The organism is Sulfitobacter guttiformis (genome assembly GCF_003610455.1).
Taxonomy (GTDB): domain Bacteria; phylum Pseudomonadota; class Alphaproteobacteria; order Rhodobacterales; family Rhodobacteraceae; genus Sulfitobacter; species Sulfitobacter guttiformis.
Genome location: NZ_RAQK01000001.1, coordinates 2,170,115 through 2,400,800 on the forward strand (window position 1 = coordinate 2,170,115; position 230,686 = coordinate 2,400,800).

General features: G+C 55.7%; 198 protein-coding genes, 3 tRNA genes and 1 pseudogene (2 of these 202 cut by a window edge). 105 read left to right on the forward strand and 97 right to left on the reverse strand.

The window, feature by feature from the left end; all coding sequences use genetic code 11:
- Together C8N30_RS10635 and C8N30_RS10640 are read right to left on the reverse strand one after the other, a co-directional pair.
- Nucleotides 1–2,338, reverse strand: partial view of an efflux RND transporter permease subunit gene (locus C8N30_RS10635; RefSeq protein ID WP_025060955.1) — the 5' portion only. Its footprint begins 761 nt before the window's first position; only the first 2,338 of its 3,099 coding nucleotides appear in the window; its start codon is at nucleotides 2,336–2,338; the stop codon falls past the left edge of the window.
- Nucleotides 2,335–3,498, reverse strand: a complete 1,164-nt coding sequence (locus tag C8N30_RS10640; RefSeq protein WP_025060956.1) for an efflux RND transporter periplasmic adaptor subunit — start codon at nucleotides 3,496–3,498, stop codon at nucleotides 2,335–2,337. Before C8N30_RS10640 ends, C8N30_RS10635 begins: the two co-directional genes overlap by 4 nt.
- A 350-nt stretch (nucleotides 3,499–3,848) precedes the next feature.
- Between C8N30_RS10640 and C8N30_RS10645 the strand changes: the two genes are divergently transcribed.
- On the forward strand, nucleotides 3,849–4,397 hold the full coding sequence (locus C8N30_RS10645) for a YaeQ family protein (RefSeq protein ID WP_025060957.1): 549 nt from the start codon (nucleotides 3,849–3,851) through the stop codon (nucleotides 4,395–4,397).
- A gap of 82 nt (nucleotides 4,398–4,479) precedes the next feature.
- On the opposite strand, the gene C8N30_RS10650 is transcribed toward C8N30_RS10645, so the two are convergent.
- The 5 genes from C8N30_RS10650 to C8N30_RS10670 all read right to left on the reverse strand — a co-directional run bounded on the left by C8N30_RS10650 (nucleotide 4,480) and on the right by C8N30_RS10670 (nucleotide 10,550).
- Nucleotides 4,480–6,264: an SLC13 family permease gene (locus C8N30_RS10650; protein WP_025060958.1), complete on the reverse strand. Its 1,785-nt coding sequence runs from the start codon at nucleotides 6,262–6,264 to the stop codon at nucleotides 4,480–4,482.
- Nucleotides 6,265–6,603: 339 nt separating this feature from the next.
- Nucleotides 6,604–7,359, reverse strand: coding sequence for an FkbM family methyltransferase (locus C8N30_RS10655; RefSeq protein ID WP_025060959.1), 756 nt, complete (start codon nucleotides 7,357–7,359; stop codon nucleotides 6,604–6,606).
- Nucleotides 7,349–8,272 (reverse strand): lysylphosphatidylglycerol synthase transmembrane domain-containing protein, encoded by a 924-nt coding sequence (locus C8N30_RS10660; protein ID WP_025060960.1) that lies wholly within the window; start codon nucleotides 8,270–8,272, stop codon nucleotides 7,349–7,351. Before C8N30_RS10660 ends, C8N30_RS10655 begins: the two co-directional genes overlap by 11 nt.
- Entirely contained in the window at nucleotides 8,269–9,891 is a 1,623-nt protein-coding gene (locus tag C8N30_RS10665) for an alkaline phosphatase family protein (RefSeq protein ID WP_025060961.1), read from the reverse strand. The genes C8N30_RS10660 and C8N30_RS10665 overlap by 4 nt, the downstream gene beginning before the upstream one ends.
- Nucleotides 9,888–10,550 (reverse strand): CDP-alcohol phosphatidyltransferase family protein, encoded by a 663-nt coding sequence (locus C8N30_RS10670; RefSeq protein ID WP_025060962.1) that lies wholly within the window; start codon nucleotides 10,548–10,550, stop codon nucleotides 9,888–9,890. Before C8N30_RS10670 ends, C8N30_RS10665 begins: the two co-directional genes overlap by 4 nt.
- 154 nt (nucleotides 10,551–10,704) lie before the next feature.
- Between C8N30_RS10670 and C8N30_RS10675 the strand changes: the two genes are divergently transcribed.
- On the forward strand, nucleotides 10,705–11,244 hold the full coding sequence (locus C8N30_RS10675; RefSeq protein ID WP_025060963.1) for a cytochrome b: 540 nt from the start codon (nucleotides 10,705–10,707) through the stop codon (nucleotides 11,242–11,244).
- Here C8N30_RS10675 and C8N30_RS10680 read toward each other — a convergent pair.
- A complete protein-coding gene (locus C8N30_RS10680; RefSeq protein ID WP_025060964.1) occupies nucleotides 11,213–11,962 on the reverse strand; it encodes an endonuclease/exonuclease/phosphatase family protein in 750 nt (249 codons plus the stop codon). The two genes, C8N30_RS10675 and C8N30_RS10680, sit on opposite strands and share 32 nt — an antisense overlap.
- Nucleotides 11,963–12,156: 194 nt before the next feature.
- Between C8N30_RS10680 and C8N30_RS10685 the strand changes: the two genes are divergently transcribed.
- From C8N30_RS10685 to argE, 8 genes are all read left to right on the forward strand, one after another.
- Nucleotides 12,157–12,552 (forward strand): 6-pyruvoyl trahydropterin synthase family protein, encoded by a 396-nt coding sequence (locus C8N30_RS10685; RefSeq protein ID WP_025060965.1) that lies wholly within the window; start codon nucleotides 12,157–12,159, stop codon nucleotides 12,550–12,552.
- Entirely contained in the window at nucleotides 12,518–13,330 is an 813-nt protein-coding gene (locus C8N30_RS10690) for a class I SAM-dependent methyltransferase (RefSeq protein ID WP_232222772.1), read from the forward strand. Before C8N30_RS10685 ends, C8N30_RS10690 begins: the two co-directional genes overlap by 35 nt.
- Nucleotides 13,331–13,436: 106 nt before the next feature.
- Nucleotides 13,437–14,258: a RibD family protein gene (locus C8N30_RS10695; protein WP_025060967.1), complete on the forward strand. Its 822-nt coding sequence runs from the start codon at nucleotides 13,437–13,439 to the stop codon at nucleotides 14,256–14,258.
- 157 nt (nucleotides 14,259–14,415) lie between these two features.
- On the forward strand, nucleotides 14,416–15,414 hold the full coding sequence (ribA, locus tag C8N30_RS10700) for a GTP cyclohydrolase II (protein ID WP_232222773.1): 999 nt from the start codon (nucleotides 14,416–14,418) through the stop codon (nucleotides 15,412–15,414).
- On the forward strand, nucleotides 15,411–16,376 hold the full coding sequence (locus C8N30_RS10705) for a zinc-dependent alcohol dehydrogenase (protein ID WP_025060969.1): 966 nt from the start codon (nucleotides 15,411–15,413) through the stop codon (nucleotides 16,374–16,376). Before ribA ends, C8N30_RS10705 begins: the two co-directional genes overlap by 4 nt.
- Before the next feature lie 58 nt (nucleotides 16,377–16,434).
- A complete protein-coding gene (locus C8N30_RS10710) occupies nucleotides 16,435–17,199 on the forward strand; it encodes an inositol monophosphatase family protein (protein ID WP_025060970.1) in 765 nt (254 codons plus the stop codon).
- Nucleotides 17,196–18,236: a glycosyltransferase family 4 protein gene (locus C8N30_RS10715; RefSeq protein ID WP_025060971.1), complete on the forward strand. Its 1,041-nt coding sequence runs from the start codon at nucleotides 17,196–17,198 to the stop codon at nucleotides 18,234–18,236. Before C8N30_RS10710 ends, C8N30_RS10715 begins: the two co-directional genes overlap by 4 nt.
- Before the next feature lie 240 nt (nucleotides 18,237–18,476).
- Nucleotides 18,477–19,643, forward strand: a complete 1,167-nt coding sequence (argE, locus tag C8N30_RS10720; protein WP_025060972.1) for an acetylornithine deacetylase — start codon at nucleotides 18,477–18,479, stop codon at nucleotides 19,641–19,643.
- Nucleotides 19,644–19,688: 45 nt separating this feature from the next.
- Here argE and C8N30_RS10725 read toward each other — a convergent pair whose 3' ends face one another.
- A complete protein-coding gene (locus C8N30_RS10725) occupies nucleotides 19,689–20,663 on the reverse strand; it encodes a threonine ammonia-lyase (RefSeq protein ID WP_025060973.1) in 975 nt (324 codons plus the stop codon).
- Nucleotides 20,664–21,255: 592 nt separating this feature from the next.
- Between C8N30_RS10725 and C8N30_RS10730 the strand changes: the two genes are divergently transcribed.
- Nucleotides 21,256–22,866: a class I adenylate-forming enzyme family protein gene (locus C8N30_RS10730; RefSeq protein ID WP_025060974.1), complete on the forward strand. Its 1,611-nt coding sequence runs from the start codon at nucleotides 21,256–21,258 to the stop codon at nucleotides 22,864–22,866.
- On the opposite strand, the gene C8N30_RS10735 is transcribed toward C8N30_RS10730, so the two are convergent.
- A complete protein-coding gene (locus tag C8N30_RS10735) occupies nucleotides 22,847–23,476 on the reverse strand; it encodes a TetR/AcrR family transcriptional regulator (protein WP_025060975.1) in 630 nt (209 codons plus the stop codon). The two genes, C8N30_RS10730 and C8N30_RS10735, sit on opposite strands and share 20 nt — an antisense overlap.
- A 309-nt stretch (nucleotides 23,477–23,785) precedes the next feature.
- Between C8N30_RS10735 and C8N30_RS10740 the strand changes: the two genes are divergently transcribed.
- From C8N30_RS10740 to C8N30_RS10750, 3 genes are all read left to right on the forward strand, one after another.
- Nucleotides 23,786–24,943 carry a C4-dicarboxylate TRAP transporter substrate-binding protein gene (locus C8N30_RS10740; RefSeq protein ID WP_025060976.1) on the forward strand — a complete coding sequence of 386 codons (1,158 nt, stop codon included), beginning with the start codon at nucleotides 23,786–23,788 and terminating at the stop codon, nucleotides 24,941–24,943.
- A gap of 75 nt (nucleotides 24,944–25,018) precedes the next feature.
- Complete coding sequence (locus tag C8N30_RS10745; protein WP_025060977.1) at nucleotides 25,019–25,570, forward strand: TRAP transporter small permease; 552 nt, start codon at nucleotides 25,019–25,021, stop codon at nucleotides 25,568–25,570.
- The gene (locus tag C8N30_RS10750) at nucleotides 25,563–26,873 is read left to right on the forward strand and encodes a TRAP transporter large permease (protein ID WP_025060978.1); all 1,311 of its coding nucleotides are present in this window, start codon (nucleotides 25,563–25,565) and stop codon (nucleotides 26,871–26,873) included. Before C8N30_RS10745 ends, C8N30_RS10750 begins: the two co-directional genes overlap by 8 nt.
- A 137-nt stretch (nucleotides 26,874–27,010) precedes the next feature.
- On the opposite strand, the gene C8N30_RS10755 is transcribed toward C8N30_RS10750, so the two are convergent.
- The 4 genes from C8N30_RS10755 to C8N30_RS10770 form a co-directional block, all read right to left on the reverse strand.
- Nucleotides 27,011–30,118 carry an efflux RND transporter permease subunit gene (locus C8N30_RS10755; RefSeq protein ID WP_025060979.1) on the reverse strand — a complete coding sequence of 1,036 codons (3,108 nt, stop codon included), beginning with the start codon at nucleotides 30,116–30,118 and terminating at the stop codon, nucleotides 27,011–27,013.
- A gap of 18 nt (nucleotides 30,119–30,136) precedes the next feature.
- The gene (locus C8N30_RS10760; RefSeq protein WP_025060980.1) at nucleotides 30,137–31,345 is read right to left on the reverse strand and encodes an efflux RND transporter periplasmic adaptor subunit; all 1,209 of its coding nucleotides are present in this window, start codon (nucleotides 31,343–31,345) and stop codon (nucleotides 30,137–30,139) included.
- A gap of 78 nt (nucleotides 31,346–31,423) precedes the next feature.
- Nucleotides 31,424–32,692 carry a multidrug effflux MFS transporter gene (locus C8N30_RS10765; RefSeq protein ID WP_025060981.1) on the reverse strand — a complete coding sequence of 423 codons (1,269 nt, stop codon included), beginning with the start codon at nucleotides 32,690–32,692 and terminating at the stop codon, nucleotides 31,424–31,426.
- A complete protein-coding gene (locus tag C8N30_RS10770) occupies nucleotides 32,689–33,153 on the reverse strand; it encodes a MarR family winged helix-turn-helix transcriptional regulator (RefSeq protein WP_025060982.1) in 465 nt (154 codons plus the stop codon). The genes C8N30_RS10765 and C8N30_RS10770 overlap by 4 nt, the downstream gene beginning before the upstream one ends.
- 360 nt (nucleotides 33,154–33,513) lie before the next feature.
- Between C8N30_RS10770 and C8N30_RS10775 the strand changes: the two genes are divergently transcribed.
- The 9 genes from C8N30_RS10775 (at nucleotide 33,514) to rlmF (ending at nucleotide 42,820) form a co-directional block, all read left to right on the forward strand.
- Complete coding sequence (locus C8N30_RS10775; protein ID WP_025060983.1) at nucleotides 33,514–34,476, forward strand: 2-hydroxyacid dehydrogenase; 963 nt, start codon at nucleotides 33,514–33,516, stop codon at nucleotides 34,474–34,476.
- Between the two features lie 173 nt (nucleotides 34,477–34,649).
- Nucleotides 34,650–35,789, forward strand: coding sequence for a TRAP transporter substrate-binding protein (locus C8N30_RS10780; protein WP_025060984.1), 1,140 nt, complete (start codon nucleotides 34,650–34,652; stop codon nucleotides 35,787–35,789).
- Nucleotides 35,790–35,863: 74 nt separating this feature from the next.
- Nucleotides 35,864–36,448 (forward strand): TRAP transporter small permease subunit, encoded by a 585-nt coding sequence (locus C8N30_RS10785; RefSeq protein ID WP_025060985.1) that lies wholly within the window; start codon nucleotides 35,864–35,866, stop codon nucleotides 36,446–36,448.
- A 46-nt stretch (nucleotides 36,449–36,494) separates the two neighbouring features.
- Nucleotides 36,495–37,919, forward strand: a complete 1,425-nt coding sequence (locus tag C8N30_RS10790) for a TRAP transporter large permease (protein ID WP_025060986.1) — start codon at nucleotides 36,495–36,497, stop codon at nucleotides 37,917–37,919.
- Nucleotides 37,903–39,261 carry an amidase gene (locus tag C8N30_RS10795; protein WP_025060987.1) on the forward strand — a complete coding sequence of 453 codons (1,359 nt, stop codon included), beginning with the start codon at nucleotides 37,903–37,905 and terminating at the stop codon, nucleotides 39,259–39,261. The genes C8N30_RS10790 and C8N30_RS10795 overlap by 17 nt, the downstream gene beginning before the upstream one ends.
- 3 nt (nucleotides 39,262–39,264) lie before the next feature.
- Nucleotides 39,265–39,426: a hypothetical protein gene (locus C8N30_RS19305; protein WP_170151167.1), complete on the forward strand. Its 162-nt coding sequence runs from the start codon at nucleotides 39,265–39,267 to the stop codon at nucleotides 39,424–39,426.
- Nucleotides 39,427–39,617: 191 nt separating this feature from the next.
- Nucleotides 39,618–40,544 (forward strand): alpha/beta fold hydrolase, encoded by a 927-nt coding sequence (locus tag C8N30_RS10800; protein WP_084273542.1) that lies wholly within the window; start codon nucleotides 39,618–39,620, stop codon nucleotides 40,542–40,544.
- Nucleotides 40,541–41,503 (forward strand): Gfo/Idh/MocA family protein, encoded by a 963-nt coding sequence (locus C8N30_RS10805; protein ID WP_025060989.1) that lies wholly within the window; start codon nucleotides 40,541–40,543, stop codon nucleotides 41,501–41,503. Before C8N30_RS10800 ends, C8N30_RS10805 begins: the two co-directional genes overlap by 4 nt.
- Before the next feature lie 378 nt (nucleotides 41,504–41,881).
- Entirely contained in the window at nucleotides 41,882–42,820 is a 939-nt protein-coding gene (rlmF, locus tag C8N30_RS10810) for a 23S rRNA (adenine(1618)-N(6))-methyltransferase RlmF (RefSeq protein ID WP_025060990.1), read from the forward strand.
- Nucleotides 42,821–42,933: 113 nt separating this feature from the next.
- Here rlmF and C8N30_RS10815 read toward each other — a convergent pair whose 3' ends face one another.
- The 8 genes from C8N30_RS10815 to C8N30_RS10850 all read right to left on the reverse strand — a co-directional run bounded on the left by C8N30_RS10815 (nucleotide 42,934) and on the right by C8N30_RS10850 (nucleotide 51,974).
- Nucleotides 42,934–43,803, reverse strand: a complete 870-nt coding sequence (locus C8N30_RS10815; protein ID WP_025060991.1) for an MBL fold metallo-hydrolase — start codon at nucleotides 43,801–43,803, stop codon at nucleotides 42,934–42,936.
- Between the two features lie 108 nt (nucleotides 43,804–43,911).
- A complete protein-coding gene (locus tag C8N30_RS10820) occupies nucleotides 43,912–44,109 on the reverse strand; it encodes a hypothetical protein (RefSeq protein WP_025060992.1) in 198 nt (65 codons plus the stop codon).
- A gap of 205 nt (nucleotides 44,110–44,314) precedes the next feature.
- The gene (locus tag C8N30_RS10825; protein WP_025060993.1) at nucleotides 44,315–44,629 is read right to left on the reverse strand and encodes a putative quinol monooxygenase; all 315 of its coding nucleotides are present in this window, start codon (nucleotides 44,627–44,629) and stop codon (nucleotides 44,315–44,317) included.
- A gap of 36 nt (nucleotides 44,630–44,665) precedes the next feature.
- Entirely contained in the window at nucleotides 44,666–46,606 is a 1,941-nt protein-coding gene (locus C8N30_RS10830; RefSeq protein WP_025060994.1) for a TRAP transporter permease, read from the reverse strand.
- A gap of 92 nt (nucleotides 46,607–46,698) precedes the next feature.
- Nucleotides 46,699–47,889 carry a TAXI family TRAP transporter solute-binding subunit gene (locus tag C8N30_RS10835; RefSeq protein WP_025060995.1) on the reverse strand — a complete coding sequence of 397 codons (1,191 nt, stop codon included), beginning with the start codon at nucleotides 47,887–47,889 and terminating at the stop codon, nucleotides 46,699–46,701.
- Between the two features lie 1,190 nt (nucleotides 47,890–49,079).
- A tRNA-Met gene (locus C8N30_RS10840) sits at nucleotides 49,080–49,156 on the reverse strand.
- Between the two features lie 182 nt (nucleotides 49,157–49,338).
- Complete coding sequence (locus C8N30_RS10845) at nucleotides 49,339–50,742, reverse strand: UdgX family uracil-DNA binding protein (protein ID WP_232222775.1); 1,404 nt, start codon at nucleotides 50,740–50,742, stop codon at nucleotides 49,339–49,341.
- Nucleotides 50,739–51,974: a putative DNA modification/repair radical SAM protein gene (locus C8N30_RS10850; protein WP_025060998.1), complete on the reverse strand. Its 1,236-nt coding sequence runs from the start codon at nucleotides 51,972–51,974 to the stop codon at nucleotides 50,739–50,741. The genes C8N30_RS10845 and C8N30_RS10850 overlap by 4 nt, the downstream gene beginning before the upstream one ends.
- Before the next feature lie 104 nt (nucleotides 51,975–52,078).
- On the opposite strand from C8N30_RS10850, the gene C8N30_RS10855 reads away from it, so the two are divergent.
- The 4 genes from C8N30_RS10855 to C8N30_RS19945 all read left to right on the forward strand — a co-directional run bounded on the left by C8N30_RS10855 (nucleotide 52,079) and on the right by C8N30_RS19945 (nucleotide 56,047).
- Nucleotides 52,079–52,528 carry a CreA family protein gene (locus C8N30_RS10855; protein ID WP_025060999.1) on the forward strand — a complete coding sequence of 150 codons (450 nt, stop codon included), beginning with the start codon at nucleotides 52,079–52,081 and terminating at the stop codon, nucleotides 52,526–52,528.
- Between the two features lie 124 nt (nucleotides 52,529–52,652).
- On the forward strand, nucleotides 52,653–53,798 hold the full coding sequence (locus C8N30_RS10860) for a lytic murein transglycosylase (protein WP_025061000.1): 1,146 nt from the start codon (nucleotides 52,653–52,655) through the stop codon (nucleotides 53,796–53,798).
- Nucleotides 53,799–54,012: 214 nt separating this feature from the next.
- Complete coding sequence (locus C8N30_RS10865) at nucleotides 54,013–54,711, forward strand: hypothetical protein (RefSeq protein WP_147419687.1); 699 nt, start codon at nucleotides 54,013–54,015, stop codon at nucleotides 54,709–54,711.
- A 982-nt stretch (nucleotides 54,712–55,693) separates the two neighbouring features.
- Nucleotides 55,694–56,047, forward strand: a complete 354-nt coding sequence (locus C8N30_RS19945; RefSeq protein ID WP_409373594.1) for a GSU2403 family nucleotidyltransferase fold protein — start codon at nucleotides 55,694–55,696, stop codon at nucleotides 56,045–56,047.
- Nucleotides 56,048–56,091: 44 nt separating this feature from the next.
- On the opposite strand, the gene C8N30_RS10880 is transcribed toward C8N30_RS19945, so the two are convergent.
- The 5 genes from C8N30_RS10880 to C8N30_RS10900 form a co-directional block, all read right to left on the reverse strand.
- Nucleotides 56,092–58,470 carry a hypothetical protein gene (locus C8N30_RS10880; RefSeq protein WP_025061004.1) on the reverse strand — a complete coding sequence of 793 codons (2,379 nt, stop codon included), beginning with the start codon at nucleotides 58,468–58,470 and terminating at the stop codon, nucleotides 56,092–56,094.
- The gene (locus tag C8N30_RS10885; protein WP_198021462.1) at nucleotides 58,467–59,843 is read right to left on the reverse strand and encodes a hypothetical protein; all 1,377 of its coding nucleotides are present in this window, start codon (nucleotides 59,841–59,843) and stop codon (nucleotides 58,467–58,469) included. The genes C8N30_RS10880 and C8N30_RS10885 overlap by 4 nt, the downstream gene beginning before the upstream one ends.
- Before the next feature lie 122 nt (nucleotides 59,844–59,965).
- Entirely contained in the window at nucleotides 59,966–61,981 is a 2,016-nt protein-coding gene (locus tag C8N30_RS10890; RefSeq protein WP_025061006.1) for a hypothetical protein, read from the reverse strand.
- 11 nt (nucleotides 61,982–61,992) lie between these two features.
- Nucleotides 61,993–63,567: a hypothetical protein gene (locus tag C8N30_RS10895; protein ID WP_025061007.1), complete on the reverse strand. Its 1,575-nt coding sequence runs from the start codon at nucleotides 63,565–63,567 to the stop codon at nucleotides 61,993–61,995.
- Nucleotides 63,539–66,505 (reverse strand): AAA domain-containing protein, encoded by a 2,967-nt coding sequence (locus tag C8N30_RS10900; protein ID WP_198021463.1) that lies wholly within the window; start codon nucleotides 66,503–66,505, stop codon nucleotides 63,539–63,541. The genes C8N30_RS10895 and C8N30_RS10900 overlap by 29 nt, the downstream gene beginning before the upstream one ends.
- Nucleotides 66,506–66,958: 453 nt before the next feature.
- Here C8N30_RS10900 and C8N30_RS10905 point away from each other — a divergent pair, with 453 nt between their 5' ends.
- From C8N30_RS10905 to C8N30_RS10925, 5 genes are all read left to right on the forward strand, one after another.
- On the forward strand, nucleotides 66,959–68,494 hold the full coding sequence (locus tag C8N30_RS10905; protein WP_025061009.1) for a type I restriction-modification system subunit M: 1,536 nt from the start codon (nucleotides 66,959–66,961) through the stop codon (nucleotides 68,492–68,494).
- Entirely contained in the window at nucleotides 68,494–69,669 is a 1,176-nt protein-coding gene (locus C8N30_RS10910) for a restriction endonuclease subunit S (protein ID WP_025061010.1), read from the forward strand. Before C8N30_RS10905 ends, C8N30_RS10910 begins: the two co-directional genes overlap by 1 nt.
- Before the next feature lie 139 nt (nucleotides 69,670–69,808).
- Nucleotides 69,809–71,908 (forward strand): DUF262 and DUF1524 domain-containing protein, encoded by a 2,100-nt coding sequence (locus tag C8N30_RS10915; RefSeq protein WP_025061011.1) that lies wholly within the window; start codon nucleotides 69,809–69,811, stop codon nucleotides 71,906–71,908.
- Nucleotides 71,905–75,300 (forward strand): DEAD/DEAH box helicase family protein, encoded by a 3,396-nt coding sequence (locus C8N30_RS10920; protein ID WP_025061012.1) that lies wholly within the window; start codon nucleotides 71,905–71,907, stop codon nucleotides 75,298–75,300. Before C8N30_RS10915 ends, C8N30_RS10920 begins: the two co-directional genes overlap by 4 nt.
- A 308-nt stretch (nucleotides 75,301–75,608) precedes the next feature.
- The gene (locus tag C8N30_RS10925) at nucleotides 75,609–75,968 is read left to right on the forward strand and encodes a hypothetical protein (RefSeq protein WP_025061013.1); all 360 of its coding nucleotides are present in this window, start codon (nucleotides 75,609–75,611) and stop codon (nucleotides 75,966–75,968) included.
- 157 nt (nucleotides 75,969–76,125) lie between these two features.
- Here the strand turns inward: C8N30_RS10925 and C8N30_RS10930 are convergent, their stop codons facing one another.
- The 6 genes from C8N30_RS10930 to C8N30_RS10970 form a co-directional block, all read right to left on the reverse strand.
- Nucleotides 76,126–76,848 carry a recombinase family protein gene (locus C8N30_RS10930; RefSeq protein ID WP_025061014.1) on the reverse strand — a complete coding sequence of 241 codons (723 nt, stop codon included), beginning with the start codon at nucleotides 76,846–76,848 and terminating at the stop codon, nucleotides 76,126–76,128.
- 154 nt (nucleotides 76,849–77,002) lie between these two features.
- A complete protein-coding gene (locus tag C8N30_RS10935; RefSeq protein WP_025061015.1) occupies nucleotides 77,003–78,760 on the reverse strand; it encodes a DUF927 domain-containing protein in 1,758 nt (585 codons plus the stop codon).
- A gap of 151 nt (nucleotides 78,761–78,911) precedes the next feature.
- Complete coding sequence (locus tag C8N30_RS10940) at nucleotides 78,912–79,436, reverse strand: hypothetical protein (RefSeq protein ID WP_025061016.1); 525 nt, start codon at nucleotides 79,434–79,436, stop codon at nucleotides 78,912–78,914.
- A 946-nt stretch (nucleotides 79,437–80,382) separates the two neighbouring features.
- Nucleotides 80,383–81,162, reverse strand: a complete 780-nt coding sequence (locus C8N30_RS10950; RefSeq protein WP_025061017.1) for an ion channel — start codon at nucleotides 81,160–81,162, stop codon at nucleotides 80,383–80,385.
- 612 nt (nucleotides 81,163–81,774) lie between these two features.
- Complete coding sequence (locus tag C8N30_RS19485) at nucleotides 81,775–81,966, reverse strand: hypothetical protein (RefSeq protein ID WP_025061019.1); 192 nt, start codon at nucleotides 81,964–81,966, stop codon at nucleotides 81,775–81,777.
- Between the two features lie 484 nt (nucleotides 81,967–82,450).
- Nucleotides 82,451–83,401 carry a hypothetical protein gene (locus C8N30_RS10970; RefSeq protein ID WP_037967747.1) on the reverse strand — a complete coding sequence of 317 codons (951 nt, stop codon included), beginning with the start codon at nucleotides 83,399–83,401 and terminating at the stop codon, nucleotides 82,451–82,453.
- Nucleotides 83,402–84,390: 989 nt separating this feature from the next.
- On the opposite strand from C8N30_RS10970, the gene C8N30_RS10975 reads away from it, so the two are divergent.
- Entirely contained in the window at nucleotides 84,391–85,686 is a 1,296-nt protein-coding gene (locus C8N30_RS10975) for a hypothetical protein (protein WP_025061022.1), read from the forward strand.
- 888 nt (nucleotides 85,687–86,574) lie between these two features.
- On the opposite strand, the gene C8N30_RS19310 is transcribed toward C8N30_RS10975, so the two are convergent.
- The 4 genes from C8N30_RS19310 to C8N30_RS10990 form a co-directional block, all read right to left on the reverse strand.
- Nucleotides 86,575–86,748: a hypothetical protein gene (locus tag C8N30_RS19310; RefSeq protein ID WP_170151168.1), complete on the reverse strand. Its 174-nt coding sequence runs from the start codon at nucleotides 86,746–86,748 to the stop codon at nucleotides 86,575–86,577.
- Nucleotides 86,745–87,149, reverse strand: coding sequence for a helix-turn-helix domain-containing protein (locus C8N30_RS10980; RefSeq protein ID WP_025061023.1), 405 nt, complete (start codon nucleotides 87,147–87,149; stop codon nucleotides 86,745–86,747). The genes C8N30_RS19310 and C8N30_RS10980 overlap by 4 nt, the downstream gene beginning before the upstream one ends.
- Nucleotides 87,150–87,479: 330 nt before the next feature.
- On the reverse strand, nucleotides 87,480–89,099 hold the full coding sequence (locus tag C8N30_RS10985) for a tyrosine-type recombinase/integrase (protein ID WP_025061024.1): 1,620 nt from the start codon (nucleotides 89,097–89,099) through the stop codon (nucleotides 87,480–87,482).
- A 91-nt stretch (nucleotides 89,100–89,190) separates the two neighbouring features.
- A tRNA-Thr gene (locus tag C8N30_RS10990) sits at nucleotides 89,191–89,265 on the reverse strand.
- A gap of 95 nt (nucleotides 89,266–89,360) precedes the next feature.
- Between C8N30_RS10990 and C8N30_RS10995 the strand changes: the two genes are divergently transcribed.
- From C8N30_RS10995 to C8N30_RS11020, 6 genes are all read left to right on the forward strand, one after another.
- A complete protein-coding gene (locus C8N30_RS10995; RefSeq protein ID WP_025061025.1) occupies nucleotides 89,361–89,612 on the forward strand; it encodes a hypothetical protein in 252 nt (83 codons plus the stop codon).
- A gap of 3 nt (nucleotides 89,613–89,615) precedes the next feature.
- Entirely contained in the window at nucleotides 89,616–90,887 is a 1,272-nt protein-coding gene (gene murA / locus C8N30_RS11000; protein ID WP_025061026.1) for a UDP-N-acetylglucosamine 1-carboxyvinyltransferase, read from the forward strand.
- A complete protein-coding gene (locus tag C8N30_RS11005; protein ID WP_025061027.1) occupies nucleotides 90,884–91,354 on the forward strand; it encodes a DUF2948 family protein in 471 nt (156 codons plus the stop codon). Before murA ends, C8N30_RS11005 begins: the two co-directional genes overlap by 4 nt.
- A gap of 125 nt (nucleotides 91,355–91,479) precedes the next feature.
- Nucleotides 91,480–92,781 carry a histidinol dehydrogenase gene (gene hisD, locus C8N30_RS11010; RefSeq protein ID WP_025061028.1) on the forward strand — a complete coding sequence of 434 codons (1,302 nt, stop codon included), beginning with the start codon at nucleotides 91,480–91,482 and terminating at the stop codon, nucleotides 92,779–92,781.
- A gap of 102 nt (nucleotides 92,782–92,883) precedes the next feature.
- Nucleotides 92,884–93,363, forward strand: a complete 480-nt coding sequence (locus C8N30_RS11015) for a UPF0262 family protein (RefSeq protein ID WP_025061029.1) — start codon at nucleotides 92,884–92,886, stop codon at nucleotides 93,361–93,363.
- 3 nt (nucleotides 93,364–93,366) lie between these two features.
- Nucleotides 93,367–93,831 (forward strand): arsenate-mycothiol transferase ArsC, encoded by a 465-nt coding sequence (locus C8N30_RS11020; RefSeq protein ID WP_025061030.1) that lies wholly within the window; start codon nucleotides 93,367–93,369, stop codon nucleotides 93,829–93,831.
- A 52-nt stretch (nucleotides 93,832–93,883) separates the two neighbouring features.
- On the opposite strand, the gene C8N30_RS11025 is transcribed toward C8N30_RS11020, so the two are convergent.
- Nucleotides 93,884–94,243 carry a hypothetical protein gene (locus C8N30_RS11025; protein WP_025061031.1) on the reverse strand — a complete coding sequence of 120 codons (360 nt, stop codon included), beginning with the start codon at nucleotides 94,241–94,243 and terminating at the stop codon, nucleotides 93,884–93,886.
- Nucleotides 94,244–94,485: 242 nt separating this feature from the next.
- Between C8N30_RS11025 and C8N30_RS19315 the strand changes: the two genes are divergently transcribed.
- A complete protein-coding gene (locus tag C8N30_RS19315; protein WP_156949532.1) occupies nucleotides 94,486–94,653 on the forward strand; it encodes a hypothetical protein in 168 nt (55 codons plus the stop codon).
- A gap of 145 nt (nucleotides 94,654–94,798) precedes the next feature.
- Here C8N30_RS19315 and C8N30_RS11030 read toward each other — a convergent pair whose 3' ends face one another.
- Nucleotides 94,799–95,881, reverse strand: coding sequence for a porin (locus C8N30_RS11030; RefSeq protein WP_025061032.1), 1,083 nt, complete (start codon nucleotides 95,879–95,881; stop codon nucleotides 94,799–94,801).
- Nucleotides 95,882–96,156: 275 nt separating this feature from the next.
- Between C8N30_RS11030 and lepA the strand changes: the two genes are divergently transcribed.
- From lepA to C8N30_RS11060, 6 genes are all read left to right on the forward strand, one after another.
- A complete protein-coding gene (gene lepA / locus C8N30_RS11035) occupies nucleotides 96,157–97,956 on the forward strand; it encodes a translation elongation factor 4 (RefSeq protein WP_025061033.1) in 1,800 nt (599 codons plus the stop codon).
- A 120-nt stretch (nucleotides 97,957–98,076) separates the two neighbouring features.
- Entirely contained in the window at nucleotides 98,077–98,631 is a 555-nt protein-coding gene (locus tag C8N30_RS11040; protein WP_025061034.1) for a hypothetical protein, read from the forward strand.
- A gap of 49 nt (nucleotides 98,632–98,680) precedes the next feature.
- Complete coding sequence (locus tag C8N30_RS19185; protein WP_147419688.1) at nucleotides 98,681–99,079, forward strand: hypothetical protein; 399 nt, start codon at nucleotides 98,681–98,683, stop codon at nucleotides 99,077–99,079.
- 199 nt (nucleotides 99,080–99,278) lie between these two features.
- Entirely contained in the window at nucleotides 99,279–99,509 is a 231-nt protein-coding gene (locus C8N30_RS11050; RefSeq protein ID WP_025061036.1) for a hypothetical protein, read from the forward strand.
- Nucleotides 99,510–99,532: 23 nt separating this feature from the next.
- The gene (locus C8N30_RS11055; protein WP_025061037.1) at nucleotides 99,533–100,030 is read left to right on the forward strand and encodes an alkylphosphonate utilization protein; all 498 of its coding nucleotides are present in this window, start codon (nucleotides 99,533–99,535) and stop codon (nucleotides 100,028–100,030) included.
- Between the two features lie 87 nt (nucleotides 100,031–100,117).
- On the forward strand, nucleotides 100,118–100,945 hold the full coding sequence (locus tag C8N30_RS11060) for a beta-keto acid cleavage family enzyme (protein WP_025061038.1): 828 nt from the start codon (nucleotides 100,118–100,120) through the stop codon (nucleotides 100,943–100,945).
- Here C8N30_RS11060 and C8N30_RS11065 read toward each other — a convergent pair.
- The 7 genes from C8N30_RS11065 to C8N30_RS11095 form a co-directional block, all read right to left on the reverse strand.
- Complete coding sequence (locus C8N30_RS11065) at nucleotides 100,918–101,691, reverse strand: polysaccharide deacetylase family protein (RefSeq protein WP_025061039.1); 774 nt, start codon at nucleotides 101,689–101,691, stop codon at nucleotides 100,918–100,920. The genes C8N30_RS11060 and C8N30_RS11065 overlap by 28 nt on opposite strands.
- Nucleotides 101,688–102,824, reverse strand: a complete 1,137-nt coding sequence (locus C8N30_RS11070) for a glycosyltransferase family protein (RefSeq protein ID WP_025061040.1) — start codon at nucleotides 102,822–102,824, stop codon at nucleotides 101,688–101,690. The genes C8N30_RS11065 and C8N30_RS11070 overlap by 4 nt, the downstream gene beginning before the upstream one ends.
- Complete coding sequence (locus C8N30_RS11075; RefSeq protein WP_025061041.1) at nucleotides 102,821–103,405, reverse strand: histidine phosphatase family protein; 585 nt, start codon at nucleotides 103,403–103,405, stop codon at nucleotides 102,821–102,823. The genes C8N30_RS11070 and C8N30_RS11075 overlap by 4 nt, the downstream gene beginning before the upstream one ends.
- Complete coding sequence (locus C8N30_RS11080; RefSeq protein WP_037967748.1) at nucleotides 103,402–104,382, reverse strand: glycosyltransferase family 4 protein; 981 nt, start codon at nucleotides 104,380–104,382, stop codon at nucleotides 103,402–103,404. Before C8N30_RS11080 ends, C8N30_RS11075 begins: the two co-directional genes overlap by 4 nt.
- 65 nt (nucleotides 104,383–104,447) lie before the next feature.
- Nucleotides 104,448–105,686, reverse strand: coding sequence for a glycosyltransferase family 4 protein (locus tag C8N30_RS11085; RefSeq protein ID WP_025061043.1), 1,239 nt, complete (start codon nucleotides 105,684–105,686; stop codon nucleotides 104,448–104,450).
- Between the two features lies 1 nt (nucleotide 105,687).
- Complete coding sequence (locus C8N30_RS11090; RefSeq protein ID WP_025061044.1) at nucleotides 105,688–106,896, reverse strand: glycosyltransferase family protein; 1,209 nt, start codon at nucleotides 106,894–106,896, stop codon at nucleotides 105,688–105,690.
- Nucleotides 106,897–106,923: 27 nt separating this feature from the next.
- Nucleotides 106,924–108,204 (reverse strand): nucleotide sugar dehydrogenase, encoded by a 1,281-nt coding sequence (locus C8N30_RS11095; RefSeq protein WP_025061045.1) that lies wholly within the window; start codon nucleotides 108,202–108,204, stop codon nucleotides 106,924–106,926.
- Between the two features lie 220 nt (nucleotides 108,205–108,424).
- Between C8N30_RS11095 and C8N30_RS11100 the strand changes: the two genes are divergently transcribed.
- Together C8N30_RS11100 and C8N30_RS11105 are read left to right on the forward strand one after the other, a co-directional pair.
- A complete protein-coding gene (locus tag C8N30_RS11100) occupies nucleotides 108,425–110,986 on the forward strand; it encodes a mechanosensitive ion channel family protein (protein WP_232222776.1) in 2,562 nt (853 codons plus the stop codon).
- 102 nt (nucleotides 110,987–111,088) lie between these two features.
- A complete protein-coding gene (locus C8N30_RS11105) occupies nucleotides 111,089–111,844 on the forward strand; it encodes an MBL fold metallo-hydrolase (protein WP_037967751.1) in 756 nt (251 codons plus the stop codon).
- A 108-nt stretch (nucleotides 111,845–111,952) separates the two neighbouring features.
- On the opposite strand, the gene C8N30_RS11110 is transcribed toward C8N30_RS11105, so the two are convergent.
- From C8N30_RS11110 to C8N30_RS11125, 4 genes are read right to left on the reverse strand one after another with little or no spacing between them, the layout of a single operon-like run.
- Nucleotides 111,953–113,107, reverse strand: a complete 1,155-nt coding sequence (locus C8N30_RS11110; RefSeq protein ID WP_025061047.1) for an ABC transporter permease — start codon at nucleotides 113,105–113,107, stop codon at nucleotides 111,953–111,955.
- The gene (locus C8N30_RS11115; protein WP_025061048.1) at nucleotides 113,104–114,132 is read right to left on the reverse strand and encodes an ABC transporter permease; all 1,029 of its coding nucleotides are present in this window, start codon (nucleotides 114,130–114,132) and stop codon (nucleotides 113,104–113,106) included. The genes C8N30_RS11110 and C8N30_RS11115 overlap by 4 nt, the downstream gene beginning before the upstream one ends.
- Nucleotides 114,129–116,081, reverse strand: a complete 1,953-nt coding sequence (locus C8N30_RS11120) for an ABC transporter substrate-binding protein (protein WP_025061049.1) — start codon at nucleotides 116,079–116,081, stop codon at nucleotides 114,129–114,131. Before C8N30_RS11120 ends, C8N30_RS11115 begins: the two co-directional genes overlap by 4 nt.
- A complete protein-coding gene (locus C8N30_RS11125) occupies nucleotides 116,074–117,840 on the reverse strand; it encodes an ABC transporter ATP-binding protein (RefSeq protein WP_025061050.1) in 1,767 nt (588 codons plus the stop codon). The genes C8N30_RS11120 and C8N30_RS11125 overlap by 8 nt, the downstream gene beginning before the upstream one ends.
- 188 nt (nucleotides 117,841–118,028) lie before the next feature.
- Here C8N30_RS11125 and C8N30_RS11130 point away from each other — a divergent pair, with 188 nt between their 5' ends.
- The 7 genes from C8N30_RS11130 to C8N30_RS11160 all read left to right on the forward strand — a co-directional run bounded on the left by C8N30_RS11130 (nucleotide 118,029) and on the right by C8N30_RS11160 (nucleotide 125,945).
- On the forward strand, nucleotides 118,029–118,520 hold the full coding sequence (locus tag C8N30_RS11130; RefSeq protein WP_025061051.1) for a class I SAM-dependent methyltransferase: 492 nt from the start codon (nucleotides 118,029–118,031) through the stop codon (nucleotides 118,518–118,520).
- Between the two features lie 218 nt (nucleotides 118,521–118,738).
- A complete protein-coding gene (locus C8N30_RS11135) occupies nucleotides 118,739–120,835 on the forward strand; it encodes a 3-hydroxyacyl-CoA dehydrogenase NAD-binding domain-containing protein (protein WP_025061052.1) in 2,097 nt (698 codons plus the stop codon).
- A gap of 41 nt (nucleotides 120,836–120,876) precedes the next feature.
- A complete protein-coding gene (locus C8N30_RS11140; RefSeq protein ID WP_025061053.1) occupies nucleotides 120,877–122,076 on the forward strand; it encodes an acyl-CoA dehydrogenase family protein in 1,200 nt (399 codons plus the stop codon).
- Nucleotides 122,077–122,079: 3 nt separating this feature from the next.
- Nucleotides 122,080–123,213 (forward strand): acyl-CoA dehydrogenase family protein, encoded by a 1,134-nt coding sequence (locus C8N30_RS11145; protein ID WP_025061054.1) that lies wholly within the window; start codon nucleotides 122,080–122,082, stop codon nucleotides 123,211–123,213.
- Nucleotides 123,194–123,625: a PaaI family thioesterase gene (locus C8N30_RS11150; RefSeq protein WP_025061055.1), complete on the forward strand. Its 432-nt coding sequence runs from the start codon at nucleotides 123,194–123,196 to the stop codon at nucleotides 123,623–123,625. Before C8N30_RS11145 ends, C8N30_RS11150 begins: the two co-directional genes overlap by 20 nt.
- Nucleotides 123,626–123,640: 15 nt before the next feature.
- Complete coding sequence (locus C8N30_RS11155) at nucleotides 123,641–124,411, forward strand: oxepin-CoA hydrolase, alternative type (RefSeq protein ID WP_025061056.1); 771 nt, start codon at nucleotides 123,641–123,643, stop codon at nucleotides 124,409–124,411.
- A gap of 40 nt (nucleotides 124,412–124,451) precedes the next feature.
- A complete protein-coding gene (locus tag C8N30_RS11160; protein ID WP_025061057.1) occupies nucleotides 124,452–125,945 on the forward strand; it encodes a class I adenylate-forming enzyme family protein in 1,494 nt (497 codons plus the stop codon).
- Nucleotides 125,946–125,972: 27 nt separating this feature from the next.
- Here the strand turns inward: C8N30_RS11160 and rpe are convergent, their stop codons facing one another.
- Nucleotides 125,973–126,662, reverse strand: coding sequence for a ribulose-phosphate 3-epimerase (gene rpe / locus C8N30_RS11165; protein WP_025061058.1), 690 nt, complete (start codon nucleotides 126,660–126,662; stop codon nucleotides 125,973–125,975).
- A gap of 148 nt (nucleotides 126,663–126,810) precedes the next feature.
- Between rpe and C8N30_RS11170 the strand changes: the two genes are divergently transcribed.
- The 8 genes from C8N30_RS11170 (at nucleotide 126,811) to C8N30_RS11205 (ending at nucleotide 133,600) form a co-directional block, all read left to right on the forward strand.
- Nucleotides 126,811–127,833 (forward strand): ABC transporter substrate-binding protein, encoded by a 1,023-nt coding sequence (locus C8N30_RS11170; protein WP_025061059.1) that lies wholly within the window; start codon nucleotides 126,811–126,813, stop codon nucleotides 127,831–127,833.
- A 67-nt stretch (nucleotides 127,834–127,900) separates the two neighbouring features.
- Entirely contained in the window at nucleotides 127,901–128,662 is a 762-nt protein-coding gene (locus C8N30_RS11175; RefSeq protein WP_025061060.1) for an ABC transporter ATP-binding protein, read from the forward strand.
- Nucleotides 128,655–129,440 (forward strand): ABC transporter permease, encoded by a 786-nt coding sequence (locus C8N30_RS11180; RefSeq protein WP_025061061.1) that lies wholly within the window; start codon nucleotides 128,655–128,657, stop codon nucleotides 129,438–129,440. Before C8N30_RS11175 ends, C8N30_RS11180 begins: the two co-directional genes overlap by 8 nt.
- 56 nt (nucleotides 129,441–129,496) lie before the next feature.
- Complete coding sequence (locus C8N30_RS11185) at nucleotides 129,497–129,709, forward strand: hypervirulence associated TUDOR domain-containing protein (RefSeq protein WP_025061062.1); 213 nt, start codon at nucleotides 129,497–129,499, stop codon at nucleotides 129,707–129,709.
- Nucleotides 129,706–130,665 (forward strand): DNA topoisomerase IB, encoded by a 960-nt coding sequence (locus C8N30_RS11190; protein ID WP_025061063.1) that lies wholly within the window; start codon nucleotides 129,706–129,708, stop codon nucleotides 130,663–130,665. Before C8N30_RS11185 ends, C8N30_RS11190 begins: the two co-directional genes overlap by 4 nt.
- Nucleotides 130,666–130,782: 117 nt before the next feature.
- A complete protein-coding gene (locus C8N30_RS11195; protein WP_025061064.1) occupies nucleotides 130,783–131,985 on the forward strand; it encodes an aminotransferase-like domain-containing protein in 1,203 nt (400 codons plus the stop codon).
- Between the two features lie 50 nt (nucleotides 131,986–132,035).
- Nucleotides 132,036–132,683: a DUF1007 family protein gene (locus tag C8N30_RS11200; RefSeq protein WP_025061065.1), complete on the forward strand. Its 648-nt coding sequence runs from the start codon at nucleotides 132,036–132,038 to the stop codon at nucleotides 132,681–132,683.
- A complete protein-coding gene (locus tag C8N30_RS11205; protein ID WP_025061066.1) occupies nucleotides 132,668–133,600 on the forward strand; it encodes a nickel/cobalt transporter in 933 nt (310 codons plus the stop codon). Before C8N30_RS11200 ends, C8N30_RS11205 begins: the two co-directional genes overlap by 16 nt.
- A gap of 35 nt (nucleotides 133,601–133,635) precedes the next feature.
- On the opposite strand, the gene C8N30_RS11210 is transcribed toward C8N30_RS11205, so the two are convergent.
- The 4 genes from C8N30_RS11210 to C8N30_RS11225 all read right to left on the reverse strand — a co-directional run bounded on the left by C8N30_RS11210 (nucleotide 133,636) and on the right by C8N30_RS11225 (nucleotide 137,531).
- Nucleotides 133,636–133,986 (reverse strand): hypothetical protein, encoded by a 351-nt coding sequence (locus C8N30_RS11210; protein WP_025061067.1) that lies wholly within the window; start codon nucleotides 133,984–133,986, stop codon nucleotides 133,636–133,638.
- Between the two features lie 443 nt (nucleotides 133,987–134,429).
- Nucleotides 134,430–134,741 (reverse strand): antibiotic biosynthesis monooxygenase family protein, encoded by a 312-nt coding sequence (locus C8N30_RS11215; protein ID WP_025061068.1) that lies wholly within the window; start codon nucleotides 134,739–134,741, stop codon nucleotides 134,430–134,432.
- A 124-nt stretch (nucleotides 134,742–134,865) separates the two neighbouring features.
- The gene (locus C8N30_RS11220) at nucleotides 134,866–135,900 is read right to left on the reverse strand and encodes a Fe(3+) ABC transporter substrate-binding protein (protein WP_025061069.1); all 1,035 of its coding nucleotides are present in this window, start codon (nucleotides 135,898–135,900) and stop codon (nucleotides 134,866–134,868) included.
- A 107-nt stretch (nucleotides 135,901–136,007) separates the two neighbouring features.
- Entirely contained in the window at nucleotides 136,008–137,531 is a 1,524-nt protein-coding gene (locus tag C8N30_RS11225) for a citrate lyase subunit alpha (protein ID WP_025061070.1), read from the reverse strand.
- A gap of 64 nt (nucleotides 137,532–137,595) precedes the next feature.
- On the opposite strand from C8N30_RS11225, the gene C8N30_RS11230 reads away from it, so the two are divergent.
- Both C8N30_RS11230 and C8N30_RS11235 read left to right on the forward strand, forming a co-directional pair.
- A complete protein-coding gene (locus C8N30_RS11230; RefSeq protein ID WP_025061071.1) occupies nucleotides 137,596–138,705 on the forward strand; it encodes an AAA family ATPase in 1,110 nt (369 codons plus the stop codon).
- A complete protein-coding gene (locus tag C8N30_RS11235) occupies nucleotides 138,702–139,943 on the forward strand; it encodes a vWA domain-containing protein (RefSeq protein ID WP_025061072.1) in 1,242 nt (413 codons plus the stop codon). The genes C8N30_RS11230 and C8N30_RS11235 overlap by 4 nt, the downstream gene beginning before the upstream one ends.
- Here C8N30_RS11235 and C8N30_RS11240 read toward each other — a convergent pair.
- Nucleotides 139,935–140,606 carry a hypothetical protein gene (locus C8N30_RS11240; RefSeq protein WP_025061073.1) on the reverse strand — a complete coding sequence of 224 codons (672 nt, stop codon included), beginning with the start codon at nucleotides 140,604–140,606 and terminating at the stop codon, nucleotides 139,935–139,937. The genes C8N30_RS11235 and C8N30_RS11240 overlap by 9 nt on opposite strands.
- Nucleotides 140,607–140,684: 78 nt before the next feature.
- Entirely contained in the window at nucleotides 140,685–141,533 is an 849-nt protein-coding gene (locus C8N30_RS11245; protein ID WP_025061074.1) for an HTD2 family dehydratase, read from the reverse strand.
- 146 nt (nucleotides 141,534–141,679) lie between these two features.
- Between C8N30_RS11245 and C8N30_RS11250 the strand changes: the two genes are divergently transcribed.
- Nucleotides 141,680–142,681 carry a stealth family protein gene (locus C8N30_RS11250; RefSeq protein ID WP_025061075.1) on the forward strand — a complete coding sequence of 334 codons (1,002 nt, stop codon included), beginning with the start codon at nucleotides 141,680–141,682 and terminating at the stop codon, nucleotides 142,679–142,681.
- Here C8N30_RS11250 and C8N30_RS11255 read toward each other — a convergent pair.
- From C8N30_RS11255 to C8N30_RS11265, 3 genes are read right to left on the reverse strand one after another with little or no spacing between them, the layout of a single operon-like run.
- Nucleotides 142,657–142,995: a carboxymuconolactone decarboxylase family protein gene (locus tag C8N30_RS11255; protein WP_025061076.1), complete on the reverse strand. Its 339-nt coding sequence runs from the start codon at nucleotides 142,993–142,995 to the stop codon at nucleotides 142,657–142,659. The genes C8N30_RS11250 and C8N30_RS11255 overlap by 25 nt on opposite strands.
- 10 nt (nucleotides 142,996–143,005) lie before the next feature.
- The gene (locus C8N30_RS11260; RefSeq protein WP_025061077.1) at nucleotides 143,006–143,764 is read right to left on the reverse strand and encodes an amino acid ABC transporter permease; all 759 of its coding nucleotides are present in this window, start codon (nucleotides 143,762–143,764) and stop codon (nucleotides 143,006–143,008) included.
- 8 nt (nucleotides 143,765–143,772) lie between these two features.
- Nucleotides 143,773–144,531 (reverse strand): amino acid ABC transporter ATP-binding protein, encoded by a 759-nt coding sequence (locus tag C8N30_RS11265; protein WP_025061078.1) that lies wholly within the window; start codon nucleotides 144,529–144,531, stop codon nucleotides 143,773–143,775.
- 127 nt (nucleotides 144,532–144,658) lie between these two features.
- On the opposite strand from C8N30_RS11265, the gene C8N30_RS11270 reads away from it, so the two are divergent.
- The 3 genes from C8N30_RS11270 to C8N30_RS11280 all read left to right on the forward strand — a co-directional run bounded on the left by C8N30_RS11270 (nucleotide 144,659) and on the right by C8N30_RS11280 (nucleotide 149,051).
- Nucleotides 144,659–145,435, forward strand: coding sequence for a transporter substrate-binding domain-containing protein (locus C8N30_RS11270; RefSeq protein ID WP_025061079.1), 777 nt, complete (start codon nucleotides 144,659–144,661; stop codon nucleotides 145,433–145,435).
- Between the two features lie 84 nt (nucleotides 145,436–145,519).
- Nucleotides 145,520–146,899, forward strand: a complete 1,380-nt coding sequence (locus C8N30_RS11275) for an MATE family efflux transporter (RefSeq protein ID WP_025061080.1) — start codon at nucleotides 145,520–145,522, stop codon at nucleotides 146,897–146,899.
- Nucleotides 146,900–147,017: 118 nt separating this feature from the next.
- Nucleotides 147,018–149,051, forward strand: coding sequence for an ATP-binding protein (locus C8N30_RS11280; RefSeq protein ID WP_025061081.1), 2,034 nt, complete (start codon nucleotides 147,018–147,020; stop codon nucleotides 149,049–149,051).
- A 373-nt stretch (nucleotides 149,052–149,424) separates the two neighbouring features.
- Here the strand turns inward: C8N30_RS11280 and C8N30_RS11285 are convergent, their stop codons facing one another.
- Complete coding sequence (locus C8N30_RS11285) at nucleotides 149,425–150,564, reverse strand: ADP-ribosylglycohydrolase family protein (RefSeq protein ID WP_025061082.1); 1,140 nt, start codon at nucleotides 150,562–150,564, stop codon at nucleotides 149,425–149,427.
- A gap of 384 nt (nucleotides 150,565–150,948) precedes the next feature.
- On the opposite strand from C8N30_RS11285, the gene C8N30_RS19800 reads away from it, so the two are divergent.
- Complete coding sequence (locus C8N30_RS19800) at nucleotides 150,949–153,348, forward strand: calcium-binding protein (protein ID WP_025061083.1); 2,400 nt, start codon at nucleotides 150,949–150,951, stop codon at nucleotides 153,346–153,348.
- A 62-nt stretch (nucleotides 153,349–153,410) separates the two neighbouring features.
- On the opposite strand, the gene C8N30_RS11295 is transcribed toward C8N30_RS19800, so the two are convergent.
- From C8N30_RS11295 to C8N30_RS11305, 3 genes are all read right to left on the reverse strand, one after another.
- A complete protein-coding gene (locus tag C8N30_RS11295; protein WP_025061084.1) occupies nucleotides 153,411–155,072 on the reverse strand; it encodes a TRAP transporter large permease in 1,662 nt (553 codons plus the stop codon).
- Complete coding sequence (locus tag C8N30_RS11300; RefSeq protein ID WP_025061085.1) at nucleotides 155,069–155,653, reverse strand: TRAP transporter small permease; 585 nt, start codon at nucleotides 155,651–155,653, stop codon at nucleotides 155,069–155,071. The genes C8N30_RS11295 and C8N30_RS11300 overlap by 4 nt, the downstream gene beginning before the upstream one ends.
- 100 nt (nucleotides 155,654–155,753) lie before the next feature.
- Entirely contained in the window at nucleotides 155,754–156,797 is a 1,044-nt protein-coding gene (locus C8N30_RS11305) for a TRAP transporter substrate-binding protein (RefSeq protein ID WP_051567091.1), read from the reverse strand.
- A 344-nt stretch (nucleotides 156,798–157,141) separates the two neighbouring features.
- Here C8N30_RS11305 and C8N30_RS11310 point away from each other — a divergent pair, with 344 nt between their 5' ends.
- The 4 genes from C8N30_RS11310 to C8N30_RS11325 all read left to right on the forward strand — a co-directional run bounded on the left by C8N30_RS11310 (nucleotide 157,142) and on the right by C8N30_RS11325 (nucleotide 160,322).
- Nucleotides 157,142–157,618, forward strand: a complete 477-nt coding sequence (locus C8N30_RS11310; RefSeq protein ID WP_025061087.1) for an ATP-dependent zinc protease family protein — start codon at nucleotides 157,142–157,144, stop codon at nucleotides 157,616–157,618.
- Entirely contained in the window at nucleotides 157,615–158,520 is a 906-nt protein-coding gene (gene rimK, locus C8N30_RS11315; protein ID WP_025061088.1) for a 30S ribosomal protein S6--L-glutamate ligase, read from the forward strand. The genes C8N30_RS11310 and rimK overlap by 4 nt, the downstream gene beginning before the upstream one ends.
- Nucleotides 158,517–159,560 (forward strand): succinylglutamate desuccinylase/aspartoacylase family protein, encoded by a 1,044-nt coding sequence (locus C8N30_RS11320; RefSeq protein ID WP_025061089.1) that lies wholly within the window; start codon nucleotides 158,517–158,519, stop codon nucleotides 159,558–159,560. Before rimK ends, C8N30_RS11320 begins: the two co-directional genes overlap by 4 nt.
- A 120-nt stretch (nucleotides 159,561–159,680) precedes the next feature.
- Nucleotides 159,681–160,322, forward strand: coding sequence for a DUF3047 domain-containing protein (locus C8N30_RS11325; protein WP_025061090.1), 642 nt, complete (start codon nucleotides 159,681–159,683; stop codon nucleotides 160,320–160,322).
- 62 nt (nucleotides 160,323–160,384) lie between these two features.
- On the opposite strand, the gene C8N30_RS11330 is transcribed toward C8N30_RS11325, so the two are convergent.
- Nucleotides 160,385–161,026, reverse strand: a complete 642-nt coding sequence (locus C8N30_RS11330) for an NAD(P)H-dependent oxidoreductase (protein WP_025061091.1) — start codon at nucleotides 161,024–161,026, stop codon at nucleotides 160,385–160,387.
- 124 nt (nucleotides 161,027–161,150) lie between these two features.
- On the opposite strand from C8N30_RS11330, the gene C8N30_RS11335 reads away from it, so the two are divergent.
- The gene (locus C8N30_RS11335; RefSeq protein ID WP_232222777.1) at nucleotides 161,151–161,525 is read left to right on the forward strand and encodes a winged helix-turn-helix transcriptional regulator; all 375 of its coding nucleotides are present in this window, start codon (nucleotides 161,151–161,153) and stop codon (nucleotides 161,523–161,525) included.
- 6 nt (nucleotides 161,526–161,531) lie between these two features.
- On the opposite strand, the gene C8N30_RS11340 is transcribed toward C8N30_RS11335, so the two are convergent.
- Nucleotides 161,532–163,007: a sensor histidine kinase gene (locus tag C8N30_RS11340; RefSeq protein WP_025061093.1), complete on the reverse strand. Its 1,476-nt coding sequence runs from the start codon at nucleotides 163,005–163,007 to the stop codon at nucleotides 161,532–161,534.
- Nucleotides 163,004–163,741, reverse strand: a complete 738-nt coding sequence (locus C8N30_RS11345; protein ID WP_025061094.1) for a response regulator transcription factor — start codon at nucleotides 163,739–163,741, stop codon at nucleotides 163,004–163,006. The genes C8N30_RS11340 and C8N30_RS11345 overlap by 4 nt, the downstream gene beginning before the upstream one ends.
- Before the next feature lie 212 nt (nucleotides 163,742–163,953).
- Between C8N30_RS11345 and C8N30_RS11350 the strand changes: the two genes are divergently transcribed.
- The 8 genes from C8N30_RS11350 to C8N30_RS11385 all read left to right on the forward strand — a co-directional run bounded on the left by C8N30_RS11350 (nucleotide 163,954) and on the right by C8N30_RS11385 (nucleotide 170,699).
- Nucleotides 163,954–165,198 (forward strand): ABC transporter substrate-binding protein, encoded by a 1,245-nt coding sequence (locus tag C8N30_RS11350; protein ID WP_025061095.1) that lies wholly within the window; start codon nucleotides 163,954–163,956, stop codon nucleotides 165,196–165,198.
- A gap of 57 nt (nucleotides 165,199–165,255) precedes the next feature.
- Nucleotides 165,256–166,128 (forward strand): carbohydrate ABC transporter permease, encoded by an 873-nt coding sequence (locus C8N30_RS11355; protein ID WP_025061096.1) that lies wholly within the window; start codon nucleotides 165,256–165,258, stop codon nucleotides 166,126–166,128.
- Entirely contained in the window at nucleotides 166,121–167,014 is an 894-nt protein-coding gene (locus C8N30_RS11360; protein WP_025061097.1) for a carbohydrate ABC transporter permease, read from the forward strand. The genes C8N30_RS11355 and C8N30_RS11360 overlap by 8 nt, the downstream gene beginning before the upstream one ends.
- 5 nt (nucleotides 167,015–167,019) lie before the next feature.
- The gene (locus C8N30_RS11365) at nucleotides 167,020–168,117 is read left to right on the forward strand and encodes an ABC transporter ATP-binding protein (protein WP_025061098.1); all 1,098 of its coding nucleotides are present in this window, start codon (nucleotides 167,020–167,022) and stop codon (nucleotides 168,115–168,117) included.
- Between the two features lie 4 nt (nucleotides 168,118–168,121).
- Nucleotides 168,122–169,039: a glucokinase gene (locus C8N30_RS11370; protein ID WP_025061099.1), complete on the forward strand. Its 918-nt coding sequence runs from the start codon at nucleotides 168,122–168,124 to the stop codon at nucleotides 169,037–169,039.
- Between the two features lie 993 nt (nucleotides 169,040–170,032).
- Nucleotides 170,033–170,140, forward strand: coding sequence for a Hint domain-containing protein (locus tag C8N30_RS19950; RefSeq protein WP_170151169.1), 108 nt, complete (start codon nucleotides 170,033–170,035; stop codon nucleotides 170,138–170,140).
- Nucleotides 170,141–170,237: 97 nt separating this feature from the next.
- Nucleotides 170,238–170,483, forward strand: a complete 246-nt coding sequence (locus C8N30_RS19805) for a Hint domain-containing protein (RefSeq protein ID WP_025061100.1) — start codon at nucleotides 170,238–170,240, stop codon at nucleotides 170,481–170,483.
- A complete protein-coding gene (locus C8N30_RS11385; protein ID WP_025061101.1) occupies nucleotides 170,484–170,699 on the forward strand; it encodes a hypothetical protein in 216 nt (71 codons plus the stop codon).
- 1,273 nt (nucleotides 170,700–171,972) lie between these two features.
- On the opposite strand, the gene C8N30_RS11390 is transcribed toward C8N30_RS11385, so the two are convergent.
- The 3 genes from C8N30_RS11390 to C8N30_RS11400 all read right to left on the reverse strand — a co-directional run bounded on the left by C8N30_RS11390 (nucleotide 171,973) and on the right by C8N30_RS11400 (nucleotide 174,432).
- Nucleotides 171,973–173,256: a serine hydrolase domain-containing protein gene (locus C8N30_RS11390; protein ID WP_025061102.1), complete on the reverse strand. Its 1,284-nt coding sequence runs from the start codon at nucleotides 173,254–173,256 to the stop codon at nucleotides 171,973–171,975.
- A 173-nt stretch (nucleotides 173,257–173,429) separates the two neighbouring features.
- Nucleotides 173,430–173,894, reverse strand: a complete 465-nt coding sequence (locus tag C8N30_RS11395) for a YciE/YciF ferroxidase family protein (protein ID WP_025061103.1) — start codon at nucleotides 173,892–173,894, stop codon at nucleotides 173,430–173,432.
- Between the two features lie 289 nt (nucleotides 173,895–174,183).
- Nucleotides 174,184–174,432 (reverse strand): hypothetical protein, encoded by a 249-nt coding sequence (locus C8N30_RS11400; protein WP_025061104.1) that lies wholly within the window; start codon nucleotides 174,430–174,432, stop codon nucleotides 174,184–174,186.
- Between the two features lie 269 nt (nucleotides 174,433–174,701).
- On the opposite strand from C8N30_RS11400, the gene C8N30_RS11405 reads away from it, so the two are divergent.
- On the forward strand, nucleotides 174,702–176,693 hold the full coding sequence (locus C8N30_RS11405; RefSeq protein ID WP_025061105.1) for an ATP-binding protein: 1,992 nt from the start codon (nucleotides 174,702–174,704) through the stop codon (nucleotides 176,691–176,693).
- 504 nt (nucleotides 176,694–177,197) lie between these two features.
- Here C8N30_RS11405 and C8N30_RS19615 read toward each other — a convergent pair.
- Nucleotides 177,198–177,975: pseudogene (locus tag C8N30_RS19615) on the reverse strand (transposase); the annotation flags it as partial.
- Between the two features lie 264 nt (nucleotides 177,976–178,239).
- On the opposite strand from C8N30_RS19615, the gene C8N30_RS11425 reads away from it, so the two are divergent.
- The 8 genes from C8N30_RS11425 (at nucleotide 178,240) to C8N30_RS11465 (ending at nucleotide 185,168) form a co-directional block, all read left to right on the forward strand.
- Nucleotides 178,240–179,694 (forward strand): ATP-binding protein, encoded by a 1,455-nt coding sequence (locus C8N30_RS11425; protein WP_025061108.1) that lies wholly within the window; start codon nucleotides 178,240–178,242, stop codon nucleotides 179,692–179,694.
- Nucleotides 179,691–180,371 carry a response regulator gene (locus C8N30_RS11430; protein WP_025061109.1) on the forward strand — a complete coding sequence of 227 codons (681 nt, stop codon included), beginning with the start codon at nucleotides 179,691–179,693 and terminating at the stop codon, nucleotides 180,369–180,371. The genes C8N30_RS11425 and C8N30_RS11430 overlap by 4 nt, the downstream gene beginning before the upstream one ends.
- 165 nt (nucleotides 180,372–180,536) lie before the next feature.
- Nucleotides 180,537–180,944, forward strand: coding sequence for a hypothetical protein (locus C8N30_RS11435; RefSeq protein WP_025061110.1), 408 nt, complete (start codon nucleotides 180,537–180,539; stop codon nucleotides 180,942–180,944).
- Nucleotides 180,945–181,262: 318 nt separating this feature from the next.
- On the forward strand, nucleotides 181,263–181,766 hold the full coding sequence (locus tag C8N30_RS11445) for a hypothetical protein (RefSeq protein ID WP_025061112.1): 504 nt from the start codon (nucleotides 181,263–181,265) through the stop codon (nucleotides 181,764–181,766).
- Nucleotides 181,767–181,820: 54 nt separating this feature from the next.
- Nucleotides 181,821–182,567 (forward strand): hypothetical protein, encoded by a 747-nt coding sequence (locus tag C8N30_RS11450; RefSeq protein WP_025061113.1) that lies wholly within the window; start codon nucleotides 181,821–181,823, stop codon nucleotides 182,565–182,567.
- Nucleotides 182,564–182,770, forward strand: coding sequence for a di-heme oxidoredictase family protein (locus C8N30_RS11455; RefSeq protein WP_025061114.1), 207 nt, complete (start codon nucleotides 182,564–182,566; stop codon nucleotides 182,768–182,770). Before C8N30_RS11450 ends, C8N30_RS11455 begins: the two co-directional genes overlap by 4 nt.
- Before the next feature lie 38 nt (nucleotides 182,771–182,808).
- Nucleotides 182,809–183,978 (forward strand): YHYH protein, encoded by a 1,170-nt coding sequence (locus tag C8N30_RS11460; protein ID WP_198021464.1) that lies wholly within the window; start codon nucleotides 182,809–182,811, stop codon nucleotides 183,976–183,978.
- A 50-nt stretch (nucleotides 183,979–184,028) separates the two neighbouring features.
- Nucleotides 184,029–185,168, forward strand: coding sequence for a patatin-like phospholipase family protein (locus C8N30_RS11465; RefSeq protein ID WP_025061116.1), 1,140 nt, complete (start codon nucleotides 184,029–184,031; stop codon nucleotides 185,166–185,168).
- A gap of 84 nt (nucleotides 185,169–185,252) precedes the next feature.
- Here the strand turns inward: C8N30_RS11465 and C8N30_RS19620 are convergent, their stop codons facing one another.
- The 6 genes from C8N30_RS19620 to C8N30_RS11500 all read right to left on the reverse strand — a co-directional run bounded on the left by C8N30_RS19620 (nucleotide 185,253) and on the right by C8N30_RS11500 (nucleotide 191,616).
- Nucleotides 185,253–185,612 carry a hypothetical protein gene (locus C8N30_RS19620; RefSeq protein WP_232222778.1) on the reverse strand — a complete coding sequence of 120 codons (360 nt, stop codon included), beginning with the start codon at nucleotides 185,610–185,612 and terminating at the stop codon, nucleotides 185,253–185,255.
- A 69-nt stretch (nucleotides 185,613–185,681) separates the two neighbouring features.
- On the reverse strand, nucleotides 185,682–185,867 hold the full coding sequence (locus tag C8N30_RS19625) for a hypothetical protein (protein ID WP_232222779.1): 186 nt from the start codon (nucleotides 185,865–185,867) through the stop codon (nucleotides 185,682–185,684).
- A gap of 35 nt (nucleotides 185,868–185,902) precedes the next feature.
- A complete protein-coding gene (locus tag C8N30_RS11475; RefSeq protein WP_025061117.1) occupies nucleotides 185,903–186,889 on the reverse strand; it encodes a YHYH protein in 987 nt (328 codons plus the stop codon).
- A gap of 584 nt (nucleotides 186,890–187,473) precedes the next feature.
- Nucleotides 187,474–188,460, reverse strand: a complete 987-nt coding sequence (locus tag C8N30_RS11485) for a Hint domain-containing protein (RefSeq protein WP_025061119.1) — start codon at nucleotides 188,458–188,460, stop codon at nucleotides 187,474–187,476.
- Between the two features lie 272 nt (nucleotides 188,461–188,732).
- Nucleotides 188,733–189,428 (reverse strand): hypothetical protein, encoded by a 696-nt coding sequence (locus C8N30_RS19325; protein ID WP_025061120.1) that lies wholly within the window; start codon nucleotides 189,426–189,428, stop codon nucleotides 188,733–188,735.
- 793 nt (nucleotides 189,429–190,221) lie between these two features.
- A complete protein-coding gene (locus C8N30_RS11500) occupies nucleotides 190,222–191,616 on the reverse strand; it encodes an alpha/beta hydrolase (protein WP_051567096.1) in 1,395 nt (464 codons plus the stop codon).
- A gap of 545 nt (nucleotides 191,617–192,161) precedes the next feature.
- Here C8N30_RS11500 and C8N30_RS11505 point away from each other — a divergent pair.
- Nucleotides 192,162–193,145, forward strand: coding sequence for a hypothetical protein (locus C8N30_RS11505; protein WP_025061122.1), 984 nt, complete (start codon nucleotides 192,162–192,164; stop codon nucleotides 193,143–193,145).
- A 690-nt stretch (nucleotides 193,146–193,835) separates the two neighbouring features.
- The gene (locus tag C8N30_RS11510) at nucleotides 193,836–194,996 is read left to right on the forward strand and encodes a Hint domain-containing protein (RefSeq protein ID WP_025061123.1); all 1,161 of its coding nucleotides are present in this window, start codon (nucleotides 193,836–193,838) and stop codon (nucleotides 194,994–194,996) included.
- Nucleotides 194,997–195,336: 340 nt separating this feature from the next.
- Here the strand turns inward: C8N30_RS11510 and C8N30_RS11515 are convergent.
- The 4 genes from C8N30_RS11515 to C8N30_RS11530 form a co-directional block, all read right to left on the reverse strand.
- A tRNA-Gln gene (locus tag C8N30_RS11515) sits at nucleotides 195,337–195,411 on the reverse strand.
- Nucleotides 195,412–195,485: 74 nt separating this feature from the next.
- A complete protein-coding gene (locus C8N30_RS11520) occupies nucleotides 195,486–196,814 on the reverse strand; it encodes a mechanosensitive ion channel domain-containing protein (RefSeq protein WP_025061124.1) in 1,329 nt (442 codons plus the stop codon).
- 77 nt (nucleotides 196,815–196,891) lie between these two features.
- Nucleotides 196,892–197,878, reverse strand: coding sequence for an NADPH:quinone reductase (locus C8N30_RS11525; protein WP_025061125.1), 987 nt, complete (start codon nucleotides 197,876–197,878; stop codon nucleotides 196,892–196,894).
- Nucleotides 197,879–197,939: 61 nt separating this feature from the next.
- Entirely contained in the window at nucleotides 197,940–198,473 is a 534-nt protein-coding gene (locus tag C8N30_RS11530) for an SH3 domain-containing protein (RefSeq protein WP_025061126.1), read from the reverse strand.
- A gap of 130 nt (nucleotides 198,474–198,603) precedes the next feature.
- On the opposite strand from C8N30_RS11530, the gene C8N30_RS11535 reads away from it, so the two are divergent.
- From C8N30_RS11535 to C8N30_RS11545, 3 genes are all read left to right on the forward strand, one after another.
- On the forward strand, nucleotides 198,604–199,590 hold the full coding sequence (locus C8N30_RS11535) for a 2-hydroxyacid dehydrogenase (protein ID WP_025061127.1): 987 nt from the start codon (nucleotides 198,604–198,606) through the stop codon (nucleotides 199,588–199,590).
- Between the two features lie 71 nt (nucleotides 199,591–199,661).
- On the forward strand, nucleotides 199,662–201,437 hold the full coding sequence (gene ggt / locus C8N30_RS11540) for a gamma-glutamyltransferase (protein WP_025061128.1): 1,776 nt from the start codon (nucleotides 199,662–199,664) through the stop codon (nucleotides 201,435–201,437).
- A gap of 3 nt (nucleotides 201,438–201,440) precedes the next feature.
- A complete protein-coding gene (locus C8N30_RS11545; RefSeq protein ID WP_025061129.1) occupies nucleotides 201,441–202,859 on the forward strand; it encodes an FAD-binding oxidoreductase in 1,419 nt (472 codons plus the stop codon).
- 258 nt (nucleotides 202,860–203,117) lie between these two features.
- On the opposite strand, the gene C8N30_RS11550 is transcribed toward C8N30_RS11545, so the two are convergent.
- On the reverse strand, nucleotides 203,118–203,474 hold the full coding sequence (locus C8N30_RS11550; RefSeq protein WP_025061130.1) for a hypothetical protein: 357 nt from the start codon (nucleotides 203,472–203,474) through the stop codon (nucleotides 203,118–203,120).
- Entirely contained in the window at nucleotides 203,458–204,303 is an 846-nt protein-coding gene (locus C8N30_RS11555; RefSeq protein WP_025061131.1) for an STING domain-containing protein, read from the reverse strand. The genes C8N30_RS11550 and C8N30_RS11555 overlap by 17 nt, the downstream gene beginning before the upstream one ends.
- 256 nt (nucleotides 204,304–204,559) lie before the next feature.
- On the opposite strand from C8N30_RS11555, the gene C8N30_RS11560 reads away from it, so the two are divergent.
- Nucleotides 204,560–207,052 carry a GcvT family protein gene (locus tag C8N30_RS11560; RefSeq protein WP_025061132.1) on the forward strand — a complete coding sequence of 831 codons (2,493 nt, stop codon included), beginning with the start codon at nucleotides 204,560–204,562 and terminating at the stop codon, nucleotides 207,050–207,052.
- Complete coding sequence (locus C8N30_RS11565; RefSeq protein WP_025061133.1) at nucleotides 207,015–207,509, forward strand: hypothetical protein; 495 nt, start codon at nucleotides 207,015–207,017, stop codon at nucleotides 207,507–207,509. Before C8N30_RS11560 ends, C8N30_RS11565 begins: the two co-directional genes overlap by 38 nt.
- Nucleotides 207,510–207,511: 2 nt before the next feature.
- On the opposite strand, the gene C8N30_RS11570 is transcribed toward C8N30_RS11565, so the two are convergent.
- The 5 genes from C8N30_RS11570 to C8N30_RS11590 form a co-directional block, all read right to left on the reverse strand.
- On the reverse strand, nucleotides 207,512–208,297 hold the full coding sequence (locus tag C8N30_RS11570; protein ID WP_037967766.1) for a glycoside hydrolase family 25 protein: 786 nt from the start codon (nucleotides 208,295–208,297) through the stop codon (nucleotides 207,512–207,514).
- The gene (locus C8N30_RS11575; protein WP_409373587.1) at nucleotides 208,294–208,890 is read right to left on the reverse strand and encodes a DUF938 domain-containing protein; all 597 of its coding nucleotides are present in this window, start codon (nucleotides 208,888–208,890) and stop codon (nucleotides 208,294–208,296) included. Before C8N30_RS11575 ends, C8N30_RS11570 begins: the two co-directional genes overlap by 4 nt.
- Nucleotides 208,891–208,940: 50 nt before the next feature.
- The gene (locus C8N30_RS11580; RefSeq protein WP_025061136.1) at nucleotides 208,941–210,011 is read right to left on the reverse strand and encodes an NAD(P)/FAD-dependent oxidoreductase; all 1,071 of its coding nucleotides are present in this window, start codon (nucleotides 210,009–210,011) and stop codon (nucleotides 208,941–208,943) included.
- Nucleotides 210,008–210,943: an aldo/keto reductase gene (locus C8N30_RS11585; protein WP_025061137.1), complete on the reverse strand. Its 936-nt coding sequence runs from the start codon at nucleotides 210,941–210,943 to the stop codon at nucleotides 210,008–210,010. The genes C8N30_RS11580 and C8N30_RS11585 overlap by 4 nt, the downstream gene beginning before the upstream one ends.
- A gap of 194 nt (nucleotides 210,944–211,137) precedes the next feature.
- Nucleotides 211,138–211,746, reverse strand: a complete 609-nt coding sequence (locus C8N30_RS11590) for a glutathione S-transferase family protein (RefSeq protein WP_025061138.1) — start codon at nucleotides 211,744–211,746, stop codon at nucleotides 211,138–211,140.
- Nucleotides 211,747–211,820: 74 nt separating this feature from the next.
- Here C8N30_RS11590 and C8N30_RS11595 point away from each other — a divergent pair, with 74 nt between their 5' ends.
- Nucleotides 211,821–212,213: an ectoine synthase gene (locus C8N30_RS11595; protein WP_025061139.1), complete on the forward strand. Its 393-nt coding sequence runs from the start codon at nucleotides 211,821–211,823 to the stop codon at nucleotides 212,211–212,213.
- 431 nt (nucleotides 212,214–212,644) lie between these two features.
- Here the strand turns inward: C8N30_RS11595 and C8N30_RS11600 are convergent, their stop codons facing one another.
- The 8 genes from C8N30_RS11600 to xdhA all read right to left on the reverse strand — a co-directional run bounded on the left by C8N30_RS11600 (nucleotide 212,645) and on the right by xdhA (nucleotide 222,771).
- Nucleotides 212,645–212,890: a hypothetical protein gene (locus C8N30_RS11600; RefSeq protein ID WP_025061140.1), complete on the reverse strand. Its 246-nt coding sequence runs from the start codon at nucleotides 212,888–212,890 to the stop codon at nucleotides 212,645–212,647.
- A 621-nt stretch (nucleotides 212,891–213,511) separates the two neighbouring features.
- Nucleotides 213,512–214,606, reverse strand: a complete 1,095-nt coding sequence (locus C8N30_RS11605) for a BMP family ABC transporter substrate-binding protein (protein WP_025061141.1) — start codon at nucleotides 214,604–214,606, stop codon at nucleotides 213,512–213,514.
- Nucleotides 214,607–214,646: 40 nt separating this feature from the next.
- Nucleotides 214,647–215,567: an ABC transporter permease gene (locus C8N30_RS11610; protein WP_025061142.1), complete on the reverse strand. Its 921-nt coding sequence runs from the start codon at nucleotides 215,565–215,567 to the stop codon at nucleotides 214,647–214,649.
- Entirely contained in the window at nucleotides 215,567–216,649 is a 1,083-nt protein-coding gene (locus C8N30_RS11615) for an ABC transporter permease (RefSeq protein ID WP_025061143.1), read from the reverse strand. Before C8N30_RS11615 ends, C8N30_RS11610 begins: the two co-directional genes overlap by 1 nt.
- A gap of 60 nt (nucleotides 216,650–216,709) precedes the next feature.
- Nucleotides 216,710–218,227, reverse strand: coding sequence for an ABC transporter ATP-binding protein (locus C8N30_RS11620; protein WP_025061144.1), 1,518 nt, complete (start codon nucleotides 218,225–218,227; stop codon nucleotides 216,710–216,712).
- Entirely contained in the window at nucleotides 218,224–219,003 is a 780-nt protein-coding gene (gene xdhC / locus C8N30_RS11625) for a xanthine dehydrogenase accessory protein XdhC (RefSeq protein WP_025061145.1), read from the reverse strand. The genes C8N30_RS11620 and xdhC overlap by 4 nt, the downstream gene beginning before the upstream one ends.
- On the reverse strand, nucleotides 218,996–221,401 hold the full coding sequence (gene xdhB / locus C8N30_RS11630; RefSeq protein WP_025061146.1) for a xanthine dehydrogenase molybdopterin binding subunit: 2,406 nt from the start codon (nucleotides 221,399–221,401) through the stop codon (nucleotides 218,996–218,998). Before xdhB ends, xdhC begins: the two co-directional genes overlap by 8 nt.
- Nucleotides 221,398–222,771: a xanthine dehydrogenase small subunit gene (gene xdhA / locus C8N30_RS11635; protein WP_025061147.1), complete on the reverse strand. Its 1,374-nt coding sequence runs from the start codon at nucleotides 222,769–222,771 to the stop codon at nucleotides 221,398–221,400. The genes xdhB and xdhA overlap by 4 nt, the downstream gene beginning before the upstream one ends.
- 181 nt (nucleotides 222,772–222,952) lie before the next feature.
- Between xdhA and dnaE the strand changes: the two genes are divergently transcribed.
- Together dnaE and C8N30_RS11645 are read left to right on the forward strand one after the other, a co-directional pair.
- Nucleotides 222,953–226,465 (forward strand): DNA polymerase III subunit alpha, encoded by a 3,513-nt coding sequence (dnaE, locus tag C8N30_RS11640; protein ID WP_025061148.1) that lies wholly within the window; start codon nucleotides 222,953–222,955, stop codon nucleotides 226,463–226,465.
- Nucleotides 226,466–226,582: 117 nt separating this feature from the next.
- Nucleotides 226,583–227,497 (forward strand): hypothetical protein, encoded by a 915-nt coding sequence (locus tag C8N30_RS11645; protein ID WP_025061149.1) that lies wholly within the window; start codon nucleotides 226,583–226,585, stop codon nucleotides 227,495–227,497.
- 2 nt (nucleotides 227,498–227,499) lie between these two features.
- On the opposite strand, the gene C8N30_RS11650 is transcribed toward C8N30_RS11645, so the two are convergent.
- Nucleotides 227,500–227,694: a SlyX family protein gene (locus C8N30_RS11650; RefSeq protein ID WP_025061150.1), complete on the reverse strand. Its 195-nt coding sequence runs from the start codon at nucleotides 227,692–227,694 to the stop codon at nucleotides 227,500–227,502.
- Between the two features lie 112 nt (nucleotides 227,695–227,806).
- Between C8N30_RS11650 and hisS the strand changes: the two genes are divergently transcribed.
- The 3 genes in view from hisS to hisG are tightly spaced (each overlapping or abutting the next) and all read left to right on the forward strand, a layout consistent with a single transcriptional unit that may run on beyond the window.
- A complete protein-coding gene (gene hisS, locus C8N30_RS11655) occupies nucleotides 227,807–229,303 on the forward strand; it encodes a histidine--tRNA ligase (protein ID WP_025061151.1) in 1,497 nt (498 codons plus the stop codon).
- Entirely contained in the window at nucleotides 229,300–230,394 is a 1,095-nt protein-coding gene (locus C8N30_RS11660) for an ATP phosphoribosyltransferase regulatory subunit (RefSeq protein WP_025061152.1), read from the forward strand. Before hisS ends, C8N30_RS11660 begins: the two co-directional genes overlap by 4 nt.
- Nucleotides 230,391–230,686: the start of an ATP phosphoribosyltransferase gene (gene hisG, locus C8N30_RS11665; protein ID WP_025061153.1), read on the forward strand. It continues 394 nt past the right edge of the window; 296 of the gene's 690 nt are visible here — the first part of the coding sequence; the start codon lies at nucleotides 230,391–230,393; its stop codon lies beyond the right edge, outside the window. The genes C8N30_RS11660 and hisG overlap by 4 nt, the downstream gene beginning before the upstream one ends.

Sequence of the window (230,686 nt, forward strand, 5' to 3'; positions counted from 1 at the left end):
TCGACATTGGTACCATTTGACCGTTTGCCGATTGCACAAATATATTCTCGAGATCGCCTGGGTCATTGACCGGATTTGAGGTCGAGAGCATCTGTACATTAAAACTTTTGTCCTTGATGAAAACCGAAGCAACGGTGCGCCCGTCGAGTAACGCCTGAAGGGCTTGACCTAGACCGGTAATGTCGATCTGCAAATCAGCCGCAAGGGCGCGATCGATCTGGACAAAAAGCTGCGGCTGCGTGCGCTCGTATTCAAGCCGGACCTGACCCATGCCGAGAGTTTCGTTGAGGCGGTCCACCATAGTCTCGGCCACATCGGCCAACTGTTCATAGCTGTCTCCGGTGATCCCGAAGGCCAAACCGCGACCCGCGCCACGAATGCCCAGCGAATTTGGCTGGATCGCAAAGGCACGCACACCGATTACGCTGCGCAGTTTGCCGTTGATTTCGGTCACAATCTCTTGCTGGCTGCGGTTGCGGTCCTTCCACTTGGCGAGCGTGAATACCATGAAGCCACGATTGTCCGCTCCGAACCCGCTTATCGAGAAGATGTTGGTCACCTCTCCGGCATCCTGAAGCGGGGTCACGAGGTCCTCGATCTGGCGCATTTTAGTCTGGGTATATTCCAGCGATACACCCTGCGGCGCGGTAACGCTCAAGAGGGCGACGGCGCGGTCTTCGGGCGGTGTCAGTTCCTGCCGGATCGTTGTCGCCATTAGTATCGCTGTGACCATTACAAACGCAGAGGCGAGGATGATAACAAACGGGATTGCCAGCGCACCCCGCAATGTCACCTCATAGAAGTTCTGTATTTTTGTCCCCAGCCAGATCATCGGTCCTCGGGGATTTTCCTCGACGGGAGCGGTCAACAGACGGCTCGCCAGAACAGGGCAAAGGCTGAGGGCAACGACCGAGGATAGCAGCACGGCCATTGCAAGGGTAAAGCCGAACTCGCGAAAGAGCCCGCCCGCCTGTCCTGGCAGAAACGACAAAGGCACAAAAACAGCGGCTAGCGTCGCAGTCGTAGTGACAACGGCAAAAAATACCTGTGATGTGCCGTTCACAGCGGCGGCACGAGGGCCCATTCCTGCTGCACGCAGGCGAACGATGTTTTCAAGCACGACAATCGCATCATCGACCACCATACCTGTTGCCAGCACCAGTGCCAGAAGGGTCAGGATGTTGATCGAAAAACCGGCCAGATAAATCGCAGCAAGGGTGCCGATCAGGGCAACAGGTAAAGTGAGAGTTGGGATCAATGTCGCGCGGATATTGCGCAGAAACACAAAAATTACTGCGACAACAATGGCGATAGCAAAGCCCAATGATTTGATGACCTCCTCGATGGAACCCGAGATGAAGGTCGCATCGTCCGAGGTCACGAAGATATTGATGTCTTCGGGCAAGGTTTCGTTCAGTTGTGCGACGACTGCGCGAACATTCTTCGAAATTTCGAGCGTATTTGACGTGGCCTGACGGATGATGCCCATTCCCAAACCTTGCCGGCCGTTTGCCCTCAAAGCTGTCTCGCCACTAGCAGGGCCAAGGGTGACACGCGCCACATCACCGATCGTGACATCGGGTTTTATCTCCAGCGCTTCAAACGCCTCCGGCGTTGCAACATTGGCGGTGGTGCGCACATTGATAGACTGCCTGCTGCCCGCCAGATCGCCAGCAGGAGCGTCAAATGCCACACTCGACAGGGCGCGCTGCATATCGCCCAACGAAAGGCCGCGGCTGGCCAACTCGAGCTGGTTTATATCCACGCGAAAGATTGGTTCGCGGTCGCCATAGATCTGGAGATCGGCAACACCTTCGACAGAAATCAGGCGATCCTCGACGCGGTCCTGAACGATTTGTGTCAATTCCTGCGGCGATCTGCTGTCGGAGGTGACCGCGATCCGCATTACCGGTTGGGCATTGGCATCGGCTTTTACGATTTCGGGTTGGTCGGCGTCTTCAGGCAGCTGGTTCACGATACGTCCGACAGCGTCCCGGATATCGGTGGCGGCCACGTCGATATCCACATTATCGTTGAACTCGACAGTGACCCGACTGCGCCCGAAGCGCGAATTCGATGAGATGCTGCGCACTCCTGAAACACGGCCAACAGCGCCCTCAATCCTGCCGGTCAACTCCTGATCGACCGATTCAGGTGATGCGCCGGAAAAAGGTGTTGTGATTGTTACGACGGGCCTGTCTACATTAGGAAGTTCGCGGATTTCAGCCCCAAAAAGTGCTGCAAGACCCGCCAGTACGATCAGCGCATTCAACACAAACGCAAGGATTGGACGGCGGACAAAAACCGCTGTCCCCGGTGCTGACGGTGCCGCACTCATGGCCGCTCTCCTGCGATCGCCGCCGAGGCCGAGGTATCGGGCGCAAGCACGTTCACCTCGGCACCATTGCGCAGGGTCTGGACCCCTTCGGTCACAACCTGATCCCCCTGCGCAAGATTATCCGCCGCTACCAGAACTTCCGCGCTGTTGCGTTGCACGATTTCGACGGTGACTTGGGCTGCTTTTCCTTCCCGCACGACCCATACGAACGGACCCTCGCTTGACCACTGTACCGCCAATGGCGTGATCGACAGAAGGCTTGCGCCAGGAAAGGACAGATTGACAGAAAATGCCATGCCAGCGCGCAAGAGATCAGTGTCATTTGCGACGCGTCCCTGCACCAACAAGGTCCGGCTGGCGCGATCAACAACAGTATCGATAGCGCTGATTTCGCCCGTTAGCGTTTTGTCAGGCAGCGCCAGCGGTGATACATCAAATGTCTGCCCGACCTTTATATTGCTCACGGCACGTTCTGGAACGCGAAAATCGATTAGGATCTCTGAGCGATCCGTGATCGTCACAAGGACATCCTGCGCATTCACGCGGTCTCCTTGCTCAAGGTCGATAATTCCGACCCACCCTGAAATCGGGGCAGCGATCTGGCGCTGGGACAGCGCAAATTCGGCCTGTCGCACGGCAAGTTCGGCACTGCGCAGGGCCAGTTCGGTCTCGCGCAGGCGGACTTCGGTGGTTGTCCCCAAAGCTTGCAGTTGTTTTATGCGAGCCTCCTCTGTGCGGGCATTGTCGAGCTGGATTCGCGCCTGCTCTAATGCGATCGTTTCTTCCTCATTCTGAAGTTTGACGATCACCGTGCCACTTTCCACGAATCCGCCTGAAGCCAGCGACAGGTCCGTGACAATCCCCACAGCACTCGAACGGACAGTGACAGACCTGCGCGCACGTCCGTCACCGATGGCGGTGATGCGATCCTCGCGGACCATCTCGCCGACGGTTTCGGTAATCACGGTCGCTGCACCACTCCCGCCGGGGCGTCCACCACCCTGTTCGCCCTGCACGGGTTCGGCCCCCTCGACACCCAGCAGATCAAGGATCCCCAACCGCGCTAGAAGCGGCTGCGCAGCAGGCACATAAGTGATCCAGATGTAAAGTCCTGCGGCAACAACCACAAAAGACAGGACTATTTGACGAATGGCTTTCATGGGGCAAACTTTACGCTGGGTCAGACATTTAGAGTATCTAGTGCGTTGACCGAAATAACACGCAGAAAGTGATATTATCGGGCATCTCGGCTAGGCAAATACAGTGCCAAAACAGCTATTGATGTAAATTGTGGCGGCCAATGCACAACAATGTGAACAGTGCTTTACACGCAGATCATTGCTGATGGCTGCTGTGCGCAAAACCGGTGCAAGCCTCGGGGGCGTTTTGCAAAGATCCGTTTTACGAATAAGAGGCTCAAGCCACTTTTATCCGATGACCCCGCCTTATGTCCTTTCACAAGGTGTCAGGACACACTAAGCATCGCTTTTTGGAAGTTCTAGGACGGGTTATGGCGCAAAAAGCTACTATCTACAAAGTCGAGCTGTCCGTGTCTGACATGGACCGGAACTATTACGAGACACACAAACTCACCGTGGCCAAACACCCGTCCGAGACAGATGAGCGTCTCATGGTGCGCCTGGTAGCGTTTGCCTTGAATGCGACGGAACAACTCGAGTTGACAAAGGGTCTCTCGACAGACGACGAGCCCGATATTTGGCAAAAGAGTCTTAGTGACGAGCTTGAGCTGTGGGTCGCGCTTGGATTGCCGAGTGAAAAAGTCGTGCGCCAATCCTGCGGTAAATCGGACAGGGTCATCGTATATTGCTATGGTGGTAGACCTGCGGAGGTATGGTGGGACAAGATTAAAAACAGCACCACGCGTTTCGATAATCTGTCGGTGATCAATTTCTCTGAAAAAGAGACGATTGATTTGGCAAAGCTGGCGGGTCGCTCGATGCGGTTGCAGGTGAATATTCAGGATGAGGAAGTGATGGTCAGCGCGGATGACAGCATTGTTTATATGACGCCGCTCAAATGGAAAACTATCGCTTCTTGATTGGGCACTCTCTTGGGGGCTAACTCGGGCGCAGCATAGCGCCGCTCCCGAGCAACTTTGGTATTCCCCCTCCGATTGTGCGCTAAAGCGGGAAAAACACCGATATCGCCAGCACGGCCGTCACGCCGACGATGATGTTCATCGGCACTCCGATTTTGAGGAAGTCCGAAAAACGGTAGTTACCTGCACCGTAAACCAGTGTGTTGGTTTGGTAGCCGATGGGGGTCGCAAAACTCGCGCTGGCCGCGAACATCACTGCCACAACAAATGGTCGGGGATCTACGCCTAGCTTTATCGCGAGCGAGACGACAATCGGTGTGAACACAACTGCCACTGCATTATTTGTGACGATCTCGGTCAGAATAGACCCCAAGGCATAGATGGCGACCAAGGTCAGGAAAGGCGGCATGCCCGTCAACCACGGCGCCAGTGCGCTTACAATCAGCTCCACTGCGCCGGTGGATTCAAGGCCTGCACCGATGATAAGCATGGCGAAAATAAGGATCAGGATCGAGGCATCGATAGATCCCCATGCCTCGTCGGCATCAATGCAGCGCAACACTAATATGGCTGCGACGCCGACCAGTGCCAAAATCCCGATAGGCATAATATTCAATGCCGCAAGCCCAACAATTGAAATGAGCACAAGCACTGCGATAGGGGCCTGCCGCCGCCGGTAAGCCCGTCCCCCCGGCACCGAGACGGATACCACATCACCACTGTCGGTCAGGGCGTCAAAACCTTCTGGTGTCCCTTCCAGCAGAAGTTTGTCGGCAGCCCGCAACCGGACGCTTGACAGATCGGCACCTGCAATGTGGCGAGGCCGGAAGGCGCCCAAAACACGTACGCCTGCGCGACGGCCAAGCGCGAGGTCCGCAATGCGGTGTCCGATGTTGGATTGCGACGGTGTCAGGATTGTCTCGACCACGCGCACCTCTGCGTCGGGTTCAAGCTCGACCGATCTGCGTAAACCTACCCGCAACCCTCCCTGCTCGGAAAACGTCAAAAGCTCGGATGTGCTCGCGATCACAATCAACGCATCGCCTTTCTGGACGGTCCATTGGGTCAGATCCTGCCGCTCGATCCGTCCACCGCGCCGCACGCCTGTCACTTTTACGCCGGGACGGGTAAATTCGGGAATCCGACCCAGCTGCATATCGGCCTGGGGGTAGTCTCCCAGAATGGTGATTTCGGACAGATACTCGGTTTCGCTACTGTCATTTGCGCGGCCAGCAGACGTGCGGTCCGGCAAAAGATACTTGCCTAGAAACAGCATCGAAAGACCACCCACAAGTGCGACCACGATGCCCACTGGCGCAATTTCGAAAATCGTAAACGGCTCAAGCCCGCTGTCGCGTGCGATCCCGTCCACCAGAATATTCGTCGAGGTGCCGATCAGCGTGCAAGTGCCGCCCAGAATGGCGGCATATGACAGCGGGATAAGCAACCGTGTCGGTGCAAGGTTGAGGCTGGCAGCAAGGCGCACCACGATAGGTATCAAAACCAGAACCACAGGCGTATTATTCATAAATGCGGATGCCGCAATCGTCGCAAGGATGAAGATAAGGGTCGCAAAAACGGGTCGGTCTTTTGCCCGCCCGATCACAAGGTTCGCCATCGCATCTAGGACACCGGTGCGCACCAGCGCCCCTGACACTACAAACATGGCAGCGATGGTGATCGGGGCGGAGTTTGAGAAAACATCCATCACTTCGCCGGAGGGCACGAGCCCAAGCACGATAAAGAGGGCAGCAGCGCCGGATGCCGTTACCTCTGGCGGATATTTCTCCAGCATAAAAGCGATGAAGAGCATCGCGAGAATACCAAGCGCGATATAGGGCGCATTTAGAGTCACGAATTCGGTCATTTAGGGGTTCCTTGGAGCATCATGCAATAAGTGAAGGCACTCTGGTGACCTCATTTAGGGGATGACTAAGTTCCGCACCACTATACTCCCCCGTTTGCGGGATTGTTCCAAAAATCTGCATGCTGTCGGTGCATTATGTATCGTCGCCGGCCGATTTCTTGTTTTTGCGTATTTTTTGCGAAAAATCAGGATCAGATATTCGATCTTGAGGCTGAAAAAAGCGGCTCAAGAAACGTGCCGGTCGACATCAGGTCAGCCTCGGCGCGAGAATCAAGCCATTACTATAATTGCGGGAACAAGTTATTCATTAGCTCCCCGTCGGGCGCAGGTGGCAGTGCCTCAGGGTATGCCATTGTCCATGACGAGACGGGCGTAGATATCGCCTGAGTTAGCGCTCTCGGGAAGAGCTGCGATCTGTGCGCTGATCGCACCAGCATTGGTCCAGTTGGAATACACGAGGGTATGATCCTCTCCGAAGCTGAGGTTGAACTTATAATCACCCAGTCCGCTGAGCCGCGCGATACATTTATGTGCTACATCGCGCTGGATGGTCGTAAATTCGAAAGACAAAAGTGGCAGCGGCGCACTTAGGCCTGCCAGCACTTCGGCTTCATGCCCTTCCACGTCGATTTTCACAAACCCAGGACTGCCATAGGTGGTGACCAATTGGTCAAGCGTTACAACGGGTGCAATATGCCGTGCATCCCACGTTTGCCCCTTCCATCCCTGTGCGTTTTGCGCTGCTGCAATGAGATCTGGCGAAAGGGTCGAAATGGTGGGGTTTTCGCTATTGAGAAACATCTCCAACTCTCCCGCTACTGCGCCTACCGCCTGCGCGCGCAGCGTCGCCTGCGGGTTGCGCCCATGGATCAAACGCAATGCACGAAACACCCGGGGCTGTGGCTCCAGCGACACCACCGTTGCTCCGAGCCGGAGAAAGCTCGCTGTGCGGTCGCCCACATGCGCGCCGATGTCAAAAACCAGATCGCCTGAGCTCACAAAATGACTGTTCAGGCGGTCCATCCGCTCTGTGCGCGCTAAGTCGCGGTAATAGACATCAAGGGAGCGGCCGATGCCACTTTTGCTATGGCGCATTGTTTTCTCCTTTTGAGTGCGCTGTGGATGTGAGCAGCAGTGGCACCAGCAGGCCGGGCAGGGTGGTCAGCAAAAAAACCGACCCGAAGGCGATGCTGGTGGCCAATCCCGAGGCTGCGGTGGCCCCCATTACCGGAAATAGCAGTGCAGCAGCCCCTTCGCGTAGACCCCAGCCTGCGACAGACAAGGGCAGCACCATTGCGAACAGGATGAGCGGCACAAGAACTGCGACAGCAACAGCGGGCATCGCTACGCCAAGGGCAAAGGCGCAACAGGCAAAAGCCGCAACATTGCAAAGGGCGGCGGTCACGCTGAGGACGATTTGCTGCAGGCGTACGCGTGGTGCCCAGACTGCATCGGCAAACTGCCGCGCAGCCCGCCGTACAATGGGCGCTAGTGCACCTGATGCTGCAAAAAATGCGGCTGCTATTCCCCCCACGAAAACCGCCTGTCCAACCCAATCCGGCCAGTTCAGACCGGTGGGCATCAGCAGTCCCGCACAGGCTCCGCAGGTCAGCACCGCCAAGAGACCAAGTTGCCCTGCGACCCTTTCGAATACCACTGCCTGCGCTGCCACGGCCAACCCCGCCTGACCTCGCGAGCGTAGCGCACGGCCCGCGTCGCCCAATACCCCGCCCGGTAGTGACTGGTTCACGATCTGCGCCAGATAATATTCCTTTAGCGCCGAAAACACCGGTATGGCCAACCCCAGCTGTGCGGCGGTTAACCGCCAGCGCTGGGCGGACAGAATTGTTTGGACGCTCAGCAAAATCGCTGCCGCAACCAGCCAGCGCGGATCGACGTGGCGCATCTGCTCGAGCGCGGTGCGCCCGTCTGCCGCGTGCCACAATAGCAAAGCCAACCCGACAAGCACTCCAATTTGCCCGCCTCGCCACAGTATTGCGCGTGTCATTGCGTAGCTCCGCCGGACAGGCGCGACGAATATGCCGTTAGAATAGCATCACGTAGCGCATCCATCGGCGTCACCTTGCTATCCGCCGCTGGCAACAGCCCTGCATCGGGCGCAACGACCGACAGGGCCGCCACCAGATGCGCAGGCCCTATTACATGCAGCGGGACGTGAGCACGACTGTCCAGTGCCACAAATTCCGCCGCCTGATGATCGCCGATCACAATCATCAAGGGCGGATCAGCTGCATGCAGAAGGGCATATTCAAACACTGCGCTCAGCGCGTAATCAATTGCCAAACTGTATTGCGCACGAACGCGGTCACGGTCGCGCCAGACGACCTCGGGGCTATCGCCGGAGGTGGCAATCTCGTTGAAAACAGTCCCGTCGCCAAGTGCGTCCCAGTCAAGGATTTCCGGGATAGGTACCCATGGTGCATGCGATGTGGCAAGGGCAGTCTGGACAAAGCTGTGCCGGTTTTGCACAGGGTCGCGCACCAGCCTGTCGATGGCTGCGAGGGTAAACTGGTCAGGCATAGTGACCCAGTTAAAGGGCAAGCCGCGGTAGCCCAGATCAGCGGCGGGCAGGACGTCATCAAATCCCATGCGCGTGGCTTCGGGCCATTCCAGCGTTATCTGGGGCATTACCGCAGCGGTGCGAAAACCGTTGTTGGCTGCGTGGTGAAATAATGTCTGGCGCCCGCTGGCCAGTGCCGCGCCATACCGGACCTGATTGTCGATCCACATGCCATTGGCCAGTGTCGCATGCGACAGCCAGCTTTGACCGCCGCGGGTGGGTGCGCGCACAAACCCCGATTTCATCGCGACTCCTTGGGCGCTCAGCAAGCTCTCGTAGCGGGCCAGTGTGGCACGGTGGGTTTCGGCATAAAGCGGTGTATCGTGGCTGGTGCGCCCGTAACTTTCCACGAACACGACGATCACATCGCGATCTATACGGTCGAGCAGATCGCGCGCGTCGCGAAAAGTATCCTCACGGACCTGCACCCGAAAGGCAGCGGTCTCGTCGATTGTGCGCCGGATGAGCGAGACACGCTCAACACCCACGCGTGCGGTAAACGCGGCACCTGGCGGATCGAACGGAAGAGGCCAGCCGCCCATGCTCTTGCCGACCTGTGCGGCCATCAGTGTCCCGGCGATTACCGCAGGAAGCGCAAAGAGCCGCGCGCCCGGAACTGACAGTTGAGCCCAAGCGCCCATGGCCCACCACAACACCGCGGTCACAATGATCATCCCTGTCACTGCCGCCAGCACCGCGAGCACAGCCATAACTACACCCATAGATCCTGCCAACAGTCGGATGAACGCATCCACCAGCATCATATCAGCCACCGGATTGAACCCCCGCGACAGGGCATTAAAGCTTACCAGATCAGCGGTCTTGAGGATCACGATTAACGTAAGCCCCGCGACAAGGGTAGCGCGCAAAATCCGCCCGGCCTTGCTATCACCGACAGCTATAAGTGTGAAAATTAATGCGGGAAGTTCCAGCGGGAAAAGCCGCAGTGCGTCCCAAGTCATTGCTCCGGGATGGTTGGGCTGGATCATGACCAGAAACAAAACCACAGTAGCAAGGGCGAGCCGTGCTAGTAATCTGGGCTTCATGATGCGCAACTGCGCGCAATCCAAAGGGCACGGATGTCGAGGGTAAAAGACCACACCAATGCCAGTATGGTAGGCAGCGCGAGCATATCCGTAAGTGGCTGCGCGGTCACGGGCAGTGCGATCACGATGAGCACCGCAATTTGTATCACGCAGACCAATTTACGGCTGAATCGTGGGGGCAGATCGCCTCTGAGCCATGGCCATGCAATTTGGGCTGCACGAAAGGCATACATCGGCAGGCCCAGCAAAACGACGATCACTCCTGCCTGACCGCTGGTATAGGCCAGCAGGGCAAGCGTCATCGCCAGTACCCCATCTACTTCCATGTCGAAAGATGCACCAAAAGCCGAAGAATGTCCGCTAAGCCGCGCGAGCCAGCCGTCGACACCGTCCAATACCAGCGCTGTGGCGGCAATGATAAACACAGGCCAATCCGCCGCATCAGGCGCCATCAGTGCCGCAATCACGACCGTTACCAACATGAAGCGGAATAATGTCACGAGGTTGCATAATCCGATGCCCGCATGCGGATAGGTCCGCAGTCCCCTTAGCGCCAGACCAACCCCCGCCACAAACACAACCGTTGCCAGAAACATGCCCGCCATCGCGCCGATGCTATACGCCATTACCAGCAGTCCGGGCAGGCAAAGCATCGCCATGGCCGAAAACTGTTTGACAGGAGGGTATCTCCCCGAGAGGCGGGTTGCATTCTGCAAGGCGGGAGTTCTATTCATAAAGGTGATACGCGGTGCTCGGACTGTGCCATTGAAAACTGGTAGCGTGTTTAAGCAAGATATAGAGAGACAGATCGAAATGACAAATCCCTCCTTGTCCTACACATTCGCCGCACGTCTGATGCACTGGTCGATGGCGGCCCTTGTGTTGGTTATGGTACCTGTGGGTTTCTTGATGGTGCAGCAGGGGCTGCCCCGTCCTTTGCAGAACACTCTGTTTATCTTTCACAAGAACATTGGCGTGCTTTTGCTGGTGATGATCGTGCTGCGGATTCTCTATCGGTGGCGCCGTCCGCCGCCGCCCTCTGATCTGCCCCTCTGGCAAGCAAGCATCGCCAAATTGACCCATGCCGCGCTATATGCTTTGCTATTTGTTATGCCGCTGGCGGGTTACATTCGGGTGCGGGCGGGCGGCTTTCCGATTGAGGCGCTGGACGCTGCAGGCATTCCTGCGATCATTCCTAAATCCGAAGCGCTGGCAGGATTTGCCAAGGCTGTGCATTTTTACGGTGCCTGGGCGATTGCAATTCTGATCGGCCTGCACATTGCGGCGGCGTTTCATCATGCGCTGATCAAACGCGACGGAGTCATGGCGCGGATGTGGCCACCCCGAGAGTGACGCTCGCGCGTAGCGGACGGTGATCTGAGGCTGCGCGGATGCCTGTACCGTCGAGAACTTGTGCATCGCTGACATGACCCTCGGGTGTGCTCAGAACCCTATCAAGTGGTAGCAGCGGCATCCGTACCGGAAAGCTGCGCAATGCAGGCCCCGACAAATCGAGGCCCGTGACCGCACGACCAAAGGCGAACCCGCCCCAAAACCGCCATTCATTCAAATCGCCGCAAACCACTGTTTGGCGCGGATCGAAGCGCTGCAGAAACTGTCCCAATGTACGCATCTGCATCACCCGCAACCATTGCGCCAGCGACAGATGCGTAGCCACCAGCCGCACAGGAATGCCTGCCTTTTTCACATCGGCCACCACCGCACCGCGCGCACAATGTCCCGGCAGATCGACCAATTGAACCCTCTCGATCACAATGTCGGGGTGAAGATAGACGACAACTCCTAAGAACCCATGGCTTGTGTCCGTCGAGCGGAGCGCGCGTGCTGTTTGTAAATGACGTAACCCCGTGACCCTTTCGATCTTTTCTGGATCTACAACACCGGCCTGATTGTCTGTCTCTGCATCGGCCTCTTGGAGGATCAGTGCGTCGGTCCCGATGTGCCAGACCTCGCGGCTCAGTACGTCCAGAATCCGCTCTGGATCTACGAGCCGGTCGCTACCGCGCCCGCGGTGTATATTCCAGGTAATACAGGACAGGCTATGCGTCATAGTCAGGCGGTGCAGCGTTCTGTGGAGCCATTATTTTACCTCGCCCGATCTCTTGCTGCTCCAAATACTCTGGCGCGCGACCGGGTCAAGGCAAGATATCGCCGGAACGTGTAGAGGATTTGGGGCAAAGTTCCTTGACGCCGTGCAATCCAGTCTCATCTTACAATGCAATAAAAACCAACTGGAAAAGTATTATGTACGCTGTCGAAGTCCGTGATCACGTTATGATCGCCCACTCCCTACCATCCCCGGTTTTCGGGCCTGCGCAAGGTATGCACGGTGCCACCTTTGTCGTTGATGCGGCCTTCTACACCGAGGATCTGGACGAGAACGGGCTGGTTGTCGATATGGGCCTCGCTACTGAGGCCCTTGCCGCGGCCCTTGCGCCCCTCAAATATTGCAACCTCGATGAAGTGCCCGAGTTCAAGGGCAAGATCACCACAACCGAATTTCTGTGTGGGCACATCTGGAAGCAGTTGCGCGAAGTGGCCAAGACAACGGGTCTGGGCGATGGTGGTCGGGTGCGTAGCATCCGCGTGATGATGCACGAGAGCCATGTCGCACGCGGCTGGTATCAGGCTGACATCTGATATGGGGTTTTCTGCCGCATGGCTAGGTTTGCGCGAACCTGCTGATCTGGCTGCGCGTGATCCATCCCTCCTTGAGGCGGCTGGCGCTTGTGTACCTGAGGGTGGGCTGGTGCTGGACCTCGGTTGTGGCACAGGATCAACAGCCCGGGCTTTTGCTTCAATAGGTTTCAGCGACCTACGCTGGCGTTTCTTTGATAATGACCCCGCACTGCTGGCAGAGGCTGCGCGAAATATACCACAGGCAGAAATGGCGCTTGGCAATCTGGTGGATATAGACGTGCTACCTCTTGAGGGGGTGAGCCTTGTTACCGCCTCTGCGCTGCTTGATCTGATGCCACAATGCTGGGTAGAGGCACTTGCTGACAAGCTATGGCAGGCGGGTATCCCGTTTTATGCGGCACTCAATTATGACGGCCGGATGGGTTGGACGCCGGAGCTTCCGTTGGACGGTGCGGTGACAAAGTATTTCAACCGGCACCAACGCACTGACAAGGGGATCGGAATTGCCCTTGGCCCGAAGGCCGGTGCCGAGGCGGCACTGGCATTGCGATCACGCGGTTTTAATGTGACCTTTGCGGACAGTCCATGGAGGCTTGGCGCTGCTCAGGCGACACTTCACGCCGAGCTTCTGGGCGGAATTGGTAGCGCTGCGGCCGAAGCAGGGTTGAACGACGCGGCAGAATGGGCGCTGGCGCGATGCGCCGCTGTCGAAAAAAGCGAAGGAATGATTGGTCATACAGACCTTCTTGCTATTGTTCCTGCGCGGGCTTCCGCCTGATACCTGTGAGATACTTTCTATCTCTGGCGCCAGAGGCGCGTTTAGATGACATGCGCGAGGCCGAGGCGGCCTTGCCCCAACCTTACGATAAGGTCCGGAGACAGCGATGAACCTTGTGGATGTGACACCGAAAGTCTGGGACAGGATCCTGTCTGCGCGCCGCGATCAGGCCTGCTTGTGCTGTGGCGACTGGACCGTGGGCGAGCGCCAGTCGCTTGCCTTGTATGGGGCGATGGCCCAACCGCCACGCGCGCGCAGTGTGGTTGCGCAGATCGGTCAATCGCTGGATGGTCGGATCGCAACTGAATCCGGTGACGCGCAGGATGTGTCGGGGCCGGACGGCCTTGCACATCTGCACCGGATGCGTGCGCTGTCGGACGCAGTAGTGGTTGGCGTGAAGACGGCGTTGCATGATGATCCGAGCCTGACCGTCCGCCTTGTGGAAGGAACAAGCCCGGCCCGTGTGGTAATCGACCCCGATGGACGGCTGCCCGACGGGATGAAACTTTTGGCCGACGATGGCGTGCGCCGCGTGGTTATCCAAGCCGTGGACAGGCCCCGCGAAAAGGGTGTTGAGGTTATACAGTTGAAGCGCTGCGCTGGTGGCTGGATTTTGCCACGCGATATAGTCACTGGGCTAAATGCCATAGGTCTTGAGCGACTACTGGTCGAGGGAGGTGGTATTACTATCGCCAGATTTCTGGAGGCAGATCTGTTAACTCGGCTTCATGTGGCAATCGCCCCTTTGATCATTGGCGCGGGGCCACAGGGGTTGACGACCTCGGCAATCGCGTCACTGGCGCAGGCGCGCAGACCGGCAACGTCCAGCTTCGCGTTGGGGTCTGATGTGGTGTTTGACTGTGCTCTAACGCAGGATCGGATGAACCCGCAGGCGTGGCATAGCAGGCAGACCTCCAATGCCCGGTAATGCATTGCGCCCGTCAGTGCCGACGCCAGCGTTGACACTTCACGCCGCATTTGATGCGCTGTCTCCGACAGTTGCAGAGCAGATCGCAAGGGCCGTATCTGACCTGCGGTCAGGGCGGCCCTGTATGGGGCTATCTGGAAGAAGACAGGTAATAATTATGGCGGTAGAGACTTTGTCTGATGACCGCCTCACCGCGCTGCGCGCTTTGTTGGGTGCGCCGTTGCTTGTCATCACTGATGTCCGCGCACGCGCTGTTCTTACCGAAGTGGCCTCGGAGAAGTCCGCAGCCGAGCCGGTGCGCATACGCCCGCCCGAGGGCGCACCCCTTGCATGGTTCCGGTCGCGGGCAAATGCACGGTTTGACTCTATCCCACTACCCACCAGCGCGCACTGTGTAGTTGTAGGCGGTGATCTGCTATTGTACCGCTTGGCTCTTGGGTTGATGAAATCTGCCGAGTTGTTGCCCGCTGCTGTGGTGTTCGAGGTGAGCGAAGGTTCCGCCCTTCCCGAAGGGCTGGATCTTTGCCGCATCGACGCTGGCGCAAGTCTGGAACAGCTGGCAGCAAAGCCTGTATTCGCGCCAGTGTCCGCCGCGACCTTTCCCCTCCATGCTGCGGATTCTGGTCAGCTGACGGTATTTCGCGACAGCGCCGGTGCGCGTGAGCATTATGCTCTGAAAATTGGCACGCCTGATCTGGCGCAGCCCGTGTTGGCGCGGCTCCATTCTGCCTGCTTCACCGGTGATGTACTGGGGAGCCTTAAATGCGATTGCGGGCCACAGCTTCACGCAGCCCTTGCGCGCATGGGTGCCGAGGGCGCGGGTATTCTGCTTTATCTCAATCAGGAGGGGCGCGGGATCGGCCTTGCCAACAAGATGCGGGTGTATGACTTGCAAAATCAGGGGCTCGACACCGTTGAGGCAAACCACCGTTTGGGATTTGAAGATGACGAGCGTGATTTTCGCGTGGCTGCTGTGATGTTGCAAAGTATGGGCGTGCGCGCTGCACGGTTGCTTACAAACAATCCGGCCAAGGTGCGGATTTTTGAAGCTAATGGTATCGAAATTACCGAACAGGTGCCACTGCGTGTGGGGCGCAACCCGCACAACAGCGGCTATCTCGCAACAAAAGCACTCAAGTCGGGACACACCCTGTGAGCGGTGTGGCGCATGCGCTTTGGATCACCGCAGCCCAGCAGGCAGCTCTGTGCAAGACCAACTACGAGACGGGGAAGGGCGATTTGCAAATCACCACACTTTTTACCGCAATCAGCCGTGGAACAGAGCGGCTTGTTTTTGAGGGTCGCGTACCGGAGGGCGAGCATGAAACAATGCGCGCGCCCTTCCAGCAGGGTACATTCAGCTTTCCGGTCAAATACGGCTATTCGGCCGTCGGCCGCGTGATGAATACAGCGCGTGCAGGCGAGATTGTTTTTACGCTTTTCCCGCATCAGAGTGAATTCACTATACCACCCGCTGCCGCTCTGACGGTCCCGGATACGGTCGCACCCGCCCGTGCCGTGCTGGCGGCGAATATGGAAACCGCGCTCAATATTATCTGGGATTCAGGTATCACGGCGGGCGACCGCGTTGCGGTTATCGGCGCTGGTGTGGTGGGTTCATTGGTGGGGTATCTAGCGGCCCGCATTCCGGGCACAGAGGTGTATCTGGTTGATATTGATCCTGCCCGTGATACGCTTGCGCGGGCGCTGGGCTGCCAGTTTGCGATGCCGGACAATGCGCCTGGTGACGCTGATGTTGTGATCCACGCTTCAGCATCCGAGGCGGGATTGGCCACAGCAATCGCGATAGCAGGTCTCGAAGCTACAGTGATTGAGGCCAGTTGGTATGGGAACGGCGTGACCCGTGCTCCGCTGGGGGGGCGGTTTCACCAACGGCGGCTGCGGCTTGTGGCCTCTCAGGTTGGGCGGATCCCGAGCGATCACGCTGCTCGCTGGACCTATGCGCGCAGATTGGCAAAAGCGCTGGATTTACTGGCTGATCCCGCGCTCGACCTGCTGATTTCGGGCGAAACGGCATTTGAGGATCTGGCGGAAAGCTACGGCAGTATCCTCACAGATCCGTCGACCCTGTGTCACCGTGTACGCTTTGCTCTTTGACATGAGAGGGCAGGTCTCAGAGTTGCTACCGGATACGGCATCGCAAACGCTGCAATTGATGGCAGATGTGGCGCTGCGGGCGGGGGATGTGCTGCTCGACTACAGAACGCGCCGTCAGACACTTCGGACAGAGCAAAAGACCGCAGGGGATTTTGTGACTGACGCTGATCGCGCTGCGGAGGCACTTATTTCGGCCGCGCTTGGGGCCGCTTATCCGACCTACGGCTGGCTGGGCGAGGAGGGTGGTGCGCGGGGGGCGCAGGACGGCTTGCGTTGGGTTGTTGATCCGTTGGACGGCACCACGAATTATCTGAAGGGCTTGCCGCATTGGGCAATCTCCATTGCCCTTTACAAGGGCGAAGAGGCGCTGTGTGCCTTGGTTTATGATCCTGCCAAGGCCGAAATGTTCGTGGCAGAGCGCGGGCATGGTGCTTATCTCAACGGTGTAGCCATGCAGGTAAGTAACAGTGTGCCGCTTGACGAAGCACTGTTTGCAACCGGCGTGCCAGCGGGCGGGCGCATCACGCATTTGCCAGATTGTCTCGATGATCTGGAGCGGTTGATGCCGCAAACCGCCGGTATTCGGCGCTGGGGTGCCGCGGCTCTTGATCTGGCCTATGTCGCGGCGGGGCGGCTTGAGGGGTATTGGGAGCGTAATCTCGGGGCGTGGGATGTGGCGGCAGGCACACTTTTGGTGCAAGAGGCGGGGGGCGTAGTCACACCCCTGTGGTCCGGACGCAGCGTCCTTTCCTCTGGATCGTTTATTGCTACGAATGCGGAGCTTGCACCTGCGTTGTCAGGTTTTATCGGGACAAGAGAATGACATATACAATCGCCTTCGCCGTACCTGGTGATATTAATACGCTGACGGGTGGATACCTTTATGATCTTAACTTGATGCAAGCGTTGGGGCGCGATGGTACAATCATAAATCACCTCGCGTGGGGTGACAGTTTTCCTGCTCCGGATGCAAAAGACGCGCAGCAGGCGATCGCACAGCTGCAGTCCTTGGGCGCGGAGGTGCCTGTGGTGGTGGATGGGCTGGCCTACGGTGCACTTGATACGGATGCCCTGCGGCAGGTCGCAGCCCCGCTTTATGCGCTGGTGCATCACCCGCTGGCATTGGAGCCCGGGCTTGAATCAGCACGTGCTGCCGAAATGGCGCAGCGCGAGCAGGCCAATCTCGCTCTTGCGCGCCATATTTTTGTGACCAGCCCCCATACTGCCGGCATTTTGCGCAGCGAATACGGTACAAAAGCGGACCGGATCACAGTTGTGCTGCCGGGGTTCGAGCGCCCTGTGCCACAGCAGGCGCAAAAACCGGATAGGCCTATTATCCTGAGTGTTGGTATTCTCGCACAGCGCAAGGGACATGACATACTGCTGCGCGCATTGGCGCAAATAACAGATCTGGATTGGCAGGCCGATATTGTGGGGCGCGATCACGAGAAGGGTATGACTGCATATTTGCAAGCGATGATCGCAGATTTGGGACTGGGCAGGCGGGTTTGTCTGTCAGGCGAAGTGAGCCGTGATGCGATGAATGAGCGATACCGCAGCGCGAGCATTTTTGCGCTCGCGACGCGGTATGAAGGCTATGGTATCGTCTTCGGAGAGGCGATGGGCCATGGCTTGCCGATTGTCTCTACCCTTGCAGGTGCTGTGCCCGATACTGTGGGGGAAAAGGCGGGGATCCTTGTGCCTGCTGATGATGCGGACGCCTTTGCTGCCGCACTACGAAGGATGCTGACGATGCCAACCGTTCGTGAGGAACATGCCCGCGCAAGCCTTGAGGCAGGTGGCTTTCTAGGGACTTGGGATGATGCGGCAGCGCGTATGCGTGAACGGATTTTCCCCTGAAACGAGGCCTGTCGCCGTCCTGCAGGTGATCCAATGCGATAATTAGTGCGGTAAAGAATTTCGAAGGCGCCTTTATGTTTTGAGTTAACCGTAACGCTAGCGTTCGAAATCGTAGTTTTGATCGCGAACAGTCCCTCTTTGTGTGTTGGTGGGGGGTGCGATCGTTCGAAGTGCAGGAGGGCTATCTCCAAATGGATTTCCGTTCTAGACTATCTTGAAGTTCTATCTTGGATTGGTTCGATGTCCCCAAAAATCCCCCAAGCCTTTCAAAGTGCAAAATCAATCCTCTGCGATCTTGTTCGCTTTGAAACGGTATCAGGCACCAGCACAGACGAAATCAACGCTTATATTGCCAGTCATTGCGAAGCGGCCGCCACGGACAGAATTATCGCGCCAGGTCCTGTGCCAGGTCAGCAAAATATCGCGTTTCGCTTTGGACCGGACGTATCGGGCGGGTTGATTCTGAGCGGGCACACCGATGTTGTACCTGTGCAGGACCAGAAATGGTCGCATCCTCCCTTCGTCGCGACGGAGCGTGACGGCAGGATTTATGGTCGCGGGACGTGCGATATGAAAGGGTTCCTTGCTTCGATGATCGCGGCAGTGCCGAAGCTGGTGGATGCGAAACTGAAGCGTCCGATCTGGCTTGCGTTTACCTACGATGAAGAGACGGGATGTTTAGGGGCCCCATATCTGGCAGAGGAAATTGCGAAACAAGCTACCGACATCGAGGCCGTCATCGTGGGCGAGCCTACAGAAATGTCTGTTGTCGATCAGCACAAAGGTGCGTTCGTCGAATATGTGACATTCAATGGTGTATCTGCCCATTCCAGCCTTCCGTGGTTGGGGTTGAGCGCGAATGAATACGCCATCCGTTTTTCCGCACAGTTGATAACGCTGAACGAGGAGTTCTCGCAAGAGGTTCCGGTTGGCGAAGGCGACCGGATGACAACGCTCAATCTTGCGCAAATAAATGGCGGTACGGCGCATAATATCATTTCGGATAAATGTCGCGTGATGTGGTCATTGCGGTGCGCGCCGGGGCAGGATGCCGATGCAATCGTGCAGCGGATCAGGGCAATGGCGCGGGCGCTGGAAGCAGAAATGCAGCGCCATGCCACAGAAGCATCCGTCGAGTTCGAGACGGTTTTCGATGTGCCACCTTTGGCTGCGAATACGGCTTCGACCGCGCTGCGGCTTGGCCTTGGCATGACAGGTCAGAATGCAGGTCAATCCGTCAACTATGGCACGGAAGCGGGGGTCTATCAGAAGGTCGGACTTCCCACGATAATCTGTGGACCAGGATCGATTGAACAGGCCCACAAACCTGATGAGTGGATTGCCGTTCAACAGCTTGATGCATGCGACAGCTTTATCGAAAGGCTGATCGCTCATCAGAGCGTATGATCGTCAGACCGGGTTACCCGCGAACGCGAAAGCATCCAACAGACATCATGTCTGGGCCAGAAGCGATCCGTAGCGTGCCATTCCGATATTCGACCCGCAGGCGATGATACCCACGTGTCGACCTTTTGCCCTGTCCTTGAGCGGGCCAACAAGTGCAGCGAGAGATGCCGCACAGGCTGGCTCGGCTGTAATTTTGAGAATGTCCTGATACATCCTCATGGCATGACGTAATGCCTCGTCTTCGACGCGAACAATCTCATCGGTATAGCGATGGGTGACACCAAAAGAGTAGGGCATCGCCAAAGGCGAGGCGAGGCTGTCTGCAATAGTCGATATTTTATCCAGACGCACAGGCTCTCCGGCAGCAAAACTGCGGAACATGCTATCTGCGCCAAATGGCTCTACCCCGATTACCGTGGCATCGGGTCTGGCAAGCTTGATCGCTGCGGACATGCCGCTGATCATGCCGCCGCCTCCAACCGGAATTATGAACAGATCTATTTCGGGATGCGCGGCTACAAACTCGGCACCGCAAGTCGCACTGCCAAGCGTCATATGCTCTCCCTCGAAAGGATGCATCATCACGCGCCCTTCCTTTGCAGCGCTTTCCTCCATGACCGCGAAGGCCTCGACGATATCGTCGCACAGGATCACCTCGGCTCCGGTTGCGCGGCACCCGTCGATCCGGACTTGATCAGCGGCACGCGGTATCGCGATCTTGGCCGAAACACCAAGTTTTTGGGCGGCCCATGCTACTGCCATTGCATGATTACCGCCGCTCGCCGCGACAACGCCCTTTGCACGGTTTTCAGCGGACAAACCGCTGATACCCAGATAGGCCCCCCGCGCTTTGAACGAGCCCGCCTGCTGGAAAAGCTCCAGTTTGACTGTGCCGCTGGCAATATCAGGGAGTACAGCTCGCCATCTGTCCGACGTCAGCGCAAGTGTTGGTGTCTCTATCAAAGTGCCCTTTATGGCAGCTTGTGCACCCGAAATTTTCTCGGCTAGAACTTCGGTCATGTGTTCCCTCATATGTCAATATTCATGACTTATATAAGGGTTAGCCTTTGTATCAACGAAAAATTACTGCGTAGATTTCTGGCCACGGGCGTCACACAAAACCGCACTGAATCGGCAGGATTGTCTTGTGACCGAACTTCCGAACATATTTTGGGCCGCAACCACGGTCTTGGATATACGTCGATCAGCACCGAGCGCCGTAATGCTCTGGCCAATTTCCAAAGCAAAGGCTTCCTGCAATCTTCTAAGGGCAGCTACTCGCAAAGGATCTTCCACTTCTGACAAATGTTAGTGATCAACAAGCATAGGAATTGCATCGGTAGGCGTTCATCATGATGTCGTTCATATTGTCCCGAATAAATGCACCCTCTTCTTTTGGGCATTTGCCGCCAGAGCGACGATAGGAACATTTGCGCAAGGACCAGCAGCTGACCGGATCGTACGGGCTGCTATTCTGCCGTCCATGACTGCCATGCCGATGGCAAGTAGGACGCGACGGATATTTCAGCAGAGGTGGCTGCTCTCATATTGAGTGTTGAACTCCCGCGCTCATGGTTGCAACTGTGTGCGAATTGAGCTGGGAGGATCGTTCATGCAAAATTGGGCCGCGACGGTAACAGATTTAATATCTGTGGAGACACATTTTGGCAGGACGGGCATCAAGTGCTTTTCGAACCGGCCTTCAGACCTCAATGCGATGGTCCAGAAGACCGTTGCCCAAAATCCGGATGGAGAGGCCCTCGTGTGTGATGATCTCCGCCTGACCTATAGGCAGCTTGACGATCAGGTCGGCGCAGTGGCCGCAGGTCTTGCCGGTCTTGGCGTTGCCAAGGGGGATCGTGTGGCATTGCTGCTGGCGAACGGACCCGAGTTTTTGATCGTATTACTCGCCAGCCTTCGCGCAGGTGCCATTGCAGTTCCGATAAATGTGCGCGAACAGACCCCTGAATTGAAGCAAATCCTAAATGACTGCGGTGCGACGGTTCTGGTCCATGATGCCGATATCGCCGAAAAATTGCCCGCAGCAGGGGACTTGGCGGCTGTGCAGCACAGGTTGAGCGTTGGCGGTTCGGCGGTAGGTTCGCAGCCATACGAGACGCTTTTGGCGGCGGATGGTTCGGGCGCTTCTGTCGCCGTTAATGAGGACGAGACGGCGGTTATCCTCTATACATCGGGAACAACAGGGCAGCCGAAGGGCGCGATGTTGACCCATCTCAATATTATACACTCTGCGATGCATTTCGAGCTTTGCATGGAGTTGGGGGCGGGTGAGCGCTCGTTGCTGGCGGTACCCGCCTCTCATGTGACCGGGCTGGTCGCTACGCTGTTTACGATGCTGCGCACGGGGGGGTGCAGCGTGATTATGCGCGCTTTCAAAGCCGAAGAGTTTCTGGCCCTCGCAGCGCGTGAAAAGGTCACGCAGACGCTTATGGTTCCGGCGATGTACAACTTGTTCCTGTTGCGCTGTGTCGTTGCTGACCACGACCTTTCCCACTGGCGTGTCGGCGGTTACGGCGGCGCCCCCATGGCAGAATCCACCATCCGAGAGCTTACAGAAAAGCTGCCAAATCTGGTACTTGTTAACGCCTACGGCTCGACAGAGCTAACCTCGCCCGCGACCATCCTGCCGCTTGGTTTCGGGGCACAAAGGTCCGATAGCGTTGGCATCGCGGTGCCATGCGCCGAGATCCGGATCATCAATGCACAGGGGCAGGATGCAGAACCGGACGCGCATGGCGAGATCTGGATCAAAGGCCCGATGGTCGTGCCCGGTTACTGGAATAATACCGAAAAGACAGCGCAGGAGTTCGAAGACGGCTTTTGGAAAAGTGGCGATATAGGATCACGCGATGCCGAGGGCTTTGTGCGTCTTCATGACCGTAGCAAGGACATGATCATTCGCGGCGGGTACAATATTTACAGCGCCGAAATTGAAAACGCACTGACGGCCCATGCCTCCGTAATCGAATGTGCAGCCATCGGGCAGCCTGACCCCGTGCTCGGAGAAAAACTGCATGTATTCGTCCACAGCAATGATCAGGCACTGGATACCGCCATGGTAAAAGCGCATTGCTCGGCGCATCTGGCAGACTACAAAACGCCTGATTTTGTGACGTTTAGTGCTGATCCGCTCCCGCGCAACGCGAACGGCAAAATCATCAAGAAAACATTGCGCGATATGATCAAGCCAACAGACCGGTAATCGCCGTTTCGGCGAGTGTATCGGCGATCTGAAGCTGGTCTGCGTGATTTTGCTCGGGGCGAACGCGGTACCAGTCAACCAAAGAATTGAGTGCGCCCATGATGGCGCGCCCTGCGATGGCGACATCCGGCATCGACAGGGTGCCGTCCTCGATGCCCTGTTGAAGCACTGCGCGGTACAGGTCCTCGTATTCGTTGCGTCGGGCGATAAGTGCATTTAACACGTCACGGTCCGCGCCTTGGGCGCCGTGCAGATAGCTGTTTACACCCTGACGAATGCTGCGCTGGAACGGGAGTGTTTCCATCATAACCCGTCCATGCGCCTTGGCCATTGCCAGCAGTTTCTGGTCCGCAGGCATGGGCTGGCTCACGATTGGCAGGACCGCGTCAAAACAAAACTGCATGGCTTGGCGATAGACGGCAAAGAATATCTCGTCCTTGGATGCAAAGTGGTGGTAAACGCGTCCCTTGGTCGATCCCAGTTCTCGTGCCATGTGGTCGATCGTGGCTTTTTCCAAGCCATATTTCATGAAGCAAACTGCAGCGGCCTCGATAATTTCTTGCTGACTCTCCAGCTTCCGCTTGGTCAATTTCAGTTCTTTTTCAATCATCCGGCATTCCGTTTTATGGTCGAAATCTATGCGATTTTTCAGACTGGTGTCGATGTTACGGCAATTTTGTTTGCCACTGTGCAGACTTTAATAAACGAATGGCAAGAGGATCTTGGTTGATGCGCCTTGACACTCCCAGCAACACGTCCATGAATAAACATACCAGAGGGAATGTTTTTGCCGAAGTGATTTTGGGAGAGGCCTGGCCAGCGGAGCAGAGGTAAATACCCTGTGACCCGTTGATCCGGTAAGTGTACCAGCGCGACGACATCACCATTCGCCCTTCGTAAACGCCCGGGAGGAGCACATATGATTTATACAAAACCAACTCACGCAATCGCTGCGGTCGCAATGGGCATGATGTCCAGCATCGCTGCACCTGCGATGGCAGAAAGCCTGAACTTTGCCTATGGCTACCCTGAAAATTCCGCAATCGGCATTGGTGTCGCGGACTACAAAAAAGCAGTTGAAGAGCGTTCGGCAGGATCGCTTTCGGTTACAGGGTTCCCGATGTCTTTGTTGAGCCTGTCCGAAACCAGCCCAGGCGTACGCGACGGTCTGGCCGATGTCGGTTTTGTTCTGACGCCGTATCTGCCTGCGGAATACAGCACCAACCTGTTCTTGCACGAACTGAACTTGTTGATCACTTTGGCTGAAAACCCGACGGGCAAAGAGCCTTTGGCCTATACCGGCGCAATGCTGGAATACACATTTAACAATTGCCCTGAATGCATGACCGAATACAAAGCCCAGAATCAGGTTTACACAGGCGGCGGCGTTACACCGCTTTACAACCTGCTGTGCAAGGATGTTCAGATCACATCAGTAGCGGATCTGGCCGGTAAGCGTTTGCGTGCGGGTGGTGCTGGATTTGTACGCTTCGCCGAGAAATTTGGCGCGCAGGGCGTGCGTCTTCCTGTGAACGAAGTGTATGAAGGCCTTGATCAAGGCATCCTTGATTGCGCGATGAACAGCGCACCCGAGCTGACCAACTATAACCTGCACGAAGTCGTAACAGACATCACGCTGGCCGTTCCAGGCGGCGCGTTTGCAGGGGTTTCCTCCGCCAACATCAACGCAGATCGCTGGAAATCGCTGACCAATGAACAGCGTGAGGCACTGCTTTGGGGCGGCGCACAGATGACAGCAAGCACCACATGGGGTTTCTACAGTGACGATTCCGTTGCGATCCAGAACGCTAAAGACAAGGGCATCAACATCCTGCAGCCCGATGCCGAGCTGGCAGCCGCGGTAAAGGATTTCGCCCGTGAAGATCTCGCGGTCGTTTCTGACCTTTTCCGCGATACCTACGGCGTTGAGCGTGCAAACGAGATTACGGCTGAGTTTCAGCCGATCCTCGAAAAGTGGTATGGTCTGGTTACTGACATCGAGTCAAAAGAGCAGCTGACACAGCTCTATTGGGACGAGGTTATCTCCAAAGTCGATCCAGCGACTTACGCTCAGTAAAAAAATCCATCGGCAGGGGCACCTTTCTTTGGGGTGCCCCTTTTCAATTTTACTCACAGTAATGAGGGATTTCTTATGAAACCCATTGGCAAGGTGATCTCAGGGATCAATGCCGGTGCGTCTGGTATCGCGGGTATATTGGTGTTGCTGATGGTGGCGCATGTATCGGCTGACGTAACGATGCGCTTTGTGTTTGAGCAGCCACTTGATGCGACCATCCTTTATGTCTCGGCATTCTATATGGTGGCGATTGCATTTTTGCCCCTCGGATTGGTTGAGCAAAAAGACAGCAATATCGCCGTAGAACTTTTGGTTGAACGCTTTCCCGCGCGCGTTCAGACGGTGCTTTTGTTTATTGCAACATTGATCACTGCTGTTGTTGCGGCGGCTGTTGCCATCCGCACGGGCCAAGAAGCGTTGTCGAAATATGCGACTGGTGCCTATTCGATCGAGGCTGGCGGGAAAATCCTGACATGGCCTACATACTTCTATCTGCCGCTCGGTTTCGGGATGATGGCGATTGTGTCGTCTTGGAAGTTGATCGCGATGGCAACCGGCAAGGATAGCGGCCTGAGCCTTATGACCGTCGAAGACCCTTATCTGTCGAAAGAAGAGCCTAATGTCTGATATTCAAGTTGCCGGCCTTTTTATCGGCGCGCTATTCTTTCTGATCCTGATGCGCGTCCCGATTGGCGTATCGCTCATTGCGGTATCCTTCGGGGGCCTTTGGTCCATGTTTAATTGGAACATCGCATGGGGATCTCTGGGCATTGTTCCTTATAACTTTGCCAACAGTTGGGTGCTCAGCTCGATCCCTGCATTTCTGATGATGGGGTTTATTTGCTACCACACGCGACTTACGCAGGGCTTGTTCAGCGCTGCACAGGTATGGCTTTCGGGTTTGCCCGGCGGTTTGGCGATTGCATCGGTTTTTGGCTGCGCGGGTTTCGCAGCGGTGACCGGGTCGTCCGTGGCATGTTCTGCCGCTATGGGTAAAATTGCCGTTCCTGAAATGATGCGCAACCGCTACAGCGCTGAATTGGCCACCGGAACGGTTGCTGCTGCTGGTACAATCGGTGCGCTTATACCGCCGTCTATCCTGATGATCCTTTACGGTATCATCTCGAGGCAGTCTGTCAGTCAGTTGTTTTTGGGCGGCCTTGTTGTAGGTGTTATTACGCTGGCCGCTTATGTCCTTTTAATTATTGTGCGCGTGAAGCTGAACCCCAACCTTGCGCCACCGGTCGAAGGTAACAGAGCCACCCGCGCAGAAAAGTTCAGGGCATTGGGGCAGACCTGGCCTGTATTGCTGATCGTTATCGGGGTGTTTGCAGGTCTTTTTGGTGGCGCATTCACACCCACTGAAGCAGGCGCAATCGGGGCGCTGCTGTCGATGATGGTCGCAGCTTTGTACCGGACATTGACGTTCAAGGCAGTAAGAATGGCACTGGTAGAGACAATCACAACCACAGCAGCACTGCTGATCATCGCCGTCGGTGCAAGCCTGCTCACCCGATTTCTGGCGCTGTCGGGTATTGGTGATGCGCTGTCCTCATCGATATTGGCTTTTGGTGTTTCGCCTATGTTGATTATGCTGGGTGTGGTCCTTGTCTATCTGGTGCTTGGCATGATGTTGGAGCCGGTGGGCGCCATGCTTCTTACACTGCCGATCGTTATGCCGCTGGTGGAAGAGACGGGATATAGCTTGCTGTGGTTCGGTGTCGTGCTGGTAAAGTTGCTCGAGATCGGGATGATTACGCCACCGATGGGTATGAACGTGTTCGTCATCAAGGGCGTGGTGGGTAATACCGCGTCGCTCACGACGATCTTTCGTGGTGTGTTCTGGTTCGTCGTTGTCGATCTGTTGATTGTCGCGCTGCTGATCGCTTTCCCAGCGATCGTCCTGTTCTTGCCAAACTGGGTGGGTTAGGGCGCGGAACGTACAGTCCCGATTTTAAAATCGGTACTGTAGACCCTGCAACCAAACAAAAAAGGCACCGCGACAGAGTCGCGGTGCCTTTTTTGTTTAGGCCTCAAGAATCATCTGCTCGGAAGCTGGGCGAGATCTCAGGCACCCTTGTCGCTTTTACTTCTGGTCAAGCGTGCAATCATTACAAAAAAGAACGGCACGAACAGGACGCCCAACAAGGTTGCGGCGATAGTACCTGAAAGGACACCACTGCCAATTGTGGTGCGACCACCCGATCCCGCACCACTGCTGAGGACCAGCGGCAGAACACCCAAGGAGAACGCCATCGAGGTCATAATGATCGGGCGGAAGCGCTGCCTTGCGGCATCAAGCGCTGCGTTGACAATGCTTTCACCCTCCGTGCGGCGATCACGGGCAAATTCCACGATGAGAATTGCATTTTTACCCGTGAGACCAATCACCGTTAACAGGCCAACCTGAAAGAACACACCATTCTCGAAGCCGCCCAGATAGGCTCCGGTAAGGGCTCCAAGTATCCCGATTGGCATAGCCAGCATGACGGCAAACGGAATTGACCAACTTTCATAGAGCGCGGCCAGAGACAGGAAAATGGCAGCGAGCGATAGCGCATAAAGCAATGGGGCCTGATTGCCCGACTGCTCTTCTTCCAGCGACAGGCCGGTGGGGGCGATTGCAAACCCGGGCGGTAGCGCCTCGGCAAGTCGTTTTAGCTCCGCCAATCCCTCGCCGGTGCTGGTGCCGGCTGCGGGGGAGCCTTGCATTTGCATGGCAGGCACACCGTTATAGCGGTTCACGCCTTGCGGTCCAAAGGTCCATTCTGCCGTAGTGAAATTCGAGAAAGGTACCAGCCCGCCGCTTGCATTACGCACGCGCCATTTTTGCAGGTCGGAGGGCAGGGCGCGCGCCTCGGCTTCGCCTTGCACGTACACCCGCTTGATCCGGCCTTCGTCGATAAAGTCGTTCACATAACGGCCCGCCCAGGCAATGGTAAGCAGGTTACCGACATCGGTTGCGGTCACCCCCATCGCGCCCGCACGCCGCCAGTCGATATCCAGATTGAACTGCGCCGCGTCTTCCAGCCCACTGGGACGAAGCGAGGCGATAAGCGGGCTTTGCGCCGCAGCCCCCAAAAGCTGGTTGCGCGCATCCAGCAGCTGCTCGTGTGTCTGGCCGCCTCGCGCCTGAAGGTAGAAATCAAAGCCCGAAACGTTGCCAAGCTCGATCACGGAAGGGGGGACGACGGGGAAAACCTGTGCATCCTTGATCTGGCTGAAGGCACCAAAGGCCCGACCGGCAAGCGCCTGCGCGCTCAGATCCGGCGTGGTGCGTTCCTTCCAGTCTTTGAGGCGCACGAACACGATGCCGAGGTTTTGACCCTGTCCGGCGAAACTGAACCCACCTACACCGAACACCGATTGCACAACATCGCCTTCCTGTTCGAGGTAGTAATCCTCGACCTGCTTGATGACATCCAAGGTGCGTTCGGCGGTGGCGCCAGTCGGTGCTTGTACCAAGGTAAAAAGGATGCCCTGATCTTCGTCAGGTAGGAACCCTTGGGGAGTGCGCAGGAACAGCGCGCCCATCGCTGCGATGATCGCCAGATAAAAAAATCCGCTTACGAAAGGATGACGTACAATCCCACCGACGAGGCCGGTATACCCGTTGGTCAGTTTGGAAAATCCGCTGTTGAACCATTTGAACGGCCCGCGCTTTGGCGCATGATCGCGGGACTTCAGCAGCGTCGCACAAAGTGCGGGCGTAAGGGTAAGGGCCACGACAACCGATAATGTCATGGCTGAAATAATCGTTACCGCGAATTGTTTGTAAATCACACCCGTCGAGCCGGGAAAGAAGGCGACCGGCACAAAAACAGCTGACAGAACAACCGCGATACCCACAAGCGCGCCGGTAATCTGGTCCATAGATTTGCGCGTTGCCTCGACCGGCCCAAGGCCTTCCTGTTCCATGATCCGTTCGACATTTTCAACGACAACAATGGCATCATCCACCAGCAATCCGATTGCCAGCACCATCGCAAGCATCGTCAGCGTATTGATCGAAAACCCCAACAGGGCCATCACGCCGAAGGTCCCCAGCAGTACCACCGGCACCGCCAATGTCGGGATCAGGGTCGCACGGAAGTTTTGCAGGAAAACATACATAACGATGAAAACGAGAATGATCGCTTCGACAAGCGTTTTGATTACTTCCTCGATTGAGATGGTCACGAAGGGTGTTGTATCGAAAGGGACAACAAAGGTGACCCCCTCCGGGAAAAACTGCGAAAGTTCCTTCATCCGCGCTTCGACTGCATTTGCGGTGTCCAGCGCGTTGGCGCCCGGTGCGAGGCTGAGCGCCATACCTGCAGAAGGATTGCGGTTGTAGCGCGATTGGGTGGCATAGCTTTCGGCGCCGATTTCAACGCGCGCAACGTCATTGACGAGAACCAGACCACCGTCGGTTTCAGCGCGCAGTACGATCTGCCGGAAATCTTCGGGCGTACGCAACAAGGACTGTGCCGTGATTGTCGCCGACAGTTGTTGGTCGTCAACCGAAGGCCGCGAGCCGAATGCGCCTGCCGAAATTTGTGCGTTCTCTGCCGAGACAGCGGCGACCACGTCCGAAGGCGTCAATTCAAACGCGGCGAGCTTTGCAGGATCGAGCCAAATGCGCATGGCATATTGCGCGCCGAAAACTTGTACGTTGCCCACTCCTTCGACGCGGCTAAGCTCATTTACAAGGTTCGTGGCCATGTAGTCGCCCAAATCTGTCTCGTCGAGCCTGCCATCTTCCGAGATAAGTGCGATCACCATCAAAAAGCCCGACGACGACTTTCTAACTGTAACCCCTTGGCGTTGGACAGTCTCGGGCAGCAGGGCAGTCGCTTGTGCCAGCTTGTTTTGCACCTGTACCTGCGCAATGTCGGGGTCTGTGCCTGTCTCGAATGTCAGCGTGACACTTGCACTGCCTGACGAGGTGGAGCTGGAAGAAATATAGCGCAGACCGTCTAGCCCGGTCATCTGCTGCTCGATCACCTGCGTAACAGTGTTGGCGACGGTGTCGGCGGAAGCACCCGGATAGACGGCATTTACCGAAACCGTCGGCGGTGCGATCTGCGGATACTGCGCCACGGGAAGTGACAGAATGGACAGCACGCCGATCCCCATGATGAAGATCGAAATGACCCACGCAAAGATGGGTCGGTCAATAAAAAAGCGGGCCATTGGTGTTCCGGTTCTGGATTATTCGGTTTTTGTTTCAGACGGCTGTGCGGAGGTCTCCGCAGGCGCAGTCTGGTCGTCCGTGGATGCAGGTGCCTCCGCTTCGGGGGCCGCTTCGTCTTGTGGTGTGACGGTCGCGCCAGGGCTGGCTTTTTGCAGCCCGACTGTCACGATACGATCACCCGCAACCAAACCCTCGCTCACTGCCCAGTCACTACCCATGTCCTGCAGGACAGTCAGTTCGCGGGATTCGACAACATCATTGGCACCTACGACCATTGCAATAGGTTGGCCGCGGCGGTTCCGGCTCACGGCCTCTTGAGGGATTAGAAATACATTTTCGACTGTTCGCGTTGGCATCTCGACCTGAACATACATGCCGGGCAACAGCAGCTTGTCTGGATTATCGAATGACATTCGCAGCACGACAACGCCGGTCTGCTCGTCCACATCCGGTTCCGCCGCGGTAAGTTGGCCCGTCTGATTGTAGAGGCTACCGTCGGCGAGTGTCAGTGTAACCTGCTGTGTGCTATCGCCCATTCGCTCACCCAGATTGCCGCGCCGCCAAGCGATAATCTCTGCGGCTGATTGCGTAACATCGACATAGACGGTTTCGATATTCCGGATTACTGCCATCGGTGTTGCCTGACTGGCGGTGACCAATGCGCCCTTACTGGTAAGCGACCGACCGATTTCACCTGAAAGGCGCGCTGTGATCTTGGTGCGGTCCAGCTCGATCTGGGTTGCGTTGCGCTGTGCTTGCGCGGCCTGAAGTCCAGCCAATGCCGTGTCACGCGCAGCAATCGCAAGATCAAGCGCCGCCGTACTTGCGACGTTGCGCGAAGCAAGCTCCTGCTGACGGGTCTCGTCTTTTTGCGCGGCATTCAGTTGCGCCTGCGCTTGTGCGACTGATGCATCTGCTTGCGCCAGTGCCGCTTCATAACTTGCGGGATCAATCTGGTACAGCACGTCGCCTGCTGCCACGGTCCCACCTTCCTGAAACAGACGTTCAGTGACGATGCCTGCAACCTGAGGACGTACCTCAGCGGTAGCAGAGGCAACAACGCGACCGGGCAGAGTTGTTGTAAGTGTAACGTCCTGCGGCTGAAGCGTCATTACAGTGACGGCAGGCGGCGGGCGCCCTTGTTGTTGCGCGGCGGCAGGAAACGCACTGCAAGTCAGAGCTAAGCAAACCAAAGCCGAATGCCGAAGAAGGGTGGTAATGTGCATGGTATACTGGTTCCATTAAGCAATGTGGATCACGCAAAGACGCGTAAGACAGCGTGTTTCTGCCGGAAGAGAATTAATTCAAAGGTCAGGCCCGGTCGTTGGCGGATTTTGCGGCAGTTTCTGGCACGCATCTGTCTGGAGGGCCGCTGCCGTTATTGCCACGGCTATAGCAGTCCGGCGATAGAGTATGAAGGAAATACATGCCCCTGCCCCCATGAGCGGGATCAGCAATGCCATCGCCAGTACTGCGTCCCCCATCAGTGCCCCCAGTGTTCCCACCAAAAGGCCTGATCCCATCTGAATGAAGCCCAGCATCGCTGCCGCTGCTCCCGCCTCGCGCCCGAAAGGGGCAAGTGCCGCTGTCGACATTGCCGGCATTACAAACGCGATACCGCACGAATATATGGCCACTGGAAGCATCACACTGAAAAATGTGGGCTGCGAAACCAGCAGAGTCAGAATGCCCAGACTGCCCAACAGAATAAGGGCAAGGCCGGCAGGTACAAGGCGCAGCGCATTGAACCGGTTCATCAGGCTACGCACGACCAGCGATGCAGCAAGAAAGCTGCCCGACTGTGCCAGCATGGCAACGCCGAATTGCTGCGGACTGAGGCCGACGGTATCAATCAGAATGAAAGGCAGGAATGTCGCCTGCGCATAGATTGCACCCAAGGCACCACCAATGACGCCTGCGGCAGTCAAAAACTGGCGGTTTCCCAGAAGCATCCGGTAGCTGCGGCCCAAAGCACGAAGGTTGAGACGCGACACGTCGCGGACCACCGTTTCCTTGAGATAAAAATAGATGACTGCGATTGAACCCATGCCGATGAGGGCCATCAGAATAAACAGCGATCGCCACCCAAAGAAAAGCAGCAGCAAACTGCCAAGTGTTGGCGCAAGTGCAGGTCCCAACGCAAGGATAATCCCGATCAGGTTCATGATCCTTGAAGACCGTTCGTCTGTGAAAAGATCCCGCACGAGGGCGCGTGAAATCGCAACCCCCACAGAGGCGCCGATCCCCTGCACAAATCGCGCCAGTATCAAGACCTCAACCGTTTGCGCGAAAATCGCCAGTATACTTGCGGCGCAATAAAGCGCCAGAAACGCGATGGTGACCGGCCTGCGGCCAAGCGCGTCGGAAAGCGGCCCTGCGATCAACTGCGCGAACGCAAAGCCGCCAAAATAAAGCGTCAGCGTGAGTTTGATCACTGATTCTGTTGAGCCGAATGCGCGTACCAGCTCTGTCATAGCGGGCGTGTACAATGCCATGGAAACGGGCCCAATCGCCACCAACATCGCGCCGATCATACTGACGCGCCGTTCGGTCATGAGGGGCGGCATGGTCATTTGGCATCCCCTTGGTCACAGCTTTGGGTGTTTAGGTTGTCACACAGTTTGTGGCAAACCGATTTGAACACTTCGAAGGCTTCTGAATCGACCCCTTCAAATGCCACGCCCTTTGCTCGTTTACCGGCAAGCTGAATTTGCTCGATAACAGGTCCAGCGGCTTCGGTGAGCGTTACAATCTTGGCACGCCTGTCATCCGGATCGGGGTTGCGCTCAATCAATCCGGAATTCTCCAGTTTGTCGAGAAACACTGTCACGCTCATCGCTGTTACGCCCAATCGTTCTGCCAGATGATGCTGTCGTAATGCACCGCAAACCGACATATGCGCCAACACACGCGCCTCACCGGCCGTTACACCAATCATCGACAGCTCGATTTCGCGCTCGAAGGCCGCGCGCATTAACCGTGCTGTTGTGCTTATGAGAAAGCCGGGACTGTCGGTGTCGATCTTGGGGTCCATGATTGCCTTCAATATACTAAGTTTAGCTTATTATGTGTGGGATATATTGTCGGTTTGGCGAAAGTCAATGCAGCGATGCTTGAGAGGCCTTCGATTGATATCCGGTACCGATGCATGCAAGTTCCGCGTCTAACATTTGACGGGTTCAGTGCCATATTTCTCAAGGCGTTGGCATGCATTCTACTGCATGCAGTAACGGCTTGTATTCAGACCACTGGATCGAAAGAAATCGTGCGGATAGTACCTGCAAGAGCTTGTCACCAATGGCGAAGCTGGCATCTTAGTGGTTAGGGATGACGGGCACATTCGCTTTGGCCACCCAACGCAAACAATCATCCGAAGTTTCGCAAGGAGATAACAATGTCCAAACCCAAACTACTGATCGCACGCCGACTGAGACCCATCGTCGAGCAAAGGGCCGCACGTGACTATGACGTTGTTCTCAATCCTGAAGACAGGGTGTTTTCCAGCGCCGAACTGATTGCTGCATGTAGTGAGGTTGATGCGGTTTTGCCCTGCCATTCAGAGCATTTCAGTGCCGACGTTCTGAATGCGATTGGTCCCCGCCTCAAGATCATCGCCAACCACTCGGTCGGGACAGATCATGTCGACCTTGTTGCTGCCAAGGCGGCAGGCGTGGTGGTGACCAATACGCCCGATGTCCTGTCCGATGCCACGGCTGAGATTGCAATTCTTTGCATGCTGGGCGCTGCGCGGCGCGGGGCCGAAGGCGATGCGATGGTTCGGTCCGGCCAATGGACGTTCTGGTCCCCGGATTTCATGGTCGGGCGGCAGGTCACCGCCAAGCGGTTCGGCGTTCTGGGCATGGGACGGGTAGGGCAGGTTACGGCGCAGCGTGCGCGCGGTTTCGGCATGGAAATCCATTACCACAACCGCAGCCGCCTTCCTGCGAATCTTGAGAATGGAGCGATCTTCCACGACTCGCTTGAGAGCCTGCTTGCGTCATCGGACGTACTGAGCCTGCATTGTCCTGTCACGGCAGATAACAAAGGTATCATCAATGCACGCACGCTCGCGCTGTTGCCTGATCGGGCGATTGTCGTGAACACAGCACGTGGTGCGCTGATTGACGAGGATGCATTGGTTGAGGCGCTCACCTCAGGCAAGCTTTTTGCTGCTGGTCTTGATGTGTTCCAGACCGAACCAGTCGGTAATCCGGCGCTCGCGGCATTGCCGAACGTTTTTTTGCTGCCGCACATCGGCTCCGCAACAGAGGAGACGCGTGATGCGATGGGGATGCGCGCGCTGGACAATCTGGACGCATTCTTTGCTGGCAAAGCCCCGGTTGACCGAGTTGCGTGAGACAGGCGCACGTGTCTGATTTCGGCCTTTGGTAAGTTTTTCTAACCAAGCCTTGCTTTTTAGCTACCGCCATCTAAAATCGTTATTGGCTGGCGGCGAAGAAATGTTCACAAAGAGCGTTAACAATAAAGCCTGCGTCACAGTCAGCGACTTCACCGTCTGGGAGGACACCAATGACCGATACACCTAAAACAGCGTCGCTTTCGCGTCGCAAGTTCCTGCGCACGGGCGCGATCGGCGGAACCGCCGTTGCCGCGACCGCACTTTCCGCCCCTGCTGTTCTGGCTCAGGCGCCGATCGTGATGAAAATGCAGACTTCCTGGCCCGCATCCGACATCTGGATGGATATGGCACGCGAATACACAGCCCGCGTCGAAGCGATGGCAGGTGGTCGCCTGACGATTGACCTTCTTCCTGCTGGTGCGGTTGTTGGCGCGTTTCAGGTGATGGATGCCGTACATGACGGCGTTATTGATGCGGCGCATACCGTGCCTGTGTACTGGTACGGCAAGTCGAAAGCGGCGTCTTTCTTTGGCACCGGGCCGGTTTTTGGCGGCTCTGCCTCGACCATGCTGGCGTGGTTCTATCAGGGCGGTGGCGCAGAGCTGTACCGTGAATTGACGCAAGATGTGCTCGGGCTCAACGTTATTGGTCTGATGGGTATGCCGATGCCGGCGCAGCCGTTCGGCTGGTTCAAGTCGGAAGTCAACACCGTGGCCGATCTTCAGGGCTTCAAGTACCGCACAGTGGGTCTTGCGGCTGATCTGTTGCAGAGCATGGGTATGTCCGTGGCCCAGCTGCCCGGCGGCGAGATTGTTCCGGCGATGGAGCGCGGCGTGATTGACGCGTTCGAGTTCAACAACCCATCGTCCGACCGCCGCTTTGGTGCGCAGGATGTTGCCAAGAACTACTATCTGTCGTCCTATCATCAGGCGTCTGAGTCTTTCGAGTTCCTGTTCAACCGAGACTTCATGGAAGACCTGCCAGAAGACCTTCAGGCCATTCTGCGTCACGGCGTCGAAGCGTCGGCCACTTCCAACCTTGCACTTGCAATGAAGGAATACTCCAAGGACCTGTCAGAGCTTCAGTCAGATGCCGGCGTGACTGTTCACCGGACGTCCAAAGAGATCCTTGCCGGACAGCTGGAAGCATGGGACACACTGATTGCAGATCTGGAAACCGATCCGTTCAACAAGAAAGTAATGGATAGCCAGCGTGCATGGAGCGAGCAGGTTGCCTACTACGAACTGATGAACGCACCCGATCTCGGTCTGGCGTTCGAGCACTATTTCCCGGGCAAGCTTAAGCTCTAAAAAGCCGGAAGGCGCGGATCCTCCGCGCCTTTTTCGCCTTCCCCGCCCGAGGCATCCCGCACGGAGTTTTCTGAATGCAAAATTATATCCGGTTCGCCGATAGTCTTTCGGCCATGTTTGGCAAGGCTTTTGGCTGGCTGATCATCCTCATGACTTTCGGGATGAGTTATGAAGTCTTGGTCCGCTACATGTTCAACAGCCCTACGCCATGGGCGTTGGACGTAAGTTTTATCATGTACGGTACAATGTTCATGATGGGCGGGGCCTACACGCTGTCGCGCGGCGGCCATGTTCGCGGCGATTTCCTGTATCGACTGTGGTCGGACCGGACGCAGGCAAAGGTCGATCTGACGCTCTACTTCCTTTTCTTTTTCCCAGGCATCCTCGCGCTCATCTTCGCTGGCTGGAAGTATGCGAGCCGGTCATGGGGCTATGCCGAAGTCTCGGTGAACAGCCCTGCAGGTATTCCGATTTACCAATTCAAAACAGTGATTGTCGCGGCGGGTATCTTGCTGCTTATCCAAGGTATCGCGCAGGTCTTTCGCTGCATTATCTGCATCCGGCAAGGTTATTGGCCCCCGATGGCATCGGATGTCGAGGAAACAGAGACGCTGCTGATGAAGCAAGCTGCCGAAGGGCAGTCCAAGGACCTGATCTGACCTCTAGGTTCAATTTTAACGCCCTTCTAAATGCGGAGTTCACAACGTGACAGACCCCCAGATTGCCTTGACCATGCTCGGCATCTTCATCTTTTGTGTGTTTTTGGGGTTCCCCATCGCATTCACCTTGATGGCCATCGGTATTGCTTTTGGCTATTACGCCTATTTCGACGCTTCACGCATGTGGCGCGGTTATAACCGTCTGGATGAAAATGCGGGGTGGTTGGAATCCACCAATCTGTGGTTGGAGGGTTTCTATAATAACAGGATCTTCGATCTATTCGTGAACCAGACCTATACGGTCATCTCGAACGAAGTTCTAACCGCGATCCCGCTGTTCCTCTTTATGGGATATATCGTGGAGCGGGCGAACATCGTCGACAAACTCTTTAGTACGTTGGCTGTGGCCACGCGGAGCATTCCGGGTTCGCTTGGTGTGGCAGCGCTGATCACTTGCGCACTTTTTGCTACGGCAACGGGGATCGTGGGTGCGGTTGTGACACTAATGGGCCTTCTTGCGCTGCCTCAGATGCTCAAGATGCGCTATGATCACAGCTTTGCGGCAGGCATCATCTGCGCTGGCGGCACGCTCGGTATCCTTATTCCGCCCTCCATCATGCTTATCGTCTATGCGGCCTCCTCGGGGGTCTCGATTGTGCGGCTTTACGCAGCCGCCCTTTTGCCAGGGCTGGTCCTTGTCGGACTATATCTGACCTACATCGTTGTCCGGTCTATCCTTCAGCCTTCACTAGCGCCGAAACCGACCAAAGAAGAACTTCCCGAAGTGCCGATGGGCAAGATGCTCTGGATGCTCGCCACCAGCTTCCTGCCACTTGCGGTGCTGATCCTCTCCGTTCTGGGCTCTATTCTGTTCGGTTTGGCCACACCGACCGAAGCGGCCTCGATCGGCGCATTGGGTGGCCTGTTGCTGGCTGTTGCCTATCGCGCAATGACTTTTGATAGATTGCGCGAAAGTGTCTACCTCACGGTGCGTACTACGGCGATGGTGTGCTGGCTTTTTGTTGGCTCCTATACCTTCTCTGCGGTATTCAGCTATCTCGGAGGCGAACATGTCATCGCCGAATTCGTCAAAAGCCTCGATCTGACTCCAATTCAGTTCCTGATCATTGCACAGCTTATTATCTTCTTCCTTGGCTGGCCCCTCGAATGGTCCGAGATCATCATCATCTTCGTGCCGATCTTCCTGCCGCTTCTGCCGCTGTTCGGAATTGACCCGCTGTTTTTCGGAGTACTCGTGGCGCTTAACCTGCAGACAAGCTTCCTAACACCGCCCATGGCTATGAGTGCATATTATTTAAAAGGGATCGCTCCGCCGAATATCAAACTGACCGAAATCTTCGCGGGCGTTCTGCCCTACTGTGGAATGGTGCTGATCGCGATGATCCTTATGTACAACTTCCCGCAGATCGTCTTTGCCTTGCCGGATGCGTTCTATGGCCCGTCAAGATAAGGCACAGGCCATTCTCGGGCTGGGGGCGGTCGCGATGCGCGACCGCCTCGCCTCTGGGGCGCTTCGGGCCGTGGACCTTGTAGAGGCCTGTCTGGCCCGTATTGCGGAGCTTGAACCGCAGGTTGGCGCATGGGCATGGCTCGACGGCGATCATGCGTTGGAACAGGCGCGTCGTCTTGACCACCTACGTCAGTCCGGTAAGCCCGTCGGTCCGTTGCACGGCCTGCCTGTCGGACTGAAGGATATAATAGACACCAAAGGTATCCCTACCGAGAACGGTACGCCAATTGATGCCGGCCGTGTACCGTCCGAGGATGCGTGGATTGTCGCACGTCTTCGTGCTGCAGGGGCGATCATTCTTGGCAAAACCGTCACGACCGAATGTGCGTTTATGCACCCGGGCAAGACGCGCAACCCTCACAATTCTGCCCATACGCCAGGCGGCTCGTCACAAGGTTCGGCCGCCGCCGTTGCCGCCGGAATGGTGCCGTTTTCCGTGGGTACGCAAACGGGTGGGTCGGTAATCAGACCCGCTTCTTTCTGCGGTATTGTGGGCCTGAAATCAACGTTCGGGTTGATCCCGCGCACAGGTATTCTGCCGCAATCACCGTTCCTTGATACCGTCGGTGTTTTTGCACGCAGCGTCGAGGATTGCGCACTTCTGGCCGAGGTCCTTGCAGGCCACGATCCAGCAGATACAGCCAGTGCGCCTATGCCGATGCCGCGTTTGCTAAGTGTCGCGCAGTCAAACGCGCCCGTACTCCCGGTTTTTGCCTTTGCAAAACTCCCCGGTTGGGATCAGGCTGACCCGCAAATGATTGCCGCAACCGAAGATCTGGTGGACCTGCTGGGTGAGCAGTGCTTCGAGGTCGCACTTCCCGACCTTGAGGATGTTGCCGCCATTCGCGAACGGATCAATTTTGCCGAGATGGCCAAATGCTATTATGGGCTTGAGCGCCGCGGGCGTGATCTGATGTCAGGCAAGCTGAAGTCGGCGATTGATCAGGGCAAATCGGTTCTTGCGCGTGATTACATTGCCGCGCTGGACTGGCGGGAGCTGGTTAACGCAGGCATGGATGCGGTATTTGCGCGCTGCGATGTGCTATTGTGCCCCGCGGCTTTGGGTCCCGCGCCAGAGGGGTTGGACGATACCGGAAGTGCACTGTTCAATGGAATTTGGACTTTGAGTGGTATGCCTGCCGTAACGCTTCCTGTGTTTACTGCTCAGAACGGTATGCCCATGGGTATACAGCTTATTGCAAAGCGCGGTGATGACGCGCGGTTGCTGCGCACCGCACGTTGGCTAGCGGCTTATCTTGAAAACCTTGATGAAGAGAATTGAAAAATGACTAAAGTATTGGCCGTATTCGCCTTCCTCGTATTGGTTGGATTTCTTGTAATCCTTATGATCCACGTACCGCGTCTTGATCTTGGCGCTGTCATCGCGATCACTGTGCTCCTTGCAGCTTGGGACCTCTTTACAACGCACAGATCCCACAAGCCTTGAAGCGAAGTTATGCCTTATGGCATCAGGTCTTAGGTGCGGATAGTGGCTTAAATAATGGCGAGTTCCGGCCTGATCGGGCCGGTGTTAGTCTGCGACTGGCAGCTTTGAACTGGACTGTCACCTATCTCTAACGAATGGGATCACGCGCAAGCTAATCCATACCGGTTGCCAAAACGCATCAATCAGCAAATATGACAAACTTAGCTACAGAGGCGCAAACGGACCGCAGGCCTTCTTCTTTTTCAGGATCGCTGCTATCGATCAGCATGGTAACATCATACACACCATCAGCCGACGGTACCCGCATTGCATTTACCTCCGCTGGTGAAGCAACACGTCCCTCTATTTTGCTTATCCATGGCTGGGCCCAGCAATTCATCTGCTGGCAGCCTATTGTGGAAAAGCTGCAAGACCGCTTCCATATAGTCGCTATGGATCTGCGGGGTCATGGAGCTTCGGACAAGCCCGAGAACGAAGCGGCCTACACAAATACGGAGCTCTGGGCCGAAGATGTTAAGGCAGTGATAGATGCGGCAGATCTTAAGACGCCTTTGCTTGTCGGTTGGTCATATGGAGCACGGGTTGTTGCCGCCTATCTGTCCCTGATGGGAGATGCAGATATCGCTGGGATTGCTCTGGCAGGTGGGGTCCTCGCTATTGGAGCCGAGCGCGAGAGTTGGATGGCGGGCGCCGCAAGTCCGGGTCTGGATCGCGATCTTTACACAGATGATGTTCCACGACGTCTTGAGGCTACGGCACGTTTTCTCAAGGCATGCACAACGCAACCGTTGGAGCGCGAGATTTTTGCCAAGATGGTCGGCGCAAATATGCTTTGCCCCGCACATGTGCGTCGTGCCCTATTCAGAGCTGATGTCGATCTGCGACCTGTCTTTGAGAAGTCAGGCTGCCCGGCTCTAGTTATTCATGGGACGCAGGACGAAGTTGTTACCTGCATAACCGGGCAAGCTGCAGCCAAGTGCTTTAAAAATGGACAATACATTGCATACGAGGGGATCGGCCATGCGCCGTTTCTAGAAACACCTGATCGCTTTGCCGAAGATCTTTCGAGATTTACGATGGCATGCCAGCGCGAGGGCGACCAAAGGATCAGAACATGAGTGTGAAAACCGCTATTATCGGATTAGGAATTATGGGCCGCCGGATGACTGAGCATATGGCCTTGCATCCTGGCTTCACTCCGGTCGCCTTGTGGGATCCCGATCCAGCCGCTTGCCGTGCCGCGCAGCCATTCGCACCGGAGGCGCGGATAGTGGCCACACCGGAAGAGGCGATTGCGGCTGCAGAACTGGTTTATCTGGCCTGTCCGCCAGTGCCACGCAAAGCTTATGCTTTAGCGGCTGCAGATGCTGGTAAGGCCCTGTTTTTGGAAAAGCCGCTTGGTATTGATATCGCCGAAAGCAAGGCGCTTGTCGCCCACTTGGAACAATGCGACGTGCCGGCGGCGATCAATTTTACACAGGCGGCTGGTGCAGCCTTGACTGATGTGAACGAAGCTGCGCGAGCAGGCACCATGGGGGACATTCTGGGCGCCGATATAGTGGTGACATACGCCGCTTGGCCGCGTGAGTGGCAAAAAGCAGCTGATTGGTTGAAGTTTCGATCAGAAGGCGGGCCAACGCGGGAAGTAATCTCGCATTTTCTGTTCTTCGCGGAACGCATTCTTGGCCCCCTTTCGGTGGTCTTGGCGCACCCGTCTTATCCGCCAAACCCGGCTTTGTGTGAAACACAAATGCTGGCACGTCTGGAAACACACGATGGGCGGCCGGTGAGCGTCATGGTCAGTGTGGGCGGCGCTCAGCCTGATCGGCAGGAACTCACCATAAAGGGATCACGGGCCAGCCGGCGTATTTCAGAATTCTACATTGATGAGGTATCCGATGGTGGGCCGTTTACCGCCGCTGCGGAGCGTCCCAAAGACCCTCGTGCCACCAGTTTGAAAGCCCAGTTAGACGATTTGCTCCTTTGCCTCGAACGAAAGCCGAACAGACTTGCTACACCGCAGGAAGCCTTGAGGGTACAGATTTTGATTGAGCAGATGCTAGCGGAGAGAACCTGAAGGAAAGGTTTTCCATCTTAAGAGTCCTGCAATTTTAGGAAAATGTGCTGTAAAGTTGGGCTCCGGTGTAACGGTTTCATTAGCTGACCAGCGTTTGCGGCGCGAGGCGCCTAGCGCAGTGTTCTGAACTGGTCAGGACGACCTGAGGCCACTCACATTGCAATGGCCGGAGTCGAGCGAACTGCGAAAGGGGCGTGCTATTCTCGCAGTGCTAGAGAACCGCGTTTGATCCGTTGCATGCCGCAGGTTGCGGACGGTCGGGTCGTCGCCACAATCCGGAGACTGCTCTAACCTCAATTTTACTATTTGCCAGTGAAGGCCTACATTTGCCTTACCGTCTGCCGCGTGGCGTCCATCAACTTTCATAAAGGCGTCCCCATGGCCCCCAACCCCAAGCTGCACCCGCGCAATCAACACATTGAAGGGTATGACTTTACGCGCTTAGTAGCGCAGACACCTGAGCTTGAAAAATTCACAATCCGGAACCCACGCGGTCAGCGGACTGTTAACTTTCAGGACGCGAAAGCTGTCCGAATGCTTAATCGTGCTCTCCTAAAGACGCATTACAATATAGATTTCTGGGATATCCCTGAGGGCTATCTCTGCCCGCCAATTCCCGGTCGTGTCGACTATATCCATTATCTCGCGGACTTGCTTGCCGACAGCAATAGTCAAATCATCCCGCGTGGTGGTCACATCAAAGCATTGGACATCGGCACCGGTGCAAGCCTGGTCTATCCCCTCACCGGGCAAAGCGAATACGGTTGGAGCTTCACGGGCGTTGATATTGATACAGCGGCACTCGAATCCGCAAGGCAGATTTCTGACGAAAATAATTTGAACGTCACTCTTCGGCGACAGATTGATCCCGAGAATATCTTTATTGGTGCTATCGAAGCCGATGATTTTTTCCATCTGTCGATGTGCAACCCGCCGTTTCATTCGTCTCTCGAAAAAGCGGGCAAGGGCACTCAACGTAAGTGGGCGAGCCTCGGAAAAGGCCGCTCGAACAAGCTTAACTTTGGCGGTCAACATGCAGAGCTTTGGTGTCCGGGTGGCGAGATAGGGTTTATCGCCCGAATGGTTGAGCAGAGCAAAAGTTACAAACATCAGTGTCTTTGGTTCACCTCACTGGTGTCCAAGAAAGATAACCTCCAGCCCCTCAACCGGATTTTGGGACGAGCTAAGGTTGACGAGTTCAAGATCGTCGAGATGGCACAGGGGCAAAAAACAAGTCGTTTTATTGCTTGGACTTACATCAGACAGGCTCAACGGTCCTCGTTCGCCGCAAGCGTTGGGACGCCGGATGTACATTGACAGGACGCTATCAAAGCACATGTCTGCTTTGGAAACGCTGCATTACAGTACCCCGTGATTCTGATGGGACTAAATCAGGACTATTCTGGCGGCGTTTTCGCCCTCAAGGTTGATCAGCGGCTTTCAAAATAATTGAGGGGCAATTTCAGATAGGATCGGCCGTTGCTTTCATCTTCGGGGATCTCTCCTCCGCGAATGTTGACTTGCAGCGCTGCGAGCATCAACTTGGGCAGCGGCAATGTCGCGTCGCGCGCATCGCGCAGAGCGCAGTAGTCGGCTTTCGTCGGAGAATTTTTCCAGTGAATGTTGGAATTGCGTTGCTCCGCTACTGTTGCCTCGCATGCGGCATCGCGCTCGGGCGCGTAATCGTGCCCGACAAACACACGCGTTTTCTCGGGCAACGCCAGAATTGCTGAAATACTATCGTATAGCGCTGCAGAGCTACCGCCTGGAAAATCAGCGCGGGAGGTGCCGCTGTCGGGCATCATCAGCGTGTCATGCACAAACGCAGCATCGCCCGCGACATAGGTAATAGAGGCAAGTGTATGTCCTGGTGAAAACATCACACCTACAGAGACGTTGCCAAGCATGAAGCTGTCGCCTTCGGCAAACAAGCGGTCCCACTGGCTGCCATCGGTTGGGAAATCTTTGGGCAGGTTGTAGATGTTCTGCCAAAGGGTCTGCACGCCAGTGACCTTCTCTCCTATGCCAGTGGATGCGCCCGTCTGGGCCTTGATCCACGATGCGGCAGAGAAATGGTCCGCATGAGGGTGCGTATCTAGTATCCAGAGCAGTTCAATCCCCTTCTCGCGGACATAAGCCAATAACCGTTCGGCATTATTGGTCGATGTTGCCCCTGCCAGTGGATCGAAATCCAGCACGGGATCAATGATCGCCCCTTTCATTGTGTCGGGGTCATGAAACACATATTGCCAGCTTCCGGTTGGTTGGTCCCAAAAACCTTTTACGACGGGATTGCTCATTGTGTTTCTCCTGCAAAGGTGGGGCCAATTCGAAGGCTAAGTCTTGAGTAGGTAAAACAGCTTTAACGGTCGCCTCTTGCACCATCTAGAGCGCTTAGCACGAGCACCTCACTTTGCTTCAAAATTGACGGATTGAAGAGCACCTACTTTTGCCGGATTGGGAACTGACGTTTGAAACGGAATAATGTGAAAATGATAATCTTTCGGATGGTTGTTGTCGTTCTCGCTTTCTTTTTGATCGATTTGAATTTTTTGCTCAACGTCTGAATCTAAAGTGATCGTTGAGGTCAAAACCGCAGTAATCACATTCGCAACTGCACTTGGCCCTGCATAATGTATGACCGTGGCAACCTTGCGCAGGCTCCAACATCAGGTTGATATGGCTTTGCTCTGCTGTTCGTCAAACATCCCTTGGTAAGAGATGTTGCAATCAATAATTGAGATCCGCCAGAGAGTCTGGCGGATCCTAATTTTTTGCATAAGATAAAAGTGCCTTTACGTACTTGAGCGCTTAAACTGACGACAAGATATGAATTTTGCGGTCGGCCATCATATCTTTGGTCTTTGCAGCGTATTCTTTCATGTGAGGGGCAGCAGCATGGGCGCCGAGCGCTTTCATACTTTCCCATTTTTCAACCACGACGAAAGTGTCTGCACCAAACGCGGCTTGCATAGGCCCGGCGTTTTCAGTGTCAATCGTGGCCTCATAGGCGATGCAGCCATCTTCCGCCAATACAGCGGGAACATTGGCGTTAAACATATCCAGGACTGCTTCGCGCTGGCCCGGTTTTGTGGTGATTACTGCAATGACGTGAACAGTCGACATGAATTAGTCCTTGTTTGTGGCTTGGGTTATTTGTTTCTAGTGCGTGGTTGCCGGATCGGTTTTGGAAGTGTCGCGCCAGATCAACGCGACGATTATCGCAGACGCCGCACCTCCGATCAAAGTTGTAAGCAACCCCGGAAAGCTGAAGGCAAAGCCCGCAGCGCCAAGTGGCAGGCGCATCCATGGTCGTACCATGCCAACGCCCAGAAGATACCCCTCAAGCCCACCGGACAGCAGGATAATTCCGATGATGATGGACGGTAGGACGTAGATAAGGGGCGTCAGATCACCTTGAAGCACAAGCGCTGGTTGGAAGAGGAAGAAAAGTGGTACGAAATATATAACCACCCCAAGCCGCATCGCAGTGAACGAGGTCAGCATAGGCTTGGCCCCTGCAATAGTGGCAGCAAGGAAAGCTGCAGCACCGACAGGGGGCGTAATGACTGACAACATGGCATAGTACACAATAAAGAAATGTACGGCGACTGTGTTCAGGCCGCCGATTTCGATGATCGCCGGGGCGAGAGTGACAGCTAGGAAGATATAGGCCACGATCGCCAATCCGGCCATGCCCATGATAAAGCAGGCTAAAACGCCCAGTGCGATGATCATGTAAACGTTGTCTCCACCCAAAGCTACCAATCCCGAAGTCATGGAGCCTGTCACGCCTGTGATCGTCAACGCGCTGACGACAAAGGCAATCGGCAAAATGATCGCAGCAGTTTGAGTGACAAGAATGCCAACCTGACGCAGGGTCGCGAAGAGGCGCTTGGGGGTCATCATGGTTTCACGCTGTAGAAAGCTTAGGGCGATCATCAGCGCACTGGCGTACCACGGCGCATAATACTCCCACCGCATGTACAGCAGGCCCCAGACCAGAAAGATCATGACCGACAGGAACGGCCACCCGCGTTTGAGGACTTCGCGGGACGAGGGCAATTTTTCCGGTGCCATCCCGACCAGACCTTTGCGCGCAGCATAGGCATCAACCTGCAAGATCAGGCCAAAGTAAAATAGAAACGATGGCAAGATCGCCGCGACCATGATGGTTGCGTAGTCCACGCCAATAGTGATCGCCATCACAAAGGCGATAGCACCCATAACAGGCGGCATAACGACACCACCGGTGGATGCGCATGCCTCGATTGCGGCGGCGTAATGGGGTGGGTAGCCCACTTTCTTCATTGTCGGAATGGTAATAGAGCCGGTCCCGGCGATATTTGAAAAGATCGAACCGGAAAGCGATCCGAAAAACGCGCTGGCAACGATGGAAACTTTGGCAGGACCGCCACGGTATTTCCCGAATCCTGCATTCGCCAGATCGATAAAGAACTGCCCCGCGCCGGTGGCAATCAGAACACCTGCAAAAACGAGGAAGCCAAGAACTATTTCGGCAACGATTTTCGTCGTGATGCCCATAAGCCCCTCGGTCCGGAATACATGCGCTTCAATCATCCGCTCGAATGTATAGGGGATGCCCATCAGAAGGCCGGGGAAATAGTCGGCAACTATGGGATAAAGACCCAATAAAAAAACCACCAGCAGAAAGGGGATGCCGCCTGATCTGCGCGCGACTTCCAGCATCAGTAGCCATAGAACAACGCCAGCGGGAAAGTTCGTCCAGCCCGCCTGCACGATGTCCCACGCATGTGTCGAAAACCACATCGAGATGCCGAGGGCGATGGCCGCAGCAGCGAGATCATAGATCGGCACTTTGCGTTGTGCTTTATGTCCCGGCAAGGCGATGAAGGCCGCAGCCAGAAAGATCCCGATAAAAAACCAGTAATACTGCCCTTCAATTAGACGTTTGCCTCCAATCGGCACGCCGAATGTATAGGCCAGCCCCATGCCAAGACCGCTTGTGCAAAGCAGCACAAATGTGATGCTGGTCCAGGAAAATAGCGGCCCAAGGCGCGTGAGTTCTGAATCGTGCTCTGCATCGGCATTAGAAGCTGTCTGGTTGGTTGTGTCTGACATGCGGTTATCCCGGGCAAAAAAAAGTGAATGAAGAAGGGGAGGGCGTGACGGAGCGAGGTACCGCTCCGTCGGTTTTTAAGCTATTTGCACGCTCACAAACGCGAGCGGAAAACCTGTAAGCCTTCGGTGTGTTTGGCCATGATCTCGAGAAATGCTTCATTCTCGAAGTTGATCTCTACACCTTGCTCCATTGCTTCTTTCATGCCGGACTGACGTGCTTCGATCCACGCATCCATCTGCGTAATCGCGGCATTGTTCCAAACGTCATCTTCGTCGGTCCACTGGCCGATTTCACGCAAATACTTCACAGTGCCTTCGTGGATGGGGATAGGGTTGCTGTCCAGATAGCCTCGGAACAGATCAACGGACATACGTGCCGCCAACGCATGTGACCCTTTGTAGGTATCATGCGACTGGTCCATCCACTTGGCCATGTTATAGGCAAAATCCACATCTGCTGTTGCCGGTATCGCGTACACAAAGTTCGAGGTCATCGAAGCAACCCCTTGGGCAGTTTTGACACCCAAAGACACAGTCGTCGGAATGGTCATGGGGCGGTGGTTCAAATATGCGTTCCATCCATCCTTGTTTTCGGGGTCCATTGCCAGCCAACGGATACTGCCGGGGGCACCCTCCATTTCAGACAGAACTGACGAGATGGGTGAACAATATGCCACGTCCGATTTGCCCTCGACAACCGAACGGCAGTTTTCGCCGTAGCTGGAAGCGGGAACGTACGTGATTTTCTCTGCAGCTTCTTCGGGCGTCAGTCCAATGAACCCCGGGAGGGCCTTTGTTACAGCCGTCACAATTGCCGGTGAAAACACACCAGAGGTGACGCGTACGCCGCCCTTGCCGATATCTTCGAGGGTTTGAAGATCGGAATCGCCAGCTACAACAAAGCCCCAAGGCGTATCATTATGATGCCACACAATGCGTTGTGGTAAAGGTTTGGCTGAGGCATAGCCGCCAGTGCCTTCGGTTTGCGCAGCTATTTCGGACGCTGACACCGACGAAATTGCAATATCTTCGCGATCGGTCAGACGCTTGTAGCGCATTGGCTCACTGTCTTCGGGTACGATCCGCACCGTCGTGCCAGTCTCTTTTTGCAGTGCTGGACCCCAACCGTTTGTCGACGCAAAGCTGCCCGTCGATGTTCCTGGCGTGCCGATTACCAACAAACGAGGCCAATCGTAATCCTGTGCCATTGCCGAAGTCGACAGACCGAATATGACAAGTGCAGAGCTGAGGCCCAACCTTGTTGATACTTTTGAAAAATTCATCTTTTCCTCCCGGTTATAGTAACTTGAATGTGCTCCCGGCCGGAGCGCCGTGATTTCAAACCCAAAATGCGGAAATGCAGATTAAATCTGGGAATGTACCGGCCGAGGTCGAAGCTGTTGTGCTGGTAGGCTGGCATCCTCCCAATTCTTTTTAGGCCTGCTCTGATGAGGTCAAATGCCTCAGAAGTGGGCCATGATTTGCGAAGCTGAACGTCCTCCTCCCGAAGACGTCAGCCCCTCTCTGAATCGGAGGTTAGGGATAAATTTTATATATCGCAATACCGCTGAGCGGAACTTCGTTCCACTCTATGAATTATCCGGTTCGGGGAAAGATGGTTGCGGCGCGTCAAGCCTTTCGGACATTGTACTGGCGCTGTAGCCAAGTCATGCATGCTTGCGCATCCGGATCGACGATCACGAAATGGCAATTATGTCAGGTCTGGAGTGCATTAGCTGCGACCAAGACGCATCCCCGTCACCTTTCAGCAAGTTTAGTATTACGGCGTAAGAATTGTTAGTTCGCTGCACGGTTTTGGCAGTGCCCTGCATGTGGGATTTTACAGATGCCGCTTTTTCTGGGTGGGCGGATCAAAAGTTGATTGCGGTAACACATTTTCAAAAATGAGTGGCTTAATGTCATGCCTCGGAAACCAGATCTGTCCGGCAAGGCCTCGCTGTTTAGTAACAGCGCTATCAGATCGAACATTCCTGCTCGACCGCCTGTAATCTGAAAAAGGCTTCGTCGTTTCACGATGAAAAACGCCATCAACGCCAGAGATAACCATGGGCATCTTTAAGACTGCTCCGGATTAAGCCCAAGGCCGAAATGCAGTCCAATAGCGTCTTTACCCGCGTCGGAGCGCTGGTTCTCCCCGCAAGTTTCGTGTTCGGCAAGTCGGCAGCAACGAGATGGCAAGCTCCTAAGTGGTGTCAACGCTGATGGCTGCTGCGAATTCTCGGGCCAGCTTTCTCTATGCTTTGAATAACGCAGGATCCCTGAACCATGATCTCACTCGGTCTGAAGTGACGGAAGTGCTGAGTGCGCTGGTTTCCGGTGTTTGGATGATGCCTAACGGCGCGGCTTCGCATAGCCTTGTCATTGAAATCTATGGGGACTGGGGCGAATTCCGCGTTTGGCGGACGCTTAAACGACAAACCCCGCCGGGTTAAGGGCGGGGCTTCTGTTGTTATGGTTGCGGGAGTAGGATTTGAACCTACGACCTTCAGGTTATGAGCCTGACGAGCTACCGGGCTGCTCCATCCCGCGCCAATGTGGGTTCACTAAGGCATGCCGAACTGGACGGCAAGTAGATTTCCGAGAATTCTTTCCAAATTGTGCTTATTTTTTCAAGATCAACAAAAAGACCTGCTTTTGTTATGGTTCTTTTCTATCTCGCGCTTGCCTTTGTATGCGAAGCGGTTGGGTGGGGACAGGACGGGGCCGCATGATTAAAGCGCGGCAAGCCGAGCGGTCATTGCCGCGGCTAGTTGCAGATCGGCCAACAAGAGGGCGCGCATGCTTTCAGATTCCCCGCTCCGCAAAAGAGCGGAGGGATGCAAAGTGATCAGCACGGGTATCCCTTCGCGCCCACGCTCCACGCGGCCACGGCGCGTCATCAGGGCTGCGCCATCGCCCGTGAGGGTTTGCGCGGCGGTAGCGCCAAGCGCTATGATCAATGCAGGTTGTATCTGTGCAATCTCGCGCTCGAGCCATACGCGACAGGCATCGACTTCTTTCCTGTGGGGACTCTGGTGAATGCGTCGCTTGCCTCTGGGCGTAAATTTGAAATGCTTGACTGCATTGGTGACGTAAGCGGCGCTTCGGTCCAGCCCCGCCTCGGTGGCGATCGCGTCAAACAGCTGTCCCGCTGGGCCGACAAAGGGCAGACCTGCCAGATCTTCTTGGTCACCGGGTTGCTCGCCGACAATCATCAGTGTTGCGTCGGTGGGGCCTGTTCCCGGTACTGCCTGCGTGGCCTGCGCACCGATCGGACAGCGTGTACAGGCATGAAGATCATCAGCTACCTCCCGTTGCGGCAGCCGCTCCAGTATGCGCTCTGCGCGCATCGGCGGAAGGGTGGGCGCATCCTCCTGCATCTTGCGCATCCGTGCTTCGGCACCTGCAATAAGACCGGGGATGAGGTCAGCCTCCGGCAGGTTTTTCCAGTATTTCTTTGGCATCTCCGATTGCATCGCCTTAATTTTGAGGCGGGCGGGGTTAAAGATATTTGCGTAGTAGGTCTTCCAGAGTTCCTCAGTCTCGTCGCTAAGATCAAGACGCGCACTGGTCACGGCTTTGTGGTCCAAATCGCCAGCAGCGAACCGCGTGGTCACTTCGGGTGTCACGATGACCCAATCCATATCACCAAAACGACGGGTGAAAAACGGGGCGATCAGTTCCTCTATTCTATGATCCGGCTCGAACCAACTGATGAATTGGCGGCGGTTGGCGCCTTGCTTTGTTATCTCGCGAAACCGGACAAACGCTTTCATTTTGTGCATGTCGCGGCGGATATTCTTGGCCCATGCTTCGAGTTGCTGTACTTCGGCATCGGCACGATTGCCCAGAAGGCGCGTGTTTCCCCGACAGCGGAGCAACACCCGGTAGAGCAAATCATGAGAGCCCTCCGTCCGGTGCGCGCAGATCAGTTTTGCCATCGGCACGAAACCGGCAGGCACCGTCATGTCACGCGAGGCGGGCAGGGGAGAACCACCGCCAAACAGGCTCTCTGCGTCACCCTCCATCGTCCACTCAACATCATCAGCGGCCACGTCATTGCTGGCCAGCGCCCGTGCTGCATCGCGCCACGCTTCATATGTTCCCAGTCGTGGCAGGCGGGGGGCAAAGATCACAAAAGGCTCAACTGCTCGGGTGGGGGGGCAAAGCGTGCACGCAGATTGGCCGCATCTGTCAACCCGCCCGGTGACCAGTCGCGGGCGGTGATGAACGGCTTTGCCTTGTTCATTAGCGCGCCGATCCGCTTGAGATCACCAAACCCCAATGCTCCGCTCCGCCGCGCAGACAGAATACGCGCCACGGATTTCGTCCCGAAACCCGGTACCCGCAGAAGCATGTCGCGACCTCCACGGTTCACATCCACAGGAAACATTTCACGGTTCGCCAGCGCCCAGGCCAGCTTTGGATCAATCTCAAGATCAAGCATGCCGTCAGTTGCCGCCGACGCAATTTCGTCGGCCTGATACCCATAGAACCGCAGTAGCCAATCCGCCTGATACAATCTGTGCTCGCGCACCAGCGGCGGTTTGATCAGGGGCAGCGCGGCGGTGCTGTCGGGTATAGGTGAAAAGGCGGAGTAATAAACTCGCTTGAGCTTGTACGAACTATAAAGCCGAGTTGAGCTTTGCAAAATCGTGGCATCATTCGCTCCGTCAGCGCCTACAATCATTTGCGTGCTTTGCCCCGCAGGAGCAAATTTCGCCGCGCGCCGTCCGGTGTGGGTTCGGTCTTTTGCGGCTTCCTTGCGTAGCTGCACACGGCCCATAGCGCGGCGAATTTCATCGCCGTTTTTCTCGGGAGCATAGGCCTTGATTCCGGCGTCGGTTGGCAGCTCGATGTTCATAGACAGGCGGTCGGCAAGCAGGCCAGCCTCTTCTATCAACTCGGGCGAAGCGTCGGGAATCGTTTTGAGATGGATGTAGCCACGAAAGTGGTGGTCGTGCCGAAGGCTACGGGCAATCCGAACCATATCGCCCATTGTATCGTCAGGGCTTTTTATGATGCCCGAGGATAGAAACAGTCCCTCGATATAGTTGCGCCTGTAGAACTCGGTGGTCAGGTGCACGACCTCCTCTACCGTAAACCGCGCGCGGGGCACCTGTGAAGAGACGCGGTTGATGCAATACGCACAGTCATAAATGCAGAAATTCGTCATAAGGATTTTAAGCAGGCTGATACACCGTCCATCGGGCGCATAGGCATGACAAATCCCGGACCCTTCGGTACTGCCAAGGCCGTTACCGTCCGCGCTGCTCCGCTTTGTCGTGCCTGATGATGCACATGATGCATCATATTTCGCAGCATCGCTCAGCAACGCCAGTTTTTCCTGTAGGGTCAATTTTGTCATAATGTTCTTATAATGTTCTCGCCGTATTGCTGACAAGGAAATTACGACGTGAAAATATATCGCCTGTGCGACGGAACAACGCACCCTTTCGGGCGTTTGGGCATATGATGAAACGAATATGCACTTTGCTCGCTCTGTCCCTTCCTGCTGTTGGCCACGCCGAGCAGGTGGGTAATGTTGATGTTGACTGGCTCGGAAATGATCTGATCATCGAAGCATTGGCCGATCCAGAAGTTGAGGGGGTTACCTGTCACGTCACTTACTTCGAGCGTGGGATTATCGACCGCCTACAAAAGGGGAATTGGTTCGAAGATCCGTCGAACTCTTCCATATCCTGCCGCCAGACCGGCCCTATTAAGATTGGCGATATTGATCGCGGCGACGAGGGCGAGGATGTCTTTACAAAAAGCCGATCGATCATCTTCAAATCTATCAAGATCAAGCGGATTTTTGACGAGAAAAACCAGACGCTCATCTACATAAGCCATGCGCGCGACGTGCAAAACGGCTCTGCCAAAATGTCGATGTCAACGGTACCGCTTTATCAGCCATAAATCGGCCAAGTATTGTCGGCCTTCATCGGCGAAGGCCCGCGTGTGCTGGTTTATCCTCTATTGCTCCGCCACCACATTCGGATAGCATGCAGAAAAAACAAATCACATCGACGGGGCAGTTATCATGACACTTTCACGCAGACATTTTGGATTGGGCCTCGGGGTTCTTACCCTCGCCGCTTGTACTGGTGGCGTCAGTGGGGTGGTGCCCTCCGGAGGGGCGGGGGGACTGCCGTCCGACCTGTTGCCTGTTCCGAATGCCAGCTATGATGCTTGGGTTAACAGTTTTCGCAGTCGGGCAGCAGCGAGCGGGATTTCTCAATCAACGCTCACAGCGGCGTTTCGCGGCACTGGCTATCTTCCCGGCTGCGTGAAGCGTGATCGCAACCAGACCGAGTTCAAGCGCAGTCTCGAAGATTACCTTGCCATCGCCGCTTCTGATGAGCGGATCAGCAAGGGGCGCGCAGCATTTGCCCGTCATGGCGGCACCTTGCAAACTCTCGAGGGGCGATACGGCGTAGATGCCGAGATTATCTGTGCGATCTGGGGACTGGAAAGCTTTTTTGGCGAGCGGCGCGGCGATGTACCGGTGATTTCTGCTACATCAACGCTAGCGTTCGACGGGAGACGTGGTGCCTTTTTTGAAAGTCAGCTGATTGCAGCGCTCAAGATCGTCCAAAATGGTGATATTCCAGCTTCGCGCCTAACTGGGTCATGGGCAGGCGCAATGGGTCATACCCAGTTTATTCCTACGTCCTATCAGGCCTTTGCAGTCGATTTTACCGGCGATGGCCGTCGCGACATCTGGTCTGACGACCCAACTGATTCGCTCGCCTCGACGGCCGCCTATTTGCAGAAAAACGGCTGGACACGTGGTGTGAAATGGGGAGGCGAGGTTGGCAATGGCGCGCCGCAAGGCAGCATAATACAGCCCCAGCAAGGTGGTCCTCGCTTTGCGGTGACAAGCAACTTCCGAGCGATCAAGCGGTACAATAACTCTGATGCTTATGCGATCGGTGTGGGGCATCTGGCGGACCGTATCGCTGGCGCAGGCCCCTTGCGCAGCAGCTTTCCACCCGATGTGAACGGTCTCACAAAGGATGACCGCATCGCTTTGCAGCAGCGTCTGACCGCAAAAGGCTTTGATACCGGCGGAAGTGATGGCGTTATCGGCCCTAACAGTGAAAAGGCAATCAGCGCATTTCAGGCCAGCCGTGGAATGCCTGTCACTGGTACTCCCTCTCAAGCACTGCTTGCCCAGCTCAGCTGATTACTCTTTAAAAAACCACGTTGATCATCGGCACACTTGGCATTGTTGAGTTATCCTCAATAATGTCGAAAGGTAGCCGCACCGTAATTATACCCGCCGGCGTTGTATTTTCCATGAAATCATAGAGGTAGGTGGTGCGGTCTCATTTGTGCCCTTTTTCGGGATTATGCCGTTTTTGAATACAATAATCCGATAGGCTCCAATGAACATTCGCTTGTGCACGTATATCCTGATACCTTTTCTGGCGCTCGCGGCGTGTAGTTCAGCACCGGCTTCCTATTCCAGCCGTATGGAAGGTGCGCCCCTCAATTTCGCGGCTCAACCTGCCGAAATTGACGCACAGGCCGCGGCGTTGATAGAGTTGTCCGAGCGAATGGTGGTTCAATCGACTATCAAGGGCGCGGCCATGGGTGCGGTTGTGGGGTGTGGCCTCGCGGTGGCTTCTGCAGGCAATGTATCGAACTGCCTTGCAGCGGCAACTGTGGCGGGTGTTGGCGGTGCGCTTGCAGGCCATATGGCGGGCAAAAGGCAGGTCACGCACCGGATTGAAACTGTCTCTCCCAGCGTGATTGTGCGCACGTTGCGCAAGACAAACCAGCAGCTGGCACTGGTTCAAGGATCACTGCCCGCGCGCTTGGCGGCACAGGATAGGTCGCTCGCCACCCTTGATCTGAAACTTGCAACCGGAAGTATTGACCGCGAAACTTATCTTGAGAGAAAAGAAAGTATTGTGTCCGAGCGTCGTGCCATTGCGGATGCTTTGCTCGCAACGGAAGCGAACGCAGTTCAAACGACAGCAAATCTTCAATCCGCAGCGGCTCGGGGCCAGACAGGGCTGGCATGGCACATCTCGGCGATAAAGGCACTGGAACGTGAGGTAGGCTCAGCCCGTTCCAGCATTTCATTGCTATAATCCTCGCCTACTTCCTTGGACGAAGTGAAAATGCATCCCGCAACTGGCAGCACCTATAAGTTTATAACTTAGAAAGATGAAATAGAGGGCGAGTTTCGTAAACGCGCAGTCCGATCTTGGGAAGCATGGCGAGGATTGCACCCGTTGCTCTCGGCCTGTCGCACACCGGCAAGTCAGAGAGCCTTTGCATTAATCTGTTCATGTGATGACCAAAGGAAATTCTGTCAGCAGACCGATAATAATGATTTGGCTACATCAACGAAGGAAATGCGCATTATAAACGTTGGCATTCAATCCTGGCGCTGGACAGCGTTTCTGGCAGTGGCAGAATTCAGCGTCCCTATACATACCGCGCAATTTGCCGGAAAATATGTGCAAATCTGTCAGAAGATATATGGTGCTGTTGGGGAGGATTGAACTCCCGCTATAGGTATACAAAACAGCAGGTTAAATGAGTATTTGTAGCGTTATTCTGGACGTGTCTTTGTAACACAATGTGATCACGTCTAGGATCGTCTGAAGGGCCTCTGATCAACTTTGCAAGCCCTGAAGTTAGATCGTGTGGCTGATTTTCAAACAATGCTATTCTCACCTATTAGAGATTTAACTTCCTATAGTGCATTGAAAAAACAGATTTGTTGTTGAGATTCATCTAATCACTATTTGGACAACAAAGTGAACAGTTTCAGTAATTTAGACGAGCGTATTATCCGGGAGCGAGTCAATCAGACCCAAGCCCGGGAGGCGTGGATAGATAGTGAAGACTAGCGTAAGCATAGCTATCTCGGTAGTATGAACTGGGAGGCGCGCAGCGGCAAAAACTATCTCTATCGTCGGATCGGCAAATCAGGCAAGTCATTGGGGCCGCGATCATCTGAGACCGAAGCGACACTGAAGGCTTTTAGCGATAACAATCAACAGCTGGAGCGGCGGCAGGCGCGCCTTGCAGATCAACTTAACACACAGTCTGCGATCCTGCGGCTTGCGTCACACACGGATACCAGAGACTGCAGCTAGGGTTCTACGTGAGATGCGGATCCACGGCCGGAACTACGGTGCCCGCGTCGTCGGCACAAACGCCCTTTATGCCTACGAGGCATTGGCGGGTGTCCGATTTGAAGAGGCTATGGCCGCGACTGGCGACATTGACACTCTGCTGGATGACCGCAACCGTATGCGATTGATTGCTGACACCAAGGAAGCGCTGGGGGTATCACCCGGTTCATTCAGCAAAAGGCGGATAAGACATTCCGGTCCCATGGCCCCAATGACTTCAGGCTCATTAATGATAGCGGATATATGGTCGAGTTCATCAGGCCGCTGCCAAGGCCATTAAATAGGCAAATGTCTGGCTCATGACACAAGTATCATTCGCAAGTCTCACACATCGAACAGATCAACCAATAGGTTAGGATTACTGCCTTGCCCTTCTAGTTCCTCAAGCAACTGAACAAGTAGTGGATCATAGCGCTTAGCCGCGCGCACAAAGCGCTCGTTACGATTGCGTGTCCGTTTGAAGTCTTTACGTGTCTGCACGATTGCATCACGGAGGCTATCGGCAAGCGGATCTTGATCCACAACAAGTGCATTCTGAACCTTTAACCGCCACCTTAATAGTCCGCCAAGTAAAAACGGTGCGTAGTTAAAGCGAGTATAGTCTGATCCAATCTCGCCTTTGAATTCTATCAGCACACGATCGACAAGACGCTCGACATCCCGACGGTCAAGAAGAAGGGGGGCGGTATCTGAACGCGACAACAAGAAAGCGGCAGCGGCGGTTTCCTCTTTGTATTTCCACTGCTTCACATTTCTAAGAAAGATGCGTGACAAAGCCAACTTTTCTTCCTTTTCGGTTCGGCACGTTCGGCCAAAGCCTTGGTAGACAAGCACCCAATTCATCGGATGGGTGATGAACGGATGTTTGAAAAGTGGATTGCGCGCATCCCATGCTTTGAGCAAGATTTTAGGTAACTCAGCAGGAGAGCGCCTGAATTGCCAAGTCAAAAATTTAAGCGATTCATTGTCGGCAGTAAGTTCACTAGCGATGCGCTTTCGAATGTGCTGGAGCGCCTTGAGTGTAAGGTTCTCCAATTGCTCTTTGGCTTCTGGTGGCACGCCATTAGGCAAATCACCATCGCTCGAAATGCAATAATGCCTATTCGGCCTTGAAGCGAGCTTCCGTGCAAGCGCAGTCCAATCAACGTCCTCTGCGTTGATATTGTCCTGCAGAAGGCTGAGAAGCCCTGCTTCACGATTGTTATCCTCCCATGCATCCATGCTACATGGCAGCACCAGTCTATCCGGAATTGTTGCTGGCGAAGTGCCAAGCTCATCTACCAATTCGTTCCACGGTGTATGGATTTCCTCCGCGGCATCCCAGTCGACTATAAACTGTCTGGATAACATCGGCGCATCAACAATGAAACGCGCACGCCCCGCGGCAGGAACTTGCTCGACGCTCAATTGAACGGGCACTGGTGCCGATGTCTTCGATGATAAATCTACACGCGCTCTTCTAGGCCATTCTTCCAAATCTTTTCTAAGATGAAGCAAAAACTCAGTTTGATTCGCTTGGATTGCAAAAGAGGCGGGCGCCGGTGAGCGGTAGACCCGGCCGGCAGGAAGGGTTTCGGAACTGCTGATCAGATCATAGCTGGTCGCACCTGATTGGCCGAGCACAATTGTCGAGATTTGCGGAAGAAAATCAAAATATACAGGATCACCATCCGCAAATCGACGCGCTGCTTCCAAGGCACCTTTGGCTACGATGTCGTCATTCAGTGTAGTAACCTTTAGCGCGCTCTTCTTTTGCAGCGCAGCAGATAGACGCTCCCTTACGTGACCTGTTGCGAGGGTTTCAAACAGAAGAATATCGCACCCTACCAAGTGCTCAAGCGTCTCTGCCGGGAATTCCGCGCCTTGCGATAGTGCAGTCTCCGGGGGAGAAATTATGACAAACCGGCCCCTGTCGTTTTGAATGAGCTCCGGTTCAGCTTCACCTTCCAGAGCTAATTTGTGCACCGCTATTATTTGATTAATCCAGTTTCCAGAAACATTAGGATTGCTCTCCTGAAAGAGCGTTTTGCTGCGCTCCAAGAGGCCGCTGTAACCCAGCGATGAGGCCAGATGTTTTGCAGCTTTGCTTCGCTCTGGAGCAAAAATAGGGTCTTTGCCCCCGGCCTCCAATCTCAACCTTAGGCGTTGAACAGTAAATCCGTCTGACACATGCCCTATGATTCCGATCATAAGATTGTCTTCTGGATCAAACGACATTTTATCGTCCACCAGACACCCGAGAACGGCTAAAACTGAACGCCAGACGAGAAGGCAGCGGCCCGTTTTTCCCTTGGTCATTGCTTCGATCAAGCGCTCTTGAAAGCGTTCAGAAGTTCTAGGGTCATCATCTATGGAAAGTGAACAAAACTTAGCCCCATGTGCCAGACCTGAAATTGATGCCGCCAATTGTTCCGCAGGAGCTGAATTATCCCCAAAGACTGATGTGACGGATTTTCGGCGCTCTGGGCTTCCTACAATTCCCCAACCGTTGCCCCGCCCATGAGGCGCAAGCGAGGCTTGGCTACCCCCGATCCAGCGTTGCGAGGTCTCATCTCCGATCCTCACAATGCATGGGGACAACACGCTACCGGTGGTGTGTATCCCGTCAACACGTTCATAGCCGTCTGCTTCAATGGTCCAATTTCGCGCGGCGCGGTCTTTCCAACCGTTTAGGTCGTAGCCGCAGAGTTTCTTTGATGTCATGTAGCCCCCCATATATCGCGATGAAGGAAGCCGCGGATGGCTTCGCGTCCATGCGCCAGAGAACTTCCAACTGCGTCAAAGGCAATGGCTTCCGCGAATGCGCCATCTTTTTCAGCGCTTGCAGCATCCGGTTCGTGATGGCCTGGCATCAGGACAAGACCATGTCGAATGAGTTCAGTCTGCCCCGGAACGCGCCGCAACTCCGCGAGTCTCGAAACCGCATTTGTTGCAGATTCCTGAGTGGGGAGCCTCGACAAGGCATGCGGCGTCCAGACCGCTACACGATGTGCAAAAGCGCTATCATCAAACGGACTTGATATTCGTAAGGCTACGTGCGCCCGTGACAGAGTTAATAAGGTCCCTGGCTTTTCGGGGCGGGCCATCACTTCGACGACACGACCAATATTTTTGAGCCAGAATACTGCAATAGGACGTTCTTGATCAAACCAGACGCCATTTACAGCCTCCTCACGAAAGCTGATTGGTGCTTGTGCGATCAGCTCGGCGTCAGGAAGATCGTGCAGGGCCAGAACGATTGCCAACACAGAAAAGTCTGTCCAAGTCTGCGCCTGCCAAGCCCAGAGTTCATCAAGTGCCTTTTCGCGTTTTAGAAGTGCTTCCCATGCTTCGCGGATCAGACGATAGGTTTGGTTCTCCATGAGAACATAATTTGGCGTTATGTCAGTGGTTGCCCGAGCAATACCCATGTCCGCCAGATCCGTTGCAATAGTTTTGCAGAGTTTGACGAACGAGGCCACCGATTGGAATCGCTTGCTGCTTTGCGCACGAGGATGCTCGCGTAGCCATTCTCGCCCTACATCTCCAGCTAAGTGCAAGTATGAGTGCGCCACACGGTTCTCGAGGGTATCGAAGTCTTCATGCCTCACGACAGCAAGGATACGTTGATTAGCCCCCGCGCGTTCAGCAATCGTGCGCCCTGGTTGACGTGAAAGCCAGCGCATAGATCCCTGGTCCATTTCTTGAACGCGGTCTAGTGACGTCAGTTCTCTATGGCGCCTCAAGACACGACGAATACGCTCTCTGAATGCCTTGAGAACGGGGATCAGTTCACCAGCTTGCCGGACGATCTCCGCCATTCTTGGATCTTCTTCCCTTTCAGCGCGGTCCCAAGCGTTGGCCAAGTTTGACCACAGGTTTGTTGGATCTATCAGCGCTTCGCCCAATTCCTGAATACGAGCTGTTACTTCGTTCATCCGCGTTAGCGCATCAAGAGCCTCTTCGTTGGCGTCTTCCTCCTTGCCTTTCCGCGGGCGTGGGGGGAATCCAACCCGATCGGGTGACTTTGCTGTGCCGCGCTTAGGATAGGGGTGTAGGAGAAGTTGCCTTGGCTCTCCTCGCACCTCGTTTTTCATCAGGACAACATGTTCTCCCACCTCATCACTAGGCCCTGCTTCGGACAAAAGACTGTGTTGTGGTCCGAATGGTTCGGACGGATCCAAGCCTTTATTGGACCATGGGCGTGGTAATCGAAGCATTATCGCATAACGCCCTTCCAGACGAATTGCCCGGTGGCCTCTGCGGCATCCACTGACTCCTTTATAGCATCGGCAAGTGGCTCGTCCCCATAATCAGAAGCGAGCTTGCGAAGCTGATCGAACTGCTGGCTCTTGTCCTCGACATCAACCCCCCGCAATTTCGGCAAAAGCCGCATTTCGATTTGATCTGCGAGCGCTGTGCTAATCCGCTCACCGCCGCCTTCAAGCTCGGGGTATGCAGCAACATAAGAGATGATCGATCGGCCCAACCGATGGCCAAAGGGTTTTCCAAAGCTCTGCATAAGTGCCAGCATCGCATCGACCTGAGCTTCTCCACGAGATCGGTCTGCAGTCTGAAGTGGGCGTTGGCACCATCTATCCCAAGTTGACCGGCTTAGCGCTTTCTCAGCTTGTGCTTTGCCTTGTGCAGTCACGCGCACCAGCTTCTTTGGTGCACCGAAGCGCATAACATTGGCGCGGTCGACAACCTTGTCAGACAAAGACTGAGTGCTTTCGTCTTCGTTCATGGTTCCCGCAAATAGAAGGTTGTAGCCCGGGAATACACGAACGGGGCTATTTGGTATCTCAAGCTCGATCTCAGCATCCTTGCGCAGATTCTTCTCGGCCTCCTTGCCACGGGCAGGGCGGCTTTCAAGGCGGCTTAGGAAGTCCGAAAAATAGTATTCAACCCGTGCGAGGTTCATCTCGTCGAGCAGAACCATAAGCATTCTGTCTTGGACGGCATCATTGTTGTTCTGCTCATCTAGAGCGTAGAGCGCCCGGGCCATGTCTGTAGGACGGAAACGGCCCTCGATGTAGTTGTAAAAACCCATCAAATCCTGAGGGCTGTCCCATCTGGGCTGAACGGGCACCTGAAGAAAGCCGATGCCCATGCCGGCCGCATACTGGCGGGGCAGCTGACTTTTCCCTGTGCCTGAGATGCCCGCAAGGACCGCCATCTGGGTCGTGTCGTTTACTTTCATCGCGGTATGGAAGGCGCGTAAAATTCTATCGGGGTAATCGAGGCCAAAACTATTGAACCGCTTTTTTACAGTAAGTAGCGCTTCGGATTCGACAAATTGTTCGCTGACGTCCCAAGAAACCAGTCTTTCTATTACTTGCGGTGGCTTCTTCAGTTCGTGCAACGGATCTTCGTGTTTTTCCCCCGTTTGACCTGACGCAAGTCCGCGGGCCTTTTCGATTTCGCGGTCGAGGGTAGCTTTGCGCACTTCCAGACCCGTAATGCGGTCAGTAGCAATCGATTGCTCTTGCACCAAGTCGTCTTTTCGCTGTCGCGCGGCAGCCAGTTCCGCGGAAAGACTATCAAATTCACTGCGCAAATCACCGTAAGTGCTCCGTGTTGCAGCCAGGCGGTCCTCGACTTCGGTCAATTCCGCGTTCTTTGCCACAAGCTGGCCCTCAATCCCTGAGAGTTCGGTTTCCATCTTTTGAGCGCGATCTGCCAACTGGCTCACGCGGCTCTCAGCATCTTCCAAATCACGGAGATTATCACGAAGGTCCCCAACCCGCCTCTCGAGGGTTTCTTGCTCCTTCGAAAGATCCTCGATCCGGTGAACAATTTTGTCGGCGTGGGCAAGCTTGTCGCGGACTTCCTCTAGGGTTGCTTTTGCGCTTGCAAGCTCTCCATCTAATTCAAGTTGTTCTGTCATCGCAGATTCTGTTTCCAGTCGTATTTCGGCTACTTCAGACTTTCTGGATTCCAGTTGGTTCCACTCTGTCAAAAGATCGTCGCGCTGTCGGGTCAAGGCGTCAACTTCAGCCCCGATATCGGCAACGATTGCCATCGCTTTGCGCCGTTTTTCGAGTTCTTCCTCGAGGTCAATAATGACCACCCGTTTTTCAGCAATGCGCGCGTCTATTGCTTTCTCTTCTTCAAGCGGCCCCGCCAGGGCAACCAACTTGTCGTGCTGTGTCGCAAGAAACAACGTTATGAATGTCAAAACGACGAGTGCGATACAAAGCCCGCCAAAAACAAAAATGCTTGCACTGAACATATCTAATTTCCTTATTCGGGCGTAGTTGGTGCGTCGGGCACATCGGGTGGGCCATCAGGCGGCACAGTCAGGTCAGTCTGTGAATCGAGCTTTGCTTGCTGCTCCGCGAGAAGCGCTGTGACTTTGTTGAGTTCAGTTTCGGCGGCTCTCTGTTCATTGCGCGCTATGCTTACCGCACCGGCTGCCACGGATATGTTGGCTCGCAAGCCTGCAAGCTCCTCTCTGAGTGACAAAACCTCAGGGTCGAGAGCTCTCATTTGAGCCTCCAGAGTCAGAAATTCGTTTTGCAAGGTGGCCAGCTCGGAAGCGCTGCGTGTCCTTTGTTGTTCCAGGACAGCCGCCTCCGCCTGTGATGTTGTTACCTGACGCTGTGCATCTTCCGCGTCGGCCCGGAGTGACGACAGCTCATTGCGTGCCATCTGCACGTTCTGCGTGCGGGTGGTCACCTCTTCGTCCAAAGCTAATTTCTGTGCTTCAAGCTCAACGAGCCGCTGTTCGGCGTCTCCGATCGCCGCCAAGCGAGCGGTCTGGGCCGCGACCTCTGCTGCCAGCCGTTCTGCCTCAGCCGCCAGCGTATCGCGATTTGCTGTGGCTGCCGCCATTGCTTGCCGTTCCTCTGCTAGGGCCGAGGTCTGCGCGTTTAGCTGGCTATCCAGTCCAGCAAGACGCGCCTGCGCGCCGTCGGCCTGCGCATTCAAATCACTCAAACTGGCCTCGGTGGTCCCTAGCTCCGCATCTACGCGTGCGCGCTGCTGCCTGAAGTCTGCAAGGGCCTCAGTGATGCTTGTTTGTTGAGCCCGCAGGCTCTCTACCGAAGCATTTAGCTCTGACAGCTCGGACCGGCGCGCATTCACCTCAGTTTCAGCTGCCACGGCGCTTTGCTCGGTTGTCGAAATACGGCTCTCTATGTCCGCCAGATCAGCCGCCCTCACCTCCAGTCTGGCGAGCGTTGCGCTAACGCGCGCAAATTCTTCTGTCGCAGCCTTAAGCTCGGCGCGCTTGGCATCAACGGCAGGATCAAGGCTTGATCGCTCTGTTCTGAGCGCTTGCACCTGATTTTCAAGTATGTCTCGGTCTGCGGAGAGGTCGGCGACGCCACGAGTGAGCGTATCGCGCTGGGTGGTGAGGTTGCTTATCTCGGTTGCGACGGTGCGCTTGGCATCGTTCAGCTGCCGCGTTTGCATCGCAACCTGCGCAGCTTCCTCCAGTGTCTCTTCAGCAGTCGCAAGCCTTTCATCGAGCCTGCCGATCTCCGCGTCCAGTGCATCGCGACGCGAAAGGGTTGCATCACGCTCCAAAGCAGCTGCATCGCGTTCCTCGCGGCTGCGTGCGATTTCGTCTTGCCGTTCGCTCAGCGCGCCTTGCAGGTTGGTCATTTCGGTGAGTAGATCATCGCGGCTTTTCCTCAAGCGGTCATTCTCGACAGTGAGATAGTCGATGTTACCCGCAATCTCACCAAATCGCTGGTTCAACCCGTTGACATGAAAACCCAAATAGGTGAGCCCGCCCACAGATATGACAGCAAGCACTGTAACGATTTTGGTATGAATGCGCGATTTACGCGAGGTCTCGTTCGACGATGTCAAGGCATGCCTCCATATCCTTGGCAAGTTCGTCCACCCAGAAGCGGCGGACTTTCCAGCCTAGTGATTTCAGTTGATGGTCTCGCCAATGGTCTGATTGCTTTCTCTGACCATCAGTATTTTCATGGAAAAATCTTCCGTCTACCTCAAGGTCGAGCTTAACCCCGTTCGCACCGAAAAGTGCAAAGTCGAGTCGGCGACCTACGATTTCATATTGAGGTTGTGGAGTAAGTCCGCGTTTCTGGAGCGCATAGAAAACCCTGCGCTCCCAATCGCTATCAAACACGCCTTCACCGACACGTTTGCGAGGCTCGGTAGCTGCCGATGCAAGGGCCGCTAAACTGCGCACTTTGCCGCTGCGCGCATACTCAAGATCACCAAAGACGTGCGCAACAGCGCGAGCACGGGAAATCGCAACATTGAGACGTCTAAAGTCTTTTTGAAGGAAACCCACAGCAGACATCGGACTAGAGGGTCCCAGTGTTGGAGAAAACAGGATCACATCGCGCTCTTGGCCTTGGAAGCCATCAATGGTTGCGACTCTGAACTCAGCGGCCTCAAGCTTATGGTCAGGGACTTTGGCGCGCACGGCCTGTTCAATCGCATGCACCTGACCGCGGAAGGGCGAAGTCACTCCGACTGTTCCCTCGTATCCGTCTTTAAGCAACAAATTTTCGAGATGTTTCACGATAGCTGCAACTTCGGCTTTGTTCACATTATTGCCACTCTGCGCGAGTGGGGCGGCAACATGATCCCAAGCCAATCCCGGTTTTTGTCCCTTTGGCGGCTTGATGCTTTCAGGATTATAGGCTGTTTTTAGCGCTCCACCGTAAAACTCCCCACTGATATATTCGACAATTGTGCCAAAAGAGCGATACTGTTGGCGCAACATGATGCGTTCGGCACCCTGTGCCCTTTGGGCAAAATCAAAGAGCGAATTGCGGCTTTGTGCATAGCGGCTCATGGACGCCGCTGGAAGATTTTGCGCTTGCATCAAGTTGCGGTCCTGCGCCTGACTCAACCCGGGAATGAAACTCAGTTGTCGATTATCACCCACGACAACTGCTCTGCGTGCTCTGGCGAATAAAGGAAGCGCAGATGCGATATCACACTGGCTGGCTTCATCAAAAATCACTAGGTCGAATAAGCCATCAATCAAAGGCAAACGCTTTGGGGCGCCTAGAACAGAAACGAGCCAAAGTGGACGAAGCTCGACAATTTCGTTCGAGGCATCCGGTGGCACTCTGGTTTTTGAGCCTGAAAAATCCATTTCGGATTTTGCATTGTCCAAGAGCTCCCAACTCTCAGCCGAAATAGATGTGCGATTGCTAAGGATTAGGGGGAGCAGCCGATTCGCAAGTTCTGCGATTTCGTTGGTAAGCTCTACGAGATCAGTATCGGTCTCAATTTCATCCCTCTCAAAGCGAAGACGGAAGATTTCATGTTCGATCTCTGCAATAGACCAAACTTTGACATTTTTCGGAGTTTCATCCGTTTGAGTCTTTCGGAATAAACTGAATAACCAATCCAAAAATCGCGACCATGTGTTAAGTGGCTTCTCCACTGATGGCGGTTTTTCTGTATGGGAGGTCGTATACTTTTTACGGGCGTCCATGCGGTCAAGAAGCTCTGCTAGCTCACATTCAAATTGTGCGCGAAGGGCTGAACTTGCCATGCCGAGATCACGATCTTGAGACATTTGCTGAAGCTTATCGACGAGTAATTGATCAACCGCGCGCCGCTGTCCTTGTCCTCCTGATACCAGTTCATTGAGCACAGTAGAAAATGACCGATCTACGTCTTTTTGTGGGTCCAGAGTCCGCACGATAAATGGCGCTTCTGCTGCTATGCTATCCAAACGTTCCTGCACCGCGTCCAGAGCCTGATGGTTCTTTGAAGCCACTACGACAGAGCCACCTGCCGCCAGAACAGACGCAGCCATCGATACAATTGCCTGAGACTTCCCGGTGCCCGGCGGACCGGTCACGACTGTGAGAGGTTTTTGACATGCTTGTTGAACCGCGCCAATTTGCTCTGCGTTGAGTGGCCCCACGTTGATTGTCGGTGTCGAGCCTTCGCTGGCAGCAGGATTTATCCCCAGTAAAGGTGCAAGCGCAGTGCTCGATAGCCTCGCCTCAGGCCAAGCAGCAATTTCGTCTAAGTCTCTGATTGCTCCGGCCGTGAAGCTGCTATCATTAGGCAGGAAAAGTGCTGCCGCATCAAAAATGCCCTCATTGGCAGTGTTCAATTCGCCCGCCAACCAATCACAAGTTATCTTTCCACGTATTTGCTTTGCTGATGAATCTCTTAAGCGCGCCAGAAACTCATCTGTTTCCAATCCAACACCGTCAGTCTTTGCAAAGACATCGGCAAGCTCGTTGGCTTTCCAGCCTGTATTTCGCGCAGTGCCACGTAGCCATTCAGGATTGATCAGCACATCATTCGTCGAGACTTCGATTTCGAGATATCCATCTACTCTTCGCCAATCTGCCGTAATCAACCCTACGGGCCAGATCGCAGGAACACCTGATTTGCGCCCGATGGCGATTGGCCAACCGATGGCCAGAGTGTTCTCATTTGCTTCACGCCTCAATAAAGCTGCCCGGAAATTCGGGGCAAGCGCTTCACTGTCGATCTTCATCACAGTCTTCTGACCATCGGCGGGAACAAACGGCCCTTTGCCAGCAATCAGTTGCCAATTGTCACCGTGTCGATCTGGCGTCTGTGTTGTGGCCCCACGCGGGTCTGACCGAAGCGCCGATCTCCAATATCGCAGCAGAGCTTGGGGATCGAGTCGGGTAGTATCCGTCGCTAAATCTTCATCAAATGCAGGATCAGCATATTCTGCTGTCTGCTGCGAAAAGGGAGCAGCGACCAGTGTTTCTCCCTCCAAGTCTATGGAAGCGGGACTGCTCGTTAATGCCTGATCAAGTGACAGCACAGGTGGCGTGGCAGGTATCCATTTTCCATTTGAAAGCCGACGAATTGATCCAGTTGCGCAAAGAGCCTCGAGCTCCGAGAGAACTGTTAGCCTACCTTGAGCGTCGAAAGATCTGCCCAGAAGCGCATACAGTTCCTCAACTGTGCGGCCGCGTGGGAAAGCTCGAATGGTGTTCAGGACAACAGACATGCAGTAGAAAAGCCTAGTTAAGACAGAGTTTTTGCGACAGCGGGCTTTCTGAATTTCATGATCAGTGTCACCTAATACTCAACTCGTTGCGGCTTCCATGCACTCTGCCCACACTATGGATTTTTGTGATCGTTGCAACCAGGGGTTCAGGCATTTTTACAGTAGTTTTAGAATGTTAGTAATATTCCCAAGATCTTTGATGTAACTCTTACATTGTAGCCCGCTTTCCTGCTCCCTATGGTCCTCCAAAACAATGAGGTCACCATGCTCACAGGCACCATCCGCTCCCAAGTTGATCAAATCTGGAACGCTTTCTGGTCGGGTGGCGTCTCCAATCCGCTCTCGGTGATCGAACAACTCACCTTCCTGATGTTCATCAAGCGGCTCGACGATCTGCACACGCTGGCGGAGCGGAAGGCCGAAGACCTTGGCACCCCGATGGAGCGGCGGATTTTCCCAGAAGGCAAAGACGACAAGGGTGAGGCCTACAGCAACATGCGCTGGTCGCAGTTCAAACACTTCGAGGCGCGCGAGATGATGCGCATCGTGGATGAACACGTCTTCCCTTTCCTGCGCCAGCTGGGGGAGGAGGGCTCTTCCTACGGCACGCACATGAAGGATGCGCGGCTGGGCTTCTCCAACCCCAACCTGCTGGCCAAGGTGGTCCAAATGCTCGACGATATCGCGATGGACGACCGCGATACCAAGGGCGACGTCTATGAATACATGCTGGGCAAGATCGCGAGCGCAGGGGCCAACGGCCAGTTCCGCACGCCGCGCCACATCATCCAGTTAATGGTGCACATCATGGCGCCCACGCCGACGGATACCATTTGCGACCCCGCCGCCGGCACTTCGGGCTTTTTGGTGCAGGCGGGGGAATACCTGCGCCAGAACCACCCGCAGATGTTGCGCAATGCGGAGCAGCGCGACCACTTCCACAATCACATGTTCCACGGTTTTGACTTCGACAGCACTATGCTGCGCATCGGGGCGATGAACATGACGCTGCACGGGATCGAGAACCCCGACATCTCCTACCGCGACAGCCTGGCAGAGGAGCATGGCGCGGACGCGGGCGCCTATTCCCTGATCCTCGCCAATCCCCCCTTTGCCGGATCGCTGGACTATGACACCACGGCCAAGGATCTGCTCAAGATCGTGAAGACCAAAAAGACCGAGCTGCTGTTTATGGGCCTCTTCCTGCGGCTGCTGCGCACGGGCGGGCGTGCGGCGGTGGTCGTCCCTGATGGCGTGCTCTTCGGGTCGTCCAGGGCGCACAAAGACATCCGCAAGATGCTGGTGGAGGATCACAAGCTCGACGCGATAATCAAACTGCCCTCGGGCGTGTTCCGCCCCTATGCGGGCGTGTCCTGCGCGATTGTCTTGTTTACCAAGACGGGCGTGGGTGGCACGGGCGATGTGTGGTTCTACGACATGACCGCCGATGGCTACTCCCTTGATGACAAACGCACGGCCCTGCTCGACGAGGACCGCATTGGTGCGACACCTGCCGCCACGCTGAGTGCGGAGGAGCACGCCAAAAACAACCTCCCCGATATTCTGGCCCGTTGGGGTGCGCTGGCGCAGGAGGGCGCACGCCCCCGCACCGCGCAAAGCTTTACCGTCCCCGCGGCAGAGATCATCGCGACCGGATCATGGGACCTCTCGCTCAACCGCTACAAAGAAATCGAGCACGCCGACGTCACCCATGCCGCCCCCGCCGACATCATCGCAGAGCTGCGCGCGCTGGAGGCAGAGATCGCCGAGGGGCTGGAGAAGCTGGAGGGGATGTTGTGATGAGCATCTCCGAAGTTAGAGAACTTGGCGATGTTGCTGATTTTTTGTCGGGGTTTGCTTGGAAAGCCAAGCAGTTTTCAGACGAGCCAACCGGGATGCCGATTATTCGCATACAAAATGTTGGCTCCGATGCATCGACAGCTTTTAAATATTGGCCGGACTCATTTGCGGATCGCTTTGTCATTTCAACAGGAGATCTTTTACTCACCTTGTCAGGAAGCTTTAGAACGGTCGTCTGGTCAGGACCTGATGCTCTACTTAATCAAAGAATAGTCAAAGTCACTCCACGAGTGAATACGGATACTCGATGGCTCTTTTACGCATTAGAGGAGGCAATGGCACGTATTGCAAAAATGGGCAGACATGCTTTGGTCAGCAATGTTGCGCTGAGCGATCTAAGGGAACTAAAGATCAATGTCCCACCACTAGAGGAGCAAAAGCGGATTGCGGGGATACTGGATCAGGCGGACGCGCTCCGCCGCCTGCGCACGCGCGCCCTCGGCAAACTCAACACCCTCGGCCAAGCGATTTTTCATGAGATGTTTGGGGATCCTGTTTCCAATGTTATTGGCTTCCAGCAGGTCCGATTTCATGAGTTGGTGCCCCAAATTGACAGTGGTTGGAGCCCAAAGTGTCTTGACCGACCTGCGGACAGTGACGAGTGGGGCATTTTAAAACTATCAGCAGTCACCAGCGGAAGGTTCAGTGCATCAGAAAACAAAGCATTGCCTGACCATGAAACGCCAAAGGCGCAGCACGCTGTCAGAAAGGGTGATATCCTTTTTACCCGAAAGAACACCAAAGATCTGGTCGCGGCCACGGTGTTGGTGGACGCAGATCATAGCCGTCTACTGCTACCCGACCTGATCTTTCGGTTTCGGGTAGGTGACAGCAATTCCATCGATCCAGTCTATTTTCAGGCACTTTTGTCTTTCCCCACGAAGCGCCGCAGCATTCAAAAGCTTTCGGGCGGATCTGCTGGATCAATGCCTAATATCTCCAAAGCGAAACTTCGAGAGGTTCAAATCGAGCTTCCTCCGATTGACCAGCAACGGGAGTATTGCCGACGCATGGCTGCCGTTGAACAGGTCAACACAATACAAGTCCATGAATTGCGAAAGACTGAAACCCTCTTCGCCTCCCTCCAACACGGCGCCTTTCGCGGGGAACTGTAACCGCCTCACACTCTACGGTTGAGCGGACATCAATTCCGCCCTAACGTCTGTCCATGACAGGACTTTCCCCATGACCCAATTTGCCACTCCTGTTTAACTTCATCAGGCCTTGGCCACCCCTTGTTCGTAGAGTGCCGCCATGAAAGCCACCCATGCCCATCTTTTGAAGTTCATCAACAGCGCCACGCAATTCGTAATCCCGATTTACCAGCGCACCTATTCGTGGACCGAAAAGGAATGTCGCCAGCTGTGGAATGACGTGCGCAGGGCGGGCAACACGGATCATATTCCCGTGCATTTCCTTGGCTCGGTCGTCTATGTCGAGGAAAGCCTGTCCAACGCCTCGGCTGGTGCGCCGCTGTTGGTTATCGACGGCCAGCAACGCCTGACCTCCGCCACGCTCCTGCTGGCCGCCCTTGCGCGTAAGGTGGGAGAAGATGAGCCTGTCGACGGCTTTTCCGCCAAAAAGATCCGCAACCGCTATCTCATCGATCCCGACGAGACGGGGGAGCGGCAGTTCAAGCTGTTGTTGTCAAAGACCGACCGGACAACGCTCAACGCCCTCGTGCGCGGCGACGAGTTGCCAGAGCCAAAATCCAAGCGCATTTCCGAGAATTTCGATTTGTTCGCCCGCTGGCTGGATCAGGACAAAGATGCTGTCACCGATATCTGCACAGGTCTGTCCAAGCTGATGATCGTCGATGTTGCCCTGAGCCGCGACCACGACAACCCCCAGCTGATTTTTGAAAGCATGAACTCGACAGGTCGCAAGCTGTCACAGGCAGACCTGATCCGCAACTTTGTGCTGATGGGGTTGGAGCCTGAACTTCAGACCCGTCTCTATGAGCAATATTGGCGGCGCATGGAGGAAGGCTTTGGCCAGTCCGCTTACGCGTCCCACTTTGACGGCTTCATGCGTCACTATCTAACGGTGGTCACAGGATCGATCCCGCGTTTGGATGACGTTTACGAGGCCTACAAAGCATATGCGCAGGAACAGCTCGCGACAGGCCGCAACATTGAAGATTTGGTGCGCGAGGTATGGGAATATTCGCGCTATTTCGGCGCGATGGTTCTGGGGCAGGAAAAAGACCCCCACCTTTCCTTGGGGTTCAATGACCTTCGTGAGCTGAAGGTAGATGTAGCTTATCCGTTCCTGCTCGAAGTCTACGGGGATTTTAAGGCCGAGAAATTGTCTGCCATCGAATTCGTCGAGATCATCCGATTGGTCGAAGCCTATGTATTCCGACGCGCTATATGCGCCGTGCCGACCAACTCCATGAACAAGACATTCGCGACGTTCGGACGGTCCATCAATAAGGACGCATATCTCGAAAGTGTGAAGGCGCAGTTCTTGATCCTCAAATCCTATCGCCGTTTCCCTGTGAATGACGAGTTCATCGCAAGAATACAGGATCGTGACCTCTATAACTTCAGAAGCCGTGGCTACTGGCTCCGGAAGTTCGAGAACTTCGGGCGCAAAGAACGTGTTCATGTGGATGATTACACAATCGAACACATCATGCCGCAGAATGAGAATATGCCGCAGACATGGCGCGATGCGCTTGGAGAGAATTGGGCGGAAATTCAGGCAAAGTGGCTGCACACGCTCGGTAACCTCACATTGACCGCCTACAACTCTGAATACAGCGACAAAAGCTTTGAGCACAAACGCGATATGGAAGGTGGATTTAAAGATAGTCCGCTGCGCGTCAGTCAAGGTCTCGCTCAGGTAGAGGCGTGGGATGAGAGCGCCATCAAGGCAAGGGCCGCAAAGATGGCCAAGCGGGCAGCGGAGGTCTGGTGCATGCCCGCATTGCCTGAAGCAATATTGTCGGGCTATCGAAAGCCTGCTTCTATTGCATCTGAATACTCGATTGATGACCATCCTCATCTGGTAAGTGGTGAGATTAGTGGCTTGTTTGCTGATTTCCGCAGAGAGGTCAAAGCACTCGATCCATGTGTGACCGAACATTTCTTGAAGCTCTATGTCGCATATAAAGCTGAAACAAATTTCGTAGACGTCATTCCGCAAGCTAAATCGCTATTGGTATCACTGAAGATAGGCGTAGATGAACTAACCGATTCGCGTGAAATGGCCAGAGATGTCTCTGATCTTGGGCGTTGGGGAAATGGTCGAACAGAGGTCAAGCTGAGCGATCTTGCAGACCTTCCATATGTTCTGGGATTGGTTCGCCAGGCCCTTGATTTACAGTTGGGCTCGGAGGATGCCGCTTGACCCAATTCGCTTTCCTCGAAGCTGATTTCGCGGATATCGCCGCCTCCGCCCAAAAGGCGGAGAAGCTGGCCCTGTCGGACCCGCGTGCCGCCTGTTTCTGGGCGCGCCTTACAGTAGAGACAGCGATGAAATGGCTCTACCGGAATGAGCCAGCCCTGCGCCAACCCTATGGCCGCGAATTGGCGGCCCTGATCGCCGAGCCTACGTTCACCGCCCTCACGGGCCCCGCAATCGTCAAAAAGGCAGAGTTCATCAAGAACCACGGCAATCGTGCAGCCCACGACGACCGACGCCCACCATCCGCCCAGGACGCCGCAGCCACCGTGCGGGAGCTGTTCCATCTATGCTACTGGATCGCGCGCACCTACGCCCGCACAGCGCGGCCCGATCCTGCGCTTTCGTTTGATCTGACGAAGCTGGAAAAGTCGCTGACCATCAGCGCCAGCACCGTGGCGCAAATCCAAAAGGTCGAAAGCGAGATCAAGGCAGAGCGACAGCGTGCAGATGCAGCCGAGGCAGCACTCAAAACATCCGAAGAGGCGCACAGGACGGTCGAGGTCGAACGAGACGCCGCCCGCGCAGAGATCGCGGCCATTCGCAAAGCCAACCAGAAGATCCCAGACGATCACGACTATTCAGAAGCTGCCACACGCGACAGCTTCATCGACCAGTTGCTGACCGAGGCGGGTTGGCCGCTCGATCAGGACCGCGACCGCGAATTTCCTGTGGAGGGAATGCCCAACAGCACCGGTCAAGGCTTTGTCGACTATGTGCTGTGGGGTGACGATGGCAAACCGCTGGCCCTGGTCGAGGCCAAGCGCAGCCGCAAGGACAGTCGCACCGGTCAGCAGCAAGCCAAGCTCTATGCCGATTGCCTTGAGGCGCGGTATGGGCGACGCCCGGTCATGTTCACCACCAACGGCTATGAACATTGGGTCTGGGACGACGTGATGTATCCCGCGCGGCGCATCTCAGGCTTTCTCAAGAAGGACGAGCTGCAACTGCTACACCAGCGCCGTGGCAATTTGAAAAAGCTGCGTGATGTGCCACTGGACGAGGATATCGCGGGACGTTTCTATCAACAGCGTGCGATCCGCCGTGTGGGCGAGGCCTTCGAGAAGCATGCGCAGCGCAAGGCCTTGCTGGTCATGGCGACGGGCAGCGGCAAGACGCGCACGGTGATCGCCTTGGTCGATCAGTTGATGCGCGCCAACCGCGTCAAACGCGTGCTGTTTCTCGCGGACCGCATCGCACTGGTCAAACAAGCGCATGGGGCGTTCAAGGCCCATCTGGGTGCCACGCCTAGTGCTAACCTGATCGAGCGTCACGATCCGAAGAAAAACGACCACTCCGGTGCCCGTGTGTGTCTGTCGACCTATCCAACCATGATGGGCTTGATCGAGCAGATGAACGGCGGCGAAAAGCGGTTCGGGCCAGGCCATTTCGACATGATCGTGATCGATGAGGCGCACCGTTCTGTTTATCGTAAATACCGCGCAATCTTCGAGTATTTCGACTGCCTGCTGGTCGGGCTGACAGCGACGCCCCGCGACGAAATCGACAAGGACACCTATTCCCTGTTCGATCTAGAAAAAGGGGTGCCAACGGACTCCTATGATTTGGATGACGCGGTTGACGACGGCTACCTGGTGCCGCCCAAGACGATCTCGGTCCCGCTTAAATTTCAACGCGAGGGCATCGATTACGATCAGCTCACCGACGACGAGAAAGAAGAGTGGGATGCGATCGAGTGGGACGAGGACGGCAGCGTCCCGGACCGGGTGGAAAGCGCCGAGCTGAACAAGTGGCTGTTCAACATCGACACGGTCGACAAGGTGCTCGAGCATCTAATGCGGAACGGGATCAAGGTGGCTGGTGGCGATCGCTTGGGCAAGACGATCATCTTTGCGAAAAGCAGCAAGCATGCGCGGTTCATCGTTGAACGATTCAACATCAACTACCCACACTACAAAGGCCAGTTCGCCCAGTTGATCGACTACAGCGTCACCTACGCGCAATCCCTGATCGATGACTTTTCCGAACCGGAGAAATCGCCGCAAATCGCCGTATCGGTCGATATGCTGGATACGGGCATCGATGTGCCTGAAGTGGTCAATCTGGTTTTCTTCAAGATCGTCAGATCCAAGACGAAGTTCTGGCAAATGGTGGGTCGCGGCACTCGCCTGTCGCCCGATCTGTTTGGGCCGGGTGAGGACAAATCAGAGTTTGTCATCTTCGACTTCTGCCAGAACCTGGAGTTCTTCAAGGAGAACCCGGATGTGTCGGACAATTCCGGCGCCCTTCCGATTGGCCAACGGCTCTTTGTGACGCGGGTTGAGCTCATCGATGCACTGTCCGGAGCAGAAACATCTCACGAGGGCCTGATCGCCGACACCAAGAAGCGGCTGTTTGACGAAGTGAGCGCCATTCCGATGGAGAACTTCATCGTGCGCGCCAAGCGGCGCAATGTGGAGCGGTTCCAAAATCCGGATGAATGGGCAGACCTTGATCTCGATGCGCGACTCGCACTCACCGACGACGTTGCGGGTCTGCCCACAGCCTTTGATGACGGCTCACTGCCAGCGAAGCAATTTGATCTTTTGATTTTCAATGCCCAGTTACAGCTGCTCAAGATGGCAGCAGGTTTCACGGGGCTGCAAAAGCGGATCGTTCAGTTTGCGTCAAATCTGGAAACGCTTTCAAACGTCCCTATGGTTGCAAAAGAACTTGAGCTGATCCTTGAGATACAGACCGAGACGTTCTGGGAAGACATCACGGTAGAAATCCTTGACGCTGTGCGCCGCAGATTGAGAGACCTTGCGGAGTTGATCGAGCCGAAGGAACGCAAGGACATCATCACCAATTTTGCTGATGAGATCGGAGCGGGTGGGGTTCTCGAGATGCCTGACATCGGCAGCGGCGTCGACAAGGCGAAGTTCAAGATGAAGGTGCGCCGCTTCCTGGAGCAGCAGCGCGATCATATCACCCTGATGAAAGTGAAACGAGGCGAGGCCCTGACCAAGCAAGATCTGTCTGAGCTGGAACGCTTCCTGGTCGAGAATGGCGTCGCCGACGAGATCTCGATGAATGGCCTAGCCGAGGAGGGCGGCTTGGGCCGCTTTCTGCGATCCCTGACCGGATTGGACCGCGGCGCTGCAAAGGGCGCCTTTAGCGCCTTCGTTGCACGGCATGAGCTGACGGCAGACCAGACGGAGTTCTTGGATTTAGTCATCGACAGCCTGACCGAGAGTGGCATTGTAGACCCAAAAGTCTTCTATGAGAGCCCATACACCGACCTCGATGACATGGGCATCGCCGGAGTGTTTGATCGCGATCAGACGCAGGAGATTATCAAGATCGTCAGGACGCTGAATGATGCTGTCGCGGCTTGACCGATGTCCACCGCGCTAATGATAATGGAGTAAGTGGGCCACGGTATCGCTTTCCAGCAAACACGGATGGTATCGATGATTAGATACGCTTGTTGACACTTGCGCGTGTAAGGCCCTGATATACTTTACGCTATTGGAACGCGGGAAAAACATCAGGATTCTGTAGCTCTCAAAACTGATCTTATGCCGAGCGCCAATGGCCAGTCTACACCCGAACCTTTATCAGGCTATCCAGCATGCTCATAATCGATGAACAATTTTCGTCCACTGATCCAGTCCGCCGGTGTCAGGCTCTATGCTTTTCCTCCATGATTCAAGAACTGATCGATGAGGATCGTATAGAGACCGAACTCGCCGGAAATTTGCTCGAGCTCGGCGAGTTCTTTATACTCCCAGCATACCAGCGGTTTATCGCAGGTGCGTATGCTTGCGGCTTCGTCTGTAACGACCTTGCTCCGAGTGCTTTTGACATCCATCAGCCCCGCGTGGCGCAGACCCTGTCGTCGGTAGGCTTTGCGGATATCCGTGCCTTCACGCACGTCCTTTTGCGCGCCGAGCGTTGGGCGGACGGCATGACTAGCCCAGTCCGCGACGCGCTCGCGTCAGGCGCGCTGGCTGTTGTAGGCCGCCGGATTGCCGATGATTGCGACCTATACGCGCCCTTTTGACGCCTTTAGATTGCCAAACGAACGCTCAATGATGCAGTTGGTGACTGACCGGAGTTTCATCGCTTTTGATTGTGAGCAACAGTTCGTGTGGGGCCATGGGGCCACCCCGGAGTGCTCTAACGCCGGAGTGGTTAGACTTATCGCTCGCCTTGCGGATCTATGTGCTCGTCAGAATCCGCATGGCCTTAGAACGCGGTGCCCGGATCGAGCCCTTCGTCCAGGGGACCATCTCCGAACCATTGATCTGGTTCAAGACACCCATGCTATTCAGCGACTGGCTTAGATCCTTGTGGGTGAGAGAAAGCAGCCTCGGATGGGTCCGGAGGATTTCGGCCAAGTGTTTCACTTTCCTATCTGCCCGAGCCCTGTTGCGCGCGCACCCATTGTGTTGAGCAATGTGTAGGGTGGAACGGTTGCCCAGCTTTTGCCCCTTGGCCCGACGTTCGGCTGCGGAAATCCGAGCACCTTCACTGATAGCTTTTGACTCTCTAGCGGCCTCAGTGATCAGTTCCTTCAGACGCTCCAGCGTTACCCGTCCCTGATCTAGCGAGTAGATCTTGACGCCTTTCAACAAGGGCAGAACTTCAAGGCTGCGAGACAAACGATCGACGCGCACAATAACAAGCGTGCCCTTTGTTGTCTGAGCCTCTTGCACTGCAGCGTGGAGAACAGAACGATGCGCCGACGATTTTGATGCACTTTGGGTCTCAACATGAAGGCTCAGCGTCGCCTTCGGGGTGTTTTGAACATATGAGCGTATACGTTGTTCCTGAACCTCAAGGCTCAGGTTCTCATCGGCTTGCCTTCTGGTCGATACACGTATCAGCCCAATGAAGTGTTTGATGCGAGAACGTTCAGGTGTTTCGATTATAGCGTTCATGTTGGTCTCCTGGTGGGCTGTATGGGTGGGGTGCGCATGTCTATTGGACCGGTGCTAGGGATGCGCAGCGGGGCCGACGTGAATGAATAATTGTGGTGAATGAGTGGGGCCATGGGGCCAGCGAGTTAGTGTATGACCCCACGGCCCCACGGATTTATGTGGTCGTGTGGTGCGTCGAGCTTTCCGTTGCGGTCATCTGGAGCCTCACCTCAGCCCCGAGCAGGCTCATGCGCAGCCGATAGAGGCGTTCGCGGTTGCCCAATGTCCGCGGTATCTTGGCCCTGAAGTGCTTGCCGTCTTTTCCCAATATGCCAAGTTCAGCTAGCGCCTTTGCGGCCTCGGTCTGATGTGTGGGACCAAATGCTTTGCTCCAAGCGAGGTCGTTCAAGAAGACAAATGTGTCAGTCCAGAAGCCGAACTCGTTTTGCATGGCGGATGCATCTGCGGCAAAGACACCAGAGCCGATAGCGCCTCCAAGAAATACTTCCAATTTTGGCAGCCAAACAAGTTCAGCCGTATTGGTCACGGCAAGATGCCGATCAACCCATGCCTTGAACAACTGTCTAGCAGCTTCGATCGCTGCACCTTTGGGCCAGCCTGTAATGCCCCATAGAGAGGCGAGTTCTCCGGCTGTGGCAATTAGGGCAAAGTTTGCTGCAACGCGCTGTATGGGCCCGTCGGCTGGCTCTGTGAGCTCGCTGAGAAAGAGTTTGGCTATCCTGTCGACTTTGTCATGCAGGCCTGACTTCCAGCCCTCAGATTTTTCGAGGTATTTTGTGACAAAAATGGGCCCTGCCAAGCCGTAGGTGTTCTTAGCGCTTGCCTTTAGGTGTTCGGCGAACTGAGCTGGCGAGATTGCACTGTGAATCTCTTCAAAAGCGCCAAACTTACCGGCATCGGCTGCAACATCTATGATTCTCACCTCTTGGCCAGTCATCGTCTTCTGACCGGACTCTGCGATTTTCTCTGCGAGAGTGATTTCACCAGAGGAAAGGACCGGCACACGCCATCTCAATGGTGGCGTTCCACGTCCTGCTGCGTTCGCCCGTCGTTTGCCTTGGCCGTTTCCGAGGGTGTAAGCCGCGTCAAACGCATCCTTGCCGGATACCTGACCCAGCTCGTCTAGCGCCAAAAGCGTGCTGTTCATGCTTGCAGCAGTGGGTTCGAGCGCGTTTGCAGTCGTCCGCCAGCTGCTCATTCGCTCAGGGCCACCCCAAACGGATATGGCAACGTTCAGAGCAGTTGATTTTCCGCACGAGGACGAACCACGCAGGTGCAGCCCGAAACTGTCAATGCATAGCATGTCGAGCAATGGGCCGCAGAATGCGAGTGACACGGATGCAATCAATACCGGATTCCCGACACACTTCAGTCCGACTTCAGCCTTCCATGCATCAACGTTGCCGCATGATGCTGAGCCTGTGGAGATGTCTGTGGTGTCGCCCATGAAGTGAACTCTCGGGTTTCCGATGATCCGTGATGCATCCATGATAAAGGCATCGCAGGCTGCAGAGGCCCAGCCAGGCTTGTTGGTGACAAGAAAACGTTGTTCTGTTGGCCATTCGTTGAGTAGATCAAGGATTCCCTCGCGTGCTGCTTTGCAGCGGTTGAAGCGCAGGCCGTGGTCGCTCAAGCGGCCAAGAACTTTGTTCGGTGCGCCAGTGAGATCAGCCAGTGTAAGAAAAAGCCTGTGTGAGGCACCACTGCGGTCGGAAAAGTCGATAATGCGGCCCCAATTCTTTCCGGAGCCATCGCAGGCGTCGCCGACAACCGAGATATCAGCGCAAAGCCAGACCTCAATTTCTTCATTATCTTTGAGAATTTTGGCCAGATAAATGCCGTCGCTGCGTTTGAAGAAGGGGGAGGGAAGGGCGGAGGTTTGCTGCGGATGTTTAATTGAATCGTCCAGCATGTTTATTTCCTTTTTATGAGGCTGGTTGCCAGGTGTCGCAAAAGTGGGGTCCGTCAGGCCAAGCCTGCGGATTGCCCTGCGCCAATGCAGCGCAGAGAAGGATTGTGATTTGGTGTTTTAGGCTAGGTTCAGATCAGTCAAGGCATTGGTTTTAGATGCCTTTGACCATCCACTGCGGTAAAGTGCGCCGCACATTCTTGTCCAGGGCCTCTTCAATCCGGGCGATGCGGGTGATGGTGTGCAGCGCTTCACGTCGTTTGTCAGGATCGGACAAGTCGGCCGCTTCAATCTCGGCGCGCTTCTTTTTGAGCGCGTGTTTTTTATAGTGCTTGATCACTCCAGCCAGCTCGATCGCCGCATCCATCAAATGGTCGACCATCACCTCGGCACGGCCAATGCTTCCAGCATAGCCTTGGTATGCCTCGTCGCGATCTTCATCTGTTAGAAAACAAACATCGGAAGCAAAGGCTGTAGGTCCACGGTCGTCTTCGAAGACTGGCGGCTCTAGTCCCATGAGATCGAACATGAGCTCAACATCGCTAAGGCTCATTCCGTCTTCGACGGCCTGATAAAAGGGTGTGTCGAGGAACTCAAAGGTTGAGTCAGGCTGCTTTCGCAGTTCCTCCTGTTCCCGAGCCAGCTGATTTTGTTTTCGTTCTTTTGCAGTGAGAGCCATAATTCTTCTCCTTATGTGATAGTGAATATAGATTTCACCATCACGATACAAGGTGTAAATATCGCTGTGGCGATCAAAGTTGACGGGCGTTACTGCTCTACTATCGAAATGTGGGAGAGGCTGTGTAGCGCCCAAAGATTTGCGTGCGCCTTTGAGCCCTTCTCAAACATGGGCCCCGCCAGATCTCCGTCACCGCATCTCAAAAGGTAGCGAGCCGTAAATTTTCCCTGATGCCCCGTAGGGTGCTCCATTGCAAATTTATTCAAATTTGCGAGGCAGTCTCTCTTTAACGAGACCAATACGTCAAATATGGCCTCGAGGACGCCCAGCACTTCGCCAAGCAGTGGCTATAGTCTGACTAATAAAAACGACCGGCCGAAGGTTGGCATCGATGGCATCATCCTGCAATGAGGCTGAAAATAGCTGCGTAAGTTTGACGACAATTTCCCACTAAAATCGAGAAGGTAACCGAGAGGCCACAGACCCTTCTTCGTAAGTTTATGCCATCAGGTTAGATCTGCGGCGGGACTTCTTGCTGCACTGCAAAACCTGCTTCACTACTGGGCGGTAGAGGCACGCATTGCCCCTCCTAGACGCCGAATAATCAGATGGACGACAGCTGTGGGTTTGTGTGCGGGGTCTGCCGTTTCCAAGATAAGTAATTTTGACTGGATATTTCCGGAATGTGTCAAATGCATTGGAGGGTGGAATTAAGCGAGAGGTTTTCGCGGCGCCGACAGGCATCCCCATCGCATCATTATAGATTTTCTAGGACTTCGCTCATATCTCATTAGCCCAACCACCCGTGAGTCCCTGGAAGTCGAGCCATTCCTACCCCCCCGCAAATTACATGAAACAGTGCAGACTTAGGATACAGCGATTTCTATTCGCGTCATTCCAATACTCGGCTGCAATGGCCAGAAATTAGCCGAAAATGCTGGCGCATTCACGTTCCAGCGTCGCCCTCTGTTTCAATCTTCAATGGCTCGCCACAGTGCTTGCAGTGAATTGCATCTGGCTCATGTCGGTTCAGGCCGCATTCCGGGCATTTATGCTTGATCTTGGACGGCTGGAAGATGGCGCGTGCCAATTGCACAAAAAGTGCAACGCCAACGACCATAATAAACACTGACAACAGCTTTCCGCCGGGTGTCGTCATGGTGATATCGCCAAAACCTGTCGTGGTGAGTGTCGCTACCGTGAAATAGAGCGCGTCTACGTAGCCGACGATGCCGGCCCCTTCATCGAAGGCCAGCACAAAGACGAACGATGTGGTCACGAAAATAAAGACGAATAGGTTTACCGCTGCAAGTATTGCGTCTTCGTGGCGGCGGAAGAATAGGCTCTCGCGCCGAAGGTCACTCAACAGGTGATATGCGTGGATCAGCCTCAGGCCCCTCAGCACGCGCAGGAAGGCGAGGTTCTCGGTGATCAGTGGCGCCAGCAGCAGTGACAGCACGACGACCAGATCCGCGAGGGTATAAATGCGCGTCAGTTCCCGGCGCAGGTTCTCTGAGATCCAGAACCGGGCCGCGAGATCCAGAAGTATGAGCAGGCCGAGCCCTGTGTTTAGAGCCGTCATGACCGGTGTGGCGGGTATTGCAGCTGCTGCGATGAAATAGACTATGGTCATCGCATCGAAGACGATAAGCCCATAGCGAAACCGTCGGGCACGCTTGCTTTGACCAGTATAGAGCAATCTGATTGTTCGGCGCAGTTCTTCCATTTGTGCAAGATGCCACAGGTTTGCGCTCGGCACCATCTGCAGAAACCAGGACATTCGTATGAACAAAATCTAGGTGCCCATATTGGGACAAGCTGGCGCCAACAATTTCTTGACCTGAGAGGAATGACATTCTTCTGTGGCGACTCAAGTTATAAGGGCGCAACAACCGAGTGCCGCAAACTATTTTCAATTCCGAGGGAAATTGAACGTTCGCTAAGTATGATCCCGAACGACCGTTCTGGCCGTTCCTGACACTGGCGCGGACGTGGGATAATGCTGCAGCATATTGCATTTGCGCCCTGGCGAATACCCGAGCTAAAGGTCGCAGGGATTCTAATTTTTCGAGCTGAAGCGTTTGATATAATATCAAAACTCTTGCCGCGTGCAGATGCAATTGCAAACCAGATTTATGTGGGTCAAACGGTAACCGGCGGGCTGATATATTCAGCGCTGAGGATGACTTCCTTAGATGCTCTCGTGCATGCCCTGAAGACAGGTTAGACCGGCGGCGATGCAACAGCAGGTAACTTGTTTGGAGACTTCAACGCGGGTATTCGCCATGCCGATATCGCGTTGATGATCCTCACAGCGCGGACATTTGTGCGCTTGCAGTCAAGATTCCGACTTTATGTTTGCGTCAGCTTCAATTTTTCGGCGTGCCTCTCGCAGCCGAGTAGTTTTTTCTTCACGCCTTTCGGTCTCGGTCTCTGTGATTTCTTTCGACGCGCGTATAGTCTTTTCCAACTTGGTTTCGGATCGCGGTTCCGCAGTGGTAAATACATCAGTCTTGTTCAGCTTGGCCATAGATCAATCTCCTTTGGTTTCCGGTGTGGATTGCATCTTTGCCCCTGAACTTCAATGAAGGCGCCGCCGGCGCTGGCAGGCATTGAGCCGCGTGTCTACGCTGCCCATACGGTGCAAATGACGAATACATGCTCGCCGTCACTGCACAAAGTTTCTGAAAATTGACCAAAATCCTTCCCGCACCGCAGCGTGTCCGCCCAGCCTGACGAGAAAGGCATTTGCGCGCCCATCAGGACATGACTTTTCGCGCGAGCAAACAGTTGTTTTTCAACAGAAGGGCGGGAAACGGACATTTGCTGCTTCAGCGAACAAGTGAGGGCGGCAAGCTGAATGCAGACATTCAACTGGTGCTGGCTTTGGCCTTATCGGGAAGATAGCGGCTTGGGCTTGAAGCGAGGCAGGTGTCGCACGGATTGCCTTCACAAGGTAACCAGAATTACATAATAAGCACTAGTCGCAGGATGTTGGCTCAAATACCACGAGTTCACTCATCCATGTATTCGTGTTCGTAATGGTATTCCCGAACAATTTCTTCAGGGTTGACATACTCCATAACATCGATCCCAAAATGATCTACGGCGTCCACTTCATCACGAGACACGAATTCATGCGGTATCTTGGCCGCGATCAACTCATCAAGCCCCTTGATTTCTAGGTTACAGATTTTGCACGCAAACACAGATGGGACAATCCTAGTTTCTTGATAAATCCCATCATCATCGAGGAGCACCGATGAACGACCGACAGGAGCGCCTCCAAGTATTCCGAGCCCCGCGCAAGATGGGCATTTGTGCGCCCTGATGTGGTGGCCCGTTTTCATCGTGGCGGAAGAATAACTAGGCGTATGTTCTTCTCGTTTCTTGGCCTGTTCGGCCTCTGGGAGGCGGTAGAAACGATCTTTTTGAACTTTGATCAGATCACGCACCCCCCGCGATCGATCTTTCGCCATTGCCGCGTGCATTTCACGGGCTTGTTTTGCATCCGAGGGCGTCAAAAGCTGTTCTAAATCATTACCAGTTTGGTCGATAACTCGGGCCAAAAAGGAAAGTAGAGACGGGACAATAGCGTCCAAATCCATTCCCTCAAACGCGGCTTCATCAGAGTGAAGCTCTCGGTTGCGAACGTCGACAAGCGCTTTTATGGCCTTTGCTTCTTCGTCAGAGATTTCGGGTATCAACCTGTGCAACCTGTTAAACGCAGTTATTAGGTCCACCGATTTCGGCGATTTGTTTGGCGTAACACCGACCGCGAATAGCAAGCTATCCTCATCAAACGCGGCGTTGAGCGCTGGATTAATGGAGCAGAGAACCCCTCGAATTGTAAACTCAATACAAAGCGCAACAGCAAGCTTGTGATCATTGCTGCCGCGCTCTCGGTTTGTTCCCCGAAGCCAGTATCCATGAGCTTTGGCGAAATAACTTTCAGATGACCACATTACCGTTTCCTCAGTGTCCAACGCCTTAGGAAGCCCGCATCGTGTTCTTCGCTTCTTCCACGGCCATGTAATACAGTGCGATTGTCGACCACTAGCAATGATGTCGTTTCCCAATCAATCACGACTGGTGCAATCGTTGGCTCACGTAGCCAAGAATGTATAGTGGCCGCAGATTGGTTTTTCGGCTTCATGGTGTCGTGATTAAAACGCAGCCTTAGCCCGCCCGCGGCAACAGTGCAAAATCTCGCGCCAAATGTTCGCCCCCCTCTATTGACCGCAAACTCAGCATTATTCGCTGCTGACCCTAAGGCTTCCAATAACTTGCCAGAAGGCCAAAGTAGTGTCGGTGCTTTGCGGCTTCTAGAGCCCCTCATTATCAGATAGTCTGGGGGATTGACCAAATGAGCTCCATCACTATGTGCCGGAAATTCTCCAATTCCATACACATTAGAGAGCGAATTCTGTCTCGCCGTGGAAATTCTTGGTTTCAAAAATGAATAGTGCGTGACATTGCATTCCAAGTAATCTCCGATCTTCCTGATCGACAATGTATCATTTGCGGCCCGTGAGAAGGAGACATATCCATTCCGTCGTAAGGGCTCTCCAATCTGCTCCACGATATTGAACTCAGCCATCCACCCAATCCCGCACACCGTAAGTTCAACTATCATTCAATTTTGCATACACGACGCACGGCAGCAATGGCGGACCGCACCGCAGTAGTTTGACAGGCGGCCGAAGGTCTGTTCTGGGCCGGAAGGGGCACTCAACACCAAGGGCGGGAAGCCGACTTTCGCTGTGGGTGAAGAAAGGGCAAAGTTGAAAGTGCATGCAGGCATACCGGTAAATCAGTCACCGGTGTTTATGCCGTGGTCGGCGGCTTCGTCTGCGGATTGATCCTTGGCATATTCGCACAGATCACCTTTAGCGGTTGCGTTTGTAAAAGATTTACTTAAAAATTCTTTTCCGCACGACAAGGAAGGCACCGCATGTCCCGTTGGTCTACAGATTATGAAGCTCACGCAATTCATACCACGGTAAGCCAAACATTAGAGTGGGCAAAAACTGAACATTCAGACGGCGATGCAGATTTTCAAAATGAGCGGCGACGTCTGGTGAAGGTGCTTGAGAACCTTCAAAGTATACTCGGAGGGATTGATCCTGAATTTGCTCCAAATAGTGTTTTGGAACAAGTGAACCAAATACTTCGTCACCAACACGTCTGGCAACAGTTAGAAGCACACAGCAGCAACCCAGCGATTCAACAGCTCCAGACGGCAAACAACCACATTACCCAACAAGCCCACATTATATACAATCTAGCAGCAATGTCGCGGTCTACAGAATCAGCACAGGTTATTCGCAATTCCGAAAATGCTTTTGAGTCCTTTGCGGAAGGCATCGAGACTAAGCGGACGGAAGTTGTTGATGAGATTAACAACCGAGCGGCTGAGTTGTCTGCACTGGAAGTAACGGCCCTCGCAGTGCAGCAACAGCTTGCTAGCTTCGAAACTTCTTTAGATGAAAAGCTGCTAGCTTGGCAAACTGAAACCACGAATACTCAGACAGAACAGCTTAAACAGTTCACCGACTCTCAGATTGAGAAAAAGAAGCAATATGAGGACCTTGTAACAGCCCTCAAAGAGCGCGCGAATACCGCAACTACCGAACTAACGACAAAATACACCGACCGGATGCAGGCGTTTGAAGACGCGTTTTCTGAAAAGGGTAAGGCCACGCTAGAGGATGTGGATGCCAAGCACAAAAGCGTCTTGAAAATCCATAACTTGGTTGCGCGAGATAGTGTGACTGGGGGTTACAAAAGAAATGCTGACGACGAGCAAAAGGCGGCTAATACATGGCGTTTGATCTCTATGGCTACATTGGTCGCTGCGGTTGCTTGGTTACTTTTGAAGTATCGTGTCGGATTTGAAGAATCCTACACAGGAATCTTGAACTGGCCAGATATCATGACTGCGGGTTCAATTACTGCAATCCTACTGGTTGCATCAGGATATGCGTCACGACAATCCAAATTGCACCGCCACAACGAAAGTAAGATGAGGTGGTTTGAGTTAGAAACCGCTGCGCTAGGGCCGTTCATTGCCGATTTGCCTGTTGAGCAGCAGCAGGAAATTAAGCGTGAATTGATCCGCCGTATGTTTGGTCAGCAACACGGAAAAGCAGATGGAAAACTTATTGCCGACGATGCAACTGTGAAAACGCTCGTTGAAACCCTGGCAGATGTTGCGAAGACGGCGGTGAACAAAATTTCCGGTAGTTAGCCATTCTTGAGGACTGCAAATATTGCGCTCTTATTCTTATGTCCGCTTCGGGGAGGCCGCAGCAGCGTCATGGATTTTCCTAAACGGCAGCTAAGGGCCGCAAATGAAATTTTATGGATGGCTTTTTCCTTTAACGATGCAGCGCAACACAAGGCAAGGTGGAGTCCCGCAGGCATTCACGACGACCCGTGAGTGCCGAGCTGACCAAATCTTCCTGCCGCAGCTCATCTCTTAGGTTTCGGCCCAGTCATTAAGCCCGCCCTGATCATCATCGTGTGCCCGCACCCGCGGTAGCGCATATTTGTTCTCTCTCTAGCAGCTGGCGCCCGCTTCCGAACCTGTCTATGGAATTTCTTAGGACGGGTGAGCACTGGGACTCGATGTAAGCGTTGTTAGGGCACGTCCTCGTATGCTTGTCGCTCTATTTTGCGCATACATGTAAGCCGACGCTCTGAAGCGCTTCGCTTTGGGCTGGCTTAAGCTAGAATCAACGGATCATGAGTGATGCGCGGGTAAAATTTCGAGCCAATTTTCCGCTTCTTGGGAAAAGTGCCAACTTATACTTGCGTTTTGCCTTTCTTTGTTGAGGTTTGGGTTGTCAGCTTGGCTCGGCTAAGTTGACACATCGCCCAAATTGGGCCAGCTAAGTTTACGTCCAAGTTGACGTAAGTTGACAACTAGGTTGACGTGAGTTGGCAGGTTTTAATTCAGATAACCTTACCTTTATTGTGACGGACCGAGAGAGTTCGCCATCATTTAATAGGGGCGCCGATGGCGATCCATTATTGGTTGTTAGCCGCCTGCAGCTTCTTTGGCTCGACAGCGTTCTTCGTTCAGAGAGCAAATCTCCGCCGCGGAGCCTCAGTATGGGACCTTTCAGACTTTACCTTAGCCGGAAGAGTGAGAATCCGAAAACACGCAGCGCAGGGCTTGGACGCGAGCAAGCGTCGGTGCTGGATCTGTATCCTCAGTGATCAGCCGCAGAAAGCCAACCCATGCACGCTCGTTCTCCGTCAGGTCTTCAAGCTCGGGATGGAAGATCGAAGCTGGGGCGCGGGTCATTTTCCAAAGATCCCGAGGATAGAAGACCTTGCACGCGATGTAAGCGTTGGGTCAGTTTCGCCTGAAGCTTCGCGTATCGCCTTTATCCAATCGACTTCGTTACGGGTGACGAGCGTCCCGAACACCTCCTCGACCACTGGGCGTGTCGTCTCATGACCAGACTGGAGCATCGCCATCCGGAACAGCCGCGCCGGGTCGGTATCCAACGCGCGCGCTAGATCAGTAACGCGGTCAAGTGCCAGCTTGGTCGTGCCGGCCTTGATCATCGACAGCATGTTTGGATTAATGAAACCTGCTTCAGATGCGATCTCGGCCTGGCTTTTGCGGGGCTTGAGTTCGATAATCCGGTGGGTGATGAATTTTGATAGCTTGGTGCCGCCATAGGGTTTCGTTCTCGCCATTTGTTCTTCTGCTTCTGGTAACCATGCAGCATCATTGCTGCTTGATTTACTTATAGAAGCGTAAAGCGTGGGACTGTCTTTGTTTGCAAAGCCGATCGCGCGGGTTCATAATTTGTCGCAAACAGTGGGGCCAATGGGACCAGAGACCTGAGAGATTCAACCGGCCGCTGAAATAGTCGGCGCGCAGTAACGTTATCCTGCATGTTGAGTGAATCTTGCCTTCGCTCGTCAACTAGGGTCTGAGATATTCGATCCACGCAGTCGCGTCCCGCTTATGTCCACAGCAATCTGGTTTGGGAGGTTGTGCCAAGTTCTTGCGATCAATGCTTCCTATTCCGACCCAACAACATAATCCGGAAGGCTGCCAATTGCGTTGATTTTGGTTAGCAGAGTTACATCTCCGTAGTGATCACCTGCGGTTCTTGATGCGTGTCCGGTGATCCCATCAATTACCCGATCTTCAATTCGTGCCTCTCTTGCGAATGTCTTGAAATGGTGTCGCCAGCCGTGGTTGGGCAGGACCCCTTTTACTGTGAGGTTGTTACGCGTCATCCACTTTCTAAGTTTTGCAGCACTTGCCTCTGCCGCCTTAAGTGCGCTTGCACCTGGCCTTGCCACATAAAACAGTGGCCCGACTGTCTGCCGGACGAAGGTATCAAAGCCCATTTTGATCAGCTGTGGGTGGACCGGCACATCACGGTATTCGCCGGTCTTGACGGTCCCTGCATCCGGTGAAATGCGCAGCACCATTGTTTCACCTTCCCACCTGACATCCTCCCGACGCATTTGCGTCATTTCAACAACGCGGGCACCGGTAAATGCGCAAAGCCATGGCACCCACCGGCGTGTTGCAATGCTCTGCGCAGGTTCGGCCCCATTTGCTTCAGTTCTTTGCTCGGATGATGCTGCCTTCAGGATGCGAACTGCCTCCTCTCGGGTATACCCCTTCTCACGGATACGGATATTCTTTGGCAATTCCTGTTTGACAGTTGCCGCTACATTTGTTGGCAAGATGTCATGCTCGACTGCCCAGCTCAGGACGGCTTGAATGCTACTAAGGTAGACCTTCTTGACTGTGCTTTGCGCCAGAGTATCTAATTTTTCGTCTCGCCAACGAACAATATCAGCTTTTGTGATTACCCGTGCATCGTTGTGACCCAAAAAGCGAATGAGATCGGTAATTACTGGCTGCCAGCGTTTTGGCAGACTCTTCCCCTTGCCAAGCTTTTGTCTACCGTTGAGATATTGGTCGAAGAGCGATTGTAGTGGGACGTTTTTTGCTGGGGCTTCTGGGGCCAGTGGGGCCGGGAGGGCCGTCTCAACCTGCAGAAGCGGCGGTATCGTTGGCGCAATGATGAAATCAGGTGCTGGCCGCCCCGAAAAGTCGCCCTCATCTCTCTCGGCTGCACGCGCCATAGCTTCGTATTCTGACCTGCACAGCGCCATGGCCAGCAGACGCCACTCGCGGGAGCCGAATTGTGCTTTTGTTCGTCCTAGATGCTTGTATCGCTTAACCCGTCCGACAACCAGGACGGCAAGCTTCCCGTCTTCCAGTAGTCCTGAGTAGCCGCGCTTGAGAAGTGTGGCCAACTGATCATCCACCCCTACCTGCGCATATAGATGCGTTGTTTCCCGAAGCTCCGTATCAAAGGCGAGCCGGTCCAGATAGTTGTCAGTAGCGATCTGCTGGATACTCCAAGTGTCTACCGGCGCTACTGGCGCGAGTTTTTTCTCAGCGGCATCCCGACATTGCTGTTCCGCCTCATCGAGTCTCATCTGAAGCACAGCAATCTCGATGGTGTGCTGTGCGATCGCTTTACGACGGTCACCGCCCAGTGCGGTGCGGAGTTCGGTTTTATTCCCAAGGTAAGGCCGCAGTCTTTCCGGCACAGAAATGCGGGAAAAGTAACGACCTTCGCGATCCAGAAAGTTCTTGATCTTACCCGCCACGATTCACTCCGTTCTGTTACGCGTTTTGTAACATCGAGACGGACAAAGCCCCATACGGTCAAGGGGATTAAATGATATCAGGGGGTTGTCATGGTGCTGTTGGGGAGGATTGAACTCCCGACCTCGTCATTACCAATGACGCGCTCTACCACTGAGCTACAACAGCGCCGATAGCGGGCTGAGTAGCGCCAAACGCCGCGCCGCGCAACCCAAATTCGCAGCTATCTGGACCCCGCCCCACAGCTGGGTTAGACAGGCGCCATGGCAAACAAAGAGCCCCCTCAAACACGCAACCAGACGTGCGATCCAACACCGGCTCAAGCCGCCAAATCCGCACATGCCGCGCGTAAGCAGGCACGCCTGTCCCAAGCGCTCAAGGCGAACATGGCGCGGCGTAAAGGTCAGGCGCGCGCACGTGCAGGCCAAACCGACGAGAGCGCACAGACAAGCACGGCCGAAACAGACACGCCGCAAACACGCACTGCGCAAGACACGCAACACAAGGAAACATAAGGCATGGACGCAATTCTGGTACGGGGCGGTGGACCGCTCAGTGGTACAATCCCGATCGCGGGCGCAAAAAACGCATGCCTAACCTTAATGCCTGCCACGCTCCTGAGCGAGGAGCCGTTGACCCTAACAAACGCGCCGCGCCTCAGTGACATCCGCACCATGACGCAATTGCTGCAGTCACTGGGTGCTGAAATATCTTCGCTACAAGAAGGCCGTGTGATCACCATGTCGAGCCATGGCACGATCAACACGCGCGCTGAATATGACATCGTGCGCAAGATGCGCGCTTCCAATCTGGTCCTTGGGCCGCTGCTGGCCCGCGAAGGCTATGCCGAAGTTTCCCTGCCGGGGGGGTGTGCTATCGGTGCGCGCCCTATGGATATCCACACCAACGGGCTGGAGAAAATGGGTGCAACCATCGACCTGCGCGACGGCTACCTGTATGCAAAAGCAGCCGGAGGCCGCCTGAAAGGGGCAGTGATTGATTTTCCTTTCGCCTCTGTTGGGGCGACCGAGAACATTATGATGGCTGCTACCCTCGCTAAGGGCACTACAGTGATTAACAATGCCGCGCGCGAACCGGAGATCGTCGATCTCGCTGATTGTCTGCGCCGCATGGGCGCCCAGATCGACGGAGACGGCACCTCGACCATAACCATTCAAGGCGTTGACCGCCTTGGCGCTGCGACACATCCTGTTGTGACCGACCGGATCGAGCTGGGCACATACATGCTGGCACCCGCCATCTGCGGCGGTGAAGTGGAGCTGTTGGGCGGCCGCCTCGATCTTGTTGGAGCATTTTGCGAAAAGCTCGACGCCGCAGGTATCGAGGTCACCGAAACGGACAAGGGTCTCAAAGTGAAACGCCGCAGCGACGGGGTGAATGCTGTCGATGTCACAACCGAGCCGTTCCCTGGCTTTCCCACCGACCTTCAGGCGCAAATGATGGCGTTGCTGTGCACTGCGACCGGCACCTCTACGTTGGAGGAAAAAATATTCGAGAACCGCTTCATGCACGCGCCCGAGCTCATCCGGATGGGCGCAAAAGTTGAGGTACACGGCGGCAAGGCAATCGTAACGGGCGTTGACAAGCTCAAAGGCGCCCGTGTTATGGCCACCGACTTGCGCGCTTCCGTTTCACTGATCCTCGCCGGTATGGCTGCCGAAGGCGAAACAAAAGTGAGCCGCGTCTACCACCTTGATCGGGGCTATGAGCATGTTGTCGCGAAACTGCGCGGTGTAGGCGCAACTATCGAGCGGATTAAAGACGAATGAGCCAGGATGCAAAATTCGAGGACGGGGCAGAATCCCCGCTAAATCTCGGCGCACTCACCGATGATGACCTCGCGGTGATCTCATCGCTGGTACAAGACGCGGTTTTCCCCGCTTCAGAAATGAAATGGGACAAGCGCGCAGGGCGCTTTGCGATACTGCTCAACCGCATGCGCTGGGAGGACAAGGGGGCTGACCGTCATGCACCCGAGCGCGTTCAATCGCTGCTTGTCTTCAATACAGTTCAGGCTGTTGCATCACAGGGTGTGCCTCAAGGAGACGCGGACACGGTCCTGTCCCTACTGCATACAGGCTTCGAGCAAACAGATGCGCCCTCTGGCCACATCACGCTGACCCTCGCCGGTGACGGCGCGATTCGTCTTACCGTCGAAGCACTCGACGTAGCGCTCAAGGATGTCACGCGCCCTTACACAGCGCCTTCCAAAAAACGTCCCAGCCATCCTGACTGACCGACCCTTTTTTCGTTTTGCTGACAAACTCAAATCTGCCTCAGGTACGGGCGCCAACGTCGCACCCCTCTTGAGGCCCGCACCAATCCCCGCTAACTCCTGACCCAACAACAGGAGCCAAAGCCATGCCCGTATTCCTTGACGCCACAGCCCCCGAATTCGAGGCGGCCTTCAACACGCTTCTGAATGCCAAACGCGAGGACAGTCCCGATGTCGATTCAGTGGTGGCAGATATCATTGCGGATGTGCGCGCGCGCGGGGATCAGGCGGTAATTGACCTGACTGCGAAATTCGATCGCATTACCCTGACACCGCAAACCCTGCGGATTACGGCGGACGAAATCGCGGCGGCTGTGGCGCAGGTGAGCCCCGAGGACAGAGACGCTCTGGAACTCGCCGCGGCACGTATCCGCGCATATCATACACGCCAACTCCCCGATGATGCCGAATGGACCGACGAGACTGGCGCAACGCTAGGCTGGCGCTGGTCCGCAGTCTCGGCCGCAGGTCTTTATGTGCCCGGCGGTTTGGCCAGCTATCCCAGTTCGGTTTTGATGAACGCAATTCCCGCAAAAGTCGCCGGAGTTCAGCGCCTTGCCATGGTTGTGCCTACGCCTGATGGCATCCTCAACCCACTGGTTTTGCTGGCTGCGCATATCTCCGGTGTGGATGAGGTCTACCGCATCGGTGGCGCACAGGCCGTCGCGGCACTTGCTTATGGCACTGATACGATCGCGCCCGTTGATAAAATTACCGGCCCCGGCAACGCCTTTGTCGCTGCGGCCAAGCGGCGCGTATTTGGCAAGGTCGGTATAGACATGATCGCAGGTCCTTCGGAAATCCTTATTGTTGCAGACGGCGATAATGATCCTGACTGGATTGCCCTTGATCTGTTGTCGCAGGCGGAGCATGACGAGAGCGCGCAATCGATCCTGATCACCACCGATGAAGCATTCGGCAAGGCAGTTGCTGATGCTGTCGATAAACGTCTGGAATCATTGCAGCGTGCTCATATCGCTGGCCCGTCGTGGCGCGATTATGGTGCGATTATTACTGTTCCTGACCTCGATCTGGCGGCAAAGCTCACTGACCGCATTGCCCCCGAGCATCTTGAGCTCTGCGTGGCCGATCCTCACAGCCTCAGCGCAAAGATTACCCATGCAGGTGCGATATTCCTCGGTCAGTGGACTCCCGAAGCAATAGGTGACTATGTGGGTGGGCCCAATCACGTTTTGCCCACGGCCCGGTCTGCCCGCTTTTCCTCCGGCCTTTCAGTACTTGATTTTATGAAGCGCACGACGTTGGCTCATATGACGCCAGCGGCCCTTCGCGCCATAGGTCCGGCCGCCGAGCGGCTGGCCAGATCCGAAAGCCTTGAGGCGCACGGCCTGTCGGTTACGGCACGTCTGCGCAAACTGAACGACTAGCACGCTACGTAAGCGGCTAGTTCAAGGGGGGGTGGATTGCCATGTGCGCTGCGCTGTCGTAATCAGCTGTGAAATCAGGCCTTACAAAAGGATGCGCCGCCGATGTCCCGCATCAGCCATATTAACCTCGATGATTCCGGTCTTCCGGCACCCACCCCCGAGATCGAGCAGGAGCGTCGCGTTGCGGTCTTTGATCTGCTTGAGGACAACACATTTGTGCTGCCCACACGCGCTGATAGGCCTGTACCACAAGGGCCGTACCACCTTCACCTCTCGATCCGCGACAAACGTCTTGTGTTTGATGTCGCCAATGAAAGTGCAGAGAAAGCAGCCGAATTCCACCTCTCGCTCGGACCCTTCCGGCAGGTCGTAAAAGACTATTTCCAGATTTGCGAATCGTACTTTGACGCGGTCAAAAAACTGCCTCCCGCGCAGATCGAAACGATAGACATGGCGCGCCGTGGTATCCACATGGAAGGATCCCGCGTGTTGCAAGAGCGGCTTGAGGGTAAGGCAGAGATTGATATTGATACAGCGCGCCGCCTTTTCACCCTTATCTGCGTTCTGCATTTCGGGGGCTGAGGGGTGACGCAAGAGCTGCCTCAATCAGTCCTCTTTTGCTGTGATCACAACGCCGTCCGCTCTCCCATGGCCGAGGGGTTGATGAAGCAGATGTACGGTATGGATGTCTATGTGCAGTCTGTGGGCGTCAAGAACGACCTCGAGATCGACGGCTATTCCATCGCGGTGTGTCAGGAACTTGGCGTAGAGCTTTCCCGTCACCGCTCACGTAGTTTCGACGAAATGGAGAATTGGGGCGATGATCTTAGCTCCTTTGATCTGGTCATTGCCCTCTCGCCAGCCTCACAGCGCCGTGCGCTTGAGCTGACCCGTTTTTTTCACCTTGATGTTGAATATTGGCCCATACTCGACCCAACTGGATTGGCCGAAGGGCGCGAGGCAACTCTCACGCAATTCCGTGCCGCACGCGACCAGATCGCCGAGCGTTTACGAAAACGCTTTGGTCCGCCAACTCAGTCACTGCTATAGGCGAAGACTGACTGGGCAGACCTGATTATAAGTTATGTTGAACGATCTGAGATCACACGCGGGAGCATAGCTGCTCGGCACTCTGTCCGAATGCCTTCCAGCTTGCCCAGAACGCATTGTCTGAGCTGCGGTCCGACTGACGCCATTCCTGAACCTTATGCGGATCCTTGAATGCTTTGACGCCGCGGCGTTGTTCGGAAGACGAAAGCTGCCGGTCTGCTACGGCCTGAACGCAACCACAGCGCGCTGCACTCGCTGCTTTGCGACCCTGTGCGACGCAGGCCTTCTGCAATGGGCCGGTCGCATAAAGTTGCACCGGCGTGTACGCCCCGCGCGTGGTATAACTCGATGCACCGCCGCCACAAGCGGCGAGAGTGGACAGCGCAACCAGCGCGAAAATCGTTGATTTCATAGTCTTTGCCTTTGTCTCGGGCCGCAGGTGGGTTTTCCCATTTTGGTGCGGCTATACCTGCTCTTTGAATATAATAGCACAAATGCAAGGCAGGGGGCAAATGGCGAGTAGGCATTGAAACAATCTGTAAACGCCAGTTCGCAGATGGACTGTCAGGTCATCGCCCGCTCATCCTGCGGTTCGATCACCATTTTGGCCGTTGCGTAAGAAGGCGAGGCATTGGCGACATTCAAGTCAGACAAATGACGTTATCCCCGAAGTCGGGATCGTCATCCGCAACTCCGATGATCGCTCACGAATCGCTGATCAGTGTGATGAAAAAGTATTTTCAGGTGTATGTCGCGGCTCTGCCTGACACCGTTAATCTGAAACGCCCGCTGCTGGTGTTCTGGCTCTCACTGGAAACATAAATATGGTAAGCTGCGGACAGCCCGTACCACCTTTTTGCTAGGCGCGGTTATGTGCAAAGACTATTTATGTTTTGATTAAATCTAATCGAAGGAGCCGCTACAAATCAATTGTGTAGCGGCTCCGGATCGCGCTTGGGTAAAAGCCTTAGAACTTCCAGCGTGCACCGACAAATGTTACGTCGACGTCATTAAAGGCGCTGCCCGCCGTATCAAGATCATAGGTCCGGTATGTTGCGTAAAGCTCGACGTTATAGGCATCGACCTTTTGCACCACGGCAATACCCACGGATTCTGAATCACTGCCTGAGAAGGCGAAATCCGACCCGCTGTAGTAATCGGCGGACAAATACGTGCGGCCAATGGACAGCCAATCGCGTTGTAGGCCCGCTTTTGCATAAACATAGTCTGTATCCGCTTCGCGCGACTGACCGGCAGCCAGAGCAAAACTCAGTCCGGTTGGTTCGTGCAGGATAGCGGCAGAGCCCAGCGTGAAGGCCTCGGCGCTGTCGCGGATCGAATGGCCGAGACGTGCTGCGACTTTATAGTTTCCATAGTCTTTGTTGTACGACAGGCCGAAATCATAGAATTCGTCATCATTGCCTCTGGCCAGCACCTCTTCCCCTGCCGAAACGGAAAAGCCGAAGCCGTTGTATTCCGGAGTGTCATAACGAACGCGGAAGCGGCGCCCTCCGTCAAAGGCTGAAAAGGCATTGCCGATGCGCGTGCCGGAAATTGAGCCGTCGGCCAGAGTCAGGGATTGATTAGCGGCAAGGTCACTGATGCCGGAGTAGGCAATAACGCCGGTTCCGGAGAAGTCAGCCTCGGCGGTGCCATCCGTTGCAATGCTGCCCTGCCCGAAGGAGAATGTACCGATCGTGGCGGTTTGGTAAACAAACTCCAGTTTGCGCAGTTCACTGCGACGGTAATCCAGATCCAGATCATTGTCCTCGCCATTGATGGAGCTGGATCCCGTCAAGCCGATCGCGCTTTCAAAATGAAACCGGAACTGAGCCCCGTTATCAAGATCACGGCGGAAAATGGCACCAACGCGCGAGTTGGAGTTATCATTATCTGTAACACCCGTCTCGGAACCGGTACCGTTATCCACGCTGATCACGCCAAGGTTCAGCTGACCGTAAAAGTCCCACTCGGGTGTGGTATCCTGTGCAGTAGCAAGTGAGGGAAATGCCAAAAGAGCTGGCACGGCAAAGCGTGTGATCGGGTGCATATGTCGTCCTTAATTCAAAGTGATAGGTGGCAGTTTAGTCCGCAGTCCCCCTATCTATTAACCCAGAGGAGTTAAACCGGAATTCACACTTGCGCACATCTGATCACCCTGATGTGAAGAGTGGTAATAACTTGCGTCAAAATGAGGTTTTCGTCTGGTCGCAAACCCTGGAATCAGCGGCGCGCGCAGCCGGTCCGGCACCTGCGCGCATGAGACGCTACCCATGGGCCATCAACCACCTTGACCGCTCCCCTAAACCCCTACATATCAGGTCTATGACACCACTTTCACACATCCGCAATTTCTCCATCGTCGCCCACATCGACCATGGCAAATCCACCCTCGCTGATCGCCTCATCCAAGAGACGAACACCGTATCGCTGCGCGATATGAAAGCGCAGATGCTCGACAGTATGGATATCGAGCGGGAGCGGGGCATCACGATCAAAGCGCAGACTGTGCGGATCAACTATACCGCCAAAAACGGTGAGGATTACGTCCTCAATCTGATCGACACCCCCGGCCACGTCGATTTCGCATATGAGGTCTCCCGCTCCATGCGCGCGGTTGAAGGCTCGCTGCTGGTTGTCGACAGCACACAAGGTGTCGAGGCACAGACCCTCGCAAACGTCTATCACGCCATCGACGCTGACCATGAAATCGTGCCGATCCTGAACAAGATCGACCTGCCCGCCACAGATTGTGACCGCGTGGCCGAGCAGATCGAGGATGTCATCGGCATCGACGCATCCGGTGCCATTCGCGTTTCCGCCAAGACAGGGCAGGGCATCGTCGAGACGCTCGAGGCGATCGTTCACCACCTCCCCGCGCCCAAAGGGACGCTTGATGCACCGCTCAAGGCGATGCTGGTGGACAGCTGGTATGACAGCTACCTTGGCGTAATCGTTCTTGTGCGCATTATGGACGGACAGCTGAAAAAAGGCGACCGCATCACGATGATGCAAAACGGATCGGTCCATCACGTTGACCGCATCGGTGTATTCCGCCCCGCGATGACCGAAATCGATGTGCTTGGCCCTGGTGAGATCGGCTTTCTCACGGCCTCCATCAAACAGGTCCGCGATACGCGTGTCGGTGATACGATCACGCATGAAAAACGCAAGTGTGACAAGGCACTGCCGGGCTTCAAGCCATCCCAGCCCGTCGTGTTCTGTGGCCTGTTTCCTGTCGACGCGGCCCTGTTCGAAGACCTGCGCGACAGCATCGAAAAACTCGCCCTCAATGACGCGAGCTTCAGCTACGAGATGGAAACCAGCGCTGCATTGGGCTTTGGCTTCCGCTGCGGCTTCCTCGGGCTGTTGCACCTCGAAGTCATCCGCGACCGGATCGAGCGCGAGTATGACATCGACCTCATCACCACCGCGCCCTCGGTCATCTATCACATCCACATGCGCGACGGCACCATGCAGGAACTGCACAACCCCGCCGACATGCCCGACCTCACCTTTGTCGACCACCTCGAAGAGCCGCGGATCAAGGCCACCATCCTCGTCCCCGACGAATACTTGGGCGATGTCCTCAAACTGTGCCAGGACCGCCGCGGCATGCAGATGGACCTCACCTACGCAGGCTCCCGCGCGATGGTCGTCTACGACCTGCCGCTGAACGAAGTCGTATTCGACTTCTACGACCGCCTCAAATCGGTGACCAAGGGCTATGCGAGCTTTGACTACTCCATGATCGGCTACCGCGAAGACGCACTGGTCAAAATGTCCATTCTCGTCAACGACGAACCCGTCGACGCCCTCTCCACCATGGTCCACCGCGACCGTGCGGAAATGCGCGGCCGCGCCATGGTCGAAAAACTAAAAGACCTCATCCCCCGCCACATGTTCAAAATCCCGATCCAAGCGGCGATTGGCGGCAAGGTCATCGCTCGTGAGACACTCTCCGCGATGCGCAAAGACGTCACGGCCAAATGCTACGGCGGCGACGCCTCGCGTAAACGCAAGCTGCTGGACAAGCAGAAGGCGGGTAAGAAGAAGATGCGGCAGTTTGGGTCGGTTAATATACCTCAAGAGGCATTTATCTCAGCACTGAAGATGGATGGCTAAGCAACAAAACCAGACAGCCGAAAGCTGACTGGATTTGTTGACGGTGGGAGGCAGCGTATTGCAAAGCAATGCGCATTCCCACTGGATGCGGGTTGAGTGCAGGGGTTTAGGCCGAGACTGATGGGTGATTCTGAAAGAACCAACGTTATTGTTGTAGGCGCTGGCGCCAGTAAAGAGTTCGAGCTTCCGACGGGAGCCGAACTGACTTCGATTATTCAAAAAGATCTGGACTTTGCGATAGACCGCTTTGGACACCTGTCCATAGGAAATGGAGATTGGGAGCTCAAACGTGCAATAGAAATACTTTCGAAGGAAACAAAAGTTCCGATCAACAGATATTATGGTGTTGCTCAACAGATTAGTCGCAACATGGCGTTGGCTCCTTCGATAGACAACTATTTGGACACCCATAAAGAGAACGAATATTTGGTGAAAGTGGGTAAGCTTGCGATTGCAAACGCAATAATTAAAGCTGAACGTGGAAGTACACTGACCATTGACGATAGTAATATCTATAATCGATTGGATTTCTCTAAAACAAAGAATACTTGGGCAGCAGTTTTTTTCAAGATTATTGCTGCAAAAAGAGATTATACAAGTTTTGTTTCAGCCCTCCAGAATATTACCTTCATATCGTTCAACTACGACAGATGCATCAAGCAGTTTTTTTTGTAGTGCCGCAGCCAGCTATTTCGAGCTTAATGACCAGCAAATAGAAGATGTTTTGACTGCGATTGAAGTGGTTCACCCGTATGGTTCAGTTGGTGAACTGCATATTTCACATGGACGAGTTGGAGGTTATGCGTTTGAAAGAAATGGAGCGGGAATCTACAGCGCATCGAATCGAATCCGGACTTTTACTGAGGGTGTTGCTGACGCCACTCTTTCAGAAAGAATAAAGGGTCCATTGAGAGATGCTGAGTTGGTAATATTTCTTGGGTTCTCATTTATTGACATCAACATGCAGATACTCATGCCTGAACGTGCTCGTGCAAAGAGAGTATTAGCGACCGCAATGGGTCGTTCCGAAGATACCAAGAGCGCGTTGAAGCACCAAATTGAACAGGAATTTACTAGATATAACAGAGGAGGAGAATCGGTAGAAATGTTCGAAGGAAAGTGATTTCAATTATTCTACGAGTTTGACCGCTATCTGGCCTGGTCTCAAGCTAACTAATGCCAATTCCCCAAGGGATTTGCCAGCGCCCGAACCGCCCCTACGGGGCGGGCGCTTCACACCCACCCCTCGGTTCGGGCGCGGTGCTCTTAATTGAAGATTGCTCTAACTGGCCTATCTTTGAAACAACCCAAACAGGCCCCCCATGCTCCACTTCGCCTTCGCCATCTACTCCATCGTCTTCTCCACCCTCTCGGGTGCGCTCGCCGTGGCCGTCATCGTCATGGGCTATTTCTCGTGGACCTCCATGATCGCCTCGCTGATTGTCGGCGCCCTCATCTCCCTCCCCGCCACATACGCCGTCCTCAAACAGATGGACTGGCGCAAACCTGACGAAAAACATGCAGCCAAGAAAGATTGGTGGTACATCCGGTAAAACTCCCCTGACTGGACGCCAATATGACCTGCCCCCTCTGCACCACGGACGCCCCGCTCATCGACACTCCCGTTACGGGCGGCCCCGATAACGCCAGCGTCCAGATTTGCACCCTCTGCGCTGATCCCCAAACTCCGCCTGACCACTTCCGCCCCATCGCCTCTACGATGTGGACCGAAGATGCAGCGCTTCAGGTCTTTGCCGCCCGCACCCTCAAACGCCTCGACACCGACTGGTCCCGCGATCTGCTCGATCAACTTTACCTCGACGAGGAAACGCAAGCGTGGGCCGATAACGAAGCCGCGCAAACCAATCACCGCGACAGCAACGGCGTCCCGCTCGCCACAGGCGATACCGTGGTCCTGATCAAAGACCTCAACGTCAAAGGCGCAGGCTTCACCGCCAAGCGCGGCACGGCTGTGCACCGCATCACCCTCGTCCCCGACAATGACGCCCACATCGAGGGCCGTGTCGAGGGCCAGCGTATTGTGATCCTGACCGAGTTCGTCAAAAAGCGGTAAACACAAATCTGCATCAGGCGGTGTACGAGCGGTGTAGAGAGCGTGTAGAAGAGGGCACGCGCCCCATTTGCCAATCCGGAGACCTCTATGACCCCCTGCATCCTTTGCGTCGCCATCACAGGCTCTGTTCCGACAAAAGCGGCCAACCCCGCCGTGCCGATCACCATCTCCGAGCAGATCGAGAGCACCCACGCGGCCTATGAGGCAGGGGCCAGCATCTGCCACGCCCACGTGCGCAACGACGACGAAACCCCCAGCTCCGACCCTGATAAATTCGCGGCACTGCAGGAAGGGATCAAGACGCATTGTCCTGATATGATTATGCAGTTCTCGACCGGTGGCCGCTCTGGTGCGGGGCATGAGCGCGGTGGGATGCTGTCGCTGCGCCCCGACATGGCAAGCCTCTCCGTCGGCTCGAACAACTTCCCCACCCGCGTCTACGAGAACCCGCCGCAGTTGGTCGATTGGCTCGCCTCCGAGATGCAAGTATATGATGTTAAACCTGAAATTGAATGTTTTGATCTGTCTCATATCCATAAGGCAGCAGAGATGAACCGTGACGGGCGCATAAAGGGCCAGCTTTACATCCAGTTTGTCATGGGGGTTAAAAACGCGATGCCCGCCGACCGTGAGACCTTTGATTTTTATATCAAAACCGTCCAACGCCTCGCCCCCGACGCGCTATGGTGCGCAGCGGGTGTCGGCCCTAACCAGATCATCCTCAACGATTGGGCCATTGCAGCAGGGGGTCACGCCCGCGCAGGCCTTGAGGATAATGTGCGGTGGGACAAAACCACGCTCGCCCCTTCGAACGCCGCCTTGATACAACGCGCTGCGGATCTGTGTGAGAAATACGAGCGCGCGGTTGCGACACCCGCCGAGGCCCGTCAGATGCTCGGATTGCGTCCCGTCTGAACAAGGGCCCCGATATCTGCGGGCACGGCACCTGCATCCAGTAGGACCCGCAGGACATCAGCGGTAAAATCCCAGACCTCGGCGCTATGAACGAGGTGATGTGTGAGCAAGCCCAATGGCTCGGTGCTGTCTGTCTGTCCCGTTCGTCGATCGCGCAGGGTGGCGGTGATTTCTGCAACGAGTACTTCAGGATCAACCAGCCCGCGATGCCCGCGCCAGAAAATGGGGTCAATATGCGTATTGATCTGCACCAACCCTTTGACGAGCGTCACAGTCGGGCGAGGACCAAAAGTAGACAGACCACAATATTTTGCTGACACGAGCGCCGGATGAAACTCTGCCGCCATTCTGTTCCAGGGCGGGACAAACAGGGGGACCAGTCGCGCGCCAAACTCATGGTCCAACCTTTTATAGGCCAGCTTGAGTTCGGCAAAAGCACCTTCACGCTGGTGACCGAATTCTGCATTTTTGGCCCCTTCGGGTGCGTGACTAATGTGTCGCCAGCCGTGAATAACAGGGACAAGCGCAGGACGGGACGCAAAGGCTGGCGCCAACGAAGGCGCGATCCTTTCAGGTATTACAGCGACATGCACGTTAACGCCTGTGGTGGCCGCCAGATCTGACAACAGGTCGAGCGCGGCCGTCGCCGCAACCGCATCATCATCACGCCACCACAGCGGAACGGGCAGTCCTGCGCGCCGGCACAAGGCTAGTTCCGCAGTGAGGGGAGACCAGTCAATTTTCACGTCATTTCTCTCCGTCTTGCACGTGTGATGGTAATTGTGCGCGCTGCCCCGTCGAAACGGATATCGCTAAAATTGCGGCGGGGCGCTGCCATCACGGCAGCAAGGGAACTGCACAGCGCCTCTCCCGTGAGGTCGGCCCGAGCGAGACAGGCAATACCTTCGCGGCTGGCCAATGCGCGTGCACGCAAACCCTGCTCGACTTCGCTGCCGTCATCAAAGGGAATGAATACCGCAGGTGTACCAGCCTGCAAAATATCGAGCGCGGTATTGTATCCACACAACGAGACCGAGGCGGCAGCGTGATGCAGCATCTGGCGAAAATCGGGACGAGTCTCTTCGATAATAACGTTATCGGGAGCTGTGCGCCTTAGATCCCGCATACGTTCTTGCGCGGTCGTGCCGCCGACGAGCAGGCGCATCGGGTTAGGCATCAACTGCGCAGCAGCAAGGGCCGCTGCATAAACCGGACCACCTACACTCCCGCCGCCGGCACTCACGATAATCTCACCTCTTCCTGCGTGGTTCGGGTGCGGCACTGCGACGGGAGGGGCAACAAAGCCGGTATAATGCAGCATGGGGCGCAGCACGTCAGAGACCGGCCAGCTCAGACCGAGCGGCATTACAGCCTCGTCGGAATGGACCAGCACCATGTCATAATTCGCGCGGACCATTTCATCGGCAAATATCGCCTTCTTGGGCTTGGACGGTGGTGCGAGGATATCGCGGATTGAAGCGCAGATCAGGGGGCGTCGCTGCATGGCTTTTGCCGCTTCCAGCAGAGCTGCAAATTCGACGCGCAGGATTCGGCGGCCAAATGGGAACAACTCGGTGATGAGAATGTCAGGCGCGAAATTATGGAGTGCTTCAAGAAGTTGAACGTGACGCGCTGTCATATGTTCTGCGGTCGCCTCCGCGCCGGTTTCGGTCAGCAGTCGCGAGAAATCAATGCCGTCGGATCGGACAGCCGGTAACTGGATTATGTTATCCTGCGGGCGCAGGAGCAGCGGCGCAGCAGTCCCGCCTGACACAACACAGGTCTCGTCGCCGGCAGCAGTAAAAGCACGCGAAAGGGTCAATGCACGCGCCAGATGCCCTGTGCCCAAAAGGTGGGTAACGACGATCATGACCTTCATGGCAACACGGGCTCCAGCCGGATCTGATCGGGCAGCAGCCGCCAGTCATGCCCGTCAATTTCGATGATGAAAAGGCGATTGCGTTTTACTGTGAATGGGGCAGGACCATCGAAGTTCCATCCCGTGGCATGTGCCATCAGCACCCGCATAACCCCGATGTGGCAGACGGCCACGACATCGTGCTTCAACGCCTGTGCCCACGGAAGCAGCCGCGCGCGCAATGCAGCTGGCGCCTCACCATTTGGCGGAGCATATTCCCAGCCCCAATGCTCGATATCGCGGTGATCGCAGGTATGATCATCGCGCAAATCCTGTGCCAATCGCCCCTCCCAATCGCCCCAGTTCATTTCGATTAGTGCGTCATCCTTGCGTGGGTTGCGGCCACTGACCAGTGCTGCAGTATGGCTGGCACGCTCCAGCGGGCTTGACCATAGTTCGGCGTGATCCCAAGGGGCCGGCAGGCGCTGTGCGCCAAGCTCGACAACGGCGGCGGCGTCCAGCGGTATGTCGCTGCGCCCCTGTACGCGACCGGCACGGTTCCACGATGTATGTCCGTGGCGCAGAAGGGCAAGGCGGATCATGCGGCACCGACCAGTGCCAAGCCTGCGCGCAGAGTATCTGCCGCAGCTGGAAGGAGATGATGCGCAGTAATATGCGTGCGGATCCTCTGACGGGATGGCGGCTTTGTCCGCGCAAGCTCAGCAAGCCCTGCAGCCCCGCTTTCAACGCTTGGATAGGCTTGCGGGAAAAGTACATCACGCACGCCATCGCGGTCTTGGGCAATGACCGGAAGGCCATGCGCCTGCGCTTCAAGGTAGGTAATGCCGAATGCTTCGTCCACACCGGGCCAGATGAGCGCCCCCGCGCGGCGGTAGGCTTCGTCGAGTGCGGCGGCCTCCAATTCACCGAGGAACCTGACACGGTCTCCGAAAGGCGCCATTGCTGCGATTACCTGAGGGCGGGCCGGGCCATCCCCCGCAATTTCGAGCTTTGTTGTGTCGGGCAACAGGGCAAGCGTTTCGGCAATGAGTAGGTAGGAAGGCAGCTTGGCTGCGGCACGCATCATTCCCACAGCCAGCAAATGGGTGCCTGTGGACCTCGCGGGCAATTCCATGCGCGGCAAAAAAGGATGCAGGTGCACCAATTGCTGCTCCGCGGGAGCATATGCGGACAGGGCTTCAAGGTCACGCTGAGTGACATAGAATATGAGGTCCGCTGCGTCACACGCAGCCTCTGCCGCCTGCGCGAACCTGTCCCAAGGTCCCCCCAGCCGCTTGCGTGCGCGCGTTGCCTCGATCAGCAGGTACGGGATTCCAAGCGTGCGGGCGACCGAAGGTCCAATCAGGTCGGGCGCTTTGTAATAGCTGTGATAGGTGACCCATGCCTGCCATTTCGCGGCGCGGCCCTGTGTCACAATGGTGGGGATTAGAGCATTTGCCTCTTCGACCAGACGCATCTGTCTCGCATCGTCCCCAACGCCGTCACGGCTGCGTAGGGTCGCTGCCAGATCCACCTCCGCCCCCAGATGCCCGAGGGCAGCTATCAACGCCCGCGCCATCGCACGATCTCCTGATGGCACAGGGTCATGCGGCGGTTTCAAGGGCGCGTAAAAGGCCAGCCGCATCAGGCAGGTTTCAAGATGCCGCGCAGGCGTTTTGCCAGATGTGCAATGCCGGGCGCCATGGTAAATTCAGCGTGCAGGCGACTGTGCGCTGCCTTTGCCAGACGCGGCCCCAAGGCGGGATCGCCTGCGACCTGCTGCATCGCATCCGCAAATGCGCGGGGCGTATCTTCGGCCAGCAGGCCATGCGTACCGGTGGTGATAAATTCTGGTATGGCGGAAACGGGCGTGGACAGGATCGGCAAAAGCTGACTCGCTGCTTCCATCAGAACATTGGGCAAGCCGTCACGGTCCCCGTCTGCGGCGATTCGCGAGGGCAACACGAACAGATCCGCCTCGCGCATGGCAGCGATAACATCGGGTTGATCGCAGGCACCGCGCCATGTGATCCGGTCTGCCACGCCAGCCGCCTGCGCGCGGCCGCGCATCACACTGTCCAACTCCCCACCGCCGATGTGGGTCCAGTGCCAAGCCAGCCAATCGGGCAGCAGCGCAAGCGCGTCGATCAGCGTATCGAAACCCTTCTTCTCGACCAACCGTCCCACAGACATCATCCGCAAGGGCGCATCAGTGCTGCGCGGGATACGCTCCGGCGCTGGCGGAAAGCGCGCTAGGTCAAGTCCGTGATAAACCAGATCAACGCGGGTGGGTGTGTCGGCCATTGCCTGTAAATGCTCGGCCCCGAAACGCGTACAGGTTGCCCCGAACGCCGCACCGAATGTCGCTCCATCCAGCTTTTCTTTCAGCTCCCAATCGGGCGAGGTCCAGATGTCCTTTGCATGGGCAGAGAAAGACCACGGCACCCCGCGCAGAATGGCTGCATAGCGCGCCACGGAAGATGGGGTATGCAGGAAATGGGCGTAAAGTGCCTCGAGTGTGTCTCTTGCCTCATATGCCAGAACGCAGGCCTGCCCCCAACGACGGCGGCGATTGGCAGTATCATCGCGCGCCAGATCGCGTGCGTAAATCTCGGCGGCGGCATCGAAACCAGGCAGGTCGGTAACAGCGCCCATAGCTGTATGAACGCGGCGCGGCTCTTCGTGCAGATATTCGGGGAGGTAGCGCACCCGCGCTTGCAGGCGGTCATGTAAGGGGTGGGTTTTAGTGTCGGTGGGATGGCGCAGCGACCATAAATCGAACCGCAGTCCGGCCTCCTCCAGCGCCACCAGTTCTTGGGCAATGAATGTTTCGGACAATCGTGGCCACCCTTTTACGACGATGGCAAGAGGGGGAGTGGTCATATCATTCATCCTTTTGCGCCATGAGAGCGCGGCCCCGTGCCACCACAACATCCAGACCGTCAAGCAGGCCATCGGCGCCTGCGGCCGACGGTTTTTGTTGGGTTGGTAGATCGCGGATTGCTTTTATCATCGCGGCCACGGTCATTCCATCGCGGCCATCATCAAGCATTCGCACAAGGCCCAGCTCTTCGGCGCGGCTGGCGCGTATCCATTGCTCCAGACGGGGCACGGTGCGCGGCACGATTACGGCGCGTTGGTCAAAGCTCAGAACTTCGCAGAAAGTGTTATAGCCACCCATACATACAACGCCCTGCGCCTGTGCGAACAGCGCCTCGATCCGGCTGTCAAATCCTGTCGCCGTGACACGCCCGCCTAATGCGGCCACCCGCGCGTCCATCGCATCGCGAACGTCCCCCGACAAAAACGGACCGTAAACCAACATCGCATGCGGTCCCAGATCGGGGTCGGCCTCATAGGCATCCAATACCAGTGACACCATCGCAGCTCCGTCACCGCCACCGCCCGGCGTAATCAGGATATAAGGCTCATTGGGTACGTCCGAGCTGTCGGTCAGGGTGCGGCGCAGATAACCGGTGTAATGCATGCGGGCCCGGGTGGCGTCGCTAAATGGCAGGCCCTTTGTCGGGTCATAAATATCCTCGACGCCGTAAACCCAGAATTCGTCATAATAGGCCTCGGCGGCTTTTACGGCCCCTTTGCGCTCCCATTCGGTTGCAAGGACTTCGGGTTCGTCCAGAACATCGCGCAGGCCCAGCACGACGCGGCATTCGCCCTTTGACTGGAGCCATTCCAGCGTCGGCAGCAGCTCCCCGCGAAAGCCTGTAGGCTCCTTGTCGACGATTAGCAGGTCGGGGCGGTATTGCTCGACCGCCGACTGGATCAGGCCGGCACGCAGATTGGTTGTCGCATCAATGTTGAGCCCAAGCGTCGAGCTGACATAGGAACCATCGGGCAGTTTCGTTACACCTGGTAGGCGAATATGATCAACACGTTCGGGAAACGTAAACCGCCCTGCCACCGGAGAGCCGGTGAGAATGATCGCAGAAGCGTCTGGGTCGCCGGCCGTGAGGGCGGTGGCCAACGCGCGGCTGCGGCGCAAATGGCCCAACCCGAAGGTATCGTGACTATAGAGCATGACACGGCGCGAAGGGGCGCGGGCGTTAAGTTTGGCAATGGCCTCTTGCGACATAGATATTCTTTCCGATCGTCAGCAGGCTCAAAGCCTCAGGTCACTGCCTGATTTGCCGAATATTCCCTTGATGTCATACAGCACTGCACCGTCCTTGCCAAAGGTGCGGATCGCCTCTGATCCGAGCGCTACAAACTCCGCATGGCTCACCGCGACGATGATCGCATCATAGGCGCCTGGTTGCGGATCCTCGACAGCCGTTACGCCATGCTCGGACCGTAAACGTTCCGCCCCGACCCACGGATCATAGACTTCCGCACTCACGGCATAATCGCCAAGTTCAGCCACAATATCGGCCACACGGGTGTTGCGGGTATCTGCGCAATTTTCTTTGAAGGTATAGCCCATCACCAGCACGCGCGCGCCGCGTACACCGATGTTCTTTTTCAGCATCGCCTTGATCAGGGTTTGCGCCACGTGACTGCCCATGGCGTCATTGATGCGCCTTCCCGCAAGGATCACTTCTGGGTGATAGCCCAACTGCTCGGCGCGGTAGGTGAGGTAATAAGGATCGACCCCGATGCAGTGCCCGCCCACAAGGCCCGGCTTGAACGGCAGGAAGTTCCATTTTGTCCCCGCCGCTTCCAGCACCTCGAGGGTATCGAGGCCAAGACGGGCAAAGATTAGCGAAAATTCGTTGACCAGCGCGATGTTGAGATCCCGCTGTGTGTTCTCGATCACCTTTGCTGCCTCTGCTGTCGCAATTGAGGAAGCGCGGTGCAGACCCGCCTTGACCACGGGGGCATATATCGCCTCAACGCGGTCCAGTGTTTCGGCGTCCTGCGCCGCGATGATCTTGATGACGTTTTCCATTGAGTGTTCGGCATCGCCTGGGTTCACCCGTTCCGGAGAATAGGCCAGCTTGATCTGTGTTCCCGCCAGCAACCCGCTGCCTGCGGCCAGTGCGGGGCCGCAGATCTCCTCGGTGACGCCGGGGTAGACTGTGCTCTCGAGGATCACGAGTGCACCCGCCCTCAGATGCGGTGCGATGCTGGCGCAGGCGCCAAGGACCGGCCCCAGATCGGGTGCTTTTGCATCGGTGATTGGCGTGGGGACTGCAATGATAAACGCCGTGCGTTCCGCCAGATCATCAGCATCATGCGAGAACCTTGCCGTGGTCGCGGCTACTTTTTCATCTGAAATCTCGCCGTTCGGGTCATGCCCTGCGCAAAGTGCTTCGATCATTGGGGGATGAATATCATAGCCCAAAACGTCGAAACCGGCACGCGCCAGCGCCAGAGTCAGCGGCAGTCCCACATAGCCAAGACCCAAAACGGCAATCCGGTCGGTGCTGGTGGTTGTCGGCATGGTCATATTCCTCGGGCTGCTGAAAAATCGCTGATGTGCTCAACCCTTATGCCGCTATGGCACAAAAGGCTGGCCTTTGTAAAACATCATCAGAAAAATGGGCTTGGCAATCTCTCGTTCGAAGTGGGCAATACACGCGCAATTGCAATGGCACAGCCAAAAGCCTAGCGTAACGACTGTGTGAGGCTCTGTGAACGGGCAGCTGCACAAAGGGGAATTTATGAACGTTTACCGGATGCCAGCCACCTGCCTTAAAATTCTGGCATTGCTTTTGGCGTTGATATTTTCGCCGCTCGGGGGCGCGCAGGCGCAAGGGATCGCGTCATTATTTGCCGATAATGCACCACCTGCCACGGCATTACCCGCCAGCGAAACCCTTGCGCAGACGTTGCGCGATGCGGCGCGCGACGGCTTGGGAATTGTTGTAATCGATACGGAAGGGCGGGTTTTGTCCCAAGGCGCAGGTACGCCAGCAGTCGATCCCAACGCCCCGCCGACAGCAGCAGATTATTCGCGGTTGATGAAAGTGCAAGAGAACGCGGACCGCGCGCGCGACGCTCTTCTTGACCGACTCGGAAGTCTACCTGATGCCCTGATCGAAGTGCTTTATGTCCTGCGTGCGGCCTCACCCGATGGCACACTGATGCTGTTCGCCAAAATTCTCGGGCTGAGCCTGCTGTTGTTTGCCATCGGGGTGGTGGTTGAACGGGAGGTGTTTGGAAAGCGCTTTGCCAAGCGGTTTGTCGTGAGCCGCGTGATGGAAAATCCGAAGGGCTATGCCGAGAAGATGCCGTTTCTGGTGTTCCGGTTTTTCATTGGCGTTTGTGGTATACTCGTCTCTATGGCTGTCGCCTATGTGATTGGCGTGCTGTTCTTCCCTCCGCTGACCGACAGCGCTGTGCAATTCACAGTCACGCTGATCAATATTGCCTATTTCTGTTGCCGCGTCGCGGCAGGCCTTTGGCGGATGATCCTTTCTCCGTTTTTGAGCCAGTACCGGATTCCATTCTTCTCTGATCGAGATGCAAAGCGACTACACAGATGGCTCTGGCTGGTCGCGGGCTTTGATATCTGCGCGATCCTGTTTGGCATCTGGATCGGAGAACTTGGCCTGAATTATGACATTTACGCGCTGGTGGCTGCGATGCTGTCGGCTGTACTCGTTCTGCTCAACATCGTACTCGTGGCCGTTAACGGCCGTGCCATTTCCAACGCGCTGCGCAGGGGCAAGGAACCTGCCGAAGTCGGTATGTTGCTGCGTATGCTGAGCAAAATATGGGCGCCCGCTGTGGTGGCCTATGTTCTGTTTGCGTGGTTCGAGCTGACCTACGATCTGGTGCTCGAGAACCCCAGCTCGATCCCGCTGATTGCCGGTGCCTATGGCATACTGATCTCGATTATTGTGGTCTACGGGGTGGTTAACTACCTGATAGAGCGTGGATTTGCCCGCGCCCGTGTTTTGCGGCTGCTGCGGCACAAACAGATAGAGCATGAGGCAGCGGAGCAGGCGCGGTTGGAGCGCGAGGCCCATGCGCGCCAGATGCTGCGCGAAGACGGGCCAGATCCCGACCCCGATACAGCGCTGGAAGGCGGTAGCCCCGCAGGTCCGCTGGCCGCCCGCATCGAAGCGGCGTCAGCTGTGTCGCCAACGCGCTCTGATCTGACCGAAGCTGACCGCGCATTACTGTCAGATGCTGCGTATGACGGTGCCCGTCCCGTGCGCGTACTCGACAGCTTTGAGGCGCTGGCACGGCGCGTGGCGGGTATCCTCGCTTTTGTCGCTGGTGCTTACGCTTTCTTTTATATCTGGGACAACAATGGTGCGCGGATGGTCGAATCCCTGCTGGACCGGCTGTTGGATATCATGGTCATCATCTTCCTTGGATATGTCGTCTATCACGCATTCCGCATCTGGATTGACACAAAGATCGCAGAGGAGTCAGGCGAGGAGGTCGCGGCAGAACCCGGTGACGAGGGCGGCGCGTCTTCGGCGTCGCGGTTGGCGACCCTCCTGCCGCTGTTTCGCAATTTCACGCTGATCGTGGTGGTGGTGACGATTATTCTGATCGTGCTGATGGAGATAGGCATAAATGTGGGTCCGCTATTTGCCGGTGCGGGTATTGTCGGCGTCGCAGTTGGGTTTGGCTCTCAGGCGCTGGTGCGCGATATCTTTGCCGGCGCATTCTTCCTGTTCGATGATGCGTTCCGCAAAGGCGAGTATCTGGACGTGGGTGGGGTCAAAGGCACGGTCGAGAAAATCTCGGTTCGCTCGTTCCAGTTGCGCCACCATCTGGGTGCACTTCACACGATACCGTTTGGCGAATTGCAGGTGATGACAAACTATTCCCGCGACTGGGTCATCATGAAGCTGCCTTTGCGCGTGACCTACGACACCGACGTCGAGAAAGTGCGGAAGCTGATTAAACAGCTCGGGAACGAGTTGTTGGAGGATCCGGTGATCGGGCAGAATTTTATCGCCCCCCTGAAGTCCCAGGGCGTGATAGAGATGCAGGACAGCGCGATGATTATTCGCGTGAAATTCATGACCAAACCCGGCGATCAATGGCTGGTCCGCAAGCGGGTTTATGAAGATATACGTGCCTTGTTCGAGCGCGAAAGCATTAAATTCGCCCACCGCGAAGTCACGGTACGTCTGGCCGATGGCAAGGTGGAGGACATGACGGAAGCGCAAAAGCGCGATGTGGCCGCCGCCGCCCATGCTGCGCTTGAGGAGGAGGGGCAAACCGAGGAGCCGGGTGAGGCAAGCGGGGATGACCGCTAATCCTTGATAAGGTCCATATTCGGGCTAATTTGTCGCACGAGTGCTAATAGTTCAATGGAGAACAAAGTGACAGAATTCAAGATTACCTCCCGCCGCTAATTTATGTTGACTACAGCAGCTGCTGCCGGTGCTGTGACCATCCTGCCGTTCGCCGCACGCGCCGCCGGGCACGGCAACGATACATTCGACACGCCAGCAGGCCCGATTTCGATCGTGCCGGTTTCTCATGCGTCTTTTGTCGCTCAGACACCGCTGGGCGTGATTTATGTCGATCCAGTGGGCGGTGCCGATAAATACGGCAGCTTTCCCCCTGCGGATCTGATATTGATCACGCATGAGCATGGCGACCACTATGATCAGCCAACCCTTGACGGCATCGTGGTAGAGTCGACACAAATCATCGCAAACCCTGCCGTATTCGCGATGCTGCCCGAAGCTATGCGCGCGCAGTCGACCGAAGTAGAAAATGGCGGAATGGCGACATTCAAAGATTTGTGTATCGAAGCGATCCCGGCATATAACATCAGTGAAGAGCGGCTGAACTTTCACCCGCAGGGACGTGACAATGGCTATGTGCTGAACTTTGAAGGGTTCCGGATGTATGTATCCGGCGACACAGAGGACACACCCGAAATGCGCGGCCTGACGAACATCGATCTGGCATTTGTGTGTATGAACCTGCCGTTCACGATGGATGCTCGTGCTGCCGCCTCAGCGGTAGCCGAATTCAAGCCGACTTATGTCTATCCGTATCATTACCGTGGCCGTGACAATGGCACACAGGATCCAGAAGCTTTTGCCAAAATGGTAGGCACGGATACAGAGGTGAAAATGGGTGGCTGGTACGACGAGGCCTGACTTCCAAGGGCCGCTTGTCCGTCGGATAAATGCAAAAGGCTCTCGGTCATTGAATGGTTTTTTGAGAAATAAGAAGGGGCGCTGCCGTAAGGTGGCACCTCTTTTTCGTTAACTGGTGTATGGATCCAGTGAAGCGCGCAAGCCATCGCCCAAGAAGTTGAAGGCAAGCACAACCACAATGATGGGTAGCATAGGGATCGCTGTCCACGGATAGATTTCGATGCTTGCGAGGTTTTGTGCATCGTTGAGCATGACACCCCAGCTTACCGCAGGTGCCCGCAAACCGAGACCGAGGAAGCTCAGCGCCGTTTCGCCAAGGATCATCGCAGGGATCGAGAGTGTAGCGCTCGCGATCAGATGGCTCATAAAGTTGGGAAGCAGGTGGCGGCGGATCACGCGGGACGGTTTCGCACCCATCATTTCTGCTGCGCGAACATACTCTTCTTCCCGTAGGCTCAGAAACTTGGCGCGGACTGCGCGTGCGAGGCCGGGCCAGTCGAGGATGCCGAGGATAATGGAAATGATGAAAAACACCGCTACAGGCCCCCAATTGGAGGGCACGGCAGCAGAGAGCGCCAGCCACAGTGGTAATTCGGGCAGTGACCGTAAAATTTCGATGGCGCGGTTGATCGTCCAGTCGGTTTTACCACCAAAATAACCCGCCATTGCACCAAAAAAGATGCCGAGGATGAAGCTTACTGTGATGCCTATGATGCCGACAGTGAGGGACAGTTGCGCGCCATAAAGGATGCGGCTGAAAACATCGCGTCCGAGTCGGTCGGAGCCCCAGAGGAACACGGTCGCCCCTTTAGGGGCACAGAATAAATGCGTATCAGACGCAATAAGACCAGCTATTTTATAGTCTGCACCTTCACAAAAAAAATGCAGCTTCATGGGCGTGGTTGTGTCGATGTCATAGCGCCAGCGGTAATTTTCGAGATCTGCTATGGCCGTGGTCGCAAAGACATGCGGACCGATAAACCGACCTTCGTGCCACAGGTTAATTTCTTGCGGCGGATGATAGAGGTAATCTGCGCTCCGCTCATTGGCGGTATAGGGTGCGACAAACCCCGCCACTGGCAGAATGAGGTAGCAAATCAACAAAAACAGCCCTGAGACCAGTCCAAGTTTATGGCGGCGGAATTTACGCCAGATCAGGACATAGCTGGGCGCGTCGAATTCTGCCCGTTCGGGCGCCGAGAGGTCAGCGCCGTCAACCCATGGCTCGGTGTCGACAAAGCGGTTGTCAGGCTGAATGCTCATTCGCGGCGCCCGCCCATCCGGATGCGTGGGTCAAGCAGCATGAGAAGCACATCCGATACCATCGTTCCGATCAATGTGAGCAGTGCCACGAACATCAATACAAAAGCAGCCAGAAATTGGTCCTGCGATTTGAGAGCCGTGAGTAGGGCGGGGCCGATGGTTTGGAGACCTAATACCACAGAGACGAGTACCGAGCCCGAAATCATTGCGGGTAGCAGGTTCCCGATGTCGGCCACAAAGGGATTGAACGCCATGCGCAGTGGGTATTTCCGAAGCATCGACGAGGGCTTCATGCCCTTGGCGATGGCTGTCTCGACGTAGGGCTTGCTCAGCTCGTCGAGCATATTCGCGCGCAGGCGTTGCATCATCGCGGCTGCACCCGAAGTTCCAATTACAAAGGTCGGTACGATGAGGTGAACAAGAATGGATTTTGTCTTTTCCCATGACATAGGCTCACCCTCGAAAACGGGGTTCATTAGTCCGCCTATCGGCAGGTCGAAATACTTGTGACCATAGTAAAACAGGATCAGTGCCAGCAGAAAATTAGGCGTAGCAAGGCCAAGATAACCGATAAACCCTGCGGAGTAATCCACCCAGGTCTCTGATTTTGCAGCGGCAAGTACGCCAAGCGGAAGCGCCACGACATAGACAAACAAAACGGCGGCGAGATTAACCAACACTGTTAACCAAAGAGCGTCACCGACGATTTCGGAAACGGGGCGGTCAAATTCGAACGACCAGCCAAAGTTACCTTGAATGAGGCCAAAGAACCCCTGAGGACCTGGCATGAAACCAGCCCAAATCATGTATTGCTCCCAGAGGGGGCGATCGAGGGCATATTCTGTCCTCAAGAACTCCGCCTTTGCGACCCCTTCGGCCTGACCTGTGGCGCGTAGTTCGGCGATCTGATTGCTGAGGAAATCGCCCGGCGGCAAATTGATGATGACAAAAACAAGGATTGAAACTACCCACAGTGTGAGCAGCATCGTAATAAACCGACTGATGGCGTAGCGCAGGATAATCATTGGCTAACCTGCTGGAACGCGTCTTCGAAATAGAATTCGTCGATGCGGTGTATGCCGAAATGGCCGCCGGGGTCGTAGGCCCAGATGCCTTTTTCGGGCACGTTGCGCAGGCGGCGCGATACAACAACCGGCTGCGGTGCGCCTGAAAGGACGCCGATGGCAAACTGTTGCTGGGCGTGAATGTCGAGCATTTCGTCCCAAATCGCCGTGCGTTTGGCTAGATCACTGGTCATGTCCCACTCGTATTGGAGATCCAGCAGGCGCTTAGGTGCCTCCATATCGGGCGCCTCGCCTGCTTGGCCTTTGGTTTGGTAATATTGACCCCATTTGGGCCATGCAAAAAATTCCTGCTGCGTCGGGGCGAGGTAGCTAGGCGAAGTACTGGCGCTGGGCAGGCCGTTGTCCCAACCGTACCAGACCGCTGCCATACCCGTTCCCGCATAGATCCGGTTGCGCAGGATGTCACGATCAAGCGGGCGCATAATCAGACGAATGCCCAGATCGCGCCATGTGTCGGTAATAATCGTGAGGGCATTTTCTTCTTCCTGCCGCTCGCCCGCGGTTTCGATGACAAATTCCATCGGGCGGCCATCCGGCAATTTACGGATCCCGTTCGGCATCCGCTCCGTCAGTCCCATCTCGTCGAGCAGGCGGTTGCCATGTGCGATATCCATATGCGACCATGCATTCAAATCGTCGGGATCAAACAGCGGGCTTTGTGAAAGTGCGGTCATGCCGCCCTCGTCGGCAATCCCGAAATAAAGTGCGCGATTGATCATGCGCCGATCAATTCCGAGGCTGAGCGCGCGACGGAAGCGCACGTCACGCATCACTTCGCGCCAGACAGGATCGCGGAAGTTAAGGTTGGGATAAATCGCGATCTGGCTTGCTGCGCCATTGGCCCAAAGCAATGTCCGGTAGTTCCCGCCTTCCAGCTCGCCCTTTTTCAGAATTGCCACATCGCGGAAATCAAGGCCGCGTGCCTGAAGATCGACCTCGCCCGCGTTGGCCTTGGCTGCGACCAGACCACCGCCAACAACGGTCATCTCGACCACATCGATATAAGGCAGCTGCGTTCCTTTGGTGTCAACGCGGTGGAAATACGGATTGCGGACAAACAGATTGCGCGACGTCGGCCGCCCCGATGCATTCATCCATGGCTGCAATGTCGGTTCGTCAGGATTGTCGAATTTGTACATATTATCGCGCTTGTTGTGCAGCGCGGGCCAGCTTTTTACACGCGCGGCCTGAATTTCCTGAATAAGGGTGTTGGGATCGGCATAATCACCGTGGTATTGTTTGAGGTAATGGGAGGGGCGATAGATGAATGGTGGGCTAGCCTGTGCCAGCAGTGGTAAAAAACTGGAATTGGGAATTTCCCATTCGAACACGACCGTATGCGCATCGGGGAAGGTCACTGTCCCCATTTTTCCGTCAATGCTCATCCATTCCGGCGGACCGGACGGGGTAATCAGCGCGTTGTTTGCCACATCATTCCACCAGTACGCAAAATCGGCAGAGGTGAACGGCGCCCCGTCAGACCAGCGATGCCCTTTGCGCAGATGCAGGGTATAGCGACGGTCATCCAGGACATCGACGGCACGTAACAGATCGGGTTGGAGCGAGTAGTCGGGCGCATAGCCCACAAGCCGCGCATAGCCGTAAACGACCATCTGGCGGATGTCCTTGCTGCGCGAGACAAGCGTGCGCAATGTCCCGCCCTGAACGCCACTTGTGCGCCCTTTGGCTTCTAGATCAACGATTAACGGCTCTTGTGGAATACGCAATGCGGCGGGAGGCAGGATGCCGTCTCGGACCTCGGTCGCCCAAAAGCTGCTTTCGCTCACAGCGGTAGCCTGAGCAGGGGCTACCTGGACAAGCTCGTTCTGGGCCAGTACGGGCAGGGTCAGCAGCGTAAGTGCGGCGGCAAGATAGATGATTTTATGCATGGCACCGCACCATATGTCCGGGTTCCACTTCGCGCAAGGCCGGGGTGTTTTGCCCCTCGAACCGGAACAGTTCGTCCCAACTCTCGGAGCTTCCAGCGCCTTTGGCGACAAGGTCAAGGTCGATAGGGCGCGTGATATCGGGCTCAGGCTGGGCGGCGATCAATGCCTGCGTATAGGGATGCTGCGGGTTGTAGAAGAGCGTGTCGGGAGAGGCTTGCTCGACGATCACGCCGTCGCGCATAACCGCGACCTCGTCTGCGATCCTCGCAACCACTGCCAGATCGTGACTGATGAAAAGATAGCTAAGGCCCGCGCGGTCGCGTATCTCTTCAAGCAGGCCGAGGATCTGGTCCTGCACTGAAACATCCAATGCCGAAGTAGGCTCGTCGCAGACCAGCAATTGCGGGTCGAGCGTGAGAGCGCGGGCGATCGACAAGCGCTGGCGCTGGCCACCAGAAAACGCATGAGGAAAGCGCGGCAGCATATCAGGGCTCAGCCCGACCATACGAATCATCTCTTCCGCTTTATCGCGCCGCTCCGCTTTGGTGCCGATGCCGTGAATTTCTGCCGGTTCGGTGAGTGCCTCCTGCACCCGCATGCGCGGGGACAAAGAAGAGTACGGATCCTGGAATACCATCTGTGCATCCCGCTGAAAGCTCCGGAGTTGTGCGGGCGTCAGGTTGTGCACGTCCACAGGCAAATCTCCGCTGCGCGCCGAAAACAACACCTGACCACCCGCATCTGGCGTAATCGCGCCCAAAGCAACGCGGGCGCAAGTGGTCTTTCCCGAGCCGCTCTCTCCTACCACCGCGAGCGTTTTACCACGAGGAAGCTGCAAGTTCACATCACGACAGGCGGTGATGACAGTAGGTGCGCGCCATCCACCCGATCGCAGCGTGAAACTTTTTGTGACGTTGCGGATCTCAAGGATAATGTCCGTCTTGGCCAATGGCCTTGAAGGGGCTGCAACGGCAGGTATGACAGGCGCTGCGGCAAACAGCTTTTTGGTATAACCATGTGAAGGTGCGCCCAGAACGGCACGGGCGCTACCGGCCTCCATCACACGGCCTTTGTTCATCACCACGACCTGATCGGCCATATTTGCCACTACGCCCAGATCATGGGTCACAAGGATTACGGCCATGCCCGTCTCGCGTTGCAAATCCTTGATCAGGCCCAAAACCTGCGCTTGGGTGGTTACGTCCAATGCGGTTGTAGGCTCGTCCGCGATAAGAAGATCGGGCTTGGATATCATTGCCATGGCGATCATGGCGCGCTGTCGCATACCGCCCGACATCTCGAACGGATAGCTCGCCCATGCCCGTGCCGGATCGGCAAAACCTACCCGTTCGAACTGGGCCAGAACCTGTTTTTTGGCATCTGACCCGCTGATCCTTTGGTGCAGATGCAGTACCTCCGCCACCTGATTGCCCAAGCGGTGCAAGGGCGAAAGAGAGCGCATCGGCTCTTGAAAAATCATCGAAATACGATCGCCGCGCAGACTGCGCATCTGTTTGGCGGGCGCTGTCAGGAGGTCACAAACAGTACCCGCATGGTCATATTTGATTTCGCCGCCGCGTAATTGGGCATTTGCTGGCAAGATGCGCAGAACGGAGCGACATGTCAGGGTTTTTCCCGATCCACTCTCTCCCACAATCGCAAGCGTCTCACCGCTATCGACAGAGAAGCTCACATCCTGCACAACGGGTGGCGCCTTTCCGAAACCGATGTTCAGTGATTTGACGTCCAGCAGCGGCATGTTGGTCCCTTGATTTCCCACGAATACGTGAACACGGATGTCTCCAACGCGGAGTGAACCGCATATTGCCTGAGAGGTCCAGCACTGTTACCGCGGTGCCATAGGTCGGCGATGCCGACACAGCAGTGGTGCCCCGGTTGGCTCAATAGGCTGGAGGATTACGCAATATAGTAATAAGGAGTTTTCACATGACCCGACTTGACCTTTTTATCGGCCGCATGGTGTCCCAGCGGGCGTGTATCGACCGGGCGATCGCCCTGACACAGGGTATGACCGAGCCGGTGTTCGAGCTTGGTTTGGGCAATGGGCGCACTTTCGACCATATTCGTGCGAATGTGCACGACCGTCCTTTATATGTGTTCGAGCGGACGGTTGCCTCCCACCCCTCCAGCACACCCAGCGATGAACAGCTCGTTCTGGGCGACATTTTCGAGACGCTGCCAGCGCTGTTGGAACGTACCGGCAAAAAAGCGAGCTTTATTCACGCCGATCTCGGCGGTCATAATCCAGCCAAAAACGATGAGTTCGCCCGCACGATCTCTCCGTTGATTGAAGGGGCGCTGGCGCCGGGCGGTATAATGGTTGCCAGCGACGCTATGTATTTCGATGGCCTGACAGAACTACCTTTGCCTGAAGGCGCCTTTGTCGACCGCGCCTTTATTTACCAAAAACCTGCCTGAGCAGGCTGTCACGGGACATCATCGCGCTTGCCGCGTTCTCCCGTGACACACGCACTGTGCCGCCACGTCTTTTGCGGGCCGCCGCGCCACGCGCATCTGCGGTCTTTACCTGTGCGATGAATCCTGTTGATCTATACCCCAGATCCGAAATGTTCTGCCTCGCACGTCTTGAACGGTGCGAAAGGCACGACGCCCGAGAAAAAAGAAAGAACCTGCCCATGTCCGATGTCATTTCCTATAGCACCAGCGGCCCGGTCGCGATCCTGCGCATTCAGAACCCGCCAGTAAATGCCTTGTCTCAAGCGGTGCGGCAGGGGCTGTCAGAGGCGATGGACCGCGCCGAGGCAGATGTTGAAATTAAAGCTGTCCTGATCGTGGGGGAGGGGCGGGCATTCATCGCCGGCGCAGATATCACCGAATTCGGCAAGCCGCCGATGGAGCCTAACCTGCCCGATCTTTGTACACGGATCGAGGCATCGCCGCTGGTGGTGATCGCCTCGATGCATGGAGTGACTTTGGGTGGCGGACTCGAAGTGGCGCTTGGTGCGCACTACCGTATCGCCCAGCCTACCGCACGGGTGGGCCTGCCGGAGGTGCATCTGGGCCTGTTACCGGGTGCCGGCGGTACCCAACGTTTGCCGCGTCTGACGGGCGCAGAAAAGGCGATCGAGGCTGTAACATCCGGCCGCCAGATCAAGGCGGACGAGGCGCGCGAAATGGGCATCATCGACAAGATTGAAGAGGGCGATCCGCAGGAGGTTGGCGTTGCCTATGCTATGGACCTGATCAGCAGCGGCGCACCACGTCGTGCAATATCGGAGATGGCAGCGCCGTCATCAATCGACTGGGACGCGACATATGATGGCGTGATGAAAAAGGGCCGTGGCCAGATCAGCGGTGGCGCAGGCGTGCGGGCCGTACAGGCGGCTTCCGAGTTGTCATTCGCTGACGGCATGGCGGCAGAGCGTAAGCTGTTTACTGAAATGCTGGCCAGTGACCAGAGCAAGGGGATGATCCACGCCTTCTTTAACGAACGTGCCGTGAGCAACCTGCCCGAGCTTAAGGGCGTAGCACCGCGTGCGCTGCAATCTATAGGCGTGATTGGGGGCGGTACGATGGGCGCGGGCATCGCCACGGCGGCCCTGCTGGCACAGATGGAAGTTGTGCTGATCGAGACAGGCGAGGCGCAGGCGGCTGCGGCGCGTGGACGGATCGAGGGCAGCCTTTCCGGTGCACTAAAGCGCGGCAAGATCAGCCAGTCGCAACATGACGCGCTCGTGACCTCCGCCCTGACAGTTGCGGTAAACTATGACAGCCTCAGTACTGTGGATCTGGTGATCGAGGCCGTGTTCGAGGATATGGCCGTCAAGAAAGAAGTATTCGGCAAGCTGGATGCCGTCTGCAAACCCGGCGCGATCCTTGCTTCCAACACCTCCTATCTGGATGTGGATGAAATCGCTGCCGCGACTTCGCGCCCTGCGGATGTGATCGGCCTGCACTTCTTCTCGCCCGCGCATATCATGAAGCTGCTGGAAGTTGTCGTTGCCGACAAGACCGCCATTGACGTGGTCGCGACAGGCTTCGAACTGGGCAAGCGTTTGGGCAAAATTTCGGTGCGGGCGGGGGTCTGTGATGGCTTCATCGGCAACCGTATTCTGGCCCACTACAGGACAGCTGCCGATCACATGGTTCTGGATGGCGCATCGCCTTACCAGATCGACCGCGCATTGACCGACTTCGGCTTTGCCATGGGGCCATTTGCAGTTGCGGATCTGGCCGGCCTCGACATCGGCTGGATGACCCGCAAGCGCAAGGCCGCAGGCCGCCATCCCGACGAGCGTGTACCGACCTATATCGACAAGCTATGCGAGGAGGGGCATTTTGGCCGCAAGACTGGCGAAGGCTACTACCTATATGAAGCAGGATCGCATGCCTCTGTTCCGAATCCTAAAATTCCTGTGCTGATCGCCGACGAACAGGCAGCATTAGAAATTACGCCACGTGATTTCAGCGATGAAGAGATTGTCACGCGCTACATGTGTGCGATGGTGAACGAAGCTGCGAAAGTAGTGGAGGAGGGCATCGCCCGCCGCCCTGCCGACGTTGATATGGTGCTGTTGTTCGGTTATGGATTTCCGCGCTTTAGGGGGGGGCCGCTTAAATGGGCCGATCTGCAAGGGCTGGATAAAGTGTTGGCCAACATCGAGCGCTTTGCACAGGAAGATGCGTGGTTCTGGAAACCGAGTGCCTTGTTGGAACAGCTAGTGACCAGCGGTCGCAGCTTTGATGATTTGAACCGCGCTCAGGCTAAGTAACGCTTGAACGCAACCGATATGTAGATGGAGAGGAACGTAAAATGGACCTGAGCTATTCCCCAGAAGAAGAAGCATTCCGCGATGAAGTTCGTGCATTTTTAGCCGAGAAAGTCACGCAGGATATGAAGGATAAGGTGCGCGGCAAAGCCGAGCTGACCAAAGCCGACATGGAAAACTGGCATGCGATCCTGAACTCGAAAGGCTGGCTCGCACCGAACTGGCCCAAGAAATTCGGCGGTGCCGAATGGAACGCTGTACAAAAACACATTTTCGAGGAAGAGGCCGCAGCTGTCTCAGCTCCGCGTATCGTGCCGTTCGGCCTCGGGATGCTGGCACCTGTTTTGCAGAAATTTGGATCGCAGGAACAGAATGATTACTGGTTGCCGCGCATCCTGTCCGGTGAGGACTGGTGGTGTCAGGGCTACTCCGAGCCGGGTGCGGGGTCAGACCTCGCATCGCTCAAGACATCTGCCGTCAAGAACGAGGCGGGCACCCATTACATTGTGAACGGCCAGAAGACATGGACCACACTAGGTCAGCATGCCAACATGATTTTCTGTCTGGTGCGCACCGACAAGGACGTGAAGCAGCAAGAGGGCATTTCCTTCCTGCTCATCGACATGGACACGCCGGGCATCGAAGTGCGCCCGATCATTCTGCTGGATGGGACGCCCGAAGTTAACGAAGTGTGGTTCACAGATGTCGAAGTGCCTGTTGAAAACCTTGTCGGCAAAGAGAACGAAGGCTGGACCTACGCCAAATACCTGCTGACTCATGAGCGGACGAACATCGCGGGTGTTGGGTTTAGCCAAGCTGGTCTTGCTTCCGTGAAGCGTCTGGCACGGGCAGAGATGGCAGGTGGTAAACCTCTCCTCGAAAACCCGCATTTTGCTGCACGTGTGGCTAAGGTCGAGATTGATCTGATGGCGATGTCGACCACCAATCTGCGCATTGTCTCGAAGGCAGCGGCAGGTCAGGCACCAGGGGTTGAATCCTCGATGCTCAAGGTAAAAGGCACGATCATCCGTCAGGAAATTAACGATCTGGCGCGCCGTGCGGCAGGTGCCTATGCGATGCCTTTCGCTTCCGAAGCGGTTGAGGGAAGCAATGCGGCACTGCCCGATCCTCTGGATGCAGGCCCTGTTGCGGCCAAGTATTTCAACAACCGCAAACTGTCGATCTTCGGGGGATCAAACGAGATCCAGCGCGGGATCATCGCAAAAGTAACGATGGGGGGCTAAGCCATGAATTTCGAGCTGACCGAAGAGCGGCAAATGCTGCAAGATACGCTACGCCGCTTTTTACGCGATCGTTATGATACGGCGACGCGCAACAAGATCCTGAATTCCGACACTGGAATGTCCTCGGAGATATGGTCGGAGCTGGCGGATTTGGGCGTAATTGGCGCGCTGTTCACCGAAGAGCAGGGCGGTTTTGGCGGCAAGGGCTTTGACATCGCCGTGGTGTTCGAGGAACTGGGCCGCGCAGGCGTGGTCGAGCCGTTTTTGGATACGGCCGTCCTTGCAGGCGGTCTGATCGCTGATCTGGGCAATGAAGACCAGCAGGCGCATATCGAAACGATCATTGAGGGCAAGCTGCAACTTGCCTTTGCTCACGGTGAACCCGCAAGCCGCTATGATCTGACCCGCGTGAGTACAACAGCTAGCGAGAAGGGCGACGAGATCATTCTCAATGGCCGTAAAGCTGTGGTTGTGAACGCCGAAGCTGCCGATGTGCTGGTCGTTTCAGCACGCGAAAGCGGCGAGCAGGGCGATGCTGACGGCATCTCGCTCTTTCTGGTGCCCAGGGATGCAAAGGGTCTGACCATTCAGGGCTACGCCCTTCTAGCCGGTGGTCGCGCTGCCGAAGTAACGTTGGACGACGTTGTAGTACCTGCTTCTGCACGACTGGGCGCTGCAGGCGACGCATCGAGTGCTATCGAGGCACGGATCGCTGCGGCAAATGTTGCCCAAACCGCCGAGACACTCGGAGCGATGGACACGGCATGCAGATTGACCAAGGACTATCTGCTGACGCGCAAACAGTTCGGTCGCCCTATCGCAACATTTCAGGCGCTTGCACACCGCATGTCCGATCTTCTGATCGAGATGGAACAGGCCCGTTCTGCCGTCATCTTGATCGCAGGGCATCTCGAGGCGGACCGCGGCACACGCGAACGTCACGTATCGGCGACCAAGAACCTGATTGGCCGCGTGGGCCGTCTGGTCGGTGAGGAAAGCATCCAGCTGCATGGCGGTATCGCCATGACGCAGGAGTACGAGCTGGCCCATATCGCCAAACGTATCGTTATGGCCGATCACCGCTTTGGCGACGTAGACCATCATCTGGAGCGGTTTATTGCCCTTGCCGCAGCCTGAAGAAGAAGCCGGTTTCATCCATGGTGAGACCGGCACGCAGCGCCTTGTCGGGTATGTGGTCGATGTGCGCGACCCCGCGCACGGGCGCTGTTATCTTGACGTAACAGATGATCACCTGAACCGGCACGGCGCGTTGCACGGCGGCATCGCGGTCACACTACTGGATAACGCCAGCGGCAGCACGGGGTCACTGACTGTGGACCCGACAGGAAAAGCACCTTTTCTAACCGTCTCGATGAATACACAATTCATCGGAACAGGAAAACGGGGCCGGATGACAGCCACGGGCACAGTGACAGGCGGCGGACGCAGCCTGTTGTTTATTACGGCTGAATTGCGCCATGAGGACGGTACATTGGTCGCCACCTCGACGGGCGTTTTCAAGCGCGTCCCCCAAGACAAACTCAAATAGCGGAGTGATGATGACATGAGCGCACGGTTGGAAGACGCAGGCGACCGCCTGATCATCTGGAACGGCAACACTGAAAAACGCGGCGCGCTTTCGCCGGAGCTTTACGCATGTATCATGCAGGCCTGCGAAATGGCTTCAGAGCGGCGTATCCGCTCGATTATCCTTACCGCCGAAGGGCCGTTCTTCTGTGCGGGGGGGGATCTCAATCAGTTGATTAAAAGTCAGGGCATGCCTGCAGAGCAACGCACAGCGCGCATCGACGGCCTGCATGATGTGATCCGCGCCATGCGCGCCTGTCCTGTGCCGTTTATCGCAGCGGTTGAGGGCGGCGCAGCGGGTGCGGGCCTCAGCTTTGCACTTGCTTGTGATATTATCGTGGCGGCCAAGGGTGCGAAATTTGTGGCAGCTTACGTGAAGGCGGGTCTGGTACCGGACGGAGGCCTTACCGCGCATTTGGCGCGTGCGTTGCCACGTCAACTGTCCATGGAGATGTGCCTCCTGGCGCAGCCGGTTCTGGCTGAGCGGATGCATGATCTGGCCGTTGTAAATATACTCACAGAGGTGGGTGGCACGATGGAGGTGGCACGCGATTACGCTGACCGCTTTGCCGCAGGTCCCCGCGATGCACAGGCTGCTATCCGCAAAATGGTAGCGGCAGCTTATGACACCTCAGAGGCAGCACAGCTGGATCATGAGCGCGATGCGATGGGCCATGCCACAGGCGCGCCTGAGGCCGCCGAGGGTATTGCGGCGTTCTTGGAAAAGCGTAAACCGAACTACAGTTAAAACTAAGGCTCATTGCAGGGCTGATTTGGGAGGATACAGCATGGCACGGGTAGAAGATTTTTTGAGAGACCGGGTCGCTGCGGCGCCGGACAGCCCCGCGCTGAGCGATTCTAGCGGGGCTCACTGGAGCTATTCCGCGCTTGACCGTGCCAGCGACGATTTGGCGTCCGAGTTACAGGCAGCGGGAGTTCAAGCCAATGACCGCGTCTTGCTGCTGGTAGAGAACTGTGCCGCAGCTGTGGCCGCTTTACATGCCGCATGGAAAACTGGCGCTGTAATCATTCCGTTCAATGCACGCCAGACAGAGGGTGAAGTAGACAAGGTGCTTGCCCATGCAACCCCTGCTGTTGTTCTGATGACGGCGCATGTTTCTCCCGATGCCGCAGCGCACGGGGCGCGGATGGGCGCAAAAGAGATCACTGGTGCTTTCGGCACTTTGTTGTTGGCCAAACGCGCCACCGATCCTGACCCGGACCTTCATGATGTGGCAGTGCTTTTGTATACCACCGGCACAACCGGCGATCCCAAAGGCGTCATGTTGACCCATAGCGGGGTGCGTTTCGGCGGAAAAGCGTCAAGTGGTCTGCGCAAAATGGTACCCGAAGACGTAGTTTATGGCGTGCTGCCGATGAGCCATGTGTTCGGATTGATTTCCGTTCTAACGGGTGCCTGCTTCACCGGAGCGCACGTGAAGATCGATGCCAGATTTTCGGCGCAAAAGCTCTACGAGGCGGCAATGGGTGGCGTGACGATCATTCCCGCAGTGCCGCAGATGCACGCGATGGTCATGCAATATACAAAGGAGCAGGGGATGGAGCGGCTTGGTGCCCCTGCGCTACGCTATGTCTCGTCGGGTGGTGCGCCACTTGATCCTGCGTGGAAGCGCAAGGCCGAGGCATTCTACGAGCTGCCATTGCAAAACGGGTTCGGCATGACCGAAACCTCTTCCGGTGCGTCTGCGACCGATAATCCTATCGGATCCTCCGATATTTCCGTGGGTCCGGTCACGCCAGGGACCGAGGCGATGATTGATGCCAATGCGCCCGGCGGTAACGGGGTAGACGAGGGCGAGGTGCTGGTGCGCGGTCCCCATCTGATGAAGGGGTACTACCGCAATGCGGCGGCGACGGCGCAGGCGCTCACTCCGGACGGATGGTTGCGTACAGGTGACCTCGGCAAGATCGACGAGAACAGCAGATTGCATATTCTGGGCCGCTCCAAAGAGTTGATCATTCATGGGGGGTTCAATGTCTATCCCCCCGAAGTCGAGGCCGCGCTCAACGATCACCCTCAGGTTATACAATGCGCAGTTGTCGGGCGGACCAAGGACGGCGACGAAGAAGTACTTGCTTTCGTACAGGTCTCTGACACGGACAGGCCACAAGTCGAGGAACTGCGTGCTTTTGTCAAAGAGCGTCTGGCCGGATACAAGCGGCCCAAGCATATTATCCTTGCAAGCGCACTGCCTGCGGCGCCCACGGGTAAACTGCTCAAGCACAAGATGATAGAAATGCTGGGCGGCGATCTGCCTTAGGGCAAATCGCCCTTTGGGGCACTTCGCTTAGACGTAAACGCCGGCCACGGCCTCGCGGATTGCGCGGATGTTTGTGCCGTAAGGCGCCGGGTCGCTCACGGAGCCGCCCCTGAACACGGCCGATCCTGCCACTAGCACGTCGGCTCCTGCCGCTGCTACAATCGGCGCGGTTACGGGGTCGACACCACCGTCGATCTCGATGTGAATGGGGCGGTCCCCGATCATCTCGCGTAGGGTTTTTACCTTGGCACTCATGTCGATAAACTTCTGGCCACCAAAGCCGGGGTTCACTGTCATCACGCAAACCAGATCAGCAAGGTCCAGCAGATCAGCAACCGCCGATGCAGGTGTGCCGGGGTTTAGGGCTACGCCCGCTTTGGCCCCGCTGGCGCGGATTGCTTGCAGCGTTCGGTGGATGTGAGGACCTGCCTCGACGTGAGCTGTGATAAAATCTGCACCGGCTCGTGCAAAATCCTCGATATATGCATCCACTGGAGAGATCATCAGATGGACATCCATCACGCCCTTGATGTGAGGGCGGATCGCGGCACAGGTTGCTGCACCGAAGCTGATGTTGGGAACGAAATGCCCGTCCATGACATCAACATGGATCCAATCGGCGCCCTGCGCCTCGACGGCGGCACATTCTGCGCCGAAATTGGCAAAATCCGCCGCAAGGATGGATGGTGCAATGAGGAGGGGGCGATGGGCGGTCATGGGCAGCAGCCTTTTTTGAAACGGGTTTGTATCGCTGATAGCGCTTGCTGAAGGGCAGGGCAATCGGGGTGGCGGAGGGATGCTCTGCTTGACACCCTTTAAACTGCGGGGGCAAGTTGGAACCAGATAAAAATAGGGAGGGAATATCATGGAAATTTTGACAAGGCGCCAGACATTGGCAGGCATGGCGGCGTCCGCTGCAGCACTGGGTCTGGGTGCACCGGCGATTGCGCAGGGACGAAAAATCACATTGGGCGCGCTGAGTTTCACCAGCCACGCGGGTACATTTGTAGGGGTCGAGCGCGAATATTTCAAACAGGCCGGTCTTGATGTCGAGATCAAATTCTTTCAGGCCGCACAACCGATGGCAGTGGCGATTGCTTCGGGCGATGTAGATTATGCGGTTACGGCGATTTCTGGCGGACTTGTGTCGCTGGCCGACAAGGGCGCGATCAAGGTGATCGGTGGAGCCCTACAAGAAGAAGCGGGCATTGACGGTCAGAAATTCCTCGTCTCGGATGCGGCGTTTCAGGCGGGGATCACGGCGCCATCCATGCTCGACGGTAAATCATACGGGATCAGCACTGCGGGATCTTCGTTCCATTACATGGGGGCAAAGATGGCCGAGGCCGAGGGCATCACCCTCCAGTACAAACCGCTGCAGAAGGTCGGCGCTATTATTGGTGCTTTGAAATCCGGCCAGATTGATGCGTGGTCGATTGTTCCGCACATTGCAAAGCCGCTGGCGGGATCGGGTGCGGTGCATATTGTCGGGGATGTCGTAACGTACCTTCCTGATTATCAGGTCACAACCGTGTTTACCTCGGCCAAGAACGCGAGCGAAGAAAAGCAGATGACCACAGATTACCTTGCCGCCTATTCCAAGGGTGTATCTGATTACAACGCGGCAATGATCGCACGCGATGGCGGCGACGAAGGCGAGAACGCAATGGTCGATCTGCTGCACAAATATGTCTACACCGACCAGCCGCGGGAAAAAGCGGCTCCCTCGATCATCAACGGCACCATGCGGCTGAACGAGGGTGCTGCGATGAATGTGGCGTCAGTCCGCGACCAGTTGGAGTGGTTCCAATCCGAGGATCTGGTCGGTAAGGATATCAAGCTTGATGCGTTGATCGACACATCCTTCGTCGAGACAGTCGGCGCGTAAGCGTGTCGACGTATGAAGATGGTCGGGCCGCAGGGTCCGGCCTTTTTAATTTTTGGACGGGGCGGGAATGGATCTGAAACTGGAAGCGGTTACGCACCGCTATGACAAAACGGTCGTGCTGCGCAATGTTTCTCTGGACGTGCCGTCAGGGCGTATCACCTGTATTGTCGGTCCGTCCGGCTGCGGTAAATCTACGCTCTTGCGTCTGTTGGGCGGATTGGAGCAACCAAGCGAAGGTGCCGTGCGGCAGCTGGGCACCCCGCCCGCAGGATGCCTTAACGCGCTCACGTATATCTTTCAGGATTTTGCGCTGCTGCCATGGCGAACGGTCGCGGGCAATGTGGCGCTGGTGCTGGAGGATCATAAACTTGGCAACATCGATGCGATTATCGCAAATGTCCTTGCCCGCACGCGGCTCACGGATTTTGCAGGTGCACTGCCCAAGCAATTGTCGGGCGGCATGAAACAGCGGGTCGCGATTGCGCGGGCGCTGGCAGTAAACCCTGCGGTGATGCTCATGGACGAGCCGTTGAGCGCGCTCGACAGTCAGACCCGAGAACTACTGATGGATGATCTGGTGGCACTGTGGACGCGTACGCCTTTCACCGCTGTCTACGTAACCCATAATCTCGCCGAGGCCGTTCGGCTGGGGCACCGAATTGTGGTTCTGTCGCGCCGCCCGGGCGAAGTCCGCGAAATCGTCGAAATTGAAACTCCACTGGAGGATCGCCGCTACGGTGATGCGGCGCTTGAGGCGCAGCAACAACACCTTTGGGGCTTGATGCGCGATGAGGCCGCCGCGGCAGATGCGGAGCTGCTTTATGTCTGATCTGGTACCCTTTCGCGGCGGTGGTTTTGCGCCAAAGCGCGTGCGCGGCCTCGGTATTGCGGTGTTTGTGCTGTTGATCGCTTTCGCGGAATGGGGCACGCAGAGCGGTTGGATCACCTCGCTGACCCTGCCCAAACCCTCCGACGTTCTTGGAACATTTGTCGAATTGTGGAACAGCGGATTGCTGTTCAAGCACCTGATCCCCTCTCTGAGCAGGCTAGCGGTGGGAGCTACTGCTGGTGCGATTGTGGGCATATCAGTGGGCGTAATGATTGGCCTCTTCGCCTATGTCCGTGCAGGTCTGGTGCCGTTGGTCGCTGCGATTTTTCCGATCCCCAAAATCGCGCTACTGCCACTTTTTGTGATTTGGTTCGGCATCGACGAAGGTAGCAAGTACGCGCTCATCGCGTTTGGTACCTTCACGCCGACGGTGGTCGCGACTTATGCTGCTGTTGATAATGTTGACCGTACACTCATCCGGATGGGACAAAGTTTCGGCCTGTCGTGGTGGTCGATAGTGCGCAAGATCGTGCTGCCGGGGGCGATGCCGGGCATCCTGTCGGGCCTGCGTATTTCGCTCACCATTGCGATTATTTTACTGGTTGCTGCTGAAATGTTGGGCGCGCAATACGGCGTCGGTGCCTATATCCTCGAGGCTGGAAGCCTTTATGATCTGGAGCGGCTGTTTGCCGGAGTTGTGATCTTGTCGGTACTGGGCGTTGTTGTCTCAGGTGTCATCGGGATGCTGGAGCGCAGGGTGCTGCGCTGGCGTGTCTGACTGGAACAAACCGGCCCGCTGTTTGTTTTGCCAATGATAAATTGAAGGAATGGATCATGGCAATTTCGGAAGGTGATAAGGTCGAGTGGGACTGGGGCAATGGTACAGCCACCGGCAAAGTTCAAAACAGCTTTGACGAAAAGACGACGCGCACGATCAAAGGAAGTGAAGTTACACGCAACGGCACGAAGGCTGATCCAGCACTATACATCAAGCAAGAGGACGGTGATGCCGTCCTCAAACTAGCGTCAGAAGTGCGCAAGGCATGACGGCTGAGCTGGTCTATTACTCCGATGACAAGCCGGGAATTCGGCGTATCCGGCGTGGTCGGGGGTTCAGCTACACATCCCCGGATGGCACATCGATTTCTGACACGTCGGAGCGCAAAAGGCTTGAGGCATTGGCGGTCCCTCCCGCCTACGAGGATGTCTGGATGTGCCCGCTGCACAACGGGCATCTGCAGGCAACAGGGCGTGATGCCCGTGCGCGCAAACAATACCGATACCATGAGGAATGGTCAGAGGCGCAGGCCAAAACCAAGTTCGAAGGTCTGGTTAATTTTGCCAACAGCCTGCCACGACTGCGTGCTCAGGTAAGTCGTGATTTAAAAGAGGATGCAGGCGCACGGGAATTTGCCCTTGCCTGTGCAGTGACGTTGATCGATCGAACATCTCTGCGCGTGGGCAACCCCGAATACACAACCCAGAACGGTAGCCACGGGGCGCTGACTTTGCGCCACAAGCACATCTCTCTCGAAGAGGGCGGCATCCGCTTGCGGTACACCGCAAAGGGCGGCAAGAAAGTGCGTAAGCTTGTCAAGGACAAGACGTTGTGCCGCGCACTCAACAAGATTGACGACTTGCCCGGTGCGCAAATTCTGTCATGGCTTGACGCTGATGAAGAAGTGCATGCGCTGACGTCTCAGGCCCTCAACTGCTACATCGCTTCATCCGCAGGCGGTGAAGGCTTCACAGCAAAGACATTCCGTACATGGGCCGGCAGTGTTGCGGCGTTCGAGGTGGCGGAAAAAGGTGGTGCCACGATCAAGGAAATCGCGCAAGCTGCAGCAGATCGTTTGTCGAATACACCCACTGTCGCGCGCAACAGTTATATCCACCCCGAGATTATTGCCTTGGCAGGTGTCGATGATCCCAAACAGTTCGACGCGGGCAGGTCGGGGCTACGCGCTGCTGAAAACAGGCTCTTGGGCTTTTTGGAACGGTAGAGATTATCATGATTGGCGCTTATCGATAGGACCGTTCCGGACGTATAGGACATAAATATTGACCTATATCGCGAATCCATATTCAGTTGCCCGACGCATAGGTTCTGGGAGAAACTGATGGACTGGCAGCAGATATTCGCAACACGCAACAACCGCATGAAAGCCAGCGAAATTCGCGAACTTCTCAAGCTTTTGGACCAGCCGGATATCATTTCGTTTGCAGGCGGGATACCGGACCCCGATCTATTTCCCGCACAGGCTTTTCAGGAGGCATTTTCGGACGCGCTTACCCCGCAAAATCAGGCCACAGCCTTGCAATACTCCGTTTCCGAAGGGTACGGGCCGCTACGCGACTGGATCGTAGAGGAAATGGCTCGCCTCGGTGTCCCATGCACTCGCGACAACATCCTGATCACTTCAGGCTCGCAACAGGCACTTGATTATCTGGGGAAACTGTTTTTGAGCCCGGGCGATACCGCCCTTGTCGGATGGCCCACTTATTTGGGCGCGCTGGGCGCATTCAACGCCTACGAACCGCGTTATGACCGCCTCGACCCTGAAACAAACCGCTCTGCCGCTGATTACGCCAAAGAAGCCGGCGAAGGGCGTGTGAAATTTGCGTATATGTCTGTGGACTTTGCGAATCCTACCGGTAAGACACTGGATCACGCGATGCGCGAGCGGGTGATTGATCTGGCCGATGCGCTGGACATCGCGGTGATCGAGGATGCCGCATATCAATCGCTGCGCTATGAAGGTGAGGCGCTTGCGCCGGTGCTGGCCCGCGAGATCGAGCGGAAAGGCGACATCAATGCATGCCGGACGATCTATTGTGGGAGCTTTTCCAAAACGCTGGCGCCCGGCCTTCGGGTCGGCTGGGTGTGTGGCGCTCAGCAGGTGATCAGCCAGCTTGTCTTGCTCAAGCAAGCTGCTGATTTGCACAGTTCGACCATCAACCAGATGGCGATTGCCACTGTGGCCCGTGCCCAGTTCGACAGTCATGTGACCAAGATTAAGGCCGCCTATAGCGCGCGCCGTGACCGGATGCTGGCCGCCCTTGAGGCGCATATGCCTGAAGGTGTCACTTGGACCCGTCCGGAAGGCGGCATGTTTGTCTGGCTGGAATTGCCCAAGCAGATCAACAGTGCAGATCTTCTGGCGCGATCACTCGAATCCGAGCGGGTAGCGTTTGTTCCTGGCCATGCGTTTTTTGCGGACGGATCGGGTTCCAATACCCTGCGGTTGAGTTTCAGCCGCACCAACGAGGCACTGATTGATGAAGGCGTGGCGCGGCTGGGTCGGCTGATTGCTGCCGCCTGACACACTGCAGGTGATTGATCCGGCATCCGGCACCGCATAGATAGCTCAATATGAACAAATTTGCCGCCCTGTGTTTGATCCTTTGTGCCGCACCTGCGAACGCGCATCCGCACATATTCATCAATGCCGGCCTTGTCTTTGTGGTGGATGCGGATAACCGGCTGACCCATGTTCAGGTGACATGGGAATACGACGAGCTTTACTCCCTGTTAGTGACCGAGGATATGGGGATCGATGCCGATTATGACGGGGTATTAAGCGAGGCAGACACCGCACGCCTGACCGGATTTGATATGCAATGGATCGAGGGGTATAACGGGGATCTTGTGGGGACGCTCGCAGGACAGAACCTGACGTTGTCTGCCCCTACGGCCCCTACCGCAACCTTGACCGAGGGCAAGATCGTCACGACCCATTTACGCGCCGTTTCGGGCGCGCCCCAGATCAACGGCACCCTCAGCTTTCTCCCGTATGACGGGACGTATTACACCGCCTATGACGTAACTTTACCAGTGCTGGTGCAAGGCGGGAACGGCTGCGAGGTCACGGTTGATACGCCTGATATAAAAGGTGCGCTTTCCATGACAAAGGCCGAGATCGGCGCGCTGCCGGAGGATTTCGATATGGAGGCGGCGGGCTTGGGTGATATTGGCAGGCGTTTTGCAACAGACGTGAGGGTGACATGCGCCGCGCTATAACCCTTGCTCTGGCGTTGGCCTGTGCAGTTGTCGCCAGTTTATGGCTCAGCGGCGGGTTTGACCAATTGGCCGGATGGGCAGCGGGCGAGCAGCGCGATTTCCAAAACGGCATCGCACGAACATTGCGCGCCTTGCGCGGCGGAGATGCCGGCGCCTTTGCCCTGCTTATGACAAGCTGTTTTGCCTATGGCTTTTTTCACGCGATAGGGCCGGGCCATGGCAAGCTGCTGGTGGGCGGTTACGGTCTGGCGCGGGATGTTCCGGTGGTGCGTCTGTCTCTGATCGCGCTTTTGTCCAGTTTGGGGCAGGCAGTTACCGCAATCGCACTGGCCTATGCCGGACTATGGCTACTGGGCCTCACCCGTGAGCGGATGGTGGGGACAGCGGAGCAATGGCTTGCTCCGCTCAGCTATATCATGATTGCTATGATTGGCCTTTGGCTGGTCGTGCGCGGAATGATGAGGCTGCGGCGCGTACAGACGCCCCATGAACACACTGATCCTTACCCTGCCCATGACCACGCGCACCATACTCAAGCTAACTTGGAGACTTGTGGCAGTTGTGGTCACCGGCACGGTCCATCGCTGGCAGAGGCTCAGCAGGCCACAAGCTTGCGTGATGCAATTGTTCTGATTGCAGGTATTGCTGTTCGCCCCTGCACGGGTGCGCTGTTTGTACTGATCATCACTTGGCAAATGGGCATCCCTGTTTCGGGGATTGCGGGAGCATTTGCTATGGCGCTGGGCACGGCATCCGTGACTATCGCGGTTGGCATCGCTGCTTTGGGGTTTCGCGGGGCTGTTACGCGTAGCATTGCAGGGGCAAGCGCGCTCACCTGGGTCATGCCAGTCATGGAAATGGCAGCAGGCCTTGTGGTGGTTGCCCTGTCAGGCGCGCTTCTGATCCGAGTATTCTAAGCGGCGCGCAACAGTATCACTGCGCTGTGCGGGTACTATGAGGTCAGGCTGTTGCAGGTCTCGACGAATATATCGACGGCCCAAACGATCTGCCCCGGACAAATTGCGAGGTCGACGTAGGGACCATTAAAATAGGCATCAATCTGTTCTTCACATGCCTGCGAAACCAGCCCTAATTCGCAAAAGCCCGCGGCGTCGGCGTTGCGCGTAATTGGGGCAAGCAAGTCACGGGCTGCATGCAGGTTGTCATTGACCGCACTCACATCGAAGCCATCCCAAGCTGCGATGACATGCTGTGCAACCGCAGTGCTCTTTTGGGGAAGTCCTTGCAGAAATTCGATGTTTCGGTGATCTGCATGCGAAATGTTGTGGGCGGCATAACTCATGCGCGATGGCCTGTGCTACAGGCGCGCGCAGACGGGGCAATACCGGCGTGTTGATTTTTCATTTCGGGGTGCCTCCGCAAACTGGGGAACTGATTTAACAAGGGTACTCGTTACTCCTAATCATTTGAAAATGGATGGGAAAAGTGGCCTAAATTGGACAATTTTCGAGCTCTCTCAAGGTGTTTTCTGAATGTCGGGGTTTTGTGCAGCATGATCTTCAGCGCGATTTGCTGTAGGCTGTGCCACTGGGTTTTGGCGATCAACCGCCGCAACGGGATCAGTATATCTAAGGAATTACCAATCGCTCAAATGATCCTCGCCGATGAATTTGACCGTCGCAGTGTGCGGCTGTGACGGCTTTTGGATCGACAAAGCAGCTGTTCCTTTGCGCAGCTGGAGAGCGCTAAGCTGCGGCAGTCTGATCTGGAATTGCGCGGGCCAGACTATGAAATTTGCTGGATCGCGTTGAAGCCCTCGAAAGTGGGGGCGCCTTCATAAAGCTTGGTGGTGTCTTTTGCTCCTTTGTGTGCGCTGCGGAATGCCTCGCTTTTGGTCCAGCTCCGGAACGCCTCTTCGGACGCCCAGACCGTATGTGAAGCGTATATGATTTTGCCGCCTATCTCGGGACCTTTGAGCATGTGGAATTCGACAAAGCCTTCCATCTCTTTGAGGTGACTGTCGCGGCCCAACCACAGCGCCTCGAACGCAGCGGCGTTTTGACGTGTAACGGTAAACCGGTTCATTGCCAGATACATCGTTGATCTCCTTGAGGCTGGTGGATGTTAAACAAGTTATACGAACCAGCGTTACCAATGAACAGCGGCCGCGCATAAACATACGCGGCCGCAATAAAATGGCTATCACTTTGATAAAGTGAATTTACTTCCAGCCAACATCATTAAAGATTTTTTGCGCGGCAGGCAGGTTCAGAGCCACTGCGGACAAGTCCACTTTATCCGCTTTGTATGTGCCCAGTTTTGCCACGCTTTCGCTGAGCGCGACACCTTCCACGGCGGGGAATTCATCATTACCGGACGAGAAATACTGCTGCGCCTGGTCTGACGAGAGGTATTCGAGAAAGGCAACCGCGTTATCGCGGTTAGGGGCATGGGCCGCAACGCCACCACCCGACAGGTTCATATGCGCGCCCTCGGCCTCTTGTGCGGGAAAAACCCACCCAATCTGGTCGATATTCTCGCTCACGCCGGTCACATCCGTGCGCAGCGCGCGGGCAAAGTAATAGGTGTTGGCGATCGATATGTCACACTCGCCCGAGATAAGCGCTGCAAGCTGATCGGTGTCGCCACCTTGTGGATCGCGTGCGAAGTTATCAACCACGCCCTGCGCCCATGTGGTTGCAGCTTCCTCGCCATGGTTCTGGATTACCGAGGCCAGCAGCGTTTGCGAATAGACGTTCGAAGACGAGCGGTGGCACACCAGCCCTTTGTATTTCGGATCCGCGAGGGAGAGGTAATCCAGCGGTGGCTCGCTTACGTCATTTTTGTCGTAAAAGATGATCCGCGCGCGCTGGGAAAAACCGAACCACTGGTTATCGTTATCTTGCAGGTTGGTGGGGATCCGCTCTTCCAGGATGTCACTGTCCACAGATTGCAGCACGCCCGCGTCCTTGGCCCGTTGCAGGCGCGATGTATCGACGGTCAGCAGGATGTCGGCAGGGGAGTTTGCACCTTCGGCCTGCATACGGGCGATCAATTCATCCGCGTTGCCTTCGATCCGGTTGATGGTGATGCCTGTTGCCTCGGTGAAGTCGCTATAAAGGCGCTCGTCTGTGTCGTAATGGCGCGAGGAATAGAGATTTACCTCTCCTTGCGATTGCGCAAATGCTGCACAGGAACCAACCGCAAGGGCAGCAGCGGCAAGGAAAAGCGGAGATGTGCGAGTGAGGACAGTCATGGTGACTCCTTTAGTTTTTAAGTCTTACTGTTTTACTCAATTACTGATTCCGTGGTGGAATGCAAGGTACCTGATTGTTTTGGTCGGAATAAATGCGCTCATTCTTGTCAGGCCCAGTCGAGCACGCCGCCACTCCGATCCTCAATCAGAAGGCGGGGCGATAAAGCTGCAGGGATCCTTGCGCGGGAAGCTTGCAGGGCGCTTTTTTGCATCAATGCTTCGAAAGGTTTGACCGGAAGGCCCGCGTATTCCAAATCGCGTGCCAGATCGGGCCGCTTCGGATGTACCGCGATGCCATCATCGGTCACTAGAACGTCAACATGCTTACCTGACGTTGTGACGCAGCGCACATGCTCGACCAGTTTGGCAAAGCCGCCCGCGACCAGTCCGGTGGTCACAATCGTCAACTGCGCACCCTGTGCCGCGTCAGGATGCCCGCCAGGCCCGCCAATCAGCCTGCCATCACCTCCGAGGGTAACATTGATGTTGAAATGCCGGTCAACCTCGACGGCACCCAGCACCATCACAGACAGATCATTGACGATTGGGCCGGTGTGCAGGGGGTTGGCGTACTGTGACGCGCTCATCGCAAAATGGTCGGGGTTGGTTATTGAGGAAGCTACGGCCGCGCCATCAAAACATTGCACATCATGAAGACGCGCGAACAGTCCGGCCTGTTGCAGCGCCACATGTGCTCCTGTGATGCCGCCGGAGACAAAGCTGCCGCGCACACCTGCCTGCGCCATTGCTGCCCCGATCACCGGCACGGCCGCAAGGGAGAAACCTCCCGCTCCTGTTTGCAACGAAAACCCGTCGCGCAATACGCCCGCTGCGGCGATCACCTGCGCCACCAACGTCGCGATCTGTTGTGCCTGCGGTGTCTGCGCGGGCAGGGTTGTATCGCTTGCGATGCCTTCTACCGCGCCCGGGTGTGCAAAGGGCACAACCGCGTCTACGTGGGCGGCAGGAATGTCTGTGTGCGCCAAGGGAGCGCCAGTGATTTCGTGTGCACAGATCACGGTGCGGCGGGCATAGCCTGCATCGACCATGGCATAGCCAAGCGGCCCGCAAGGCAATGTCCCGCCGCGCCCCGTGCAAGCGCCATCCGCCTGCGCGATCGGCGCACCCACAAACGCTACATCAACCTTTAGCGCACCTGTGCCGAGTGCTCGCGCACGGCCGCCGTGGCTCTGCAAAAGCAAAGGGGACCGCAGCGCACCCGACAGCATCGCGTCTGTCACCGGACCTTTGGCATAGTCGGTGATAACATTGCCGATCACGCCGCTTTGGATATGTGCGCCAAGTAGGACGTGAACCGGAAAAAGCGAGCTGGGCGCGATGGTTAATCCCCGCAGTCCGCGCCGCGCCGCTTCTTCCAGCACAGCATTTATCAGGCGGTCGCCGTTACGGTAATGATGGTGAAACGACAGGACAGCACCGTCGCAGATATCGAAGGTATCGAATGCGGCCCCGAGGTCGGCCAGCCGCTTGTCGGTCTGTTCTGTCGCTGGACGTGTGGGCTGCATTGGCGATGTGGCCTGCGGCGCAGCGCCCACAGCCCCGAGCGATGTTATCACGGGCCAGTCCAGCGCGGCCATCCTCCCGCTTTGCGTCTCTGTGTCCATTTTCATCCCGCTCCCGCTCTTGCATCCCTGCCGCGCACGGCTACCCTCTTGCACAAAGGAGCTGTCGCAGATGTCTGTCAACACCACCCCCGTCTCTGCCGGCGCCGCGCTCGATGCGCTGAGGCACGGATTTGCTGCGCAAATGGCAGGGCGTCTGACTTCGTCGTGGATGCTGCACGGTCGACCCGGTATCGGCAAGACCGAGATCGTTCAACAGCTCGCGAACGAGACGGGCAGCCGCCTTTATGATTTGCGTCTCACCACGATAGAGCCGCAGGATCTGCGCGGATTGCCATTCTACGACCACACGACCAAGCGAACAGTCTGGTACCCACCGGAAGATTTGCCGCAGAGCGACGATGACGGGCCTACAATCCTTTTTCTTGATGAGTTGACAGCCGCAGCCCCCTCGCTCCAGCCAACAGTCTATGGGCTGTTGCAAGAGCGCCGCGTAGGTCAGCACGCGTTGCCCGCAAAGACCTTTATCATTGCTGCTGGCAATATGGTTGAGGATGGTGCCGTAGCCTATGAGATGGGTACCGCATTGTCGGACCGATTGATCCATCTGAGCCTGCGCGCGGAGGCAAATGACTGGCTCACCTCCTATGCCGTGCCTCATGGCCTCCATGAGGCCGTCACCGCTTTCATCCGGACCCGTCCCGATCTGCTTGATACGACCGAGGAGACTCTGAGGCTTGGCAGGATGATAGCCTGCACTCCGCGATCATGGACGCGGGCGAGTGCGATTTTGCAAGCGACTCCAGACAAGCGGTTGCGCGATCTTATGCTGGCGGGGACGCTTGGCGATGCCGCTGCGGCGGAATTTTCTTTGATCGTCGAGGACATCGCCGCCACGGTACAAGCTGGCGCTATGCTCGAGGCGCGAGGCGCTGAGCGCATTGGGATGTATCCCCGTAGTCTTCATGGTCTAACCGCGCTGGTCTATGCGCTTGTTACTCTTGCGGACGCCGAAACCCTCCCTGCGACCATCGACGTTATGGCAGGGATTGAGGGGCTCGCCGAGGCGCGTACAGAGCCTGAGTTTGCCCGCCTACCTTTGGGCGAATTAGTAACTTACGGCTTCGAGCTTTTGATTGAAAAGGCACTGGCAGAGGGTCTGCAAGAGGCATTTCGCGGCTCCGTGTCTTATGCCGCCTACCTTGCCCGCCGAGAGGAATGAGCACGGAGCGGCACAGCATCCGCGCTGCTCCTGCCCTGCGCGCACTGGCCGAAGCTGATCCGGCTATCGCGGCGCTGTCTCTGTGGTGCATCCATCGCGATGACGTGCAAACCGTAACCACAGGCGAGGTTATCACCTATGGCCCCGATTTCGGGTCGATGCCGCTGCACGAGCAGATGGGCCTGGCTGCGCATCACGTTCTGCACGTGGCTCTGCGCCACTCAGCGAGGGCGGCCACCCTGCAGGCGCGGCTGGGTAGTGATTTTGATGCTGCACTGTTCAACCTTGCTGCTGATGCGCTGATCAACGAGGCCGTGCTGGCGGGCGATCACGCGCTGCCGCGCCCTGCGGTGTTGGCAACAGCTTTGATAAAGCATGCACTGGGCCGAGAGGTGACCGCGACCGAGGTGTTGGCGGAATGGGACGCAGAACGTCTGTATTTTGCACTGGCGGGACGGGGCAGTGAGGGCGCGGGGCGTGGAAGCGAGGCGCAGGATTATGCGACAATTCAGAAATTTTACCCTGATCTGGAGCAGGAGGCAGGCATGGGCGAGGTGGCATCCACGGTGCAGGATGCAGCCCGCTGGCGTCAGCACATAACCCGCGCCATAGACGCAGGGCGCAGCGCAGGGCGCGGCATCGGCAGGATTGGTCACCACCTTGCCGATGTGGCGTCACCGCGTGTCCCGTGGGAGCAAATTCTGCGTCGTGTTTTGACGCACGCGGTGATGCAGGCAGCCCAGCCAAGCCCGCAGCGCCCCAAACGACGCTGGATTGCCGCAACTGCACAGGCGCTGCGCGCAGGCACGCCTGAACCAGGGTTCGAGGCGGGTAATCTCCCGCGCACCGACGTGCCCCGCATCGCTATTGCTATAGACGCTTCAAGCAGCATCGACGACGCGCGCCTCTCGATGTTCTGGGCAGAAGTGACGGGCATTGCGCGGCGCATGCGGGCGGAACTGCACCTGATGGTATTTGACGATCAAATCCGTCACCGCGCCCGCATAGATCCGAACGCCACCCAAATTCCGCTGCCCGAAATGCCCCGCGGGGGCGGTACCGCATTCATTCCTGTCATTACTGAAGCAAAGGCTCTGGGGGCAGCGGCGCTGGTGATCTTTACGGATCTGGAGGGGGACGCAGGCCCGCCGCCGCGTGGATTGCATGTGATCTGGGCTCTTTGTGAAGCAGGCAGCGTGTTTCCACCCTTTGGCAAGTTGATTGACCTTTCACGCTAGGGCCGCTGCAAGGCGGGCATGGGCCGAGACCCCGCGCGCATCGAAAGTTATGTCGCGGATAAACGTGCCCTGCGATTGGTTTACCCGCTGCAACAGTTTTTCGGTCAACGGTGGCTGGAATAGTGTGCGGCGGATGATCTCCTGCTCAGGCGCGCTGAGGGGCAGCACCTCGGGACCATCCTCAGATTGCACGCTGACATATGTCAGCGGGGCGATACGCCACAACTCTGACTGTTCGATCACCAGATGCAGTTCTCCGCGCTTCATCTCCCGTGAGGCGGCGATCCGGGTGAGCGCGGCACGCGACTGTACGCGCAGCAGATCAAGCGTGCGCTCTGCCTGCGCGCCGTCGATCAGATGCGCGCGGCGGGATTTCGGTACGCGCAGTAACCGCATTTCGACAAACCATATCATGAAAATCATCAGGATCGGCGCCTGCGCCATCGGCAGGGCCAGTGCATTCCAGCTCAGCCCGATAAAGATAAAAGGGGTGAGTGTCAGGATATACCGGACTGCCTGAAATTCGATCACCAGCCGCAAGAAAACGCGTAGGCCCACCGGTCCACGCGGCCAGACCGCAACACGGCCAAAGAACTTGCGCGGAAGTTGCCGGACCTTGAGGATCGCGGGGTTGTGCAGCGTTGCGTGGGTCAGGATGAACATAAAAGGAAGATAGCGCGAAGGCGAGGCGTGCAAACCTTCAAAATGACAATGCTTTGACCGAACTTTCTGAAGTGCGGCTTAAAAGCGGGCGGTGGCCTGCATGGCCAGACGCCCTTCGGATGTTGCTGCGGAGAGGTTGACGGCATCCCCCTGCCGGCGCGCGTGGAGCGAAAAAGGCGCACCCTCAAACAGTGGGCTGGCAGCGCGAAACTCGAAGCTCCGTGGCATGGAGCCATCGCTGACGCGCTGCGCCAGATCCATCAGCATTGTGGCAATAAGCGGACCGTGAACAACCAGCCCTGCATGTCCCTCGACGTTGCGGGCGTAATCGCGGTCATAGTGGATGCGATGCCCGTTGAATGTCAGGGCGGAGTACCGAAACAGCATTACCTCGGTAGGGTGTACTGTCTCACTATGTTGCCAGTCATTGCCTACTGGCGCAGTCAGGCGCGCGGTGGCATCTGGTGCGGGGTCTTCGCGGTAAACGATGTCGTGCTCTTCCCAGAAGGCGAGGCCGTCAGTATCTTGCACCTCATGGCGGACGGTCACAAAGCAAAGCGGGCCCGAGCGTCCGGTTTTGAGCGCGACGTCCTTGATCACCGAGTGCTTTTGCACCTGCACACCGATATGAAGCGGGTGGAAAAACCCGAAACGTCCACCTGCCCACATCCGGCGTGGCAGGGCGACAGGGGGCAAGAAACCACCCCGCGCGGGATGCCCGTCACGGCCCAGCGCAGAGAGCGGTGCAGACTGCAGAAAATAAAGCCAGTGCCAGAGCGGCGGCAGCACATCACCGATCTTGAGCGTGGCATCACGGTCCAGTGTCATTTCCATCAGATTTGCAGGAGCGGCTCGAAGCACATCCTCTCGCATTTCTGCTTTGTTAACCCACGTCTGCAAAATGTCGGGGTCGAGTGTGGACTGCATCTAACGGCTCCTGCCAGCGTTTCGGAAAATCATATTCAAATGGGACAAGGGAAGGGTCAAGTAGGTTGTTTTTAACGTCGGGCTGCCCTTCTGTCGCAAGCGCCCTATGTATAGTGAAACGCAACCAATGGACGGCGAAACCACTTGTGACAGAGATATTGGCAACAGATCCTATTGATGCAGTAATCACTTGGGTAGATGGCACCAGCCTGCGCCACCGTGCGCAGCGCGCCAGTTTCATGGCCCAAACAGGCGGTGCGCTGAACGAGAATGCCAGTAATCCGCACCGCTGGGAATCTAGCGATGAAATCTACTATTGCTTGAGGTCTATCCATGTTCATGCACCGTGGATACGCCACATTTGGATCGTCGTCGACGAGGGTGCGCCTGATCTTGAACGTCTTCCTGTGTCTCTGCGCGAAAAGATTCGAATTGTGCGTCACGCAGCAATTTTTGAAGACTATGGCCATGTTTTGCCGACGTTCAACTCCCTTTCGATCGAAAGCATGCTGTGGCGTATCGCGGAACTGAGCGAACGATTTTTGTATTTTAACGATGATGTTTTCCTGACCGCGCCTGTGAAGCCGTCAGATTTCTTTGACGGGCAAAACCCGGTTCTACGTGGCGCGTGGCGTGATTATTCCGAGCTTGTGAATGATGGGGAGGCGCGCGATAATCCCGCCCTTTTCAACCACTTTATGCAGGTAAACGCTGCGGCGTTGTGTGGTGTCCCCTCATCGCACGTTTTTGCGGCTGCCCATGTGGTGCATCCGATGCGGCGCAGTGTGATGGCACATTTATTCGGTTTGCAGCGCGACGCATTCGAAGCCAACATTATCCCACGGTTTCGCGACATCGCGCAGTTTTTGCCTCAAGGGCTGCATAACCATCACTGCATCGCAATGGGACAGGCTGTCGTCTCGCAACAGCGCGATCACCTTCATATCAAAAGCGGCCAGGGCGCTGGGCAGGCGCCTGATGCGACCCGCGCGCTTTTTACGCGGGAAGCTTTGGCCAAGACGAAGTTTTTGTGCATCAATGACCTGCCACAGCTCGAAGCGCTTGTACCCGACGCACGCGACCTGATAGCCCAAGCGGTTGGCTACGCGAGAACCGGCTACAGTCAGGCTGCGGAAAACTCGTCGTAAGCCTCAAGTGCTTTTGCCCCAAATGCAATCGAGGGGCCGCCGCCCATGTAACCGATCATCTCCAGCGCTTCGCATAGCTCTTCGCGGGTAGTCCCAAGTCTTACGAGCGATTTGACGTGAAATCCGATGCAGCTGTCGCAGCGGGTGGAGATAGCGATACCAAGGGCGATAAGCTCTTTGGTTTTTTCGTCCAGCGCGCCGTTTTTCTTGGCTGACTTGCCCATTGCGTTGAAGCCTGCAAACATCTCCGGCGCTTGCTTTTGCAACGCGCCCATCCGCTTCACCGTATCATCGAGGAAGGTGGTCCAGTTCATATCGTCTCCTTTAACGGCTTTCATCTGCGCCCATTTTGCGTTCCAGCCAACGCACAAAGAAGCTGATAATCAGCACAAGCACGAGGTATTCCAAGATAAGCAGCGAGTAGATTTCGAGCGGGCGATATTCGGTCACCACCAGCTCGTTAGCTCGGCGGGTTAATTCCTGCATCCCGATGACAGAGGCGAAAGCGCTCATCTTCACGATATATATGAATTGGTTCGCCAATGGCGGCAGGATGCGGCGGATCGCCTGTGGCAGTACGACATAGCGCATTGTTTGAGTGTAGGTGAGGCCGATTGTCTTGGCCGCTTCTGTCTGGCCGCGTGCAATACTTTGGATGCCGCTGCGGTAGATTTCGGCGGTGAAGGCAGAATCGGAAATGGCCAACGTAATCACCGCGCCCCAAAAAGCGTCTATTCTTACAGATATGCCCATGGACTGAAGAACAACAGGCAGGCCATAAAACACCCAGAACAGCATCGGCAGCAGCGGAATGGCCCGGACGAATTCAACGTATACGCGGGAAGGCATTCTGATCCAACGGTTGGTGGACATACCGGGGAGGGCGACCATGAGGCCGATCACCATCGACATTATGGCCGCAATAACCGACAGGGTGATTGTAGCACCAAACCCGTCGAGGAGGAACGTTATGTTGTTCCAGCCCTGCGTTGTGGTCGGGTCGATCACATACCAGCCCCAGTTTCCAGCTGTGCCGCATCCAGTAAGGGCAGTCAGGCAAATCAGCGCGAGGACATTTTTCATGCGCGCACTCAATGTTTCAGGATCTGGTTGAGGAACGTCCGGCAGCGTTCTGTCTTTGGCGCGTCAAAGAATTCTTCGGGTGTGCCTGTCTCGACGATGGCGCCATGATCCATAAACACCATCCGGTCTGCGGCGCGGCGGGCAAACCCCATTTCGTGGGTTACAACGATCATCGTCATGCCGCTCTCCGCGAGATCCACAATCACGTCGAGAACTTCCGAAATCATTTCAGGATCGAGCGCGGATGTCGGTTCGTCAAAGAGCATTATCTTGGGCTCCATACACAAGGATCGCGCAATTGCTACCCGCTGTTGCTGGCCACCCGATAAGGCGCTGACTTTCTTGTTCGCCTGCTCGGGGATTTGGACCCGCTCAAGGTATTTCATCGCCCGCTCTTCGGCGTCACGCCGCGAAAGGCCACGCGCCTTCATCGGGCCAAGGGTCAGATTCTGCAAGATAGTGAGGTGAGGGAACAGATTGAATTGCTGGAACACCATCCCCACCCGTCCGCGGATGGCCTCGATTGAGGCGGCATCGCCCATACGCGTACCGTCCACCGTGATCTGCCCGCTGTCATGCCCCTCCAGCGAGTTGACGCAGCGGATCAATGTCGATTTCCCCGATCCAGACGGACCGCAGACCACGATCCGTTCGCCATGTGCAACTGTCAGATCCACATCCTTAAGTGCGTGATATGTATCATACCACTTGTTCAGACCCTTAATTTCTATCGCGTTTGCGTGATCAGGACCGGTTTGTTCTGGCATGGACCTCTCCCTTTGGGAATGTATACTAAAAGGGACAGTTGCTTTGCGCGCAACCCGCCTTAGGTTCCGACACAAGCTAAAAAAGTCGCACGAGCGACGACATAATCCAATCGACAGGGGAAGACACATGAATTTTTTGAAAACAATCAGCCTCGCGCTCGGTTTCGCTGCGAGTATTGCGGCGGGGCCAGTCATGGCACAATCGGCGCTAAACGAAATTCTCAGCGGCGGCGTGCTCAAAGTTGGCACAACAGGTGACTGGAACCCGATGTCTGTGCGCGATCCTGCAACCAACACCTTTGTGGGATACGACATCGACATCATGACCCAGCTGGCCGCCGATTTGGGCGTCGAGCTCGAAATGGTGCCGACCGACTGGAAAACACTAGTGAACGGCGTTGTTGCGGGTAATTACCATATGACGGGCTCCGCCTCGATTAGCCCAGCGCGCCTCAAGGCGGCGGGATATTCCGACAGCTATACCGCGGTCGAGATGTTCCCCTTTACCACTGAGGACAAAGTCGGAAATTTCAGCGGCTGGGACAGCATTAACAAAGAAGACGTAAAGGTCGCGACGACCCTTGGCACCTCCTTCGAGAAAATGGTCAAGGACTGGTTCCCGAACGCGGAAATCATCGTGGTCGAAGCCCCTGCACGCGGATTCCAAGAAGTGCTATCTGGCCGTGCGGACGTCTTTGTAACGTCTAATATCGAGGGTGCTGAGCTGCTACAAAAGTTTCCCAACGTACGTCAGGTCGAAGTCGATAGTGCTCGCGCACCGACTCCGATTGCAATGCTGCTGCCACAAACAGATCAGGTTTGGATCAACTACGTCAACAGCTGGATCGAGCTGAAAAAAACCGAAGGTTTCTTTGATGCAACCGCCGCGAAATGGGGCCTCTGATCCCCGCGGAATAATTTATGAAAGGGCGCCTTCCGGGGCGCCCTTATTTATTTCGGGCAGGTTAAAGCCAGAAAAGAGACCGCAATGATTAATGCAGACCTTACCACCGGCCCTTTGGGCGGCCATTTCAAGCGTTTGGCCGTTCCTGCGGCGGTGGGGATGCTGTTCAGTACGCTTTATAATGTGGTCGACACATTCTATGCCGGATATTTCGGAACGCAGGCGCAGGCGGGGCTGTCTGTCGGGTTTCAGGCCTTTTTTATTCTGGTGGCAATCGGCTTTGGTCTCAGCTCCGCGATGAGTGCGCTGGTCGGCAACGCAAAAGGTCGCAAGGACGAGGCAGAATCGCGTCATCTGGCGGTGCAGGGCATCGGCCTTGCGGTGATGGCGGTGGGGGCAATGCTCACCATCGCGCTCTTCGCCGGTCCCTATCTCATTGCTATAGTTTCCGAGCCGGGTGATTATCGTGACGCTGGCCTCGACTATTTCTACTGGCTGATTTTTGCCTTGCCCGGTTTTATTGTCGGCCCTGCAGCGAACGGGATTTTGCAGGCCCGTGGTGATACCCGTACCATGCAGCGCGCGCTGGTCGTCGCGTTTTTTGTAAACGTGGGCCTCAATCCCTTGTTGATGTTCGGCATTCCGGGTGTTGTCGGCGGTATGGGATTCAATGGCATCGCGCTGGCCACCGTCCTGAGCCAGACCGGAGTGGCCGGTTTCATCCTTTGGCGCGTCTTTGGCCGCGCAATGATGCAAGACCTCAGATGGGCTGAGTTCATTCCTGTGCCCGCCAAATATTACGAGATCATCGCACAGGCTTTCCCCGCAGGCTTTGCGTTGCTTGTGACCTTCTCCAGCGGATTTATCGTTCAATATGCGCTCAAGGATTATGGCGAAGCAGCACTTGCATCTTATGGGATCACCATGCGAATCGAGCAGTTGTTTTTGCTGCCAGCGCTGGGCATCACCATCTCGCTGGTACCGATTGCAGCTCAGAACTTTGGCGCGGGTCAGAATGCGCGGGTACGCGAAGCATTCCACCGGTGCTGGATCCTTGGCGTGATTGGAACGACGCTGGCGTTTCCTTTTTTATGGTTCGGTGGCGGCCTCGCAACAAGCGTCTTTTCCGACGATCCTGAGGTCATTCGTATTTCTGCGTTGTTTCTCAAGGTAGAGGCGGTAATCCTGCCGATTTACGTCGTGCTTTTCTCGATCAACTCGCTTTTACAAGCGCTCAAGAAAGCAGCATGGACCATGTGGATCGGGATTTACCGTCAATGGATCGGCATCGCACTGTTTATCTGGTTTTTTGCTTATGTGATGGACGGCGGGCTGACTGGGGTACGGTTGGGCATTGCAGCGGGTGTTGGCACGGGCCTGCTCCTGTCACTCTGGATCGGATTGCGGGTCGCAGAGGATCGGATTGGCGGGTTGGGAAGTCCGTGGATCAGAGCAAAAGCCTGAGCGGCGTCACCGCGCAAGGACAGTGGATACGCACCGGCAAAACATAGTGACCAATTAACCGCAAATTTAGGCGGTTGCCTTAAATGTGGCGCAATTGCACCTGTGAGCGAGCCTGCCTATGTCCCTTTTTTCGCGCGTTGTTTTGACGGCTGTCTGTCTGGTTTCAATGATTGTTCTGGGCGTCTCCGTTAAGGCGGGCGGGGCTGATAAGCGGCAGATTTTACACGCCGCCTATAGTGAGTTCCCGCCGTACGAATTTACCGACGCGGAGGGCGTTGCACAGGGATACGGTGTTGATTTGCTGCGCACTGCCGCAGGAGTAGCAGGTTACGAAATTGAGTTTGTGGCGGCACAGAGCCCTGAGCACACCCTCACGTTGCTAGAGCAAGGCGAGGTCGATCTGACGCTTTTGCTTGCTCTTACGCCCGAGCGGCAGACAGCGGGGCGGCCAATATCCGGGCTGGGGGAATATGTTTTGTCTGTCTACGTGCGCCGCGACAGCACGATTGACGACATCGCTGGCCTTTCAGGGCTTCGGATCGGTATTGTCGCGGACACGATGACTCAAAGCGCGGAAAATTTGCTGCCTGAAGTTACGCTTATCCCTTATCAGACTTCCGACTCACTTCTTTTGCCGCTGTTGCGCGGCGAACTGGATGGTGTGGTTGCGGTTGCTGAGACATTTGATGCGCGCCTGCGGATCAATTTCATCGAAGATAAGGTAAGCCGGCTTGACCGTGCACTAGTAGCTACAGAATACGGGATGATCGTACGCCGCGATCTGGTCACGGTACATGCGGCGCTCGCACGTACGATTGCAATGTCAGAAAAATCCGGCATGCTACAGGTCCTGCATGCGCGCTGGTTCGGCCATAACCGCAGCATTTATCTGCACCCTTGGTTCGAGAATGTTGCGATTATCGTCGGCGGGATTGCTCTCACGACCTTTGCGCTGGTCTTTTATGCTGCTCGCTTGCGCCGCCGGTCGGCAGCACTGTCCCTTGAGAATGACGCGCACCAACTGGTGAACAACGCGCTTGATAAAATAGGGGCGGCGATCACAATTTTTGATAGTGATCTGAGGGCGCTTCACTGGAACGACGGCTTCGAGGCCCGGTTTCCCGCACTGGTCCCCTATTTGGAAGCGGGTACGACATTGGATCGAGCATGTGCCTTGTTCTACGAACTTGGCATTCTTGGGTCTGGTTCGGATGGAGACGAGATTGATGCGCTTGCAACAACCATCGCGCATCATCTGCGCGGCGGCGAGATGTTCCACCGCATTGTTCACACTCAAATGGAAAACAGCTTTGATCTGAGTATATTTCCCTTGGGTTCGAGATTCTATGCCGCGATCTGGGTGGACGTGACCGTGATGCATCAACAGCAAAAGCAGCTCTCCGCCCAGAGCATCGAGCTGAGCCACAAAAATCAGCAACTGCTCGCTTTTTCCGCGATGGCGGCTCACGATCTCAAAGCGCCGTTAACCCAGCAACAAGTCGTTGTCGAATTCATCACCGAGGACTTGTTGGAGGCGCAATTAAGCCTTCCAGCGGAGGCTCAGGGCCATTTTGCTACCCTCGGCGATCTTTCAGCGCGGATGAGCCGCTTGGTCTCCGAACTGCTTGATTATGCAAAAGCGGACACTCGCCAGGCGCCCGCGCAATGTTTCAGCCCCAATACCCGAATCGAGGGTATAATAAAGCTTGCTGCGGCTGGGAACGGGATGAATATCGAGGTCATGGAGGACATACCCGCCGTGCAGGTCGAGCCAGTTTGCTTTGACATGGTAATGCGAAATTTGATTACGAACGCGGCCAAACATCATGACCGTCCTGACGGTACTATCATCGTACGCGGCCACCGCGAACGTGGCGAGGTCATAATCGAGATTGAGGATGATGGCCCGGGTATCAAAGCGATGGATCAGGCACGGGTCTTTGAGCCTTTCGCGCGGCTTACGGCGGTGCAAGGTTCCGGTCTTGGACTTGCGTTTGTGCAGCGCACCGTTGCGGCATGGGGAGGCAGTGTCACGCTCAGGTCTGCGCCAAATCGTGGTTGTATCTTTCGCCTGAGCGTCCCGGCGGCGCAGGCGAAACCTGCCGGGGCGCCACTGCCCGTTTATCTGCCCTACGGTGAAAGGCGGGCCTGACCCAGACAAGGATGCAAAATCCGTCCGCTGATTCCAAACTTGAAGTGCAGGATGTATTCAGCGGTCTGCACGCAACTCCCTTCCAAGAGGTTTGTTGCAGACGATGAAGCGATACGGATGGGCGCACCCGAGTGGTCCTGTATCGCTGGCAACCCATGATAAATGCAAGCAAGCCATAAACTGACTTCGGCCCCGCGGGGCTGATCCACTGTGCGATTGGGACCATGGTGATGTTGCTAACGATGATGTGTTTATTCAGGTTTTGCGTCGAGAATCACTAATCTCCATCGACGCTGACCGCGAAGAACGATAGCGAAAATAGCCATAATCGTTGTCTTGCTGAGAGGGCAGATTCACCTTCGGGCATCCGAGATCAGTGGAGCAGCATTGAGCTCAACTGCTTCGCTTCGTCCTTGACTCCAAGGCGGTCGATCCACGCGTCTGGTATGCCTTTTGTCCCGCCCATACCGTGCACTGCCCCCATAACGGCGCCTACCAGAATGGCGCGCCCACAGGTGTCACCGCCGCTGTATATATTGCTGCGCACCGCATCGCAGAATGATGTGGCTGTAGCAATATTATGCGCAGCAGCCGGCAAGCCAAAGGGCAGATCACATGACATGCCAAAATGCTTAGTCACGGTTGGATTGCTTTGCCCTGCCATTTCAGCGGCAGTCTGAAATAGATCGGCTGCTTGCGCTCCTGCCACCGAACGCCCTGCATTTACCGACGCAGCAGCGTCACCGCTTGTAACCGCAGTCAGCATCATGTGGGCTGCGATATGACTATAGTGCGCTGCAACAGGATTGTCGTTTGTGACGCGCACAGCTGATGCTACGTCTTGGTCGAAAGCATTCTCGCCCTTGCTTCCCCGTGCGGCATGCATCGCGACCAGCGCTGGAAGTTTTGCAATGGCGGGCAGCTGAAGATCATTCGCACCCGTCATTGCAGGCAACGCTCTGAGTGAGTTTATCAAGGTGAGGCCAAATGCGACAACATTACTATCGCTGTCGTTGGTGGAGATTTCCGCCTCGAACATCTGGAGGAGCATGTTGCCCGAGTATCTTTGCAACATAGGCAAGGCCCTTTCAACCAGCGCTTTGGGAATTTGCGGATCTCCATCAAAATCCAGATTTTTGGCGCAGGCATGGGCGGCATCCTCGAACCGTCGCATGTTGTCTAGGCTGTCGCGGGTCGCGTGATCGATATAACCGACGTACGCGCCGCCATATCCGAAATGCGCCCTAAACCGGTCTGCGAATGCTGCGCGGTCATAGTGACCGCCCCCGGCCACAAGCGTGCGCAACATTACCATCGCCTGCTCGCCGTATTGTGATAGATCACCGGCGGTGCGTGTCGGATGGGCAAAGTAGGCGGGCACGCCGTCATAGTTTTGCTTGTCAGGGGTGAAGAACTCAGGTGCTTCAGGCGCTACGTCCTGAATGCGTTGTTGGTCATAGATCCAGTGAAGGCCCATAGCGGCGGCATCGGCAACCAGCGCACCGAGTATCATGTTTCTACATCTCTCGTTTAGGGAAGATATCAATGCCTGCGCTCCGGTGTCATTCTGGTTTTAACCTAAAGCATGAGCGGCATCTTGCAAGATATCCGTAGCGCCGAACCGCATATGAGATCAGTCCAACGAATCCCGCACCTCACCGACCACCTCGATGCATTTCATCGCGGTTTCCGAAACAATGGCGATCGATGCCCTGCCGCGTCTGCCAGATTTAAACAATTATGCCTTTTTTGAAAATGGGAAAGGAGGCATGAATTTAGGATAAGTATATAATTTTAAAAGATAAATGAGATCGGTGAGGAGGGCGTCGAAAATCGCACCCTATCTTTCGCGGCTCAATTCGTGTGTGGTCTAGTCCTCGCAAGGAGATCAACCCATATGCCTATCGTCCAGATGCCTCAAATCGATGGCGCCTTTACTTTGCAGGTGACAGCGCGTTTTGACAGCCTCGGATATGGTAACGGTCAAACCGTGTTTGACTTTGGCGATGCAACGGGCCGTGACAATATCATTCTGACACAATCAGGAAACGGCGATACGGTGGAATTCACTATCGTTGTCGCGGGTATGGCCCATACGATTACGGCAGATGCGGCTATTATCGCCGGACAAACCGCGACGTGGACCATCGCAGTCGATGAAGCGGGCAGGATGACGTTGGCCAAAGACGGCATCGAGATTGCTCATGGTCAGGGTGATCTGCCTGCGCTGGTCATGCGACCTTCAGCGCTGGTGGGTGAATCCAACACCGACCCATATGCAGGGCTTACGGGTGAAGTCAGCGCGCTTTTCTACGCAGGTGACGAACTGCTTGCTGCTCCTGCTCCGGTTTACGGCACGCGGGGCGATGATGTGCTTACCGGCAGTGCGGGGGCAGACACACTTATCGGTCGTACGGGCGACGATTCACTGGTGGGTGGCTCGGGCAACGACCTGCTATTTGGCGGGCCGGGGAATGATACGCTTCGCGGCGGCCACGGGGACGACACACTGCTGGGCGGGGCTGGTAACGACCAGATTGAAGGACTGTACGGCAATGATGAAATTCGTGCAGGCCGTGGTGACGACCACGTTTTTGGCCGCGATGGGGACGATCTCATCTATGGTAATGCGGGAAACGACACATTAATTGGCGGCCAGGGCACGGATACAATTTATGCTGGCAACGGCAATGATGTCCTAGCCGGTTCCCAGGGTAATGACGTGATTTATGGCGGAGGTGGCAACGATCTGGCCTTTATCGGGCGCTTCGAGGGAAGTGACAGCATTTATCTGCAAAACGGCGATGATGTCGTTGACGGCTCTGCAGCTGATTCAGGCTTTCTTGCTGCTGGTGGCAACGGCAATGACCAGCTCAATGCAGGATTGGGCAACGATACGCTGCTTGGTGGGTCGGGCAATGATACGATCAATGGCAATGATGGCAACGACCTCCTGAATGGCGGTGACGGTGACGATTATATAAGTGGCGGTGCGGGCAACGATGCGATGTGGGGCGGCAACGGTAATGACACTCTAGTAGCGGGCAATGGAACCGATATAGTTTCAGGTGGCGCGGGCGATGACGTGTTTATTCTACAAGACGTGCCAGGCAGAGTCCGTATTGTTGATTTTAATAGCAATGGCGCGGCAGATCTTCTCGATCTGTCCCAAATCGAAGGTTATGACAGCTACGAGGCGATTACCGGAGCGATGGTTGCAGGCGAAGGGCGTTCGACGCTGACGCTTGTGGTGACTGGCGGGCGCTTGGTGGTTACGGTTTTTTCCGAAGTGCCGCTTGACGCTGGCGATTTCATGATCTCCCACGATCCTGTCGATCCTGTCGATCCTGTCGATCCTGTCGATCCTGTCGATCCTGCAGGTCCTGCAGGTCCCAACACGATCACCGGCACGGATGAAAACGATATTCTGGCCGGCGGCGTTGATGCGGATACCATCCTCGGGATGGGCGGTGACGATTCCCTGACCGGCGATGAGGGGGACGATCTTCTGGAGGGTGGCGCAGGAAATGACACGTTACGCGGCGGTTACGGCGACGACACGCTGCTGGGTGGCGATGGTGACGACGAGATCGAAGGCCTTTATGGCAACGACGAGATTGACGCTGGCGCAGGTCATGACCATGTTTTTGCCCGCGATGGCGACGATCTGGTTTTTGGCGGTGAGGGCAACGACACGCTGATCGGCGGTCAGGGCACTGATACAATCTGGGGCGGGGATGGCAACGACATCCTCGCAGGGTCGCAAGGTAACGATGAAATCCACGGCGGTGCGGGCAACGATCTGGCCTTTATCGGTGTGCTCGAAGGCAGCGACAGCATTTACATGGAGGACGGCAACGACTTTGTGGACGGAGGAAGCGCTGGATCGGGATTTTATGCCAGTGGCGGTAATGGCAATGACCTCATCAACGGGGGCAACGGTGATGATACGCTCTATGGCGATGACGGGAACGACCAGCTTAACGGTGGCAACGGCGACGACTACCTGAATGGTGGGTCAGGGAACGACACGCTTTTCGGTGGCAATGGAGATGATGTTTTCTCTGTCGAAGCGGTAGCGGGGTCTGTGACGATCCTTGATTTCGGTGCAGATGATGCGTTGGACCGGATTGATGTGAGCAACCTCGGTAGCATTTTTGGTACTCCAGAAGACCTCATGGCGGCACTGTCGTATGGCGATAACCAGACCCGTCTGAGTTTTGACATCGACGGCGAGGCATCGCTGCTTACGATCATGAGCGCAGACGAGTTGGACGAGGACGACTTTCTGTTCTGATGCCGTGCACCGCCCCCTTTAGGACGGCACCCAGCATTTCGGGCGAGACTGAACCGGAGGGGTCAGTACCACGGGATGAGGAACAGCGTGATCGCGGGGAATAGCACCAGCAACACGACGCGGAACAGATCGGATGCCACGAAGAACATCACCGCCTTGTAGGTCTCGATCATTGGCGTCGTGCGATCCATCGCGTTGATGATAAAAAGATTCATCCCAACGGGTGGCGTGATTAACCCGACCTCGACCACGATTAGCACAAGAATGCCGAACCAGATTGCAGTCTGCTCTACGTTGATGCGATTGAGCGCACCCTCATTTGCGCCACGGATGTTGAGGTCCCGTAGCATATCACGGCCTAGCTCGCCTCCGCTTGCAATCACGTCACGCGCCTGCTGAACCATCTCCGGAGTTGTCTCGTTCACGATGGCGATGATCTGGTTCTCGCTCAACGTACCCGCATCGGCGACAGAGCCAAGGCCGAGAGTAGCCATCTGCGCATTAGCATCGGCCAGCAACCGGCTGAACCTGTCGGGTGACAAGTCGGAAATGCTGCCGCTCGACAATCCGTTCCAGACGGTCATTCCCTCGCTCAGTGCGGTATCGAACTTCGCCGCATGTAGATCGATCATAGAAACAAAACCAAAATCGAGTTCTATCATGATCGGCCAGAAAATCGGGATCGTCAGCAGGATCATTGACAGGCTATCCATCACACAGCCCAACAAAAGATAGAGAATAAGGATGAACACAAGCACCATCCAAGGGCTTACACCTTGCTCTGTCACCCATCCAGCAAGCTCTTGCGGTACTTGGGTAAGCGCCAGAAAGCCGTTGTAGAATGCGGCCCCCAAGACGATGAAAAAGATCATCGCGGTAGAGCGGGCGGTTACATAAAAACTTTCCGCCATGGTGGCGCGGTTAAGGCCACCCGCAAACCAAGCGATAATACCGGTTCCGAGCGCGCCTACAGCGGCCCCTTCTGTGGGCGTAAACCAGCCAAGATAAATACCGCCTACAACTGTGCCAAAGACCAACAGCACAGGCCATACATCTGCAACAGCGCGGAAACGCTGCGCGTAAGGCATGCGCGCACGGGTGCCGGCACTGCCAGGATACAGCCGTACGTAAATCGAGATAACGACAACATAACCTAGCGCAGCAACGATGCCGGGGACAAAGGCCGCGAGGAACATCTTGGCGATGTTCTGCTCTGTCAGGATAGCATAGATCACCAAAACAACCGAAGGCGGGATCAGGATTCCAAGGGTGCCGCCAGCGGCGAGCGTTGCAGACGAAAAGCCGCCAGAATATCCATAGCGCTTCAGCTCGGGGAGAGCCACGCGGCTCATGGTGGCGGCCGTGGCGAGGGATGAACCGCAGATCGCACCAAATCCTGCACAGGCCCCGATGGCAGCCATGGCAACCCCGCCCTTGCGGTGGCCTAGCCAGCTTTCAGCGGCTTTGAACAACGCCTGGCTCATCCCGCCCAAGGTGGCGAAATGGCCCATCAGCAGGAACATCGGAATGATTGAAAGCGAATAGCTGGAGAAGGTTGTGTAGGTTTCAGATTTGAGGCGCGCGACGGCGATGAATGCGTTGCCATTAACCAGCCACAACCCCCCGAAACCGACCGTGAACATGGCCAGACCAATCGGCACACGCGCAAATATCAGCCCCAGCAAGACGGGAAAGGAAAGCGCTCCGATGACAATATCACTCAATGGTCCGCTCCTGCCATTTGTGGCAATAAATCCTGTCCGGTGGTTACACCTGCGAGGCGCATAACCGCGATGTAGGTGCTAACAGCGGCGGCGATGGTCGCGCCGGACAGACACAGGGCATAGCCCCACCAGACTGGATATTGCAGGAGCAGAGAAGTTTGACCCGAGCCCAATTTGCTCTGCATGCCGGAAAAGAGCTGAACCGCGATCAGCACGAGGACAGCAGCAAACAGAAGGTCAATCAGCATTTGCAAGACGCGGTTGACACGTTCGCTCAGGCGGGCGGTGAAGATATCAACCGATGCGTGGCCGCCTGTAATCTGGCACAGTGGCAGAAATGCAAAAATTGAGAAGGCGACTCCGGCCTCGACCAGCTCGAAATCGCCATTTACCGGACCAATACCCAGATCCAGCAACCAGCGGGCCAGATCAGGTGCCACAGACATAATCATGTCGGAATGTAGGGCGCCGTTAAGGCTTCGACCGACGATTGAAATACAGGTCATTATTATCAAAAAACTGAGCATGGCACCGCCCAGATAGGCCATAAGCCGCGATAATTTGAGGAAAAATAAGTACATGAGAGTCCTGTGGGTTCGCGTGGTCTGTGTCAGTGCGATGGAAAGGATAGGCCGCCCCGTTTCGCGGGACGGCCGTTATTTTTAGGGCGCGTGGCGTGCATCAGAAGTTTGAAGTGGCTCCCTTGCACTCACCCGACATCAGTGCCTTTGCCTCATCGATGAGTGATTGCCCGTCATGTCCATTGCTGGTCATTTCAGCGACCCAATCAGCCACGATCGGCTCAACCACTGGCAACCAGTCCGACTGTGCCGTGGCTGCATCAACAGTTACGATGGTATTGCCCAGATCAACTGCGATCTGACGGGCAGGGCCGTCGGCCTCTGCCTGTGTGCCGCCCGCGAAAACGGAAAATTCCATGCCGGAATTTGCATCAATCACCGCCTTCAGGTCGTCGGGCAAATTATTGTAGGAATCATTATTCATCGCAAGCACAAAGCCAAGCGTGTAGAGGCCCGGCCCTTCAAATTCGGTGTGGTTGGAAACCAGTTCGGAGACCTTGATCGCCGGAGTAACTTCCCATGGTATTGTCGTGCCGTCGATCACACCTTTTGACAGGCCTTCGGCGATGGCGGGCACAGGCATGCCAACAGGTGTCGCACCTGTCAGTTCCAGCAGTTCGTTCACAAGGCGCGAGCCACCGCGAATTTTCATGCCTTCCAGATCGGAGGGAACCTCGACCGGATCGGAGGTGTGGAACATGCCGGGCCCATGGACCCACGTGCCAAGGATATGCACATCCTTGAATTCTTCCTGCATGTTCTTTTCGTACATGGTCCAATAGGCGCAAGAGGCGGCACGTGCATCTTCAACCATAAACGGCAATTCGAACACTTCGGTGGAGGGGAAGCGGCCGGGAGTATAGCCCACAACAGTCCAGACAATATCGGCCACGCCATCAATCGCCTGATCCATCAGCTCGGGCGGGGTGCCGCCAAGCGCCATGGAGGCGAAACGCTCGATTTTGATGCGGCCGTCGGACGCGGCTTCAACCTTGTCTGCCCAAACATCAAGGATCTGTACCGGCACGTTTGCCTGTGCGGGCAGGAACTGATGCAAGTTGAGTGTTACTTCTTGTGCGATGGCGCCCGATGCGGCGAAGGCCAGTGCGGTTGCACCGTACAATGTGGATTTTAGTTTGTTCACGGTCGTCTCTCCCTGATTTATTTTTCGGGGCGCCTTCAGGCTTCCCCTGCACAAAGCGCGGGCTGCCGTCCTCCCGAACGAACTGAAGCGCCTGCACTAGGTTTGATAGATCGCATGCAACGCCCCGTTTGTCGCCCCAAATTTTAAAAGTGCAGCAAGTTAAAGCGCGCACAACGGTTGCAGGCATTGCGGCACAGTGGCGGCAATTTTTAGTGCCCCGCCGAGGCGGGCGGGTGCCTCGCAACATCGCGTGCAGCGCAGTGCCTGGCGATAAGACGATACTGGCAATTGCCGTCCCAATAGCGCATTACCGCCCGCATCATGCCCCGAACGGATTCCCCCTTATGACCCCAGACAATCCCCAAACGTCCCGCCCACTGATGGTGATTGGCTGGCACGAATGTATCAGCCTCCCCGAATTGGGGCTTAACGATTTCGCTGTGAAAGTGGACACCGGTGCGAAAACGACGGCACTACATGCGGTCGATATCGAGACTTTCACAAAAGACAAAAAGACGTGGGTACGTTTTTGTAGTCCTGAAATTGACGACGCGCCCTCGCGTATCTGCGAGTTTCCGATTTTTGCAAAGCGCGACATCACCAACACCAGCGGCCTGCCCGAGACCCGGATCGTCATTCGCACACCCATGGTGCTCGCGGGGCGACGCTGGAAAATCGACATTTCGCTGACCGATCGCGGCTCCATGCGGTTTCCGCTGATATTGGGCCGCCGCGCACTGCGCGATCACAACATCGCTGTGCACGCGGGCAAATCATATCTGGTCAGCGACAGGCCTACATTTGAAGGAACACAACAATGAAAATCGCAATGCTCGCCCGCAACGCAAACCTCTATACACACCAGCGGCTTAAGGAAGCCGCAGAGAGCCGGGGTCACACCCTCGATATCATCAATACCTTGCGTTGCTATATGAATATCGTATCACAGAATCCCGAAATCTATTATAATGGTGAAAAGCTCGAAGGCTATGACGCTGTGATCCCGCGTATCGGTGCTTCGATTACCTTTTACGGCATGGCGGTGTTGCGCCAGTTCGAGATGCAGGGGGTCTATCCGCTGAATGAAAGTGTCGGCATTGGCCGCTCGAGGGACAAACTCCGCTCGATGCAGTTGTTGGCGCGCGACGGAATTGGCCTGCCGACAACAACATTCGCCCACGACCCCAAGCAGACGGAAGAAGTGCTCGACCTTGCAGGAGGCGCGCCGGTGGTGATCAAGCTGCTGGAAGGGACGCAGGGCATCGGCGTGGTTCTGGCCGATACCAAACGCTCGGCCAAGTCTGTGGTCGAGGCATTTCGCGGCGCGGGTGTAAATATTCTCGTGCAAGAGTTCATCAAGGAGGCAGGCGGCACAGATATTCGTGCCATCGTTGTAGGCGGCAAAGTCGTCGCTGCAATGAAGCGGACTGGTGCAGCTGGTGATTTCCGCTCGAACCTGCATCGCGGCGGCACGGCCGAAGTGATTAAGCTCACCTCCGCAGAGCGCAGCACCGCGATCAAATCAGCTAAAGCGATGGGACTGAATGTCTGTGGCGTTGACATGCTGCGTGCGACCCGTGGTCCGGTGGTGATGGAGGTCAACTCGTCACCTGGTCTGGAGGGGGTCGAGAAGGCAACGGGCCTTGATATCGCTGGCAAGATCATCGAGCATATCGAGAAGCATGCAAAACCCCATGCGACCAAAACCAAGGGTAAGGGATGACAAAACGCGCCAGTCTTGTTCTTGCGGGTGTGACGGTTGAGGCCGGCACCCGCAAGACAGTCAATATTCCCGTCAGCACCCTATCGGACCACACGCCCGTCACCCTGTCGGCGCATGTAATTCACGGTAAAACAGATGGTCCCGCCATGTTCGTGAGTGCCGGTATCCATGGCGACGAAGTCATTGGCGTCGAGATTGTGCGCCGCTTGTTGCGGACCAAGAACCTCAAATCCCTGCGCGGTACGTTGATAATCGTACCCATCGTCAACACCTTCGGCTTTTTAAACCATTCGCGCTATTTGCCGGATCGGCGGGATCTTAATCGCTGCTTTCCGGGCTCTGCCAATGGCTCGCTCGGGTCGCGGCTGGCACATATCTTCATGACCGAGATTGTGGCGCGCTGCTCGCTCGGAATCGATCTCCATTCGGCGGCAATCAACCGCACCAATCTTCCGCAGGTCCGCGTATCGGCCAATAACCGCGAGACCTTACGCCTTGCGCACGTATTCGGTGCCCCTGTGATCCTGACGAGTGCGCTGCGGGACGGCAGTTTGCGTCAGGAGGCCAAAAGGATCGGCGTTGATGTCGTGCTGTATGAAGCCGGTGAAGGAATGCGCTTTGACGAAATGTCGGTGCGTGCAGGACTGGCGGGTATTTTGCGCATTCTAAAGGATGTTGGCCTGTTGCCGCTTGCCGGTATCGGGGGGCCAAAGGCGAAATCCATTGTCTGTTCGGACAGTCACTGGCTCCGTGCGCCTGCGGGCGGTTTGCTGAGGATGTTCAAGGCCGAAGGTGACGTCGTCGAAGAGGGCGATGTAATCGCTGCCATCTCAGACCCTTTCGGGCAAAGTGAGATTGAAGTAACCGCAAAATATGGCGGTATTGTTGTGGGCCGTGCTGTTATGCCGATTGTGCATGAGGGGGATGCCCTGTTCCATGTGGCGGCGATCAAATCAGCGGGCGTTGCGGAGGCGGCTGTGGGTGATCTGGCCACACAGCTTGAAGAGGCACCCCTGTTTGACGAGGACGAGATCATCTAGCACCGACATGTCCGCCCAGCCGTTTAGGTAACGCGTTCCTGACGATAGTGTGACAGCGCCGATCTAGCCACAACGGCAGCACCGCTTTAGGTTCGTCACAGTTATCAACGGGAGGCATCCATGCGTTTATCGGTATCAGCGGCACTATTGGCTATTGTTTCAACTGCGGCTACCGCAGGCCCGGTCAGCTTTTCATCCGGCTGGCAGGAACAGCGGTTGTCCCTGTTCAGCTCTAATGACTATAGCTTTGGGAAGAACCTCGGCCTTGTTTCGGATGGCTCGGTCTCGATCGCGTGGACAAGGGTAGCACAGGGAAACTGGGGAAGCAGCGGTGCCTCGTGGAATTGGAGTGTGGATCAGTCAGTGCCAGCTACCAACCTTGCCAGCAAGGGTGGCGATGACCGCAATATCTCGCTCTATTTCGTCTTCGTCCCCGAGAGTAAGGCTGCAGCCCTCGAAGGGGCCAACATCCGCAGCCTTCTTGGCAACACTGATGTCCGGATCATCCAGTATGCGTGGGGTGGCAATGCGAAACGCGGGCAGGTTATCCCATCGCCTTACGGACCCAGCGGGCAGGGGGTAACGATCGCGTTGCGGCAGGCAGGCACCGGTTCGCACAGCGAGAATGTGGATCTGGCTGCAGACTATGCTCGCGCCTTTGGCGGCACCAAGGGCGCATTGGTCGGGCTGGCGGTATCAGGCGACAGTGACGATACAAAAAGTGTCATCCGCGCCGCGATTGGAAATCTGAACCTGAAATAGGGTTTGCAGCTTGATTACGCATCCGGTCCGCGATGGACCGGATGCGCAAAGGTCAAGAAAGCTTAGTCTATGCGCGTTACAATTGTCTCGCGCGATTTGCGTACTTTTTTCATCGGCAGTAGCCAGTCACCCGTTTCATCGCGGTAGCCAAGCGGCAGCAGAATAACAGAGCGCAGGCCCTGCGCCTTGAGGTCCAGTAACTCGTCGACCTTTGCAGGATCAAACCCTTCCATCGGGGTGCTGTCGACTTCCTGCTCTGCAGCGGCAACCAGTGCGATCCCCAACGCGATATAGGCCTGACGCGCTGCGTGCTCATAGTTGATCTGCGCATCGCGTGGCACATAGCTTTTCTTAAGGTTCTCGTAATAGGCGTGTAGCATGGGCAGATCGCCGCGCTCTTCCACATTGAGATCGACAACTTCGTCGATGCGGGCATCGGTGTAGTTATCCCATGCTGCAAACACCAACAGGTGAGAGCCATCGGTAATCTGGGCCTGATCGCTGGCCACTTTGCGAATGGCGGCACGCTTTTCAGGGTTGGTCACTACCAGCACTTCGAATGGTTGTGTCCCGCTGGATGTGGGTGACATCCGGATCGCTTCAAGAATGATATCGACCTTATCTTCGGGCACGGTTTTGGATGGGTCCATTTTCTTGGTGGCATAGCGCCAGTCCAGCTGGTCCATCAGGTTTGTCTTGGTCATCGGGTGCTCCTGTTGATTGCACATGGCAAACGTGGTATACATTTGTAACCGAAGATATATTGAGAACCCGCGTCGCCTGCAAGTAGGCACACCAATGACCCTTGGTCACAAGAAGGGAACCACGATGCCCGATACTGATAGATGTCCTGATTGTAGCAGAATAAACGAGGTCCTGTCCCGTGTGGGCGACAGATGGAGCGTTCTGGTTGTTATATCTCTGTCGCGCTACGGTGTGCAAAGGTTTAACGCGCTCAAAAAGAATTTGGGCATTTCCCAGCGGATGCTGAGCCTGACATTAAAACAGCTGGAACGTGATGGCCTGATTAGCCGTACCTATCATCCAACGATACCGCCCAAGGTGGAATATGCGCTCACGCCGCTAGGTGAGGAGTTTCGCGCGCCGGTGACGGCGCTGGGGCATTGGGCGCTTGATAATCTTCGCGCCATAGATGCGGCGCGGGATGTCTATGATGCTGCCTTGGAGGAGGCTCGAGAATAGCCGTTGTTAGCTGCGCTGGATGATCAGGCGTGCACAGACGCCTGTAGTCGTATCTTCAAACGCCAGACTCCCGCCATGAAGTTTGGCGATTGTCGCTACAATGGTCAGGCCCAGCCCGTAACCTTCGATCGTCGCGGTGTTGTTGCCGCGCGTGTAGGGCTCCATGAGGGCTTCAATATCCTTTGCAGAGTTGCCGGAGCCTTCGTCCTCAACGATGATGGCAACGCACTCTGCATCTGCTTCCAAGGCAACCGTGGCGCGGCGCCCGTATTTTAGCGCATTGTCGACAAGATTTCCGATCGCTCGCTCCAGTGCAATGGGGCGTCCCGTAATCGTGATCTGCCGGTCGCCCATCATCACGGTGCGGCCTTGACGGGACGTGAATACAGAGGTGCCACCCCGAATGATCACATCCTTGGCTTCTCTGAATGTCACCGCTCGGCCCATATCCTGATAATTAGCTACGACGGCCTCAACGAGAGCATTGAGCGAGAGCTTGCGTGGGGCCTCTACGTTCATCTCGGAACGGGTGTAGGTCAGGACGCTTTCAATCATGCCGGTCATGCTGTCGATATCCGCTTCCAGCTTTTTGCGCAGATCGGCATCATCAATAAGGGCTGCGCGCAGGCGAAGGCGGGTTGCGGGGGTGCCCAGATCATGGCTCACGCCGGACAGAACTGCTGCACGCCCTTCAAGCTGCGCGCGCTCCGCCTCGAGGTGCACGTTTACGGCATCGACAATATCACGCAATTCCTGCGGCCCGCGTATATCATAGCGGGCAGGGCCGCCCACCCTGCGCCGGTTGCGAAGTTGGTTGGCAAAGCGGGTGAAATCGGAGGACAGGTTGAGCCCTAGTGTGAGCAGAATGCCTGTGCTGATGATGGCAAACAGCGCCGCTGGCAAACGGCGATCTGTCGGTGCCGCATCACATCCCCAGATCGAAGCGCCGTCAATCCGTTGCCATGGCGCATCCGATACGCGTGCTATCACCACAGGATCGCTACAAAACGAGGCGAGCAGGCGCAAAACCTCGCCAGTTGTCTCTGCGGCAGATTGCCCGTCGCGGCGGTTTATATCGGCGAGGCTGTAAACAAGGTCGGGCGAGAGTATCGCCAGAGACAACAGCGCACCGGCGCCTGTGCCGGACCGGACGCCGGATCGTGTGGTATTACCATCTACAAAAATCGGCACATTTGTGATACGCGCCGCAGAGGGTGCATCCGAGATCTGCTGATAGTTTCCTGTGGTGGCAAAACTCTGATCCGCCTGCGACAAGGTGGAAATCACCAGGCCCGCAGGTGCCTCACTGCCGTTTTGCAGCGCATGATATAGTGCGATGCCTGCGACATAGGCCTGTTCGCGATGATCGCGCCAATCGGCGTTTGAGGCCATCCAAAGCCAGACAGTGCTGCCGCCGACCAGCAATGCGCAAATCGTCGATACGATTGTTACCCCGCGCAGACTGGTGAGTGAATTGATCAAGGCGTCATAGCTTCTACATCGGCTGCAAAGACATAGCCTATGCCACGCTCGGTTCTCAAGATGCGAGGGTCTTTCGGGTTTTCCTCGATCTTTGAGCGTAGACGCCCGACCAGCACATCAATGCTTCGCCCTTGCGCGTCGCCGCTGTGCGGCCCCTCGCCTGTAACGTCGAGGGCGGCGGCAATTTCCTCACGAGTCAGGGGAATGCGCGGGTTTGCCAGAAAGGTTTGCAAAAGCGCCGTTTCGCGCCGCGACAGCACGACCTGAACGCCAAGGGGAGAAATCACTTCGTTGCGCTTTGCATCATAGACCCAACCGAGAAACCGGAAGGTTTGCGTCTTTCGCCGGTGCACCAGCGATGAGGAGCGCCGCGCCCGCGACAAGACTGCTTTTACCCGCGCCAGTAACAGATCGGGGTTGAACGGTTTTGCGATATAGTCATCTGCGCCCACCTCATAACCCTCCATGCGCTGGTGATCGGCAGAGAGAGCTGACACAATGATAATCGGTACGTCGTGATCACGGCGCAAGCGGTTACAAATCTCAAGACCATTTTCATCGCCCAGCATGACGTCGAGCAGCACCAGATCAATGCGGCCTGCATCGAGATGCGCCTTCGCCTGATTTCCTGTTGCGGCTGGCAGGGCGATTGCACCGTTGCGCTGAAGGTAGGTTGTCATCATCTCGCGCACGTCAGCGTCATCGTCGACAACGAGGATTCTGGGGATCGTCATTTGAAGCTCCTGTCGGGCCATATTGCTGCACCAGAGATGCCATACGCAATAATCTGCACCAGAAATTCTAAATTTGTAACAGGGTGTAACGGCTGGCCTGATTATTTGCCTGCGGTAAGCGAATACCCGTCATGTGCATCTTGCATAGGATTGCGCCATCCCTATCACTTGGGACACATCCGCGTGTGCGGAGTTTTCTGGGAGGAAAAACAATGAAAACCTATCTTACAGGTGCGATATCGGCACTGGCGATAACGGCAGCAACTATGGGTGGCGCCGAGCCGCAGGCAGAAGTCTTGCATTATTGGACATCGGGCGGCGAAGCGAAATCAGCCGCTGTGCTTCAGGAAGAATTTGCCGCGAACGGCGGCACATGGACGGATATGCCGGTTGCCGGCGGCGGTGGCGATGCGGCAATGACAGCCCTGCGGGCGCGTGTTCTGTCCGGTAACGCGCCGACTGCCGTCCAGCTTAAAGGCCCCGCCATTCAGGAGTGGTATGAGGAGGGCGTTCTGGCCGATATTTCTGCCGTGGCGGAAGCAAATAACTGGGCCGATGTCCTGCCCGCCTCTATCGCGGCGCATATGAAGTGCGAGGGTACATGGTGTGCCGCACCTGTGAACGTGCACCGCGTTGACTGGATCTGGGCCAATACAGAAGTCCTCAAGGCCAATGATATCTCAATGCCAACCACATGGGATGAATTCAACGCAGCTGCTGACAAATTACTCGCCGCAGGCGTCATACCGTTGGCCCACGGCGGTCAGGCGTGGCAGGATGCGACGGTATTCGAGGCTGTCGCACTCGGCATTCTTGGACCTGACGGTTATCGCAAGGCGTTCGTCGATCTCGATCGTGACACGCTAACCTCTCCGCAGATGATCGCGGTATTTGACCAGATGCGTAAAATGCGCGGCTACGTCGATAGCAATTTCTCCGGACGTGACTGGAATCTGGCAACAGCCATGGTGATGAACGGTGAAGCGGCATTCCAGATTATGGGTGATTGGGCGAAGGGTGAATTTATGGCAGCAGGGAAGGTACCTGGTACCGATTTTCTGTGTGCCTCGGCTCCGGGCGAAGGGTTTTTGTACAACGTCGACAGCTTTGCTATGTTCAACGTCGAAGGGGAGGACAAAAAGAGCGGACAGGATTTGCTGGCCAAGCTCGTCGTGGGAGAGAGCTTTCAGGAGGTTTTCAACCTCAACAAAGGATCGATCCCTGCGCGTACCGATGTCTCGCTCGATGCATTTGACGATTGCGCAAAGCTGTCATCGGCAGACATGATCGCAAGCTCTGATGCCAATTCTCTTTTGCCAAGCTATGCCCATGGCATGGCACTGCGCGGCGCGCAGGCGGGTGCGATAACGGACGTCGTAACAGCGCATTTCAATTCCGACATGTCATCGCAGGATGCGGTTCAGCAGCTTGCAGATGGCATCGCAAACAGCATGTAAATGCATTATTTCGCCCCGCCGATTGTTGCGGGGCGAGATGGCTTTGGGAGGGGTCGGATGTTGAAGTGGCTGGAAGAAAATACGCCGAAATTGGTGCTGGCGCCGTCGTTCATCGCCATGCTTGTATTTGTGTATGGCTTCATCGCCTGGACTGCGTGGGTCTCGCTGACTCGTTCGCGGTTGTTGCCGAAATACGAAATTGACGGGCTTATCCAATACGAGCGGCTGTTCGCGTCGCCCCGTTGGGAGACGGCATTCGGCAATCTGTTTGTATTCGGTATCCTGTTTATTATGATCGCGATGATCCTCGGGTTGGTCCTTGCCATTCTGCTTGATCAGAACATTCGCACCGAAGGGGCCATTCGCACGATTTACCTCTATCCGATGGCCCTATCGATGATTGTCACGGGTACGGCCTGGAAATGGATCCTGAACCCCGGTTTGGGTTTGGAGGCCACGGTACGCGGCTGGGGGTTCGAGACGTTCACATTCGACTGGCTCGTGAACCCTGAAATGGCAATTTATACCGTCGTCATCGCCGCGATCTGGCAAAGCTCGGGCTTTGTGATGGCGTTGTTTCTGGCGGGACTACGATCGGTTGACGAAGAAATTATCAAGGCTGCTCAGGTTGACGGTATCCCCACTTGGCGTGTGTATTCGGCAATTATAATCCCTTCTATGGCACCGATATTCTTGTCTGCTTTTATCGTGCTCTCGCATTTGGCGATCAAAAGCTTCGATCTGGTAATCGCCCTGACCGGCGGCGGCCCCGGTTACGCCACCGACTTGCCTGCAACATACATGTACACGATGGCGTTCTCACGCGGAGACATAGGGCAGGCCGCTAGTTCTGCGATGATTATGATGATGGTCGTTTTCACCATTATTGTCCCTTATCTCTATTCCGAATTGAGGTCCAAAGATGGGTGATACTTCGATTATTTCCGCTACCCGCGGCAACCAGAGCAGCAAGGTGGCACTGCGCTGGGCGCTATACATTATGCTGGGCATCTTCGCGCTCTTCTATCTAATGCCGTTGTTTGTGATGATCACGACCTCGCTCAAAAGCCTTGACGAGATCCGCACTGGTGATCTGATATCACTGCCGCGCGCGGTAACCTTTGATGCTTGGGGCAAGGCGTGGTCGGGTGCTTGTACCGGCATCCAGTGTGAAGGCGTACGCCCCTATTTCTGGAACTCTGTATTGATCGCTATTCCGGCGGTTTTGATTTCCACCTTGATTGGCGCGCTCAACGGATATGTGGTGGCACAGTGGCGGTTTCGCGGGGCCAATATCTTTTTCTCGCTAATGCTTTTTGGCTGTTTCATTCCGTTTCAGGTGGTGTTGCTGCCAATGGCGCGGGTGCTCGGCATCATGGGTATTGCAGGCACTATTCCGGGCCTTATCTTCGTGCATGTGATCTATGGCTTGGGCTTTACCACACTGTTTTTCCGCAACTATTACGTTTCGATCCCTTCAGAGCTGACATCGGCTGCAAAAGTGGACGGCGCCGGGTTCTTCCGCATCTTCTGGTCGATCTTTTTGCCGCTCTCGTTACCTATCATCGTGGTCACTGTGATCTGGCAATTCACGCAAATCTGGAACGACTTTCTGTTCGGTGTCTCGTTCAGTCAGGCGGGCACCCAGCCTGTGACTGTGGCCCTTAACAACATCGTAAACTCAACCACCGGCGTCAAAGAATACAATGTCGATATGGCCGCAGCGATCATCGCGGCCCTGCCTACGTTATTTGTATATGTCGTTGCCGGGAATTATTTCGTCCGCGGTCTGACCGCAGGCTCCGTGAAAGGATAAACTCCATGGCTGCTATATTGGAAATCAACAATCTGTTCAAAAGCTATGGCGCAATGGAGATCCTAAAAGACATCAACGTGTCGATCGACGAAGGTGATTTTCTGGTCCTTGTAGGTCCCTCGGGCTGTGGCAAATCCACCCTACTCAATTGTATTGCAGGTCTTGAGCCGGTCAATGGCGGACAAATCGCCATCGGCGGTAAGGACATGACAAACGTCAGCCCAAAAGACCGTGATATTGCAATGGTGTTCCAGTCCTACGCTCTCTATCCGACGATGACGGTGGCCAAAAATATAACCTTCGGGATGAAGGTGCGCGGCATCGCGCAATCAGTACAGGATGAAAAGCTCGCCTATGTGGCCCAGCAGTTGCAGATAGAGCCGTTGTTGAAGCGCAAGCCGGGTCAGCTTTCGGGAGGGCAGCGCCAGCGGGTTGCAATGGGCCGTGCGCTGGTCCGCGACCCCAAGCTCTTTTTGTTCGACGAGCCGTTGTCGAACCTCGATGCCAAGTTGCGCGTCGAGATGCGCACCGAGATCAAGGCCTTGCACCAGCGCCTCGGCGCCTCGATGGTTTACGTCACTCATGACCAGATTGAGGCGATGACGCTCGCCACCAAAATCGTGGTAATGAAGGCTGGTATTATCCAGCAGATTGGCACACCTGCAGAAATCTACAACCGGCCCGCGAACCTTTTTGTGGCCGACTTTATGGGTAGCCCAGCGATGAACCTTATACCCGCGAAGGCGCGGTCGAACGGGACCTCCACAGAAATCGAGATAACACGCAAGGACGGTGCGCCCATCATTCTGACCGACACCAAAAACAGGGACTTGCCAGAGGATGTAATTCTGGGTGTGCGTCCCGAGGATATTGCCGATGCCGCAGCGCGGGGCGGGCCAGATAGCCAAGAGGCAGAATGCGTGATCGACATTGTGGAGCCTGCGGGCGCCGATACCTTTGCTGTGATGCAGTTGGGTGGCAAGCATGTGACCGCGCGCCTGCATGCTGAGACAACGGCGACAGCAGGTGTCGCGCAACGCCTTGCGGTAGACTTAGGGAAAGTGTCGTATTTCTCCCCGTCTACCGGCCTGCGGTTAAATTGACGCGATGCGACTGGTCGCGGATGTCGGAGGCACAAATACCCGTTTGGCTTTGAGCGATGGGGGCACGATCAGACCTGCAACGGTTCGCACTTACGCAAATGACCGGTGGGACAGCCTGTATGCCGTTATTGCCGCGTTTCTGAAAGGGGCGGGCGCTGTGCCACAGCAAATGGTCGTCGCAGTGGCCGGGCCTGTGAACCATGATCGTGCACGCCTTACAAACCGCGCTTGGGAGATCGATAGCGCGGAGCTGAAGCGGGCGTTTGGTTGCAAGCATGTTCGACTGTTGAACGATCTCACCGCGCTTGGCTATTCGGTCCCGATGTTAAGCGAAAGCCAGTTGCGACTGGTGACTGATGGCGCTCCTAAACAGATAGGCCTTGCCCAGTCACTGGTAGTGGGAGTGGGTACGGGATTTAACGTCAGTCCGGTTTTGGAGAAATCGAATCTCGTCTTTTGCCCGGCGGTAGAGGCAGGGCATATCACCATGCCCCGCAGTATCTGCGCCGCTTTATTGGCCGCGAATGTTGACGCGGGTAATTTCATGACCATCGAAGCGCTGTTTTCGGGGAGGGGATTTACTTCATTTTGCAGGCGAATGACTGCGCAACCGACCTTGGACGGCCCTGCCGCAATTGCGGCCTACGGCAAAACCGGAGCAGATGATGTGACGCGGGCGATTGATGTCTATGCTTGCCTATTGGGAGAGTTGTTGCGCGATCTCTCGATGGCCTATTTGCCGTCATCGGGCATCTATCTGGCGGGGAGTATTGCACGCGCACTCCTCGAAGTTTCACCATCGCCCTGCATGGCGGCCCTTCAACGGCCAGGTGCGATCACAACCAGCTTCAACCCGTCTGTCTGGACAATCGAGGATGACGCAGCCGCCCTTGTCGGCTGTGCCGGTTACATCTTTACCTAAGGTCAAATCTCACGCCTCATTCCTTTCCAGAGGCACCTGTGTTGGAGCCTGGTCTGAGGTAGCACATCCTGACGCTTGGTTTTGTACTGCTTGTTGCCGTTAAAAATTTTTTATCTCTGACACACATCTCCTTGCCCTGCTTCGTCCACTACATTTTGGTATTCATCGGCCGTATTCGCCATTTGCACGAGACGTGCAAAAGCAGACTTTTGAACTTCGTCATTGATGCTGCTGTGAGTGCAGGATGCAGGTCGTAACGAGTGATGCGAATTTGTGGAAGGTCGAAAAGAGCCGTAAAATTTGTGCGACGGACAACCATAAAATCGTATGCGCTGTTGAGGCGGATCAGTTGTTTGGGCGAAGGATAGCTATGATAGTGCCTGCCTTTGGGATGGCATTTAAGGTCAGAATGCGGATTTCATCGTCTATGTTTCAGCTGGTAAAACCGTGCATCCGCTGCTGTAATCAGAGGATCTGTTCGACGGGTCCTTTTGAGCTTTATGTATTTAGCTGAAACATCGGGAACCTTCTTTACCAATTCGCGATACGCGTCAGTCAAATTGATTTCTAAACGTGACGGCAAAGTGCATGTGAGTAAGGTTGAATTTTGACAGGTTTTAGTTGCGGTCAGATTTTGATCCGGCGGCCCACTCCGGTGCCAAGGAACCCTGCACAGCAGATATCGCAAACGTGCTTTGTCGTCATCTGTGGCGATTTTTTGCCCTTTGTTTATGCTGCTTTGAATAACAGGAAAGACTGAATATGAGCACACCGATTTCTTGCCTTCGCTGGCCGACTGAAATGAGCGTATAGCCACTCGAACGGTTTACAAAGACTGTATGTCAAAAGCGTCGGGTCATTATTAGCGATGCGGCGTGCCCTGTCTGACGTCAGCGCTTATGGGTCCAAATAGGTCAATTTGGGCCCGGTGGCGGGATCACGTTCCAAGGTGCTTCTGCCGATAATTCCAGTTTCACTTCCGAAAACACCGGCGTGATCTGTTTTACCTTTGGGACTTTAATTCGCACGCCGCGCAGCGATGTCCTGATCGACGATCTGCGCGCCGGCAATTGGGTTACCACCATGGACAATGGCCCATAGCGCATAGCGTGGATCGGGCAGCGACAAGTCACGCAATCTGAACTCCTGAATAACAACCGGCTTCATCCGGTGCTAATCAAAAAAAGGCGTGCTGGGGGTGGGACGCAATGTGCTGCTTTCGCGCCAGTATGGTATGCTTCTGGGGCAGGATTATCTGGCGCGCGCGGCATATCTCGCCCAAGCCATGTTCAGCATTCGTCCTGCCAAGGGTAAGCGGCAGGTCACCTATATGCATCTCATGTTCGACGCGCATCAAATAATTTTTGCAGAGGGAATTCCAAGCGAAAGTTTTTATCCCGGACAAACAGCGCTGGAGATGTTGAGCAGTACCGCCCGAAAGTAGATGAAGCAGGTGTTCCCCACTCTCATTGCGGCGATGCGACCTGAAGATATTATCGCAACGTATGGCGAAACTGCACGTGTCTTTCTCCAAAGCCATAAGCAAGTAACCGCATGTATTAGGTCAAACAGCTATGTCCGGCAAAAAGAAATTACGAAATGGGACGTCGATCTGGCGATGGAAATAGCTGAAGCAAGCGATATTTTTGAAATTGATTAACAAGGACAGGCATATGACACGCAACGTTGCACAGGCTGAATAACTGAAGGCATCGTTCTTTCCTACTATGTATCTGATCGAGATGACGAGGCGGCCACAAACCTCGAAAAATTCGCCGAGAAAGTGATGAAGAACACCTGTCGCAAGACACGCCAGACTTACTTAGCCTAAGAGACTATCCGCAATGTGTTGGCTGGCCTACATGCCGAGAGATAGAAGCTCGGTTCTGTGCCGCCCACTTCCATGCAAGGTTATGTAAGGCGGGTCCTGCGAGGGGTGAAGCGATCGATGAAAGTTTGTATTTTGGCTGCTTGGAGAATTTTTGGAGGCGGGCAAGCATCGGCTTTCTGGCGATGCTGCGCGCCAGGTGACATCGTCTGAGCGATCCAAGTATCGTTCACTTCGCCAGAAGAATTTATTAGTCTAAATCAAAATTGGTCCTACGGAAAGATCGTGGGCGCCGATCGTATGCTACAAGTGAGAATGGTCACAGAAATTGAGGGGTAACCATAAATTGACTGAGGGAAAAGCAATCCTACAGAAACGGAAATTGAATTTCTACCTGTTGAGCCGTTGTAATATTAGGACTTGGTGTACCCATTCAGTTCTTCTCCAGCAGACAGACATATTGCAGCTGTTCTAAACACTCCGCGATCAACGAAGTTTTTCAATTATTGAGACGCGGTAAGATTGCCGCCGGCATAGCTTTGCAAAGCGTCTTGCGTTGCGACACCAAGAATGCCGAAGTTGATGGGGATTAAGGTATACGCGAATGACAACTTCTTCATTAGTCACGTTCTCAACGGTAATAAGGGAATTTGTAAAGGGGTAGGTACGTAAGATTCCAAAATCAAATATTAAATTTTGGGATCTTGAGGCGGACTATCATTCTATAATCATTTGTACCATTCTGTCCTTGCTATGGTTGCACGTAGGTGCCCTAAACCTGCAGCAACAATTACCATTGCTCAGTGCTTTAAATTTAGATGACAGCCTTCGTCAGCGCGAGCTGTTCCTTAGTGCTTCACAGCTCCTACGATCTACAGCGGAAAATTGCCTAGATCCGATAGTGTTGGCTGGTTCATTAAGACCCGATGTATAACCGCTTCAAATAGCGCGTAACATGTGAATTAGAACAGTTTTTTTATGGGGCAACAACGGCAAGGAACGAACAGTTGCGACGCTTCACGCCACTTAAATAGTCCCTAAATTCCAGAAAATCAAAAACCCCAAAAAGGAGCATCAGCCAGCAGTGACGGCTGATGCTGAAAACTTAATTTTCTACTTTGCTGTCGGCAATTGTTGGATAAACTAAATTTCTGAAAATGAGACGCAATGAGCTGCGGTTAGCTGGTGACTGGATCATTAGCAGCGCGATCAGGCTTTCCTCCGGATCAGTATAGTATGCTGTCCCAGCCGCTCCACCCCAGTTGTAATCACCTGCTGTACCAAACGAAGGAGCGTTGCCGTTTTCGAGGCGCACAGCATACCCAAGACCGAATCCATACCCTTCACCAGGGAGATAGTATTTTCCTGGTTCGATATTTCTCATGTGGTTCGACGTCATCAACTGGACGGTTTTGGGCGATAGCAGCCGCGTGCCATTCAATTCTCCGCCGTTTAACATCATTTGTGCGAATTTAGCATAATCGTGCGCGGTCGACATCAGGCCACCGCCACCTGAAAGATTAGGCTTGCGAACCCGTGGGTCGAATACTGGACGTTCACCAATATTTGCCTGATCAGCAAAGGGTTCAGCTATCCTCGCGAAATCACTTTCAACATCGACATAGAATGCAGTATCAACCATGCCCAAGGGGTCGAAAATACGCGTCTTCATAAACTCTTCGAGATTTGTGCCGCTGACCACTTCGACAACGGCGCCAAGAACGTCTGTAGACCGTGAATATTCCCACTTTGTGCCTGGATCATGTTCTAGCGGTAAGGTTGCTATCAGGTTAGCTTGCTCAAGAGCGGTGTTCTCCGCGCTTCCTACACCGGCTTCATTATACGCCTCGCGGGCGGGCCCCACACCGAAAAAGCCATAGGTTAGGCCTGAGGTGTGCCGCATCAGATCAAGTACAGTCATTGTGCCTTTTGCTGCGCGTGTCATGGCATTGCCATCTGCATCCTTTTCGCCAGTAGCTACTGTCAGATCTTTAAATGCAGGAAGATAACTCGATACTGGCGCATTCAGAGCGAGTTTACCTTCTTCAACCAGCATCATCGCAGCTACAGTTGTAACTGGCTTGGTCATCGAGTAGATGCGAAAAAGGCTGTCTTCCGTCATCGGTTCCCCGTCGGGGGTGCGCTTACCCAAACTGGATAAATGTGCGATCTGCCCGTCGCGAAGGACCATGATAACAGCACCGGGGATCATGCCCTTGTCGATCAGTTCCTCAAAAGTAGCGTCCATGCGCGTAAGTCGGTCTGGATCAAATCCTAACTCTTTAGCGTTGCCTCGTGGTAGATTATCAGCCCATGCGCCGGTAAAACCACTCAACGCTGCTGAAAATACAACCACCCCTGAAATTAAGCTCAAATTAAATTTCTTCATGCTGTCTCCTCCCAGATAACAATGCAATTTTCCAATATCTGGAGGTTAGGAGAATTATTCAATTTTTGGCAATATAAATTTTCTGTAAAAAGTCATTCATGCGGTGGGAAGGGTTGAACAGGCATGATGCCTATCCACCCTTCCTCATTTAGCAATCAAAATAGTTTGCTGTGTTACGCAGCGGCGACTGCAATTCCAGTTAGCTTGGCATTGGCCGCTTTTTCCATATCCAGAATCTGCGAAAGGAGGTCATGAGCTTCATCGTTTTTCAGCTCCTTCGCCCACTGACGTAGCGTTCCGTAGCGCGCAATTTCATAGTGTTCTACAGCTTGGGCCGCGCCGATAAGACATGCGCCTAACGCTTTGCCGCTCGCTTCTTCAATGATGCCCTCGGTTTCTTTGATCAAGCCTTCGATGGCATCGCATTTTTCACCTTCTGCGGGCTTGTCGATTGTCGCAAATACTTTTTTGAGCAGTTTCACATGTTCTTTTGTCTCTTTAAGATGATCCTCAAATGCGGATTTGATGTCACCGTCATCGACGGCGTCGATCATTTTCGGCATTGCTTTGGTTAATGCATTTTCGGCGTAGTAGATGTCTTTGAGTGTATGGTGAAACGCTTCTGCCATGGTCTTCATTCGAAATTCTCCTGATGTGATGTTACGCAGATGTAACTCACCGTCGTTGATTCCGTTCCTTGAGGAAAAACTGCATAAGTCTATTTCCGCCGAGCTGCTAACTCGCGCAATATTTGCTATGTTATGCCACTGCTAAGTCGTCACAGGCTGGCAAAACAAAGGGAAATTGGTATCGCGCGAGGATTTGCGGCCTTTCGCAGTCTCGCTGGTGCTGGGCTTCTGCTAGATCGGCACATGGCCCATTAACCGCACTAAGCGTTTGCCCCGCTTCTCATTCACGAGCTGTTTCTCATTGCTCGGATACCATGTAATCAGACGCACGCCATAAAAACGGTGTCGCCAAGAGATCCTTATCGATTAGCCGCATTAGATCGAGGTTTATCTCTGTCTCACCCTTCGGCTCATAATAAGGCGATAATTTCGAGATCGACAGCAAGGCAAATTGCTCGCCGTCCCACTGACCGTCTATTTGCCAGTCAGCACCCCCAACGCCTCCATAGTTTTTGAATTCCGGTTGCTGTTGCCTCCATTGCGACATTGCTTATCTCCTTCGTGTTGAAGACGAGCAAACTACAGCTCGCAGCGTAGGGAGTGTCTGATGCTCGCGGGGAGGGGGGCAGCTTAATCTTAAGTCTGTCATGCAAGTGTTTTATAGACAATTTAAGATAGTTAGATTGCTACGCCTAACGTATGGTGACGTCAGCATATTCGCAAACAAGCAGGCTGGATGTTGTATTGTACTGGAAAACACTTAGGGGAACGCGGATCGGTGGGCCATGGGCGCTGTTAGGCATTTGCGTAGCACTCATGATCATCATGCTTGCAGCTTATCGTCTCGACCGGTTGCTTTATGCTTCATACCTTCAGGAAGTCCGGTCGACCACCTATAGTGAACTGCTGGAGGTGCGCGAAAGTTTTGAGAGCGTGCTCCACTCTCAGTCGCTTGTCCTACGTGAGCTTTCAACGTTCATTGGAGAAAATCCAGACATCTCTCAGAAGGAATTTTCAGCACGGGTTTCGAGCATTCGCGGGGTGGAAGATATCGTAAGAAGTATTGCTGCTGCTCCTGATATGATTATCACCTTAGTCCACCCACTAGAGGGGAATAGAGGTGCTTTGGGATTAGACTATCGAACTAATAGCGAACAATATCCCACCGTGAAGAGAATGTTCATGACTGGAAAAGAAATGATTACCGGGCCCGTTAACTTGGCACAAGGTGGGTCAGGACTAATACTAAGGGCTCCAGTCTACTTACCGAAGCTTGAAGTCAGTTCTGATGATATAGCCGACGAAGCTGAGCAGCAATTTTGGGGTGTCGCTTCGTTAGTGCTTGATTATCAGAAATTTCTGGCCAAAGCGGGTTTCACCAAAGCTGAAGAACGATATGATCTTTTTATTGATATTTCTGGGCAATCGCCAGACGATGAAGGTACATTCGTATATGGCAAACAGGCACTGCTCGGAGACGATACCGTAAAACTACAGTTCGACTTTGAATTCGAGAACTGGGTCCTGCACGCCACAACAAAGGGCGGTTGGCCCGAAACATACCCAGACCGTTGGATGCAGAGAACTATAATAACAGCAGCCGCTCTGACGCTGATGTTAACTTTCATCTATGTGCTTTGGCTATCGGAAAAGCGGAAGCAAGCGGAAGCTCTGCTAAATAGGGGAGTGGGAGCGTTGAGCGATGGCTTCGTCATGTTCGACGAACACGATCGCCTGATAATGAGCAACGAGAAATACAGAGAGATATACGGTTTCCCGGAATCGCTACTAAAACCAGGGACACACCTGAGGCAGTTTCTGAACGCTGGGTTAGAGTTGCAAAGCAAATCTCATGGTCACGCTAGAGAAACTGACTGGATGAAGCATCGGTTGGCATCTTTCGATTCAACGGTACCGGCTGAAAACGAACAGTATTTGTTAGATGGCAGGGTCATTAAGGTTTCGGACCATCAATTAGAAAACGGGAGCTACGTTGGTCTCCGTGTAGATATTACAGAACTGGTACAAGCTAAGAAGGCCGCTGAGGCCGCAAATGACGCCAAAACCGATTTCATGGGGCTTCTAAGCCATGAACTTCGAACGCCGCTAACAGTTATACTTGGCGTGGCTAGAATAATTCAGAATGCGCGTTTGATGCCTGCTTCCAAAAAGTTACTTGCAGTGCACGACGATGAAAAAGCCTCCTCGGCGGAAACGCTAGGTCTTGCGAATGAAGTATTTGACCAGCTTTCAAGTATGATGGACCGATTGATCAAGTCAGGAGAACATTTGCTTTTTCTGGTCAATGAGATGCTCGATGTCGCGAAGGTAGAGTCGGGCAGCATGGTTGTTGAACCGACGCAATGCGCAGTTGCAGACATTGTAGAACCTGTCATCGACCAGCTCCGGACGCTTTCTCATGAGAAAGGACTTGAGTTTGAGGTGCTACAAGATGCCGGCACGGTTTTCGCTGACGTTGTCAGGTCGCGTCAGATCCTCTTCAATCTGATAGGTAACGCGATAAAGTTCACCGAAGTGGGCTTTGTTCGTTTGAAAATTAGATCTGAAGAAGGGATGGTAATTTTCATAGTGCAAGACAGCGGCCCTGGAATTCCAGAAGAGGATTTGAAGAATATCTTCGAGATCTTCTATCAGGTTGATTCCACCGCAACACGACGGGCGGGTGGCACTGGCATGGGGCTGGCCATTGCCCAAAGTCTGGCAAATCTGCAAAATGGCAGCCTTACTGTAAGTAGCACTGTTGGCGTAGGCAGTTGCTTTAAACTGAGTCTACCAGAAGCAATCTAAACCAAGCCTTTCATTGCCAATGTGGAATAGAACGAACCCTCGTACTCAGATACTTAATGCTACAGCGATAGCTGCAGAATATTTCAAATCTTGTACTGCAAAAACGCGACTTGGCAATCAATCTCAAGGGCAGGAAGAAGTCATTCGCTGTGCCCCTTACAGCTGGAAACCATACGCAGAAAGTGAGTTTTGCAAAGTCATCCGAACTGCCACAGCGCTCCTTGGAGCCACCAGCGTTAAACGTCTCTGCATAAAAATCAGAGATCATATGGATTGGCGGGTCGTAGCCTTTTGAGTATGCATTTGTTACGCTAAACTTCAATCTCGCCAAATTGATTGCGGGACCATGCCATTACCATGCTCGAATAACTCCACAGCCATGTCGTTGGAGTGCCTCCACCGTGTGGTTCAGTTTAATTTTATTGCATGGTCGGTCTCTGGTCTATCGGCATCATGCTTTCTGGCGCGGACGGACGGTAGCGCAAAGCGCTGTGCGGCATGACTGCGTTGAACCCTGATCACCAGCGCCTTCCTCATGAACTCATCAAAGATATTCAGCGTGCGGTAAACCCGCCTGTCATGCGTTCGATCCTGAACAAAGTCATAAGACCAAACATGGTTTGGCCGCTCCGCCTGCAATCGTCCGCAGAAGCCGTCGTTCAGCCAAAGCCGCCCCTTCTTGGACTGTTTTTGTGAAATTCTAAGCCCTTCTCGTCGCCAAATTCGTTCTACCGCTGCCCAGCAGTGGTTTGATTGCAAGCCACGAGAGAGGCACTTATGATTCATGTGCCAGCCACTGTTATTCAGCAGGCCCGTGAGCAAACGACAGCCGTATCGTCCGAACTCTTTCGTCAGTGCGACAATATCCTCGGTCAGCCGTTTTTCATCAAGCAGGCCGCATGGCACCTTGCGCTGCGTCGAATGATGTTGGCCGAGTGTGTGGCAAACTCTGCGCGCAGATACGCAGAGGGTTGGCCGCACGTGGTCAATGCATAGACGGCGACGCGAAGGGCTTAGAAGTTTCCCCATCCGGCCTCGGTGAGGATCATTTTCTCCAACGACAGATCCGCCAAGACACGTTTGAGGCGTTGGTTTTCAGTCTCAAGCTCCTTCAGCTGATCGCGGCCCATACCACCATATTCTTTGCGCCAACAATGATAGGTTTGAAACGTTACGCCGATTTGACGAACAGCCTCGGAAACCGACTTTCCTTGCCCTTGAAAAACTCAACCTGCCGAAGCCTCAGCACAATACCTTCTTGCTTTTCTCGTTCTGCAGCCATCGCTTAGTCCTCCTAAAACGGGATAATCATATCCCAATTGATGGACCACTTCAGTGTGGGCATTCCACCTGCGCTGTGTCTGGCATTGCTTTGGTGGGCCAATCTGTGCGCAGACTAATCTTTTCAGGTGCTTTGCGCTGGGATCAAGTCCACGCCAATGGTCAAAAGACAGAGTTTCTATGCGCGCTACCTTAAAGAGCTAAACTGTCGAATTGGATAAAAACCTGCATACATTCTGCACATTTTAATGTGATATCAGCCATTATGAAGAATATCCGCAGGTCTTTGTTCGCAAAAATATTTACCGCTATTGCTGCAACCGCTGTATTGGTGGTCATGGTTATGGCGCTGATAGTCGCGGTATGGATGCGGGATGGTTTTGCCCAGTATCTGCTTCGAGGTGAGCTTGCGCGGTTCGACGACCTGACATCTTCTTTGGCTTACGCACATCGGGGCGGTTGGACCGAGTTCGCGGATAATCAGCGTCAATGGAACGATTTTGTGCGCACGCATACCCCACGTCCGGGTATAGACAGCGGCCGGCCGCCTGGTCCTCCACCCGCCGGGCCGCCGCCAACGGCAGGTAAGCCGCCACCCTTTGGCGCAGGTGGTGAAGGCTTGAGACTGGATGAACGGCTTGTTCTACTTGATCGCGAGGGTATCCAGATTGCAGGCAATCCGGAACGCACGAAGGTGTTTGACCGTCGCCCGATTTGTACGCAGGGCGATTGTGCCGATGGAGAGGTTCTCGGCTATCTCGGGATGAACGCACCCGCTGCAGCCGAGAACGCCAGCGATGCTTTCTTTCTGCGAGGCCAGTACATGTCTCTCCTGCTGTCCGCATTGATTGCAATCCTCGTTTCAGCCGTTGCGGCCTATATCATCGCGCGCCAGTTGCTAGGGCCGATCAGGCGATTGGAAACTGGAGCAAAGGCAATGGCCCGGGGTAATTATACGGCGCGGATCAGGCAGGATCGCACGGATGAGTTGGGTCAGTTGATCGGCCACTACAACACTCTGGCCGCAACGCTTGAACAGACGGCAAAGGCCGAGCGGGAGTGGATATCGAACACCAGTCACGAATTGCAGACCCCCCTTGCGGTGCTGCGCGCCCAGATTGAGGCGCTTCAGGACGGGATACGCCAGCCCAATGTGAAGACACTGACTGAGATGCATACGGCGCTGATGCGGCTGTCCCGTTTGGTCCAGGACCTCAAAACGCTATCTTACGCACGCGAGGCAGAACTATCGGCCAATTTTGCCCGCGAAGACCTTTCAGGGATCGCAAGGGCGTCCGCCGAGACGGCGAGATCAAAGCTGGCCACGCAAGGGATCGATCTAAAACTTGATCTGACGGCCCAGATACTGATCGACTGCGACGGTGGGCAAATTGGTCAGGTCATCGATAACCTCTTTGAGAATGCGGGCAGATATACGGACGGACCGGGGCAAGTGCGCATAAGATTGCGGGAAGTAGAGGATTTTGCGGTTCTGACCGTCGATGACACGCCACCAGCGCCGCCGGATGCCGATGTTGACCGGCTGTTTGATCGCTTTTTCCGCGTGGAAGGGTCAAGATCACGCGCATCCGGTGGGTCGGGATTGGGTCTGTCTGTATGCAAAGTAATTGTCGAGGCCCACGGCGGCACGATTTCCGCTGCGCACTCGACCTTGGGCGGGCTACAAATCAAAATAAGTTTGCCTAAGGATACCGCATGACGGCGCCGCGCATCTTGATCGTAGAGGATGAGGTAACCCTCGCCGAAGTTGTACGGGATTATCTGATTGCAGAGGGTATGCGCGTCGACTTGCTGGCCGAGGGCACAGGCGCTGTCGAGATTGCTCACGCACAACAGCATGATCTGGTCATCCTCGACCTGATGCTGCCCGGTGTGGATGGCCTGACGATCTGCCGCGAACTCCGCAAAACATCCGATGTGCCGATCATCATGACGACCGCAAAGGTGGAGGAGATCGACCGCCTACTAGGGCTTGAGCTCGGGGCCGACGACTATTTGTGCAAACCCTATTCTCCGCGCGAACTTGTTGCGCGGGTCAGAGCGGTTTTACGCAGACGGCCCTCCGGTGGAGCGCTTGAAAATAACGTAAGTAATGCGCGCTTGGTGATTGATGCCGACAAATGGCAGGCGACGATTGATGGTATACAACTTGGCCTCACACGGCGTGAATTTTCGTTGCTGCAATCGCTTGTCGCGCGTCCTGGGCGAGTCTTTTCGCGCGACCAACTGCTGTCGCTGGCTTTTCCGGATGATACCGAGGTCTTTGACCGCACCGTCGACAGCCACATCCGGAATATGCGCCGAAAAATCGCTGCCGTCAGCAGTTGGGACCCCATTCGCTCGGTCTATGGTGTGGGCTATGCTTACGACGGTTAAAGCGGTCAGCGGTCGCTTTCCCACTGTCACATGAGCTGAAATTGGAACAGCAGGCGTTTTTTTGCTGTCTGCATTTTCACTGCATAATTGCTGCAAACTCACTTCTTAAAGAACGGGCAAACCGAACCTGTGAATGGCGAACCAACGCCAATACAGGAGAGTAAAATGTTCGTAGAAAAACTCAGAGCGATCTGTGCGCAGCCCGCAGTAAACCGAAAAATCCCGATCTACAGGTCGAGTGTCCCGCGAACTCAAGGCAACCAGAAGATCGTTCTTGCAACGACCTTCACCGTCGTCATTCTTGGTGCGCTCAACATTTCGGCTGTCCGCGCCGAGAGCCTTGCAGCGCCATTAGGCAAAAGCTTTTTGTTAGCTCAGTCTACGCCTGTCGGACAAAGCGACCGCGCTGGCCGACCACCCCGCGAAGCCATTGAGGCCTGCGCAAATGTAGATCCGCAGTCGCTATGTTCTTTTAACGGACGCAGCGGTGAAACAGTTCAAGGCAAATGTATGTCGACCAAAGCAGATGTCCCTTTGGCATGCGTGCCTGCAAATCCACCAAAGAACGGCTGAATTACACCCTTCTACCTTATTTCCAGCAACATCTCGGAAAGGAAAGCTCATGGGACCTCTCACAAAGCTGCCCGTATTTCTTTTTGCCTCGGCCATCGCTCTTTCCGATGGCCGGAAAGGTGCGTCTGCATCAGCCGTCCAAATCGCCCCATCTGAGATCCACATCGCTCTCTCGATTAAGCCTCAGAAGAAAGCAGATGCAAAGGTTTGGTCAAATAATCTTGCAGCCAAACTGTCAAAAACGGGAACAGGCCGCGAGGTATCGGAACAAGGTCGGACAATCGGTCGTCTGTCGCAAAGCAAAGAAAGGCGGGACATATGAAACAGCGATATCCGAGCGTCATTCCTGTCACCTTATTGACCTCTGCTCTCACGGCATTTTCGGAAGATACCCTCAAGCAAGTTGACCAACATCATCTTAATGAACAGGTGACCGATGGTCAGGGCAATGTCGCATATTTTGAGGCGTTCGAAGCAGGTGACGCGCTGTTTGAATTCGACTTTACCGCAACTCACGGGGTTGGCGCCAATATCGGCGAAGGCCGTCGCTTTACGCGGTTCCCGCGTGCCGATCTGGACGGAGATCAGGAATGGGCAAGCCATTTCCCGAAGCGTGAAGGCGGTGCAAATGCCACAAGCTGCATAAGCTGTCACAACGCGCCTTTTGCGAACGGGGCGGGAGGTGTCGCGATGAATGTGGTCCTTGATCCGGATCTCACGGGCGATCCAAGCCAGTATCTCGAAGGGAACACCACATCGCTGTTCGCACTTTCTACACCGCAACGCCTCGCAGAGGAGATGAGCGCCGAGCTATACCTCTAGCGCGAAGGTGCAAGGGATCTTGCCTGTTCACAAGGTGCAGCGAACGTAGCTCTTGTGACCAAGGAGGTCGAGTTTGGTACCTTGTCATTGACCCGCATCAATGCGGAGCCCTGCGAAGTAACAATTGATGCAAGTCAGCTGGCGGGTATCGATGCTGATCTGGTGGTTCGTCCGTTCGGCTGGAAAGGCAATCACGCCACAACCCGGTCGTTTACCGGTGATGCTGCGCACAACGAATTGGGGTTACAGGCAACCGAGTTGGTCGGCGCACAGGACGGCGACTATGATTGCATTATCAATGAGCTCAGTGTTGGTGATGTGACCGCAATCACCCTTTACATGGCGGCGCTCGAGCGGCCTGTCAGCACGGTTGAGCTTGCCGAGTTCGGGTTGATCTATCTCACAGATGTACTGAGCGCAGACATCGCCGCCGGAGAGCATCTGTTTACCGAAGCGGGGTGCAACAGCTGTCAGGTCTCGAGCATGAAAGTCGCCAACCCGACATTCAAGGAGCCAAGCCGCGCTGCCGGATACACCGATAATCTGTTTCCCGACGGGTCAAATCCCGGCGCGCACGGTCTGGGTTCTGATACCGCTATCACGTTAGACATGCGGCTTGACCCGCCGAACAATCAGGTCCTGTTGGAAGATGGCGGTGTGTACCATCTGGGCGCGCATGAAACTGACGTAAAAGGGAATGGGCGTGCGCGCTGGTTCTCCGACTTCAAACGCCATGACATGGGTCCCGCTCTGTCAGATCCGTCCGATCCGCTTGGGGTGTGGGCGCAGCTATGTTTATGACCCGCTCGCTTGCGGGCGTGGGCTCAACCGGCCCATGGTTGCATGACGGCCGCGCGACAACTCTGGATGAAGCGATCCCTGCCCATGCGGGTGAGGCGGCGGCCAGCCGACACGCCTATGCTGCGATGTCTGAGGCGGATGCCGCGAGGATCGTGACCTATCTCGAAAGCCTAATCTTGTTCAGTGCAGATGACGCGCACTGATGATCATGCCCCTTGAAAACAAACGATGGATACGCCTGATGACCCTCAAATCCTACCTATGGCCAAGCCTTCTGGCGCTCGCCTCTCTTGGCGCGGCACCAATGGCTCTGGCCCATCCCGACATCGATGAATTTTCGGAAACAGCCTTTGCAGAACAGCCACAAACCGTGGACTGCACATTGGAGAACGGCACAGCATCGACCTGTCATAAAATAACCGTCAATTACCTGCCCGAAGATTTAGAGATCGGACCCTTCTGTCCGACAAACTTGACGGATGCGGGTGGCATCTGGGAGTGGACAGGCGAGAACGCCAAACTCTACCGTGTGGATGAGGCCTTCTTGCGGATGCTCGATGATCTGGGCTACCGCTTCTTTGACGATGACGGGACTGTTCATGTGGTCGACGCGGCAACCGAGCAGCCCACAGTCGATCACGCCTGCATCAACGTCTCGCCGGACGAAAGCGTCGAGATCACGATGCTGCTGCCGATCACCCCTGTGATGGCCGACAGCCCGACCCCCTTGGGAACTGTATCCAAGGTTGGAGTGGCACTGAACGGTGTGCCGGTTTTCTCTGACGCGCCCAGCATCCAGCAGACAGGGCACATGCCCGCCCTTGATACCTGCGGGGGCCATATCGACCCCGGCGGATGGTATCATTGGCATGCAACGTCAACGGATATTGAGACGGTTTTCGCAGCGAATGGCGTCAGTGCCGACTGCGCATTGGAGCAAGATAGTGCTGCCCTGTTCGGGTATGCATTTGACGGATTTCCAATGTTTGGCAGCACCGAGGCTGACGGGACTGTCGCGGCCAGTCTGGACGCCTGCAACGGCCATGTCGGAATGACGTCCGCCGGTGAGACATACCATTATCATGCTACGGACGAGTTCCCGAACCTGCCCGCCTGTCTGGTCGGTGTGCAAGCTGCGGATAACTTCTCGACAACAGCTACCGCCGGTATTGGCGCAACAAGGCCTGCTGCAGAAGGACGCAATGAACCGCCGCGCGGTGGCGGTGCGCCCGGACAGATGCCGCCCGATTTCACGCAAGCCGCTGAGGCGCTCGGGGTGACACAAGATGACTTGATGCAAGCCTTGGGTGATCCCCGTTCGGGTCCACCTGACCTTGCTGCCGCCGCAAGAACGCTCGGTGTGCTCGAGGAGACCTTGCGTGGCGCCTTGCCCCCACCACCAAACCGCTAAAACAAGCGCTGAGCAGATGCGCCTGCTCGGGCTGCCTACAGGATTTTGACATGAGTGATACACGTTCTACCAAACTCTGCATCGGACGCAGGCACCTGCTGATCGGTGTGGGCGCAACCGCGCTTTCGGCCTGTACCAGTCGGATCGAGGCTTCAGCACGTGCGCCCGTGACCGCGGCGAATGATCCGTTATCCCGGTTTCGCTTTTTCGCCGATGATGGTCCCGAAGAGTGGCTGAAGCATTTGCACCCGCCGCAGTCTTCGTGGTCTGGCACAGGCCCACGCGTTCTGGCCCTGTCCGGCGGCGGGGAGGATGGCGCATTCGGCGCAGGCGCGCTCGTAGGGTGGTCGGCACGCGACGACAGACCGGATTTTGATCTGGTAACCGGCATTTCGACAGGTGCTCTGATTGCCCCGTTTGCTTTTATGGGACAGGACTATGACGATGTTCTCACCCAAGTCTTCACGCAAACGGATGCAAGCGATATCATGCGCTTGCGTCCGTTTCAGGCGATATTTAGTGACGCTCTTTATGACACCACGCCCCTTGCGGAATTGATCGCGGAATTCACGCCGCCTGCCTTCCTTCAGGCTATCGCAAAACGGCACGCGGCAGGCAACAATCTGCTTGTTGTTACCTCGGAACTTGACAGTGCCCGGGCCTCGGTCTGGGATATGGGCGCGATTGCGCAAGCGGGGCAATATAATCTGTTTCGCAGCATCATGCGCGCCTCTGCGGCGTTGCCAGGCTTCTTTCCGCCCGTCAATCTGAGCTTCACATCGGGCGGCAAGACCTATTCCGAGACCCACATCGACGGGGGCGTCCACATGCAGTTTCTGGCTGTGCCAAGCTTTGCCTTCACAACGCCGGATCAGGAGCTGGAAGGCGGGCATATCTACGTGATTATTAACAACACGCTCAATCCCGCTCCAGCATCGGTCGGGCGGTCTGCATTGGGCATATCGCAACAAGCACTCACAACGACAGGCCGGGCAAGTGCGCTGTTGCAAGTTAACGCAACACAGTTGTTTGCGCGCGAAAAAGGGCTGCGTTTTTCCGTAACCTCGATCGATCCAAATGCGGGTGTTCAGTATGATCCGTCGGATCGATTTTCATCCACCTATATGAAGGCGCTGTACCGGCACGGAATAGAGCGTGCGCAAAATGGCTCGCTCTGGACAAATAGTTAAGAGAAATGCGTTGTTCACTTAAGGCGCTGACAAAAAGATACGGGCATGCAACGCATGCCCGTTGGAGTTTATCGAAGAGACTGCTTAGTTCGTGGCAAAGCAGTAGAACAGGCCATCACCGCCTGTAGCCTGCAACGCTTCCATGCCACACCCACGCGACGGATGCGCAGAGTTCCATGCCGTCGGATGATCACCGCCGCCCGTGCGGTCGTGGTGACCGACCATCGCAGAGCCTCCGCCGCTTTTGGTCCAGCCTTCGCATGCGTCGCCAACCAGATTTCCGTCGAGGTCGGAGCCGGTCAGGATGTCATGGCGGTTGGGCGTATCGCCACGGCCGCTGATCACGGCACCTGTTTCGGAGATCGCCGTCTCCTTGGTCAGGTTGTTGCTGTCGCTGTGCAGATCATGAACGCTTTGCGCGACGATGACACCCGCGGCGTTCATCCACGGGCCGGTTCCAATCCGGTCGCGCGCGTTATGCTCGGCCGACGACAGGTAGGCGGCCCATGTCTTTCAGGTAACGCCCGCCGCTTCTGCGAGAGTGGTGCAGTAGGCATCAGCACCCTCCAAGCCGCCCAGATCAGCCCCGTTTCCGGGATTCACGCTGGTGAGGAAAAAGCTCATATCGGCGTCCTGTGCCGATGCGATGGTTGCGCCTGTCAGAGACAGGGCGGCGGTGAGCATTAGTTTGGCGATCATGATGATCTTCCTTTGAGGTTTTGGTTGGAGGTTGTTCAGTGGCGCGGTGGTCGGGCCGTTGCATCACATACTGCGGTCGGATCATCCGAGACACAGCCATATTCCGCGCTCATACAGCCAAGGATCGCGTTCGATCCCGGATCACCTGCATGGTAGTGATAGCCCAGATCATCCGTCTCATGCCCGTTGCAGCGGTCAAGCGCGGTCGGGGTTGAGCCATCCGTCATGTTTTGCGCAAAGATTTGGTAGCCGTCCATGGCGATGCCAATTTGACCGCCGTGGTCCGACAAATCCGAAAGTGCAGTCAGGCAATCAGTCACAGCGTGGTAATGATATCCCGCATGCAGGTTCACATGCCCGCCGCATACATCAAAGGGGGCGATTGTATAGGCGCCCAAGATCGCGTCAGTCGGGGCTGCAGCGGCCAGAGAAACGCCATTGCGCGCAATACCTGCTCCCGCAAAGCCGAGACTGCGCCCGCGCATAAGCGGCTGGGGCTCAAGAGGGATCACGTAGGTTTGGGTGGAACCCTCGGGCAGGTATTCGAACAGAAATTGCAAACAGTGGTTGGTGTAGGCCGGGTCGACATCGGGACGCGCGGCGGCAAGGCATGCTTCAAGGCTGTCCGTTACATTGAGCTTGCCCGATGACGGGTCAAACAACTGCCATGTGTCGTCGTCATAGAATGTGGACAGATTTTGCATGAACGCACCATCGGCTACATGGACCTTACCGTCTTCCAGCCAGATGCCGCTTTTGTCCGGCCCCTCTGTAATATCGGTCGGACACCACGGGCCCGGGGTATAACTGGACGGCTCTGCAATCACAGTGATCGAGAAACAAGTTGCCTTGGTTCCGCCCGAGAGCCTGCAATCCACCAACGCCGGTCCCGCAACGACTTGCGCTGCGTCAAAGAAACTCTGGACCTCCTCAAGCGTGGTTTGCGCCTGCACTTGGAGCGGAAGTATAATTACCGCTGCTACGGTTGCGAGGGCGGTTCGGTGCAGTTTCGGGAAATCCATGCTGCTCTTCGCTTGATGATTGCCGCTCTTATACGGGAATACCGCAATTTCCCGTCGCTGAATAATTCTTCGGGTTGTCTGGAAAGCAAAACTCTGCCGAATTCGTGCGCCGACCCTCATACAGTTTTGGACCCATAGGCGCTGACGTCAGACACAATGACGCGCTGTAGTGCAGCATCCAGGGTGGGCGCTGGATGTCAGCTAAGGGCCCTCTCTATTCAGGCTGGCAAGGTGTGCAATCACCGAGCCAGCCCTAACCGACACCTGAGCAGCATACCCAGGAAAGGCTGTGGCCCGGCTATCATGCAGTGTGCGGGTCATGCAACTGCGCATAGAGGGCCGCTTGTTGAAGGAGAAATTAGAAGACCAGTTAATGTTTGCTTCTGGGAAGCTGCAGCGCGGCATGCGATGGCCGGTCAAAGTCTGCAAAGGGGCGAATGTAGAAGCCGTCACGAAGGGCGGAAAGCGGTCACTCGCTGCAAGTGTAAAAATCTCAGTACAACAGTCTTTAATGCGCCGTTCGCTCTGGCTTCAATGGTAGTGTCACAATTGCTGAATATGACTTTCAGCGATAGGCGCTGGCGTCAGGCCGCGAGAAACTGCCCGAGTTGAGCGCGTATAATGGGGCGGGCCGCTTTCACCGCAGTAAACTGTTGCCATTCAAATTCAGTCAGCGTTGATCGCAGATCACAATCTGCTTGCTTGGAAACAGCCTGCATAGACTGAACACCCAAGAAAAGGCTTTCTGACAGTAGACCACTGGTCTCGACGATATGGTGGCCCTCCAGCAGAAGGTGGAAGTAGGTAATCTCGGTACACTCTTTTTCTTCATAAATCATGATACCGTCGACAAGCGCCTTCACGGGCACAAGGACCTCTGCCTCGCCGAAATACAACTCAGCCCATTTGCCGCCGATTAGCACCCGATGGTTCGGAGACAGAACAACATCTTTCTCAGGTCGTCCTTGCCCAAAAGCTCCTGATCGAACCCGCACCGGCCTGAGGTTTTCCCACCGTCGTAATTCCCGTGCGCCCATATCTGTGCGTCCCAGCCACTTCAGCGGAACAAATCCCGCGTCAAGAGTACGGATCAGATCCCCAACACATAAGGTTTCGATGGCTTGCGCCCCTTCGCTGGTTTCGATTTCAGTGCCCTTGGCAAAACAAATGATGATCGGAGACGGATCAGACGTGAAGTCCTTCTCGCCCCCATCTTTTGCATAAATAGTCGCTGAATAAGTCCGACCGTCAGCGCCTATATAATCAAACGTGTATTCGTCCGGATTGTCCGGGTCGACGTACCGATTGAATGCGCCCTGCAAATTGATGATGTCGGTTGGGTCGTAATGGTGAATATCGATACGAAGCCCGTTTTGGCTGAACGTGGACAAATCGATTGTGATCTTGTCGGAGTGATTGTCGTTTTCGAGAAAGAGCTTAATCTTGCTCACACTTTCGTTTGGGTTAGCAACAATAGTTGTGTCGCCACCGCCAAAAATGTCGATGGAAACGTTGTCATTTTGCCCGACAACAGTGGTCATGCCACTTTGCGTAACGTTAATTTTTGCCATCTGCTCAATATCTATTACCTGCATCTGCGGCAGGTATTAACGATATTAGTAGTCACGTAAGACGCTTTCAGCAAGTCGGCTCGTCTGCTCGTCTAAAAATGAGTGTTATGCGTGGTAATTTCTTCACATATCGCAGCGCTCGATCAAATTCCAACGAAAGACAGAACGTTGCGTGGCAAATCCAGACGGGCCTGAAGCGGAGTCTTCAGTTTCGTTTCCCGAAACGAGGCGCATGCAAAGCCATCATGAAGGACCTTTTGTGGTCCAAAAGTTCAGATCATCGCAGCGCCGAGTGTTTCCCGTTCGCCGATCGCAGCTTCGATAAGAGCAGACGCCTCTTCCAGACCAGCTATTAACTCACTCATGGTTGGTCGGCTTCCCGGACAGCGCTTGCTCAGGGTGATTGGAACAGCACTTACTTGGCGCGACTTATATCGTCCCGCAAGCCAGTCATTCACATCAGTGGAACAGGCGTTTTGGCCTGCGGGTGGCTCATAATGCCCAAGGCACCAATCGTTCGCGTCCAACGGCTTGATTGTATTTAATGGGCGTAGCGCTCTGACGATGTCTTGTCTAATTGGTTGTCCGCCAAACGGTAGACGGCGACCAAGCGTCACGCCTGTCTTACTAAACTCAATAAAAAGCTCTGTGTGCCCCGCCGAATGATCCTGTGTCGCGCCAAGACCAAATTCAAGCCAAAAGCGTTGCGGAGTTTTGCGCACACGTGTCGTCGGTCTGATTTCCGGTATGGTGCGAAAATGAGTGAGCCCATATGCTTTCAATCGGCTCGCTAGCACATCTGCGACCCGCTCGAGCGCCGAAGCTGCTTTTCTGACTGCAAGATGATCTGCTGATAGCATAACCTCCCGAACAGAGGTGTGCTTACAAAACATATCGTAAATAAGACCAAGGTCAGTCTCGTATCGACCCTCCCGGCGCCTGACGGATAATTGGTTTTCAGCCATCATTTGGTCTCCGGACATCAGTCTGTTCCACAATTTTCCGGAAACTTGCGCTGCATTTGAGACATGAATTGGATGTATTGATGTTTATTTTAAGAACGGCTTCGTGCAAAGTGAGGACTGGCCACCGCACCGCACAATCCAAGCATATTGGTATATTGTGACGTGAGGGTACGCGTGAAAACGCCTTGGCCGGAGAAATTCGGATCCTACGATCAACGGATCTTCCATCCACTTCGCCACCGAGGCGCGGGGGCCTTCGGAAATCTCGAACCGCACCGGTTTTTGGGTTTTGCTTTGCAACACCGATACCCTTTCTTTGATCCGCACAAGATCCCACCAGCGCAGTTTGCTATCAATGACCATTTTGAACAGAGCCAGATCGTGATGGTTCTCCGCAAGTTCCAACCTGATACGGATTGCCAGACATGTTTGGGCTTCAGTGGACGTTTCTGGCTGACAATGTGCACCTTGTTCAAAGCGGGGCGAAGTGCGCAAATGGCCGGTAGGTTTGGTGTTTCCATGATAGAACCCCCGATCCGCCATACCCTCCCGCATCGACAACCCGACGTTGGCACTGCATCATATCCCGAAATACTGCACTGAATCCGAGGTCCGCTCCGGGTCTAAAATGCCCATTGCGGCATCGCATTCGAATGTAAGCTTTGGGCTTACCAAATTTGGAAACTGATCGTTGCTCGAACGATTTGAAGCTCGATTACCACAGTCCTTGCCGTAGCTGACTGCTGTGGATGGTAAATTATATAGCAACGGAACAAGCATCAGGCGCGCAGGGCGGTCAAACTTGAAAAAGTGGAAAGCTGACACCGAGTGCCCAAGCCAGGACCAATCCCAAGGCCAGACCAGAGGACAGGGGGCCGACACGGGTCGCGGTCTGCCTCCCCATTATGCCGAAGACAATATAGAATAGGACGAGGACAGGCGCGATCAGGAGCAGAAAAAACAGCGCTTCAAAATCAAGTGCGACAGCGATCCCAAGAGAGGTCAGGAAGCTTAATCGCGTCAAGAAACGCCTTAAAAATGTCTGGCTCACTGTTAAGACGGAATCTGCAACCATGTAGGGGACGGCGCCAATTGCCATCGCGGCGATGATCCAGAGCCGACCACCTGTAGGCCAGAAATTCGCAGCATATCGGTCCAGCGCGAAACCGAATACAGCACAGGCCAGCAGCAACACACCAAGTGCTGGCAAGACGGGTGGACCTACGGAGATGCGAAAAATTCGTAAAATGGCGAGTTGAACAACGCCAAACACAAGCAGGTGCAACACCAGATAATCTGCTACAAGAACGGGCAGGATATCTGTATTGAGCGTGACTGCTAATATTGGGGCAACAAACATTGGCACCAACAAAACCAAAGCAGTCTGTCCAATGGTCAATGTCATGACGGCATAGGCACGTTTCGTTAGCAGCTTGGACACGGGATGGAAGATTACCACCAGCCCAGCCAATAACCCAAGAATGGCCCAACCCGTAGGCAAAATAGAAATGTCCGATTTTCGCCTATAGGCTTTGTCGATCCAAGCCAGCGCTTCGCTTCGTGCAACACGGCTTTGCAGGATTGATACGTGCTCGGAAAAAGGTGCGGCAACCATTCGACGTGTAACGGAGCTATTTAATGCGGTTTCACCCTCGACTGCGGCTGCGTCAACCATTTGCAAACTTGTCCGCGCAAACGCCCGCAACCCTGGCTCCCATTCACCGGCTAACAACAACAGCTCGTCTGGCTTCGAAGCATCAATCTCCTGCGAAAATGCCGAGATTAAAACAATCGGCCCGACATCAGAGCGCTCTGCCGCAACACGCACCAGAATGTCGGTCGCCATAGAATGACCTAAAAGCGCAATTGCCTCGTCATCCTGAGTGACCGCATCTATCACCTTATTGGTTTGCTCGACCAATAGCCTTGTGGTGCCATCTACCGATGATACGTCGCCCGACATTGGCAATGTATGACGTCCATGGCCCAGAAAATCGAAAGCATAAACGCGGTAACCTGCTCTTGCGAGTGGCAGGGCATATCCTTGCATCATCTGCTGGGAGCCTGCAAAGCCGTGTGCGATAACAACGACGGGGCCATTAGCGCCTGCTTTCGTATAATGGCTGATCGGTGTATCTGCGACCTCAAGGCGTGAAAAATCTATGTCTTGGCGTGCTTTCTCCAAAACCATCAAAGAGGTGAGTATCAGTGCCAGAGCAAAAATGAGCTTCAGGATTTTTGCCTCCTTGTTGGTGCAATGCAGGTATGTCGTAATACTGCCGAACGCGCTTTCGATTTCATACTAAATTACATGATCAGTAAATTCCTCATTCTTCAGAATGTCAGGATCTTCAAACCATCTGAAACCAGTCATTCGCGCAGCCGCAGTGAAAGCTCACTCTGTCAGCCGACCGACGTTTGAGCCAACAAACCGCTGCAAGATGGGCGAAAGGCTGTAATGACGGGTCGCAACCCAGCAGTTGGACCCAGTGGTGAAGGTCCGCAATGGGCGGTTCGTGACGGTCGTTGTAGGACAAGCCGCTCCGGCTTTTATGCTGAGTTTTGGTTTAGGTTAAATCGCGAGTTGTGTCTGCTTGTCGGATGCAGCGGAACCTTATTCATGCTCCATTCGTTTGTCAGTGCCATGGAGCATTAGTGATGTTCATCCCGACATGTCAACGATTTGAAGATCAGCACAGTCTGTTTGATCCGCCACACTAATATGAAGATCCAATGATGAGATACACCCCCCTCGCACTTGCAACAGTCCTTGTCTGCGCTACCACGCCAGCCTTTGCGACAAGCATTTCGATTCCAGTTTCTGCCCTTTCCGTTTTGACCGTGCAAACAATTCAGAACGAACAGATCGTTATGGTCAAGAATGACAAGGATAAGGGCCAGAAGAAAGACAATAAAAACAAACCGAAAAAGGTCAAAAAAGACGATAAGGTGGAAAAAAGTAACAAGCCAAGCAACAAGCAAAGCAAGAAATCCGATACGGCTAACAAGAACAAGCCCGACAAGATCAACGTTAAAGCCAAACGATCAAAAGAAGATCGGGTTCGCATTTCAAATGAAGTCCTCCGGGTGCTTGCGCCCCAAGGGCGCGACATGAGTGTGCTGCTTGGCGCCGCGCCGCTCGCGCTGTTGGGTTCTCAGATCAGTTTCCCCGATGTCTCTGACCAGCAACTCCTGACATATCGCAACTGCCCCCCGGGCCTCGCAAAAAAGGACCCGCCCTGCGTGCCCCCTGGGCTTGCCAAAAAAGGCGTTACGTATGATGAATGGGTAGCGTACGATGACAATCAGCTTGACGATATCTACCTTGAACAGCGCGACGACTATCTCGACCGTGACGTGGTTCTTGATGAGGATACTTTGCTGCTCAGCTCGGACCAGATCGCATCGCTCTACGGGCTTCGCCCCGCATCATCAGGCAACCGCTATGCTTTGATCGATGGCCAACCTGTTTTGCTGACGAACCAAGATTACACGTCGCTTCTGCGGATCAATGATCTGGCGCGGGTTGAAAACCTTCCCGCAGGGCTTCGTGTCGCACCCACGGCGGCGCTAACGCAGAGAGAATTGCGCCAAACCTACAAGCTGCCGGAACTTGAGCCGGGATTTAACTATGCCGTCGTGAATGGTGAACTGGTGACCTTGGAAGACAGCGCATTTGAAACTTTGCAATTGATCCGCATCGCACGCGCCATCTTCTGATCTCTACCTATCACTATCAAAAAGGGGGCCGGTGGACGAGCCCCCTTTCTCAACTTCAGATTTGTCCTTATGGCAACTTTTTTACCCGATCGCTCATTTGAGGCACCACGCTTAAAAGCAGACTTGTGCAAATCTACAGCGCACTGACGCTTTGTCCCGCTCTGGCGACCTCCACCCGCCGAAAATGCTGCAAGATGGACGAATGGCCGTTCTGGTGAAGCTGCACCGCACCGCTGCGCCACAAGGCGAACGGCAGGTCAGGGCCCGACGCTGCAGGATCGTAGAAACGTCAAACTTTGCAATGAGGCGCGCAAAGTTATGCGCTTACTTGGCGCAATCTCAAGCGCGCAATAAATCGCCAACGCTATTCTTATCTGGAAACTGAAGCGTAAAACTGTGGGCTTTATCGTAGCTGGACATAGCGGCGTATCAACGAACGGTGATAGTGGCAGGTTCATATTTCTGCCTGTCTTGCTTCTTCTCTGGCAGCAGCAAGACAGTCTTGGAATTGCGCTGAAGTTTGACCGTTTAAGGAAACAGCGACGCAGCGCATGAGCACAGTGCGAGGGCGGTCAAACTGGGCGCAAAGGTCGCTCGTATTGCAACCATCTTTTTTTTGGTAAACCCTTCCGTTGACAGTCTTTTCATTCCTTCTCCGGTAGTGTTCCTTGAAATGTGAGGAACGAAAGCATGCCAGGCTATTTTTCCGAAATATCTTATGGCGATGCCATAAGCAAAGACTTCATCGAAATCGCTGTTCCTTCGGGAACGGATATTTCGGCATGGACTGTTACGATGTACGACGCTGCGGGTGCCGTGCGCGGCACCTATGTGCTTGGCGAACTTGTAACCACAGTTGCGGGAAAAGACGTATACGTCATTAACGGTTCGTCTCCCTCATTTAGCAACCTGCGCGCGACAGATGGGCTGTCGTTGACGGATAACACGGGAACGGTGTTGCAGTTCGTCAGTTTCGAAGGAACCGTTATCAATGCGACGGCAGGTCCGGCTGCCGGGCTGACCAGTACCGATATCGGCTCTACCGGCAACAACAACACGTCACTCGAAACCAGCGACCGAGGGGCGAGCTACGCACCTCAAAGTACGACTAACGAAGGCACGATTTCATGCTACGCCCCCGGTACGCTGATCGACACGCCGGGCGGGCCCCGCGCGGTGGAAACGCTGCACCCCGGCGATCTGGTGCTGACTCTGGATCATGGCCCACAGGTTATCCGCTGGACCTGGAGCGGTGATCAGCCGCTGGAAGACGCCCATGACGATGACAAGCCAGTGCAGATCAAGGCCGGTGCCTTGGGCCACAACCTGCCCGCCGCAGACCTGATCGTGTCGCCGCAACACCGCATCCTCGTCGGTGGGGGCGAGGCATTGCGCCAAGTCTTTGCCAATCAAGCATTTGTACCCGCAAAAGCCCTGACGGCGCTGCCGGGTATCCGACACATGAAGGGTAAGGCCTGGATCAAATGGGTTCATTTTGCCTGTGAGCGGCACGAAGTTGTCACCGCAAATGGCTGTCTGTCGGAAACGCTCCTGCTCGGGTCGATAGTCGTGAACGGTTTATCAGCCGCCGAGCGTCAGGCCGTGACCGATATCTTCGGGCCTGCCCATACACCCGACGCTGGCCTGAACGGGCCGCCCGCGCGCGAATTCCTGACGGTGGGCGCAGTCAAACGCCAGCTTGCCAAGCACCTAAAAGACAAGGGGCCGAGCTTGGCCAAGGAAATCCACGAATGGGATCGCGACCTTGCGATGGATAAATACGAAGCTGAATACCGCAGCGGAGCGGAATCAGTAGCTCAACCCCACGAGAAGGCCCGCCGAATAGCATAGGCACGTTTTGGCTCGACAGTGCGGACAGACCGGACGGTGACCCATGAGCATTGCAGCTGCGCGTTTCATGGTGTCGAAAGGCAGGTCTGTTCGTAGTGATATCCTGAGAAATCGGTTTGACCCTTTCCCTGATATTTTTCTCGGAAGCCTCTTGAGGAAATAGTAACTTCTGCCCCGCCTCATTAAACAAGTAGCACGTTTGGAGTGTGACCAGTTATTCATGTAGGTTTCGCTAATGGTGGGCTGTATCCCATTGTGTATCCCATTTTGAGAGGTTTGGGATACACGTTCAGCGGTAGAGGGCGAAAAGCCCTTGTTTACTTTGTATTCTGAAGAAAAGTGGCTGGGGTGGTAGGATTCGAACCTACGGTACACGCTACCAAAAAGCGTTGCCTTACCACTTGGCTACACCCCAACGTGCCGCGGTAGATAGGGCGGGTTGGCGCGGGACGCAAGCCTTTATCTGACAATATTCTCATCATTTTAAACTTATTCCTGTTCTGCGTTTTTATGGAGCAAGTCATCGCCGTCTTCTGCACGCTCCAGCTCAATAATTTGTTCAAGTTGTTTGTCCTCTGTCGCCTCCACGCCCTGCGCAGGATGGGATGGGAGGGCCGGCGCTGTTTTTGAGGGTGTAGTACTTGTTCCACGACTTTGCGCGTCGCCAGTTTGACCCTCATGAAGCAGCCTGTAGGTGGGGAATGGCGCGCTCATCCCCGAATTGTCGAAGGCCGCTTGCACCAGTCGGATCGCTTCGGAACGGGCAAGGACGATGTTGGTGTCGTTCTGATTGATCCACGCCGCCATGCCCATGCTCACCGAGCTGTCATCGACTGATTCGATCCATACAGAGGCATGAGGCGCTTCGAGAACGAAAGGAAGCTCCTCCAGGACCTTTAGCGCCAGCGACTGTGCAGCAGCCAGATCAACCTCGGGGGCGACACCCAGTTGAAGCGTGAAGCGGCGCTCGGCATTGCGGGAAAAGTTGACAATACGCGCTTTGAAAACCGTCGAGTTCGGGATCCGGATATGATTTCCGTCAAAGCTCAGGAGAATCGTCGCGCGCGAGGTTAGGCGGATCACCTTTCCTGTATCGCCCTCGATCTCGACAGTATCATTGGGTCGAAACGGCTGTCGGATCGATAGCATGATTGACGCAATAAAGTTTTCGACGGTGTCACGTACAGCAAAACCGATCGCCAACCCGATAATCCCTGCTGCCCCCAGAATACCGGACAACAGGGCGGTGGCATTCACAATATCAAGGGCCATCACAAGCGCACCGATAACAAACGCCAGCCTTATAAACTGGCGATAAAGATCGGCGATAAAAGCATTGGGGGCCAGCCGGTCCCACGGCTGTTTGCGCCGCGCAAGGGCAAAGCCGAGAAAGACAATCAGAGCAAAGAGCGCAATGGCGATCAGGGCCAGCGGCAAGAAGGCAAAGATCTGTTTCGTGCGGGCCTGAAACCGTTCGACGGCGGGATTTAGGCGTTGGACTACGTCGGTAGTCTCGATCACTTCATTCTCAATTGCGACCACACCCTCGACACGGCTCGACAGCTCGTTCAGGCGTGTGATGCTGACCGCATCAAGTGCCCGACCGCGCAAGGTTACGATACCGGAACTTACAGAGACGGAGATGTCGTCATAGCCTTCAAGCTCGGCCAGAATGGCACGGATGCGATTACTTATTGCTGCATCCTGAGTGGCGCTATCGGTGACGGTGATAGTGCCCGAGGGCTGGTCGCTTGCCGTGCTCTGCGACTGCGCCGCAATTGGCAGCGACAAACATAAAATCAGGGCGATATAGCGCATAGGTTCTTTCCGGAAATTGTAGGGGCAGGGCGGGGAACGGAATTGCCCGCAGCAGTTCTGTGGCAATTCCAGCGCGTTTAGCTGCAATCAATAAGTACTGCACCTGCACGACCACCTGCCAAAACCGCCTCATGGGCTGAGGCGCAATCGTTAAGCGCAAATACCTTTGCGACAGGACACGAGAGCGCCCCTTCTTGTAATGCGGCATTCAGGCGTTCTATCCGTTCGCGACGTGCCGCGAGGGGAAGCAGATAAATCAGTATCACGTCGATGGTTACGGCCTTGAACAGGAGGGGCCGAAACGGCAGGGTGGGGGTCATTTCAATCTGGGAGCCATAGGCAGCGATGGTCCCGTTCACACCGATCACTTCGGCGTTCATCGTGACATTCGCGCCAAATTCCACTTCTAGAATTCTGTCGACCATTGCCCCATTATTTGCCGAGATAATGTCGCTGGCCAAGGTCTTAGAGCGATAATCGAGCACATGATGGGCACCTGCGGCTCTGACGCGGTCCATGTCACGGGGGCTTGATGTTGCGATGACATGCGCGCCGCCCCAAACGGCAAGCTGTACCGCGAGATACCCGACCGTGCCACCGCCGCCCGAGACCAGCAGTGTTTTGCCCTGCACATCGCCGGCGCCAAAAACCGCCTCCGCAGCAGTGAGGCCCGGAATGCCCAGAATCGCGCCTGTCTCGAGGTTGACAGTGTCGGGCAATAAAACAGCCTGTTCCGACGGCAGGGTAATATGTGTCGAAGCTGTGCCAAAAGCACGCTGCCACTGGCCATTCCAGATCCAGACGCGGGTGCCGATGCGAGCGGGGTCCACGCCCTTGCCGACCGCCTCAATCAGGCCCGAGCCATCGCTGTGAGGGATCACGCGTGTAAAGGCAGGCTTTGCTATGCCGGGCGCCCCGGCGCGTGATTTTATGTCTGAGGGGTTCACCCCCGAAAAGGCGAGGCGGACGGTAACCTCGCCTGCCGCGGGGGGCGGGGTGTCGAATGTATCGGTGGTCAGAACATCAGCAGCAGTGCCGAAGCGGTCATAGTAGATAGATTTCATGCCGAAGCTTCCTTGTGGATCAGGTTGCTTCTAGAATGCTTTATGCATTGCTGTGGCGCAATCAGTCAAACTCTTCTTGCGGGCGCACACCCCAAAGGCGAGCCTTGGGGGCCCAGCCCTTGAAGCCGCCCGATTTTAGCAAGCACCATTCGCCGCCGCATTCCATTGCCCGTGCGATCACGCCCAGTTCGAGGGCGGCGACAATCGGCGCTGCTGCATCGGGGCGGGCATGCAGGGTGAGCATGTCCTTTTCAATTAAAACGGTGCGGGTGCCGGACAAAAGCGAGTAGTGGACCCAACCGCCCATACCATCACGGTCCTCGACACGGCGCCAGTGGCCGTGCTCGGCTGTGATGCGAAGGGGCATATCGCGACGTTTAAAGACCCAGTCGATTCGGTGCGTCAGGGACGGGCCGCGCCTGACATTGCCTTCCGCAGCTTTCATCGAGACAAAGCGCGGAATCGGACGGTTTGTCACCTGACCCATGTCTTCATCTTCCGCTGCAAGGACGGGCGTTGCAAAGCTGGTGGTCAGGATCAAAGCACACGCGCCAAGGAGCCCTGCGCCGATGCGACGCCATTTTGATTTGTTCATGATGTGCTGCCTGCACTGAATTTTATTGTTTTCGTCTTGCTCAGGAGCAGCGCGTGGTTCTTGTGCCTCGTCGCTGCTTGGGTCACCATGGCAGGAAAAGATGCGTCACGCCAAGTCGGGAGAATGAATTATGTCAAAACAACAGCTGAGTGTTGTAGTCACGCGACGGTTACCGGAGGTTGTCGAAGCGCGCCTCGCCGAATTATTCGATGTGCGGCTGCGCGAAACCGACACGCCCATGACCCGCACAGAGCTGGGCGAGGCCATGAAAACATGTGATGTGCTGGTGCCGACAATCACCGACCAGATCGATAATGCGCTGATCTCGCAAGCGGGTGGGAGGCTCAAGCTGATTGCGAATTATGGCGCGGGGGTTGACCACATCGATGTGGCAACAGCGCGTCAACAAGGCGTCCTCGTCTCGAACACTCCGGGCGTTTTGACCGATGATACGGCCGACATGACGATGGCACTGATGTTGGCTGTCATGCGCCGTATGCCCGAAGGTATGGCCCAGATGAAGGGCGGCAACTGGACAGGTTGGGCACCCAATGCTTTGCTTGGCGGCCGGTTGGCAGGGCGGCGTCTGGGTATTTTAGGCATGGGCCGGATCGGTCAGGCGGTGGCACGGCGCGCCGCGGCGTTCGGGATGCAGATCCATTATCATAACCGCCGCCGCTTGCGCTCCGAGACCGAGGACGCTTTGGGGGCAACCTATTGGGACAGCCTCGATCAGATGGTCGCACGAATGGATGTGATATCGGTCAATTGCCCGCACACACCTTCGACTTTCCACCTTATGAACGCACGGCGGCTTAAACTGATGAAGCCCGAAGCCGTCATCGTAAACACCTCCCGCGGCGAGGTGATCGACGAAAATGCCCTGACGCGGATGCTGCGTGCAGGTGAGATCAAAGGCGCTGGTCTGGACGTCTACGAGCACGGTGTCGAGATCAATCCGCGCCTGCGAGAGCTGGAAAACGTTGTACTGCTGCCCCATATGGGGTCGGCCACTCTGGAAGGCCGGATAGATATGGGCGAGAAAGTGATCATAAATATAAAGACCTTTGATGACGGTCACCGGCCGCCGGATCAGGTTGTGCCGTCGATGCTGTAAGCCAGGCTGCTGCGTGCGCGCGTCGTCAGGATGGGTTTTTCGGAAATATTAATCAGTCAAGGGAGGATACGATGCGGTTAGCTTTGATCGGGTTACTGGCTCTGGTTGCTGGCGGTGCGAATGCGCAGCAGGCCGCAGATGCGGTTCAGCCGGAGGCGGCGGGTGTCGGTATTTTCGAAAGCCTGTCACCACAAGTGACAGCAGCGCTTGAGGCCAAGCGCGCGGGCTTGCCGGTGCAGGCGGAAGACTGGATGGTGGTTGCGGCAAATCCGCATGCTGTGCGCGCCGGAGCCGATGTTCTGGCAGCGGGCGGAACGGCCGCCGATGCCCTGGTGGCCGTACAGGTTATGCTTGGGCTGGTTGAGCCGCAAAGCTCTGGCCTCGGTGGCGGCGCATTTCTGGTCTGGTATGATAGAGCCAGCGGGCGGGTCACGACATTTGACGGGCGCGAAACCGCCCCTTTGGCCGCGACGCCGCAATTATTTCAGGACGCCGCCGGTGAGCCATTGGGCTTTTTTGATGCGGTGGTGGGCGGCCTGTCTGTAGGTGTGCCCGGAACGCCCGCGCTGCTGGCTGAGATTCATGCACGCTACGGTACGCGCGATTGGGCCGGTCTTTTGGCGCCAGCGAGGGCGCTGGCGGCTGACGGATTTCCTGTAAGCCCACGTTTGGCACAACTTGTGGCCGAGGATGCCGAGCGCCTCGCAACATCCGAGATCGCAGCATCATATTTTATGCCATCAGGCGTGCCGGTGGTGCAGGGGGATATGTTGGTTAACCTCCCTTATGCCAACACGCTCAAGGTATTGAGCGAGGAAGGTGTGGGAGCGTTTTACGCGGGTGATTTGGCAAAAACCATCGTTGCGACCGTTCAGGGGGCTGATAATGCAGGCGTTTTATCGGACGTCGATCTGGCGATTTACCGTGTGAAAGAGCGTACTGCTGTTTGTGCGCCTTACCGCGGGCATGAAATCTGCGGTATGGGGCCGCCGTCCTCGGGGGGGATAGCGGTGGGCCAGACGCTGGGATTTCTGGAGGGGTATGACCTTAGTGCCGGTCCGGATGATGTGACCGTGCGCCGCCTGATTGCAGATGCCTCGCGCCTCGCGTTTGCGGACCGCGGGCGATACGTGGCAGACAGTGATTTCGTGCCCGTGCCCGTCAAAGGCTTGCTAGATCCGGCCTACATGGCGGAACGCGGCGCACTGCTCGCGGGCGATGATGCCTTGCCTGAGGTTGCTGCGGGTAACCCAGAGTTTGACCACGCCCTCAATTGGGCGGATGATCAGGCGATCGAGCTTCCGTCCACCTCGCATATCTCGATTGTGGACAGCTTTGGCAATGTGGCTTCGATGACGACAACGATCGAAAACGGATTTGGCAGCCGCCTGATGGTCGGTGGCTTTTTGCTCAATAACCAACTCACGGATTTTTCGTTTCGCAGTCACGATGGAGGTGTGCCGATTGCCAATCGCGTCGAACCGGGCAAGCGGCCGCGTTCTTCCATGGCACCTACGATCGTGATGAAGGACGGCGCGCCGGTGATTGTCGCCGGATCGCCGGGGGGCAGCCGGATTATCGGCTACACGGCGCAGGCCATTATCGCGATGATCGACTGGGGGCTGGATGCGCAGACAGCGGCGGCATTGCCTCACGCAGTAAACCGCTTTGGCACCTATGATCTGGAAGCAGGCACAACCGCCGAAGCATTGGCCGAAGGATTGGCTGCGGTGGGATACGAGACCGATGTGCGCGCGCTTACTTCGGGCCTGCATTTGATTGGTATTGGCGAGCGTTTGCAGGGCGGTGCAGATCCGCGCCGCGAAGGCATCGCATTGGGAGAGTAGACGATGGTTCAGACAATGGCACAGGGGCGAAACGAGACGGGTATCGCCGCCGCTATGGGTATTCTCAAGCAGCAATTCGGAGAGCGCTTTCACACTGGCGCGTCAATCTGCGAGCAACATGCCCATACAACGACATGGATCGTCAATCAGCCGCCGGATGGTGTTGTTTTCGCCCGGTCGACGCAGGAGGTCTCTGAGGTGGTCAGGATTTGCGCCGCCCATAAGGTGGCAGTCATCCCGTTCGGTACCGGCACATCGCTGGAAGGGCATGTGAACGCTCCTGCAGGGGGGATCAGCATTGATGTCAGTCAGATGAATGCGGTGGTCGAGGTGAATGCGGGAGATCTGGATTGCCGTGTACAGCCCGGAGTGACACGCATGGCGCTCAATACCCATCTGCGCGATCAAGGATTATTTTTTCCGATTGATCCGGGTGCGGACGCGAGCATTGGAGGAATGGCAGCAACGCGGGCTTCCGGAACCAACGCTGTGCGCTACGGCACGATGAAGGACAACGTCCTGAGCCTCGAAGTGGTGATGGCCAATGGCGAGGTTATCCGCACAGCGAGCCGGGCCCGCAAATCCTCGGCGGGGTATGATCTGACGCGGCTGATGGTTGGCTCCGAAGGGACGCTGGGGATTATAACCGAAGTCACCTTGCGACTTCAGGGAATCCCCGAAGCCATGTCAGCGGCGAGTTGTTCGTTTCCGTCGGTTGAGGCCGCCTGTGAAACAGTGATGGCAGTGATACAATACGGCCTTCCCGTCGCGCGGATAGAGTTGCTTGATGCGCTGGTGGTCAAGGCGGTCAACAGCTACTCCAAACTGACCCTGCCGGAGACACCACTGCTGTTGCTGGAGTTTCACGGATCGAATGCGGGTGTGGCAGAGCAGGCAGAGACCTTTGGATCGCTTGCGGCAGATTTTGGCGGTAGCGGGTATGCCGCGACCACCTCGGCAGAGGAGCGTAACAAGCTTTGGCAGGCGCGCCATGACGCATATTGGGCAATGCTGGCGCTGCGGCCCGGATGTAAAGCAGTGGCAACGGATGTTTGTGTGCCGATCTCGCGGCTGGCTGAGGCTGTGGTTGCGACGAACGACAAAGCAAGCGAGTTGGAGCTGATTGCGCCCATCGTGGGTCATGCCGGCGACGGTAACTTCCACGCTTCGGTGTTGCTGGATATGGATAATGCAGACGAGGTCGCGCGGGCGCAGACCTTCGTTAGCTGGCTCAATAATTTTGCCATCGAATTGGGTGGTACCTGCACCGGCGAGCACGGGATCGGACAGGGTAAGCGCCCCTATCTCGTGAAAGAACTTGGCGGCGCAGTCGATGTAATGCGGGCGATCAAAAGGGCGCTGGACCCTGATGATATTATGAACCCTGGTAAAATTCTGCCTGATGGTCGGACAGATTTATAATTCTGGCGCTGGTAAGGTTTGTTCCGTCGGGCTGAGAGGCCTTCTTCAATGTCTTCTGTTCTGCCAGATAGGCGAGATCCATTTCATGGGTCACGGCCCATTCATCCACACTGGAATCCCGAAGCCCGTCCCGTCCTAAAACTTGCTTGATGAAATTCAGCATGGGATCACCTTCTGTTAACCATTGAATCCGAATAAAGCGGAAGGTGGTTAATAATTGGTTAATCTTTCTTGTCGAGTGTCTGAATGGCTTGCTTTTTATGTGAGGTGAAGACGCAGCAAAACACGGCGCCACAGCAAATCTTGCTCGGTTCTGCCGACATTTGCCCACGGGATGGCGCCATTGACCAGCTTGATGATATGGGCAGCATTTTTATCAAGCATCGCCCTGCTATCTTCATCATGTCCGATCGCATCAAACTCCACATAGTCGGTTGGCCAACCACCCGTGCAGATCATAAAGTGATGCAGCGCTGAAGGTTGGCGCCCTTCTTCCAACGCGCCAAAATTCAAGTCTGTCAGTCTTTGTGCAGGGACCAAAAGACGTCTCAGGAAAAAATGGTCATCTCCCGCTATCCTTGCCTGATAACTGTCCTGATCAAGACTTATCAGCATCAATCGCCTTTTGGGTTCGCGCAATATCCGCCTCAAGCTCGGCTATGACTTTGCGCAGGTCTTTTGCAAATTGTTCGGTATTGTCGCCTTCAATAAATACCAGATTGCCCCAATCTTCGTCGCCAAAAAAGTCGATCAATGAGGCGCGAAATTCTGCACGCAATTCTTTGAATCGGCTACGCCACCATTTTTGTCGCGCGACCCTGCCTGCAGGCATATGCGCTTCAAGCTCCAGAATGCGGCGGATGACTTTCATCGTGCTGGGCAGATCGACAAACAGCGGCAACGGCGGCGCCTCCTGCTTCTGAATCGTAAACACATCACGACCAAAAACATCATCCGTCCGCACATTATCGAGGCCAAAACCCAGACGGCTGATGACAACTTTCAGTCGCGCCCAGTAAAACTGTGGCCGTTCCACCAACTCGTAACTTGGTAAGACAATCACGATGCGGAAATTCGGGGTATCAGCGGCAATTTTCTGGACAACGTTGCTCAGATAATTCTCGTAATAGCCCCAAGCCAGCGCCTGCACGGCAGTATTTCTTATGTTGGGAATCTTGAGGATATAGATGCTCGAAATCGACAACACGGAGAACAGGCCACCGATTACGATGCCGAATATCCCGTCGTTCTGGGCCAGCCCGCCAATGCTTGCAAGGAGCGGACCGATGGCAGTATTTTCAAGCGTCCGGCTTAGGTAACTCGAGAGGGGAAAGGCATCTTTCTCTACCATGATGCTGCTGAAAAGCACGGTCAGAATTGCGAGAAAACTGACAAGCCAAAGAAGCTTCCATGCCCATTGGCGGGTAGATAGAAAGTCGAACATCCAAAGACCTTAACCAATTGTGAAGATCTAAAACTTTGCGCGGATAGGCATGAAATTCAAGGGTGAAGCCCTGCTGAAACCGGATTCCTGTTACCAGAACTCTGCTTCGGCGATCCCAAAGCCCGCTTTTGACGCATCCACTATGATCCTCACTGCGGTAGAAGGTCGGTTTTTTGCGTTTTCCAGTCGCGGGTTGGCTGTGAAAATCAATCTTCGGAGATAGAACGGGGCAACACGCGCAAAGGGGAATCGTGGCATGAAAACTCAAGTCAAAGCATTAGTCGTTGGTGGGGGTGCCGTTGGAACCTCGATTGCCTATCATCTGGCCCGTGCGGGCTGGGATGACGTGATGCTTCTGGAGCGCGATGAGCTGACTTCGGGGTCGACATGGCATGCGGCGGGGTTGCTGCCTTATTTCAACATGAGCTTTGCTACCACTCACATTCACGACTACTCGATCAAGTTCTATAAGACTTTGGAGGAAGAGACGGGCCTGAACGCCGGTTTCGCAGTGGTTGGTAACTTGCGGATGGCCCAAACCGACGAGCGGATGGACGAGTATATGCTCTATGCCTCAACCGCCGAGACCTGCGGAGTGCCTTATGAATGGATGACCCCTGACCAGATCAAGGCGAAATGGCCGCTCATCCGCACCGAAGACCTCAAAGGCGCGCTTTACCATCAGACGGACGGGTACATTAACCCTGCAGACGTGACCATGGCGATGGCAAAAGGTGCGCGCCAGCGCGGCGTTGTGATCGAGCGGAAATGGCAGGCCGATGCGTTCCACTGGAACGGGGAGGCGTGGGAAGTGACTGTTACCAAGATGGTTGAAAAGGGCGGCAACCTTGTGCCATCTGACGAGCAAGTGGTGGTTACCGCCGAGCATGTCGTCACCGCCAGCGGCAACCATGCACAGCGCACAGCCAAGATGCTTGGGATTAAGATGCCCGCCATTCCGGTCGAGCATCAGTTCATCGTCATGGACCAAGACCCCGAGTTGGTGAAATTCCGCGCCGAAGGCAACGTCGAACATCCGGTCATCCGCGACGCCGATGCTCAGTCCTATGTGCGCGAGGAGCGCGGGGGCTGGATTTTGGGTGTCTATGAGCCCAATGCACCTGCGCGGTTCGAATACGGCGTCCCTGACAGCTTCCGTGCTGACCTCTTCCAGCTCGATCTGGACCGGATCGAAGACCAGTATATGGCGATGAACCATCGCATTCCCTCGGCCGAAAGCTGCGGCCTGAAGGATGATTTCAACGGTCCAATCTGTTATACGCCTGATGGCAACCCGCTGGTAGGACCTGCGCCGGGTCTTCGCAATATGTGGCTGGCCGAAGGGTTTAGTTTTGGCATCACAGCGGCGGGTGGCACCGGCTATTATCTCGCGCAACTGATGGTAAAGGGCGAGGCCGATATCGATATGGCAAGTCTCGATCCCAAGCGTTACGGCGACTGGATGACCACCGAATTTGCCGCACGTAAAAACGAGGAGGCGTATGAGCACGTCTATATCCTCCACCACCCAGACGAGGAGCGCCCCGCCTGCCGCCCACTGCGCACATCGCCCGCCTATGACAGGCAGGCCGCACGCGGAGCGCAATTTGGCTGGGTCAACGGCTGGGAGCGCCCGAATTACTATGCGCCCGAAGGCTTTAGCGACCGTGACGCGCGCAGTTTCCGGCGTGGGGGCTGGTGGCAATACGCGGTGGACGAGGCAAAGGCCGTGCGCGAGGGTGTGGGCCTTATCGACGCGACCGCCTTTACCAAACATCTGGTCAAGGGACCGGGGGCTACGGCATTCCTAGACTGGTTTACCTGTAACAAGTTACCGTCGGTGGGCCGGATCAATCTGACCTATGCCCTCACCGGGGCAGGCACCACGCGCACGGAATACACCATCGTCCGGCTGGCAGAGCATGAATATTATTTAGTAAGTGCCGGCGGCTGGACCGCTTACGACAGCGACTATCTGCGCAAGGCGGTTGAGGATAAGGCACCCGAGTTCGGGTATATCGAGTGCCATGATGTTACCACGCAGTGGGGCGTTTTCGCCATTGCCGGCCCCAAATCCCGTGATGTCTTGCGCAGCGTGATCAAGGACGCCGATCCTGATACTGTTCTGTCTAACAAGCGTTTCCCGTGGCTGACGATGCGCAACATCGAGCTTGGCATGGTGCCTGTGCGGGCCATCCGTGTCGCTTATACCGGTGAGTTGGGCTGGGAACTCCACCACCCGATCGAGATGCAAAATCACCTGTTTGATATGCTGGAAAAAGCTGGCGAAGCGCACGGTATGAAACTGGTCGGTGCACGGGCGCAAAACTGGCTGCGTCAGGAGAAATCATATCGCGCCTTCGGCACCGAACTGGGCCGTGACGCGACCCCGCTCGAAGCGGACCTGCCGCGTTTTGTCGATATGAACAAGGACTTTCACGGCAAGCAGGCGATGGCCGATCATGGCATAAAAGCAAAATGCGTGACCCTGCTGATCGATGGACCGGTGGATGCTGACCCTTGGGGTCGCGAAGTTCTCTATCACGGTGAGAGACGTGTAGGGCGTTTGACGTCGGGCGGCTATTCTGTCGCATTCGGAAAATCAATCGGAATGGGCTATGTCAAACCGGAAACCGCAGTGGTCGGGACCAAGTTGAAGGTCAAGATGTTCGACCAACTGTGGGATGGCGAGATTGTCGAGGATAGCCCTTATGATCCCAAAAACGCCACCATTCGCATGGACGGCTAAAGCCTATATCGCCATCGCGAGCGTTTTGCTCGCGGTGGTGTTTGGCTTGGGCGTCGCACTGTCTCCCTCACGCACGCCGACAGTTGCCGTTATCGGCGACAGGGCAGATGAGGTCCGCACCGCGCTGGGCATCGCACAAAGTGACGATGCGACCGTGACTATTGTACTTCTCAATCGCTGGGACAGCTTGCGCCATCTGCCCGATATTGCCGAGCTATGCTGGGATGCCTGCCATTTTGGGGCCGCCGCTCAGATCGCGCTCACGCAGATGCGGTTTTCTAAAACGCGAAAAGTGGTGGTTTTTCACTTGCCTGATTTTGAGAATGATCTGGCCTGCGTCGTTGAGCGTGCACGCTTTGAAGCACAAGCTTTGCGCGCTGCATTCCCGGCATGTAAGACTAACGCGGCACGTTTGGCGGTCTGGATTTTGCCTATGGGTCTGGGCCGCATTTCGTGATGCTATTTATGTGCGCGTGCGGCCAGCCATGTAGTCCATTGTGCGCGGGTACCTGAAAACGCGTTCAGATCAACTTCGCCTTTGATCCCGTCGATCAAACCCGTGGCCGAATATTGCCAGAACTGCCAGCGCTCACCGGGGAAGGCTTCACCAGGGGATTTGGCGGTGGTCCGCAGCCAATATTCATACCCGTTGAAGCCTGAAAGATTGTTTTCGGCGTAGAATTGCGGCGTCGTATAGATAATAGGGCGCTGGCCATAGTGCGCCTCGATGATGCGGAGCCAGCGGCGCATTTCGTCCTGTACGACGTTTGCCGCGGGGCGGCGGTGCGCACAGGTGGGCGAAAGCGGGTTCCATTCCATGTCGAGGACTGGTGGCATCATGCCTTTTGACCGCGGCACATTTCGGATGAACCATTGTGCCTGCACCTCCGGCGAGGTGCAGAAATAGTAAAAGTGATAGGCACCGCGCGCCACGCCCGCCTTACCTGCGCCGCGCCAGTGCGTGGTGAATGCAGGATCCAACAGATCACCGCCTTCGGTCGCCTTCAGGAAGGCAAAGTTTACACCGTTGCGCCGTGCCTGTGACCAGTCAATGCTGGTCTGGAACCGTGCCGCATCAATGCCGTGAACGGGATATTGCGCGGGGCGCTGTCCTTTGAAGTCGACCGGATTTGCATCCCTGAAATCTGGTGCGACCGGCGTGCCGATAGGGATCGCCTCACGGCCTGTCCCGCAGGCGACAAGCAGACCAAGCAGAGCGATACAAAGAAAGGCGCGGATTTTCATTCTGGGCTCCGTCTGGCGATAAAGGCGAGGTTGTTGGAAGGCATGTCGTGCACGCTAACAACAAGGCCCGTTGATGTCAGTACTTCATTGATCCATCTATCGTCCTTGTAGCCGATTGCTGGATTAGCTGCTTGCAATTCGGCATTAAACTTTGCGTCGCCCTCCGAGGTGAGGCGACCTTCTCGCATGAACGGACCATAAAGGGTGAGGGTGCCTGCGGGCGCCAGCGCTACTGATGCTTCGGTCAGTAGCGTATACGCACCTGCCTGCGGAATGAGGTGCAGCAGGTTCCCCAGATGTATCAGATCGAAGGGCTGCAGACATTGGGACCAGCCCCGCCGCGTGGCATCGAGGTGGCGGGCAGGGTGTAGATTGGGCAATTGTGCGGTCGCGGCATACGCATCAATGCTGGCCATTCTGTCGGCCGCGACCTCGCTTGGGTGCCAGTCAATCTGTGGCAAAGCCGATGCAAGGGCCATAACATGCTGGCCCGTACCGGAAGCAAGTTCAAGAGCGCGCCCATGAGGTGGAGCGTGGACACGCAGAAGCTCCACGATGACGCCCATGTTCCGCTCGGCCGAAGGAGCATGCAATTTGCCACTCCCTAGAGCGGAGGCAACGCTGGCGTTGGGAGGAAGACTGCTCATACGCGCAGTCGGTCGGGGCGTAGAGCGGCAACATCGGCCGCCCCAAGGGTAGGCGTGCGGCCCGTCACAAGATCAGCCAGCAGGGCAGAGGCTGCGGGAGATGTCTGGAAGCCATAGCCCCCTTGACCTGCGCACCAGACAAACTCTGGTACGTCCGGATCCCGGCCCAGCACAAGTGTGCGGTCGGGCGCGAAACTGCGCAGGCCAGCCCATGTGGCGATCGGGCGTGTAACCGGCTCGACCACCATATTCTCATAACGATCAAGCCCCTCGGCGAGCGTCATATCATCAGCATAAGCGTCATGGGGATGGGTCGGTACTTCTTCCGCAGGTGAGACCAGCAGCGCGCCTGCATCAGGCTTGGCGTACCACGATTCACCCACGCCAAAGAACATCGGCCAGCGCGATGTATCATGCCCGCCCGGTGCGGCCAGCCGTGCCATGGAGCGGCGGTGCGGAACAATACCCACAGGGGTCACGCCAGCGATGCCGGCGATCAAATCGGCCCAAGCGCCTGCGGCATTTACAAGGGTTCTTGCCGTGTACTCGCCCCCTGCTGACACGTGCCAGCCGTGGGCGTCCTTACGGATATTGGTGACGGTCGCGCCGGTAATGATCTGCCCGCCATTTTTGCGAATTGTCCGGATGAAATCGTGCATCAGGCGGTCGGTATCAATGTCGAACGCTGGCGCGTGATAGCCTGCAAAGGCCACTTTAGCCGGATCGAGTATCGGTACAAAATCACGTGCTTCGGAAGGGGTGACCGGCTCGACGCCCATGTGGACCACATCCGCGCGGAAAGCGGTTTCTTCCGTGGGACCCGCAACGATCAGCAGGCCGCGGGGCGTCAGATAATTTCCGGTCATGAAATGCGCCATGCTCGCGCGGTTGAGCGCTTGCACGGACGGCGCGCCATAGTTTTCCTCGATCAGCGCTGCCGAGCGGCCGGAGGCGTGATAGCCGGTCGCGGTTTCCATTTCCAGCAGGGTGACCCTTGCATCAGCAGACAGCCGCGCGGCGGCGGACAAACCGGCAATGCCACCGCCAATCACGAGGATATCGCTCATTGCTCTTCCGCCCTGTCGGTAGCGGGGGGCGGGGCAGGGACCAAAGCAGCGAGTTCAGCGTAAAGCGCAGGTGTCATCACATAGTCCATCGCCGCCAGTGACGGCTCTAGCTGCTGCGTTGAGCGTGCAGAGATAATCGGGGTTGGTGATGTCTTATGTGCTGCGGCCCATGCCACTGCGAGGGTGGCAGGGTGGCCCCCCTCGCGCAGGGCGATCTCGCTAAGTGCGGCTGCGGCGCTGCGCATATGCTCGAAGTTGTAGCGCGCGGCATAGCGGTCATCCTCTGTCAGGCGGCCCGATCCACCGCTTGCATATTTGCCCGTGAGCAAGCCACCGCCCAGCGGCGAATAAGGTGCACAAAGTATTTCATAATCCTGTGCCATCGGCAAAATTTCGACTTCAGCCTGACGCTTGACGAGGCTGTACATCGGCTGGATCAGGGTGATTTTGAGGTCAAATTCTGCGGCTATCCCTGCCGCTTTTGCGGCCTGCCAGGCAGAGAAGTTGGATATGCCGATATAACGGATAACCCCTTTTCTTTTGAGCTCTGCGAATGTCTCGAAGCTGGCATGCATATCGGTGTCGGGATCAAAGCGATGCAAATAGAGCGCGTCGAGGGTGTCGAGTTTCATCCGGCTCCGCGATGTTTCGGCAGAGGCGCGGATGTTCTGGGGGGTTGCACCACCGGTGTAGGCGGCTTTCGTCGCGATCACGAGACGGTCGCGGTAGGGTTTTACCATCTCACCCAGCAATGTTTCCGATGCGCCGTCAGTATAGACATGAGCGGTGTCAAAGTGGGTAATACCCGCATTGAGGGCGGCTTCGAACATGGCCTGTGAGGCGGCGCGGTCTGCGCGGCCTCCAAATTGCATTGTGCCAAACGCAAGGCGGCTGGCAGGGGTGCCATCGGGGCTGGTGAGGAGTTGTGTCATAGCCAAATTCTGGCACGGAGGCCGCTGGCACGCAACGGGAAACCGCAATGCTCGCGGGCGGCATAAATCGCTCTGTCGCACACAGCTTTCAGGTATGGGCGCAGGGCAGAATAAGGTTCAGCTCACCCCCCCCACGATGATCCGCAAGGAACAGTGGGGGGCAAGAAGCTGACAAATGCTGTGAAGACGCTTCTTTAAACGCCGCCTTTTTCCACGGCGCGCTGAAATGCGGGGCGGGCCTCAATGGCGTCGACGAAGGCCGCCAGTTTCGGGTATTTACCACGCCGCTCAAGCCGCATAGCGATTTGTGCAGGGAAGCTAAGCATAATGTCGGCCGCACTCAGATCATCCAGCACAAAATGGCCGGAGGGGCGCAGGATGCTTTCCATATAGGAGAAATGGTTATCCAACTCGGACTGGATACGTGGATGCAGGGGCGCCCCCGCTTCGCCCAGACGGCCCACATAGAGGTTGAGCAAAATAGGTGTCATCGCTGAACCTTCGGCGAAATGCATGGCTTCGAGGTGGCGGTTGTGCGCGGGCGTCCCTTTGGTGGGGATCATTTGCGGCGCGAATGTCGTGCAAAGAAACTCGGTGATGGCACCGCTCTCGATCACTATCTCGCCATCCAGTTCGATCATCGGGGACTTGCCCAGCGGATGAAGCGCCAGCAATTCCGGCGGTGCGAGATTCGTTTTCTCATCGCGGATGTGGGTGATGAATTCATATGGATTTCCGATCTCCTCAAGGAGCCAGAGAATACGCAGGGAGCGGGACCTGTTGAGGTGATGGAGTTTTATCATAACCCGAGCTTAGGGGGTTTGTGCAGGTCTGGAAAGCAGGGCAATGTGGGCGTGACGTAACGGGAGATCACGAGATGATTATTGCAGATAAGGCCAAGCTGACCGGCACGGTTAGGGATGCAAATGGACCCGGCTGGCAGAGCTTGAGGCTGCTGGTGCGGTCGGACGGAATGGGTTTTTCGATGACGGAAACCCGCGTGTTGCCTGGCGCAGTGCTGCGCCTGCAATACAAGCACCACATTGAGGCGTGTTATTGCATCGCAGGTGCAGGTGAGGTTGTAGAGTTGGCAACAGGCGCGGTCCACCAGATTTCGGCAGGCGTCCTTTACGCACCTGACAAGCATGACCTGCACGAGGTGCGGGTGCCTGCTGGGGGTGCTGCGCTGCATCTGATTTGTGTGTTCTCGCCGGGGTTGGAGGGGACGGAGGTACACGGGCCGGACGGGAGTTACCCCGCGCCGGTGTAAGAGTCCCGAAGTGGTTAACGGCAAGATGTGCATATGTGTTAGACACTGGTACCCATAAGCCCTTTATATCAGCGGTGGAGGTGCATGCGACGATGCGGCCTAACGCCTGATCGCGCTTGAGAACCACCAGCGTCGATCAGTGTGGTTGGCAAGGGTGTACCAGTCTAATTTTACGAAGGCCATCTTGTCGATTTATGCGGTATTTTCAGCGATTAGCACGACGATGATGCGCTCTCGTCGCCTGCAGGTCGAGCACCAGATAGGAGGGTAGTCGACGAAAGCGGTTTTACCGCTTTTCAAAGCGGTATTGATCAAACCCGCGGTTCGTCGCTGAAATCTTCGGTGCGGTCTAGTACGTTCAACATGGCGAAGCTGCTTGCGACGGCGGGAAAGGCGCGGCGCATCATAGCGATCTCTCTGGGGATTTGGGACTAAGGATCACAGGATGACCGATATGTCCTGAAGCCGGATTGGAACATCCTCCAGCACCCTCGCGTCAGTGATTTGGTTTGGTGGGAGTAATCCTCCGGGCCGAGAGTGATGAAAGTCACACCAAGGTTTTGCTCTGATTGCTCTGCCAGAACGCGAAGCAGATTTGCACGTTTGCGGATGGCCTCCTGCACGCCCATGCCCACGCCGTTGATCAACGTTGAGACCCCGAGTGCGAAGGCAGACATGGCACGCTTTACATAAGCAAGGCTTTTCCTTGGGAGGCCAGTTCGATAGCAGCGCCCAGTGTGCGACCGGTACAAGGTGGCCTAGCTTCTCCCCTCAGTAAGCCTCCGATGAACTGTTCTTTTAGGCCGGAGGCATCAAGCGTGCTCATCTTTGCGTCAGCAGTGCTGGCGATACCTGCGGTCACAATCTCTTATCTTCGCGCAAACAGTGGTCCCACAAGGATCGCTCCGAAGAGGAACATTATAATGCCATGACCCGTGCAGCGGGCATCTTGCGTCAGGCCGATGCCAGCGTCAAACGCTGCGACGAGCACGCTGAAAGTGACGAACGATACACGTATTCTCACCGCTAGGGCGACGGACCCGAAGATGCCTGCGTTGAGCCCACGACCAGAACGATTGTCAGGACCGGCAGAACACAGGGACTGAAATGTGTGAGCATGCCTGCAAGATATGCAAAGAAAAATCCCGTCTACAAGGCATGCGGCCTAAGGTCCGACCGGGAACTAGACATGTGGTTCATCGCTGTTAACAAAGCTGTTAGGCGCGTTGAATGTCCGCATAACGACAAAAGGCCCCACCATTTGGCAGGGCCTTTATCGCATTTTGGTCTAGTGCCGCTTATTGTGGAATTTCGCCCTCGATGCCTTCGACATAGAAATTCATGCCGGCCAGTGTGCCGTCATCTGCTGTCTCGCCTTCGGCAAGAAACACGCTTCCATCTTGCTTGTTCAGCGGTCCGGTGAAGGCGTGATAGGAGCCGTCAGCGAGTGACGCCTTGAGGGCCAGTGCCTGCTCCTTGATCTCTGCTGGAACAGCGTCGGAAATCTCGCCGATGCCGACCATACCAGCGCCGATGCCATCCCATGTGTCCGTTGATGTCCACGTGCCGTCTTTGACTGCTTTTACACGGGCGATATAGTAAGGTGCCCAGTCGTCAATGATCGAGGACACGCGGGGCGTCGGGGCATATTGCGACATATCGGAGGCCTGACCGAAGGTGATCACATTGCCCGCTTCCTGTGCAGCGGCCTGTGGCGCGGTTGAGTCAGTGTGCTGCAGAACAACGTCTGCCCCTTGCTCGATCAGGACCTTCGCTGCGTCCGCTTCTTTCGCAGGGTCGAACCATGTGTAAGCCCATACAATTTTAAACTGCACGTCGGGATTAACTTTGCGGGCGTGGATGAAGGCGGAGTTGATCCCGCGAATAACTTCGGGAATCGGATAGGAGCCGATGTAGCCGACGATGTTCGACTTTGTCATGGAACCTGCGATATGCCCCTGAATGGCGCGTCCCTCGTAGAAGCGCGCTGAGTAGGTCGACACATTGTCGGCGCGCTTGTACCCGGTGGCGTGCTCGAATTTCACGTCGGGGAACTTCGCTGCAACGTTGATCGTCGGGTCCATGTAACCGAACGAGGTGGTGAAGATCAGATCGGCGCCATCAAGGGCCATCTGTGTCATTACACGTTCGGAGTCCGGGCCCTCTGCCACGCTCTCGACGTATACTGTCTCGACGCTGTCGCCGAACTCTGCTTCGACGGCGAGGCGCCCTTTGTCGTGCTCGTAGGTCCAGCCACCGTCACCGATGGGACCCACGTAGACAAAGCCTACTTTGGTTTTTGCATGGGCATCGGCAAAAGCGGCTGGCGCGATGCCCGCAACCAGTGCAGTGCCGAGCAGCAGCTTGGCTGCAGCGCGTTTTGTATATGTCATTTCAGAAGTCTCCCCAGAGTTTATGTAATGCAGATCTGCCTCAGGAAGAGGCATGGAATATCCGTCCCAGCGAACCCGGTGCGGCGCTTTTAGTGCGCGACAGAAACACGAGAACGATGATGGTGATAACGTAAGGCGACATTGCCAGATATTCGACGGGAATGGCAACGCCTGCGCCCTGTAGATTGAGCTGTAATTGAACAAGACCGCCAAAAAGATAGGCACCTGCCAGCACGCGTAAGGGGCGCCATGAGGCAAATACTACCAGCGCGAGTGCAATCCACCCGATCCCAGCCGTCATCCCTTCGGTCCATTGTGGCACACGAATTAAGCTTATGTATGCGCCGCCGACCCCTGCACAGGCCCCGCCGAACATAATCGCCAATGTGCGGATCCGCTTTACCTTGAATCCCAGCGCGTGGGCGGCATCGTGATTTTCACCAACCGCGCGCAGGGTCAGACCGATGCGAGTAAATTTGAGCACGGCCCAAACAACAAGCACCAGCATCAGGCCGAAGTAGACTATGATATCATGGCTGAGCAGGATCGGCCCTATGTAGGGGATCTCCCCCAACGGGCCAAAGTCTACATCCGCAAGACGCGGCGGTTTGATCCCAACATAGCTTTGACCCAAGAGTGCTGAAAACCCCAAGCCAAACAACGTGAGTGCAAGGCCAGACGCTACCTGATTTGCGAGCATCACTTGCGTGAGAAAGGCAAACAACAGGCTCAGCACCGCTCCGCCTACCGCCGCTGCAGCAAAGCCCAGCAGGGGCGAGCCGGTCTCGACGGCAGTGGCAAAACCGCAGATCGCGCCCATGATCATCATGCCTTCAACCCCGAGGTTGAGCACACCCGTCCGCTCCACCACCAGTTCCCCGATGGCGGCAAAGATGAGCGGGGTTGCGGCAACAAAAAAACCGGCAATGAACAGGACGGGATTGATTGCAGACAGATCCATTATACCACCGCCGTCCGGCCAAATTTCAGCCGGTAATTTGTGAACAGATCAAAGGCGAGCAGGAAAAACAGCAGCATTCCCTGAAACACCTGAATGGCGGCTGCCGGCAGCCCCAGCTTGGATTGTGCGATGTCGCCCCCGATATAAGTCAGCGCCATTAACCCGCCCGCCAGCAAGATACCGACCGGATGCAAGCGACCCAAAAAAGCTACGATAATCGCGGTAAACCCGTAGCCTACGTTGAAATCAATTGTCACCTGACCTGCTGGCCCCGACACCTCGAACATGCCGGCAAGCCCTGCAAGCAGCCCTGACATGCCAAGGCAGAACAGCACGAGCCGCGCAGGATTTACACCTGAAAAGGCCGCCGCACGCGGTGCATCTCCGGTTACTCGAATGGCAAATCCCGTTCGATGGCGCGCCAGCAGGACATAGGCAAATATAACTGCAATAAAGGCTGCAACGACGCCCCAGTGCATGCCGGTGCCTGTTATTAGCTCCGCATTATGAGCGCTTGAATACTGCTGCAAATTACGCGAGCCTGGAAATCCGAATCCTTCAGGGTTTTTGAGTAACCCCAAAGACATAGATGCCAGAAACTGCTCTGCTACATAGACCAGCATCAAAGACACCAGTATCTCGTTGGTCCCGAATTTGACCTTGAGCACCGCAGGGATCATCGCCCAGATCCAGCCGCCAAATGCCCCCGAAATGACCATGAGCGGAAATACAAGTGCGCTTTCTGTCGGATAAAACGCCAGCCCTGCACCAGCGCCGAACAGTGCACCCATGATATACTGTCCCTCCGCGCCGATATTCCAGATACCAGCCTTGAACCCAAGGCTCAGGCCAATCGCAATCAGAACCAATGGAGCCCCTTTGATTAAAAGCTGTGGACGGTAAAAAAACGCGAACTCCCCGAATAACGGTTCCCAAAAGATCGTGGCGATCGCCTCGAGCGGGTCTTTCCCCAGCGCCGCAAACAACAATCCGCCAAACACCATTGTCGCCAGCACTGCCAACGCAGGTGCCGCCAACGAGAAAGCTCTGCTCGGTTCGGGCCGCTTTACCAATGCAATCATGCGCCGATCCCCGCCATGGACTGCTTCTTCATTTTTCTGGCAAACTGAATTTTCGAATGCTCAAACATGGGCAACCTCCATATCATGCGCACCACCCATCATTAGTCCGATTTCCTCCACTGAAATTCCATGCGCCAGACGTGGGGCGGTGAGACGCCCTTCGTTCAGCGCAGCAAACCTGTCGGAGATCTCCATCAACTCATCCAGATCCTGCGAGATCACAATCAACGCAGCACCATTGCGCACCAGATCAAGCAGCGCTTGGCGTATGTCCGCCGCAGCAGAGGCATCGACGCCCCATGTCGGCTGGTTCACGACCAATACATCAGGGTTTTGCATTACCTCGCGGCCAATCACGAATTTCTGGAGGTTCCCGCCTGATAGGGAACGCGCAGCAGCACCCGGTCCAGGAGTGCGGACGTCAAAGCGCTTGATGACCGCTTCCGCAAATGATTTTGCTGCAGCCCAGTCGAGAAATCCGCGCTTTTCGAGGCCCATACGTCCGGCCCCTGTCAGCATTGCATTCTCGGTAAGGGACATGTCGGGTGCCGCCGCATGGCCCATTCGCTCTTCCGGTGCGGCGAGCAGCCCGCGCATTCGTCGGGCGGTCGGGCCCAAAGGCCCGATATCCTCACCTTTGTAATCTATCATTCCCCGTTTAACGGGTCGTTCACCTGAAAGCGCTGCCAGCAGCTCGTCCTGACCATTGCCTGCGACGCCTCCGATCCCGAGGACCTCACCTGCGCGCAGCTCAAGCGAAATATCCTTGAGGGCCATGCCAAAGGCATTTGGCGCTGGGGCGGCGAGAGCGGTGAGAGACAAAACAATGTCACCGGCAGTTTGTACCGCACGTGTCGGCGTTTGCAGCAGTTTGCCGACCATCATTTCGGCCATGGCGCTGGCCGTGGTATCGCGGGGCGTACATTCGCCCACCACCTTGCCCAGCCGCAGAATGGTCGCGTGATCGCACAACGTTCTGATCTCTTCGAGCTTGTGCGATATATAAAGAATGGCGGTGCCCTCGGCGCTAAGTTTGCGCAAGGTTTTAAACAAGATCTCGACCTCTTGCGGGGTCAGTACCGATGTAGGCTCGTCCATGATCAGCAGTTTGGGTTGTTGTAGCAGGCAGCGGATAATTTCGACACGTTGGCGCTCTCCAGCTGACAGGTCCCCCACAATACGGTCGGGCGACAGGGGCAAGCCGTAAGCCTCCGACACTTCTGTAATCTGCGCGGACAGGGCGCCCAGCTTTGGCGCGCTCTCCATTCCGAGGGCAATATTTTCAGCCACCGTCATGGCGTCGAAAAGGGAAAAATGCTGGAATACCATCCCGACTCCTGCTGCGCGGGCAGCGCGCGGCTCGGATGGCGCAAAAGGCGCACCGTTCATTTTCATCCTGCCGCTATCGGGCTTGATCAGCCCGTAAATCATTTTGACTAATGTCGATTTTCCCGCACCGTTTTCGCCTAGCAAGGCATGTACCTGACCGGTGCCGATCTCAAGCGACACGGAATCGTTTGCGACTACGCCAGGGTAGGCTTTGGTCAGATCAGTAAGCGAGAGCAGTGGCTCGGTCATGCGGAAACCTTGGATTGGGTGGTGTAGAGTAATGCGCGCAAGGTGCTCTGTGCAATCTCGTTAGGGTGTTTGCCAAGGGTTTTATCGCCGATGGGGCAGGTTACTGTAGAGGGATCGAGGCCCATTGCGCACAGTCGTTTGGAAAACCGTGCCCATTTGGTGGCTGAGCCGATTAACCCGATGCTGGCTGCGCCACGTTTGAGGAGGGCAGCGCAGAGCGCCAGATCAATGTCATGCGAGTAGGTGAAAATCAGGTGATCGGCAGATGCGGGCGCGCGGGTGGCCAGCAGGGGCATATCGGCTGCGGGTGTTTTCGCGACGTGACCGGGGATATGGTCGGGAAAGCGGTCCGCGCTGCTGTCGATCCATGTGATGTTAAAGGCCTCAGGGTGCGCATGATGAATGACAGCGCGGCCCACGTGCCCTGCACCCCAGATCCAAAGGTTTCGGGGCTGGGATGGCTTTGGCAAGGCAGCGTGGACTGTAACCTGTTGAAGTTCGGCACAAAGAGCCGGTGGTGCATAGGTATAGCGCAGGGTGACCGTGCCGCCACAGCATTGCCCGAGGTTCGGGCCGAGAGGAATTGTCTCCGATTCCTCGGCACCTTGGTCTTCGAGGATTTTACGCGCTTTCGAGATGGCGCGGTATTCAAGGGCGCCACCGCCAATAGTGTGTTTCAGGGTCGTCGGTGTGACGATCATCGTCGTGCCAGCATCGCGCGGGGTGGACCCGCGTGTGCCGGTGATTTCGACATAGATGGTATTTCTATCAGTCATCGCCTTGGGCCTTTTGCACTGCTCTCAGCACTTCTTCGGCGGTGGCAGGCGTTTGTAGATCAGCATAGGTTGGCCCGCAGGAGCGGACGGCATCAGCGAGTGCAGACCATGCGGAAATCCCAAGCATAAAGGGTGGCTCGCCCACAGCTTTGGAGCGGTAGACTGTGCGCGCAGGGTTGGGTCGGTCCCAGAGCGCTACATTAAAGATGTCAGGGCGGTCCGAGCAGGCGGGAATCTTATATGTCGCTGGCGCGTGGGTTTTAAGCGCGCCTTTTTCGTCCCAGACCAGTTCCTCGGTGGTCAGCCAGCCCGCACCCTGCACATAGCCACCCTCGATCTGGCCTACATCCAGCGCGGGGTTTAACGATTGGCCCGCATCGTGCAGAATATCGGCACGCAAGATACGATTTTCGCCGGTGAGGGTGTCAATAACGACTTCGGTGATCGCGGCACCGTATGCGAAGTAGAAAAAGGGCCGTCCTAAACCCTTGATCCGGTCCCACTGTATATCTGGCGTTTTATAAAAGCCGGTCGCCGACAGGCTGATGCGGGCCTCATAGGTTTTTTGTGCGGCTTGGGCGAAGGTGAGAGTGGTGGTTCCTGCGGTGACGTGACCGTCGTGGAATGTGATTTCGTCGGTTGGGCAATTGTGCAAGGTTGCGAAGTAATCCGACATACGCTCTCGTATGGTTTTGCACGCATTGAGCACTGCCATACCGTTGAGGTCTGTACCGGAACTGGCGGCGGTGGCGGATGTGTTGGGCACTTTGCCAGTGTCAGTGGCAGTAATTTTCACTTGCGCCAGCGGCACTCCGAATTCCGAGGCGGCGATCTGGGCAACCTTCTGAAATAGCCCCTGACCCATCTCGGTGCCGCCATGATTGAGGTGGATCGAGCCGTCCTGATAGACATGGACCAACGCCCCGGCTTGATTTAGGTGGGTGAGGGTAAATGAAATGCCGAATTTTACCGGTGTCAGCGCAAGCCCGCGCTTTAGGATCGGATTTTGAGCATTCCATTGGGTAACCGCATCGCGGCGGTTGCGGTAGGTGGCCATAAGCGCAAGGCGGTCGGTCAGCGTGTTGATAATGCAATCGGTAACTGGCTGCATGTACGGGGTGGTCTGTGCACCCTCGGGAACGGGCGGTGCGGTAACTGCGGGAGAGCCCTCAACCCGAGCGCCGCGTGTTGTCAGATCGCCATTTGTCCCTGGTAGCTCAGGTTCCGGCGTCGGCAGGGACGGGGATCCCAGATCGCTGTCACGGTAGAAATTCGCCCGCCGCACGTCGAGTGGATCAAGAAGCAGGTGCGCCGCAATATGGTCCATCACACGTTCGATCCCGACAATTCCCTGCGGGCCGCCGAACCCGCGAAAGGCGGTAGCGCTTTGGGTATTTGTCTTGAGCCGGTGGGACGTGATGCGCACATCGCTGAGATGATAGGCGTTATCGGCGTGCAGCATCGCACGGTCGGCCACCGGCAAGCTCAGATCCATTGCCCAGCCGCAGCGGACATAATGCGTGAAATCAAGCGCTGTGAGGCGGCCGGTGTCGTCAAACCCTGCATCATAGGTAATGCGAAAATCATGGCGCTTGCCGGTGATGATCATGTCATCGTCACGGTCATAGCGCATTTTGCAGGGTTTTTGCGTCAGGCGCGCGCCGACAGCGCAGGCAACAGCGAGGGCGTTTCCTTGGCTTTCCTTGCCCCCGAAACCGCCACCCATTCGCCGCGTTTCGACACGGACCGCATGCATAGGCAGGCCAATCGCTTCTGCCACTTTGTGCTGGATCTCCGTCGGGTGCTGAGTCGAGCTTTGGACCAGCATATCGCCATTCTCACCGGGCAGGACGAGGGCGGCTTGACCCTCCAGATAAAAATGTTCCTGACCGCCGATTTCGAGTGAGCCGGAAAGGCGGTGGCGAGCAGATGCAAGGGCGGTGTCCGGATCACCTTTTGTATAGATTCGTGGGCCATCCTCGAAACGGCTGTCAGCTGCCAGTGCCGCATCAATGGTAAGGATCGGCACCTCAGGGCTGATCGATATATCCGCGAGGCGGGCGCCCTTTCTTGCGGCGAGGTGGCTTGTGGCGATTACCAGAAACAGAGGTTGACCCGTGTAGTGCACGGTATCCTTGGCAAGCAGAGGCTCGTCGTGGTTGGAGGGCGATACGTCATTTGCAAAAGGCAGATCATCGGCGGTAAGGACTGCGACGACACCGGCTGCTTGCCTGACGCGTGCCAAATCCATCGCATTGATTTTACCGCGTGCCGTTGTGCTCAGTCCGAAAGCGAGGTGTAACGTACCACTGGGCGTGGGGATATCGTCGACGTAGCGCGCAGCCCCTGTGACATGCAGATGCGCGGCGTCGTGCGGAAAGGATGTGCCGGTGCTCATGCGTGCACCGCGTGCAGATCGGCGGGGTCGCCAGCTAGGGTGTGATAGGCGCGGATGAGCGCGTTTTGCGCAGCTTGCATTCGGTAGGAGGCGGAGGCGCGCATGTCAGACAGCGGGTCGAAATCGGAAGTGAGAGCATCCACTGCATTCTGGACCGTACCCAGCGTAAAGGGCTGGTTGTTGAGGGCAGCCTCTGCATGTCGCGCCCGCCTTGGCGTGCCTGCCATACCGCCGAAAGCAAGGCGCGTGGTACCGAATGCACCGTTTGCCACAGGCAGGTTCAGGCATGCGCAAACGGCCGATATATCCTGATCAAACCGCTTGGATATTTTTGCGCAGTACAATGTGTCGGGCTGGTCGGGCACGGTGATTGCCTCGATAAACTCTCCGCGTTGGCGGTCCTGTTTTCCGTAAGCCACGAAAAAATCCTCGAGTGGGATCTCGCGGCGGGCATCTTCCATACGCAAGTGTAGGGTTGCGCCAAGGGCAATCATCGCAGGGCTGCCATCCCCGATGGGTGAGCCGTTGGCGATATTGCCGCCCAATGTTGCAGCGGCGCGCACCTGTGTCGAGCCATAGCGGCGCAGCAATTTCCCCAAGGACGGAAAATGAGGAGCGAGGCTTTGCTCAAGCTCGGCGATGGTGGTCATTGCGCCAATGCGCCAACCTTCCTGAATACGTTTAACGCCGCGCATATCGGCGCATTGATTAAGAAAGATCGGGTTTTTTATGTCACGCAGTTGTTTGGTGACCCAAAGGCCCACATCGGTAGCGCCGGCGATGAGCGTCGCATCGGGATTTGCAAAATAGAGCTTTGCCAGAGCATCACAGGAGCGCGGCGCTGCCCCCGCCGGTGTTTGATGCTCCCCCGGAGTTTCGGGAGGTAACTGACGAAGGTGTTCCGGGATAGGGTGATCTTGTGCAGAGATCGCAGCACGAATGATCGGAGCATAGCCGGTACAGCGGCACAGATTACCTGCCAACGTCGTATCGTGGTCGGTGTCGGCATTGTGGTGGGCGGTTGCCATGCTCATGATGAACCCCGGGGTGCAAAAGCCGCATTGACTACCGTGATGGGTGATCATTTCGGATTGTACGGGGTGCAGAGTGCCGTCAGGCGCTGCGAGGCCTTCAACAGTTGTGATGTGTTTACCGTGAATTTGAGGTAAAAACAGGATGCAGGCATTCAGAGGGAATGCACCCTGTAAATCGCGAACCATAACGGTGCACGCCCCGCAATCACCTTCATTGCAGCCCTCTTTCGTGCCGGTAAGCGCGCGTTCCTCGCGCAGCCAGTCAAGGAGGGTTTTCGTTGGGATGGGATCAGTCAGGGTGACGGCGTTGCCGTTGAGGGTAAACGAAATGATCATGGGGAAAACCCCGCCGCGGTACCAGTTATCCGTGCGCATAGCCTTCGATGCGGCGTAGAAGGCGATGCTCCTTCACGCTACGGTGCCAGGCGAACGTTTGGCAAGGGGTGGAGCGGGAAAATGGGGGGCGAGGTGCCATTTGGCGGTAGAGGGTGCCTGATATCCGCGCTAGATTAGTATGATGAGCAATTCCCCCCGATTCATTCACCTGCGCACGCATTCCGAGTACTCTTTGTTGGAAGGGGCGCTGCGGCTCAAGAAGCTGCCGGATATGTGTGTCCGGGCCGACATGCCTGCCATGGCATTGACAGACACCAACAACATGTTTGCAGCGCTGGAGTTTTCAGTGGCAATGTCGGGCGCGGGCGTGCAGCCAATTATTGGCTGCCAGGTCGATCTGGAATATGTTGTGGCCGCCCCCGGTGAGAAAATCCGGCCTCCAGCGCCCGTGGTTCTGCTGGCCCAAAGCGAGCGTGGATACGCGCATCTGATGAAGCTCAACTCCTGTCTATATCTAGACAAGGGTGGGGCCATCCCGCAGGTTACGATGGCCGAATTGACGGCCCATGCGCAGGACATTATTTGCCTGACCGGTGGTCCACAGGGGCCTTTGGGCATGTTGTTGCGGGCCGGCCAGCGATCCGCAGCCGAGACGCTTACGGCTGCGTTGAAGGACGCATTCGGCGATCGTCTGTACATGGAGTTGCAGCGGCATCCAGGCGAGAGCGGTGCACCCGAGGTTGAGAGACTGACCGAGCGCGGATTTGTCGAGATGGCATATGCGATGGATATTCCATTGGTCGCGACCAATGATGTCTACTTTCCAGCGGCCAAGATGTACGAGGCGCATGATGCGTTGATCTGTATTGCCGATGGCGCCTACGTGGACCAGCAGGACGGTCGCCGGCGTCTGACGCCGCAGCACTATTTCAAGACGCAAGCGGAGATGGTCACGCTGTTTGCCGATCTGCCCGAAGCGGTGGAGAACACGGTAGAGATTGCCAAGCGCTGTGCATTTCAGGCGTACCGCCGCGATCCGATTTTGCCGAAGTTTGCCGATGACGAGGTCGCAGAATTGCGTCGTCAGGCAGAGGCGGGCCTAAAGGCACGGCTGGCGATTATTCCGCACGCGGCGGAAGTGGCGGAATATGAGGCACGGCTGGAATTCGAGCTGGGCATCATTGAGGGGATGGGGTTTCCGGGCTACTTCCTGATTGTTGCGGATTTCATTAAATGGGCAAAGGATCAGGGCATTCCTGTTGGTCCGGGCCGTGGATCCGGTGCGGGATCGCTGGTCGCCTATGCGCTGTTGATCACCGACCTTGATCCGCTGCGCTACTCCTTGCTGTTCGAGCGGTTCCTGAACCCCGAACGTGTTTCCATGCCCGACTTTGACATCGACTTTTGTATGGACCGGCGTGAGGAAGTGATCCGCTATGTTCAAGGGAAATACGGGCGCGACAAGGTTGGCCAGATCATCACCTTTGGTGGCTTGCTATCGAAGGCAGCGGTGCGCGACATCGGGCGGGTTTTGCAAATGCCATATGGGCAGGTGGACCGCCTCAGCAAGATGATCCCGGTCGAGGGCGTGAAACCCGTCAGCATCGAGAAAGCCCTCGCGGATGAGCCGAGGCTGCGTGAGGAGGCGCGCTCGGAGGAGATTGTCGCGCGCTTACTGGATTATGGTCAGCAGGTTGAAGGATTGCTCAGGAACGCATCGACCCACGCGGCGGGTGTTGTGATTGGCGACAGACCGCTGGACGAGTTGGTGCCGCTCTATCAGGATCCGCGCTCGGACATGCCCGCAACGCAATTCAACATGAAATGGGTTGAGCAGGCGGGACTGGTCAAGTTCGACTTTTTGGGTCTGAAGACCCTGACGGTGATCCAGAATGCGGTTGACCAGATCAAGGCGTCGGGCCGGCACCTGCACATCGCGGCGGACGGGACGGAATTGTTCGAGCCACCGCAGGGGTTGATGGACGACATCTCGACCATTCCGCTGGATGATGCTGCGTCCTACAAACTTTATGCAGCGGCAAAGACTGTTGCCGTATTTCAGGTGGAATCGAGCGGCATGATGGATGCCTTGAAACGCATGAAACCGACCTGCATCGAAGATATTGTGGCCTTGGTGGCACTCTATCGCCCTGGCCCGATGGAAAACATCCCGACCTACTGCGAGGTGAAGAACGGGCTAAAGGAACGTGAATCCGTTCATCCATCGATTGACCATATTCTGGAAGAGACACAGGGTATCATCGTTTATCAGGAACAGGTGATGCAGATTGCGCAGGTCATGGGGGGCTATTCCCTTGGCGGGGCGGACCTGTTGCGCCGTGCGATGGGTAAGAAGATCGCCGAGGAAATGGCAAAGGAGCGGCCTAAATTCGAAAAGGGCGCCATGGCCAATGGCGTAGACAAGAAAAAAGCCAAGGAGGTGTTCGACCTTCTGGAAAAATTTGCGAATTACGGGTTTAACAAATCCCACGCGGCGGCTTATGCAGTGGTCAGCTACCAGACGGCATGGCTCAAGGCCAATCATCCGGTCGAGTTTATGGCCGGTGTGATGAACTGCGATATCCACCTCACAGACAAGCTCGCCGTGTATTTCGAGGAAGTGCGCAAGCGGTTGGAGCTTCCCTATGTGCCGCCGTGCGTGAACCGCTCGGATGCGACGTTCAAAGTTGCGGACGGTGCGTTGGTCTATGCGCTGGGCGCGCTCAAAAATGTCGGTGTCGAGGCGATGAAGCTGATCGTCGAGGCGCGCAAGGTCGAAGGTGCCGAGAAGCCGTTTGTGACCTTGTTTGATCTGGCCCGACGGGTCGATCTCAAGCGGGTAGGCAAGCGGCCATTGGAAATGCTGGCACGCTCGGGCGCATTCGACGTACTGGATTCCAACCGTGCCCGGGTATTTGCCGCGCTGGATGCGCTGGTGGGCTATAGTGCTGCGATCCACGAACAGAAAGCCTCAAATCAGGTGTCGCTCTTCGGCGAGGCGGGGGATGATTTGCCCGAACCGCGGATGATGCCTTGCGATGACTGGCGTGCGGCAGAGAGGTTGACCGAGGAATTCAAAGCGATCGGATTTTATTTGTCGGGCCACCCGCTGGATGACTACATGGGTCCGCTCAAACGCAAGGGTGTGATGACGCTGGACGAGCTTTTGGTGAAAGCGCAGGGCGGCCCGCTAGTGGCGAAGTTGGCGGGCGTCGTCGCGGGGCGGCAAGAGCGGAAATCTGCACGTGGCAACCGCTTTGCCTTTGCGCAACTGTCGGACACTACGGGTGCCTATGAGGTCACGCTCTTCTCCGACACACTAGAGCTGTGCCGAGACCACCTTGAGACGGGTGCAAAGGTTGTTATCAGCGTTGAGGCAACACTAGAGAGTGACCAGCTTAAGCTGCTGGGACGCGGAGTAACGCCGATTGATATCGCGGTGGCAGATGCCGGTGGTATGGGATTGCGCATATTCATCGAAACGTCTGCGGCGATTGCTGCGGTATCTGCCGTACTCGAAGGTGCGCGCAAGGGGGCGACGATCCCCTCGAAGGGCCCTGTAGTATTGTGCTTAATGGACCCTGCCTTGCCCGGCGAGGTCGAGGTGGACTTATGTGCCCAATTCCCCGTGACCCCGCAAATCAAAGGAGCGATACGGTCTTTGGGTGGCGTCCTTGAAGTTGAGGAAATCTAGCACCGCGTGGGCGATGCCCCGCCGTTCGGCGTGGGCCCGCCTGTTGCGCTGGTCTGGCTTGCTGGACGCGGTGGGGTGGCTTCGTTAAGACGTGTTTAAATTTGTGGGAGTAGCACCGTGCGCCTTTTGCCAGTATTTGGTCTTGTTCTTAGCCTTGCCGCCTGTAGCGATCCGTTGGCGGGCGTGGACCGGTTGGCAGATGTGGATGTAGTTGCGAGCGATCCTGCTGCCGCTGCTTTGCCCGATGCGGACGAGATTGCACGCGAAGGTTTTCTGGGGACCGACGCTGCACAGGGCGCTGTGCCAGAGGCTGTTGCACAAGCGCAGGCACCGCAAACTGGCGGATTTTTTCGCGGGCTGATCAACCGTGCGGCCAGTGCCGATCCCGCTGCAGCAATTGCTGCAGATGTTGCGAGCAGTCAATCGAACAGGGAGCCGGTGCAACTGGCGCCACTGTCCCCGCGACAAGAGCTGCAATCTGCGCGGGGAAGAACAGGCCTGTTTGGAAATGCTGCGCCTAGATCAGACAAGCCGCGCAGTGGCACAGATGCTCGCGATGTGCCGTTTGGCACAGTGCTGGCCTTCGGGGAAATGGCCCGTGTGTGCGACGCTAAAGGAAAATCGCTGGGCCAGAAAGTCGATGGTATGGGGCGGCGCGGTTTCGCCTTGTTTGACAGCAATCCCGGAATCCGGAGCAAACGGACATTCTATCTCACAGGATTCAGCGATGATTGTCCTCGCCAGTTCACTGCGGCCAACGCCCTGTTCGGGCTGCCATCGTTCTACGAGACGATCCGTTACAGTCCCGCGGGCCAGCATTTGCCATATGCGGAGACCGACGTTGCCTATGACGGCGTGAAATCCGATGTATGCCGTGCAGACAAAAGCAAGCCTTGTGGCACGCGGATCGGCAAGCTGGACACCCAGCTCGCGTTTGTCAGCGCTTACGAGTTTGACGAGATCAACGACAAATGGAAAGAGTTTTTGATCTATGACGGTTCGGTTCTGGCGAGTGCAGTAAAGTCCTACTGAAGCTAGTAGTGGGGCGGACGCTCGTCACCCGAAACTGTCCCGCCCGAGCCGGCTGCCTCGCGCTCGCCCTCGCGGCGCATGAGCATTTCGACACGCCGGTTGAGACGGTCGATTTCGTTTTGCTGGGCGGCCACGATGTCGGATAAGTCATCGACGGTGCGGCTCATATAAGCGATTTTTTCTTCGAGTTTTTCCATAGTGAAGATTTAGGGGTCTTTGTGGGGCTGTGCAATGGGCAGCCCTTGCTTGCCCCGACACCTCGCATCGGGTAGAGGCTGGCGCAGGATTTCACCCTGTCAGAGGTATGTCATGGCCAACCCCAAAAAGACCCCGCGCCCCAAGGCCGAAACGCCCCGCGGGTTCCGCGATTACTTTGGCACGGAGGTGACACAGCGCGCCGATATGCTGGCCAAGATTGCAGGGGTTTATCATCGCTACGGCTTTGATGCGCTGGAAAGCGCTGGCGTTGAAAAGGTCGAGGCGCTGGGAAAATTTTTGCCCGATGTGGACCGCCCGAACGAGGGTGTATTTGCGTGGCAGGAGGATGCCGACAGCGACAAGCCGGGTGACTGGCTGGCACTGCGCTATGATCTGACAGCGCCGTTGGCTCGCGTTTATGCGCAACACCGCAATGATTTGCCGACACCCTACCGGCGCTACGCAATGGGACCTGTCTGGCGCAACGAAAAGCCCGGACCGGGCCGGTATCGTCAGTTTTACCAGTGCGATGCCGATACGGTCGGGGCTGCGAGCGTGGCCGCGGACGCCGAAATTTGTGCGATGCTGGCCGACTGTCTTGAAGAAGTAGGCATCGAGCGCGGTGACTACATTGTGCGGGTGAACAACCGTAAGGTGCTAAACGGCGTATTGGAAGTTGCAGGCCTATCAGGTGACGACAAAGAGGCGGAGCGCGGCATTGTTCTGCGCGCGATTGACAAGCTGGACCGTTTGGGCGTGGACGGTGTGCGGGCTTTGTTAGGTGCAGGCCGCAAGGACGAGAGCGGGGATTTCACCGATGGTGCGGGGCTGGATGATGCCAGCGCTGATGTCGTTATGGGCTTTATGCAGGCAAAGCGCGACAGCGGTGCCGAGACATGTGCGCGGCTGCGTGAATTGGTGGGCGAAAGTGTGATCGGGCTTGAAGGTGTCGAAGAGCTTGAAACCATCGCGGACCTGCTGGCGGCTGGCGGTTATGCGGCTGACCGGATCGAGATTGACCCCTCTGTCGTGCGCGGTCTCGGATACTACACCGGACCTGTCTACGAGGCCGAGCTGACCTTCGAGATCAAGGACGAGAAGGGGCGGAGCCGCAACTTTGGCTCTGTCGCAGGTGGCGGGCGCTATGATGATCTGGTCAAGCGCTTTACCGGACAGGAAGTGCCTGCAACGGGTGTGTCGATTGGCGTGGACCGTTTGTTGGCAGCGTTGGACGCCAAAGGGCGTTTGGATACGTCCGCGCAGGGGCCTGTCGTTGTGACGGTGATGGATAAGGCGCGGATGGTGGACTACCTCGCAATGGTCGCGGAACTGCGTCAGGCTGGAATACGCGCCGAGGTCTATCTTGGGAATCCCAAGAACTTTGGTAACCAGCTTAAATATGCAGACAAACGCAGCAGTCCTGTGGCCATAATCGAGGGCGACACAGAAAAGGAAAACGGGATGGTCCAGATCAAGGATCTTATCCTTGGTGCGCAGATTGCAGAGAACGCGACACTGGAGGAATGGCGCGACCGCCCAAGCCAGTACGAGGTTCTGCGCAGCAATCTTGTCGCCAAAGTGCGTGAAATTCTGGAGCTGTACCAGTGACAGTAACACGGGCCCAGACAAACGCGCTGGCCGCAACACTGCGGGCAGGCTTCGAGGCCCACGGTGCGCTGCCGGTCGAGCCGCCAATTTTGCAACCTGCTGAGACTCTGCTGGATCTCTACGGCGAGGATATTCGCGCGCGGGCCTATGTAACATCTGATGCGCTGCGCGGGGAGCAGATGTTGCGGCCTGATTTTACCGTGCCGGTGGTCCAGATGCATATGGCACATGGTGCCGATCCTGCACGCTACACTTATGCGGGCGAGGTGTTTCGCCGTCAGGAACACGACGAAAGCCGCCCGAACGAATTTGTGCAAGTAGGCTACGAGGTGTTTGAGCGGACCGATCCTGCGGCCAGCGATGCAGAGGTGTTTGCCTTGATCTCACAGGCACTTAGCGGGTTGCCTGTCACTGCGGTGACTGGTGATATCGGAATATTGATGGCCGTCGTGCGCGGCCTCAACACAACCGACCTGCGCAAGAATGCCCTGATGAGACACATCTGGCGTCCGAGACGCTTTCGCGCCCTGCTTGCGCAGTTTTCGGGTGATATGCCATCTGCGCCTGCACGCGAGGCGGTCCTGGCAGGAACAGTAGAAGCCTCAGCTCCGCTCGTCGGTGCGCGGAGGCAGCACGAGATTGATGCGCGTATTGCGGCACTGCGCAGCGATGCACAGGCGCCACCGCTGCCGCTCAGGGATGTGGAGTTGATCGAGATGTTGCTTGGTCTTTCGGCACCTATGCCTGCCGCGCTGGAGCGTTTACATGATCTGTCAGTCGATTTGCCGTCAATTGTGCCTGCCGTAGCGCGGGTGGCAGCGCGGCAACAAGCGTTGGCCGCACATGGTATCGATGTCGAAAAGCTACTTTTTGACGCAAGCTATGGCCGTAGTTCGATGGAATATTATGACGGTTTTGTTTTCGGATTTCGGGCAGTTGACCGTCTGGACCTGCCGCTGCTTGCCTCGGGTGGGCGCTATGATGCGCTGACACGGCGGCTGGGGGCCAGACTTGGGGATAATCGCGAAATTCCGGCGGTGGGCGGCGTGATGCGCCCCGGTGTGATGCTGGAACTGGGGGCGGTGATATGACGCTGAAACTGGGTGTCCCGTCCAAGGGGCGGTTGATGGAAAAGACGTTTGAATGGTTCGGGGAGCGCGGCATAACTCTGGCGCGCAGCGGGTCGGAACGCGAATATGCCGGCGTCGTCGACGGGATCGAAGGTGTGGCGCTGGTGCTGCTGTCTGCGGGTGAAATTCCGCGTGAACTGGCGGCGGGGCGTATCCATCTGGGCGTGACTGGTACGGATCTGGTGCATGAAAAGCTGGCCCTATGGGACCAGTCGGTGATCGCAGTGGAGGAGCTGGGATTTGGTCATGCGGA

What these genes read in the sequence shown, in the direction of transcription:
- C8N30_RS11510 (WP_025061123.1), top strand. Translation starts at nt 193,836, where the DNA reads ATGCCAGGCTATTTTTCCGAAATATCTTATGGCGATGCCATAAGCAAA.
- C8N30_RS11180 (WP_025061061.1), top strand. Translation starts at nt 128,655, where the DNA reads ATGTCTGATCTGGTACCCTTTCGCGGCGGTGGTTTTGCGCCAAAGCGC.
- C8N30_RS10825 (WP_025060993.1), bottom strand. Translation starts at nt 44,629, where the DNA reads ATGTCGACTGTTCACGTCATTGCAGTAATCACCACAAAACCGGGCCAG.
- C8N30_RS11025 (WP_025061031.1), bottom strand. Translation starts at nt 94,243, where the DNA reads ATGAAATCAACGATTTTCGCGCTGGTTGCGCTGTCCACTCTCGCCGCT.
- C8N30_RS10680 (WP_025060964.1), bottom strand. Translation starts at nt 11,962, where the DNA reads ATGACGCATAGCCTGTCCTGTATTACCTGGAATATACACCGCGGGCGC.
- C8N30_RS11500 (WP_051567096.1), bottom strand. Translation starts at nt 191,616, where the DNA reads ATGGTTTTGGAGAAAGCACGCCAAGACATAGATTTTTCACGCCTTGAG.
- C8N30_RS11120 (WP_025061049.1), bottom strand. Translation starts at nt 116,081, where the DNA reads ATGCATAAAATCATCTATCTTGCCGCCGCACTTACGCTGCTGACCCTG.
- C8N30_RS11620 (WP_025061144.1), bottom strand. Translation starts at nt 218,227, where the DNA reads ATGACCGAGCCACTGCTCTCGCTTACTGATCTGACCAAAGCCTACCCT.
- C8N30_RS11650 (WP_025061150.1), bottom strand. Translation starts at nt 227,694, where the DNA reads ATGGAAAAACTCGAAGAAAAAATCGCTTATATGAGCCGCACCGTCGAT.
- C8N30_RS11485 (WP_025061119.1), bottom strand. Translation starts at nt 188,460, where the DNA reads ATGGCAAAAATTAACGTTACGCAAAGTGGCATGACCACTGTTGTCGGG.
- C8N30_RS11080 (WP_037967748.1), bottom strand. Translation starts at nt 104,382, where the DNA reads ATGGCGCGGGCGTTGATAGCTGCCCTCGGGCATCTGGGGGCGGAGGTG.
- C8N30_RS11365 (WP_025061098.1), top strand. Translation starts at nt 167,020, where the DNA reads ATGGCTGCTATATTGGAAATCAACAATCTGTTCAAAAGCTATGGCGCA.
- C8N30_RS10975 (WP_025061022.1), top strand. Translation starts at nt 84,391, where the DNA reads ATGTCCCGTTGGTCTACAGATTATGAAGCTCACGCAATTCATACCACG.
- C8N30_RS11050 (WP_025061036.1), top strand. Translation starts at nt 99,279, where the DNA reads ATGCTCCACTTCGCCTTCGCCATCTACTCCATCGTCTTCTCCACCCTC.
- C8N30_RS11040 (WP_025061034.1), top strand. Translation starts at nt 98,077, where the DNA reads ATGGGTGATTCTGAAAGAACCAACGTTATTGTTGTAGGCGCTGGCGCC.
- C8N30_RS11605 (WP_025061141.1), bottom strand. Translation starts at nt 214,606, where the DNA reads ATGACATATACAAAACGCGCTGCAGCCAAGCTGCTGCTCGGCACTGCA.
- C8N30_RS10950 (WP_025061017.1), bottom strand. Translation starts at nt 81,162, where the DNA reads ATGGAAGAACTGCGCCGAACAATCAGATTGCTCTATACTGGTCAAAGC.
- C8N30_RS11385 (WP_025061101.1), top strand. Translation starts at nt 170,484, where the DNA reads ATGAAGCAGGTGTTCCCCACTCTCATTGCGGCGATGCGACCTGAAGAT.
- C8N30_RS10645 (WP_025060957.1), top strand. Translation starts at nt 3,849, where the DNA reads ATGGCGCAAAAAGCTACTATCTACAAAGTCGAGCTGTCCGTGTCTGAC.
- C8N30_RS11245 (WP_025061074.1), bottom strand. Translation starts at nt 141,533, where the DNA reads ATGCAGTCCACACTCGACCCCGACATTTTGCAGACGTGGGTTAACAAA.
- C8N30_RS19625 (WP_232222779.1), bottom strand. Translation starts at nt 185,867, where the DNA reads ATGATCGCCAAACTAATGCTCACCGCCGCCCTGTCTCTGACAGGCGCA.
- C8N30_RS10675 (WP_025060963.1), top strand. Translation starts at nt 10,705, where the DNA reads ATGACAAATCCCTCCTTGTCCTACACATTCGCCGCACGTCTGATGCAC.
- rpe (WP_025061058.1), bottom strand. Translation starts at nt 126,662, where the DNA reads ATGACCGCCCATCGCCCCCTCCTCATTGCACCATCCATCCTTGCGGCG.
- C8N30_RS11310 (WP_025061087.1), top strand. Translation starts at nt 157,142, where the DNA reads ATGACCCCAGACAATCCCCAAACGTCCCGCCCACTGATGGTGATTGGC.
- C8N30_RS10655 (WP_025060959.1), bottom strand. Translation starts at nt 7,359, where the DNA reads ATGCGCCATAGCAAAAGTGGCATCGGCCGCTCCCTTGATGTCTATTAC.
- C8N30_RS10740 (WP_025060976.1), top strand. Translation starts at nt 23,786, where the DNA reads ATGATTTATACAAAACCAACTCACGCAATCGCTGCGGTCGCAATGGGC.
- C8N30_RS10915 (WP_025061011.1), top strand. Translation starts at nt 69,809, where the DNA reads ATGAAAGCCACCCATGCCCATCTTTTGAAGTTCATCAACAGCGCCACG.
- C8N30_RS10815 (WP_025060991.1), bottom strand. Translation starts at nt 43,803, where the DNA reads ATGAGCAATCCCGTCGTAAAAGGTTTTTGGGACCAACCAACCGGAAGC.
- C8N30_RS11355 (WP_025061096.1), top strand. Translation starts at nt 165,256, where the DNA reads ATGTTGAAGTGGCTGGAAGAAAATACGCCGAAATTGGTGCTGGCGCCG.
- C8N30_RS19485 (WP_025061019.1), bottom strand. Translation starts at nt 81,966, where the DNA reads ATGGCCAAGCTGAACAAGACTGATGTATTTACCACTGCGGAACCGCGA.
- C8N30_RS11335 (WP_232222777.1), top strand. Translation starts at nt 161,151, where the DNA reads ATGCCCGATACTGATAGATGTCCTGATTGTAGCAGAATAAACGAGGTC.
- C8N30_RS11115 (WP_025061048.1), bottom strand. Translation starts at nt 114,132, where the DNA reads ATGATTATCCTGCGCTACGCCATCAGTCGGTTTATTACGATGCTGCTC.
- C8N30_RS11345 (WP_025061094.1), bottom strand. Translation starts at nt 163,741, where the DNA reads ATGACGATCCCCAGAATCCTCGTTGTCGACGATGACGCTGACGTGCGC.
- xdhB (WP_025061146.1), bottom strand. Translation starts at nt 221,401, where the DNA reads ATGAGCACCGGCACATCCTTTCCGCACGACGCCGCGCATCTGCATGTC.
- C8N30_RS10885 (WP_198021462.1), bottom strand. Translation starts at nt 59,843, where the DNA reads ATGAAAAACGAGGTGCGAGGAGAGCCAAGGCAACTTCTCCTACACCCC.
- C8N30_RS11100 (WP_232222776.1), top strand. Translation starts at nt 108,425, where the DNA reads ATGAACGTTTACCGGATGCCAGCCACCTGCCTTAAAATTCTGGCATTG.
- lepA (WP_025061033.1), top strand. Translation starts at nt 96,157, where the DNA reads ATGACACCACTTTCACACATCCGCAATTTCTCCATCGTCGCCCACATC.
- C8N30_RS11560 (WP_025061132.1), top strand. Translation starts at nt 204,560, where the DNA reads ATGAAAACTCAAGTCAAAGCATTAGTCGTTGGTGGGGGTGCCGTTGGA.
- C8N30_RS10765 (WP_025060981.1), bottom strand. Translation starts at nt 32,692, where the DNA reads ATGACCATGCCGCCCCTCATGACCGAACGGCGCGTCAGTATGATCGGC.
- C8N30_RS10695 (WP_025060967.1), top strand. Translation starts at nt 13,437, where the DNA reads ATGAACCTTGTGGATGTGACACCGAAAGTCTGGGACAGGATCCTGTCT.
- C8N30_RS11370 (WP_025061099.1), top strand. Translation starts at nt 168,122, where the DNA reads ATGCGACTGGTCGCGGATGTCGGAGGCACAAATACCCGTTTGGCTTTG.
- C8N30_RS11005 (WP_025061027.1), top strand. Translation starts at nt 90,884, where the DNA reads ATGAGCCAGGATGCAAAATTCGAGGACGGGGCAGAATCCCCGCTAAAT.
- C8N30_RS11105 (WP_037967751.1), top strand. Translation starts at nt 111,089, where the DNA reads ATGTTGACTACAGCAGCTGCTGCCGGTGCTGTGACCATCCTGCCGTTC.
- C8N30_RS11145 (WP_025061054.1), top strand. Translation starts at nt 122,080, where the DNA reads ATGAATTTCGAGCTGACCGAAGAGCGGCAAATGCTGCAAGATACGCTA.
- C8N30_RS10880 (WP_025061004.1), bottom strand. Translation starts at nt 58,470, where the DNA reads ATGACATCAAAGAAACTCTGCGGCTACGACCTAAACGGTTGGAAAGAC.
- C8N30_RS11140 (WP_025061053.1), top strand. Translation starts at nt 120,877, where the DNA reads ATGGACCTGAGCTATTCCCCAGAAGAAGAAGCATTCCGCGATGAAGTT.
- C8N30_RS11135 (WP_025061052.1), top strand. Translation starts at nt 118,739, where the DNA reads ATGTCCGATGTCATTTCCTATAGCACCAGCGGCCCGGTCGCGATCCTG.
- C8N30_RS11130 (WP_025061051.1), top strand. Translation starts at nt 118,029, where the DNA reads ATGACCCGACTTGACCTTTTTATCGGCCGCATGGTGTCCCAGCGGGCG.
- C8N30_RS10775 (WP_025060983.1), top strand. Translation starts at nt 33,514, where the DNA reads ATGTCCAAACCCAAACTACTGATCGCACGCCGACTGAGACCCATCGTC.
- C8N30_RS10970 (WP_037967747.1), bottom strand. Translation starts at nt 83,401, where the DNA reads ATGTGGTCATCTGAAAGTTATTTCGCCAAAGCTCATGGATACTGGCTT.
- C8N30_RS11400 (WP_025061104.1), bottom strand. Translation starts at nt 174,432, where the DNA reads ATGTCGCAATGGAGGCAACAGCAACCGGAATTCAAAAACTATGGAGGC.
- C8N30_RS11195 (WP_025061064.1), top strand. Translation starts at nt 130,783, where the DNA reads ATGGACTGGCAGCAGATATTCGCAACACGCAACAACCGCATGAAAGCC.
- C8N30_RS10855 (WP_025060999.1), top strand. Translation starts at nt 52,079, where the DNA reads ATGATGAAACGAATATGCACTTTGCTCGCTCTGTCCCTTCCTGCTGTT.
- C8N30_RS11260 (WP_025061077.1), bottom strand. Translation starts at nt 143,764, where the DNA reads ATGAAAAATGTCCTCGCGCTGATTTGCCTGACTGCCCTTACTGGATGC.
- C8N30_RS11590 (WP_025061138.1), bottom strand. Translation starts at nt 211,746, where the DNA reads ATGATAAAACTCCATCACCTCAACAGGTCCCGCTCCCTGCGTATTCTC.
- murA (WP_025061026.1), top strand. Translation starts at nt 89,616, where the DNA reads ATGGACGCAATTCTGGTACGGGGCGGTGGACCGCTCAGTGGTACAATC.
- C8N30_RS11255 (WP_025061076.1), bottom strand. Translation starts at nt 142,995, where the DNA reads ATGAACTGGACCACCTTCCTCGATGATACGGTGAAGCGGATGGGCGCG.
- C8N30_RS11610 (WP_025061142.1), bottom strand. Translation starts at nt 215,567, where the DNA reads ATGGATCTGTCTGCAATCAATCCCGTCCTGTTCATTGCCGGTTTTTTT.
- C8N30_RS11535 (WP_025061127.1), top strand. Translation starts at nt 198,604, where the DNA reads ATGTCAAAACAACAGCTGAGTGTTGTAGTCACGCGACGGTTACCGGAG.
- C8N30_RS11055 (WP_025061037.1), top strand. Translation starts at nt 99,533, where the DNA reads ATGACCTGCCCCCTCTGCACCACGGACGCCCCGCTCATCGACACTCCC.
- C8N30_RS10925 (WP_025061013.1), top strand. Translation starts at nt 75,609, where the DNA reads ATGATTCAAGAACTGATCGATGAGGATCGTATAGAGACCGAACTCGCC.
- C8N30_RS11595 (WP_025061139.1), top strand. Translation starts at nt 211,821, where the DNA reads ATGATTATTGCAGATAAGGCCAAGCTGACCGGCACGGTTAGGGATGCA.
- C8N30_RS11550 (WP_025061130.1), bottom strand. Translation starts at nt 203,474, where the DNA reads ATGCTGATAAGTCTTGATCAGGACAGTTATCAGGCAAGGATAGCGGGA.
- C8N30_RS11405 (WP_025061105.1), top strand. Translation starts at nt 174,702, where the DNA reads ATGATCATCATGCTTGCAGCTTATCGTCTCGACCGGTTGCTTTATGCT.
- C8N30_RS11390 (WP_025061102.1), bottom strand. Translation starts at nt 173,256, where the DNA reads ATGAAGAAATTTAATTTGAGCTTAATTTCAGGGGTGGTTGTATTTTCA.
- C8N30_RS10670 (WP_025060962.1), bottom strand. Translation starts at nt 10,550, where the DNA reads ATGGCGATGCTTTGCCTGCCCGGACTGCTGGTAATGGCGTATAGCATC.
- C8N30_RS11265 (WP_025061078.1), bottom strand. Translation starts at nt 144,531, where the DNA reads ATGCCAGAACAAACCGGTCCTGATCACGCAAACGCGATAGAAATTAAG.
- C8N30_RS10910 (WP_025061010.1), top strand. Translation starts at nt 68,494, where the DNA reads ATGAGCATCTCCGAAGTTAGAGAACTTGGCGATGTTGCTGATTTTTTG.
- C8N30_RS11300 (WP_025061085.1), bottom strand. Translation starts at nt 155,653, where the DNA reads ATGTACTTATTTTTCCTCAAATTATCGCGGCTTATGGCCTATCTGGGC.
- C8N30_RS10890 (WP_025061006.1), bottom strand. Translation starts at nt 61,981, where the DNA reads ATGTTCAGTGCAAGCATTTTTGTTTTTGGCGGGCTTTGTATCGCACTC.
- C8N30_RS11460 (WP_198021464.1), top strand. Translation starts at nt 182,809, where the DNA reads ATGACCCTCAAATCCTACCTATGGCCAAGCCTTCTGGCGCTCGCCTCT.
- C8N30_RS11030 (WP_025061032.1), bottom strand. Translation starts at nt 95,881, where the DNA reads ATGCACCCGATCACACGCTTTGCCGTGCCAGCTCTTTTGGCATTTCCC.
- C8N30_RS11060 (WP_025061038.1), top strand. Translation starts at nt 100,118, where the DNA reads ATGACCCCCTGCATCCTTTGCGTCGCCATCACAGGCTCTGTTCCGACA.
- dnaE (WP_025061148.1), top strand. Translation starts at nt 222,953, where the DNA reads ATGAGCAATTCCCCCCGATTCATTCACCTGCGCACGCATTCCGAGTAC.
- C8N30_RS10665 (WP_025060961.1), bottom strand. Translation starts at nt 9,891, where the DNA reads ATGAAGCCCAGATTACTAGCACGGCTCGCCCTTGCTACTGTGGTTTTG.
- C8N30_RS11175 (WP_025061060.1), top strand. Translation starts at nt 127,901, where the DNA reads ATGGATCTGAAACTGGAAGCGGTTACGCACCGCTATGACAAAACGGTC.
- C8N30_RS10995 (WP_025061025.1), top strand. Translation starts at nt 89,361, where the DNA reads ATGGCAAACAAAGAGCCCCCTCAAACACGCAACCAGACGTGCGATCCA.
- C8N30_RS10770 (WP_025060982.1), bottom strand. Translation starts at nt 33,153, where the DNA reads ATGGACCCCAAGATCGACACCGACAGTCCCGGCTTTCTCATAAGCACA.
- C8N30_RS11210 (WP_025061067.1), bottom strand. Translation starts at nt 133,986, where the DNA reads ATGAGTTATGCCGCCCACAACATTTCGCATGCAGATCACCGAAACATC.
- argE (WP_025060972.1), top strand. Translation starts at nt 18,477, where the DNA reads ATGTCCCCAAAAATCCCCCAAGCCTTTCAAAGTGCAAAATCAATCCTC.
- C8N30_RS11435 (WP_025061110.1), top strand. Translation starts at nt 180,537, where the DNA reads ATGTTCGTAGAAAAACTCAGAGCGATCTGTGCGCAGCCCGCAGTAAAC.
- C8N30_RS11285 (WP_025061082.1), bottom strand. Translation starts at nt 150,564, where the DNA reads ATGATACTCGGTGCGCTGGTTGCCGATGCCGCCGCTATGGGCCTTCAC.
- C8N30_RS11585 (WP_025061137.1), bottom strand. Translation starts at nt 210,943, where the DNA reads ATGACACAACTCCTCACCAGCCCCGATGGCACCCCTGCCAGCCGCCTT.
- hisD (WP_025061028.1), top strand. Translation starts at nt 91,480, where the DNA reads ATGCCCGTATTCCTTGACGCCACAGCCCCCGAATTCGAGGCGGCCTTC.
- C8N30_RS11095 (WP_025061045.1), bottom strand. Translation starts at nt 108,204, where the DNA reads ATGCCGACAACCACCAGCACCGACCGGATTGCCGTTTTGGGTCTTGGC.
- C8N30_RS11555 (WP_025061131.1), bottom strand. Translation starts at nt 204,303, where the DNA reads ATGTTCGACTTTCTATCTACCCGCCAATGGGCATGGAAGCTTCTTTGG.
- C8N30_RS10710 (WP_025060970.1), top strand. Translation starts at nt 16,435, where the DNA reads ATGGCAGATGTGGCGCTGCGGGCGGGGGATGTGCTGCTCGACTACAGA.
- C8N30_RS11200 (WP_025061065.1), top strand. Translation starts at nt 132,036, where the DNA reads ATGAACAAATTTGCCGCCCTGTGTTTGATCCTTTGTGCCGCACCTGCG.
- C8N30_RS11360 (WP_025061097.1), top strand. Translation starts at nt 166,121, where the DNA reads ATGGGTGATACTTCGATTATTTCCGCTACCCGCGGCAACCAGAGCAGC.
- C8N30_RS11240 (WP_025061073.1), bottom strand. Translation starts at nt 140,606, where the DNA reads ATGTTCATCCTGACCCACGCAACGCTGCACAACCCCGCGATCCTCAAG.
- C8N30_RS11205 (WP_025061066.1), top strand. Translation starts at nt 132,668, where the DNA reads ATGCGCCGCGCTATAACCCTTGCTCTGGCGTTGGCCTGTGCAGTTGTC.
- C8N30_RS10800 (WP_084273542.1), top strand. Translation starts at nt 39,618, where the DNA reads ATGACAAACTTAGCTACAGAGGCGCAAACGGACCGCAGGCCTTCTTCT.
- C8N30_RS11430 (WP_025061109.1), top strand. Translation starts at nt 179,691, where the DNA reads ATGACGGCGCCGCGCATCTTGATCGTAGAGGATGAGGTAACCCTCGCC.
- C8N30_RS11275 (WP_025061080.1), top strand. Translation starts at nt 145,520, where the DNA reads ATGATTAATGCAGACCTTACCACCGGCCCTTTGGGCGGCCATTTCAAG.
- C8N30_RS10980 (WP_025061023.1), bottom strand. Translation starts at nt 87,149, where the DNA reads ATGGCGAGAACGAAACCCTATGGCGGCACCAAGCTATCAAAATTCATC.
- C8N30_RS19620 (WP_232222778.1), bottom strand. Translation starts at nt 185,612, where the DNA reads ATGAACGCCGCGGGTGTCATCGTCGCGCAAAGCGTTCATGATCTGCAC.
- C8N30_RS11350 (WP_025061095.1), top strand. Translation starts at nt 163,954, where the DNA reads ATGAAAACCTATCTTACAGGTGCGATATCGGCACTGGCGATAACGGCA.
- C8N30_RS10755 (WP_025060979.1), bottom strand. Translation starts at nt 30,118, where the DNA reads ATGGCCCGCTTTTTTATTGACCGACCCATCTTTGCGTGGGTCATTTCG.
- C8N30_RS19325 (WP_025061120.1), bottom strand. Translation starts at nt 189,428, where the DNA reads ATGATGGCTGAAAACCAATTATCCGTCAGGCGCCGGGAGGGTCGATAC.
- C8N30_RS10805 (WP_025060989.1), top strand. Translation starts at nt 40,541, where the DNA reads ATGAGTGTGAAAACCGCTATTATCGGATTAGGAATTATGGGCCGCCGG.
- C8N30_RS11530 (WP_025061126.1), bottom strand. Translation starts at nt 198,473, where the DNA reads ATGAACAAATCAAAATGGCGTCGCATCGGCGCAGGGCTCCTTGGCGCG.
- C8N30_RS11395 (WP_025061103.1), bottom strand. Translation starts at nt 173,894, where the DNA reads ATGAAGACCATGGCAGAAGCGTTTCACCATACACTCAAAGACATCTAC.
- C8N30_RS11215 (WP_025061068.1), bottom strand. Translation starts at nt 134,741, where the DNA reads ATGTATCTGGCAATGAACCGGTTTACCGTTACACGTCAAAACGCCGCT.
- C8N30_RS11325 (WP_025061090.1), top strand. Translation starts at nt 159,681, where the DNA reads ATGCGTTTATCGGTATCAGCGGCACTATTGGCTATTGTTTCAACTGCG.
- C8N30_RS10725 (WP_025060973.1), bottom strand. Translation starts at nt 20,663, where the DNA reads ATGACCGAAGTTCTAGCCGAGAAAATTTCGGGTGCACAAGCTGCCATA.
- C8N30_RS11455 (WP_025061114.1), top strand. Translation starts at nt 182,564, where the DNA reads ATGACCCGCTCGCTTGCGGGCGTGGGCTCAACCGGCCCATGGTTGCAT.
- C8N30_RS11155 (WP_025061056.1), top strand. Translation starts at nt 123,641, where the DNA reads ATGAGCGCACGGTTGGAAGACGCAGGCGACCGCCTGATCATCTGGAAC.
- C8N30_RS10690 (WP_232222772.1), top strand. Translation starts at nt 12,518, where the DNA reads ATGTCGCACGCGGCTGGTATCAGGCTGACATCTGATATGGGGTTTTCT.
- C8N30_RS10930 (WP_025061014.1), bottom strand. Translation starts at nt 76,848, where the DNA reads ATGAACGCTATAATCGAAACACCTGAACGTTCTCGCATCAAACACTTC.
- C8N30_RS11160 (WP_025061057.1), top strand. Translation starts at nt 124,452, where the DNA reads ATGGCACGGGTAGAAGATTTTTTGAGAGACCGGGTCGCTGCGGCGCCG.
- C8N30_RS11570 (WP_037967766.1), bottom strand. Translation starts at nt 208,297, where the DNA reads ATGAAAATCCGCGCCTTTCTTTGTATCGCTCTGCTTGGTCTGCTTGTC.
- C8N30_RS11580 (WP_025061136.1), bottom strand. Translation starts at nt 210,011, where the DNA reads ATGAGCGATATCCTCGTGATTGGCGGTGGCATTGCCGGTTTGTCCGCC.
- C8N30_RS11565 (WP_025061133.1), top strand. Translation starts at nt 207,015, where the DNA reads ATGATCCCAAAAACGCCACCATTCGCATGGACGGCTAAAGCCTATATC.
- C8N30_RS11090 (WP_025061044.1), bottom strand. Translation starts at nt 106,896, where the DNA reads ATGTCGCAAGAGGCCATTGCCAAACTTAACGCCCGCGCCCCTTCGCGC.
- C8N30_RS11330 (WP_025061091.1), bottom strand. Translation starts at nt 161,026, where the DNA reads ATGACCAAGACAAACCTGATGGACCAGCTGGACTGGCGCTATGCCACC.
- C8N30_RS11270 (WP_025061079.1), top strand. Translation starts at nt 144,659, where the DNA reads ATGAATTTTTTGAAAACAATCAGCCTCGCGCTCGGTTTCGCTGCGAGT.
- C8N30_RS11615 (WP_025061143.1), bottom strand. Translation starts at nt 216,649, where the DNA reads ATGATTGCATTGGTAAAGCGGCCCGAACCGAGCAGAGCTTTCTCGTTG.
- C8N30_RS10780 (WP_025060984.1), top strand. Translation starts at nt 34,650, where the DNA reads ATGACCGATACACCTAAAACAGCGTCGCTTTCGCGTCGCAAGTTCCTG.
- C8N30_RS10735 (WP_025060975.1), bottom strand. Translation starts at nt 23,476, where the DNA reads ATGATTGAAAAAGAACTGAAATTGACCAAGCGGAAGCTGGAGAGTCAG.
- C8N30_RS10940 (WP_025061016.1), bottom strand. Translation starts at nt 79,436, where the DNA reads ATGGCTCTCACTGCAAAAGAACGAAAACAAAATCAGCTGGCTCGGGAA.
- C8N30_RS19800 (WP_025061083.1), top strand. Translation starts at nt 150,949, where the DNA reads ATGCCTATCGTCCAGATGCCTCAAATCGATGGCGCCTTTACTTTGCAG.
- C8N30_RS11185 (WP_025061062.1), top strand. Translation starts at nt 129,497, where the DNA reads ATGGCAATTTCGGAAGGTGATAAGGTCGAGTGGGACTGGGGCAATGGT.
- C8N30_RS11190 (WP_025061063.1), top strand. Translation starts at nt 129,706, where the DNA reads ATGACGGCTGAGCTGGTCTATTACTCCGATGACAAGCCGGGAATTCGG.
- C8N30_RS11600 (WP_025061140.1), bottom strand. Translation starts at nt 212,890, where the DNA reads ATGTCTGCCTTCGCACTCGGGGTCTCAACGTTGATCAACGGCGTGGGC.
- C8N30_RS10750 (WP_025060978.1), top strand. Translation starts at nt 25,563, where the DNA reads ATGTCTGATATTCAAGTTGCCGGCCTTTTTATCGGCGCGCTATTCTTT.
- xdhA (WP_025061147.1), bottom strand. Translation starts at nt 222,771, where the DNA reads ATGATCATTTCGTTTACCCTCAACGGCAACGCCGTCACCCTGACTGAT.
- C8N30_RS10685 (WP_025060965.1), top strand. Translation starts at nt 12,157, where the DNA reads ATGTACGCTGTCGAAGTCCGTGATCACGTTATGATCGCCCACTCCCTA.
- C8N30_RS10850 (WP_025060998.1), bottom strand. Translation starts at nt 51,974, where the DNA reads ATGACAAAATTGACCCTACAGGAAAAACTGGCGTTGCTGAGCGATGCT.
- C8N30_RS10730 (WP_025060974.1), top strand. Translation starts at nt 21,256, where the DNA reads ATGCAAAATTGGGCCGCGACGGTAACAGATTTAATATCTGTGGAGACA.
- C8N30_RS11505 (WP_025061122.1), top strand. Translation starts at nt 192,162, where the DNA reads ATGAGATACACCCCCCTCGCACTTGCAACAGTCCTTGTCTGCGCTACC.
- C8N30_RS11425 (WP_025061108.1), top strand. Translation starts at nt 178,240, where the DNA reads ATGAAGAATATCCGCAGGTCTTTGTTCGCAAAAATATTTACCGCTATT.
- C8N30_RS11465 (WP_025061116.1), top strand. Translation starts at nt 184,029, where the DNA reads ATGAGTGATACACGTTCTACCAAACTCTGCATCGGACGCAGGCACCTG.
- C8N30_RS11075 (WP_025061041.1), bottom strand. Translation starts at nt 103,405, where the DNA reads ATGATCCGCCTTGCCCTTCTGCGCCACGGACATACATCGTGGAACCGT.
- ribA (WP_232222773.1), top strand. Translation starts at nt 14,416, where the DNA reads ATGGCGGTAGAGACTTTGTCTGATGACCGCCTCACCGCGCTGCGCGCT.
- rimK (WP_025061088.1), top strand. Translation starts at nt 157,615, where the DNA reads ATGAAAATCGCAATGCTCGCCCGCAACGCAAACCTCTATACACACCAG.
- C8N30_RS10715 (WP_025060971.1), top strand. Translation starts at nt 17,196, where the DNA reads ATGACATATACAATCGCCTTCGCCGTACCTGGTGATATTAATACGCTG.
- C8N30_RS11280 (WP_025061081.1), top strand. Translation starts at nt 147,018, where the DNA reads ATGTCCCTTTTTTCGCGCGTTGTTTTGACGGCTGTCTGTCTGGTTTCA.
- C8N30_RS11230 (WP_025061071.1), top strand. Translation starts at nt 137,596, where the DNA reads ATGTCTGTCAACACCACCCCCGTCTCTGCCGGCGCCGCGCTCGATGCG.
- rlmF (WP_025060990.1), top strand. Translation starts at nt 41,882, where the DNA reads ATGGCCCCCAACCCCAAGCTGCACCCGCGCAATCAACACATTGAAGGG.
- C8N30_RS10905 (WP_025061009.1), top strand. Translation starts at nt 66,959, where the DNA reads ATGCTCACAGGCACCATCCGCTCCCAAGTTGATCAAATCTGGAACGCT.
- C8N30_RS11545 (WP_025061129.1), top strand. Translation starts at nt 201,441, where the DNA reads ATGGTTCAGACAATGGCACAGGGGCGAAACGAGACGGGTATCGCCGCC.
- C8N30_RS11445 (WP_025061112.1), top strand. Translation starts at nt 181,263, where the DNA reads ATGAAACAGCGATATCCGAGCGTCATTCCTGTCACCTTATTGACCTCT.
- C8N30_RS11235 (WP_025061072.1), top strand. Translation starts at nt 138,702, where the DNA reads ATGAGCACGGAGCGGCACAGCATCCGCGCTGCTCCTGCCCTGCGCGCA.
- C8N30_RS11525 (WP_025061125.1), bottom strand. Translation starts at nt 197,878, where the DNA reads ATGAAATCTATCTACTATGACCGCTTCGGCACTGCTGCTGATGTTCTG.
- C8N30_RS11220 (WP_025061069.1), bottom strand. Translation starts at nt 135,900, where the DNA reads ATGACTGTCCTCACTCGCACATCTCCGCTTTTCCTTGCCGCTGCTGCC.
- C8N30_RS10640 (WP_025060956.1), bottom strand. Translation starts at nt 3,498, where the DNA reads ATGAAAGCCATTCGTCAAATAGTCCTGTCTTTTGTGGTTGTTGCCGCA.
- C8N30_RS11520 (WP_025061124.1), bottom strand. Translation starts at nt 196,814, where the DNA reads ATGCGCTATATCGCCCTGATTTTATGTTTGTCGCTGCCAATTGCGGCG.
- C8N30_RS11225 (WP_025061070.1), bottom strand. Translation starts at nt 137,531, where the DNA reads ATGAAAATGGACACAGAGACGCAAAGCGGGAGGATGGCCGCGCTGGAC.
- C8N30_RS11320 (WP_025061089.1), top strand. Translation starts at nt 158,517, where the DNA reads ATGACAAAACGCGCCAGTCTTGTTCTTGCGGGTGTGACGGTTGAGGCC.
- C8N30_RS11070 (WP_025061040.1), bottom strand. Translation starts at nt 102,824, where the DNA reads ATGAAGGTCATGATCGTCGTTACCCACCTTTTGGGCACAGGGCATCTG.
- C8N30_RS19310 (WP_170151168.1), bottom strand. Translation starts at nt 86,748, where the DNA reads ATGACCCGCGCCCCAGCTTCGATCTTCCATCCCGAGCTTGAAGACCTG.
- C8N30_RS10860 (WP_025061000.1), top strand. Translation starts at nt 52,653, where the DNA reads ATGACACTTTCACGCAGACATTTTGGATTGGGCCTCGGGGTTCTTACC.
- C8N30_RS10830 (WP_025060994.1), bottom strand. Translation starts at nt 46,606, where the DNA reads ATGTCAGACACAACCAACCAGACAGCTTCTAATGCCGATGCAGAGCAC.
- C8N30_RS10785 (WP_025060985.1), top strand. Translation starts at nt 35,864, where the DNA reads ATGCAAAATTATATCCGGTTCGCCGATAGTCTTTCGGCCATGTTTGGC.
- C8N30_RS10660 (WP_025060960.1), bottom strand. Translation starts at nt 8,272, where the DNA reads ATGACACGCGCAATACTGTGGCGAGGCGGGCAAATTGGAGTGCTTGTC.
- C8N30_RS11125 (WP_025061050.1), bottom strand. Translation starts at nt 117,840, where the DNA reads ATGCCGCTGCTGGACGTCAAATCACTGAACATCGGTTTCGGAAAGGCG.
- ggt (WP_025061128.1), top strand. Translation starts at nt 199,662, where the DNA reads ATGCGGTTAGCTTTGATCGGGTTACTGGCTCTGGTTGCTGGCGGTGCG.
- C8N30_RS10795 (WP_025060987.1), top strand. Translation starts at nt 37,903, where the DNA reads ATGGCCCGTCAAGATAAGGCACAGGCCATTCTCGGGCTGGGGGCGGTC.
- C8N30_RS10935 (WP_025061015.1), bottom strand. Translation starts at nt 78,760, where the DNA reads ATGCTGGACGATTCAATTAAACATCCGCAGCAAACCTCCGCCCTTCCC.
- C8N30_RS10650 (WP_025060958.1), bottom strand. Translation starts at nt 6,264, where the DNA reads ATGACCGAATTCGTGACTCTAAATGCGCCCTATATCGCGCTTGGTATT.
- C8N30_RS11170 (WP_025061059.1), top strand. Translation starts at nt 126,811, where the DNA reads ATGGAAATTTTGACAAGGCGCCAGACATTGGCAGGCATGGCGGCGTCC.
- C8N30_RS10745 (WP_025060977.1), top strand. Translation starts at nt 25,019, where the DNA reads ATGAAACCCATTGGCAAGGTGATCTCAGGGATCAATGCCGGTGCGTCT.
- C8N30_RS11475 (WP_025061117.1), bottom strand. Translation starts at nt 186,889, where the DNA reads ATGGATTTCCCGAAACTGCACCGAACCGCCCTCGCAACCGTAGCAGCG.
- C8N30_RS10760 (WP_025060980.1), bottom strand. Translation starts at nt 31,345, where the DNA reads ATGCACATTACCACCCTTCTTCGGCATTCGGCTTTGGTTTGCTTAGCT.
- xdhC (WP_025061145.1), bottom strand. Translation starts at nt 219,003, where the DNA reads ATGACTGATAGAAATACCATCTATGTCGAAATCACCGGCACACGCGGG.
- hisS (WP_025061151.1), top strand. Translation starts at nt 227,807, where the DNA reads ATGGCCAACCCCAAAAAGACCCCGCGCCCCAAGGCCGAAACGCCCCGC.
- C8N30_RS11085 (WP_025061043.1), bottom strand. Translation starts at nt 105,686, where the DNA reads ATGACCACTCCCCCTCTTGCCATCGTCGTAAAAGGGTGGCCACGATTG.
- C8N30_RS11110 (WP_025061047.1), bottom strand. Translation starts at nt 113,107, where the DNA reads ATGAGCATTCAGCCTGACAACCGCTTTGTCGACACCGAGCCATGGGTT.
- C8N30_RS19315 (WP_156949532.1), top strand. Translation starts at nt 94,486, where the DNA reads ATGACGTTATCCCCGAAGTCGGGATCGTCATCCGCAACTCCGATGATC.
- C8N30_RS19305 (WP_170151167.1), top strand. Translation starts at nt 39,265, where the DNA reads ATGACTAAAGTATTGGCCGTATTCGCCTTCCTCGTATTGGTTGGATTT.
- C8N30_RS10835 (WP_025060995.1), bottom strand. Translation starts at nt 47,889, where the DNA reads ATGAATTTTTCAAAAGTATCAACAAGGTTGGGCCTCAGCTCTGCACTT.
- C8N30_RS11015 (WP_025061029.1), top strand. Translation starts at nt 92,884, where the DNA reads ATGTCCCGCATCAGCCATATTAACCTCGATGATTCCGGTCTTCCGGCA.